At 68.7% G+C, this 230,686-nt stretch carries 206 protein-coding genes and 6 pseudogenes (2 of these 212 running past the window's edge); 100 read left to right on the top strand and 112 right to left on the bottom strand.

Translation table 11 applies throughout. The features are described 5' to 3' along the window. Window positions 1-865: the final stretch of an MMPL family transporter gene (locus OHA40_RS29995; RefSeq protein ID WP_330230195.1), read on the top strand. It extends 1,229 nt beyond the left edge of the window; the window shows 865 of its 2,094 coding nt (coding positions 1,230-2,094); its start codon lies off the left edge, out of view; the stop codon is at window positions 863-865. Window positions 866-907: 42 nt separating this feature from the next. Here the strand turns inward: OHA40_RS29995 and OHA40_RS29990 are convergent. Together OHA40_RS29990 and OHA40_RS29985 are read right to left on the bottom strand one after the other, a co-directional pair. Next, window positions 908-1,189: pseudogene (locus tag OHA40_RS29990) on the bottom strand (RidA family protein); the annotation flags it as partial. Window positions 1,190-1,342: 153 nt separating this feature from the next. Beyond that, window positions 1,343-1,894, bottom strand: a pseudogene (locus OHA40_RS29985) (DinB family protein); the annotation flags it as partial. Window positions 1,895-1,956: 62 nt separating this feature from the next. On the opposite strand from OHA40_RS29985, the gene OHA40_RS29980 reads away from it, so the two are divergent. Further along, on the top strand, window positions 1,957-2,955 hold the full coding sequence (locus OHA40_RS29980) for a helix-turn-helix transcriptional regulator (RefSeq protein ID WP_330230194.1): 999 nt from the start codon (window positions 1,957-1,959) through the stop codon (window positions 2,953-2,955). Then, window positions 2,952-3,293: a hypothetical protein gene (locus tag OHA40_RS29975; RefSeq protein ID WP_330230193.1), complete on the top strand. Its 342-nt coding sequence runs from the start codon at window positions 2,952-2,954 to the stop codon at window positions 3,291-3,293. Before OHA40_RS29980 ends, OHA40_RS29975 begins: the two co-directional genes overlap by 4 nt. On the opposite strand, the gene OHA40_RS29970 is transcribed toward OHA40_RS29975, so the two are convergent. From OHA40_RS29970 to OHA40_RS29955, 4 genes are all read right to left on the bottom strand, one after another. Next, on the bottom strand, window positions 3,256-4,152 hold the full coding sequence (locus OHA40_RS29970) for a heme ABC transporter ATP-binding protein (RefSeq protein ID WP_442943844.1): 897 nt from the start codon (window positions 4,150-4,152) through the stop codon (window positions 3,256-3,258). The genes OHA40_RS29975 and OHA40_RS29970 overlap by 38 nt on opposite strands. 40 nt (window positions 4,153-4,192) lie before the next feature. Next, entirely contained in the window at window positions 4,193-5,278 is a 1,086-nt protein-coding gene (locus OHA40_RS29965) for a FecCD family ABC transporter permease (protein WP_330230191.1), read from the bottom strand. Between the two features lie 76 nt (window positions 5,279-5,354). Further along, window positions 5,355-6,413 (bottom strand): heme/hemin ABC transporter substrate-binding protein, encoded by a 1,059-nt coding sequence (locus OHA40_RS29960; RefSeq protein ID WP_330230190.1) that lies wholly within the window; start codon window positions 6,411-6,413, stop codon window positions 5,355-5,357. A 328-nt stretch (window positions 6,414-6,741) separates the two neighbouring features. Then, window positions 6,742-7,716 (bottom strand): aldo/keto reductase, encoded by a 975-nt coding sequence (locus OHA40_RS29955; RefSeq protein WP_330230189.1) that lies wholly within the window; start codon window positions 7,714-7,716, stop codon window positions 6,742-6,744. Window positions 7,717-8,006: 290 nt separating this feature from the next. Between OHA40_RS29955 and OHA40_RS29950 the strand changes: the two genes are divergently transcribed. The 7 genes from OHA40_RS29950 to OHA40_RS29920 all read left to right on the top strand — a co-directional run bounded on the left by OHA40_RS29950 (window position 8,007) and on the right by OHA40_RS29920 (window position 14,212). Next, the gene (locus OHA40_RS29950; protein WP_330230188.1) at window positions 8,007-8,936 is read left to right on the top strand and encodes an undecaprenyl-diphosphate phosphatase; all 930 of its coding nucleotides are present in this window, start codon (window positions 8,007-8,009) and stop codon (window positions 8,934-8,936) included. A gap of 16 nt (window positions 8,937-8,952) precedes the next feature. Continuing rightward, window positions 8,953-9,711 carry a histidine phosphatase family protein gene (locus tag OHA40_RS29945; RefSeq protein ID WP_330230187.1) on the top strand — a complete coding sequence of 253 codons (759 nt, stop codon included), beginning with the start codon at window positions 8,953-8,955 and terminating at the stop codon, window positions 9,709-9,711. Window positions 9,712-9,784: 73 nt separating this feature from the next. After that, window positions 9,785-10,369 carry a DUF3090 domain-containing protein gene (locus OHA40_RS29940; RefSeq protein ID WP_195131737.1) on the top strand — a complete coding sequence of 195 codons (585 nt, stop codon included), beginning with the start codon at window positions 9,785-9,787 and terminating at the stop codon, window positions 10,367-10,369. A gap of 4 nt (window positions 10,370-10,373) precedes the next feature. Continuing rightward, window positions 10,374-11,180 (top strand): SCO1664 family protein, encoded by an 807-nt coding sequence (locus tag OHA40_RS29935; RefSeq protein ID WP_330230186.1) that lies wholly within the window; start codon window positions 10,374-10,376, stop codon window positions 11,178-11,180. Window positions 11,181-11,276: 96 nt separating this feature from the next. Next, window positions 11,277-11,696: a hypothetical protein gene (locus tag OHA40_RS29930; RefSeq protein WP_330230185.1), complete on the top strand. Its 420-nt coding sequence runs from the start codon at window positions 11,277-11,279 to the stop codon at window positions 11,694-11,696. Between the two features lie 136 nt (window positions 11,697-11,832). After that, the gene (mshC, locus tag OHA40_RS29925) at window positions 11,833-13,071 is read left to right on the top strand and encodes a cysteine--1-D-myo-inosityl 2-amino-2-deoxy-alpha-D-glucopyranoside ligase (RefSeq protein ID WP_330230184.1); all 1,239 of its coding nucleotides are present in this window, start codon (window positions 11,833-11,835) and stop codon (window positions 13,069-13,071) included. Window positions 13,072-13,132: 61 nt separating this feature from the next. Beyond that, a complete protein-coding gene (locus tag OHA40_RS29920; protein ID WP_330230183.1) occupies window positions 13,133-14,212 on the top strand; it encodes an MBL fold metallo-hydrolase in 1,080 nt (359 codons plus the stop codon). Window positions 14,213-14,234: 22 nt separating this feature from the next. Here the strand turns inward: OHA40_RS29920 and fadD11 are convergent, their stop codons facing one another. The 3 genes from fadD11 to OHA40_RS29905 form a co-directional block, all read right to left on the bottom strand. Next, entirely contained in the window at window positions 14,235-16,046 is a 1,812-nt protein-coding gene (gene fadD11 / locus OHA40_RS29915) for a fatty acid--CoA ligase FadD11 (RefSeq protein ID WP_330230182.1), read from the bottom strand. A gap of 156 nt (window positions 16,047-16,202) precedes the next feature. Beyond that, window positions 16,203-16,853 carry an enoyl-CoA hydratase-related protein gene (locus OHA40_RS29910; RefSeq protein ID WP_330230181.1) on the bottom strand — a complete coding sequence of 217 codons (651 nt, stop codon included), beginning with the start codon at window positions 16,851-16,853 and terminating at the stop codon, window positions 16,203-16,205. Between the two features lie 37 nt (window positions 16,854-16,890). Next, window positions 16,891-17,490 carry a TetR/AcrR family transcriptional regulator gene (locus tag OHA40_RS29905; RefSeq protein ID WP_330230180.1) on the bottom strand — a complete coding sequence of 200 codons (600 nt, stop codon included), beginning with the start codon at window positions 17,488-17,490 and terminating at the stop codon, window positions 16,891-16,893. Between the two features lie 214 nt (window positions 17,491-17,704). Here OHA40_RS29905 and OHA40_RS29900 point away from each other — a divergent pair, with 214 nt between their 5' ends. After that, window positions 17,705-18,253, top strand: a complete 549-nt coding sequence (locus tag OHA40_RS29900) for a TetR/AcrR family transcriptional regulator (RefSeq protein ID WP_330230179.1) — start codon at window positions 17,705-17,707, stop codon at window positions 18,251-18,253. A gap of 10 nt (window positions 18,254-18,263) precedes the next feature. On the opposite strand, the gene OHA40_RS29895 is transcribed toward OHA40_RS29900, so the two are convergent. After that, complete coding sequence (locus tag OHA40_RS29895; protein WP_330230178.1) at window positions 18,264-20,120, bottom strand: Na+/H+ antiporter; 1,857 nt, start codon at window positions 20,118-20,120, stop codon at window positions 18,264-18,266. Window positions 20,121-20,247: 127 nt separating this feature from the next. Between OHA40_RS29895 and OHA40_RS29890 the strand changes: the two genes are divergently transcribed. The 4 genes from OHA40_RS29890 (at window position 20,248) to OHA40_RS29875 (ending at window position 25,263) form a co-directional block, all read left to right on the top strand. After that, on the top strand, window positions 20,248-21,150 hold the full coding sequence (locus OHA40_RS29890) for an alpha/beta fold hydrolase (protein WP_330230177.1): 903 nt from the start codon (window positions 20,248-20,250) through the stop codon (window positions 21,148-21,150). Between the two features lie 87 nt (window positions 21,151-21,237). Then, window positions 21,238-21,846, top strand: coding sequence for a TetR/AcrR family transcriptional regulator (locus OHA40_RS29885; protein WP_330230176.1), 609 nt, complete (start codon window positions 21,238-21,240; stop codon window positions 21,844-21,846). A 199-nt stretch (window positions 21,847-22,045) separates the two neighbouring features. Continuing rightward, on the top strand, window positions 22,046-23,017 hold the full coding sequence (locus OHA40_RS29880; RefSeq protein WP_330230175.1) for an enoyl-CoA hydratase/isomerase family protein: 972 nt from the start codon (window positions 22,046-22,048) through the stop codon (window positions 23,015-23,017). Beyond that, window positions 23,014-25,263, top strand: a complete 2,250-nt coding sequence (locus tag OHA40_RS29875) for a molybdopterin-dependent oxidoreductase (RefSeq protein ID WP_330230174.1) — start codon at window positions 23,014-23,016, stop codon at window positions 25,261-25,263. The genes OHA40_RS29880 and OHA40_RS29875 overlap by 4 nt, the downstream gene beginning before the upstream one ends. Window positions 25,264-25,379: 116 nt before the next feature. Here OHA40_RS29875 and OHA40_RS29870 read toward each other — a convergent pair whose 3' ends face one another. From OHA40_RS29870 to OHA40_RS29855, 4 genes are all read right to left on the bottom strand, one after another. Next, window positions 25,380-27,593 (bottom strand): molybdopterin oxidoreductase family protein, encoded by a 2,214-nt coding sequence (locus OHA40_RS29870; protein ID WP_330230173.1) that lies wholly within the window; start codon window positions 27,591-27,593, stop codon window positions 25,380-25,382. 64 nt (window positions 27,594-27,657) lie between these two features. Next, the gene (locus tag OHA40_RS29865) at window positions 27,658-28,227 is read right to left on the bottom strand and encodes a GNAT family N-acetyltransferase (RefSeq protein WP_330230172.1); all 570 of its coding nucleotides are present in this window, start codon (window positions 28,225-28,227) and stop codon (window positions 27,658-27,660) included. Window positions 28,228-28,331: 104 nt separating this feature from the next. Beyond that, entirely contained in the window at window positions 28,332-29,030 is a 699-nt protein-coding gene (gene yczE / locus OHA40_RS29860; protein WP_442943843.1) for a membrane protein YczE, read from the bottom strand. A 194-nt stretch (window positions 29,031-29,224) separates the two neighbouring features. Then, the gene (locus OHA40_RS29855) at window positions 29,225-29,725 is read right to left on the bottom strand and encodes a CGNR zinc finger domain-containing protein (RefSeq protein ID WP_330230171.1); all 501 of its coding nucleotides are present in this window, start codon (window positions 29,723-29,725) and stop codon (window positions 29,225-29,227) included. A 25-nt stretch (window positions 29,726-29,750) separates the two neighbouring features. Here OHA40_RS29855 and OHA40_RS29850 point away from each other — a divergent pair, with 25 nt between their 5' ends. Next, window positions 29,751-29,939 carry a hypothetical protein gene (locus tag OHA40_RS29850; protein WP_330230170.1) on the top strand — a complete coding sequence of 63 codons (189 nt, stop codon included), beginning with the start codon at window positions 29,751-29,753 and terminating at the stop codon, window positions 29,937-29,939. 424 nt (window positions 29,940-30,363) lie between these two features. Here the strand turns inward: OHA40_RS29850 and OHA40_RS29845 are convergent, their stop codons facing one another. The 5 genes from OHA40_RS29845 to OHA40_RS29825 form a co-directional block, all read right to left on the bottom strand. After that, a complete protein-coding gene (locus tag OHA40_RS29845) occupies window positions 30,364-30,810 on the bottom strand; it encodes a CBS domain-containing protein (RefSeq protein ID WP_330230169.1) in 447 nt (148 codons plus the stop codon). Between the two features lie 100 nt (window positions 30,811-30,910). Next, window positions 30,911-32,200, bottom strand: coding sequence for an ArsB/NhaD family transporter (locus OHA40_RS29840; RefSeq protein WP_330230168.1), 1,290 nt, complete (start codon window positions 32,198-32,200; stop codon window positions 30,911-30,913). Window positions 32,201-32,228: 28 nt separating this feature from the next. Continuing rightward, on the bottom strand, window positions 32,229-32,681 hold the full coding sequence (locus OHA40_RS29835) for a CBS domain-containing protein (protein WP_330230167.1): 453 nt from the start codon (window positions 32,679-32,681) through the stop codon (window positions 32,229-32,231). A gap of 741 nt (window positions 32,682-33,422) precedes the next feature. Continuing rightward, window positions 33,423-34,061: a histidine phosphatase family protein gene (locus OHA40_RS29830; RefSeq protein ID WP_330230166.1), complete on the bottom strand. Its 639-nt coding sequence runs from the start codon at window positions 34,059-34,061 to the stop codon at window positions 33,423-33,425. A 212-nt stretch (window positions 34,062-34,273) separates the two neighbouring features. Beyond that, on the bottom strand, window positions 34,274-35,182 hold the full coding sequence (locus OHA40_RS29825; protein WP_330230165.1) for a hypothetical protein: 909 nt from the start codon (window positions 35,180-35,182) through the stop codon (window positions 34,274-34,276). Window positions 35,183-35,932: 750 nt separating this feature from the next. Here OHA40_RS29825 and OHA40_RS29820 point away from each other — a divergent pair. Both OHA40_RS29820 and OHA40_RS29815 read left to right on the top strand, forming a co-directional pair. Beyond that, window positions 35,933-36,649: a metal-dependent hydrolase gene (locus OHA40_RS29820; protein WP_330230164.1), complete on the top strand. Its 717-nt coding sequence runs from the start codon at window positions 35,933-35,935 to the stop codon at window positions 36,647-36,649. A 367-nt stretch (window positions 36,650-37,016) separates the two neighbouring features. Next, the gene (locus OHA40_RS29815; RefSeq protein WP_330230163.1) at window positions 37,017-38,015 is read left to right on the top strand and encodes an SMP-30/gluconolactonase/LRE family protein; all 999 of its coding nucleotides are present in this window, start codon (window positions 37,017-37,019) and stop codon (window positions 38,013-38,015) included. Between the two features lie 52 nt (window positions 38,016-38,067). Here OHA40_RS29815 and OHA40_RS29810 read toward each other — a convergent pair whose 3' ends face one another. Beyond that, the gene (locus OHA40_RS29810) at window positions 38,068-39,159 is read right to left on the bottom strand and encodes a hypothetical protein (protein ID WP_330230162.1); all 1,092 of its coding nucleotides are present in this window, start codon (window positions 39,157-39,159) and stop codon (window positions 38,068-38,070) included. Between the two features lie 330 nt (window positions 39,160-39,489). Between OHA40_RS29810 and OHA40_RS29805 the strand changes: the two genes are divergently transcribed. The 3 genes from OHA40_RS29805 (at window position 39,490) to OHA40_RS29795 (ending at window position 43,158) form a co-directional block, all read left to right on the top strand. Then, entirely contained in the window at window positions 39,490-40,815 is a 1,326-nt protein-coding gene (locus OHA40_RS29805; RefSeq protein WP_330230161.1) for a family 1 glycosylhydrolase, read from the top strand. Between the two features lie 142 nt (window positions 40,816-40,957). Next, window positions 40,958-41,779 carry a proteasome subunit beta gene (gene prcB, locus OHA40_RS29800; RefSeq protein WP_330230160.1) on the top strand — a complete coding sequence of 274 codons (822 nt, stop codon included), beginning with the start codon at window positions 40,958-40,960 and terminating at the stop codon, window positions 41,777-41,779. Window positions 41,780-42,387: 608 nt separating this feature from the next. Next, entirely contained in the window at window positions 42,388-43,158 is a 771-nt protein-coding gene (locus OHA40_RS29795) for a hypothetical protein (RefSeq protein ID WP_330230159.1), read from the top strand. Between the two features lie 148 nt (window positions 43,159-43,306). On the opposite strand, the gene OHA40_RS29790 is transcribed toward OHA40_RS29795, so the two are convergent. Further along, a complete protein-coding gene (locus tag OHA40_RS29790; RefSeq protein ID WP_330230158.1) occupies window positions 43,307-43,489 on the bottom strand; it encodes a hypothetical protein in 183 nt (60 codons plus the stop codon). A 532-nt stretch (window positions 43,490-44,021) separates the two neighbouring features. Between OHA40_RS29790 and OHA40_RS29785 the strand changes: the two genes are divergently transcribed. Then, complete coding sequence (locus OHA40_RS29785; protein ID WP_330230157.1) at window positions 44,022-44,372, top strand: hypothetical protein; 351 nt, start codon at window positions 44,022-44,024, stop codon at window positions 44,370-44,372. 139 nt (window positions 44,373-44,511) lie between these two features. On the opposite strand, the gene OHA40_RS29780 is transcribed toward OHA40_RS29785, so the two are convergent. Further along, window positions 44,512-45,150 carry a helix-turn-helix domain-containing protein gene (locus OHA40_RS29780; RefSeq protein ID WP_330230156.1) on the bottom strand — a complete coding sequence of 213 codons (639 nt, stop codon included), beginning with the start codon at window positions 45,148-45,150 and terminating at the stop codon, window positions 44,512-44,514. 61 nt (window positions 45,151-45,211) lie between these two features. Here OHA40_RS29780 and OHA40_RS29775 point away from each other — a divergent pair, with 61 nt between their 5' ends. From OHA40_RS29775 to OHA40_RS29765, 3 genes are all read left to right on the top strand, one after another. Beyond that, the gene (locus OHA40_RS29775; protein WP_330230155.1) at window positions 45,212-45,976 is read left to right on the top strand and encodes an SDR family NAD(P)-dependent oxidoreductase; all 765 of its coding nucleotides are present in this window, start codon (window positions 45,212-45,214) and stop codon (window positions 45,974-45,976) included. Further along, on the top strand, window positions 45,973-46,476 hold the full coding sequence (locus OHA40_RS29770; protein WP_330230154.1) for a VOC family protein: 504 nt from the start codon (window positions 45,973-45,975) through the stop codon (window positions 46,474-46,476). Before OHA40_RS29775 ends, OHA40_RS29770 begins: the two co-directional genes overlap by 4 nt. Before the next feature lie 150 nt (window positions 46,477-46,626). Further along, window positions 46,627-47,502, top strand: a complete 876-nt coding sequence (locus OHA40_RS29765) for a TIGR03619 family F420-dependent LLM class oxidoreductase (protein WP_330230153.1) — start codon at window positions 46,627-46,629, stop codon at window positions 47,500-47,502. 21 nt (window positions 47,503-47,523) lie between these two features. Here OHA40_RS29765 and OHA40_RS29760 read toward each other — a convergent pair whose 3' ends face one another. The 3 genes from OHA40_RS29760 to OHA40_RS29750 form a co-directional block, all read right to left on the bottom strand. Next, complete coding sequence (locus OHA40_RS29760; RefSeq protein ID WP_330230152.1) at window positions 47,524-48,402, bottom strand: fructosamine kinase family protein; 879 nt, start codon at window positions 48,400-48,402, stop codon at window positions 47,524-47,526. Beyond that, a complete protein-coding gene (locus OHA40_RS29755; RefSeq protein ID WP_330230151.1) occupies window positions 48,399-49,178 on the bottom strand; it encodes a helix-turn-helix domain-containing protein in 780 nt (259 codons plus the stop codon). The genes OHA40_RS29760 and OHA40_RS29755 overlap by 4 nt, the downstream gene beginning before the upstream one ends. A 497-nt stretch (window positions 49,179-49,675) precedes the next feature. Next, on the bottom strand, window positions 49,676-50,299 hold the full coding sequence (locus tag OHA40_RS29750; RefSeq protein ID WP_330230150.1) for a hypothetical protein: 624 nt from the start codon (window positions 50,297-50,299) through the stop codon (window positions 49,676-49,678). 556 nt (window positions 50,300-50,855) lie between these two features. On the opposite strand from OHA40_RS29750, the gene OHA40_RS29745 reads away from it, so the two are divergent. Beyond that, window positions 50,856-51,086 carry a DUF6480 family protein gene (locus tag OHA40_RS29745; RefSeq protein WP_330230149.1) on the top strand — a complete coding sequence of 77 codons (231 nt, stop codon included), beginning with the start codon at window positions 50,856-50,858 and terminating at the stop codon, window positions 51,084-51,086. 170 nt (window positions 51,087-51,256) lie between these two features. Here the strand turns inward: OHA40_RS29745 and OHA40_RS29740 are convergent, their stop codons facing one another. From OHA40_RS29740 to OHA40_RS29730, 3 genes are all read right to left on the bottom strand, one after another. Then, complete coding sequence (locus tag OHA40_RS29740; RefSeq protein ID WP_330230148.1) at window positions 51,257-53,038, bottom strand: thiamine pyrophosphate-requiring protein; 1,782 nt, start codon at window positions 53,036-53,038, stop codon at window positions 51,257-51,259. Window positions 53,039-53,150: 112 nt separating this feature from the next. Further along, window positions 53,151-57,752 carry a cation-translocating P-type ATPase gene (locus tag OHA40_RS29735; RefSeq protein WP_330230147.1) on the bottom strand — a complete coding sequence of 1,534 codons (4,602 nt, stop codon included), beginning with the start codon at window positions 57,750-57,752 and terminating at the stop codon, window positions 53,151-53,153. A gap of 92 nt (window positions 57,753-57,844) precedes the next feature. Beyond that, a complete protein-coding gene (locus tag OHA40_RS29730; protein ID WP_330230146.1) occupies window positions 57,845-59,038 on the bottom strand; it encodes a zinc-dependent alcohol dehydrogenase in 1,194 nt (397 codons plus the stop codon). A 155-nt stretch (window positions 59,039-59,193) separates the two neighbouring features. Between OHA40_RS29730 and OHA40_RS29725 the strand changes: the two genes are divergently transcribed. After that, on the top strand, window positions 59,194-60,654 hold the full coding sequence (locus tag OHA40_RS29725) for an aminotransferase class I/II-fold pyridoxal phosphate-dependent enzyme (RefSeq protein WP_330230145.1): 1,461 nt from the start codon (window positions 59,194-59,196) through the stop codon (window positions 60,652-60,654). A gap of 138 nt (window positions 60,655-60,792) precedes the next feature. After that, complete coding sequence (locus OHA40_RS29720) at window positions 60,793-61,281, top strand: CinA family protein (protein WP_330230144.1); 489 nt, start codon at window positions 60,793-60,795, stop codon at window positions 61,279-61,281. A 7-nt stretch (window positions 61,282-61,288) separates the two neighbouring features. Here the strand turns inward: OHA40_RS29720 and OHA40_RS29715 are convergent, their stop codons facing one another. From OHA40_RS29715 to OHA40_RS29695, 5 genes are all read right to left on the bottom strand, one after another. Continuing rightward, the gene (locus tag OHA40_RS29715; RefSeq protein ID WP_330230143.1) at window positions 61,289-61,420 is read right to left on the bottom strand and encodes a CDGSH iron-sulfur domain-containing protein; all 132 of its coding nucleotides are present in this window, start codon (window positions 61,418-61,420) and stop codon (window positions 61,289-61,291) included. A gap of 52 nt (window positions 61,421-61,472) precedes the next feature. Continuing rightward, window positions 61,473-62,090 carry a HemK2/MTQ2 family protein methyltransferase gene (locus tag OHA40_RS29710; protein ID WP_330230142.1) on the bottom strand — a complete coding sequence of 206 codons (618 nt, stop codon included), beginning with the start codon at window positions 62,088-62,090 and terminating at the stop codon, window positions 61,473-61,475. Window positions 62,091-62,157: 67 nt separating this feature from the next. After that, complete coding sequence (locus OHA40_RS29705) at window positions 62,158-63,171, bottom strand: iron-containing redox enzyme family protein (RefSeq protein ID WP_330234430.1); 1,014 nt, start codon at window positions 63,169-63,171, stop codon at window positions 62,158-62,160. A gap of 31 nt (window positions 63,172-63,202) precedes the next feature. After that, the gene (locus tag OHA40_RS29700) at window positions 63,203-63,538 is read right to left on the bottom strand and encodes a histone-like nucleoid-structuring protein Lsr2 (RefSeq protein ID WP_330230141.1); all 336 of its coding nucleotides are present in this window, start codon (window positions 63,536-63,538) and stop codon (window positions 63,203-63,205) included. Window positions 63,539-63,856: 318 nt separating this feature from the next. Further along, window positions 63,857-64,438, bottom strand: coding sequence for a hypothetical protein (locus tag OHA40_RS29695; protein WP_330230140.1), 582 nt, complete (start codon window positions 64,436-64,438; stop codon window positions 63,857-63,859). Between the two features lie 1,307 nt (window positions 64,439-65,745). Between OHA40_RS29695 and OHA40_RS29690 the strand changes: the two genes are divergently transcribed. The 3 genes from OHA40_RS29690 (at window position 65,746) to OHA40_RS29680 (ending at window position 68,047) form a co-directional block, all read left to right on the top strand. Then, window positions 65,746-66,897, top strand: a complete 1,152-nt coding sequence (locus OHA40_RS29690) for an FIST signal transduction protein (protein WP_330230139.1) — start codon at window positions 65,746-65,748, stop codon at window positions 66,895-66,897. Then, a complete protein-coding gene (locus OHA40_RS29685; RefSeq protein WP_330230138.1) occupies window positions 66,894-67,643 on the top strand; it encodes a Mut7-C RNAse domain-containing protein in 750 nt (249 codons plus the stop codon). Before OHA40_RS29690 ends, OHA40_RS29685 begins: the two co-directional genes overlap by 4 nt. 197 nt (window positions 67,644-67,840) lie before the next feature. Then, complete coding sequence (locus tag OHA40_RS29680; protein ID WP_330230137.1) at window positions 67,841-68,047, top strand: hypothetical protein; 207 nt, start codon at window positions 67,841-67,843, stop codon at window positions 68,045-68,047. Between the two features lie 109 nt (window positions 68,048-68,156). Here OHA40_RS29680 and OHA40_RS29675 read toward each other — a convergent pair whose 3' ends face one another. From OHA40_RS29675 to OHA40_RS29660, 4 genes are all read right to left on the bottom strand, one after another. Beyond that, window positions 68,157-69,374 (bottom strand): alkane 1-monooxygenase, encoded by a 1,218-nt coding sequence (locus tag OHA40_RS29675; RefSeq protein ID WP_330230136.1) that lies wholly within the window; start codon window positions 69,372-69,374, stop codon window positions 68,157-68,159. Between the two features lie 209 nt (window positions 69,375-69,583). After that, the gene (locus OHA40_RS29670; protein ID WP_330230135.1) at window positions 69,584-70,363 is read right to left on the bottom strand and encodes an alpha/beta fold hydrolase; all 780 of its coding nucleotides are present in this window, start codon (window positions 70,361-70,363) and stop codon (window positions 69,584-69,586) included. Between the two features lie 91 nt (window positions 70,364-70,454). After that, on the bottom strand, window positions 70,455-70,874 hold the full coding sequence (locus OHA40_RS29665) for a low affinity iron permease family protein (protein WP_330230134.1): 420 nt from the start codon (window positions 70,872-70,874) through the stop codon (window positions 70,455-70,457). 379 nt (window positions 70,875-71,253) lie between these two features. Then, complete coding sequence (locus OHA40_RS29660) at window positions 71,254-71,697, bottom strand: DUF7144 family membrane protein (RefSeq protein WP_330230133.1); 444 nt, start codon at window positions 71,695-71,697, stop codon at window positions 71,254-71,256. A 219-nt stretch (window positions 71,698-71,916) separates the two neighbouring features. Here OHA40_RS29660 and OHA40_RS29655 point away from each other — a divergent pair, with 219 nt between their 5' ends. Both OHA40_RS29655 and OHA40_RS29650 read left to right on the top strand, forming a co-directional pair. After that, window positions 71,917-74,535, top strand: coding sequence for a helix-turn-helix transcriptional regulator (locus OHA40_RS29655; RefSeq protein WP_330230132.1), 2,619 nt, complete (start codon window positions 71,917-71,919; stop codon window positions 74,533-74,535). Between the two features lie 53 nt (window positions 74,536-74,588). Further along, window positions 74,589-76,244, top strand: a complete 1,656-nt coding sequence (locus OHA40_RS29650; RefSeq protein WP_330230131.1) for an alkaline phosphatase D family protein — start codon at window positions 74,589-74,591, stop codon at window positions 76,242-76,244. A gap of 44 nt (window positions 76,245-76,288) precedes the next feature. Here the strand turns inward: OHA40_RS29650 and OHA40_RS29645 are convergent, their stop codons facing one another. The 6 genes from OHA40_RS29645 to OHA40_RS29620 form a co-directional block, all read right to left on the bottom strand. Further along, window positions 76,289-77,419, bottom strand: coding sequence for a metallophosphoesterase (locus tag OHA40_RS29645; RefSeq protein ID WP_330230130.1), 1,131 nt, complete (start codon window positions 77,417-77,419; stop codon window positions 76,289-76,291). Between the two features lie 77 nt (window positions 77,420-77,496). Beyond that, window positions 77,497-78,738 carry a tryptophan synthase subunit beta gene (trpB, locus tag OHA40_RS29640; RefSeq protein WP_330230129.1) on the bottom strand — a complete coding sequence of 414 codons (1,242 nt, stop codon included), beginning with the start codon at window positions 78,736-78,738 and terminating at the stop codon, window positions 77,497-77,499. A 167-nt stretch (window positions 78,739-78,905) separates the two neighbouring features. Beyond that, complete coding sequence (locus OHA40_RS29635) at window positions 78,906-80,129, bottom strand: serine hydrolase (protein WP_330230128.1); 1,224 nt, start codon at window positions 80,127-80,129, stop codon at window positions 78,906-78,908. 123 nt (window positions 80,130-80,252) lie between these two features. Then, the gene (locus tag OHA40_RS29630; protein WP_330230127.1) at window positions 80,253-81,386 is read right to left on the bottom strand and encodes a hypothetical protein; all 1,134 of its coding nucleotides are present in this window, start codon (window positions 81,384-81,386) and stop codon (window positions 80,253-80,255) included. Between the two features lie 547 nt (window positions 81,387-81,933). Continuing rightward, a complete protein-coding gene (locus OHA40_RS29625; protein ID WP_330230126.1) occupies window positions 81,934-82,884 on the bottom strand; it encodes a hypothetical protein in 951 nt (316 codons plus the stop codon). 1,017 nt (window positions 82,885-83,901) lie between these two features. Beyond that, window positions 83,902-86,448, bottom strand: coding sequence for a helix-turn-helix transcriptional regulator (locus OHA40_RS29620; protein WP_330230125.1), 2,547 nt, complete (start codon window positions 86,446-86,448; stop codon window positions 83,902-83,904). Window positions 86,449-86,633: 185 nt separating this feature from the next. On the opposite strand from OHA40_RS29620, the gene OHA40_RS29615 reads away from it, so the two are divergent. Continuing rightward, a complete protein-coding gene (locus OHA40_RS29615) occupies window positions 86,634-87,839 on the top strand; it encodes a styrene monooxygenase/indole monooxygenase family protein (protein WP_330230124.1) in 1,206 nt (401 codons plus the stop codon). Between the two features lie 17 nt (window positions 87,840-87,856). Here OHA40_RS29615 and OHA40_RS29610 read toward each other — a convergent pair whose 3' ends face one another. After that, on the bottom strand, window positions 87,857-89,113 hold the full coding sequence (locus OHA40_RS29610; RefSeq protein WP_330230123.1) for a cytochrome P450: 1,257 nt from the start codon (window positions 89,111-89,113) through the stop codon (window positions 87,857-87,859). Between the two features lie 445 nt (window positions 89,114-89,558). Between OHA40_RS29610 and OHA40_RS29605 the strand changes: the two genes are divergently transcribed. Beyond that, entirely contained in the window at window positions 89,559-89,957 is a 399-nt protein-coding gene (locus OHA40_RS29605) for a hypothetical protein (protein WP_330230122.1), read from the top strand. Window positions 89,958-90,029: 72 nt separating this feature from the next. Here OHA40_RS29605 and OHA40_RS29600 read toward each other — a convergent pair whose 3' ends face one another. Continuing rightward, window positions 90,030-91,217 carry an NAD(P)/FAD-dependent oxidoreductase gene (locus tag OHA40_RS29600; RefSeq protein WP_330230121.1) on the bottom strand — a complete coding sequence of 396 codons (1,188 nt, stop codon included), beginning with the start codon at window positions 91,215-91,217 and terminating at the stop codon, window positions 90,030-90,032. A gap of 134 nt (window positions 91,218-91,351) precedes the next feature. Here OHA40_RS29600 and OHA40_RS29595 point away from each other — a divergent pair, with 134 nt between their 5' ends. Further along, window positions 91,352-92,167: a DUF72 domain-containing protein gene (locus OHA40_RS29595; protein ID WP_330230120.1), complete on the top strand. Its 816-nt coding sequence runs from the start codon at window positions 91,352-91,354 to the stop codon at window positions 92,165-92,167. Window positions 92,168-92,489: 322 nt separating this feature from the next. Here OHA40_RS29595 and OHA40_RS29590 read toward each other — a convergent pair whose 3' ends face one another. The 5 genes from OHA40_RS29590 to OHA40_RS29570 all read right to left on the bottom strand — a co-directional run bounded on the left by OHA40_RS29590 (window position 92,490) and on the right by OHA40_RS29570 (window position 96,867). Then, entirely contained in the window at window positions 92,490-92,813 is a 324-nt protein-coding gene (locus OHA40_RS29590) for a CopG family transcriptional regulator (RefSeq protein ID WP_330230119.1), read from the bottom strand. Beyond that, entirely contained in the window at window positions 92,806-93,084 is a 279-nt protein-coding gene (locus tag OHA40_RS29585; protein ID WP_330230118.1) for a hypothetical protein, read from the bottom strand. The genes OHA40_RS29590 and OHA40_RS29585 overlap by 8 nt, the downstream gene beginning before the upstream one ends. Before the next feature lie 34 nt (window positions 93,085-93,118). Further along, window positions 93,119-94,543, bottom strand: a complete 1,425-nt coding sequence (locus OHA40_RS29580; RefSeq protein ID WP_330230117.1) for a DUF4153 domain-containing protein — start codon at window positions 94,541-94,543, stop codon at window positions 93,119-93,121. Window positions 94,544-95,014: 471 nt separating this feature from the next. After that, window positions 95,015-96,079 (bottom strand): HAMP domain-containing sensor histidine kinase, encoded by a 1,065-nt coding sequence (locus OHA40_RS29575; protein ID WP_330234429.1) that lies wholly within the window; start codon window positions 96,077-96,079, stop codon window positions 95,015-95,017. An 83-nt stretch (window positions 96,080-96,162) separates the two neighbouring features. Continuing rightward, window positions 96,163-96,867, bottom strand: coding sequence for a response regulator transcription factor (locus OHA40_RS29570; RefSeq protein ID WP_330230116.1), 705 nt, complete (start codon window positions 96,865-96,867; stop codon window positions 96,163-96,165). A 131-nt stretch (window positions 96,868-96,998) separates the two neighbouring features. Between OHA40_RS29570 and OHA40_RS29565 the strand changes: the two are divergent. Further along, window positions 96,999-97,436: pseudogene (locus OHA40_RS29565) on the top strand (MFS transporter); the annotation flags it as partial. 28 nt (window positions 97,437-97,464) lie between these two features. On the opposite strand, the gene OHA40_RS29560 reads toward OHA40_RS29565, so the two are convergent. Next, window positions 97,465-97,719 (bottom strand): hypothetical protein, encoded by a 255-nt coding sequence (locus OHA40_RS29560; protein WP_330230115.1) that lies wholly within the window; start codon window positions 97,717-97,719, stop codon window positions 97,465-97,467. A 92-nt stretch (window positions 97,720-97,811) separates the two neighbouring features. Between OHA40_RS29560 and OHA40_RS29555 the strand changes: the two genes are divergently transcribed. The 6 genes from OHA40_RS29555 to OHA40_RS29530 all read left to right on the top strand — a co-directional run bounded on the left by OHA40_RS29555 (window position 97,812) and on the right by OHA40_RS29530 (window position 102,678). Then, window positions 97,812-98,525 carry an endonuclease/exonuclease/phosphatase family protein gene (locus OHA40_RS29555; RefSeq protein ID WP_330230114.1) on the top strand — a complete coding sequence of 238 codons (714 nt, stop codon included), beginning with the start codon at window positions 97,812-97,814 and terminating at the stop codon, window positions 98,523-98,525. 191 nt (window positions 98,526-98,716) lie between these two features. Continuing rightward, window positions 98,717-99,418, top strand: coding sequence for a formylglycine-generating enzyme family protein (locus OHA40_RS29550; RefSeq protein WP_330230113.1), 702 nt, complete (start codon window positions 98,717-98,719; stop codon window positions 99,416-99,418). Window positions 99,419-99,474: 56 nt separating this feature from the next. Beyond that, the gene (locus OHA40_RS29545) at window positions 99,475-100,257 is read left to right on the top strand and encodes a hypothetical protein (protein WP_330230112.1); all 783 of its coding nucleotides are present in this window, start codon (window positions 99,475-99,477) and stop codon (window positions 100,255-100,257) included. A gap of 238 nt (window positions 100,258-100,495) precedes the next feature. Continuing rightward, window positions 100,496-101,047: a copper chaperone PCu(A)C gene (locus OHA40_RS29540; RefSeq protein ID WP_330234428.1), complete on the top strand. Its 552-nt coding sequence runs from the start codon at window positions 100,496-100,498 to the stop codon at window positions 101,045-101,047. Continuing rightward, complete coding sequence (locus tag OHA40_RS29535) at window positions 101,040-102,251, top strand: Dyp-type peroxidase (protein WP_330230111.1); 1,212 nt, start codon at window positions 101,040-101,042, stop codon at window positions 102,249-102,251. Before OHA40_RS29540 ends, OHA40_RS29535 begins: the two co-directional genes overlap by 8 nt. Window positions 102,252-102,297: 46 nt before the next feature. After that, window positions 102,298-102,678, top strand: coding sequence for a hypothetical protein (locus OHA40_RS29530; protein WP_330230110.1), 381 nt, complete (start codon window positions 102,298-102,300; stop codon window positions 102,676-102,678). A gap of 128 nt (window positions 102,679-102,806) precedes the next feature. Here the strand turns inward: OHA40_RS29530 and OHA40_RS29525 are convergent, their stop codons facing one another. After that, complete coding sequence (locus tag OHA40_RS29525) at window positions 102,807-103,394, bottom strand: TetR/AcrR family transcriptional regulator (protein ID WP_330230109.1); 588 nt, start codon at window positions 103,392-103,394, stop codon at window positions 102,807-102,809. A 121-nt stretch (window positions 103,395-103,515) separates the two neighbouring features. Between OHA40_RS29525 and OHA40_RS29520 the strand changes: the two genes are divergently transcribed. The 3 genes from OHA40_RS29520 to OHA40_RS29510 all read left to right on the top strand — a co-directional run bounded on the left by OHA40_RS29520 (window position 103,516) and on the right by OHA40_RS29510 (window position 106,493). Beyond that, window positions 103,516-104,835 (top strand): lipase family protein, encoded by a 1,320-nt coding sequence (locus OHA40_RS29520; protein WP_330230108.1) that lies wholly within the window; start codon window positions 103,516-103,518, stop codon window positions 104,833-104,835. Window positions 104,836-105,123: 288 nt separating this feature from the next. Further along, the gene (locus OHA40_RS29515) at window positions 105,124-105,315 is read left to right on the top strand and encodes a hypothetical protein (protein ID WP_330230107.1); all 192 of its coding nucleotides are present in this window, start codon (window positions 105,124-105,126) and stop codon (window positions 105,313-105,315) included. Continuing rightward, the gene (locus OHA40_RS29510) at window positions 105,312-106,493 is read left to right on the top strand and encodes an alkane 1-monooxygenase (protein WP_330230106.1); all 1,182 of its coding nucleotides are present in this window, start codon (window positions 105,312-105,314) and stop codon (window positions 106,491-106,493) included. Before OHA40_RS29515 ends, OHA40_RS29510 begins: the two co-directional genes overlap by 4 nt. A gap of 79 nt (window positions 106,494-106,572) precedes the next feature. Here OHA40_RS29510 and OHA40_RS29505 read toward each other — a convergent pair whose 3' ends face one another. Together OHA40_RS29505 and OHA40_RS29500 are read right to left on the bottom strand one after the other, a co-directional pair. Beyond that, on the bottom strand, window positions 106,573-106,878 hold the full coding sequence (locus tag OHA40_RS29505; RefSeq protein ID WP_330230105.1) for a hypothetical protein: 306 nt from the start codon (window positions 106,876-106,878) through the stop codon (window positions 106,573-106,575). Window positions 106,879-107,055: 177 nt separating this feature from the next. After that, window positions 107,056-107,640 (bottom strand): HdeD family acid-resistance protein, encoded by a 585-nt coding sequence (locus OHA40_RS29500; RefSeq protein WP_330230104.1) that lies wholly within the window; start codon window positions 107,638-107,640, stop codon window positions 107,056-107,058. A 212-nt stretch (window positions 107,641-107,852) separates the two neighbouring features. Between OHA40_RS29500 and OHA40_RS29495 the strand changes: the two genes are divergently transcribed. Further along, the gene (locus tag OHA40_RS29495) at window positions 107,853-108,839 is read left to right on the top strand and encodes a glycosyltransferase family 9 protein (RefSeq protein WP_330230103.1); all 987 of its coding nucleotides are present in this window, start codon (window positions 107,853-107,855) and stop codon (window positions 108,837-108,839) included. 50 nt (window positions 108,840-108,889) lie between these two features. On the opposite strand, the gene OHA40_RS29490 is transcribed toward OHA40_RS29495, so the two are convergent. Beyond that, window positions 108,890-109,210, bottom strand: a complete 321-nt coding sequence (locus OHA40_RS29490) for an ArsR/SmtB family transcription factor (protein WP_330230102.1) — start codon at window positions 109,208-109,210, stop codon at window positions 108,890-108,892. A 183-nt stretch (window positions 109,211-109,393) separates the two neighbouring features. Here OHA40_RS29490 and OHA40_RS29485 point away from each other — a divergent pair, with 183 nt between their 5' ends. Continuing rightward, window positions 109,394-110,131, top strand: a complete 738-nt coding sequence (locus OHA40_RS29485; RefSeq protein ID WP_330230101.1) for a M23 family metallopeptidase — start codon at window positions 109,394-109,396, stop codon at window positions 110,129-110,131. A 104-nt stretch (window positions 110,132-110,235) separates the two neighbouring features. On the opposite strand, the gene OHA40_RS29480 is transcribed toward OHA40_RS29485, so the two are convergent. After that, window positions 110,236-111,033, bottom strand: a complete 798-nt coding sequence (locus OHA40_RS29480) for an SAM-dependent methyltransferase (protein ID WP_330230100.1) — start codon at window positions 111,031-111,033, stop codon at window positions 110,236-110,238. Between the two features lie 271 nt (window positions 111,034-111,304). Between OHA40_RS29480 and OHA40_RS29475 the strand changes: the two genes are divergently transcribed. Next, complete coding sequence (locus OHA40_RS29475; RefSeq protein WP_330230099.1) at window positions 111,305-112,387, top strand: hypothetical protein; 1,083 nt, start codon at window positions 111,305-111,307, stop codon at window positions 112,385-112,387. Here OHA40_RS29475 and OHA40_RS29470 read toward each other — a convergent pair. Next, a complete protein-coding gene (locus OHA40_RS29470; protein WP_330230098.1) occupies window positions 112,359-112,685 on the bottom strand; it encodes a hypothetical protein in 327 nt (108 codons plus the stop codon). The genes OHA40_RS29475 and OHA40_RS29470 overlap by 29 nt on opposite strands. 240 nt (window positions 112,686-112,925) lie before the next feature. Here OHA40_RS29470 and OHA40_RS29465 point away from each other — a divergent pair, with 240 nt between their 5' ends. Next, window positions 112,926-113,261 carry an RNA polymerase-binding protein RbpA gene (locus OHA40_RS29465; RefSeq protein ID WP_330230097.1) on the top strand — a complete coding sequence of 112 codons (336 nt, stop codon included), beginning with the start codon at window positions 112,926-112,928 and terminating at the stop codon, window positions 113,259-113,261. A gap of 72 nt (window positions 113,262-113,333) precedes the next feature. Here OHA40_RS29465 and OHA40_RS29460 read toward each other — a convergent pair whose 3' ends face one another. From OHA40_RS29460 to OHA40_RS29420, 9 genes are all read right to left on the bottom strand, one after another. Next, window positions 113,334-114,116 (bottom strand): ABC transporter permease, encoded by a 783-nt coding sequence (locus tag OHA40_RS29460; protein WP_330234427.1) that lies wholly within the window; start codon window positions 114,114-114,116, stop codon window positions 113,334-113,336. Window positions 114,117-114,199: 83 nt separating this feature from the next. Beyond that, window positions 114,200-115,192, bottom strand: a complete 993-nt coding sequence (locus tag OHA40_RS29455; RefSeq protein WP_330230096.1) for an ATP-binding cassette domain-containing protein — start codon at window positions 115,190-115,192, stop codon at window positions 114,200-114,202. Beyond that, on the bottom strand, window positions 115,189-128,850 hold the full coding sequence (locus tag OHA40_RS29450) for an amino acid adenylation domain-containing protein (RefSeq protein ID WP_330230095.1): 13,662 nt from the start codon (window positions 128,848-128,850) through the stop codon (window positions 115,189-115,191). Before OHA40_RS29450 ends, OHA40_RS29455 begins: the two co-directional genes overlap by 4 nt. 358 nt (window positions 128,851-129,208) lie before the next feature. Beyond that, a complete protein-coding gene (gene lnt / locus OHA40_RS29445; RefSeq protein WP_330234426.1) occupies window positions 129,209-130,915 on the bottom strand; it encodes an apolipoprotein N-acyltransferase in 1,707 nt (568 codons plus the stop codon). Between the two features lie 771 nt (window positions 130,916-131,686). After that, on the bottom strand, window positions 131,687-133,285 hold the full coding sequence (locus OHA40_RS29440; protein ID WP_330230094.1) for an amidohydrolase: 1,599 nt from the start codon (window positions 133,283-133,285) through the stop codon (window positions 131,687-131,689). 40 nt (window positions 133,286-133,325) lie between these two features. Then, the gene (locus OHA40_RS29435) at window positions 133,326-133,580 is read right to left on the bottom strand and encodes a hypothetical protein (protein ID WP_330230093.1); all 255 of its coding nucleotides are present in this window, start codon (window positions 133,578-133,580) and stop codon (window positions 133,326-133,328) included. Between the two features lie 56 nt (window positions 133,581-133,636). Next, window positions 133,637-134,119, bottom strand: coding sequence for an FxsA family protein (locus OHA40_RS29430; protein WP_330230092.1), 483 nt, complete (start codon window positions 134,117-134,119; stop codon window positions 133,637-133,639). Window positions 134,120-134,212: 93 nt separating this feature from the next. Then, complete coding sequence (locus OHA40_RS29425; RefSeq protein ID WP_330230091.1) at window positions 134,213-134,872, bottom strand: response regulator transcription factor; 660 nt, start codon at window positions 134,870-134,872, stop codon at window positions 134,213-134,215. 148 nt (window positions 134,873-135,020) lie between these two features. Beyond that, on the bottom strand, window positions 135,021-136,193 hold the full coding sequence (locus OHA40_RS29420; RefSeq protein ID WP_330230090.1) for a sensor histidine kinase: 1,173 nt from the start codon (window positions 136,191-136,193) through the stop codon (window positions 135,021-135,023). Between the two features lie 164 nt (window positions 136,194-136,357). On the opposite strand from OHA40_RS29420, the gene OHA40_RS29415 reads away from it, so the two are divergent. After that, entirely contained in the window at window positions 136,358-136,627 is a 270-nt protein-coding gene (locus OHA40_RS29415) for a hypothetical protein (protein ID WP_330230089.1), read from the top strand. Window positions 136,628-136,632: 5 nt separating this feature from the next. Then, entirely contained in the window at window positions 136,633-137,400 is a 768-nt protein-coding gene (locus OHA40_RS29410) for a TSUP family transporter (RefSeq protein ID WP_330230088.1), read from the top strand. Here OHA40_RS29410 and OHA40_RS29405 read toward each other — a convergent pair whose 3' ends face one another. After that, window positions 137,401-138,048, bottom strand: coding sequence for a TetR/AcrR family transcriptional regulator (locus tag OHA40_RS29405; protein ID WP_330230087.1), 648 nt, complete (start codon window positions 138,046-138,048; stop codon window positions 137,401-137,403). A gap of 634 nt (window positions 138,049-138,682) precedes the next feature. On the opposite strand from OHA40_RS29405, the gene OHA40_RS29400 reads away from it, so the two are divergent. Both OHA40_RS29400 and OHA40_RS29395 read left to right on the top strand, forming a co-directional pair. After that, window positions 138,683-140,224: a TldD/PmbA family protein gene (locus OHA40_RS29400; RefSeq protein ID WP_442943841.1), complete on the top strand. Its 1,542-nt coding sequence runs from the start codon at window positions 138,683-138,685 to the stop codon at window positions 140,222-140,224. Beyond that, window positions 140,221-141,609, top strand: coding sequence for a metallopeptidase TldD-related protein (locus OHA40_RS29395; protein ID WP_330230086.1), 1,389 nt, complete (start codon window positions 140,221-140,223; stop codon window positions 141,607-141,609). The genes OHA40_RS29400 and OHA40_RS29395 overlap by 4 nt, the downstream gene beginning before the upstream one ends. 96 nt (window positions 141,610-141,705) lie before the next feature. On the opposite strand, the gene OHA40_RS29390 is transcribed toward OHA40_RS29395, so the two are convergent. Together OHA40_RS29390 and OHA40_RS29385 are read right to left on the bottom strand one after the other, a co-directional pair. Continuing rightward, entirely contained in the window at window positions 141,706-142,089 is a 384-nt protein-coding gene (locus OHA40_RS29390; RefSeq protein ID WP_330230085.1) for a PPOX class F420-dependent oxidoreductase, read from the bottom strand. A 98-nt stretch (window positions 142,090-142,187) separates the two neighbouring features. Then, window positions 142,188-142,787: a PadR family transcriptional regulator gene (locus OHA40_RS29385; protein WP_330230084.1), complete on the bottom strand. Its 600-nt coding sequence runs from the start codon at window positions 142,785-142,787 to the stop codon at window positions 142,188-142,190. A gap of 81 nt (window positions 142,788-142,868) precedes the next feature. On the opposite strand from OHA40_RS29385, the gene OHA40_RS29380 reads away from it, so the two are divergent. Next, window positions 142,869-143,585: a glyoxalase gene (locus OHA40_RS29380; RefSeq protein ID WP_330230083.1), complete on the top strand. Its 717-nt coding sequence runs from the start codon at window positions 142,869-142,871 to the stop codon at window positions 143,583-143,585. Window positions 143,586-143,616: 31 nt separating this feature from the next. Here the strand turns inward: OHA40_RS29380 and map are convergent, their stop codons facing one another. After that, complete coding sequence (gene map / locus OHA40_RS29375; protein WP_330230082.1) at window positions 143,617-144,384, bottom strand: type I methionyl aminopeptidase; 768 nt, start codon at window positions 144,382-144,384, stop codon at window positions 143,617-143,619. Between the two features lie 106 nt (window positions 144,385-144,490). Here map and OHA40_RS29370 point away from each other — a divergent pair, with 106 nt between their 5' ends. Further along, window positions 144,491-144,754, top strand: a complete 264-nt coding sequence (locus tag OHA40_RS29370; protein ID WP_330230081.1) for a helix-turn-helix transcriptional regulator — start codon at window positions 144,491-144,493, stop codon at window positions 144,752-144,754. On the opposite strand, the gene OHA40_RS29365 is transcribed toward OHA40_RS29370, so the two are convergent. The 3 genes from OHA40_RS29365 to OHA40_RS29355 all read right to left on the bottom strand — a co-directional run bounded on the left by OHA40_RS29365 (window position 144,751) and on the right by OHA40_RS29355 (window position 148,835). Beyond that, complete coding sequence (locus OHA40_RS29365) at window positions 144,751-145,137, bottom strand: PPOX class F420-dependent oxidoreductase (protein ID WP_330230080.1); 387 nt, start codon at window positions 145,135-145,137, stop codon at window positions 144,751-144,753. The two genes, OHA40_RS29370 and OHA40_RS29365, sit on opposite strands and share 4 nt — an antisense overlap. A 135-nt stretch (window positions 145,138-145,272) precedes the next feature. Continuing rightward, entirely contained in the window at window positions 145,273-146,439 is a 1,167-nt protein-coding gene (locus tag OHA40_RS29360; RefSeq protein ID WP_330230079.1) for an epoxide hydrolase family protein, read from the bottom strand. A gap of 170 nt (window positions 146,440-146,609) precedes the next feature. Then, window positions 146,610-148,835, bottom strand: a complete 2,226-nt coding sequence (locus tag OHA40_RS29355; RefSeq protein ID WP_330230078.1) for an MMPL family transporter — start codon at window positions 148,833-148,835, stop codon at window positions 146,610-146,612. Window positions 148,836-148,933: 98 nt separating this feature from the next. Here OHA40_RS29355 and OHA40_RS29350 point away from each other — a divergent pair, with 98 nt between their 5' ends. Beyond that, window positions 148,934-149,554 (top strand): TetR/AcrR family transcriptional regulator, encoded by a 621-nt coding sequence (locus tag OHA40_RS29350; protein ID WP_330230077.1) that lies wholly within the window; start codon window positions 148,934-148,936, stop codon window positions 149,552-149,554. A 193-nt stretch (window positions 149,555-149,747) separates the two neighbouring features. Here OHA40_RS29350 and OHA40_RS29345 read toward each other — a convergent pair whose 3' ends face one another. Beyond that, window positions 149,748-150,422, bottom strand: coding sequence for an LppP/LprE family lipoprotein (locus tag OHA40_RS29345; RefSeq protein ID WP_330230076.1), 675 nt, complete (start codon window positions 150,420-150,422; stop codon window positions 149,748-149,750). A gap of 232 nt (window positions 150,423-150,654) precedes the next feature. After that, window positions 150,655-151,641: an AraC family transcriptional regulator gene (locus tag OHA40_RS29340; protein WP_330230075.1), complete on the bottom strand. Its 987-nt coding sequence runs from the start codon at window positions 151,639-151,641 to the stop codon at window positions 150,655-150,657. Between the two features lie 175 nt (window positions 151,642-151,816). Between OHA40_RS29340 and OHA40_RS29335 the strand changes: the two genes are divergently transcribed. Next, window positions 151,817-152,167: a carboxymuconolactone decarboxylase family protein gene (locus OHA40_RS29335; protein WP_330234424.1), complete on the top strand. Its 351-nt coding sequence runs from the start codon at window positions 151,817-151,819 to the stop codon at window positions 152,165-152,167. A gap of 61 nt (window positions 152,168-152,228) precedes the next feature. On the opposite strand, the gene OHA40_RS29330 is transcribed toward OHA40_RS29335, so the two are convergent. After that, a complete protein-coding gene (locus tag OHA40_RS29330; RefSeq protein ID WP_330230074.1) occupies window positions 152,229-153,464 on the bottom strand; it encodes an IS110 family transposase in 1,236 nt (411 codons plus the stop codon). A gap of 241 nt (window positions 153,465-153,705) precedes the next feature. Between OHA40_RS29330 and OHA40_RS29325 the strand changes: the two genes are divergently transcribed. From OHA40_RS29325 to OHA40_RS29300, 6 genes and pseudogenes are all read left to right on the top strand, one after another. Then, window positions 153,706-154,755, top strand: a complete 1,050-nt coding sequence (locus OHA40_RS29325; RefSeq protein WP_330230073.1) for a 3-keto-5-aminohexanoate cleavage protein — start codon at window positions 153,706-153,708, stop codon at window positions 154,753-154,755. 128 nt (window positions 154,756-154,883) lie between these two features. Beyond that, window positions 154,884-156,216, top strand: a pseudogene (locus tag OHA40_RS29320) (MFS transporter). Window positions 156,217-156,283: 67 nt separating this feature from the next. Further along, window positions 156,284-157,837 carry a long-chain-fatty-acid--CoA ligase gene (locus OHA40_RS29315; protein ID WP_330230072.1) on the top strand — a complete coding sequence of 518 codons (1,554 nt, stop codon included), beginning with the start codon at window positions 156,284-156,286 and terminating at the stop codon, window positions 157,835-157,837. 63 nt (window positions 157,838-157,900) lie between these two features. Then, window positions 157,901-158,725 (top strand): SDR family NAD(P)-dependent oxidoreductase, encoded by an 825-nt coding sequence (locus OHA40_RS29310; protein WP_330230071.1) that lies wholly within the window; start codon window positions 157,901-157,903, stop codon window positions 158,723-158,725. Window positions 158,726-158,770: 45 nt separating this feature from the next. Beyond that, window positions 158,771-159,379, top strand: coding sequence for an RBBP9/YdeN family alpha/beta hydrolase (locus tag OHA40_RS29305; RefSeq protein WP_330230070.1), 609 nt, complete (start codon window positions 158,771-158,773; stop codon window positions 159,377-159,379). A gap of 17 nt (window positions 159,380-159,396) precedes the next feature. Next, entirely contained in the window at window positions 159,397-160,161 is a 765-nt protein-coding gene (locus OHA40_RS29300) for a hypothetical protein (protein ID WP_330230069.1), read from the top strand. A gap of 612 nt (window positions 160,162-160,773) precedes the next feature. On the opposite strand, the gene OHA40_RS29290 is transcribed toward OHA40_RS29300, so the two are convergent. Beyond that, window positions 160,774-161,766 (bottom strand): YeiH family protein, encoded by a 993-nt coding sequence (locus tag OHA40_RS29290; protein WP_330230068.1) that lies wholly within the window; start codon window positions 161,764-161,766, stop codon window positions 160,774-160,776. 118 nt (window positions 161,767-161,884) lie between these two features. Here OHA40_RS29290 and OHA40_RS29285 point away from each other — a divergent pair, with 118 nt between their 5' ends. Then, on the top strand, window positions 161,885-162,814 hold the full coding sequence (locus OHA40_RS29285; RefSeq protein ID WP_330230067.1) for a LysR substrate-binding domain-containing protein: 930 nt from the start codon (window positions 161,885-161,887) through the stop codon (window positions 162,812-162,814). Window positions 162,815-162,991: 177 nt separating this feature from the next. On the opposite strand, the gene helR is transcribed toward OHA40_RS29285, so the two are convergent. Continuing rightward, complete coding sequence (gene helR, locus OHA40_RS29280) at window positions 162,992-165,193, bottom strand: RNA polymerase recycling motor ATPase HelR (protein ID WP_330230066.1); 2,202 nt, start codon at window positions 165,191-165,193, stop codon at window positions 162,992-162,994. Between the two features lie 353 nt (window positions 165,194-165,546). Here helR and OHA40_RS29275 point away from each other — a divergent pair, with 353 nt between their 5' ends. From OHA40_RS29275 to OHA40_RS29225, 11 genes and pseudogenes are all read left to right on the top strand, one after another. Further along, the gene (locus tag OHA40_RS29275) at window positions 165,547-166,044 is read left to right on the top strand and encodes a DUF7161 family protein (protein WP_330230065.1); all 498 of its coding nucleotides are present in this window, start codon (window positions 165,547-165,549) and stop codon (window positions 166,042-166,044) included. Window positions 166,045-166,079: 35 nt separating this feature from the next. Further along, window positions 166,080-166,340 carry a hypothetical protein gene (locus tag OHA40_RS29270; RefSeq protein WP_330230064.1) on the top strand — a complete coding sequence of 87 codons (261 nt, stop codon included), beginning with the start codon at window positions 166,080-166,082 and terminating at the stop codon, window positions 166,338-166,340. Window positions 166,341-166,462: 122 nt separating this feature from the next. After that, the gene (locus OHA40_RS29265; protein WP_330230063.1) at window positions 166,463-167,290 is read left to right on the top strand and encodes a GntR family transcriptional regulator; all 828 of its coding nucleotides are present in this window, start codon (window positions 166,463-166,465) and stop codon (window positions 167,288-167,290) included. 2 nt (window positions 167,291-167,292) lie between these two features. Beyond that, window positions 167,293-169,958 (top strand): annotated as a pseudogene (locus OHA40_RS29260) (fumarate reductase/succinate dehydrogenase flavoprotein subunit). Then, on the top strand, window positions 169,958-170,185 hold the full coding sequence (locus tag OHA40_RS29255; protein ID WP_330230062.1) for a 4Fe-4S dicluster domain-containing protein: 228 nt from the start codon (window positions 169,958-169,960) through the stop codon (window positions 170,183-170,185). The pseudogene OHA40_RS29260 and the gene OHA40_RS29255 overlap by 1 nt, the downstream one beginning before the upstream one ends. A gap of 36 nt (window positions 170,186-170,221) precedes the next feature. After that, on the top strand, window positions 170,222-171,637 hold the full coding sequence (locus OHA40_RS29250; RefSeq protein WP_330230061.1) for an ABC transporter substrate-binding protein: 1,416 nt from the start codon (window positions 170,222-170,224) through the stop codon (window positions 171,635-171,637). Between the two features lie 31 nt (window positions 171,638-171,668). After that, on the top strand, window positions 171,669-172,541 hold the full coding sequence (locus tag OHA40_RS29245) for an ABC transporter permease (RefSeq protein WP_330230060.1): 873 nt from the start codon (window positions 171,669-171,671) through the stop codon (window positions 172,539-172,541). Between the two features lie 77 nt (window positions 172,542-172,618). Further along, window positions 172,619-173,413 (top strand): ABC transporter ATP-binding protein, encoded by a 795-nt coding sequence (locus OHA40_RS29240; RefSeq protein ID WP_330230059.1) that lies wholly within the window; start codon window positions 172,619-172,621, stop codon window positions 173,411-173,413. A 10-nt stretch (window positions 173,414-173,423) separates the two neighbouring features. Further along, window positions 173,424-173,759 carry a ferredoxin gene (fdxA, locus tag OHA40_RS29235; RefSeq protein ID WP_330230058.1) on the top strand — a complete coding sequence of 112 codons (336 nt, stop codon included), beginning with the start codon at window positions 173,424-173,426 and terminating at the stop codon, window positions 173,757-173,759. After that, on the top strand, window positions 173,756-175,159 hold the full coding sequence (locus OHA40_RS29230; RefSeq protein ID WP_330230057.1) for an FAD-dependent oxidoreductase: 1,404 nt from the start codon (window positions 173,756-173,758) through the stop codon (window positions 175,157-175,159). Before fdxA ends, OHA40_RS29230 begins: the two co-directional genes overlap by 4 nt. A gap of 89 nt (window positions 175,160-175,248) precedes the next feature. Further along, window positions 175,249-175,959 carry a histone deacetylase gene (locus OHA40_RS29225; RefSeq protein WP_330230056.1) on the top strand — a complete coding sequence of 237 codons (711 nt, stop codon included), beginning with the start codon at window positions 175,249-175,251 and terminating at the stop codon, window positions 175,957-175,959. Between the two features lie 76 nt (window positions 175,960-176,035). On the opposite strand, the gene OHA40_RS29220 is transcribed toward OHA40_RS29225, so the two are convergent. Then, window positions 176,036-177,310, bottom strand: coding sequence for a PucR family transcriptional regulator (locus OHA40_RS29220; protein WP_330230055.1), 1,275 nt, complete (start codon window positions 177,308-177,310; stop codon window positions 176,036-176,038). 209 nt (window positions 177,311-177,519) lie between these two features. Here OHA40_RS29220 and OHA40_RS29215 point away from each other — a divergent pair, with 209 nt between their 5' ends. Continuing rightward, entirely contained in the window at window positions 177,520-177,900 is a 381-nt protein-coding gene (locus tag OHA40_RS29215) for a hypothetical protein (RefSeq protein ID WP_330230054.1), read from the top strand. A gap of 12 nt (window positions 177,901-177,912) precedes the next feature. Here the strand turns inward: OHA40_RS29215 and OHA40_RS29210 are convergent, their stop codons facing one another. Both OHA40_RS29210 and OHA40_RS29205 read right to left on the bottom strand, forming a co-directional pair. Further along, window positions 177,913-178,863 carry an FAD-dependent oxidoreductase gene (locus tag OHA40_RS29210; protein ID WP_330230053.1) on the bottom strand — a complete coding sequence of 317 codons (951 nt, stop codon included), beginning with the start codon at window positions 178,861-178,863 and terminating at the stop codon, window positions 177,913-177,915. Between the two features lie 84 nt (window positions 178,864-178,947). Next, a complete protein-coding gene (locus OHA40_RS29205) occupies window positions 178,948-179,283 on the bottom strand; it encodes a hypothetical protein (protein WP_330230052.1) in 336 nt (111 codons plus the stop codon). Window positions 179,284-179,437: 154 nt separating this feature from the next. Here OHA40_RS29205 and OHA40_RS29200 point away from each other — a divergent pair, with 154 nt between their 5' ends. Then, window positions 179,438-180,547 carry a glutamate--cysteine ligase 2 gene (locus OHA40_RS29200; protein WP_330230051.1) on the top strand — a complete coding sequence of 370 codons (1,110 nt, stop codon included), beginning with the start codon at window positions 179,438-179,440 and terminating at the stop codon, window positions 180,545-180,547. A gap of 25 nt (window positions 180,548-180,572) precedes the next feature. On the opposite strand, the gene OHA40_RS29195 is transcribed toward OHA40_RS29200, so the two are convergent. Further along, window positions 180,573-181,313, bottom strand: a complete 741-nt coding sequence (locus tag OHA40_RS29195; RefSeq protein WP_330230050.1) for an anti-sigma factor — start codon at window positions 181,311-181,313, stop codon at window positions 180,573-180,575. A 324-nt stretch (window positions 181,314-181,637) separates the two neighbouring features. On the opposite strand from OHA40_RS29195, the gene OHA40_RS29190 reads away from it, so the two are divergent. From OHA40_RS29190 to OHA40_RS29160, 7 genes are all read left to right on the top strand, one after another. After that, complete coding sequence (locus tag OHA40_RS29190) at window positions 181,638-182,189, top strand: TerD family protein (protein ID WP_330230049.1); 552 nt, start codon at window positions 181,638-181,640, stop codon at window positions 182,187-182,189. A gap of 198 nt (window positions 182,190-182,387) precedes the next feature. Further along, window positions 182,388-182,717: a plasmid stabilization protein gene (locus tag OHA40_RS29185; RefSeq protein WP_330230048.1), complete on the top strand. Its 330-nt coding sequence runs from the start codon at window positions 182,388-182,390 to the stop codon at window positions 182,715-182,717. Window positions 182,718-182,744: 27 nt separating this feature from the next. Continuing rightward, window positions 182,745-182,900: a hypothetical protein gene (locus OHA40_RS29180; RefSeq protein WP_330230047.1), complete on the top strand. Its 156-nt coding sequence runs from the start codon at window positions 182,745-182,747 to the stop codon at window positions 182,898-182,900. Between the two features lie 30 nt (window positions 182,901-182,930). Then, the gene (locus tag OHA40_RS29175; RefSeq protein WP_330230046.1) at window positions 182,931-183,326 is read left to right on the top strand and encodes a hypothetical protein; all 396 of its coding nucleotides are present in this window, start codon (window positions 182,931-182,933) and stop codon (window positions 183,324-183,326) included. A 242-nt stretch (window positions 183,327-183,568) separates the two neighbouring features. Continuing rightward, window positions 183,569-183,940, top strand: a complete 372-nt coding sequence (locus OHA40_RS29170) for an STAS domain-containing protein (RefSeq protein ID WP_330230045.1) — start codon at window positions 183,569-183,571, stop codon at window positions 183,938-183,940. Window positions 183,941-184,056: 116 nt separating this feature from the next. Then, window positions 184,057-185,409 (top strand): cytochrome P450, encoded by a 1,353-nt coding sequence (locus OHA40_RS29165; RefSeq protein WP_330230044.1) that lies wholly within the window; start codon window positions 184,057-184,059, stop codon window positions 185,407-185,409. Window positions 185,410-185,463: 54 nt separating this feature from the next. Beyond that, complete coding sequence (locus OHA40_RS29160; protein ID WP_330230043.1) at window positions 185,464-186,423, top strand: helix-turn-helix transcriptional regulator; 960 nt, start codon at window positions 185,464-185,466, stop codon at window positions 186,421-186,423. 98 nt (window positions 186,424-186,521) lie between these two features. Here the strand turns inward: OHA40_RS29160 and OHA40_RS29155 are convergent, their stop codons facing one another. The 4 genes from OHA40_RS29155 to OHA40_RS29140 form a co-directional block, all read right to left on the bottom strand. Beyond that, window positions 186,522-187,049 (bottom strand): hypothetical protein, encoded by a 528-nt coding sequence (locus tag OHA40_RS29155; RefSeq protein ID WP_330230042.1) that lies wholly within the window; start codon window positions 187,047-187,049, stop codon window positions 186,522-186,524. Window positions 187,050-187,220: 171 nt separating this feature from the next. Further along, a complete protein-coding gene (cobN, locus tag OHA40_RS29150) occupies window positions 187,221-190,793 on the bottom strand; it encodes a cobaltochelatase subunit CobN (protein WP_330230041.1) in 3,573 nt (1,190 codons plus the stop codon). Between the two features lie 223 nt (window positions 190,794-191,016). Then, window positions 191,017-191,799 (bottom strand): SAM-dependent methyltransferase, encoded by a 783-nt coding sequence (locus OHA40_RS29145; RefSeq protein ID WP_330230040.1) that lies wholly within the window; start codon window positions 191,797-191,799, stop codon window positions 191,017-191,019. Window positions 191,800-192,158: 359 nt separating this feature from the next. Continuing rightward, window positions 192,159-193,145 carry a hypothetical protein gene (locus OHA40_RS29140; protein ID WP_330230039.1) on the bottom strand — a complete coding sequence of 329 codons (987 nt, stop codon included), beginning with the start codon at window positions 193,143-193,145 and terminating at the stop codon, window positions 192,159-192,161. Window positions 193,146-193,617: 472 nt separating this feature from the next. Between OHA40_RS29140 and OHA40_RS29135 the strand changes: the two genes are divergently transcribed. Both OHA40_RS29135 and OHA40_RS29130 read left to right on the top strand, forming a co-directional pair. After that, entirely contained in the window at window positions 193,618-194,640 is a 1,023-nt protein-coding gene (locus OHA40_RS29135; protein ID WP_330230038.1) for an alpha/beta hydrolase, read from the top strand. 132 nt (window positions 194,641-194,772) lie between these two features. After that, complete coding sequence (locus OHA40_RS29130; RefSeq protein ID WP_330230037.1) at window positions 194,773-196,023, top strand: precorrin-3B synthase; 1,251 nt, start codon at window positions 194,773-194,775, stop codon at window positions 196,021-196,023. 57 nt (window positions 196,024-196,080) lie between these two features. On the opposite strand, the gene ddaH is transcribed toward OHA40_RS29130, so the two are convergent. After that, window positions 196,081-196,926 carry a dimethylargininase gene (gene ddaH, locus OHA40_RS29125; RefSeq protein WP_330230036.1) on the bottom strand — a complete coding sequence of 282 codons (846 nt, stop codon included), beginning with the start codon at window positions 196,924-196,926 and terminating at the stop codon, window positions 196,081-196,083. Between the two features lie 137 nt (window positions 196,927-197,063). Between ddaH and OHA40_RS29120 the strand changes: the two genes are divergently transcribed. The 5 genes from OHA40_RS29120 to OHA40_RS29100 all read left to right on the top strand — a co-directional run bounded on the left by OHA40_RS29120 (window position 197,064) and on the right by OHA40_RS29100 (window position 200,985). Further along, entirely contained in the window at window positions 197,064-197,501 is a 438-nt protein-coding gene (locus tag OHA40_RS29120) for an Lrp/AsnC family transcriptional regulator (protein WP_067470668.1), read from the top strand. A gap of 99 nt (window positions 197,502-197,600) precedes the next feature. Continuing rightward, window positions 197,601-198,236 (top strand): precorrin-8X methylmutase, encoded by a 636-nt coding sequence (locus OHA40_RS29115; RefSeq protein WP_330230035.1) that lies wholly within the window; start codon window positions 197,601-197,603, stop codon window positions 198,234-198,236. Further along, window positions 198,233-199,798 carry a precorrin-3B C(17)-methyltransferase gene (gene cobJ, locus OHA40_RS29110; protein WP_330230034.1) on the top strand — a complete coding sequence of 522 codons (1,566 nt, stop codon included), beginning with the start codon at window positions 198,233-198,235 and terminating at the stop codon, window positions 199,796-199,798. Before OHA40_RS29115 ends, cobJ begins: the two co-directional genes overlap by 4 nt. Window positions 199,799-199,832: 34 nt before the next feature. Further along, entirely contained in the window at window positions 199,833-200,396 is a 564-nt protein-coding gene (locus OHA40_RS29105; RefSeq protein WP_330230033.1) for a hypothetical protein, read from the top strand. A gap of 58 nt (window positions 200,397-200,454) precedes the next feature. After that, a complete protein-coding gene (locus OHA40_RS29100; RefSeq protein ID WP_330230032.1) occupies window positions 200,455-200,985 on the top strand; it encodes a PadR family transcriptional regulator in 531 nt (176 codons plus the stop codon). Window positions 200,986-201,032: 47 nt separating this feature from the next. Here OHA40_RS29100 and OHA40_RS29095 read toward each other — a convergent pair whose 3' ends face one another. From OHA40_RS29095 to OHA40_RS29080, 4 genes are all read right to left on the bottom strand, one after another. Further along, window positions 201,033-201,788 (bottom strand): cobalt-precorrin-6A reductase, encoded by a 756-nt coding sequence (locus OHA40_RS29095; RefSeq protein WP_330234423.1) that lies wholly within the window; start codon window positions 201,786-201,788, stop codon window positions 201,033-201,035. Next, on the bottom strand, window positions 201,785-202,402 hold the full coding sequence (locus OHA40_RS29090) for a hypothetical protein (protein WP_330230031.1): 618 nt from the start codon (window positions 202,400-202,402) through the stop codon (window positions 201,785-201,787). Before OHA40_RS29090 ends, OHA40_RS29095 begins: the two co-directional genes overlap by 4 nt. A 79-nt stretch (window positions 202,403-202,481) precedes the next feature. Further along, on the bottom strand, window positions 202,482-203,759 hold the full coding sequence (gene cbiE, locus OHA40_RS29085; protein WP_330230030.1) for a precorrin-6y C5,15-methyltransferase (decarboxylating) subunit CbiE: 1,278 nt from the start codon (window positions 203,757-203,759) through the stop codon (window positions 202,482-202,484). Next, entirely contained in the window at window positions 203,756-204,511 is a 756-nt protein-coding gene (locus tag OHA40_RS29080; RefSeq protein ID WP_330230029.1) for an SDR family NAD(P)-dependent oxidoreductase, read from the bottom strand. Before OHA40_RS29080 ends, cbiE begins: the two co-directional genes overlap by 4 nt. Window positions 204,512-204,670: 159 nt before the next feature. Here OHA40_RS29080 and OHA40_RS29075 point away from each other — a divergent pair, with 159 nt between their 5' ends. Further along, window positions 204,671-205,114, top strand: coding sequence for a PPOX class F420-dependent oxidoreductase (locus OHA40_RS29075; RefSeq protein WP_330230028.1), 444 nt, complete (start codon window positions 204,671-204,673; stop codon window positions 205,112-205,114). A gap of 37 nt (window positions 205,115-205,151) precedes the next feature. Here the strand turns inward: OHA40_RS29075 and OHA40_RS29070 are convergent, their stop codons facing one another. Next, window positions 205,152-206,279 carry a M24 family metallopeptidase gene (locus OHA40_RS29070; protein WP_330230027.1) on the bottom strand — a complete coding sequence of 376 codons (1,128 nt, stop codon included), beginning with the start codon at window positions 206,277-206,279 and terminating at the stop codon, window positions 205,152-205,154. Between the two features lie 83 nt (window positions 206,280-206,362). Here OHA40_RS29070 and OHA40_RS29065 point away from each other — a divergent pair, with 83 nt between their 5' ends. Next, window positions 206,363-207,328, top strand: coding sequence for a 5'-3' exonuclease (locus OHA40_RS29065; protein ID WP_330230026.1), 966 nt, complete (start codon window positions 206,363-206,365; stop codon window positions 207,326-207,328). Between the two features lie 373 nt (window positions 207,329-207,701). Here OHA40_RS29065 and OHA40_RS29060 read toward each other — a convergent pair whose 3' ends face one another. The 14 genes from OHA40_RS29060 to dop all read right to left on the bottom strand — a co-directional run bounded on the left by OHA40_RS29060 (window position 207,702) and on the right by dop (window position 221,853). Continuing rightward, window positions 207,702-208,397 carry a DUF4333 domain-containing protein gene (locus OHA40_RS29060; protein WP_330230025.1) on the bottom strand — a complete coding sequence of 232 codons (696 nt, stop codon included), beginning with the start codon at window positions 208,395-208,397 and terminating at the stop codon, window positions 207,702-207,704. A gap of 191 nt (window positions 208,398-208,588) precedes the next feature. After that, complete coding sequence (locus tag OHA40_RS29055; protein ID WP_330230024.1) at window positions 208,589-211,291, bottom strand: DEAD/DEAH box helicase; 2,703 nt, start codon at window positions 211,289-211,291, stop codon at window positions 208,589-208,591. Window positions 211,292-211,294: 3 nt separating this feature from the next. Beyond that, window positions 211,295-212,248, bottom strand: coding sequence for a twin-arginine translocase subunit TatC (gene tatC, locus OHA40_RS29050; protein WP_330230023.1), 954 nt, complete (start codon window positions 212,246-212,248; stop codon window positions 211,295-211,297). A gap of 98 nt (window positions 212,249-212,346) precedes the next feature. Beyond that, window positions 212,347-212,607, bottom strand: a complete 261-nt coding sequence (tatA, locus tag OHA40_RS29045; protein WP_040779541.1) for a Sec-independent protein translocase subunit TatA — start codon at window positions 212,605-212,607, stop codon at window positions 212,347-212,349. 64 nt (window positions 212,608-212,671) lie between these two features. Then, a complete protein-coding gene (locus OHA40_RS29040) occupies window positions 212,672-213,721 on the bottom strand; it encodes a 2-dehydropantoate 2-reductase (protein ID WP_330230022.1) in 1,050 nt (349 codons plus the stop codon). A gap of 125 nt (window positions 213,722-213,846) precedes the next feature. Then, complete coding sequence (locus OHA40_RS29035; protein WP_330230021.1) at window positions 213,847-214,824, bottom strand: helix-turn-helix transcriptional regulator; 978 nt, start codon at window positions 214,822-214,824, stop codon at window positions 213,847-213,849. A 111-nt stretch (window positions 214,825-214,935) separates the two neighbouring features. Next, entirely contained in the window at window positions 214,936-215,931 is a 996-nt protein-coding gene (locus OHA40_RS29030) for a helix-turn-helix transcriptional regulator (RefSeq protein ID WP_330230020.1), read from the bottom strand. A 180-nt stretch (window positions 215,932-216,111) separates the two neighbouring features. Continuing rightward, window positions 216,112-216,516 carry a type II toxin-antitoxin system VapC family toxin gene (locus OHA40_RS29025; protein WP_330230019.1) on the bottom strand — a complete coding sequence of 135 codons (405 nt, stop codon included), beginning with the start codon at window positions 216,514-216,516 and terminating at the stop codon, window positions 216,112-216,114. Further along, entirely contained in the window at window positions 216,509-216,748 is a 240-nt protein-coding gene (locus OHA40_RS29020) for a FitA-like ribbon-helix-helix domain-containing protein (protein ID WP_330230018.1), read from the bottom strand. The genes OHA40_RS29025 and OHA40_RS29020 overlap by 8 nt, the downstream gene beginning before the upstream one ends. Window positions 216,749-216,790: 42 nt before the next feature. After that, a complete protein-coding gene (pafA, locus tag OHA40_RS29015; RefSeq protein ID WP_174186519.1) occupies window positions 216,791-218,149 on the bottom strand; it encodes a Pup--protein ligase in 1,359 nt (452 codons plus the stop codon). Window positions 218,150-218,367: 218 nt separating this feature from the next. Beyond that, entirely contained in the window at window positions 218,368-219,168 is an 801-nt protein-coding gene (gene prcA, locus OHA40_RS29010; protein ID WP_330230017.1) for a proteasome subunit alpha, read from the bottom strand. A 2-nt stretch (window positions 219,169-219,170) separates the two neighbouring features. Continuing rightward, on the bottom strand, window positions 219,171-220,025 hold the full coding sequence (gene prcB / locus OHA40_RS29005) for a proteasome subunit beta (protein ID WP_330230016.1): 855 nt from the start codon (window positions 220,023-220,025) through the stop codon (window positions 219,171-219,173). Then, window positions 220,022-220,216 carry a ubiquitin-like protein Pup gene (locus OHA40_RS29000; protein WP_330230015.1) on the bottom strand — a complete coding sequence of 65 codons (195 nt, stop codon included), beginning with the start codon at window positions 220,214-220,216 and terminating at the stop codon, window positions 220,022-220,024. Before OHA40_RS29000 ends, prcB (OHA40_RS29005) begins: the two co-directional genes overlap by 4 nt. A 137-nt stretch (window positions 220,217-220,353) precedes the next feature. Beyond that, window positions 220,354-221,853 (bottom strand): depupylase/deamidase Dop, encoded by a 1,500-nt coding sequence (gene dop, locus OHA40_RS28995; RefSeq protein WP_330230014.1) that lies wholly within the window; start codon window positions 221,851-221,853, stop codon window positions 220,354-220,356. A 121-nt stretch (window positions 221,854-221,974) separates the two neighbouring features. On the opposite strand from dop, the gene OHA40_RS28990 reads away from it, so the two are divergent. The 4 genes from OHA40_RS28990 (at window position 221,975) to OHA40_RS28975 (ending at window position 225,541) form a co-directional block, all read left to right on the top strand. Next, window positions 221,975-223,192 carry a DUF418 domain-containing protein gene (locus OHA40_RS28990; protein WP_330230013.1) on the top strand — a complete coding sequence of 406 codons (1,218 nt, stop codon included), beginning with the start codon at window positions 221,975-221,977 and terminating at the stop codon, window positions 223,190-223,192. 70 nt (window positions 223,193-223,262) lie between these two features. Continuing rightward, a complete protein-coding gene (locus tag OHA40_RS28985; RefSeq protein WP_330230012.1) occupies window positions 223,263-223,550 on the top strand; it encodes a DUF427 domain-containing protein in 288 nt (95 codons plus the stop codon). 228 nt (window positions 223,551-223,778) lie between these two features. Beyond that, the gene (locus OHA40_RS28980; RefSeq protein ID WP_330230011.1) at window positions 223,779-224,567 is read left to right on the top strand and encodes an AraC family transcriptional regulator; all 789 of its coding nucleotides are present in this window, start codon (window positions 223,779-223,781) and stop codon (window positions 224,565-224,567) included. A 323-nt stretch (window positions 224,568-224,890) separates the two neighbouring features. Further along, window positions 224,891-225,541, top strand: a complete 651-nt coding sequence (locus OHA40_RS28975; protein ID WP_330230010.1) for a slipin family protein — start codon at window positions 224,891-224,893, stop codon at window positions 225,539-225,541. A gap of 81 nt (window positions 225,542-225,622) precedes the next feature. Here OHA40_RS28975 and OHA40_RS28970 read toward each other — a convergent pair whose 3' ends face one another. Then, the gene (locus OHA40_RS28970) at window positions 225,623-226,003 is read right to left on the bottom strand and encodes a nitroreductase family deazaflavin-dependent oxidoreductase (RefSeq protein ID WP_330230009.1); all 381 of its coding nucleotides are present in this window, start codon (window positions 226,001-226,003) and stop codon (window positions 225,623-225,625) included. Window positions 226,004-226,056: 53 nt separating this feature from the next. On the opposite strand from OHA40_RS28970, the gene OHA40_RS28965 reads away from it, so the two are divergent. Beyond that, a complete protein-coding gene (locus tag OHA40_RS28965; RefSeq protein WP_330230008.1) occupies window positions 226,057-226,656 on the top strand; it encodes an NUDIX hydrolase in 600 nt (199 codons plus the stop codon). Here the strand turns inward: OHA40_RS28965 and OHA40_RS28960 are convergent, their stop codons facing one another. Both OHA40_RS28960 and OHA40_RS28955 read right to left on the bottom strand, forming a co-directional pair. Then, window positions 226,657-227,337, bottom strand: a complete 681-nt coding sequence (locus OHA40_RS28960; RefSeq protein ID WP_330230007.1) for a TIGR00266 family protein — start codon at window positions 227,335-227,337, stop codon at window positions 226,657-226,659. It abuts the gene before it with no gap. 123 nt (window positions 227,338-227,460) lie between these two features. Continuing rightward, a complete protein-coding gene (locus OHA40_RS28955) occupies window positions 227,461-227,829 on the bottom strand; it encodes an arsenate reductase family protein (protein ID WP_330230006.1) in 369 nt (122 codons plus the stop codon). A gap of 226 nt (window positions 227,830-228,055) precedes the next feature. Here OHA40_RS28955 and OHA40_RS28950 point away from each other — a divergent pair, with 226 nt between their 5' ends. Further along, window positions 228,056-228,559 carry a nitroreductase/quinone reductase family protein gene (locus OHA40_RS28950; RefSeq protein ID WP_330230005.1) on the top strand — a complete coding sequence of 168 codons (504 nt, stop codon included), beginning with the start codon at window positions 228,056-228,058 and terminating at the stop codon, window positions 228,557-228,559. Between the two features lie 12 nt (window positions 228,560-228,571). Here OHA40_RS28950 and OHA40_RS28945 read toward each other — a convergent pair. The 3 genes and pseudogenes from OHA40_RS28945 to hydA form a co-directional block, all read right to left on the bottom strand. Continuing rightward, window positions 228,572-228,775 (bottom strand): annotated as a pseudogene (locus OHA40_RS28945) (aminotransferase class III-fold pyridoxal phosphate-dependent enzyme); the annotation flags it as partial. A 97-nt stretch (window positions 228,776-228,872) separates the two neighbouring features. After that, window positions 228,873-229,910 (bottom strand): TIGR03842 family LLM class F420-dependent oxidoreductase, encoded by a 1,038-nt coding sequence (locus OHA40_RS28940; protein ID WP_330230004.1) that lies wholly within the window; start codon window positions 229,908-229,910, stop codon window positions 228,873-228,875. 35 nt (window positions 229,911-229,945) lie between these two features. After that, a protein-coding gene (gene hydA, locus OHA40_RS28935; protein WP_330230003.1) for a dihydropyrimidinase crosses the window boundary here: on the bottom strand, window positions 229,946-230,686 show its 3' portion. 681 nt of this gene lie beyond the right edge of the window; the window shows 741 of its 1,422 coding nt (coding positions 682-1,422); its start codon lies off the right edge, out of view; the stop codon is at window positions 229,946-229,948.

The raw sequence follows: 230,686 nt of genomic DNA, 5'->3' as shown, positions 1-230,686 counted from the left end.
ACGATACCTGGCCCAGGACAATCCGGCGCGGGTCGCGCAGGAACGTTTCGACGAGCTGTTCCCCAGTTTCCGCACCGAACCGCTGAAACTCGTAGTCGTCGGCGCCGACCCGCGGCAACTGAGCGACATCCGCTACGCCGCCAACCAGGTCCCCGGGCTGACCGGACGCTTCGAGCCCGCGGCGGCCACCAAAGACGGCATCAATGTGCTCGCCGCCGGGCTGGCCGACAAACGCGACGCCGACCGGGTGATCGCCGCGCTGCGCGCCATCCCCGAACCGACCGGCGTGCGGGTGATGGTCGCCGGCGTGCCCGCCCTCGAACGTGACAGCATCAACGGTCTGCTGGACGGCCTGCCGCTGCTGCTGGCCATCCTGGTGGCGGCGGCGCTGGCACTGATGTACGCCGCGTTCGGTTCGATCGTGCTCGCACTGAAGGCCGTCGCGATGAGCGCGCTCAGCCTCGTCTCCACCCTCGGCATACTGACCTGGGTATTCGTCGAAGGCCACGGTGCGGGGATCTTCGACTTCACGCCGGGACCATTGATGTTCGCGGTGCTGGCGTTGATCGTGACGGTGGTGTTCGGACTGTCCACCGACTACGAGGTGTTCCTGCTGTCACGGGTGTCGGAGGCGCGCGCCGCGGGCGCCGATGCCCCGGAGGCGATCCGCTACGGCATCGCCCACACCGGTGGCGTGATCACCTCCGCCGCCGCCATCCTCATCGTGGTCACCGGCGCGTTCGGGTTCTCGGATCTGGTGCTGATGAAATACATCGCCTACGGCATGATCGCGGCCCTGATCCTGGACGCCACCGTGATCCGCATGCTGCTCACACCCGCGGTGCTCAAACTGATCTGGCGATAGGTCGCGGGCTTGCGGCGCGGGCCACAGACTTTGGTTCGGGGCCTATTCGGGGATGATCGCTACTGCGTCGATCTCCACGAGCGCGCCTGGGCGAGCGTGTCCTGCGGTGGAAACGACCGTGATGGCCGTGCGGTGACCGCCCCACACCGATCGCGACGCCGCGTATCCCACCTGGGCGTCGACCCCATCGACGAGGTAGATGTTGAGTTTGACGACCTGCTCGGGACCGGTACCCGCGGCGGCAAGCACAGTCAGCACGTTTCGCATCGCCTGAGTGGTTTGCGCCTCGATACCGTCGAGCAGTTTTCCGGTGCTGTCGGTGCCGAGCTGGCCGCCAACGTAGAGCGTCCGGGCAGCGGGCGCGATCACGCCCTGCGTGAAGGCAGGGTTGTTATGGAGTTCTTCCGGGTCGAGGTGAGTCGGGTTCGCGGTCATGAGTGTCTTCAGTGTCTTCCTCGAGGTATCGGATTTCGTGTGCAGGTAGAGGTCGCGCAGCAGGCATACCTCGGACAGGTGGTGGATCAGCTCGCGGTGGATGTGCAGCACCAGATCGGCCATCGGTAGCTCGGGAAAGGGTTCCTTCGCGCCGATCGGGACCCGGAGCCCGGCCTCGCCGAGGTCACCTACCCCGGCCAGCCAGACGTCGAGCTGTGCCTCGAGCTGGTCGAGGGCGGTGGCCGCGGTGCCCGCGTACGCCCAGGTCTCGTACGACGCCGCGGGAGCGCCGAAGTGCGCCGCATTGCGCGCGGCGAGCACGCCGACGATGACGTGACCGAGTCGCCAGGCGATCGTGGTGAAGGGCGCGGGCACCGGCTCAGGGAAGGCGTAGTCCATCGTGAAGTCCCCGACGCCGACCTGCACGGGTGCTGTCGAGCTGCCGCGTGGCCGCACGCTCCAGGCGCCCGGCACCGGCGACCAGAGGTACTCGTCGTCGGTCAGGCCGTCGAGCCTGGCTCGGACCTGATGCTTCCAGTGGAACTCCCACTGCTCGCGCAGCCTCCGGCTCCAGTCGAGTTCGTCTGTATCCATGGAAGCACCCTCACACACCTAGCGGACAGAATCGGTCCGCTATTTGTGGCAGGGTGGGTGACATGGACGCCAGCGGCGAAGAGCGGGGGACCACGGAGCGGGTGCTCACCCTGCTCGGGCTGCTGCAGCAACGCCAGGTCTGGACCGGCCCCGAACTCGCCGACCGGCTCGGAGTCACGCCACGCACGGTACGGCGTGATGTCGAGCGGCTGCGCACGCTCGGCTACCCGGTGCATGCCAGCCAGGGTGTCGGCGGCGGCTACCAGCTCGGTTCAGGGCAGGAGCTGCCGCCGCTGCTTCTCGACGACGAGGAAGCGATCGTCACCGCAGTCTCGCTGCTCGTCGGCGCGGGTGGCGCAGTCGCCAGCGCCGGCGACGCCGCACTCAGGGCGTTGACCAAGCTCGACCGGGTGCTGCCCACCCGGTTGCGGCACGAGGTGCGCGCGCTCTCCGGCTCGGTGGAGTCCTTCGGCGGAGGCCGCACGCCGGTCGACCCACAGGTGCTCATGACGCTGGCCAGAGCCTGCCGCGACGAGGTCGAAGCACGCTTCGACTACCCGTCCGGGGGCGAGGTGCGACAGCGGCAGGTCGAGCCCTACCGCTTGGTCGCCTCCGACCGGCGCTGGTACCTCCTCGCCTACGAGCTCGATCGCGACGACTGGCGCAGCTTCCGCGTCGACCGGATGACCGATGTGTCTGCACGGACCTGGCGCTTCCGCCCGCGCGCGGCGCCCGACGCGGCGACGTACGTGCAGGAGGGTGTGGCCAGTCGGGTCTACCCGTACCAGGCGCGCTTCCTCGTGCACGCCTCGGCCGACACCGTGCGCGCGCAGATTCCGGCGTCGGCGGCCGTCGTACGACGGCGAGGAAACGAGCGCTGCGAGGTGCTCAGTGGCGCCGACAAAAGCCTCGACGCCGTGCTCATGCACGTGCTCATGCTGGGTCACGACTTCGAGGTGCTCGACCCTCCAGAGCTCGGGAAGCGCTGTCACGCGCTGGCGGAGAGGCTGCTGTCGGCGGGTGCAACGATCTCACCGGTGGCGGACATGGAGCAGTCATGAGCCGCGACCACGCCAGCGCTGAGAAGCGCTTCCGCTGCCTTTATGTCGAGCACGTCGACCCGATCGTCGGCTTTGCCATGCGCCGGGCCGACGACCCCGCAGACGCGGAGACCATCCTGGTTGCCTGGGACGACCGGATCCAGATTGATCGCGTCCAGCGCCAGCGGCGACCTGGTCGAGATCCCCACCGCACACATCGATCTGCCGGTCTCGACGACGATCTCGACGGATCGCAGTGGCGTACTTCATCATCTGGTCGTACGGCTCGGCCCGTCCAGTTGATCGGCCGGATCCGAGCGGTCAGCGACGCACCGGCAGCACCAGTTGGGCACCGGTGACGGGGTGGTCGAGAACCTCCACCGGGTGCTGGTAGACGCGGGTGAGCAGGTCGGTGGTCAGCACGTCGCGCGGCGGCCCGTCCGCGGCGATGCGACCGGAATCGAGCACGGCGACGCGGTCGGCGTAAGCGGCCGCGATACCGAGGTCGTGCAGAACCACGACCACGGCGGCTCCTGCGGCGGCGCGGGCGGTGGCCAACCGCAGAACGGCTTCCTGGTGGCCGAGGTCGAGCGCCGCGGTGGGCTCGTCCAAGAGCAGCGTGGCGGTGTCCTGGGCCAGCACGCGAGCCAGCGCGACCCGGGCGCGTTCGCCACCGGAAAGTGTCGGAAAAGACCGGGCGGCAAGGTGTTCCACGTCGGTGGCGGCCATCGCGGCGGCGATCTGTTCGTCGTCTAGTTCGCGACGCTCGGTGCGCACCCAGGGCGCGCGGCCCATCGCTATCACTTCCCGTGCGGTGAAGGGGAAGCCGACCGTATGGCTCTGCGGCAATACGGCTCGCCGCCGCGCCATGTCCAGCGTCGTCCAGTGCGTCAACAGCTGCCCGTCGAGTTCCACGGCGCCCTCGGCGAGCGTCAACTCCCCGGCCAGCGCGGCCAGCAGCGTCGACTTACCCGCGCCGTTGGGCCCGACGAGTGCCACGACCTGCCCCGCGACGGCCTCGAAGTCGATTCCCTCGAGCACCCGTCGCACCCGCCCGCCGCCGCCATGGCGATTCACACTCACCCCCACCGCCCGCAGCGTGGCGTCCCCGAGCCCAGGCCGCACCGGCAACTCGTGCACCCGCCGGAACACGCTCACCGCACGCCTCCCAACCGGCCGCCGATCGAGTGGCACAACAGCGAGAGGTCTTCTCGGCATTCCCCGCAGCCATGTGCCACTCGACCGAGGGGCCGGGGTGTCATGCCCAGCCTCCGGAGCGGGCTCGGGTGCGGCGCAGCAGCCAGAAGAAGACCGGGCCGCCGATGAGGGAGGTGAGCATGCCCAGCGGCAGGTCGGCGTTGTCGACCAGGGAGCGGGCGGTGACGTCGGCGGCCAGCAGCACCACCGCCCCGACGATGGCGCTGAGCGGGATGAGGACCCGATGGGCGGGGCCGACCAGCATCCGCACCAGATGCGGGACGATGAGCCCGACGAACAGGATGATGCCGGTGAACGCGACACCGGCGGTGGCCAGGACCGCGACGACCACGATCACATTGCGCCGCAGCCGCTCCACATCGACGCCCAGATGCCGCGCTGCGGACTCACCCAGCGCCAGCAGATCCAGCGACGGCGCCAGCAGCACCGCCGCGGCCACGCCCACCGCGGTGAGCGGTGCGACCACGCCCACCGATTCCCAGGTCGCGCCGTTGAGCGAGCCCAGCTGCCAGAACACGAGCTGGTCGCGTGCGGCGGGAGACGCCACGAACAGCAGCAGCGCGATCACCCCGCCAGCGAAGGCGTTGATCGCGACACCGGTGAGCACGAGCGTGACAACCTCGGTGCGTCCATTGGCGCGCGCCAGCACATACACCAGCAATGTGGTCGCCAGCCCCGAGACGAACGCGGCCGCGGCCACCGACCACACCGCCACGAACGCACCACCCACCACGATCACCGTGCCCGCCCCGACCGCCGCGCCCGCCGACACCCCGATCACACCGGGTTCGGCCAGCGGATTGGCGAACACTCCCTGCAACAACGCACCCGCAGTCGCCAGCGCCGCACCGACCAGCATCGCCAGCACCACCCGCGGGAACCGCACCTGCCACAACGTCACCTCCCCCGAGGGATGCGCGGGCATCGGCCCGAGATCCAGCCCGATGCGGTGCAGCACGCTGCCCGTCACCTCGGCGGGGGTGGTCGGCACCTGCCCGATCGCCGCCGACACGACCGCCAGCGCGACCAACCCGGCCACCGCGACCGCGAATACCAGCAGCACCTGGGAGCGACGCCGTGACTTCGGCGCGGGAGAAACCGGTCGCGCCGTTGCCGTAGCGCTCATGCCTGCGCCTCACTACCGCTCGGCTCCGGCATGACCGCTGAGGCGGCTGTGTCCATGGTTCGCTCGCTGCGCTCACTCATGCGTGCCCGGTGCCGTACACGGCCTGGCTCAGCGCCGCGATCACCCGCCCGGTGTTGGGTCCGAAACTCAGCAGCACCGCATCCGACATGTCCACTACGCGCCGGTCCCGTCCGGCGGGGGTCTGCGCGATGCCGGGCACCTTCTGCAGTCCCTCTACCCCGCCGACGGATTCCAGCCCATCCGACATCACCAACAGCACATCCGGCGCCGCACCGATCATCGCCTCGCTGGTGATCGCGGTGAACGGCTCTTTCAGCCCAGCCGCCGTGCCCGCGTCCCGCGCGCCCAGCGCCGCGATCAACGCGTCCGCGCCCGACCCCGGTCCGGCGAGCATCGTGATGGCCGTGGAACGCAGATACAGGAACGCGATGGTCAGCGGCGGGTCATGGGCGGGAACGGCGGCGCTCGCGGCGGCGATCTCGTCGCGGGTGCGCTGCGCCAGCGCCTGCCCGCGCTCGTGCACCCCCAACGCGCCCGCTACCGCCTCGATCTGCGGCACCACCCCGTCCATCGTGCGCTGCGGATCGAAATAGACGACCGTGACACCGGCCGCGCGCAGTTGCTCCCGCACCCCGGGCGCGGCGCTAGTGGTGTCGGTCAAGAACACCGAAGGCCGCAGTGCCAGTACCGATTCCACGTTCAGCGATCCATTGCCGCCGGCCACGTTCGGCACGTTCTGCACGGCGGGAAACGCCGCGGAGGTGCTGCGCCCCACCAGCTTCGACCCCAACCCGAGCGCGAACACGGTCTGGGCCAGAGTGCCGTAGCGGTCCACAGCGATGATGCGGCTCGCGTCGGTGACGGTGACTTCGGCGCCGTCGAACGAGCGCACCGTCACCGGCAGCGTCAGCGTCGGCTCGGGTCCGATCGGCACCGGGTCCAGGTCGGTCAGCGTCGCTGTCGACGGCCCGTGACCGCCGTGCGAAGCCGCGCCGTCGGTTCCACAGGCAACCGACCCGGCCAGCAGGCTCACCGCGAGCAGGGCCAGCACAGCACGCCACCACCCGCCTGGGACTCGGTTCCCCCGCCCGACCCCGGTCACCTCAGTGCTCATGCCTGCGCCTCGCTGACACTCGGCTCCGGCATGCGCACGCGCGCTGTGTCGATGATTCGCTCGCTGCGCTCACTCATGCCCGCGCCTCGCTGACACTCGGCTCCGGCATGCGCACGCGCGCTGTGTCGATGATTCGCTCGCTGCGCTCACTCATGCCCGCGCCTCGCTGACACTCGGCTCCAGCATGCGCACGCGCGCTGTGTCGATGATTCGCTCGCTGCGCTCACTCATGCCCGCGCCTCGCTGACACTCGGCTCCAGCATGCGCACGCGCGCTGTGTCGATGATTCGCTCGCTGCGCTCACTCATGCCGGCAAGGCTAATCTCTGTCACTCGGTGCGTGCACTGACGTCGTCCAGGGCGGCCGCGATCGCGCGCGGCAGTTCCAGAGTTTCCGCTGCCAGCACGCCGGTGAGCTGCCCGATGTCGCGTGCGCCGACGATCATGCTTGCGATGCCGGGTCGCTCCCGGATCCAGGCCAGCGCGACGGCAAGCGGCGAGGTGCCCAGTCCGTCGGCGGCGGTGACCAGCGCCTCGACCACTCGGGTCGCGCGGTCGTCGAGCCGGTGGCGGATCTCGGCGGCGGTCGCCTCGTCCGCGCCGCGCGAATCGGCGGGCACTCCGTCGCGATACTTGCCGGTGAGAATGCCTCCGGCCAGCGGCGCGGTAGCGATCAGCCCGACGCCGTGATGCTGGGCGGCCGGAATGAAATCGGTTTCGGTATCACGCGCGAGCAGCGAGTACGGGGTCTGCGCGACGGTGATGGGCGCGACCGCGGCGATGCTGGCGACCTGCCAGGCGTTGAATCCACGCACCCCGCCGTAGCGGACCCGCCCCGAGCGGACCGCGAATTCGAGGGTGGCGGCGACCTCGTGGAGTGGAGTCTGCGGGTCCCACGCGGCGACATGCCAGATATCGAGATAGTCGGTGCCCAGTTCGAGCAGCGTCCGATCGAGTTGGCGCAGCAGCGCGCGGCGCGAGGTGTCCACGGCCGGGCGAACCGGTTCCGGCGCGGGCACGGAAGCTCCCCCAGGTGCGGGCGTGGTCCGCGGCGCGACACCCGCGCAACCGCTGAGTACCAGATCGTCGCGCGAGACCAGATCGCCGAGCAGTTCGGCCAGGATCCGTTGTGCCGCACCGCCGGCATAGGCGGGGGAGGTGTCCACCAGCGTGCCGCCCGCCTCGGCGAACGCCACCAACTGCACTGCCGCCTCGTCGGTATCGGTATGCGCACCCCAGGTGTGGGTCGCCAGTCCTATCCGGGACACCCGCAGGCCGCTGCGGCCCACCGTCCGCTGTTCCATCACCGTGTCCGCGCAATCGTCACGGCGCCAAGCCTAGAGTGTGGATACGCGACTCGACGCCCACCAGCACAGTGGGTCGCACTTGCGCGAGCGGGGAAACCGCCCCCCTGGTGCGAACCGCGCGGTGGCGGCAGCGCAACAGCCGGGCACGCCGTCGCGGCCTCGACACTGTACTGTCGCTGCGTGATTGCGGCGGTGGTCACAGCGACGCGCCGACCGCCGGACCAATTGCCCAGGTGGGAACACGTATTTCGGGTGGAAGTGGAGGCTGGTTCGTGGTAGGAGAGTCGATGACCTGGGTGCAGGCCTTGCTGCTGGGCCTGGTGCAGGGACTCACGGAGTTCCTGCCGATCTCCTCCTCGGCGCATCTGCGCATCGTGTCCTCCGTCTTCTTCGGCGACGACGCGGGCGCCTCGTTCACCGCGGTCACCCAGCTGGGCACCGAGGCCGCAGTGCTGGTGTACTTCGCCAAGGACATCTGGCGGATCGTGTTGGCCTGGTTCGCGGGTCTGCGCGAGCGGGTGACCACGCGCGGCAGGCAGGAGCTCCCACTGCACGATCAGCCCACCACGAAACTTCCGGTCCTCACCGCCGACCGCACGCGCGTTCTCCACGCACAGAACCAGCGCGAACTCGACTACCGCATCGGCTGGTATGTGATCATCGCCACCATCCCGATCGGCGTGCTGGGGTTCGTCTTCAAAGACGAGATCCGCACCGGGGCGCGCAATCTGTGGCTGGTGTCGTTCATGCTGATCTTCTTCGCCCTGGTCATCGCCGCCGGCGAACACTTCGGTCGCAAGGAACGCCCGATCGAGCAGCTGACCACCCGCGACGGTCTGGCGATGGGCTTCGCCCAAAGCCTGGCGCTGATCCCCGGTGTCTCGCGCTCGGGCGCGACCTCCACCGCCGGACTGTTCCTCGGGCTGGAACGTGAAGCGGCGGTACGGTTTTCGTTCCTGCTCGCCATTCCCGCCGTCACCGCCTCGGGTCTGTTCAGCCTGCCGGACGCGTTCGCACCCGCCGGTGAAGGGCTCAATGCCAGCGGACCGCAACTGCTGGTGGCCACGTTGCTGGCGTTCGTCGTCGGCTACGCGTCGGTGGCGTGGCTGCTGCGTTTCGTGGCGCGGCATTCGCTGTACTGGTTCGTCGGCTACCGCATCGTGCTCGGCCTGGTCATCATGGGTCTGCTGGCGGCAGGGGAAATCTCGGCGACATGATCGCTAGGCTGGCCGCATGACGGTGATCCTGTTGCGGCACGGTGTGTCGACGTCGAACACCGCCCGCACCCTGGCCGGTCGCGGCACCGGCGTCGGGCTCACCGAGCGCGGCGACGAGCAGGCCAGGGCCGTGGCCGAACGACTGGCCGGGCTGCCGATCGAACGCATCGTGCATTCGCCGCTGCTGCGCTGCCAGCGCACCGTGGCACCGCTGGCGGAAAAGTTCGGGCTGGAGCCGGTATTCGACGACCGGCTCATCGAGGTCGATTACGGCGAGTGGACCGGCCGCCCGATCGCCGATCTGCTGGCCGAACCGCTGTGGAAGGTCGTGCAGCGGCATGCCTCCGGCGCGGTCTTCCCCGGCGGCGAGGGCCTGGCACAGGTGCAGTCCCGCGCCGTGGCCGCCATCCGCGACCACGACCGCGCCCTGGCCGAGCAACACGGCCGCGACGCGCTGTGGGTGGCGTGCACGCACGGCGACGTGATCAAGGCAGTCCTCGCCGACGCCCTCGGCATCCACCTGGACGGTTTCCAGCGCATCATGGTCGAACCCGCCTCGATCAGCGTCATCCGCTACACCCCGACCGCGCCGTACGTGTGGCGGATGAACGACACCGGCTCCGACCTGTCCGCCCTCGCCGCCACCGGCGGGCAACCCCGAGACGGCGCCTCGGCGGCATCGAGAACCGCGACCTCCGGTCCTGTTCCCGGTGGTGAGCTGGGAGACGCGGGAAGTGCGGATAATGGGAATGCGGAGCGCCGCGATTCCTTGTGAACAACCGTACGGTCGTTGTATGGAATCCGCGCGCCGCGGGTAGTCGATCAGGGTCACGTATCAGGAGGTGCATGTGTCACGCGCAATCCATGTATTCCGCACCCCCGATCGTTTCGTCGCCGGGACCGTCGGTGAGCCGGGCGATCGCGCGTTCTACCTGCAGGCCGTGCAGGAACCGCGCGTGGTCAGCGTGCTGCTGGAGAAGCAGCAGGTGAAGGTGCTCGCCGACCGGATGGGTCTGCTACTGGACGAGGTCGCGCGCCGCTTCGGCGCGGAGGTGCCGCCGCAGGCCGAGGACGTCACCGACAACGCGCCGCTGGTCACCCCGATCGACGCCGAGTTCCGGGTCGGCACCATGGGCCTGGGCTGGGACGCCGACGCGGGCGCGGTGGTGGTGGAACTGCTGGCGATCACCGAAACCGAAGTCGACGAGTCGGTGGTGCTCGACGACACCGAGGAAGGACCCGACGCGGTACGGGTGTTCCTCACCCCGATCCAGGCCCGCGAATTCGCGCTGCGCTCCACCCGCGTGATCGCGGCGGGCCGTCCGCCCTGCCCGCTGTGCGGAGAACCGCTGTCGGCTCGCGGACACATGTGCGTGCGCACCAACGGCTACAAGCGCGGCGACATCTTCGGCGCGGCCGAACTAGAGGAGTGATCGGGTGGCCGAGGCCGGGGACCGATTCCACAGCGGCGAGCTGACGGTGATCGGGCGGGTGACCACCGCCAGCAACGTGACCCTGGTCTGCGATGTGCCCGACAGCCAGACGGACCAGGCGCTGCGGGTGGTCTACAAGCCGATCCGTGGCGAACGCCCGTTGTGGGACTTTCCCGACGGCACCCTCGCCGGACGCGAGGTGGCGTCGTATCTGATCTCCGAGGCGGTCGGCTGGAGCGTGATCCCCGAAACCATCCTGCGCGAGGGCCCTTTCGGGCCCGGCATGGTGCAACGCTGGGTCGACGGCGTGGACAACCACACCGACCGCGGCAACCGGCTCGACCTGATCGACCTGTGCCCCGCGGGCGCGGTACCCGACGGATTCCGCGAGGTGCTGCGCGCACTGGACCAGGAGGGCAACGAAGTGTCGCTGATCCACGCCGACGACCCCCGGCTGCAGCGGGTGGCGGTGCTGGACGTGCTGCTCAACAACGCCGACCGCAAGGGCGGGCATGCGCTGGAAGGCGTGGACGGTCAGGTGTACGCCGTCGATCACGGCATCTGCCTGCACACCGAGCACAAACTGCGCACCGTGCTGTGGGGCTGGGCGGGCCAACCCATAGACGACGGCCTGATCGCGGACATCACCGTGTTCGCCAAACATTTGCCGGGCGCGTTCGCCGATGCGCTGAGCGAATACATCACCGACAGCGAGATCGACGCGCTCGCCGAACGCACCCAGCAGGTGCTCGACGACCCGGTGATGCCGCTGCCGCGCACCGCGCGTCCCATCCCGTGGCCTGCCTTCTGAGCGCGACAGCCCCGCCACCGTGACCGATGCCGTACCGGGGACATTCCTGGCACAGTTGAAGCTCGAATGCTCGGCGCGATCACCAGGGAGGACCCGATGACCCACTCGACCGGAGACCGTGCGGCACCGACGGTGCAGATCGGCATCGGGGCGCCGACCTACAAGCTCGCGTTGCACTACCTGCATCTCTACGACAAAAAGCCCTACCCCGACACCGACCTGCACCTGTACGACAACGGCGTCTACTGGCTGAGCTCGGCGGGGGAAGACCACTTCGGCGTCTACGTCCTCACCGAGGGCTCGGTGGATTCCGGGCGGTTCACGATGCGCTTCATCTCGTTGCCATCGCCGGATTGGGGCGATACGGTCGCCTATCACGAACTCGAGTTCGACGTGGCACGCGGCGAATTCACCCAGATCGCACTCGCCGACACCGATCCGGATATTCCTGACCTGGACGGGACGTTCGCGATCACCCGCAACACGATCACCGACCCCACCCGCCGCGACCGGTGATTCAGCCAGACCCGAAACCTTGACATCCCACGATTTGCTGGAAGACGCACGTCGTGAGGGCCTGCCGACCGGCCCGCCCCCGGGCGGCGTCGGGGCGGGGGCGGATGATCTCCACCACACCCTTACCCTCATAAGCATGCAGTCCTGGTCCGACACCGCCGTCCCCGCCGTCCCTGGAGCAGGACCGCCGTTGCGGTTGTACGACACCGCCGACCGACAGGTCCGGCCGGTCACTCCCGGCGCCACCGCCACCATGTACGTCTGCGGCATCACCCCCTACGACGCCACCCACCTCGGGCACGCCGCGACCTACCTGACCTTCGACCTGGTCAACCGGCTGTGGCGGGATGCGGGCCACGACGTGCACTATGTGCAGAACGTCACCGACGTCGACGACCCGCTGTTCGTCCGCGCCGAACGCGACGGTGTGGACTGGCGCGAACTCGGCACGGCGGAGACCGACCTGTTCCGCGAGGACATGTCGGCGCTGCGGATCGTGCCACCCCGCGACTACGTGGGCGCGATCGAATCGGTCGACGAGGTCGTCGAGTTCGTGCAGAAACTGCTGGCCTCCGGCGCCGCCTACGTCGTCGACGACCCCGAATACCCCGACATCTACTTCCGTGCCGACGCCACCGAGCAGTTCGGGTACGAATCCGGCTACGACCGTCCCACCATGGAGCGGTTGTTCGCCGAGCGCGGCGGCGACCCGGACCGCCCGGGCAAACGCGACACCATCGACGCGCTGGTGTGGCGCGCGGCCCGCCCCGGCGAGCCGTCCTGGCCCGCCCCGTTCGGCGCGGGCAGGCCCGGCTGGCACATCGAGTGTTCGGCGATCGCGGTCAACCGCATCGGCCCGGAATTCGACATCCAGGGCGGCGGCAGCGACCTGATCTACCCGCACCACGAATACTCCGCCGCGCACGCCGAGTCGCTGATCGCGGGCCGTCGTTTCGCCCGCCACTACGTCCACGCCGGCCTGATCGGGCTGGACGGGGAGAAGATGTCGAAGTCCCGGGGCAACCTGGTACTGGTGTCGGTGCTGCGCCGCGACGGCGTCGACCCCGGCGCGATCCGCCTGGCGCTGCTGGCAGGCCACTACCGCCAGGACCGGATGTGGACCGCCGCGCTGCTCGAACGCGCACAGCGCCGCCTGCACCTGTGGCGCGAAGCGGTCGCGCTCACCGCGGGCCCCTCGGCCACCGACACCCTCGCGCGGCTGCGCCAGCATCTGGCCGACGACCTGGACACGCCCAAAGCGCTCGATGCCGTGGACAACTGGGCCCGTCAGGCCGTCGACTACGGCGGCCAGGACCCCCACGCGCCCGCCCTGATCACCACAGCGGTCGACGCGCTGCTGGGCATCCGCCTGTAATACGCCCCAACTCCCGGCCGACCACTTGCCTGTCTCGGGTGTGCGTGGTGAGGTACGGGGCGTGTGCAGAATTCCTGGGCTGGGGCTGTTCGGGCTCGGCGACAGACTGGCGACGATCGCGGCCGGACAGTTACAGCCCGCGGCCGGACCCGCCGACGCGCGGACGATCGCGGCCCGCATCCGCTTCTTCGGCGCCGATGCCATCGACGGCGAATCCGGCGCGCCGCGCACGGATCGGGTGGTGCTGTCCTGGATCGGGTGTACGACCTACGCCCTGGCCATCGGCGGTGCGGTGTTCCTGCTCGACGCGTGGGTGCCGCGGCTGACCAGCACCGGATACGTCCCGGCCACCCCGCAGGACCTGGTGGACCTGGCGCCCGCGGCGATCTTCATCGGCCACGGACACTTCGACCACGCCGGCGACGCCGCCCGCATCGCGCAGGCCAGCGGCGCCACCGTGCACGGCACCGCCGAGCATTGCGCGAACATCACCGCGCAGCTCGGCGATCCGTCGTTCGCGACCGCCCCACACGGCGACGCGGACACACCCATCGGCACCCGCGAAGACTTCACCGTCGGCGCGGTCGAGGTGACCGTCATCCGGCATCTGCACTCCGCGCGCACCCCACCCGACCCGGTCGACGGATCTCCGCGCTTCTTTCCCCGCCCGGAGCCCGGGGTCGTACTCGCGCACCCACCGACGCTCGCCGGCCTCGTGCAGGGGGTGTCGCGCCTGCGTGATCCCGAGGGCGGAGTTCTGCTGTATCAGTTCCGGGTGCCGGGCTTTGCACTGGTCTGGCACGACTCGACGGGACCGCTCACCGAGCGCGCCCCGCACGTGTTCGACATCCTCGCCGCGCTGCCCGCCACCGACCTGCAGATCGGCGCGGTGCAGGGCTACAACCAGATCAGCAACGGCCTGCGCGATCCGCGCACCTACATCCAGGCGCTCACCCCGGCGTTGTTCGTACCGAGCCATCACGACAACTGGCTGCCCGGGCTCACCGCGAGCGCTGCGACATACGACGCGCCGCTGCGCACCGAACTGGCTCGGATTCCCGCCGCGCAACGACCGGACCTGCGCACTATGCACGATCCGACCGACTACGTGCGGCCCCAGCGGCTCACTTTCTCGCTGTGAGCGCGTCGGCGGCGCGGATTCCTCACAGACGCGCCTGCTGTCCTTCCGGTTCGTGCACGGTTGCGGCCAGGGCGTCGGCATAGAGCAACGCGATCTGCTCGACGTACTTGGCCGCGATCGGCTTGCGGCGCAACTTCATCGTCAAAGTCACCTCGTCACCACCCGGTTCCCAGAAGGTCGGCAGCACGCTGAACCGCTTGATCTGCTCGACCCGCGACAGCGTCGCGTTGCCCGCCGCCACACCGCGCGCGATCTCGGCGACTACCCCGGAGTCGGCCGCCAGCGCCACCGCGGACGCCTCCGGCAGACCATACTTGGCGGCATACAGCGCCGCGGTTTCGGCATCGATGACGATCAGCGCGGTGTTGTACGGGCGGGCCTCGCCGATCACGGCGATGGCGCCGACCAACGGGGTCGCGGCTTTGATCGCGTTCTCGATGTTGGCCGGGGACATGTTCTTTCCCGCCGAATTGATGATCAGCTCTTTCTTGCGATCGACCACCCGCAGGTAGCCGTCGTCGTCGACGGACAAGATGTCGCCGGTATGCAGCCAGCCGTCGGCGTCGAGCGCCTCGGCGGTCTTCTGCGGCTCCTTCCGATAGCCTTTCATCACCAGCGGCCCGCGCACCAAGAATTCACCGTCTTCGGCGATGCGCCACTGCATTCCGGGCAGCATCCGGCCCACCGAACCCAACCGCGCCTCCTCGGGCGCGCAGGCACTCGCCACGCAGGTGAGCTCGGACATGCCCCAGATCTCCGAGATCGGAATGCCGAGCCCGAAGAAGAACCCGAGCGTCTGCGGCGGAATCGGCGCGGCGCCCGACATCGCCCACTTCAGCTGGTCCAGGCCGATTTTCGCGCGCAAGCCGGACAACACCCGCTCGTCGGCCTTCGCCCATTCGGCGGCCAGTTGGGCGTCGATCGGTTCCCCGCGCAGCTGCGCGTCGGCCTTGCGCGCTGCCACATCCAGCGCCCACTCCAGCGCGCCGCGGGTGGCGTCGTCGGATTCGTTGGCGACGGAGAACTCGATGGCCGCCTTCAGCTTTTCCCACACCCGGGGCACCGCACCCCAGATCGTGGGGTGCACGTCGACCAGCGCGGCGGGCAGCAGCGACCGGTCGGGCACCACGGTGATCTGCGTGCCGTACACCTGCTGCAGATACAGCGAACAGAACCGGTCGGCCATGTGCGCCGACGGCAGGTAGGAGGTCTGCCGGTCACCGAACGCGACCGGCAGCACCGCGTGGAACGCGCGTGCTTCGGCCAGCAGATTGGCGTGGGTGATCTCGACACCCTTCGGGTTTCCGGTGGTGCCGGAGGTGTAGACGAGGGTGAGCACGTCCTCCGGCCGCACAGCTCGCCAGGTGGCATCGAAGTCGAAATCGGCCCGGCCCATGGCCTTCAGTTCATCCAGGCCCAGCGTGCCTTCGGGACTGCCATCGATACAGACGATGGTCTCGATCGCCGCGCCGGAGCGCCGGATGCGCTCGACGTACTGCTGCTCACACAGCACCACCCGGTTGCCCGCATTACCGAACACGTAGTTCAACTGCTCAGGCGACAGCGTGTTGTACACCGAGAACGAGGTCGCGCCGGTGTGCTGCGCGCCGACCTCGATCGGATAGAACTCCACCCGGTTGCCCATCATCAACGCCACCGTGTCGCCGCGGCCGATGCCGAGGGCCCCCAGCCCGACCGCGACCGCACGGACCTGCTCGGCGTATTCCCGCCAGGTCAGCGTCTGGTCGCCGCCGAGGGAACGGACCGCCACCGCGTCCGGATCAATCGCCGCGCTGAGTTGGAATGCGGCACAAGACGTGTTCGGTTCGGTCATCGCACAACCCTCGTTCAGTAAATCCCGACTTCCCCAGACAGTAGGTGCCCGGCCACACGCGTGGGGCGTTTCGATCGTTCCGGCACGACGGCCTTTACCCCAGCACTGCCGAAACACCCCCGCCTGCAACAGATTCGACGCGTAGTTCCGGGCTTTCTACACGGTCAACGCCACCACGGCTTCGGCGTACATGGTGTTCTTGATCGCGCCGAGGGTGCCGGAATCTTTCCCGCCCAGCGGGGCCAGCAGGGACAGCGCGGTCTCGGTGACGGCGCCTTCGGCGGCGGTGGCGTCGACGATGTCGGCGGCCGCGGCGTCGATGCCACCGAAGCGGCGGCCGGTGGTCATCGAGGCCACCGCGGTCTTCGGGGTGAGCTTGGCTTGGATGAGGGCCGCCATGCCGGGTGTGAAGGGGATGCGGATGTCGACCTCGGGGAAGCAGAAATAGCCGCGGTCGGCGCGCATGACGCGGTAGTCGTGGGCGATGGCGAGCATGGCGCCCGCGCCGAACGCGTGCCCGGGCAGCGCGGCGGCGGTGGGTATCGGCAGGGTGAGGATCCGCGCGAACAGCGCCTGCACCCGCCCCACATACCACTCGGCGCGGTCGCTGTGTGTGCTGAGCCAGTCCAGGTCCAGTCCGTTGGAGTAGAACTTGCCTGCCGCGGTGGTGACCAGGCCCTCGGCGCGGTCGGCGAGCGCGGTGTCGAGGTGGGCACCCACTTCATCCAGAAAGGCGGGGGAGAAACGGTTTTCGTCACCGCCCAGATCGAGGACGGCGATCTTGTCGTGGTAGTCGAGTGTAGGCATGATGGTTCCTCGGGTAGGGGACGGGGATCAGGGATCGTCAGGGGGGCGGGCCGAGCGCGAGAACAGCGCGTACCGCGCCGCGGAGATATTCCCGCGCACGGGGGTCGTCGAGTCGCTCGCGGCGCAGCAGCACGGCGGTGGGCAGGTCGACCAGGCACAACGTGATCACGTCGACGGCGCGGCGGTCGCCGCGCTGCCACAGGTGTCGCGACAGCCGGATCATCAGCTCGACCAGCACCGCGTCGGTCGCCGCGAGTTCGGCGGCGACGCCCTCGGGCAGCTCGCCCAGCAACTCCTCGCGCCGCACGGCGAGCAGCAGCCGCGACGAGTCCGGATGACGCTCGGCGAAGACCGCGGGCGCCTCGGCGGCCGCGACCACGGCCTCAGCGCTGTCGTAGTCGGCGAGCGCCGTCTCGACCAGCGCGGTTTGCAGGTCGAGAAATCGGCGTGCGGCCCGCAACCAGGTCCGGCCGAGCAGCTCCGCGCGCGAGCCGAAGGTGTGGTAGATCGCCCCGTTGGAGATGCCGGTGGCGGTTGCGACCGCGCGCGTGGTGACCGCGGCAGGGCCGCAGCGAACGGCCAGTGATTCCGCGGCATCGAGCACGAGATCGGGGTCGTGCGTGCGAGGGCGGGGCATGGCGCCACTATAACAGAGCATTTGCTCTGTTATAGTCTGCTGATCTCTCCCGGTAGATCACCCACGGACGCTAGGTATTTCAGCTGGTAACAGGTACTGCGGGGTATTTGGGGTACGCCTCGGTACTTCGCCCGGCTCAGTCCCGGCGACGCTACGATGGGGTACTGTTCGGTCCCTCACCCTCCCTGCCCGAACGAAGAGAACGGCGCCGCGAATGTCACGTGTGGTCACCAAGGAGCAGTACTTCGCCACCGGCTTGGAGGTGCTCGCCGAATTCGGCTTCAAGGGCCTGAACATCGGCGTGCTCTGTCGCCGGCTCGGCGTCACCAGCGGATCGTTCTACCACCACTTCGGCAGCTGGCAAGGATTCGTCGACGCCTTGCTCGACCACTGGGAGAACCGCCAGGTGCGCATCCTGGGGACGATGCCGTTCAACCAGGGCAACCCCGACGACGACATCCGCGCCATGTCCGACCTCGCCGCCGGACTGCACCACTCCGCCGAAGCCGCGATCCGCGCCTGGGCCGCCAACGACGAATCGGTCAATCTCGCCCTCAAACGCGTCGACGAATCCCGCAGGCGCACCGTGCACAAGGCGGTCAAAGGGGTCGTCGGTGACGACGACACCGCCGCGGTGGTCACCTCGCTGGGCATGGCGATGCTCGTCGGCTACCAGCAGATCGCCGCAGGCGGCGAAGACCTGTCACTGGACGGGCTGCTGGCCGAGTACGCGCGCCTGATCTACTCCCACGCCCGCCGCTGAACCCCGCGCGCTACCCCAGCAGCTCGTCGACATAGCACCACCGCCACGCCTCGCCCGGCTCCACGCTGCGCATCACCGGATGCCCGCTGCTGGCGTAATGCTTGGTCGCATGGTTCCCCGGCGAGGAATCACAGCAGGCAACGTGCCCGCACGACAAACACATTCGCAGATGCACCCAGGCGTGTCCCTCCGCGACACATTCGGCACATTCATCGGGCCCGGCGTTCGCCCGTACCAGGGGCGCGGAACTCAGATGCTCGCAGGTGTCGTCGGCCGACGGCGCCGCCAGCGGTTCGACCAGCTCTTCCTCGGTCTCGTCATAGCGGTCGATCATCGACTCTTCCAGATCCAGCCGGGCCAGCACGTATTGCAGGATCTCGTAATCCACCGTGCCCGAATCCCGCACCCGCAAGACGGTTTCCCGTTCGGCGCGCAACATCTCCAACCGCAGCCGCCGGTACTCGGCGGTGGGCGTGACCAGTTCCGATTCCGCCCGCCCTAGCCGCTCCCAGGCCGCGTTGGTCTTCCAGGTGACCCGGTCGCGCAACGCCTCCACCACACCGGGCGGCGTGTCGGGCGTAATTCGCGTCTCGAGCACAGCCAAACCCGCCGCGGTCGCCTGCTGCATCACATTGGCTTTCTGCAACGCGTCCTCGGCGCGGCTGGGCCCGCGCAACCGCAGCCACCGCACCAGCCACGGCAGCGACGTGCCTTGCAGCAGCAACGTTCCCGCCACCACCACCAGCGCCAGCAGTTTCAGCACCGGCAACTGCGGAGTGTCCTGCGGCAGCAGCAACACCGCCGCCAACGTCACCACGCCACGCATCCCCGCCCACGACACGACGACCAGATGACTCGGCGGCACCGCCGCGCCCATCCCGAGACTGTGTGACAGCAGCGACGAACCGAATACCCACACCGGCCGCGCCAGCATGGTCGCCGCCAGCACCGCCAGCGCCGTGAGCACCAGGGTGCGATGATCGAGCCCGCTGTCCCAGGCACCTTCTACGATCGCGCGCACCTGCAACCCGATCAGGACGAACACCGCACACTCCAGAATGAACTGGATGGTCCGCCAATTGATGCGCTCGGCGATCCGCGACGCCGCGCTCTGCCACACCGGCGCATTGTGCCCGAGAATCATGCCGCAGGTGACCACCGCGATCACCCCCGAGGCGTGGATGCCCTCGGCAGGCAGATACGCTACGAACGGCGCGAGAAACGACAACGTCGTATCCAGCACCGGATCGGTGATGCGGCGCCGCAGCATCGCCAGCAGGTAGGCCACGACGATCCCGACCGCCGCGCCGCCACCGGCCGCGAGCGCGAAGTCGGCGCCCGCCGCCCATATCGACACTGTCCCCGCCGTGGCCGCCAACGCGGTCCGCAACGCCACCAGCGCGGTGGCGTCATTGAACAACGACTCGTCCTCCAGGATCGTCACGATCCGCCGCGGCATCCCGATCCGGCGCGCCACCGCCGTCGCGGCCACCGCGTCCGGCGGAGCCACCACCGCCCCCAGCGCGACCGCGACCGCGAACGGCACCGGCAGCAGCCACCACACCACCACCGCCACAACGAACGTGGTGAACAGCACCAGCCCCACCGACAGCAGCGCGATCGTGCGCATATTGGCCCGGAAATCCACCAGTGACGTGCGAATCGCGGCGGTATACAGCAAAGGAGGCAGGAAACCGAGCAGAATGATCTCCGGCTCCAGGTGGATCTCCGGCACGAACGGCAGATACGACGCCGCCACCCCGGCCAGTGTCAGAATCAGCGGCTCGGATATCCCGAACCGCCGCGCCAGCGCCGCCAACGCGGCCGCTGACGCAACGAGAACAACCAGGCCGATCGCGACGTCCACAGTGGAATTCTCGCAGAGCGCACGATCGGCAAACGGCCCGCGCGGTACATGACATGTGCGCGGTCCACCGAACTGCTGTGCCCGGGCGCTCATACGCGCCATGCTTGTCGGCGACGAGGAGGTAGACATGGAGGAGTTCGCGGCCTGGCGGGCGAACGGACGACGTCTCACACATCGCGGCCACCAGATCTTCTGGCGCGACGGCGGCGGCGGGCCGGACGGGACGCTGGTGTGCATCCACGGATTCCCCACCGCGTCCTGGGACTGGCACCGGATCTGGCCCAGCCTGTGCGAACGCTTCGCGCGGGTCATCGCCCCGGACATGATCGGCTTCGGCTGGTCGGCCAAACCACTCAACTACGACTACCGCATCGCCGACCAGGCCGACCTGCACGAGAACCTGCTGCGCGACCAGGGCATCCACCGATTCCACGTGCTCGCCCACGACTACGGCGACACCGTCGCCCAGGAACTGCTGGCGCGCGACGCCGAACGCCGCGCGGCCGGTGACGAGTCGCTGGTGCTGGAATCGGTGTGCCTGCTCAACGGCGGCCTGTTCCCCGAAACCCACCGCGCGCGGCTGGTGCAGCGGCTGCTGGCCAGTCCGCTCGGACCGCTCGTCGGCGTGCTCGGCACCGAACGCACCTTCCACCGCAGCCTGGCCGCGGTGTTCGGGCCCGACACCAAACCCACCGACGCCGAACTCCACCAGTTCTGGCTGCTGTGGTGCAGCAAACACGGTAAACGCAACGGCCACAAGCTGATCCGCTACATGGGCGAACGCCGCAAGCACCGGCAGCGCTGGGTGGGCGCGCTGCAGCACGCGCACGTCCCGATCCGGCTCGTCGACGGGCCCGCCGATCCGGTGTCCGGCGCTCACATGGTGCGCCGCTACCGCCAGCTGATCCCCGACCCCGACGTGGTGGAACTGCCGCGCATCGGCCATTACCCGCAACTGGAAGCGCCCGAGCAGACCCTCGCGGCACTGCTGGAATTCCACGGCAACCGGGTGCACAAGCCCACCTCGTGACCGCGGCAAGCCGGAGCCGGTCACAGGTCCGTCCAGCGACCGGCCCCGGAACGTCGGCCTTTATGGCAGAGGCCATAATATGGCGGTATGGCAGCGACACGCCGATCCCGCAGCGACAGTTCCCCACGCACCCGGCCGGGGGACGCGCGGCGGCGGATGGTCGACGGCGCGATCGACTCGCTGCGCGTGCACGGCGCCAGCGCCACCAGCGTGGACCGGGTACTCGCGGCCACCGGCGCGCCACGCGGCTCGGTGTATCACCACTTTCCCGGTGGACGCACCGAGCTGATCACCGACGCGGTCACCACCGCGGGGGAGCTGATGTCGGCCTTCATCGAGCGCCTCACCCACGACAACGACCCCGCCACCGCCCTGGACCGGTTCGCGGCGATGTGGCGGCGCACCCTGCTCGACAGCGACTTCCGCGCGGGCTGCCCGATCTTCGCCGTCGCCGTCGAAACCAACGACGACGCACCGGAATTCGCCCGCCTCGCCGGGGAGGTCTTCCACCGCTGGCAACGCGCGCTCACCGAGATGCTGCAGCGCCACGACGTGCCTGCCGACCGCGCGCTGCGCCTGGCCACCCTGACGGTCGCCGCGTTCGAGGGCGCGATCGCCCTGTGCCGCGTCCACCGCGACATCGCTCCACTCGACGACGCCGTGCGCGAGCTGCGCCACCTGGTGACCGCCTGCTGACCTCGCACCCTCGCGAGGTCTTCGCCGTGATCCCGGCGAACGCCGGCAGCCGCAACCACCCGACCCGGCCATGACCTCTTGACACACCCATTATGGTGTATGCCATAGTCGGGTACCTGGCCGCGCACCCCCTGAATCACGCTCGCGCGGGCACCCTCTCGCGTTCCGACCGCTGACATGCGCACCGAAGGAGCCGCCGATGTCCGCCGCCGACCTGCACCTGGAGACCATCGAACTCGAACGAGACGGGCGAGTGCTCACCGCACGAGTCGTCGCCCCACCGTGGAACTTCGTCACCCCGGCGGTCGTCCGGGATCTCGACACCTTCACCGCCGCGGTCGACGCCGACGACACGGTCGGCGCCGTCGTGCTCACCGGCGGCCTACCCGGCCGCTTCCTCACCCATGCCGACCCCGCCGCCCTGACCGGCATGATCGAACTGCCACACCCGTTCATCCCCGCCCGCGCCGCGGCACCATTCCTGCGCGCCACCGCGGCCGCGCTGCGCCTGCCCGGCGCGGCAGCACTGGTCGAACGCCGCGGCGGAGGACTCGGCGCGGGACTGGTCTGGGGCTACCGCTGGAAACGCACCACCCTGCGGATGAACCGCTCCGGCGTCGCCTACCTCGCCGCCATCAACGGACCCGCGCTCGGCGGCGGCCACGAGATCGCCCTGGCCTGCGACCTGCGATACGCCGCCGACGCCGACCACGTACGCCTCGGCCAGATCGAAACACTGGCCAACCTCATTCCCGGCGGCGGAGCGACCCAACGCCTGACCCGTCTCCTCGGCGCCGCCAAAGCCATCGAGATCACCCTCGAAGGCGCACCCCTCACCGCCGCGGAAGCCCTGCGTCTCGGACTGGTCCACCGCGTGGTCGCCGAAGACGAACTCCTCGCCGAAACCCAGGCGACCGCGGCCCGGCTGGCCGCCCGCAACCCCGTCGTCATCGCCGAGCTCAAACGCGCCGTCTACTTCGGCACCGACAAATCGCTCTCCCGCGGCCTGGATGCCGAACAGGCCGGATTCGTCTCCGTCGGCACCACCGCCGCAGCCGCCCGCACCACCCAAGCTTTCTTCGAGGACCTCGACCGCCTCGCCGACACCCCATTCCTCGCCGACCCGAAACCATGGCTCGACGGCACCCGCGTAGATCAGGTGAGCAAATGACCACACCCACCACACCTTCGGCCACCGGGACATGGCACAAGACCGCCTGCATCCTCTGCGAGAACAACTGCGGACTGCTCATCCAGCTCGAGGACCGCCGCTTCGCCAAGATCCGCGGCGACAAAGACCACGTCGCCTCCGCCGGCTACACCTGCAACAAAGCGCTGCGGCTGGACCACTACCAGAACGGCGGCACCAGACTCACCACCCCGCTGCGCCGCGAACCCGACGGCAGCTTCACCGAAATCGACTGGGACACCGCGATTTCCGAAGTCGCCACAAAACTGACCGAAGTCAAGGACAGCTACGGCGGTGACAAGATCTTCTACTACGGCGGCGGGGGACAAGGCAATCACCTCGGCGGCGCCTACAGCACCGCCCTGCGCCGCGCCCTCGGCAGCCGCTACCGCTCCAGCGCCCTGGCCCAGGAGAAGACCGGCGAAGGCTGGGTCGACACCCACCTCACCGGCGGACACACCACCGGCGACTTCGAGCACGCCGAAGTCTCGATCTTCCTCGGCAAGAACCCCTGGCAGTCACACGGCGTCCCACGCGCCCGCACCGTCCTGCAACAGATCGCCAAAGATCCCGCCCGCACCATGATCGTCGTGGACCCGGTCCGCACCGAAACCGCCGACCTCGCCGACATCCATCTCCAGGTGCGCCCCGGCACCGACGCCTGGTGCCTGTCCGCCCTGCTCGCGATCCTCGCCCAGGACGACCTCATCGACCACACCTTCCTCACCGAGCACACCACCGGATCCGGCACCGTCCTCGCCGACCTCACCCACATCGACGTCGCCGCTCACGCGGAAATCTGCGGCGTCCCCGAACACCTGCTGCGCAGCACCGCCCACCGCATCGGCACCGCCGTCAGCGTCGCCACCTACGAAGACCTCGGCATCCAGCAAAGCCCCAACAGCACCCTGATCTCCTACCTGAACAAACTGCTGTGGCTGCTCACCGGCAACTTCGCCACCCCGGGCGGCATGCAACCCCATTCATGGATGGCGCCCCTGGCCGGCTACCGCCGCGAGGTCAAGCGCAGCCCTGTCACCGGTGCCCCCCTCTTCGGCGGCATGCTGCCGTGCAACAGCATCGCCGAAGAGATCCGCACCGACCACCCCGACCGGTTCCGCGCGATGATCATCGAATCCGCCAACCCGGCCCACTCTCTGGCCGACTCGGCCGCCTTCCGCGACGCACTGGACGCACTCGACCTGGTCGTCGTCATCGATGTCGCACTCACCGAAACCGCCAGACATGCCGACTACGTCCTGCCCGCCGCCAGCCAATTCGAGAAATGGGAAGCCACCTTCTTCAACCTCGAGTTCCCGCGCAACACCTTCCACCTACGCGCCCCCGTCCTCGACCCGCTGCCCGGCACCCTGCCCGAACCCGAGATCTACGCCCGGCTGCTGCGCGAACTCGGCGTCGTCGGCCGCGGCAAACTCCGCCTGCTGCGCGCCGCGGCGAAACTCGGACGACGCCCCTACGCCTGGACCTTCGCCGCACTGCTGGCCGCCGACAAATCCCTCGGCGGACTGGCCCCCTACGTGCTGTACGAAACTCTCGGCCCCACCCTGCCCGACGGCGCCCGCTCCGCGGCACTGTTGTGGGCGCTGACCCAACGCGTCGCCAAGGTCTATCCGGCAGCGATGCGCCGCGCCGGACACCGCGACGCCGACGCCTTGTTCGACGCGATCCTCACCAACCGATCCGGGGTCACCTTCACCGTCGACAACTACACCGACGCCTGGGACTACCTGCCACACCCCGACAAACGCATCCCCCTGGCCATCCCGGAACTCCTGCAGGCCCTACGCGAACTCGCTACCACACCCGCCACCCACACCACCGCGGAATTCCCGTTCGTCCTCGCCGCGGGGGAGCGCCGCTCCTTCACCGCCAACACCATCTTCCGCGACAACAGCTGGCGTCGCCGCGACCCCGAAGGCGCATTGCGCCTCAACCCCGACGACGCCACCCGCCTCGGCCTCACCACCGGCGCCCGCGCCCGCATCACCACCCGCCGCGGCAGCGCCGTCGCCGCCGTCGAAATCACCGACCGCATGCAACCAGGTCACGCCTCCCTGCCCAACGGACTCGGCCTCGACCTCCCCGCCGACGACGGCACCCAGCGCGTCGGCGTCGCCGCCAACGAACTCACCGACCTCACCTGGCGCGACGCCATCGCAGGCACCCCCTGGCACAAACACGTCCCCGCCCGCATCGAACCCGCCTGACCATCGGCCCTGCGACCGTTCCCCACGGCAGTGCGGCGCGTCCCCTGTCGCGCCCCGGTACAAACACGCTGAGAGCGGCGGCAGATGCCACACCCCACCGAGACGCAGTGCGCAGCTCAGTCGGTCGGCGCGGGCTCCGGCTCGCTCACCCGGTCGCGATCGCCGGACTCGAGGGGCGCACGCGTCACGGCCACCCACGTGTTGTTCACCGCCGCGGCCCCGGAGAACGTGTCCGTCAACGCCGGATCGTGCAACAGGTTCACATTCGCTCCCGGCAGCGACGCCGCCACTGTCCAGCCGACACCCGGCTCCTGATGCCCCCACCCATGCGGAATCGCCACCGTACCCACCCGGATGTCGTCGCTGACCTCCAAAGCCACCACGATCGACCCGGTCCGCGAACGCACTGTCACCCGCTCACCGTCACCCAACCCGCGCGCGGCCGCATCCTGCGGATGCATCAGCGCCGTGCAACGATCCCGCCCCTTCACCATCGCAGGCACATTGTGCAGCCACGAATTGTTGCTGCGCAGATGACGGCGACCGATCAACTTCAAGTCGAACCCCTCCGCCGGTGTGGTCAACGCCTTCCCGTCCCGCGCATCCGCCAGCACCGCACGCGCGGCAGCCACGAAATCCTCCGGCGCCAAACACACCTTCCGATCCTTCGTCCCGATCAACGACCGCAGCCGAGGACGCAACGGCCCCAGATCGATCCCCCCGGCCACCGCCCGCGCCTTACCCACGGTCAACCCCTTGCGACCACGCCGCAACACCCCATACGGGCCCGCCGCCACCCCGACCGCAGCCACCCGCACCGGACTGACCCGATCGAACACCCCATTCAGCACCCGCCTCGTCAACCGGCGCGCAGGCAACGGCACCAGCTCGGTGATCAATCGCGCCATGATCTGCCAATCCTCCAACCCGTCGGCGGGCGGCTCGAACACCCGCGCATCGAAACGCAGGTTGTTGCGGACACTGAACAACGGGAACAGGATGTTGACGTCCTCCCGCTCCAACGGCGAAATCGGCGGCAAAATGATGTCGGCGTGCCGCGTAGTCTCCGTGACGTACATGTCCACCGCCACATAGAAATCCAGCGAATCCAACGCCGCACCCAACTGGCCGCGCTGCGGTGTCGACAACACCGGATTGCCCGCATACGTGATCATCGCCCGGATCCGGCCCTGGCCCTCGGTCAGGATCTCCGGCGCCAACGCCGCCACCGGCAACTCCGAACGGAACGACTTGTAAGTCCCGGACCGATCCGTCCACGCCCCGTACCCCATCGGCAAATACTTCGCATACCGCGCCGCATCGATCGGCGGTGTGGCGAACATCTGCCCGCCCGGCCGATCCAGATTGCCCGTCACCGCATTGATCGTGTTCACCAACCAATGCGTCAGCGTGCCCGTCACCTGCTGACACACCCCGATCCGCGCATACAGCACAGCCGAGGACGCCGCGGCATGCTCACGGGCGAGCTCCCGAATTGTCTCGGCAGCTACCCCCGCAAACGACGCCATCCGCTCCGGCTCCGCCTCGGCCACCAGCGCACGCAACTGCTCCCACCCCGTGCTCGACGCGCGGATCGCCTTCTCGTCACAGAGCTCCTCGGCGACCAGCACGTGCAACATCGCCAGCAGCAGATACACGTCACCACCCGGGCACACCGCGACGTGCTGATCGGCCAACCTCGCCGTCTCGGTCCGCCGCGGGTCGATCACCACGACCCTGCCACCGCGCCGGCGCACCTCACGAATCCGCTGCTTCGCATTCGGCATCGTGGTGATCGACCCGTTGGACACAGCGGGATTCGCCCCCAAGATCACCAGTCGATCGGTCCGATCGATATCGGTCACCGGCATCAGCACATTCGAACCGAACATCCGCCAGGCAACGAACTCCTGCGGGAACTGATCGATCGACGACGCCGAGAAGAAGTTTCTCGTCAACAACACCGCACGCAACATCCCCGCATACAGCACCGCCGAGCTGTGCGCCGCCGGATTGCCCAGATACATGCCGATGGCGCTGTTCCCGTGCTCCCGGCGCACCTTCCGCAGCCGCCGCCCGATCTCCTGGAACGCCTCGTCCCATCCGATCGGCTCGAACGACGAACCCACCCGCCGCACCGGAGTCCGCAGCCGATCCGGGTCGTGGTGCAACCCGCCCATCGCCGTCGCCTTGGGGCAGATGTAGCCCTTCGACAGCACATCCTCCGGATTACCCTCGATCCGCGTCACCCGGTCGTCATCGACCGTGACCAGGATTCCACAGTGCGCCTCGCACAAGGTGCACTGCCGGGCAATGGTGGTAGCACTCATGGATTTCACCTTCTGCCGGACCCTCCCCACAGGCTAACCGGGGCCACCACTTCCGTATAGAGATCTATGTTCCGCGAATCCGAGCATGCACATGCATGTCGTGCCACCCATCCGTGTGCAGACCGGCGCTGCGCTTGACACCCTCCGGCACGAACCCCGCCTTCACCGCCGCACGGCACGACGGCAGATTGCGCACCGAATGCAGCACCTCCAGCCGGTGAAAACCGACCTCGAACGCCCACCGGGTCATGACCTCCAGCGCGCTCGGCGCCACACCGCGACCCCGCCAACCCGGAGCGGTCCAGTACCCGATCTCCGACAACCCCTCGGCCGGCGCCATATTCCGCAACCCGATCCGGCCCGCCACCACATCCTCGACGACGACCGCCCATTGCGGACCGGAACCATCCGTCCATCCCGCCTGCCAGCGCGCGATCAACGCCCGAGCCTCGGCTTCCGAGTCCAGACTGCGGACATGCCAGCGTTGCACCTCCGGATCCCGGTAAACGGCATGAACGGCCGCCACATCCGCCATCGACCACGGCCGCAACAGCACCGCCGCACCCGGCAACGCGGGCTGAGCGTCAGCGGCGAACACTTCGACGGCGACCACATCCGGTAGCAGAGCAGACACCACCGGATTGTCCCCGGACACGGCGACGGCCACCAGGAATTATCCGTGCAGGGCTGCCACGACACTTCTGGACTGGTTGCCCGCGAACAGGGCAGGGGAGCGAACTACCCGCTCGAGCCAGCAGTCGCAGCCCCGCTGGCGACCGGCTCGACCTTCGGCGGCGCAAATCCTGGTAGGAACCGATTCGCCGCGGGAATCATCAGGTGAATCAGCGGGCCGATCCCGAACGCGTACACCAGAGTTCCGACACCGACGCTGCCGCCGAGAACCCATCCGATCGCCAACACTGTCACCTCGATCGCCGTGCGCACCACCCACACCGATTCACCGGTCCGCCGAACCAGCCCGGTCATCAACCCATCCCGCGGCCCCGGCCCCATGCCAGCCCCGATGTAAAGCACACTCGCCACCGCGTTCAGCACGACCGCGACACCCATCGCAGCCACCCGCACCGCGAGTGAATCCCACGACGGCAGCCACGCCAACCCCGCGTCCACCGATAACGCGATCACCACGACATTGCTCACCGTGCCGAGTCCAGGCCGCTGCCGCAACGGAATCCACGCCAACAGCACCACGACACCGGTCACCGCCGTCACCGCACCGAAACTGATCGGCACATGCCGCGCGGCGCCCTGATGGAACACGTCCCACGGATCCAGCCCAAGCCCCGCCCGCACCATCACCGCCATCGAAAACCCGTATAGCCACAACCCGACATACAACGCGACCAACCGACGAACCAGCACCGCACCAGACTGCCCGTAACTGGACCTGGACGACCAGAGCCACTCACCAATCACTGGACCGCAGAACAGAATCCACGGCGAGTTCCATGGCAGCTGTCACAAGCGCACCTCATTTCATCACAGTGACGTTTCTATGCAGCCAGTTGGGAGACCAGGGGAGGGGAATCTAGCGAATTCGCAATACTCATCGGCCATCCCGAAGACCGCCGAGTTCTCCACCGGGGCGGCCTCGGCGACGCTGCCGCGTTTCAAGCCGAGTGGCGTGTGCGGTGCGCGGCGACGTGCACCCGATTCGAGCAGCGCGTCGAGCAGAAGCGGCGACGTCCATTGCGGGAGGTGTCGATGAACACCAGTCCGCAACCCGCCCGGGCGCAGCGCCCGATACGGTTCGGATCCTCACAGAACAGTTGCGCCAGCCCCGCCGCGGTATACGCTTTCACCCGCTCATCCATCGGCGCATCCTCGCGCGCGTAGTGCAGGTGCGGCTTACGCCCGTCGTGCGTGGAGATATACGGCTGACTGGTGGTCTCCGCCAGTAGCGCGTTGAGCATTTCCACGCCGGGGTTATCGAAGACCACGTCGAGTCTGGCGATCCACCGACGCAGCTCGGCGAGCTGGCGAGCGTTCAACGACCCGAGCGGCTTGTACCCGGATTCGCCCAGCAACCGGATCAGGTCTTGCTCCGGCTCCGCGTTCACCAGCCGGGCGGCCAACTCGGCCGCCGCTCCGCCGTAAGGGTTGAAATGCACAAAGCCATTACATCAGGCTGAGATCGTGATCGCTACCTGCCCCGCATGCTCCTGGCCGGCACCCGCCCCGATCTCCTCGCACGGCCCGGTGCGCTACCTGCGCTGCGTCTGCGGCCAATGGCTGATCAGCGAATACGGCGCCGTGGTCGCCACCGCCGGACACAGCACTCTCGGCGACGAAGCGATGCCGTCCGGCGCGGCCCGAACAACCTGAACATCCGCAAGTCCTACTGCCTGCAGCCAGGTGTCGTTTGCGTCCGTCGGCGGCATGGAAACCGGATGGCTCGAGTAGCGGCTACGCCGAGCATGGCGGAACTCGCCCCGAAAGAGTCCGGATCGTCCTATGCCGGAGTACTGTCACGTCGGTCTCGGCGACATCGTCACTGGGACGTCTCCGAACTACGTCGCGGGAGGAGTTGTGGGCGAGGCTATCGCTGCGGCCTTGATCGGCGGGTTCCTCATCGTCGCTTACCTCATCCGACGCCGGAACCGGAACGGCGACTGATCGACCGCGCGGCGCGCTCTCCGAGCACGAAATACCACCGATGCGCCCGACATTGGCGAGGACACGATATCCGAAGCGCGCCCAAAGGCCGCACATGGCCGGTCACGGAGGGACTTCGCACTCCCGTTGTGGGTCATTGGTCGTGTAGCGCGGCGGCCAGCAGGCGCGCAGCGGTGATCACTCCGATGAGTTCGTCGCCTTTCAGCACGGCGATGAGTGGACACCGCAGCCGCGCCATCACCGCAGCGACCTCGATGATGGTGTCGTCAGCTGCGGCCGCCGGCACTTTGCTGAGTTGTTCGGGGATCACGTCGCGAACCTTCTTGCCGCGCAACTTGTCCGCGCTGCGGTCGCACATCGATTCCGACAGCACCCCGGCCAGCGACGGGTCGTCCTGCACATACTTCGGGACAATGAACCGCACTACCTGGGAGGCAGGCAACACTGCCTGCGGGATGCCCTGGTCGTTGGTAACCACGATGCCGGGCAGCCGATGCTCGGCCAGCAGGCGAGCAGCGTCGAGCGCGTCGGTGTCCAGATTGACCACCGGATACTCCTCGGCCATTTGAGCAGCGCGCATACCTGCAGGATACGGCGCGGCACGACTGCCCGCCCGCGCGAAATCCGTAAAAGACCGGCTCCTCTCGCCGTGGAAGATGGTGGGCGGGCCGGTTGGTGCGTCAGCTCAACACGAAGTATCGCAGCCACAGGTATGGCGCGGCGATCCCGATCGTCATGACAGTGACCACGGCGCCCTTGCGGGTGAACTCCCAGAACGACACCGGTGTGCCAGCGCGGGCCGCGATGCCGATCATGACGACGTTGGCGCTGGCGCCGACCGCGGTCAGGTTGCCGCCGAAGTCCGCGCCCAAGGTGAGCGACCACCATAGAGCATCCGAGTGGACGGGGTTGTCGATGCTGCCGGTGAGATCGGCGACCAGCGGGCTCATGGTGGCCACGTAAGGGATGTTGTCGATGATCCCGGACAACAACGCCGACACCACCAGGATCAACAGCACGGCCACCAGCGCATTGCCGTCGGTCGCATCGGTGGCCCACTCGGCCATCGCCTCCACAACACCCGTCTTGACCAGGGCACCAACCATAACGAACAGCCCCGCGAAGAACAACAGCGTTTCCCACTCCACACCGGACAGATAGTCTCCGGGTTCACTCCCGGAGATCAGCACCAGCACACCGGCGCCGAGCAGCGCGATCACCGACGGATCGACATGCGACACCGAATGGGTCACGAACGCGGCGAATACCGCGAACAGCACCACGCCGCACTTGATCAGCAGCCGCGGATCTCGAATCGCTTCACGTTCGTCCAGCGCCATCACATCGGCGATGCGGTCGGCGTCGGCGTCGAACGAACCCCGGAACAGGATCGGCAGAATCAGAGTGAACACGATCAGCGCGAGCACCACGATCGGCGCCATGTGTACCAAGAAGTCGTTGAACGACAGCCCGCTTCGGCTCGCCACGATAATGTTGGGCGGATCACCGATCAATGTGGCCGCGCCACCGATATTCGAGGCCAACACTTCGGCGATCAGAAAAGGTACCGGCCGGATGTCGAGACGGTCGCACACCAGCAACGTCACCGGCGCGATCAACAGCACGGTGGTGACGTTGTCGAGGAATGCCGACGCCACCGCGGTGATCAGCGTGAGCAGGATCATCACCCGTACCGGTAATCCCTTGGCACGCTTGGCCGCCCAAATCGCGGTGTATTCGAACACACCGGTCTGACGCAGAATCCCGACGATCACCATCATCCCGAACAACAACAGGATGACATCCCAGTCGATACCAGTGTCCTGGGAGAAGAACGCATCACCCGAGTCGAGCACGCCCGCTGCGAGCACCACCGCGGCGCCGCCGAGGGCGGCTTTCGTCTTGTGGATGCGTTCGGTGGCGATCAGCAGGTACCCAACCACGAACACGATGACCGCGGTCGCGGTCATCGCGGACCAGCCACGTGGACGTGAGCGGTCAGCGGCCGGCGAGGGCGACTTGCAGCAGCCGCGCTGCGGTGATCACGCCGATCATCCGTCCCTCGTCGACCACCGCGATCAACGGGCATCGGCAGCGGGCCATCAGCGCGGCGACTTCGACGATGGTGTCGTCGGCTTGCGCGACCGGCGGTATCGGCTTGGATTTCGGTTCCGGCAGCAGCTGGCCGACGGTCTTGCCACGCAAGCCGTCCGCGATCCGATCCGCCATCGATTCCGACAGCACCCCGGCCAGCGACGGGTCGTCCTGCACATACCGCGGTACCAAGAACCGCACCACCTGCGAGGCGGGCAGCACTGCTCGCGGTGTCGAGTCGCCATCGGTCACCACGATGCCCGGCAGCCGATGCTCGGCCAACAGCCGCGCCGCGGCCAGCGCATCGGACTCCATGCCGACCGAGGGATAGTCCTCGGCTATCTGACTCGCATGCACACCAGCACCCTACGACTCCAGACGGCCCCGACGGTGCACACACGCGCCCGCCGGCCAACCGGAGAGATGCTTTCGAAGAAGACACGCGCACGAGCACCATGAAACTCCCCATCACCGGACCGCCCGACCCGCATCCCGGGCCGGATTTGCCGACCAGACTTCCCGGCGCTCCTATCCGTAAAGATGCCGTAAACACGACATCGAGGCAACCCGACACACACCGATCCCGTTCGACTGCCCCTTCTTACAGGAGCCTGCCCTCATCGACAGATACCGCCACGGCGATGCGGGTGGTTCGGCCCACACCGGCACTCTGAAGCACGACCGGGTCGGAACTATCGCCGACCACAGATCAGACGTCGCGCCGGTCACAGTGCTACGGGCGGCGTCAATACCCGCGACGACAAGCGCGCATAGAGTAGCTCGCCTGCATAGCGACAGACCCACAGCAGGCCCAAACCCGATGAAACGGACAACAGTGCCGCCAAATGTTGGCGAAATTCGCAGCAACAGCGATTGCTATCACCGCAAAGATCCTGCCACGGGTGCAAGAAACCAAACCGAGCAACTCGTGCAATGGCAACAAACCAAGCTGAGCAGACTTCACGAATGACCGAGCGGCGACGAACAGCAACACATTCGTTCATACGTCCGCACAACCCGCCTCGGCCGGCCGATCCGGATTGCCGCCGATAATCAACATTATGTCAATTAGAGGGCCGACCTACAGCACCCCGACCTCTACACCCCATCGGTGTTCAGATGCGACGTATCCGCGAGACTGAGCACGGATCGGTTGCGCCAGTAATCGTCGAGCCGCAGGTGGGTGATCGCGCCGGGCTCGGTCGCGAAGGACGCGAAGCCAGCTGCCTCGACAGGGACCAGGAGCCATGTGGTGATGACGAATGTCTGTGCGTAGCCGTGCGTGACGACGATGTGGTCATGGCCGAGGTCCGCCATCAGCTCACGCACGCACGCGCCGACTCGGGTCGCGACCTCGCGCCGCGTCTCGGCGCCAGGGATGGGACCGCGGTGGTCGAGCCGGTCGTGGTCGGGTGCGGGGACTTGCCGGTGCGCGAGCCAGTCGTTCGGGCGCCCCTCGGCCTCCCCGAAGCTGATCTCGCGCAGCCGGCGGTCCGGCGTGACGCGGACATCGAGTGTCGCCGCAAGGATCTGCGCGGTTTCGGTGCAGCGGGCAAGGTCGGACGTCGTGATCCGCACCGGCCGCACCGCGCCGTCACGGCGGCGCTGCAACTCCTCGGCGACGAGGCGAGCGTCCCGCCGACCACGTGGCGTCAGCCGGGAGTCGTACCACCCGCCGACGAGATCGCGTGCGGAGTGTTCCGCGTGCGGGTGACTCACTACGTAGACGTCGTGCATGGGACACTCCTCGGTCGGCTCCTCCGGGCAGGCCGATGGTCCTTATCGCCACGACATGACTTCGCGCCCAACGCCGATGAATAGTACGAGATCGAAAACGCAGAACTCGCAGTAGATGCCGTCGACGCTGTACCCGCAGAACTCCGTTCAGCGCTCGGTGCCGATTGGTGCCGGACCGATCTCCATGATGGTCCGGCACCACGGGGATCCGCTCAGGACAGCGTGTCGGCCAACTCGGCGTGCAGGTCGAACAGGATGGGAATCTGCTCTGCTGGGCGGCGGCCCAATCCGCACTCGGTGGCGATGCCGAAATCGGTGACCGCGGTGCGGGCGGCTTCGATGCGTTGCAGGGCGCCGGATCGACCGTCGGTGGCATGGACCAAGCCGAGATAGAGGTCGGTTGCGGGTGGAAGGACGAGGTCGGCAAGCGGTTTGAAGTATTCGGCGTCGGTGCGCGAGCGCGGAACCGGCAGGTGGATCCACTGGACGGGCCGGTCCAGCCCAGCCAGGATGCGGCCTGCGACGGCGGCCGGCCTACCGGCGTCGACGGGTTCGGCGAAGTGGCGGTGACCGAAGTCGCCGTAGCAGAGGTGGTAGCCGAGCTCGACCGGTTCCGGCACTGCGGCGCCCAGCCGGACGAGCCGCTTCCCCACTTCCTCGAGCTGAGTCGGATAGTCGGTCCCGAACCAGGACGGGAACACACCCTCGAAGAGCGCGAACTCGACCGCGGTATCCCATTGCACCGCAAGGTCATCACCCGGAATGGCATCGAGAATGATGCCGAGTTCGACGAGCAGTTGCGCCTCGTACCTGCGTTCCAACTCCCCCTGCGGTCCCGCGACGAACGCGCCGATCACCGCGATCGGCGTCGGCAGGCACACCTGGAATCGGGTGCCCTCCGGGATCGTGCCGTCCGCTCGCAGCTGCCGGAACACTTGCCAGGATTCGAGGGCAGCCTCCGCATACCCCAAGGGACCGAAGTCGATCGATGCCGCGTCCACGCCAGGCTTGGGTTGCACCCGCTCGCTGGGTCCGTATTCCGGGCTCGGTGGTGGAACCGTTTCCAGGTCCGGATGCGCTTGCATCTTGGGCAGCTGCCAAACCACCCAGTTGTCACGCACACCGGTCTCCCCGTCCGGAATCCGCTTCAATCGCGGCCCGATCCGCCGCGCCGCTTCCGAGAAAACCGTTCGCGCATCCGCCAACGGCACACTGCCGCACAGATGGACTCCGCGACTCCTACCCACCGCAACCTCCTACACATGGCCTACCGCTGGACGAGCCGACCTGGTCGAAACCAGGCAGTTGCCACGCACCCTCGCCAGGATCGGATCGACAGCCGAGCAATCGATCAGGTCGCGCTACGCGATGCAGCGTATGCGCGGGCAGAAAGCGCGATTCCCCACTTATGGGAAACGGCCCAGCTACGGTTCACGGACAGGATGCGGCGACGTTGCGCGAGCGGTGTTCGCGAACGTCGCATGGGGATTCACGCGGTCCTCCCCCAGCCACATCCGGGCACCTCACGCGTCGTTCGCGCACCGCAGTTCGATTTCGAGATGCGGCGCACCCTTCATGCCCATCTCCGGTGTCTGTGCGTTTTTGATCGTAAGGAGAGTGATTCTGAAGACTTGTTGTGAGAAGTCCTATGCATAGATACGCACGTTTACGTATCCAGATGTTCCTTTCGACGGAACGATCAGGTGAAGTGGCATCGTTACTTGCACAATTCAGGCAGACCAGCGGGAGCACTCCACCGATCACGTTTGCAGCCCGCGCCGTCAGTATGACGACGACGCTCCCCCACCCCACAGGCTCACCGCCGCAAGGCCATTCGCGTACCGATGAGAAGCTGAACTAATGTTCGAGCGGTGCTCGGACATTCACATGCGACCAGCGGGGCGTTGGCATGGTCGGCGGCGGCAGCGTTGCTGCCGGTTACGGTACTGACCTATCCGGCTCTGCAGGATGCGACAGGACATCTCGGGACGGTCGATCTGCTGCTGGGGGTGTTTCTCACCGCGGGGGCCTCACTGCTCCCCGATGCCGACCACCCCGATAGCACGATCGCGCACACGCTGGGCCCGATCACACACACCGCATGCCAGATCATCTCCTGGATTTCGGGCGGCCACCGTCGCGCCACACACTCCCTCGCGTTCGTCGCGGCCGTCTCCTACGGCACCTGGGCCGGCGAGCACTGGCTAGGGCGCTGGTTCACCCTGAGCTTGGTCTTCTTCCTGCTGGCCTTGGCCGTGCGCGCACTGCATCTGTGCCCGTCCGGCAACAGCTTCACATCGTGGGGGCCGATCGTGGTTCTGGCCACCGGCGGCACCTTCGCGATGGAGCACTGGATCGCCGACAAGCCGGTCTGGTTGCCATTCGCGGTGGGTTTGGGCGCATTGGCGCACCTGATCGGCGACTGTCTCACCGACAGCGGTTGTCGCCTGTTCTGGCCCTTCGACATCCGCGTCAGCTTCCCGATCATCGATCGAACCGGCAACAAGGTCGAAACCTGGATCGTCTCCCCGCTTTTCACGCTCGGCACTCTCGCCATCCTCTGGTACACCATCACCCACCAACCCTGACGAACAGCACCCGAGCCCGCGTCCGCCGCTACCTGGGATTGCCAAGGCGATCGCCGCCGCGGCGGCGGACCAGCTGTACTTCCACACGGCGGTCCCGCGAGGAACAGCCCTGGGCATTGGGACTCCCCCGGCTTCCTTGCTAGTAGGTGATGTTCAAGTGGTTGGGTTGGAGGCGATTGGGGATTACATTGTTAGATGCGCATATCTACGTAAGGACATTTTAAACTTAGCTTTCTCCACTGCGATCGATCACGCCCACCACAGACGAAGGCTTCCGCGTGCAGCGTTCTCACCCGGCCAGAAACCGCGTCTGCCTACCCGCGTTGTGTCCCCGAGAACTGCGCACTCCCCCGGATACCCTGATCCCATGCTCGCCTCGAGAATGCAGCCACAGCGCTGGACGCCGCCTCCCGCTCCGGCCCGCGTCCGTCAAACGCGCAGTGTTCCACCTCTTCCCGAGATCAGAAGGCTCGAGCTGCCCGGAGCAGGTCCCGAGGACGTGGTGCTCTCCCCCGACGGCACGATCCTCGCGGGCACCGCGGATGGCGCGATTCTCAGCATTGATCCGGCGACCGGCGACGTACGCGAGCTCGCGAACACCGGCGGCCGTCCGCTCGGGCTGCACGCCGACGTCGACGGCCGCGTGCTGATCTGCGATTTCGAGCGCGGACTGCTGGAGTTGGGCACCGACGGCAGGCTCACGGTGCTGGTCGATGAGATCGACGGTGAGCGTCTCCGGTTCGCCAGCAACGTCGTTCGCGATACCGACGGCACGATCTACTTCTCGTCGTCGTCACGCCGGTACTCCCTCGACGAGTACATGGGCGACCTCCTGGAGCACTCCGGCACGGGCCGCCTGTTCCGGCGTGATCCCGCGGGCACTGTGGAGACGCTGATCGGCGACCTCCAGTTCGCCAACGGCGTCGTCCTGGCGCCCGACCGTTCCTTTGTGGTGGTCGCCGAGACCGGCGGTTACCGGGTCACTCGCTACTGGCTGACCGGCCCGAAAGCGGGCACGCGGGACCGGCTGATCGAGAACCTGCCCGGGTTCCCGGACAATATGGGTCTCGGCAGCGACGGCTTGGTCTGGATCACGCTTCCTTCACCGCGAAACCCGTTGCTGGACCGGCTTCTTCCGTTGCCGGGCATGCTGCGGCGCATCGTGTGGGCGCTGCCGGAGTGGGTGCAGCCGAAGCCGGCGCGGACGGTGTGGGTGATGGCGGTCGATTTCGACGGCAATGTCGTGCACGATCTCCAGGTCGAAGGCACCGATTACTCGATGGTGACCGGTGTGGTCGAGCGAGATGGGGTGCTGTATCTGGGCAGCCTCACCGAGTCGGCGGTGGCCGTGTCGCGGGTGCCGTAGCCGCGGTGTGCCGGGCCGAGCGGGGCACGGTGTTCATGCCCCGCTCGTGGTTTCAGAGGAGGTCTTCGGGGTCGGCATCGGCTTCGAGACGGACGTCTGCGGCGAATCGGGATTCGGCGTCGACGCCGTCGGTGTGCGCGGCGTAGAGCAGCAGGCAGCCGCGAATGCCGTCGAGCAGGTCTTCCAGGAGGTCGAGGGCAGGGCGTGCGGGGTCGAGTCGGCTGATGCGGAAGCCGGTGAGCATCGCCTCGCGTGTGTCGGCGTCGACGCCGAATCGGTGTGCCTGCGCTTCGATTTCGGCGACCCGGGCGACGAGGCTCCACGGGGCCGGGACGCGGCCTTCGTGCACGGCCATGGCTTCGGCGATCAGGTCGAGGACGACCTCGGTCGGGGTGTCTCCCGCGGCGAGTCGTTCGAGGACGAGAGTGGGGGTCTCGACTTGGAGCGCTTCGAGATCGTCGGCTTCGGCGACGACGTCGGTGGTGGCTACGTTCGCGGCCTCGCCGGCGACCTCGGCCGCGGCGTACAGCCAATGTGCGGCGGCGACGGAAGCGGAGGCCGGGTCGAGTTCGGTGAACAGTTCGATCGTGCCGAGCGGGTCGGCGCGCAGGAGGGCGTCGGCGGCATGGACTTGGGCCGGGGACACGTCGGGGCGGGAGAGTTCGACGGCTTGCCTGGCGCGGCCGGAGAGGTCGCCGCGTTCGGCGGACTCGATGGCTTCCTGTTCCGTGCGTACTTCGGCGATGACGGTGGCGCGCAGGGCGTCGTCGTCGATGCCGTGCAGGGTGCGTCCGATGCGGTGGGCAGATTCGACGACTCCGCTGTAGGAGACGAGGAGGCCTTCGTCGGTGGGTAAGTTGGGGCTGCGCAGCCCTGCTTCGACCTCTTTGAAGTTCCTGCGTTCCTCGGCGCGCCGCCATGCCTCGCTGTTGGGGACGTCGGGATCGCCCGCGGCGCTGGCGGGATGGGTGTAGGTGCGCCACTGGAATCGCGACAAGGTGGTCAGGTTCGACGCCAGATCGGTTGCCTGGTCCTTGGTCACCTGCGGTGGCAGTGCGGCCACGGTTTGGGCGAGGTCGCCTCGTCCGGTCGCCCAGGTGGCGACGAGGGCGCTGCGGTCGGCATCGAATGCGTATCTGGTCACCCCGGCAAGTCTGGCCGATCGGCGGCGGATGTGCGCGGTCAATTGATTCGCTGGTGTGGTGAGCTGCGGCGTTTCGCGAGGACGCGCGGGGAGGAATGGGGGCTTGACTCGATCGAGAAGTATTGCGGCGGTGGTGGATACCGCGACATTGGTCGGTGGTGGCGCATCGCGATGAACGCGTTATCAGGTAGGAGGCGGCCGCTGGTTGGCAGCCCCGACTGGGCATTGAGTGCGCGCGGCTTGCTCGAGCGCGGATCGTGTCGGTTTCGCGATCGGCGACACGCAGATTCCTGCATCGGAACGCAGCTATCAGCCAGTTACGCTACGGCGATGCGTACACGCAGTTCCCGGCGCGGGTTCGCCGCGCTGTCCGCCGCTGCGGCGATGCTGGTGGCGTCCGGCGTTTCCGCTGCTCAGCCGCGTCGGGAGGTGGCGCCGTTCGATGCGGACTTTCTGTGGGGTGTGGCGTCGTCAGGGTTTCAGTCCGAAGGTAATGCGCCCGACAGCAACTGGTCGCGGTACATCGCCTCGGGCGCGACGGCCGATCCGTACCGCGATTCGGTGGACTTCAGTCGCCACTACATCACCGATATCGATCTGGCAGCGCGGCTAGGGGTGCGGGTGTACCGGGTGGGCATCGAGTGGGCGCGGCTGCAGCCCGCGCCGGATACGTGGGACGAGGCGGCTTTCGGTTTCTACGACAACGTGATCGCCCGGATCCTGGCGGCGGGGATGCGGCCGATGCTGACCTTGGATCACTGGGTGTATCCGGGGTGGGCGGTGGACCGGGGCGGGTGGCGCAATCCCGGGATGGTCGAGGACTGGCTGGCGAACATGCGCAAGGTGGTGGGGCGGTATTCTTCGCGCGATCCGCTGTGGGTGACGTTCAACGAGCCTGCCGCGTATGTCGGCACCGAGTTGCGCACGGGTGGGATCAGCGTCGAGGAGGCGCCCGCGATGGTCGATCGGATCGCGCAGGCGCACAACGAGATCTACGACGTCATCCATGGCTACCGGTCGGATGCGATGGTGACCAGCAATCTGGGCTATGTCGCGGGCGCGGAGGCGGAGGTCAATCAGCCGATCGTCGATCGGATTTCGGCGAAGCTGGACTTCATCGGGGTCGATTACTATTTCGCTCCGCTGCCGCAGACCGGGGAGTCGGCGCAGGGTGGTTCGGTGGGCGGTGTCCCGATGTGGGAGTTGCCGGTGCGTCCGGAGGGTATCTACTACGCGTTGCGGCATTACGCGCGTCAGTTTCCGGGTCGTCCGTTGTATGTCGTGGAGAACGGTCTTCCGACGGAGAACGGGCAGGTTCGCCCGGACGGCTATACCCGCGCCGATCATCTGCGGGACACGGTGTACTGGTTGCAGCGCGCGAAGGCCGATGGGATGAACGTGATCGGCTACAACTATTGGAGTCTCACCGATAACTATGAGTGGGGTTCTTACGCGCCGCGGTTCGGGCTCTACACGGTCGATGTGCTGACCGATCCGGCGTTGGCACGCCGACCGACCGATGCGGTCGATGCGTACAGGTGGTTGATTCAACAGGGTGGTGTGGCGCCGAACTATCTGCCGACGCGTGCTCCGGTCCCCTGCATCGAGATCGACGCGCCGGACGTCTGCGCTGGAGGAGGCCCTGCGGAAGGGTGAGGTGGTTCTATGGGACCTTCCGGACGTTGCCGCGGTAGGCCCACGTTCGATCGGCGGCGTGGTGCGATGGGGTTCCGGTAGCGTCGGCGGGAGTACGTGTCGCGTTCGCGGGGTGGGCAGTTTCCGCCCGGAAGGGTGATCCATGACGTTCGACAGTCACCTGCCGCTCGGCCTTCGGTACCCGGCGGCCTCGTTCTCGGAGTACCTGCGGCGGTATGCGCCGCAACTGCTGCCCGATCCGGGTATCGGTGGTGGCGGTGCGGGCATCGCGCCGCATGGTACGACGATCGTCGCGGTCAGTTATCGCGGTGGTGTGCTGCTGGCCGGTGACCGCAGGGGCACGATGGCGCACATGGTGGCGACACGCGATATGCAAAAGGTCGTCATCACCGATACCTATTCGGCGGCCGGGTTCGCGGGCACGGTGGGGATGGCGTTGGAGATGATCCGGTTGTTCGCGGTCGAGCTCGAGCATTACGAGAAGATCGAGGGAGCGTCGCTGACGTTCGATGGCAAGGCCACGAAGTTGTCGGCGATGGTGCGCGCCAATCTGGCTGCGGCGCTGCAGGATATGGCGGTGATTCCGCTGCTGGTCGGCTATGACCTCGATGCGGCCGATCCGGAGCGGGCGGGGCGGATCGTGTCGTTCGACGCGGTGGGCGGTCGTTACGAGGAGCGTTTCGGCTACACCGCGGCCGGTTCGGGTTCGGTGTTCGCGAAGTCGTCGCTGAAGAAGACCTACCGGCGCGACATCGAGGAGCAGGAGGCGCTGCGGCTGGCGATGGAGGCGCTGGTCGACGCTGCCGACGACGATACCGCGACGGGCGGCCCTGATCTGCTGCGCGACATCTACCCCACCGCGGTCGTGGTGGGTGCGGAGGGGGCTGTCGAGGTTCCGCTCGAGCGTCTTGCGGAACTCGCCCGGACGGTGGTGGACGCCCGGGCGGCGGCGGAGAGGCACTGAGCGACGTTTTCGCCTGGCGAGTGCTGTCGAGGTGAAAAGGGCTGACACAGAACCTTCTCGACACTGGAGACTGTGATCGAAATCCCAGATCAGGGTTGTTAAGCCTGTCACAGTAATTGCGTCCGGCCGCTCCCAGCGAAGTGCCGGAGCACCGGAAATTCACCGGTCCACAACCGGAATGGACGGCAAAAGTCAAGATCGAAGCGCCGGCGAAATGTTACCGGCGGGTTGGATCACATCCGCTGCCCGCATCGCCTGGAGCTGCGGCAACACGTGGGAGATCGATCACGCTTGCCCCCTTTCGGTGAGACACATACGGTGATTTTGTCGATGGCCGATGCCGCCCATTCGAATTCCATCTCATTGAGAAGTTGCGACATTTCCTACCCTTGGGGCAATTTTTGCGTTATTTCCCTGGGCGGCAGCGCAATTCACAACACGGCGAAACTGGAGCAATGGTTCAACCAACCCCCTGGCAAGTGTCCGAAGCGCGAGACCGCCGCAGCCGCGGTGCCGATCAGCCGGCTCGCGGCGCGAAACCACCACGGGGGCTGGCTGTTCGGCGGAACTGGGGCTTTTGGTGTGCCGCGGCCACGAGTGCGGTCGCTTTGGTCCTGCTGTTTCAGCCGTGGCTCTCGGCGTCCGGAGGCGGTGGCGAGATCGGCTCCGACGCGTTCGGCCGGCTCGACGGGTTCACCGATGGCTTCGATGCGTGGTCGACCTCGAAGCTTCGTGAGGTGAGCATCGCCGGTGGCTGGGGCTTGCTCGCGAGCGCCGCGATGGTCACGACCGTGTTCGCGGTCGTCGCGCACGCTCGGCTGCGCACGGTGGCACTCGCGCGCTTGGTGATGGGCTCCAGTGCGGCGGTGGCGATTCTCGTGCTCATCACGCTGCTGTATCTCGATGGCAAGGGTGCCGAAATGCGCCTCCTGATCGATCAGGGCGACGGCTTCAGCGCGGGGCTGCTGCGGGTCTTCGACACCAACGGGTCGATCGCACCGGCGCCCGACGGGCGCCGGATCTCGAGTGCCAGTTTGACTCCGGTTGCCTTGGCCGTGGGCGTGCTGACCTCCGGCGCCGCAGTGGCCGCGCTCGCCCAAGGTACCCGCCGCTACGGCATCAGTCCGCTGCAGGCGTTGTGGCGGTACGTCACTCCGGTGCCCGCTACTCCGGAGCCTGCCGCGCCGGCGCAACAGGTGGCCGACGCCGAACAGCCGCGCGTGGCGGAGCAGCCCACGGCTACGCAGAGCGATCAGCTGCTGTGGGACGAGCTGGTGTTCGACGATGATCTGGTCGCGAACGTCACCTGGGTCCGGAATCCGGCGAACCCGCTGGAGGGCGACAGCTCTGGGCACCGCTCGCCTGCACTCAGCCGCTAGCGGCATGACGCCCGTGTGGCGTTGCTCGCCCCGGCGCCGGTTCCGGCGCCGGGGCGTTGTCGTCTACGCACATGGCGGCACACAGTCGGATCATCGAACCCGAGTGTTCGAACACCTCGACCGGAGCCGGAAGCGTCCCGGTGCGGACCTACGGTTGGTGCGGTACGTCGTCCGGTCGCTTGTCGACGGCTGGATCGGACGCACGAGGCACTCGCACAACTCCGGTGTCGAGATCGATGTCGAACCGGGGGGTGTGTGTCTGCCCGTCACCGTCCTCGCTGCCCTCATGGGTCAGCTTTTTGCCCGGAAACAGTTCCCCGATCACGCCCATGCGGTCACGATACGCCCGGCCGGTGTCCAGGAGGCCGGGTTGTGTTCCCCGCAACCTCTACACGCCGACGTCACCCGTGGTTGAGCGGGTTTGCCGCCTCGCCATGGTCTCATAGCCAACGTGCCCTGGTACCGCAACGAAAGGAGAGTTCGATGAGCGCCGGAATCATTGGAACCTTAGTGGCGGCGCTGTTCGCCCTCATCGGGAGCTGACCGAGATCCGCTGAGCGTGTACGGCCGCCGCGGATCGGATTCTCACCTGGGGCGGTTGTCTGTCGGCGATCCGCCGTTCGATCGCCGCTGAAGCCGACTCGGCCACCCGTCCGGGCTCTGCGGCCGCCACCGGTTCGCGGCTCGTCGAGCGATCGTCGACAGCCGCCAGGGCCTGCCGATCTCGGCCTCGGCTATCGCATCGGCGGCGCCGAGCGGACTGGGTGCCGGCGGTGGCCATCGAGGACGTCGGCCGGTCATTGCGCGTGGCCATAGCTGGTTCTGTTTTCGGCACCCCGCGGGGCGTCCGCTCGGCTAGCATCATGACCTACTCCCGATCGACCGAGGACCACGGCCGCGGGGAACACCGGGCGACACAGTATGAACCGAACGACAGATCGGCCAACCGGATGGAACAAGACGCCGACCTCGCCCAGGCTCGGGTCTTCTTGGAGTTGCTCACCCTGCGAGCCCGAACGCTGGCGCGTGAAATCGGATTCGCGCATCGCGGCGATGCCGCCGTTCGACAGGAACTGCATGCCGAATTATCCGCCGTGCGGCGCTATATCGACCGTCTGCACCGCAGATTCCCGGAAACAGCCGTGCCACAAGGCAATCGGCCGCTGACGGCGGCCCATGGGTACGGAATCCCCGCACGGCGGACGGCGGGCTGAGTCGAGCCGCAACCAGGAGAACGTCGGTGTGACCGGTATCGAAGCGGCGCATGCGTCGCGGCTCGTTCGCCGTTCGGCCGGCGTCCTCGGTGCACTGCCGGTCGCAGGCGGTCGTGACGCTGTCCTGTCCGCGGCGCTGTCAGCGTCCCGATGCCGTCGCCGGGTGGGCGCGGGCGGGCACGGTGAGCATGGCGACGATCATGTCCACGATCTCCGCCGCGTCTTCGGGGCGGGCGGTGCGGACACCGGATTCGAGGGTGCGCTCGTAGTCGGCGATCAGCGCGAACATGACCGTGGCCATGGTTTCCAGGCGCTGTCTGCGCTGTCGCCGCGGCAGGCCCGGCAGTGCGGTGTCGAGCCGGGTGGCGATGATCCGGACTGCCGCGCGGTCGGCTCCGGCGAGGCGGCGCACGTCCGCCACCACCGGGTGCGTTCGCACGACTTCCAGGAACCGGCCCAGATGGGTTACCCGGTCATGGCCGAGCAGCTCGAGGATCGGCGTCGCGAGCATGGCGACGAGCGTGGGCAGGTCGTTGGCGCCACCGTCGGCCTCGTGCGCGGCCAGCAGTTGCATGCGCCGTTTTTCCAGCCAGTTCATCCGCCGTTCGACGATGGCCTCGATCAGTCCGTTGCGCGAATCGAAGTAGTAGTGCACGGCCGAGTTGTTGCGCTGGCCCGCCGCGGTGGCGATGTCGCGCAACGGCACGTCGACGCCGCGCTCGGCGATGAGGCGTTCCCCGGCGTCGAGCAAAGCGGTGCGCGAATCGTCGCTCGGCATATCGGCACTGTACTAAACACAAGTATTGACGATGTTAAACACAGATGCTTAATTGTACGGCGTGGATAGTGTGGCGGTGGTCACCGGCGCCGCGTCCGGTCTGGGCGCCGCGCTGTGCCGTAGCCTGGCCGCGCAGGGCGTCGCTGTGGTGGCTGCCGATACCGATGCCGCCGGGCTGGTTGCGCTGGCCGCGGATACCGTGATCCACACGCAGGTCGTCGACGTCTCCGACGACGAGCAGGTGCGGCGTCTCATCCACAGCACCGTAACCGAGCTGGGACGCATCGACTACTTGTTCAACAACGCGGGCATCCGCCTCGGCGGCGCCGCGGAGCAGATGCCCTTGCCGCAGTGGCAGCGGATCGTGGACGTGAACCTGTGGGGCGTGGTGCACGGGACGCGCCACGCCTACCCACTCATGCGAGCGCAGGGTTTCGGGCACATCGTGAATATGGCCTCCCTCGCGGGAGTGACCCCGGTGACGCCATCGGCCGCGTACGCGATGACCGAGCACGCGGTGGTCGGATTGAGCACCTCGCTGCGCGCCGAGGCGGCCGCGGCGGGGGTGCGGGTGAGCGTTGCCGTGCCGGGGCGCGTTGCCACCGATATCGTCGACTCCGGGATCGACCTGCCGGGCTATTCGTATCGGGGATCGTCGCGCCGCACGCCGATCGGGATGATCAGCTCCGAGCGTGCCGCCGAGTACGTGCTGCGCGGTGTGCGCAAGAACAAGCAGTACATCGTGTTTCCCCGCTACAACCGGGTGCTCGTCGTCGCCTACCGCTGGTTTCCGAATCTGATGAGCCGCGTCGGGGGCCGCCGATGATCGCCGGTGGCCCGATCTTTCAGCTGTGCTGGGTGGTCGACGACCTGGCCGGAGCGCGGCAGGAGTTCGCCACGCGGTACGGGATCGCGGACTGGTTGACCATTCCGGACGTGCGCTTCGGCCCCGATTCGACCGAATTACGCGGCGCGCCCGCCGATTACACGATCAGTGTCGCGCTCGGGTACGCGGGCGGGCAGCAAGTGGAGCTGATCGAGCCGCGCCGTGGCGTGAGCCTGTATTCCGAGCATCTCGATCGCGTCGGCCCCGGATTGCACCACGCCGCCTGGGTGCCCGACGATTTCGGCGCCGCCCTCGCCGCAGCTCGTGCCGCGGGTATCGAGATCGTCGCGCGTGGCAGATTCGACGGCGTCGGGATGGAGTTCGCCTACCTAGACGGCGGGCCGATCGGCTCATATATCGAGTTGCTGGGGCTGTCGGAGGAGATGAAGGCGATGTTCGACCAGTTGATTCCGGAAGGTTTCACCAATCCATGGCGGTAGGCGGCGCTCCCATCCGGCTGTCCTCGGTACGACCGAGGCGGGTCGGTTCCGGCTGCGGCTGTATCCCATCTCGTCTCGGCGACGGCCCGGTCCATGGGTATCGCGCCGGGACTCGTGCGGCGCGCTCGACGCGCCAGGAAGGCGACTGACATGCGCTTCACCTACGCCGAGACGATGACCGATCCGTCGTATTACCTTCCCCTCGCCAAAGCCGCCGAGGATGCGGGCTACACGTCCATGGCGGTCGCCGACAGCGTGGCGTACCCGAGGGAATCCGATGCGAAGTATCCCTACACCCCGGACGGAAGCCGGGAGTTCTTGGAGGACAAGCCGTTCATCGAGGCGTTCGTGCTCAGCGCGGCGATGGCGGCGGTGACCACCACGCTGCGCTTCACCCCGTTCGTGCTGAAGCTGCCGATCCGGCCACCGGTGCTGGTGGCCAAGCAGGCCGCCTCGGTCGCCGCGCTCAGCGGCAACCGGTTCGGTCTCGGCGTCGGAATCAGCCCGTGGCCGGACGATTTCGAGATCATGGGAGTGCCGTTCGACAAGCGCGGAGCGCGCATGGACGAATGCATCGACATCGTGCGCGGTCTCACGGCGGGCGGATACTTCGAATACCACGGGAAGTTCTACGACATTCCGCCGATCAAGATCAGCCCCGTGCCGACCGAACCGGTGCCGATCCTGGTGGGCGGCCACAGCAGGCCCGCACTGCGGCGGGCCGCGCAGCGCGGGGACGGGTGGATGCACGCCGGCGGCGACGGCGCGGAACTCGACCGGCTGCTGACCGAACTGGACACGCTGCGCGCCGAGTACGGCAGACGCAAGGACTTCGAGGTGCATGTCATCTCGGTGGACGGATTCACCGTCGACGGCGTCAAACGCCTCGAGGACAAAGGAGTCACGGACGTGATCGTCGGATTCCGGCTGCCCTATACCACCGAGCAGGACACCGAGTCGCTGGAGACGAAGATCGCGCATCTGTCCCGCTTCGCGGAGAAGGTCATCGCGCGGGCGAACGGGTGAGGTGTACTCCGGTGCGGCCGGTCAGGCTGCGAGGGCAGCGGTAGCCGCGGCGAGTGTCTGCGCGCGATAACCGGCGCCGAACAACGCGACGTGCACCAGCAGCGGATGCAATTGGTGCAGCGGGGTGCGGGCTTGCCACCCGTCGGCGAGCGGACGGGTCTCGTGGTAGGTGGCGCGGATGCGGTCCAGGTGCGGGGCACCGAAGAGGGCGAGCATGGCGAGGTCGGTCTCGCGGTGGCCGCCGTGGGCGGCGGGATCGATGAGCATCGCGCGTTCCCGGGTCCACAGGATGTTGCCCGACCAGAGGTCGCCGTGGATGCGGGAAGGAGGTTCGGCGGGCCCGGCGAGATCGTCGATGCGGCCGATGACGCATTCCACCAAGCGGATTCCGTCGGCGCCCAGGTGCGCGGCCGCGCCCGGCAGGTATGGCTCGAGGCGCTGCTCGGCGTACCACCGCGACCACGGCCCCTCCGCCTGGGTGTTGGGCAGCGGCAGACTCGCGATCCAGCCCGTCCACGGGGCGCCGAACCATTCGGGCCGGTCGCCATGCAGTAAGGCCAGTTCGCGACCGAACCGCTCGGCAGCCGCAGGGGTTGGCCGGGTCTCGTCCAGCCACGGCAGCACCAGCATCCGGTCGTCGGCGGCCAGCACCTGCGGCACCGGTGCGCCGGTACCGTCGCGGACCGACTCGATCGTGGCCGTGCCCGCCTTGCCCAACCAGGCCAGGCCCGCCGCTTCGGACACGAAGACCGTCGTCGGCTCCGCTGATGTCTTGACGAAAACCATACGGCCAGTGACCAATTCGGCACGGTGTAGCGTCCAGGCATGGCTCGCGCCGAGGTCGGTGACCGCGCGGACCGGTGTACCGAGCAGGGCGGAGAGCCGCTCGGCGCGGGTCATCGCGCGTTCGCAGTGAGGCGCTTCATGGTGTCCTCGTCGGCGGGGAAGAACGATTCGATGGCCAGTTCGGCGACGGTGACGTTCATCGGGGTGCCGAACACCGTCGTCACGCTGAGCAACGACAGCTCGTCGCCCTCGTGCTCGATCCGCAGCGGGACCACCGCCTGATCGGGTTCGGGCAGGGTGAGCTCCACTTCGCCACCGGGATAGGACCGCAACTCCTCGAGCAGGTCGGCCAGGTCCCTGGAGCCGGTGACCTCGGCCTGTCGCGCCAGGCGGGCGAAGATATGGCCGCGCCACTCGGCGAGGTTGCGGATGCGGCCGGCCATACCGTCCGGGTGCAGGCTCAGCCGCAGCGCGTTCACCGGCGGCTTCGTCAGAGCGGGGTCGATGCCCGCGATCAGCACGGCTACCCCGCTGTTGGCGTCGATCATCGTCCAGTTCTGATCGATGGCCAACGCGGGATAGGGCTCGTGGCCGGCGAGGATCTGGCGCATGGCGCCGCGGATGGCGTCCATGACGGGCGTGTCCAGGGCCGGTCGCGCGTAGGCGGGGGCGTAGCCCGCGGCGAGCAGCACGCGATTGCGTTCGCGCAGCGGGATCTCCAGGTGCTCGGACAGGTGCACGATCATCGTCCGGCTCGGTGTGGCGCGTCCGGTCTCGATGAAACTCAGGTGCCGCGCCGAGGTCTCGGCCCGGCCGGCCAGTTCGAGCTGGCTCAGCCGGCGTTCCAGACGCCAATGTCGCAGCAGGTCACCTGCCGTTGGGGTATTCACTCCCCCGATCCTACGAACCCCCGTCCAGCCCGGCCATTACCTCTCGGGTAGTCGACAGCGATACCGCTGCGCATGCTCCTGGCCACTCTGCCGTGCATGTTTTCTGGTCGCGACGTGCACCGCACTCCGCACAGAGCCGAGAATAGATTGCGGCACAGTCATATTCGTCGACGCCCTGCGCTATGGCGTGGGGCACCGATCACGCCGGCGCCGGTGATCGCCGGCGTGCGCGGAACACCGCGATGTCCTCGGCGCGCAGCCGTTCGTCGGCGCCTTCCTCGATCAGGTAGGAGGTCTGGTAGTACTCGCAGCCGGTCCTGCGGCGCGGTCAGAAGTCGTTTGCCGCGCGGCCGCGATCGCCCTGCGCGGCCATGTGTCCGCCGATGACCGGCCGCCCGTTACCGCCGCATCAGGCCACGCATAACGATGCGGAATCCGGGCCGAAGCATGACGTAACCGGCCGGAAAGCGCACACTCCGGCCGGATGTCGGATGGTGTCATGCCATCTCGGGTACGCGCAGGTGCGCGAACGCCAGATCGAACTCCGCTACCTCGAGAACATTGGCGCCGACGCGCTGGGTCGCCGCGCCCCTGATCCGATTCATCTGCTCGCGGTTGGCGTCCATCGCGTCGCGGCTGGACCAGACAGTCGCGCCCACCGCTCGACCGGTGGCCCGGTCGACGAACAGACTGGCGCTGCAGAATCCGTCGATCATCTCGGTCTGCGGCAGCACTTCCATCTTGAAGGTGTCGATCAGCCGGTCGAGCCGGTCTGGGTCGAGCTGGACCCACGTGCACCGAGCGCAGGCGCTGTCACCGGCCGGATGATCGCGGTGCAGGGCCGCGATTTCCCATTCTTCGACCAGATCGACCCGACCGCCAAGCCCTCGGGCCAGACCGTCGCGCAACGACTGAACCCGGCCTCGGCTGCCCTGCAATGCGGCGTCGGATTCCCACGCGGTCGTGGCGATGCAGCGTCCGGTCGACCGATCGGCCATCAAGGACAGACCAACCCACCCGTCGATCTGGGGCAGTTTCGGCATCACTTCATCGCGGAGGTATTCGAGCCCGTCGTCGATCGACGACGGCTGGGCCGAAATTGTGCTGGAACGTGCGTACACGGGCCACCTCCTGCCCTGTTGAGGTGGCGCCCCGGTGGCACCACCGGACATATTCACCATCCTCCACTGCGCGCGTGCGCGCAATGCCCCGGTTAGTGGGCGAATTCTCCGGCCATCCGACGCGAATGCGGAAAATTTCCACCGGTATGCGTCCAGCACAGAAACAGCATCCGATGCCAGCCCTTCGGCTCGCCCAGCAGCACAAGTCACCGGACACAGTGCGGCACAAGCGATATGCGATGCAGGAGGGATCGGAGTGGGGCGAGGCGTCTGTCCGAGTCGGCACGACGCCGCTGATCGGTGGTTCCGTGGTGGAGCGGGATTCGTGGTCGGGGTCGGCCAGGCGCAACAGTACATCGCGCAGGTCGAGGCGCCCGAGTACCTTCGCCCATGTCGATTGGGCATCGAGGTACTGGGTAGGTCCCAGACATGGAACTGCTGGTGATCATAGGTCTCGCCGTGCTGGTCGGCGCGGTGATTCTGTATCGCAAGAGGGTCGGCAAGCGGCCCGGTGCACCCGAGGTACCCGGAAACGATGGCGAATAGGGAGCGAGCCATGAGTGCGATGGACCCGGATCCCGCGAGGACTCCCGATTTGGAACCGGGCGGCGGCGTGCCGCCCGGCTCGACACCGCCGGACACTCCGCAGACCTCCGGTTTGTCCGCGCCGGAGCCCACGACCAGGCACCACTTCCCCGTCACCGGGGTCGCGGCGATGATCATCACGGCCGTGGTCGTCTTGGTCTTCCTGGCGGCGGCGGTCGCGATCGTCGTGTCGATCCTGTGACCCGCGGTAGCCGGGATCGCCGAGAGAGGGTCGGGCGCTCACCGGAACGACCGACCGCGTCTTCTTGCGTGCTCAGAGGATGGGCCTGCCGCCCGTGACGGCGGCGCGGGCCTCGGAAATGTAACTGCCGTCCTCGGAGGCCGGCCCGGTCGAACAGCTCGTTTCCGTCGCTACGGAATGAACTCCTGGGCTTTGGTTTTGGCGCCCTGCGCGAGGAGGTGCCAGGCGTCGGGATCACCGCGCAGTACGGCTTCGGCGGTGTCCTTCATCTGGTCCCACGTCGCGTGGGGCGGGATGGGTGGTACTTCGGGGTCGCAATGGACGTCGAGCAGCACCGGGCTGTCGGCGTGCAGCGCGCAGTCCCACGCCGAGCCGAGGTCCTCGGGCGCTTGCACGGTGATCCCGGTCAGGCCCGCGCTGCGGGCGATGTCGGCGTAGGAGACATCGGGCAGTGTCTGCGATTCCTCGAATTTCGGTGCGCCGCCCATGGCGCGCAACTCCCAGGTGACCTGGTTGAGGTCGTTGTTGTGGAAGACGCAGACGACCAGTCGCTGGTCCGCCCAGCGCCGGCGGTAGCGGGCGATGGTGAGCAGTTCGGCGAGGCCGTTCATCTGCATCGCGCCGTCGCCGACCAACGCGATCACCGGCCGGTCGGGGTGGGCGAACTTCGCGCCGATGGCGTAGGGGACGCCGGGGCCCATGGTGGCCAGCGTGCCCGACAGCGAGCCGCGCATCTGCCCGCGGAAGCGCAGGCAGCGGGCGTACCAGTTGGTGGAGGACCCGGAATCCGCCGTCACGATGGCGTTGTCGGGGATGCGCTCGGACAGCTCCCAGACCACCCGCATCGGATTGACCGGTTTCGCCGCCAACATGGATTGCCGTTCGACGGTCTGCCACCAGCGGGCCACGTTCTTCTCGACCGTCTCCCGCCACTTCCGGTCGTCTTTGCGTTCGACCAGCGGAAGCAGTTCGGCCAGAGTGGATTTGGCGTCGCCGACGAGATTCACCTCGGTCGGATAGCGCATTCCGATCATGGTGCCGTCGATATCGATCTGCACCGCCCGCGCTTGCCCGAGTTCGGGCAGGAATTGCGAGTAGGGGAAATTCGATCCGACGATCAGCAGCGTGTCGCAGTCGCGCATCAACTCGTAACTGGGCCTGCTGCCGAGCAATCCGATCGGCCCGGTGACGAAGGGCAGGTCGTCGGACAGGACATCTTTGCCGAGCAGCGCCTTCGCCACGCCCGCGCCGGTACGCTCGGCGATCTCGACGACCTCGGCCGCGGCCGAGCGGGCGCCCTGGCCGATCAGGATCGCGACCCGCGATCCGGCGTCGAGCACGTCCGCGGCCCGCTGGATGTCCTGGTGCGCGGGAACGACGGCCGTCGAAGGCAGTCCCGGCGGGCTGGAAGGCACCTGTTTGAACGCGTGCTGCGGCGGATGGTAGTCCTCCTCTTGCAGATCCGATGGGAGGATCACCGTCGTCGGGGCCCGGCGCGCGGCCGCGATCCGGAACGCGCGGTCCAGCGCGTTGGGTAACTGACTCGCCACGTTCACCTCGACCAAGTAGTCGGAGGCGACGTCCTTGAACAGGCTCTGCAGGTCGACTTCCTGCTGGTAGCTGCCGCCCATCGCGCTGCGTGCGGTCTGCCCGACGATCGCCACCACCGGCACGTGGTCGAGTTTCGCGTCGTACAAGCCGTTGAGCAGATGGATCGCCCCCGGCCCTGAGGTCGCGGTGCACACGCCCACCTTGCCGCTGAACTTGGCGTACCCGGTGGCCTGGAACGCCGCCATCTCCTCGTGGCGGGCCTGGATGAACGCCGGGTCGTCGTGCGCGCGGCCGAAGGCGGCGATCAGGCCGTTGATTCCGTCGCCGGGATAGCCGAAGACCTGCTCGACGCCCCATTCCCGGAGACGCCGCACGACGTAGTCACCGACCTGTTGAGCCATGGGTTCCTCCTGCGTGTGCCGGCGGCGGCCGTTCGCCAGGCGGGTACCCGGGCGGTCACAGGCCAATCAGGGGCCTGCGCCGCCGCTGGACACAGCCGGAAAGCAACGGCGCCTATTCGGTCTCCGGTTCGGGGAGCAGCCGGGGCAAAACGGCGGCAGCGGCGGTGGCCGTCGCCGCGCACGTGGTCGCCAGCCCCCAGCCGACCGGGCCCAGCGGCCGGCACCCGAAGTAGGTGCACAGACCCGGTGTCATCACGACGGCGCCGAGCACCGCTCCGCTCGCCGCGGTGGTCAGCCAGACCAGCGGGCTGCGGTAGCCGGAGACCAGGGTCTGTCCGAGTTGGGTGCCGATGAGCGCCACCAAGCCGATGGTGGCGGCGCGGCGTTGCGTGCCGGTTACGCGACCCAGGGTCCATGCGACGGATGCGCTGGTGGCCGTGGTGACGCCACGGACAGCGAGGGTGCGCAGCAGATCCGGGCCGAGATGCGCGACCGGGAGGTCGGCGAGCTGTTCGGACGCTCGCTGCGCCTGGGCCTCCGGATCGTCCGCGTCCTCCGGATCGGCGGTGTCTCGATCGCGCGAAAGCGCCAGCGCCATAGCCGGGAACATATCGGTCAGCATGTTCACCAGCAGGAACTGCCGGGTGCGCAGCGGGGCCTGGCCACTGACAGCCGTGCCGTACAGCGTGAAGGCCACTTCGCCCGCGTTGCCGCCGACCAGCACACCGACGGCGTCGGTGACGCGCTGCCACATACCGCGCCCTTCGATGAGGGCGTGCAGCAACACCAGCGGGTCGGGATGGGTCAGCACCATATCGGCCGCGTTGCGGGCGGCCGTCGAACCCTGTGCCGCCAAGCCGATTCCGACGTCGGCGGTGCGGATCGCGGCGGCGTCGTTGCTGCCGTCGCCGGTCATTCCGACGACGTGGCCCGCGCGGCGCAGCGCGGCGATGATACGCACCTTCTGTTCCGGGTCGACGCGGGCGAAGACGGTCCCGCGTTCGATCAGCTCGGCGCGCGCGGTGTCGTCCCGGCCGTCGAGGTCGGCGCCGGTCACCACCTCGCCCGAATCGATGCCCAGCTGCCGGGCCACCGCCGCCGCGGTCACCGGGTGGTCGCCGGTGATCATGCGCACGCTGATGTCGTTGTTCCGCAGCGCGGTGACGAGCGGAAGGGTCTGCGGGCGTGGGGTGTCGGCCAGGCCGAGGAAGCCGAGCAGGGTGAGTTGCTCGACCGCCGCCTCGACGTCGTCGGGTTCGGTGTGCAGGTCGCGGCGCGCCACCACCAGCACACGTAGTCCCTCCTCGGCGAGACCGCGGATCGCCTTCTCGGCGCGCTCGCGGATGTGGTCGTCGAGGGAACTGTCGGTGTCGCCCAGCCGCAGCCCGGTGCACCGGGGCAGGACCACCTCGGGCGCACCCTTCACGATCAAGCGCAGCTTGCGGGTGGTGTGGCCGAGCGCGGCGGCGTAACCACGGTTGGATTCGAACGGGATCTCCTCGATCGGATCCCAGGGGCGGAGGTCGTCGCCGAGCACCTCCTCGGCGGCGTCGAGCACCGCGCGATCGGTGGCGTGCACGATCGGGCCTTCGGCGGGATCGGGGCAGGCGCGGGCCGCCGCGCGCAGCAACCTGCGGGCGTCATTGGAGTCCCCGTTCGGCGGCCACTGCTCGTCGAGGCCGGCCAGGGTGGTCAGGCGCAGGCGGCCCTCGGTGAGCGTGCCGGTCTTGTCGAAGCACAGGGTGTCCACCCGGCCGAGCGCCTCCACCGTCCGGCTGGCGCGGACCAGCACGCCGTGCCTGGACAGCCTGCGGGCGGCCGCGAGCTGCGCGACGGTGGCAACCAGCGGCAGTCCCTCGGGCACCGCGGCGACCGCGACGGCCACGCCGTCGCCGATCGCGGTCCGTAGCGTCCTGCCGCGCAGCATCCCCAATCCGGTCACGATGCCGCCGCCGGTCATGGTCAGCGGTAACGCGCGCTCGGTCAACCGGCGCAATTGCGCTTGTACGCCACCTTTCTCGGGCGGGATGGCGCCGGCGGCCGCGCGTCCCGCCTGGGTGTCGGAACCGACCGCGACGACGACCGCGCGACCCGTTCCGTTGACCACGGTGCTGCCCTCGAAGACCATGCACGCGCGATCCCCCACTGCCGCGCCCGGCGTCGCGGCGACCTGCTTTTCGACGGTCACCGACTCGCCGGTGAGCCCGGATTCGTCCATCTCCAGGTCGTCCACCTGGAGCAGCCGCGCGTCGGCGGGGGCCACGTCGCCAGCCCGCAGCACGATCGCGTCCCCGAGAGTGAGCAGGTTCGCGGGCAGGCAGCGTTCTTGCGGCTCGTCCGCGTCCAGCGCGGCGCGATCGATCACGCGGCCGGTGAGCTGTTCGCTCTCGAGCAGCTGGTGCAGCGCACCCTCCGCGCGCTGGCGCTGCCACGCCGAGACGACCGCGTTGACCGCGAGCACCGACGACAGGAGCACCGCGTCCGACGGCGCGCCGAGCACGGCCGTGGCGACCGCCCCGACCCCGAGGATCGGGGCGAGCGGGTCGGCCAGCTCGCGGCGCAGTTGCCGTGCGAACGACGCCGCGGACGTGAGGGCGGCCACGCCAGGGATGCGGGATGCGCTCGGTTCGGCTCGGTCCGCTACCGACATGGGCTCCGGCAACCGGCTCAGCACCTCGCCGGGTTCGAGTGCGTGCCACGGTAGGAGGGGGGCGAGGGTCGCCGGAGGCTCGGTTCGCGCCGCGCGCCACCCGCTGTAGGCGCCGGCGAAGAATCCCGTGGCGTGCGCCGCGGTCATCGGCGAAGCGGTGGCGCGCGCGTCCGGGGCGACGGCGAGCAGCAGGCCCCCCAGAGCGGCCGCCGACAGTGCCAGCGAGCGGCCGCGTTCGCTCACCTGACGAGCGGGGGCGACGGCGGCCAGTATCCGGTGGACCTGGGTGAGGTCGCGGCACACCACGCCTGCGGTCCACGGCAACCGCAGCACACCGTCTTCCCGCTCGGCCAGCCCGATCGCCACGTCGGCCGTCGCCAGCGCCTTGTGTGCGCGCACACTCAACACCGCGACCGCGTGCCCGTCCTGCTGCAGGTCACGTACCACTTCGCTCAGCGAACGGGGCGGGGCGACGAAGTCGTCGGACATCGACCGCAACTCCGCGGCGTCGGCGTCGGCGGCCAGGATCAGGCGCAGCCCGGCGCTGCGCGCTCGGCCGAGTACCGCATGGGCGCGGCGATCGAGTTCGCGTCCGATCAGGACTCGGCCCACGGGCCTGCCGTTGTCTCGGAGTTCCCGCCATACCGGGCGGCGCGTCACACCGCGATCCGGCTTCCCTGTTCCGTTCACCAACCGTAGGTGACCGTCGGCTGACGATCGCTGCTCCGTGTCGGCCTGCTGTGCGTCGTCGGTGGAGGTCTCCTCGGTGTCCTGAGCCCAGAGCAGACGCTGACTCGCGCTCCAGACATCGCCGATCGACCAGTGCTTGTCGGCCGTCTCGGCGTCGAGCACCATGCGGCGCGAGGTCAGCAGCGCATCCCCGTCCACGACCAGCGCCGACAATCGGTCCAGGCGCCGCCAGGCCCACGGGTGCAGGGTGAGCACCCCCGCCCGGCCGAGCAGCGTCGAGACGACCGCGCCGTAGGCCTCGCGGCTGGCGCGTGCCGCCTTCGGCGCACCGAGTTCCAACGCGTCGGCCGCCCCGAGCAGACCACGGCCGCCGAAGACGGCGGCGACCGCCCCTGCGACCGCGCCCGCGGCGGTTTCGTCGGCGACTCGTTCGATCGGCCCCTGCGGCATCTCGACTACGCGGGAGGGCGGCGACAGTGGTTCACACACCTCCGTGGGGCGGCGGTCGACCTCGGGCTCCCAGCGCTGCCATTGCGCGTACCTGGTCAGCGCCTCGGTCATCGTGACGCCGCGGTACACGGCGTCGACCACGAGATTCGCTATGCCCTCGGCGGCGCGGTTGCCCAGCGCGTTTCCGATGGCATTGGCCGCGACGAGCACCATATCCGTGCGCGGGCGGCCGAGGCGGTCCTCCAGCAGTCCGCGCACCCGGGGCTGGGTGTCCACGAGCGCGGCCGCCGCGCGCAGCAACCGAGCCGGTCCGCGCAGCGGCAGCACCGCCCCCGCTGCCGACAGCCCGATCGCGCACACGTCGCCTGTGAACTGAATTCCCGCCGCCAGCAATGGTTCTCGGTCGTCGGGGTATTCGCAGTCGCGGCGCCAGTCCACGTCGTCGACCGCGGTGTCGGTTTCGACCGACTCGATGGCCGCCACGAGCGCGGGCAGGTCGGCCGCGCCGTGGGCGAGGGCGGCGACCACGCGGCCGGTCACCGCGTTCACCCGCCACCAGCGCACGTCGCGGCTGCGATCGAGGGTCCGGTGCAGCGCCCGCGTGATGGCCTCGCTCTGGCCGGAGTCCAGGCCGCGTACCTCCACCGTGGCGCGATCGCCGTGCACCGCCACCCGCCGCCGGGACCTGAGCGCGTGCGGATCGACCAGGGCGACGAACTCGTCGCGCAGTTCCGCCTCGCGCCCCAGATTCAACAGCGACGCACCCGCCCGCGCACCCGCCGCGACGGCGTGCACGGGCGCCTGCGCAGCCTTGGCGCCCAGGTCGACGGCCAATCCGACACCCGCGCGTGCCACCTCTGCCGCCATGGCGGTCGGCGCCTCGAACCACCACGACGACACAACCCCGCGTAGTGAAACACTCATACCCGGCAGCTACCCAGAGGTGGACCTGACAAACCGGCCTCGAACACGATGGCGAGAACCGCGCTTCGAGACCGGTGCGCGGGCTGCGCCGGTCAAGTCGTCGCCGCCGGATCGAGGACGATCTTCACCGCTCCGTCCGACTTGTGCTGGAAGATCTCGTACGCCTGCGCGGCATCGGACAGCGGAAGGCGATGAGTGGCAAAGGTTTCCACGCCGAGCGGGTCGCCGTCCTGCAACAGCGGCATGATGTCGCCGACCCATCGTTTGACGTTCGCCTGTCCCATGCGCACCTGGATCTGCTTGTCGAACAACACCCGCATCGGCAGCGGGTCGAGCATGCCGCCGTAGACGCCGATCACCGAGATCGTGCCGCCGCGCCGGACGATATCGATCGCGGAGTTGAGCGCCGCGAGCCGGTCGACGCCGGCGGCGTCCATCAGCCTCTGCGCCACGATATCCGGCAGGAACGTCGCCGATCGCTGGGCGACCGACGCGAACGGCGACCCGTGTGCCTCCATACCGACCGCATCGATCACCGAGTCGGTGCCGCGACCGTCGGTCCAGCCTCGGATGATGTCGCCGATCGGCTCGTCGACAGCGTCGAGATCGATCACCTCGACGCCACGGTCGGCCACCCGGGCGAGTCGTTCGGGCACCCGGTCGACGCCGATCACACGGAATCCGCGTTGCGCGGCGATGCGGCAGGCCATGTCGCCGATCGGCCCGAGACCGAGCACCGTCACCGAACCGCCCTCCGGGACCGCCGCGTATTCCACCGCCTGCCAGGCGGTCGGCAGCACGTCGGACAAGTAGAGGAACCGCGCATCGTCGGGTCCCTCCGGCACCTTGATGTGGGTGAAATCGGCGTGCGGCACGCGCAGATACTCGGCCTGACCACCGGGCACCTGCCCATAGAGCTTGGAGTAGCCGAACAGCGCGGCGCCGCAGCCATATTTGCGGACCTGCGTGGTCTCGCACTGGGTGGTCAGGCCGGTTCGGCACATGTAGCACTCGCCGCAGCTGATCTGGAAGGGGACCACGACGCGGTCGCCGCGCTTCAGCTCGGTGACGTCGGAGCCGGTCTCCACCACGCGCCCCATCGGTTCGTGACCCAGCACGTCGCCGCTGCTCATGTAGGCGCCCATCACCTCGTACAGATGCAGATCGGATCCGCAGATGCCGCTCGAGGTGACCTCGACGATCGCGTCCGTCGGCGCCTCGATCCGCGGATCGGGCACCGTCTCCACGGCGACTTTACGTCGTCCTTGCCATGTCACTGCCTTCATCCGCGCGCTCCTCCGGTCGGGGGTCGGTATGTTCCCGGACCTACCCGGGCACCCGCGCGCGAAACGAACCCGACCGGGGTTGCCGCGGCTGCACGCATCCGGAGGCTGTCTGAGCCGACTCGTGTGCCGCCGCCGATTCCGGGTAGCCGCTAGCCGTGGACCATTCACGAGCTCCCCTGCTGGAAGCGCTGGCCGACTATCACCGGCTCGGCCGGTACGGGTTCACGCCACCCGGGCACCGGCAAGGACGCGGTACCGACGAACGCGTCCTGGACGTGATCGGACGAGACGCGTTCGGCTCCGATGTTCTCGCCACGGCCGGTCTGGACGACCGCCTGTCGCGCAACGGCTATCTCGCGCGGGCCGAGGCGCTCATGGCCGACGCGGTTCGCGCCGAAACGGCGTTCTTCTCCACCTGCGGCAGTTCGCTGTCGGTCAAGGCAGCGATGATGGCGGTCGCCGGGGGACGCGACGGCCTCCTCGTGGCCCGGGACAGTCACAAATCCATCGTCGCGGGCCTCATCTTCTCCGGCGTGCAACCGCACTGGATCACGCCCCGATGGGATGCGGCGCGCCACTTCTCCCACCCACCGTCGCCGCAGCAGGTGCGCCAGGCGTGGGAAGAGCACCCCGACGCGTCGGGTGCGCTGATCGTGAGTCCGAGCCCGTACGGCACGTGCGCGGATATCGCCGCAATCGCCGAGATCTGCCATGCACGCGGCAAGCCGCTGATCGTGGACGAGGCGTGGGGCGCCCACCTGCCGTTCCACGAGGGCCTACCCACCTGGGCGATGGACGCGGGCGCGGATGTCTGCGTGGTCAGCGTGCACAAGATGGGCGCTGGATTCGAACAAGGGTCGGTGTTCCATGTGCAAGGAGACCTCGTCGATTCGATCCGGCTCAGCGAATGCGCCGACCTGCTGATGACCACCAGCCCGAACGTGCTGATCTACGCGGCGATGGACGGCTGGCGCAGGCAGATGGTCGAGCACGGCCACGAATTGCTCGGCGAAGCGTTGCGAATCGCCAAGGACGCCAGACGGCAGCTGGCCGAGATTCCCGGCATCGCCGTGCTCGAGGAGGAGTTGCTCGGGGTCGAAGCTTCGCATGATCTCGACCGCCTGCAGGTGCTGATGGACATATCCGACACCGGCGCCAACGGCTATCAGGCGGCGGACTGGCTACGGGAACACCGCCGCCTCGATGTGGGCCTCGCCGACCACCGCCGGTTGCTCGCCACGCTGTCCCTCGGCGACGACAAAGGCACCATCGACACCTTGGTCGACGGAATCACGGCCTGGCGCGACCAACTGACCGAGCCCGCGCCCGCGCGCATCGCTCTGCCCTCGCCCGGCGATCTGCAACTGGACACGGTGATGCTGCCTCGCGACGCGTTCTTCGGGCCCGTCGAGACGGTGCCCGCCCAAGACGCGGTGGGCCGGATCGCCGCCGAGCACCTGACGCCGTACCCACCGGGCATTCCGGTGATCCTCCCCGGTGAGGTGATCAACGGGGCGGTCGTCGACTATCTGCGCACCGGCCTGGACGCGGGCATGAACGTGCCGGACGCCACCGATCCGCGGGTGCGCACGATTCGCGTCGTGGCGCGCACGTGATCCGGCATTGCCCTGTGACACAGGAGGTTTCGTCAGGGCCGACCCCGCCGCCGTGCCGCCGAAACCGCGCGCGCCGTCCGGTCATCGCCCGATCGGGTCGTATCGTGGGTTCGAACCCGCGGTGCAGAAGGGACGGAAATGGCACACGCCGAGGAGTGCGCACACGAGTTGGCGCAATTGGCTCGACGAACCGGGATCACAGTGGCGGTCGCGGAATCGCTGACGTCGGGTCGGCTGGCCGCAACGCTCGGCGCGGCGCCGAACTCCGCGGACTGGTTTCGCGGCGGCGTCGTGGCCTACAGTGCGGAGGTCAAACGCACCGTGCTCGGCGCGCCGGATGTGCCGGTGGTGTCGCGGACCGCGGCCGAGGCGATGGCCGAGGGCGTGCGCTCGTTGCTGAAATCGGTTGCGGCGGTGGCGGTGACCGGGGTCGGGGGGCCGGATCCGCAGGACGGCGAACCGGCCGGTTCGGTCTGGTTCGCGGTGGCCACCGACGACGACGTGCACGCCTGGCACCGCCAGTTCGACGGCGAACCGGAGGACGTGCTCGAACAAACCATCGCATGCGCCGTCGAGCGGCTGCTCACGACCGCCCGCGACCTGAGCGCGGACGATCATTCAGTGTGAGAGCCGTTCACGACGGACGGCAATGCGTGCGATGGCTCGTATCGCAGAACGGATAGTTCTTCGAACGCCGGCACAGGCACAGCGCGACCACGAAACGGTCGGAGCGGATCGTTCGACCGTCCGCGGTGACCAGTTCCACCGGGCCCTCGATCAAGGCGGGGCCATCGGCGGTGAGCGTAACCCGCCGCCGCTTATCGTCGGATTCGATCGGCACGGATCACCACCAGATCTTCCATTCTCTGGCCGGGTTCGATCAGCCCGGCCGAGGCCAGCCAGTCCGCGCGGCGACGCAGGATGGGCCCGAACGGCACGGTCGCTCGGGCCACGATGGCGGCCTTCAATTCGTTGTCACGCAATCGGGCGAGGGTCGAATCCGGGTCACACAACACCGAATGCACGATCAACGCCATGCCATGCGGCTTCAGGAGCGCAGGTAGCGCCACGCACAGCTGGTCGAGCACCGCTCGGCCTCGGGTCCCGGCGTTCCACGCCCGCGCGGAGCCGCGGTCGGCGGCACCTTCAGGAGCGGGCACATAAGGCGGGTTGGCCAGCACCAGATCGAAACTGCGCCCGCCGAGCACCGCGGTGAAATCGCCACGCAGCACCTCGACATCGATCCCGCGGACGCGGCAGTTCAACCACGCCGACACCACGGCAGCACGGGAGACGTCCACCGCCGTCACCGTCGCCGCGCCCGTCCGCGCCGCCGCGACGGCCAAAGCCCCGGTGCCCGCGCACACGTCCACCGCCTCCCCACCATGCGGGACGCCCGCCTCGGACAGGGCACGGACCAGCAACCACGTGTCCAATTGCGGTCGATATACCCCCGGGGGCCGGAACAACATCACAGTCGGCGGGTAGCCCGGATCGTGTGGGTTAATCGTTCGTACGGGGCGCTGCACCCTCGATCTCCCGCAACGAACTGCGGCCCGCGCACCAGGACTCCTCGACGTGGTCGGCGAAGCGCTCCTCCAGCAAATTCGTGGCCTGGATACCGAACACCACCGACTCGGTTAGATCGGGTTCTCCTGCGAGCAGGCTGCCGATCACGCCGGTGCGCATGACCTGCTCGTGCACGGCGTCGGCTTCCACATGCTCGCGATAGAACAGCACGCACGCCGGATCGGCGTCCAACCGCCGCAAGGCCTCGACCATGCGCTGCGCCCCGGGCGGCGAGGTGATCTCGACGGTGGCGAAGTGACCGACGAGCGCACCACGCAGCGAACGGTGCAGCCCGAACAGCGACATCATGTTCACCAGCGTGAGCATCGGGGCCGGCACCGCGTCCAGGTAGTGCAGATACTCGGCGTTCAGGCCCGCGCCGGCCAGCAGATCGGCATACAGCTGCGCGTGCACCCGCTCGCCGCGCCCGCCACCGAACTCGTCGAATTCGACCGCCACCAGCGATGCCTTGGCTTGTCCGTGCAATCGCGGAATCACCCACGCGTACGGGTCGGCCTCCTTGTGGTGATAGATGGAGCGGTGCACGAAGTACTCGCGCATCTGCCACCATTCGCCTTCGTCGCGCAGGAAGCGGGTGGGTCCGGCGGGGTCGGCGGGTGTCACGAGCAGGCGGTCGAGTTCGGCGTCGAGATCCGCTCCGCCGGGCACGTCGTCGCGCAGTGCACGCAGGAATCGCTGTTCCATCGCGGCACGTAGCCCCAGCAGGCCGGTATCCCACTCCCATCCGGGATCCACCGCCGTGAACCCGTGGTAGTGCAGCTCGTAGCAGGTGTGCAAGGCCAGGTGCAGGTCCTCGCCGTAAGGGTCCGCCGAACCGAGCCGGGGCACCGAGCCACCCGGTGTCCCGCGCAGCAACTCCACTACCGCATGCGACCATTCGCCACGCGGCCGCGGCAGCTTCTGCGACGGGGCATTCGTGGTGACCATCATGATGGTCGCGTACCCCGGTTCGGTGCCGCTACGCGTTGGCCTTCTTGTACGCCTCGACCACCTCGGCGGCGATCCGCCCGCGGGCCGACACGTCGATGCCGTTCTTACGCGCCCATTCCCGGATGACCGTGGCCTGTTCCCGGTCGGTTGCCGATCGCGGCAGACCGCCACGGCCCCGGCGCGCACGACCGACCTTGCGCGCGTAGGGAACCCACTGCTCGAAGAATTCGCGCAACTGACCGGCATTGTCCGCCGACAAGTCCATCTCATAGGCCACGCCATCCAAGGCGAAAGACACCGTTTCCTCGGCCTGAGACTTGCCGTCGTAGTCATCGACCAGTGTCACGACGACCTTGCGTGCCATAGAGATAATCCCTTCACGGTTACCGAGCGCGTGTAGTCGAAAACAATCGTAGCCAGTAGATAACAGATCGGTTCCGGCCCCGGAACAGCGGGGTCCCCCAAAAAGCTCGCCTCTCGGCTACGACCATGCACCAGCCGCGGCTGCCCGAGCGGCATAATCGTCGAAATCGACTGGCTCGCGTTGTAGTACCCGCTGTACTCCGTCGCCGGGTCGCGCCAAATGCCCGTCGCACATTACCGCGAACATCGCGTCGAGATCCGCGGCGAGGAGTGCGCGGCACCTCCGCCCGACCGGCCGTTTCGCCGCACTCGTGCAACGTCAAGCCGACAGGTCGGTCGACTCGGCTCGGGCCATTTTCACCAGCGCTGTGTGCAGCACCTTCGCCAATTCCCCGGCGCGCTCCCCGCGCAGCACCACCTCGGTGAAGCCCTCGACCAACGCCCGTCCGGGGTCGAGGAGACCATTGCCACCTCCACCGCCACGCAGCGACTCGGCGACCAGCGTCCGCATCGCCTCTTGGCGAGCCCGGAAACCGCCCGCGATATCGAGCGCACCGGCGAATTCACGAACCAGCACCGCGTACACCGGCCGATCGACGGACCCGCGTCTGCGTCCTCTCCGACGGGCTTCCCCAGGCACGGATCCCGTCGGTGGGATCAAGGCGGATCTGTCGAGGACGATCCACAATGCCGGGTCCCCCGGTGGATCGGTTACCGAGGGGCGATCTCGTTGCGTGCGAGCGGTCGTTCCATCGCGCTGTTCGGTGATCTCGATGCCGCGTAGCGGAATCGGATACTTCGCGAGCAAGTCGTCCAGACCGGACGCGATCTCGCGAACAGCGTGCACGTCGAGGTTCGCCGTATCGAATCCGATCACTTCCAGCCCATGCCGGGTCGCCATTTCCCGGGCAATCCGCACAGCCTCCGACTCGGGACCGATGCCGGGCCGGGGAAAGGACTCGGTTTCCACCGCGGTGCTGGGCTGTGGAACAGGACCCGACTCCACAACAACGCCAGGCCGCGCAACCACCCCCGACTCCGCCACGATATTGGGCCGCGGAACAGAACCCGACTCCACAGCAACACCAGGCGATGGAACAGACGCGGATTCTGCGGGTCGAGATATGGGCCGTTGACGGGCGATCGGCGGAGAATCCGTGGTCGGACCGACGTCTCGTACAAAGGGTGCGGATACTCCCGCCGGTGTACTCGGAACCGATGGGCACGGCCTGTTGGTGCGCTGCGACCAGGGTGTATCCGGCGGTCTTCGGGACCATGGGGTAGGTCTCGCCTTACGGTCGGAAGCCGAGTGCTGTCCTGCCACCATGTGCGGGTCTCGAGCCGTCTTCGCATGTGTCGAGATAGGCGGCTGCCTCGCCTCCGCTCGGCCCGGCGCAGGACTGGCGACGGACTCCGTCCGACCGCGCCCACCATGCGGCTGCCTCGCCTCCGCTCGGCCCGGCGCAGGACTGGCGACGGACTCCGTCCGACCGCGCCCACCATGCGGCTGCCTCGCCTCCGCTCGGCCCGGCGCAGGACCAAAGACAGACTCCGACCCGTTGCGCCCATTAGGCGTCGCAGCGTGCTGGTCGCTGCTCGGTTGCACTTCGGCGGATGCGATGGCGGCCTTCAACTCGCCGACGGCTCGGGAGGCATCGGCGATGAGCCGCTCCAGCGTCGCCACCATCGTGCGCAGTTCGCTCGTATCGATCCGCGACGGCTGACTCACCGCTGTCTCCTGCTTGTCGTTACACCGGTCAGGTCGTGCCGCGGTGCGCTGGCCTGCGCCAACACTCTGATCTCAGGTTGCCGCGCAGCGGAGTGTGGTGCGTTCCATTTTCGCTCAGGTCCGCCGAGCCTCCCTGGGTTGGGAAGATCGGACCCGAGTGGGCGACGGCACACAAGGCGGTGAACAGCTACCGAGTCGCTACCTGCCAGCGGGCATTACTTGCTAGTGTGCGGCGCCGGGCGCAGCGTGAGGCCTCGCCAAGGTGCCTGCTTACGGGCCGGCAGGGGTTTGCAGCGGGGTCGGCCGGTGCTCGACGACACCACGCCCATGCTCGGACGGCTGGAGCCGCTGGTGATCGCAGGAGGGCGCCATCATCGTCCACACTGCCGTGGTCCGAAGCTGCCACTTTTTGGCCCGGAATTGAAATGCATTGTGCTGCAATGGAACATACGTCGGCGCGGGTTGGCTAGGATGGAAGGGTGCGGATCGGAGTCGGGCTCTCCACCGCGCCCGAGGCGCGGCAGGCGGGCATGGAGGCAGCGGCGCATGCGCGCGACCAGCTCGCGGGCGAGCCGCCGTCGCTCGCCGTGCTGGTCGCGTCCCGGGCGCACGCCGACGACGCCTCCGCCGTGCTGGCCGGTGTCCACCGCACGGTCCAGGTGCCCGCACTCGTCGGATGCGTGGCACAGGCGGTGGTCGCGGGCCGCCGGGAGATCGAGGATGAGCCCGCGGTGGCGGTCTGGCTGGCCTCCGGTCTGGCCGCCGAGACATTCCGGTTGGACTTCGTCCGCACCACGACCGGCGGGCTGCTCGCGGGCTACCGTTTCGACAAGGACGCACGCGACTTCCACCTGTTGCTGCCGGATCCGTACTCGTTCCCGGCCGACGCACTGCTCGAGCACTTGAACGTCGACCTGCCCGGCACCATCGTGATGGGCGGGCTGGTCAGCGGCGGGCAGCTTCCGGCAGGCAGCAGGCTGTTCCTGGACCGCGACGTGGTGACCTCGGGCGCGGTCGGTGTGCGGCTTCCCGGCCTGCGCGGAGTTCCGATCGTGTCGCAGGGCTGCCGGCCGATCGGATACCCCTATATCGTCACCGCCGCACAAGGCGATCTGCTCACCGAGCTCGGCGGCCGATCGCCGATCGTGCGATTGCGGGAGATCATCGACGTGCTGCCACCCGACCAGCAGGAACTGCTGGCCAACGGCCTGCAGATCGGCATCGTGGTCGACGAGCATCTGGCCGCGCCCGGGCAGGGCGATTTCCTGATCCGCGGCATTCTCGGCGCCGACCCGTCCACTGGCGCGATCGAGATCGGCGAGGCCGTCGAGATCGGCACGACCGTACAGTTCCAGGTCCGAGACGCGATCGGAGCGGACAAGGATCTGCGGGCGGCCCTGGCGCGGGTGAGCGCGGACCTGCCCGGGCGTCCTGCCGGTGCGTTGCTGTTCACATGCAACGGACGCGGCCGACGGATGTTCGGGGTCGCGGATCACGACGCCACGACGATCGAGGACTTGCTCGGCGGCATCCCCCTCGCCGGTTTCTTCGCCGCGGGCGAGATCGGTCCTATCGCGGGCCGCAACGCGCTCCACGGATTCACGGCCTCGCTGGCGCTGTTCGTCGAATGAGCGTCGACATCCGGGTCTACGCCGAGCTGAACGACTTCCTCCGGCCCGACGAGCGATACCTGGTGCTGCGCCGGCCGTTCCGACCGCACCAGACGGTGAAAGACCTCATCGAGGCCGCCGGCATCCCACACACCGAGATCGATCTGGTCCTGGTCAACGGGCAGCCGGTGGATTTCGACCATCGCCCGCGGTTCGGTGACCGGATCAGCGCGTATCCCATGTTCGAAACCCTCGACATCGGCCCGGTGACCAAGGTGCGCCCCCACCCGCTCCGTGAGCCGCGTTTCGTCGTAGATGTCAATCTCGGCGGCCTCGCCAAGCTGATGCGGTTGATGGGCCTCGACGTGCACTGCCGATGGAACGCCGACGACGCCGAGCTCGCCGAGGTGTCCGCCGCCGAACACCGGATCCTGCTCACCCGCGACCGCGGACTGCTGAAGCGACGCAACGTCACCCACGGTGTGTACATCCGGTCCGATCGGCCGGTCGACCAGGTCGTCGAGGTCATCCGGCGACTCGATCTGGTCGCGTACCTGGCGCCGTTCACCCGATGCCTGCGCTGCGGCGGCCCGGTCGTCGAAGTCGCCAAAGCCGACGTCGCGGACCGGCTCGAACCGCTCACCCGCCGCTATTACGACACATTCCGGCAGTGCCGCGACTGCGGCCGGATCTACTGGGCGGGCTCCCACCACGCCCGCCTCAGCGCCACCGCGCAGAGGATCCGCGCCGCGCTGGATCATGTCTGACCGGTGTGGAGGGCGGGCTCGGTGCCGGTCTGCACTCATTCGCTGCGCGGCAATCGGCCACCGCGCCAATCTGATTCACGTACCGAAAGGAAGCCCTCAGTTTCGGTGGCGCACCTTCCCAGGTCTGTCCGCGGCGCCATCGACGTCGATAGCGTCTCTGGCGGCGGCTCCCCTCGCCGCTCGAAAGGAGACCTTCGATGCAATCCCGCCTCCGAGTCGGAATGCTTGCCGGCGCAATCCTGCTGGCGCCCGTGGCCGCAGCAGTGCCGGCTTCGGCGATTCCACTGCAGCCCGCCGAACCGGCCGAACAGTCGCAGCAGGTCGCCGGCCCGGGCTGCCCGGGCGGCGCGCCGCACTGGAGCTGCCTGCTGGAATCGCTGTCGGCGAGCGGTTCCCGCGGTTAGGGCTGCCGCGTCCACCACATCGCCGCACCGTAGTATCCGGCGGTCAGATGTGGCTGTTCCGGCCTGACCATCGACCGTCCGCCGCCCCTGCGGCCGATCGGTGGATGGTTCAGGAAAATCGCCGCGAGACCCGGTGACCGAACCGGCCGAGGCCGAGCTGGCCCGGCATAGCCGACCGCCGAGCACCCAGCCCAGGAACGTGGTGGCGTTTGCCACGAGGTTTGGTGTTGGCGAGGGTGATGTCACCGCCGTAATGGGCGAGCACGCGGTGGTCCATGACCGCGCGCCAGAGCGGAGGCACGGCGGCCAGGACGATCATGCTGGCATAGCCAGCTGGTAGCTGAGGTGCTTGCTCTGAGCTGCGCAGCGTCTGGTAGCGACGGCCGGGATTCGCGTGGTGGTCGCTGTGGCGTTGCAGATGGAAAAGGAACAGGTTCGTGACGAGGCGGTCACTGTTCCAGCTGTCGCGTGGTGAGCAGCGTGCGTAGCGGCCGTCGGCGCGGCGGGGTCGCAGCAATCCGTAGTGCTCGATGTAGTTCACCGTCTCCAGCAGCCCGGCGCCGATCACCGCTTGCAGCGCCAGGAATGGGATCACCACCGGTCCGAAGACCACGATCATCGTGCCGAACAGCGCCACGCTCATGGACCAAGCTTGCAGAAGGTGGTTGTCCCGGCTGAACCAGCGTTTTCCCTTGCGGGACAGGCGTTCCCGTTCCAAGGAGAGCGCCGAGCGGAATCCGCCGAGCACACTGCGCGGCAGGAACTCCCACAGCGACTCGCCGAGCCGGGCACTGGCCGGGTCTTCCGGTGTGGCCACGCGGACGTGATGACCGCGGTTGTGCTCGACGAAGAAGTGCCCGTATCCGGACTGCGCCAGAGCGATTTTCGCCAGCCAGCGTTCGAGATGCTCGGCGCGGTGCCCGAGTTCATGTGCGGCGTTGATGCCGATGCCGGACACGAATCCCAGGGTCACGGCCAGGCCCAATTTATCGGCCGGGCTCAGCGCGGCGCCTGACCACAGGTACCCCGCGACGAGCAGCCCGAGGAATTGGATCGGCAGGAATAGATAGGTGCACCAACGGTAATAGCGGTCGTTGGACAGCGCCGCGTAGTCTTCCTCGCGCGGGTTGCTCCCGTCGTCCCCCACCGCCAAGTCCAGGAGGGGAATCAGCACCAGAACGATGACCGGACCGATCCACCAGAACACTTCCAGACCCGTGCGCGCCACCAATTGGGAAGGCAGCAGGGCACAGGCCGGGGCGATCAAACCCAGCATCCACAGATAACGCTTGGGATCGCGCGCCTGCGTATGCTTGAAGATCGTCATGGCTGTCTCGCTGGTCGGAATAGTGCGCTGAAACTTCGCTCGGGGGATGCCTATTCCTCGCCGTGTGCCCGCGATCCGTTACAGCCAGGGGCTTGCGCCCGACGTGAGTGCCGCCCCGAACGCCCTTGCGGGCTGGGCGAACATGCGAGACGACGCACCCGAAGTAGTCCTCGTCCGGCCACAGCGGACCTGCTCCGCACAGGTGGGAGCTACGACGCCTCGGCCGCGGTGGCGTGCGTAATGGCGAGAATGGTCCGGGCGACCAGTTCAGGATCATCGATCATCGGGACGTGACCCACACCGGGCAGGAGAGAGAAAGCTGCCTCTGGCAACCGAACTCGGGCGATTGCCGCATGGATCTCCGCGGGAAGGACCCGATCGTTTTCCGACCAGGCCACCGTGATCGGGCACGGCAGTGGGTCGAGGGAGGCGACTTGCTCGTCGGTGCCGAGCAGGTCGGCGGTGACGGTGCATGCCAGCAGGTCGTGTAGGACGGTCATGGCTTGCGCCGGGCTGATGCGATCGCCGTGCACCGCGATGTTGCGCAACGCCACTCGCCGGATCACCGCACTGCGCAGTCCCAGCGGTGCGAGGAATCCCAATCGCCGGCCGGTCGCCGCCTCTCGGGCGATACGACGGGTCGCGATCGACTGGATGTTGCTGCCGGAATCCCAGAACCCGGCGGGCGACAGCGCGCAGACGGTCGCCGCTCGGCCGCGACGTGCCAGTTCGATCGCCATCCACCCACCCAGGGAATTGCCCGCGATGTGCACGCGGCGCAGGCCCAGCGCATCGAGACGCCGCTCGATGTCGTCCACCAAGTGCTCGACCCGCGCCGGGCGCCGCAGCGCGGGCGGCCCGCCGCGATGGCCGACGGCGGTCGGAGTGATCACCTCGTGCCGCGTGGCCAGCAATGGCGTGACGTCGTCCCACACCCGCTCGGACATGGTGACACCGTGCAGAAGTACGAGCGGGGGCTTGCTGGCCATGTGCGTCCTTCGATTCGTAGTGGGATGTCGAAGGGTGGATACCACAACCCAGCCAGGGCCGACACCGGAAACCCCGACTCGGTCGAAAGGGTTAGCCGAATCTGTCGTTGTGTGCGAATCCTTGTTCGGCGCACCGTTGCTCAGCACGACAGCTCATGGCGGAGTCGGCGCTCAGTTCGACTTTGACGTCCGACAGCGCCTCGGCGAGGGCGTTGAGTTTGACCTGCATCGCGTAGGTGGCCCGGCTGTGCATGTTGTGCAGCAGGGCGACCAGCACAAACGTGACGATGGTCGTCGCGGTGGTGAGCAGCCGGGGCCAGACGTCGGCGTCGCGGCCGAACAGCAGGCTCACGGCCGCCGTCAGCACCAGCGCGACGATCAGCACGAAGAACAATCCCTTCGACACCACCGTGCCCGCTGCCGCGGCGAAATCGTCGAACACCGAGGCCGGTCGTATCTCGGTCGGCATCATCACCACTCGCATCGCGGACTGCTTGGTATGGCTACCCACCGCAGAACCCCTTCCCACCGCCACGCCGCGGTATCTCCGCGCTGTTCGCACCACGCACCCGTACCGATAACCGACCGAGCCGCGGTGATCGTCGCGCACGCATAACCGATCCGGGCCGCCGGATTCCGGCAAGCGCCACAAGACATTCGGTGCCGCGCGGCGCCGGGCTGGGTCGGCATCGCACCGAGTCGCGTGGCCGCGGCGTCGCCCAGCGCCTGGCGGGGCGTTGTGCGGCGAACGCAACCACTGATGTCGTGCGCACATGGGTAACTCGCCGGGTACGCCCAGAGCACGAGCGGCACCCAACGCAGGACCTGAACGCAGGTCCGGCGCCACCCGACCAGTACGGCCTGAAGACCCGGAGAGGCGGGAGAGCCGGCTACCCGACGGTGCCGCCGGTGTTCGCGCGGTCGGCCGTATCCGGCCTCCAGGTAGCGATCGCCCAGATCACCACGACGTTGAGGGCGATAACGAGGATCGACCAAGCCGGGTAGTACGGCAGCCACATGAAGTTTGCGATGATCGACAAGGCGGCCAGGCAGATCGCCGCGACCCGCGCCCAGGTGGCGCCGGTCATCAAACCCAGCGCGGCGATGATCAAGAGGACCCCGAGCACGATATGGATCCAACCCCATGCCGTGGTATCGAACTTGTAGACGTACTCCGTGCCCACGATGTACAGCTCGTCCTCGGCGACGGCGGAAACACCCTCGAAGACCGACAGCACACCCACGGTCAGCAGCAGAATCGCGGCCGCTATGGACGTGCCCGCCGCGATGCCGCGGCGCACGGGGTGTTGTTGCGGTTCGGTCATGTGCGTCATCGTTCGCCCCTTTCTGGGAAGTAATGGACGCATTCCGAATCTCCACCACCCGCCCCATTCGGCACTTCACCTGTTTCGGGTGGCTCCGGTGTCGAATACCGGTCCAGAGTGAAATTTCAATAACGACCACACACGATCGGATCAAGCGGACTTTCCGCTGGGTAAGTTCCGGTAGCTAGGCGCGGTAGTGATTTGTCAGCACACGGCCCGGGAGGCACGGTGACCACATCGCACGTCCCCGCTCTACGCCGCATCCCTTCCGCAGCGGAAGCCGCTGCCGAGATACCGGCGTTGCCGTTCGCGCCTATCCCACGAACGGATCTGCTGGCCGCCGTCGACACCGTCTCGAACGCCCGCAATGGGGGTGTGCTGCTGATCTGTGCACCGGCGGGGACCGGAAAGACCGTCCTGCTGGCCGACTGGGCTACCCGGCATACGGCGGGCGAACCGGACGTGGCATGGCTGACCCTCACCGACGAGTTCGACGACGCGGCGGCGCTGTGGACCGCGCTGCATGCTCGATTCGGCATCGCCACCGCGGAGCACGGCGGCCCGCCGACCATGGACGCGGCGGCGCTCGTCGACGCGCTGGCCACGCGAGCGACCCCGACCGTCGTCGTGCTCGACGATGCTCATCTGCTTTCCGATCCGGTCGCGCTCGCTGGAGTCGAATACTTCCTGCACCACGCGCCACCCACCGTCACGACAGTGCTGTGTGCCCGGTTCGCTCCGCCCATCCGGTGGCATATCCTCGATCTCCAGTCGCGCCTGACCCGCTGGAACCGGGGCGACCTCGCGTTCACCTCGGATCAGATCGACGCACTGTGTCGCGATCACGGCTGCGAGCTCACCGACGCGGAGCTGGACACCCTCGCCACGCTGACCCATGGCTGGGCGGCGCTGGTACGCATCGCCGCGGCGCACCTGGCCGCCCGGTCCGACGACCGGGCCGTGGCGCTGTCCATCCTCACGCGACCGCCGCGCGCTGTGGCGGAGTTCCTGGTCGGCGAACTCATCGACGGGCTGTCACCTTCGCTGCGCCAATTCCTCATCTACACCAGCATCCCCGTCTCGTTCACTGGGCAACTCGCCGACGAACTCGTCGGCGGCGGTGCGGGACACTATCTCCACGAACTCGACCGGATCAATTTCCCGCTCAGCGCCGACTCGCGCGGTGACGACGTGTGGTACGCCTGTCACCCGATGGTGCGGGCCTATTTCCTCGCCGAGGCGCAGCGGCTCGGGCCACAGCTGTGCGCGGATCTGCATGGCCAGTCGGCCCGTTGGTTGCGTTCCGCGGACCTGCCCGCGACCGCGCTGCCCCATTTTCTGGCCGACCCCGACCGGGAAAACCTCTGCGAATTCCTCTCCGACTGCGCGCTGCGAATGGTCCTCGACGGCGCGGGCGACACACTGTTCGACGGGCTCGCCCAGTCGGCGCCCACTTTGCTCGACGACCCGTTCCTGTGGCTCGTGCGGGTGGTCGACGCGCTCGTGCGCGGCAGCACTGCCGCCGCGGTCGCCTGCCTGGACACAGCGACGGCTCGCCGTGCCACCAAGGCCTCCTTCGCCTCCGACGAACGGGTGGAGGCGCTCGCGCTGGCCGCGACGATCGACGTGGCGGCAACCACCGGGACCGAACTCGGCGAATTCCGGGACGAGATCGCGCCTACCGGAAACCCCGATCTCGACGCGTACGCCGCGATTCAGGTCGCCACCGGGCTGGTCGCCCGCGGCGCGGTCGCGCGCGGCGAGCAGTTGCTGCACTCGAGTCTGGCGCTGGCCGAGCACGCCGGGCGGCCGCGGTTGGTGTTGCGGGCGCTCACCCGGCTGGCGCTCGCCGCGAACGCCGTCGACGCCGCCACCGCGATGCGGGACCGGGCGGCCCACGCGCTCACGATCGCCGGCGCGCACCGGCTCCTGGACGCGACCGACGCCGTCCAGGCGACCGCCGTCGCCGCCTACGGCGCCTACCTGCAAGGCGAGACGCCCGATCCGGCGCAGGTGAGCGCCGTGCTCGCCGAGCACGTCGATCACGACGGCTCGTCCGGTCCGGTCGCCGGGTGGCACGGCCAGGTGATCGGACGGCTGCTCGACCTCGAGCACACCGAGGAGCCGTCCGCTGCGGTCGAGGCGCTACGCCGGAGCCTGCTCATGCTGGTGGAGCACCGGACGCTGCCTTCCGCGACCGGCAACCTGATCCTCCCGGTGGTCTGGGCGCTGCTGCGCGTGCACGATCCCAGGACCGCGCAGCTGCTGGTCGAGCGAGCCCGCGGCATCGTCGGCGACCTCCCCGAGATCCGGATGGCGGACGCGGCCCTGAACGCCGCGGCCGATCGTCCCAAGGCGACCTGCGCCATCCTCGAACCCTTGCTCCACAACGCGATTGATCTGCGTCCGGTCAGCGCGATCACCGGCTGGCTGCTGTACTCCTCGGCCCAGCACGAAGCCGGCGCGCCGGCCAAGGCCGTGGTCGCGCTGGAGAGCGCGCTGAACGCCGCGGCGCCGCAGCGCCTCATCCGGCCGTTCCTCGATATGCCTGCCGCACTCCCCTTGTTGGACAGCTACGCAGGCCGTTTCGGCCGGTCGGAGCGCTTCGCCGCCATCATCCGGCGGCACCCCGCGGTACACCGCAGGTCGGCCTACCCGGCGCTGACGCGCACCGAGATGATCGTGCTCAAGCAGTTGCCGTCCGGCCGCACCGCACAGCAGATCGCCGCCGACCTCGGCGTCTCGGTCAACACGGTGAAAACCCACTTGCGCGGTATCTACGGCAAATTGGGGTCGAATTCCCGGGTCGACGCGCTCGAGCATGCCCGCCGCGGCGGACTGCTCTGACCCGCAGCGGTCCGCGCCCCTCCTTGTCGCCGAGTCCGGCCGTACGCTGATGTATGGCCCTTTCTCGGCGAGAAGTGTTACGAGCAGGCGCCGCGGGTTCGGTTGCGGTGTTGGTGGGAACGGCGGCGGCGAGCAGCGCTCGGTTCCCCGCACCGCGCTGGCTGGGTGATCCGTTCGCGCTGGGCGTCGCGTCCGGAGATCCCGCTCCCGACGGTGTGGTGCTGTGGACGCGCCTGGCCCCGGATCCGCTGGCGCCGGACGGGCTGGGCGGCATGCCGGTGGACCCGGTGACCGTCGAGTACGAAGTCGCCGACGACGAGCACTTCCGTCAGGTGGTGGCCGGAGGAACAGCCCTGGCCACCCGCGCGCTCGGCCACAGCGTGCATCCCGAGGTACATGGGTTGGCGCCGGATCGCTGGTATTTCTACCGATTTCGGGCCGGGGCGGCCATATCGCCGGTCGGGCGGACTCGCACGGCCCCGGCGGCGGGGCAGCCGTTGGCACGGCTGCGCTTCGCATTCGCCTCATGTCAGTCCTGGAGTTCCGGCTACTACACCGCCTACGAACACCTGAGCCAGGAAGACCTGGACCTGGTCGTGCATCTCGGCGACTACATCTATGAGCGCGCCTGGCTGCGTGGGCGCGTGGGCGCCGCGATGGGCCGGGACTTCCGGGACGAGGCTGTCGATCTACCGGGCTACCGGCTGCGGTACGCGCTGTACAAGGCCGAGCAACCGTTGCGTGCCGCGCATGCCGCGTTCCCGTGGCTGGTCACCATGGACGATCACGAGGTCGACAACAACTGGGCCGCTGGCGCGCCCGGCCTCGGGCTCGACATCTGGCGCGTCCCCGCCCTGTTCCGCCGCCGCCGCGCGGCCGCCTTCCAGGCCATGTACGAGCACCAGCCACTGCGCAGCACGGCGCTGCCGTCCGGACAGGGCATGCGCCTGCACCGTCGCTTCCGGTTCGGCGACCTCGCGGAGATCACGATGCTGGACACCCGCCAATACCGCACACCGCAGGCGTGCGACGGCGCCGTGGTCACCGACTGCGCCGACCGGTTCTCTGCCGGCCGCACCATTCTCGGTGCACAGCAACGAGAATGGTTGATCGACGGCTTCGCCCGCTCCCCGGCGCGCTGGCAGGTCATCGGCAATCAGGTGGGCATGAGCCAGAACGACATCGACCCCGGCCCGGAGGTCACCGTGTCCACCGACTCCTGGGACGGCTACGTCGCCGATCGCAACGCCGTGCTCGGCGCTGCCGCGGACCGCGGTGTCGGCAACCTGGTGGTGATCACCGGCGACCGGCACGAGAACCATGCCGCCGATCTGCGACGCGACTACACCGATCCCGCAGCGCCGGTCGTGGCGGCGGAATTCACCGGCACCTCGATCACGAGCAACGGCGACGGAGCCGACCTCACCGCCAAGGGCCGCCGGCTGCTTGCCGCGAACCCCGACCTCAAGTTCTTCAACGCGCAGCGCGGGTATGTCCGCGTTGAGCTCGGTCATCGGCTCTGGCGCAACGACTTTCGCGTCGTGCCCTATGTCCGCCGCCCCGGCGCGCCGATTCATACACGCGCCAGTTACGTCGTCGAGGATCGGGTTCCGGGCGTCACGGAAGCGTGGCGTCCAGGCAGTCCGGTCCAGCCGTCACCCGAGCCCGATGCCACCAGCCAGGCCGAAGGCACCCGCGGCGACCGCTGACGAAGCATGCCTGTGCCGCGTGGTCCTTCGAGCCCGAAGCTCGGCTACGGCGAACGCAGGACGAGCACGGTGATTTCACTCGGTGCGAAGACCCGCAACTGCGGTCCCCAGAAGCCGGTGCCGCGGCTGGTGTAGAGCTGGGTGTGGTCACCGTGGCGGCTCAGTCCCGCGACGACGGGCTGATCGAGCCGAACGAGATAGTGGAATGGCCAGATCTGGCCGCCATGGGTGTGGCCGGAGATCTGCAGCGCGATACCGGCGGCCACGGCGTCGGTGATCTGCTTGGGTTGGTGGGCGAGCAGGACGACCGGCGCGCCCGGATCCGCGCCCTCGAGCGCGGCGGGAAGGTCCGGGCCATGTCCCGCCAGGCCGACACCGGTCGGGTCGTCGATGCCGGCGATCACCAGCTGGTCGTCGCCGCGGCGCACCGTCACGTGCTGATTGTGCAGTGGTTGCCAGCCGAGCGAATCCATGTGGTCGATCCACCCTTGCGCGTCGCCGAAGTACTCGTGGTTGCCGGTGATGTAGAACCGTCCGAGTTCGGCTTCGACCTTGCCGAGCGGATCGACCTGCGCGTGGCGCTTCGCCACCGAGCCGTCCGCGAGATCACCCGCGTGACAGGCGATATCGGGGCATTGCGCGTTGACCACGTCGACCACGCGCTCCGACCAGCGCAACCGGTCGAGTGCGGCGAAATGGGTGTCGGTGACCACCACCAAGCGCAGGCCCTCCAACGCCGGTCCGAGTCCGGGGATGGAGACCTCCACCGTGCGGACCCGCGGCACCCGCCGCGCTTCGACCACGCCCCACACCACGAGCACGGTCGCGGCGAGGAGCACACCGGCCGCGACGATCCGGGACCGGGCCGGATCGCCGACACCGGCGACGGCGAGCCCGATGCGCGCCAGGTTGCCGAGCACCGACCAGCTGAACACCACCCACATCACGCCGAGCATCGTGTCGCCGACGATCGAGGCGGCGTCGGACTGCGCGGATCCATGGCCGAGATACATCGACGCGGGCAGGTAACCGAACGCCAATGCGAACAGCGCCGAACCGAGCCAGAACAGCGAGCCGGTGCCCTGGGTGGGCGCCGCCACCAAGGTCCACCACGGCAGCAGGAACAACACGGCGGGAATGGCCAGGAACAGGACCAGGCGGGAGACGTACTTCAAGAGGGCTCGTCCTCGTGCGCGGGTGTAGCGCGCGGTCCCTCCCCCGGCGCCATGGGTACCTCCGACGATAGCAGTGGTTATGCCACGCCGAGGCGATCGGCGAGGACGGCGAGATCCTTGTCACCGCGACCGGACAGGCACAGCACGATGACGGAATCCTCGGGCACCTCGCCGAGCTCGGCCATCTCCAGCAGATGCCCGACGGCATGGGCCGATTCGAGCGCGGCGAGGATGCCCTCGGTGTGACTGAGCGCCTGCATTCCGCGCAACGCGACGGCGTCGGTGGCCGCGCGATAGGTCACCCGGCCACTGTCTTTCAGGTGGCTGAGTTCGGGGCCCACGCCCGGATAGTCGAGTCCGGCCGCGATGCTGTGGGTCCGCGCGATCTGGCCGTCCTCGTCCTGCAGCAGGTAGCTGTAGGAGCCGTCGATCTCACCCGGGCTGCCCATGCTCAGCGTCGCCGCGTGCGCGCCGGTGTCGACTCCCAGCCCGGCGGCCTCCACGCCGATCAACCGCACCTCCGGGTCGTCGGCGAACGGGTGGAAGACACCGATGGCGTTGCTGCCGCCGCCCACGCAGGCGAGGACGTAATCGGGCAGCCTGCCTTCGACGCGTGCGATCTGATGTCTGGTCTCCACGCCGATCACCGTCTGGAAATCCCGCACGATCCGCGGATACGGCGCGGGCCCCGCGGCGGTGCCGAACAAGTAGTGGGTGGTGTCCACGCTCGCCACCCAGTCGCGAACCGACTCGCTGATCGCGTCCTTGAGCCGCCGCGATCCGTTGTCGACGGGTCGCACCTCGGCACCGAGCAGTTTCATCCGCACCACGTTCGACGCCTGGCGCCGCATGTCGTCGGTCCCCATGTAGACCACGCAGGTCAGGCCGAGCATCGCGCATACGGTCGCCACGGCCACGCCGTGCTGGCCCGCGCCGGTCTCGGCGACGATCCGTCGCTTGCCCATCCGCTGGGCCAGCAGCGCCTGCCCGAGCGCATTGTTGATCTTGTGAGCGCCGGTGTGGGCCATGTCCTCGCGCTTGAGATAGACCCGCACTCCCGGCACGCCCAGCAACTCGGCGAACCGCCGCACCTGATGCAGCAGCGTAGGCCGACCGACCCGGTCGCGCAGCAGTTGCCGGTATTCCGCCACGAAGCTCGAATCGCCCTGCGCGAGACGGTAGGCCGATTCGAGATCCAGCAGCGCGGCCATCAGTCCTTCCGGCACGAATCTGCCGCCGAACACGCCGAATCGTCCGTGCTTGTCGGGAAGCATGGCGTACCGGAACCCGCTCGCCGCCACGTCGTGATCAATACTCATCAGCACCAACGCTTTCACCGCCAAAAAGCCGACGGGTCAGTCTGTTCCGCTCGCACTAGCGCAACCCGACAGGTTGGCAACAAGCGAGTTAACAGACTAGATCTGCCGGATGACCGAGGTCTTCTCACTGGTGGAGACGAGCGAGACGCCCGTGCCGGTGGCGCGTGCTACTGGTCGGCGGGCACCGCGGCGGAGATCTGCGCGACCAGCTGCCACGGCCGCTTGGTGTCGGCGGTCGCCTTGCCGCTGGTCAGGATTGCTCCGGACAGTCCGCGCGCCGGGTCGGCCCAGCCGTACTGGGTGGTCAATCCGCTACGCCCGAAGTGCGATCCGGTGTCGCGGCCGAACTTCGACCTGCGCGCGCCGAGTTCGAAACCGGCTCGGCTGACCCGTCCGGCCACGCCCGGTATCCAGGGGGCCGGCCGCACCGCCTCCTGCAGCGTCTCCGGTCGGATGATCCGCCGGCCGTCCGGTGCGCCACGGGTGAGAATGTCGTAGAAGCGCGAGAGTTCGGATGCGGTGGTGATCAGATTGCCCGAGGGCAGCTCGGCGGTCAGGAAGGCGTCGGTCGCCGAGCGGGATGCGCGGTCCATCCGCCCGCCGATCGCCTTGCCCGCCAGATATGCTGCCATCCGCGACGGGCCGGGACCGATCTTGACGCTCGGCACGACCTTGTCGAGATCCTCGGGACGCACGCCGAAGCTGGTCCAGCGGAATCCGAACGGCTCGAGCACCTGTTCGGACAGATGCTCCCGCAGACGCTTTCCGGTCGCCCGCCGCACCAGAAGACGCAGGATCAGTCCGCTGGTCAACGCGTGGTACACGCGGAAGCGGCCCGGCTTCCAACTCGGGACGAGATCGGCCAGCGCGCGCACCGCCAGCTCTTCGTCCAGCACCAGGTCGACGCCCTGGTAGGGCGGCGTGACGAAGGGGATCCCGGCGGAGTGCGAGAGCACGTCGCCGATCGTGATGGCGGCCTTGCCGTTCGCCGCGAATTCAGGGATGTAGCTGGACACCGGATCGTTCAAGGCGAACGCGCCCTGTTCGATGAGCATGAACATCAGCGCACCCGCGACGCCCTTCGCCGTCGAGAAACCGCAGAACGGCGTGTCGGGGGTGGCGAGTACTTCGACCGCGTCCGGCCCGTCGCCGGGCGCGTTGCCCCACCCGTGGCCGATGGTCCGGTTCAACGCGATCCGACCGTTGCGGCGCAGGCACACCTGAATCGCCGGCGTCGTGCCCAGGCGGTACCACGCCCGCACCGACTCCCACACCGACTCGACGTCCGCGCGGCTGAGCCCGGCGTCCGCGGGGTCGTCCTCGGGGCCGCGGGTGGTCACGGCGTCCAGGTCCTCGGCGATCGCCACCGATCCGGCCGTTTGTGCGCTCACCCGGCCAGCTTATCGGCCACGCGCGGGTGCCGCCGGTGCGCGATGGCTCACAGCGGCGCCGACTGCTGCCACCACTACGCCTGCACGACCGGTGGGCGCCGGCGCTCAGGGCGGGGTGGGGACTCACCGGGCAAGAGGAAGGGTGTCGTTCGACGCACCAGCGGGAGCTGGAGCATGTTCGGGTGACGTTGTCGTCGGGTGTGGCCTATGCGGGGGCTGTGAAGGTCCCGGCTGACCCGGCAGGTCGGGCGGCATGGGCGGGGGCTGTTCCACCGGTCGTTGGACCGGCACAGGCAACGGCTCGGGCGGTATCGGCGGTTGGGGGTATGGAGGGGCGGGAGCCGGCTCGGGTGCGGCGGCGGGCGCCACGAATATGGGATCGACCGCGGGGGCCGGGAAGATCGGCTGGACTTCCGAAATGGGAGCCTGCCCGGGGGCGGGCCCCGCGGGGCCGCGAATTTCGGCTGGTCGGTCCTCGCGCGCCTGCACGACCGCGACCGCTACTCCGCCGGCCAAAGCGGCGATGGCCGCCGCGACCAGGATCGCACGGCCCGTCTGCCGCCGACCAGCCGGAATCGCTACCGCTGAAGCGCTGCGGAAGGAGGCGGCTGCCACCAATGCGGCGCCGTACGCGGCCGCGTTGGCGAAGTCGGGCGCGGTGATCACGGGTGTAGCGAGTCCGAGTTGCAGCGCCGACACCAGGTCCGGCCGCCCCGCGGACGAGCCGCAGAGCAGGACGGCATCGGGCTGCAATCCGGCCGCTTCCAGGGCCGGCCGGATCCGGTCGATCGCCTGGCCCGCGGTGCCTGCGTCGACGACCCCGGACCAGGAGTCCGAGGCCAGGATCTCGTCGCGTCGCGGTCCGACCACGAGATAGGTCGTGTGGTAGCCGACGACCTCCAGCACCAGCACGGTGCCGTACGCCGCCAGGCCCGGTATGCCGTCGAGCAGCGCCAGCAGAGCTGTTTTGGTCGACACGAGCGACGGCGACCCCCACGCCGCCGACGACAGATGCGACACGATTGCCCGGCGCTCGGCGCCCGTGCGGTACGCAACGGCGACGTCGTCGATCTCGGTATCGGCTTCCGCGCTCGTCAACGCCGCGAGGGTGGCGGCGATCGACGCGGCAACCGAGTACTCGACGGGCTGTTCGACCTCCCGCAGCACGGTTGGCGGCGCGCCTTGCTGCGCCGTGGACGAGAGCATGACCCCGCGCACCACGGTCTGCTCCGCTGATACTCCGACTGTGGCCCTCATGAGTTCACCTCGAATCGAACGAAATACTCCTATTAGAGGTTCGTCACGGGGATAGCCAACGATTGGCCCGGATCTCCCCTCGCCGGGTTTCGTAGCCCGCGGTCCCGCCACGGGAGGCACCCAGCGATCGGACGCGGGCGGCGACACCACAGTGAATACGCACCCGACACGCAGGGGCGTTCCGGGTGATGTCTCCGCCGGGGATGGCGTCCGTCGGCGCACGACCAGCTGCGCGTCCTGTGCCGCAGCAGCATCCGGGTGCTGCTGGCTCGCGGGCCGCGTCCGGCGCGAATGCCTGCATAGGAGACGGCATCCATCGGCGCACGGCCAGCTGTGCCGCAGCAGCATCCGCCGCCGGCTCGCGGGCCCATGCGGCGCGTGTACCTGTGTAGGGGACGGCGTCCGTCGGCGCACGACCAACGTGCCGCAGCATCATCCGGGCGCCGCCGATTCGCGGGCCGCCTCCGGTGCGTGTACCGGTGGAGCGGCCAGTGGCACCGCTTTGCTCGGTGGGTTGGGGTGTCCGGATGTGTATGGGTTGGCTCGATCAACCCGCCGGCGCGGGCGGTGGTGCGGGGAGGGGGATGACGATACCGAAGGGCAGGGTGATGCCGGGTTGAGGGGCGGGAGCAGGTGCGGGTTCGGTGGCAGATTCCGGTTCGGCGGCCGATCCCGGGGTAGCTGGTTCCGGGGTGGCAGGTTCGGTGTTGCTGGGGGGCGCGGCCTCATCGCCGGGTGCGCCCGGCGCGGCGTGGGCGGGTGCGCCCGGTCCGGGGTCGTGTCCGGGGGTGCCGGTGCCCGGTGGGATGCAAGCAGCGGCCTGCTGATCAGCGGGAGAGGATTGCTCGGCGGCCGCAGCTGCGCCCGCATCGCCGGGACGGCGGGCGGCCTCGGGGTCGGCCCGGCCGGGTAGCTGCCCAGGTAGTGGACCGGGCGCGGCGCCGGCGGGCGCGGCCGGGGCGAGCGGACCGAACCCGACACCGGGCAGCTCCACCCGCGGCATCGGCGCCGGAACCGGATATCCCACACACCCATCCACCGGCGGCGGTGGCGGGGGTGGGCAGAATATGCCACACGGGATCGGCGGCAACCCCGGAATGGTGATCATCACCTGCACCGGCGGCGGCACCGGCTTCCGCGGCCCGCCCTCCGGCGCCACAGGCGGGACAGGCGAAGTGGCCGCGGTCATCTCCGACGACGGCGGCACCGTCCCCGACACCCCCGGCGGAACCACCCCCGGCGCCAACGGCACCGGCCGCGGCCCACCCCCACTCCGGTACGCCGCCGACCAACTCAGCACATTCCCCGCATACGCCATCGAATTGTTGTACCGCAACACCGCCCGCAACTCCTGCCCCGAATCCCGCAGATCCAACCCCCCCGAACACAAATACTTCCCCGCCGCCAACGCCGCATCGAACACATTATGCGGATCAGCCACCCCATCCCCGTTCCCATCAGCCGCATACACCCCCCACGTCCCCGGCAAGAACTGCATCGGACCCACCGCCCGCACAAACCCCCCATCCCCCGACCGGATCACCTCATTACCCGGCAGACTCCCATCCAACGCCGGACCGAAAATCGGCGCCACCGCCGTCCCCGCCGCATCCGTCCGCCCACCCCGCGCATGCCCCGACTCCACCCGCCCGATCCCCGCCAACAAACTCCACGACAACCCACACCCCGGCACCGAAGACCCCAACGCCAACTCCGCATTCCGATACGCCGCCAACACCACCTCCGGAATCCCCAACACACCCCCCACCCCCGGCAACGAAAACTCCCGCCCCCCAACCCCACCCAACCCCACCCGACCCGACCCCGGCGACACCGCCCGCAACCGCCGCGGACCCTCCACCACCACCGGCAACAACCCCACCACCCCCGACCCACCCGCCACCACACCCGCACCCGCCGACGTCAACACACCCGGCGCCCGCACCCCCGGCACCGACTGCACCCCCGAACTACTCACCACCACACCAGCAACAACCAAAGCCGAGACCGTTATCGGAGCAGAAACACGCATACGGCCACACCCAATCCTCGACGTCGTCCGTGTCTCGGGAACGGATACATCCGCAACGCGAGACAGCGGAGTCCTCCTTGCCGGGCCGCATCCTCGACCCTGGTTCACCAGACAAGCGAAGCGAACCCTCGATAACATACGGTACACAATGCCGAGTAAATCGACGGATTAGTTACCTAAATTCGTGGTAACTTATTGTCCGCGCGACAACCTTGTATCCAGGGTACCGGCCGCAACGGCGACGCGCCGTGCCTCGGCATCGATCGGCTCGATCACCGATGACATTCGGTGAAGACGCTTGGCGCACATAGCATGACAACCGAGCACAGCTACGGTTCCGGGCGATCGTGGGAAGTGGAACCCCCCGACGAAGCCGAGAGCACACCACCGCGGCCGCCGAGATACCGCCATGTCCCGCCTATTTCGCGGAATCGGCAGCTATGCACCGTCGAAAGCCTTCGACCCCAATCCGATTCGGTGGTCTCAGGAGCGCCGGGTGCGCTGCGGCTTGCGTGCGGCTTCCTCGGTCACCTGGGCGCGCCGATCAGCGGGCACCAAGGCACGAACGTCCTCCCGCGAGCCGATCATCAGTTTCTGCAGGATCGCGGCCATCTGGGCGTCCACGGTCTTGAACGAGCTGCCGCGCCGGGCGGCGATCGCGGTGTTGGTCCAGCCCGCCGCGGCCAGGACGGCAACTTCCTGTTCGGCGGTCGACAGCTCCTGCCAGCGCGATGGCCGCTCGCGCCGAACCGGATGGTCGACCGAGAGACGCTCCAGCGACAGGCTGCCCAGCGCCAGCTGCGCCACCTCGCCGAGTTCGGGCCGCAGCAGCGCGCCCTCGCGCTCGGCCACAGCGAAGGCCGCCGCGCCGAGGACTTCCCGAGCAACCGCGGCGGCTGCGTCGGTCTCGGTTGCGAACGGTCCGAGATTGGCAATGTTCACACCGAGTTTGTGTCGCAGCGTGGCGGCACCACCGGCGAGACGGGCGATATCACGCGCCCATTCCGTCACAGCATCCGATGACACGTCGGCCGCCTCGGTGATCAGGCGCGCCAGCGACCACGTACGAACGTGGACGGCCCACACAGCGCCCCACTGATCGCGCATGGCGAGCTGGCTGCTCAGCGTCGTACGACCAACGGCGAGCGCATCATTCGGGTCGCCGTGTTTGGTCAGCGCGATCGCCCAGGCCAGCTCGGCCCACGACGTGGCCCACCGTGCTCCGGCCCGCTCCGCGTTGTCCACATGCCGCCGGGCGATCTCCAGCGCCTGCGTCGCCGTACCGAGGAACGCGGCGGCGAGCGCCTCGAACAGCTCGCTCATCGCGGCGCCGCCGCGGTCGCCCCGCTCGGCGAATTTCGTTCGGGCTCGGGCGAGGACGGGAATCGCGCGCACGTCGCGGCGCACCAGCATCAGTTCGCTGCCCCTGGCGAACTCGACCGCGGCGGGCAGATCGAGATCACGTTCGGGATGCTCGCGCCACCCGGAGCGTGCGGCGGGGTCGGGCACGCAGGCGATGATGCACTCGTCGAGCATGCGCTCGGCGTCGTCGTGCACGCCTTGGCACATGCTGATCCACCCGATCAGTGCCATCGCCGCGATCTGCAATTCCACCGGCTGCGGGTCCAGGCCACGGCTGGCGGCGAGCGTGCGCTCGGCCCATCGGCGCGGCTCGCGCAACGAGCCGGTGAAGAACGGGCTGCGCAAAGCGATGAGCCCGACCGCGATCTCCAAACCGGCCGCGGCCTCCCCGGGCGTGTCGAGGCTGCCCTCGATGGCGCACAGCAGGTTGTCCCAGGCCGCCCGTGCCCAGTCCAGCAGATCCTGTTCGGCCGGGCCGAACCAGTCGGCCTGCGCCGTGACGACTTTGTCGCGATAGTAGCGACGGTGCCGCCGCGCCAATCGCGCGAATTCGGCGCCCCGCTCGCGTAGACGCTGCTGGGCGAACACCCGCACGCTCTCCAGCAGCGAGTAGCGCACCGTGGTCGCGGTCAGGTGGACCGAGACCAGCGATTGGTCCGCCAGCCGCTCCAGCAGGACCTCGATCTCGGCGCGGGCCAGGCCACCGGGGTGGTCGTCGGCGCAGACCGCTTCGATGGCCTCCAGTTCCGCGCCGACATCCAGACCGGGCAGGTTCGCGTCCTCGTGGTCGACGTCGTAACCGGCCGCGAAGACCGACAGCCGCTCGAACAGCAGCCGCTCCTTGTCCCGGCACAGGTCGTAGGACCAGCCGATGACGTCGCGAACGCCCTGATGCCGTGCGTCGGCGCCGACACGGGGACCGTGCGACCAGCGCAGCCTCCGATCACCGGCCTCCCCGCTGAGGTCACGCAGGATCATCGTCAGCGGCTGGCGCAGCAGGCGCGCGGCAGCCAGCCGGATGTAGAGCGGGTGATTGTGCACGTGCCTGCAGATCGCGGCGGCCTGCTCGGCATCGGCGTCAGCGATGGCATGCCCGGTCAGTTCCGCGCGTGCGCGGAACAGGGTCAGCGCCTGCTCGGTGGACAGCGCGGGCACGGGCACGAGCTGTTCGTCGACCCAGCCGATCGCCTCGCGGCTGGTGGCCAGCACCGTGAGCCCGGGCGCCGCGTCGAGCAAGTCGGCGATCACCTGGCCCGCGCCGTCCAAGACGTGTTCACAGTTGTCCATCACCAGGATCGTCTGCAGGGTGCGCCCGACCGCGTCGCGGCGCCGGAGCGTGTCGAGCACCGCTTCCCACGCCGACCGTCCGGAGAAGTCGGCGTCGATCAGCGACCGCGCGACCTGCTCCTCCACCGCCGCCGCGTCGGCGCCCCTGGACAGCAGCGCCAGCCGCACCCAGTGCACCGGCACCCGCCGCGCCTTGTGGAACCGGTGCACGGCCTCGGTCGCCAGCCGGGTCTTGCCGATGCCGCCAGCACCGATCAGGGTGACCAGGCGGGTCGCGCCGAGCAGTGCCATCCCGACCTTCTCCAGCTCGCGGTCGCGACCGACGAAATCGCTGGTCGCCGCGGGCGGGAGACCCTGACCCGATGCACGTCCTACCGACACAGCAGTGCAGCGTAGCCGGGTCACGGACCGGAGCACGAACACGCGGCCCGGCGGAAATCCAGCCCGCATCCGCGGCCTGCCGGGCGATTGCGGCGACCCGGCCCGTCTCTACCGATGTGCCGCACCCACCTATTCCTCGACGATTTCGCTATCGCCGCAGTCGATCTCACGACCGAAAGGACACCATGGTGGGACAGATACAGGTACTCGGGGCGGGCGAATGCGGGCTACCCCTCGCCTATTGCCTCCTGCGCGGCGGTAGCTCGGTCACGCTGGTGACCGATCGCGATGCCGAAGCGATCCTCGCGGGCACGGTGACCAGCACACAGGTCAAGTTCCCCCCGACGCTCGACCTCGAATCGGACGCCGGGCTGGGCTTCTGGCGCGCGACCGCGCCGAACATCGAGGGCATCCGGTTCACCATGGCCGTCGACCGCACGGCGGTGGCGGCCTGGGCCGGACGCTTCACCCGGCCGGCGCAGAGCGTGGACCAGCGGACCGTCTTCGCGCGGTGGCTCGGCGAATACCTGGCCGCGGGCGGCGACCTGCGAGTCGGCGACCGGTCCGTGACGGAACTCGACCGAGCCGCCGCCGACTACGACCTGACGGTGGTGACCCGCGCTTCGCGAGAACTCGCCGCCTGTTTCGAGGACGACCCGGCGTGGACCGTACCCGCCGAGCCCCAGCGGCGGCTCGCGGTGCTGTACCTCGACGGCGTCCAGCCCGATCCGCAGCATCTCGGCGCCTACACGGCGCTGCCCGAGCACGGTGAAGTGATCTCCTACCCCGGTCTGACCGGGCGACCGGGGCAGGAACGGCGCTGCGAGATCATGCTTTTCGAGGCGCGGCCGGGCGGCGCCTTGGACGTCTTCGACCAGCACGGCACGCCGGCGCAACGATTGCGGCAGGCCAAACAGCTCATCGACCAGCACCTGCCCGCCGAGTTCGCCGAGCGGTACCGCGACGCCGAGCTGACCGACGGCGGCGCGACATTGGTCGGCGCCGTGACACCGGCGATGCGCAGGCCGGTCGGCACCCTGCCTTCGGGACGGCCGGTGCTGGGCGGCGGCGACGTCGTCTGCCGGATGGACCCGGGCGGTGCGCAGGGCGCCAACAATGCCATTCACTGCGCGATCCGCTACGGGGAGGCGATACTGCGCAGCCAAGGCGGCCGCTACGACAGGGACTGGATGGAGTGGGCGGCGGCGCCGTGGCTGACCGCCATCGCCCACCCCGCGGCGCAGTGGACCGCGACGGTGCTGGACCCACCTCCGGCGATGCGCGAGCTGATGCTGGCCGCACAGCACGACTCGACGCTGGCCGACGCATTCGCCGCCGCCTTCGCGCGGCCGTCGAATCTCGCCCAGTTCGCGGCGGGCGCCCCGTCCTGAACGTCACGGCTCCGGTATCACGGTTGCCAGGGCGGGGTCGCCGGGAAGACGACCGGGAGCGCGGTCAGGGCTCGGTGGAAAGGCCCTGGCCGCCAGGTCAATTCGTGCACCGGAACCGCGGGCCGCAGTTCCGGCAGCGCGTCCAGCAGCTGGTCGATCGCGTCCTGGCCGATCAGGTAGGCCGGGCTGCGGGCGGGGCAGGCGTGCGGTCCGGCGCCCCACGCCAGGTGCGACCGGTTTCCGCCGTGGTTCTCGACGCTGATCGCCGGGTCGTTGTTGCAGGCCGCGAAGCTGATGACGACCGGTTGGTGCGCGGGCAGCCACACATCGTCGATCAGGATCGGCTGGCGCGGGTAGGTGACCGAGAAGTTGGCCATCGGCGGGTCGGTGAACAGCACCTCGTCCAAGGCGTCGCGAGTGGACAGGCTCCCGCCGAGAACGTGGCCACCGAAACGATCGTCGGACAGGATCAGCACGAGGCTGTTGACGATCAGGTTCTGCAGCGGCTCGATGCCCGCACCATAGAGCACGACGAGCTGGTGGATCACCTCCGCGTCGTCGAGGTCGGCCGGATGCTGGAGCAGGCGGGTGGTGATGTCGTCGCCCGGTTCGGCGCGCTTGAGTTCGAGCAGCCGCAGGAGCGCGGTACCGAGCATCCGGTTGCCCGCTTCGGCGTCGACACCGTCGAACACCGCGGCGGTCGCGGCGGCAACCTCCTGCCCGATCTCCGGTGGACACCCGAGTAGGGCATTGATCACCTCGAAAGCGAGTGGAAATGCGTACTGGGAGACCAGATCGGCGCTGCCCGCCGTGCAGAAGGTGTTGATCAGCGGGACAGCGATCCGCTCCACGGTGGCGTGCAGGGCATGCAGGTCCACCGCATTGATGCTCGCGGTGTTGGCCTCACGGTAGCGGGCGTGCTCGGCGCCCGCGCTGCGCATCGCGTTGGGCCGCCATTCCAGCACCGGCAGCACCGGGCAGCCGGCGGGGACGCTCGCCTGCCAGGTGCGCGGGTCGGCCGGGAAATGCTGCGGATCGTGCAGGATTCGCACAGCGGTGCGATAGTCGAGCACCAGCGTCGCGGGCACGCCCGGCGCCAACTCCACCGGCGCCAGCGAACCGTAGCGGTACCGCATGTCCCGGTAGGCCCGATGCGGATCGGCCGCGAACTCCGGGGAGTGCAGCGATACCCGTTCGACGTCGGCGCCGATGGGCGAACCATGATGTGCGCCAAGGGTGTTCGTGGTCGGAACGATATTCTGGGGCGTGGTCAACGCGCGACTCCCACAGTAGAGGCGAATTCGGCGATCGGGAACTCGACGCGGGCCGTCGAACGTCGCTGTCGTTCGGTCCTACGGTCCACCAGCGACATGAGGTTCCGATCGCGATGCGGATCGACACACAGGATGGTCACGTAGGTATGCCATCGGCATCGGTAGCAGCGGGTGACCTGCGGCGATGGACCCGCTCATGCTGCACCACAACCGGATTCGCGTGACACGCCGACCTTCGAACCCGCCGACGCGGGCGGCTCGGCCGGATGCTGTGGAGTCGCTGCGTACGGCGCGGCTGGGACGCAGGTCCGGGCAAGGCCGACATCGCGGGCCGAGGGGAAGCCGGACGCTCGCATCGACGGGGACACAAGCACTTCGGCGCGCACGAGCCTGGTGTATAACTTCCATCGGCCAGGTCGACTCCACCGACAAGCGATAGCGAGACATGATGCACGGTTACCTCAACCAGGTCTCCCACGGCACCACCCCCTCCGGCTATCCGATGCGCGAACCCGAAGTCCGCGCGGTCGCGCCACCGCGGAGGACGGATCTGGTTCTCAGCGCGCTGCTGTGGCTCCTGCCCGCGACGCTGGCCATGATGTCGGTGGTCCTCGCGCCGTGGTTCCTGATGGCCGGCGGCATCTGTGCGTCCAAGCCCGAGTGCCGGGTCGACACGAGCGCGGGCGTGTGGATCATGGTCGGCGGCGGCGTTCTCGGATTCGCCGTCGGCGCGGCGCTGTCCGCCACCGCGGCCAGACACGGGCGTGCACTGTTCCCGGGCGCGCTGGTCGGTGCCGTGCTGGTCCTGCTGGCGTGGTTCGCCGCCTCGTTCGTGATGGGCTGACTACCCAGCTCGACAGCGAATCGTCGGCAGGGTTGTGTCCCATCGTGATCCGCGTTCGCATCGACCACGCGGTCAGTGCGCGTCGTAGATCCCCCGATAGTGGCCGAGCGCGGTGGCGTACACCCGCTCGTCGCTCCACTGCGCGAAGCGATCCGGCGCCAGGCGAGCCGGGTCCACGGCGAGATCGCCGGTGTCCAGCAGCAGGTTCGCCAGATGACGGCCGACACCGCCCGCGTGGGTCACCCAGGACGCCTCCGCCACCCACAGGCCCGGAAGATCCGGAACCGGACCGACGAGCGGCAATTCGTCGGGTGTGAGCGCGAAGGCGCCGTTGAGCCGGGACCCGACGCCCGCGGTCCGGAAGGTCGGCACCAAGGCGGTCGCCGCGGCGATCGCCGCACCGAAATCGGTCTCCCGGTAGGGCCTTTCGGCCGTCTCCGCCGCCGCAACCAACGGGATCGGGTCATGGGAGTAGGTGCCGAGCCCGTAGTGGCGCCCGTGCCTGCGCGTGTAGACGGCGTGGTCGGGGTATCGCACGATCGGCGCATCGATCGGGGTGTCATCGAGATCGGGCAGCTCGGTGGTGCGCACGTAGGGGTGCTGTACCGCGACCATGGGCAAGCGCACGCCGGCGCTCGCGGCGAGCGCCGGTCCCCAGATACCGGCCGCGAGTACCACAGCCCGCGCGGGCAGCACCTCGTCATCGGTGCGGACACCCACCACCCGGCCGTGCGCGGTCTCCAGCGCGCGCACCCTGGTACCCCACTGAAAGGTCACTCCGTACGCTACGGCTGCCGCGACCAGCGCCTCGGTGAGGGCGATGGGTTCGGCGGCGCCGTCGGACGGAATGTACAACGCGCCCAGCGCCCGTTCGGCGTTCACCAGTGCCGGGGCGAGCGCGACCGCCGTGTCGGCATCCAGAACCTGCGCCTCGATGCCCAGACCGCGTCCGTGTTCGACGTCGGCGTGCGCCTGCTCCAGCCGCGCCTGCGTCGTGGCGATCTCCAGGCAACCGACTTGCCGGAAGGCCGTGGGCGCCAGGGAACGGTAGGTGGCCACGCCATCCATCGCCAGCACGGCGAGCTCCGTTGTGGCACTGAGCTGTCCGACGAATCCCGGCGCCAACCCCGTCGACCCGGGCAGGAGGTCGCGCGCCCGGGCATCCGCCACCGTCACGCGTTCCTGTCCCGCCGCCGCGAGATGGTAGGCCACCGATGCCCCCACGACTCCGGCACCGACCACCACTATCTCTGCACCCATACCGTCCCGCCTCCGCGCGTCGACCGCTCACCACCCTAGATCCGCGCCGGAACATGCGGACGCCGACCATCGCACCCCGGTCACCGGAGATGGCGTGGTCTCCCATTCGCCGGTAGCGGCGTAGGTTTGCCACCATGGAGGGGTGTGGCCAGATCCGGATCGGCACGTCAGGATGGGTGTATCCGCCCTGGCGAGGGACGTTCTATCCCCCGGGAGTGACGCACAAGCGCGAGCTGGCCTATCTGTCGGAGCGGCTCGACAGCGTCGAGATCAACGGCTCGTTCTATTCCCTGCAACGCCCGTCCAGCTATCGGAACTGGGCGCAGCAGACCCCGGACGACTTCGTGTTCGCGGTGAAAGGCAGCCGTTTCATCACCCACATGAAACGGCTGCGCGACGGCGACGAGCCGCTGGCGAACTTCCTCGCGTCCGGCCCGCTGGCGCTGGGGCACAAACTGGGTCCGATGCTGTGGCAACTGCCGCCGACCTTCCCCTTCGACGTGGACGTGCTCGATGCCTTCCTCACCCGGCTGCCGCGCAGCACCGAGCAGGCCGCCGAGATCGCGCGGCGGCACGATCACCGCGTCGATCCCGCGCACACCAGCACCGACGCGGACCGGCCGATGCGGCACGCGCTGGAGATCCGGCACGACAGCTTCGTGACACCCGCGTTCACCGAACTGCTCACCCGCCACGGCGTTGCGCTCGTCGTCGCCGACGCGGCGGGAAAGTATCCGCTGGTCGAGGAGGCCACCGCTGATTTCGTCTACGTCCGGTTGCACGGGCACGACGAGCTCTACGTCAGCGGCTACACCGACGACGGCCTGGACATGTGGGCGGCGAAGATCCGCTCATGGGCCCGATCCGGCGATGTGTACACCTATTTCGACAACGACGCGAAGGTGATGGCGCCCCGCGACGCCATCGCGTTGCGTGCGCGTCTGACGTAACCGTCGGTCACCGACCACCTGCCGCCGATTCCGAAGACAGCGGGGCACATGCCGAGAGAATGCTCGGTGGTATCCCGGTCGACGAGAGGAGGTGGCGCCGGTGCGGCGACGCGGCGGGATTCCTGTTGTCTCCCTGGGTGGTCGGGAGGTTCGCGACGCGAACGGGCATCCCGTGACCGCGACCGTGGTGGCGGCCGACCCGGCCGATGCGGTCCGTCAGTCGCTCGGCGGGATCGGCGAGGATGTGGCGCGCGCCGAGCCGATCACGCGGCAACGCTGACCGTCGCAGAGCGCGATGGCGATCCCGAGCCGGACCGGCGGCTTACGCCGACTGGCGCAGTGGGTGCAGGGCGGCGAGCGCCCGCAGGGCGTCGGCGCGCGAAATGGGCTGGTCGTTTTCCAGGGCGGCCAGTTCCAACTCGATCCAGTCCCGGATGAGCGCGGACATGGTCACGTTGCGCTGCTCGGCGGCCTTCTTGACCCGCTGGTGCAGCTCGAGCGGGATGCGCAGCGAGGTGGTGACGGTGACCGTGTCCTCGGCGCGCAGCGGCGGTGGCAGCTCGCCCGGGCCGACGGGCGCGTCGGTGTATTCGAGGCCGGAAAGGAAGTCCTGGATGTCCTTCGGATTCGTCGGGTAGTCAGTCATCAGCGTGCTCCCAGCGCTCGAGTTCGGCCACCTGGGAGTCGGTCATCTCGACCGCGCCCAGGATGTCCCACTGCCAGCCTTCGGTGCGGCGGACAGCGACGATGAGTGGCCGGCCCGCCTCGGTGCGGCCCCACACCGTCAGGACCGACAGGTCGTTCCGGCCACGCGCCCGCCGAGGCCATCGGCGGGCACCCATGAGCACCTGTAGCACTTCGCGAGGGTCGATCCCCACCAGCGACAACAGTGCCCACTCAGGCCAGTTATAACCCACGATCAGCGATAATACAAGTGTATTGCATTCAGGTTCACCGTGCTCTCGCGCGGGACAGATTCCAGCTCTGCCAGGTGTCCGCGTCGAGGTCGGCACGCAGCCGGGTGCGCAGTTCGGTCCGCAACGGCTCGGGCAGCCGATCGGTCGCCGGCAGTACGTCCGGCGAGAGAGTGCCCAGGTAGTCCGTGTCCAACGACCTGCCATGCTGCCAGCGGTCGATGTTCTGGTCGGCGATCAACCGCTCCGGGTCGAGCACCGCGAGCGCGAGCAGGGTCGCCATGGCCGTGCCGAGCACGGCGCGTGGCAGCCAGGCCCGCCGCAACCGCATGACGGCGACCGCGACCAGGAGATAGACCAGGCCGAGCCACACTTCGCACACTTCCACCAGGAGACGTAGCACCGTGAAGCCATAGGCCCGCTGGTAGGTCCACATCCGGCCGAGCGCCGAGGCGACGATGACCAGTGCGAGCACGCTCACCGTCGTGAGCAGGCCACGCAGCCACAGGCGGTCGGCGGCCGTGTCCTGGGCCGCCCAGCGCAGCACGACCATGAGCACCGCGAGGGTCAGCACAGTGACGGCGGAGAGTTGCCGGAACCCGGTGCGCGCGTACTCGGCGTAGGTCAGGCCCGCGGTGCGCTGAACGTATCCGTCGCCGCCGAAGAGCACGACGAACTGGGTGGTGACGAACGCCGCGAACAGAATCGCGAGCGCGCCGACCGGAAGCGCCCACTCGCTCCGGCGCAGACCTCGTCGCCGGACTGCCGCGGTGGCGGGCCGCGGCGGACCGGCGAGCACCGACATCGCGCCGAGAGCGCCCAGAGCGGCCAGCACGAACAACACGATCCACCGCAGCACCGCCGGCGCGTCGAGATCCGGCGTCACGGTCTCGAGCAGGTTGGCGAACACCGCGTCCGCGCTGCCGAGCAGCGGCACGAACACCGCCAGCAGCGCGATCGTCACCGCTGCCGATAGGCCGAGCCGCCACCTGCGAGCAGCGTTGGCTCCGCGCACCCGTGCCGTGCCCGCATACACCCATGGCACCGCGGCCAATGCCTCGAGCGGTACCGCCAGTGTGTCGTAGAGGATGCCGTTCGCCGACCGGCGTCCGACGACAGCCAGCGAACCGGCCAGACACGCCCCCACGACGCACAACGCGAACAGCCAGCCCGCGGCGCGGACGGCCCCGACCGCGAGCAGGGCAAGCGCGAGGGCTGCCCACCAGAGCCGTCCCAGGTACCGCGTGCGAACGAAACCCGATGTCGCTGCGGTCTGCTCGTCCGTCGATCCTGGGCGGGATCTTCCTTCGTCCGAAGCACCGGAGGTCGCGCGCCGCACGCCCCGGCGCGCATTGCGGTCGATGAGAAAGACCGCCGCCGCGGCGGTAGCGGCGGCAACTACCCAGCCGATGCCGGGCCGGTCCCACCGGATCAGGATCGCGGCGGCCATTCCGGAGATCAACGCGGCGGGCGCTACACCGGGCGGGCATGCAACACGTCGCCACCTGGGTATGCGCGGTGGCAGTTGCCGCGCAGCCGCCGGAATGGGAAGCGGCACCGGACCGCTGTCCCCCGCCCGAACCTCGTGTCTCGCGCTGTCGGACGCCCGCTCCACCCTTGTCTCCGGCGCCTGTTCGGCCTGCTTCGCCGACGCCTGTTCGGTCTGCTTCGCCGGCGATTGCTCTGTCGTCGTCGCTGATACCTGTGGGTCCGGGGCCGCGGAAGCACAGCGAACCGAGGTGTCCGAGCGGCGTCCGGTGGCGGAGTCTGCGGATTCACCCACCGAATCGCTGGGCTTCCCCGCCGCCGACTCCAGCGGCGGAGGTTCGTTCGACGACGCGGATTCGGTTCCTTGGGGCATGGCTGTTCCCTTCATCTGGGCGTGCGGAATCGTCCCGGGTCCTGATGGGTCCGGGGTGGGTGGCGTGGCAGGTCAGCGCTCCGGCAGGACCACTCGGATACGCGAGCCGGGGTCGGCGACGGCGATGGTGCCGCCGTGCAGGTCGACCACCCAGCGCGAGATGGCGAGGCCGAGTCCGGTACCGCCGCCCGCGGTGCGGCCTCCCCTGGTGAACCGGTCGAAGACGCTGGCACGTTCGGCGGGCGGGATGCCGGGGCCGTCGTCCTCGACATCGATGACGACCGCACCCTGCGAAACACGCACGACGACGCGGACTTCGCCGCCCCCGGGCCCGTGCCGCGCAGCGTTGTCGAGCAGGTTGAGCAGCACCTGATGCAATCGCGCACGGTCGGCGTAGACGCGGGCGGTGCCGGGCAGGACGTCCGTGCGGAAGCGCACGCCGCGTCCGAGCGCGGCCGTCATGACCTCGACCTCGGCGACGACGTCCGCCAGCAGCGGCACGACCGGTAGGTCTTCGCGATCGAGCGGGAAGGCGCCTGCCTCGATACTGGAGAGATCGAGCAGTTCGGACACCAGCAGCGTCAATCGCTCGGTCTGGGCCAGCGCGGTGCGCAGCGTCGCCGGGTCGGGTTGCGAGACGCCGTCGACCAGATTCTCCAGTACCGCATGCAAAGCGGTGACAGGCGTGCGCAATTCGTGCGAGACGTTCGCGATGAGGTCGCGGCGCTGCTGATCGGCCGCGGCCAGGTCGGCGGCCATCTGGTTGAACGCCTCGGCCAGTTGCCCGACTTCATCGCGTGAGCTCGCCCGGACCCGGTGGGTGTAGTCGCCGTGCGCCATCCGCTTGGCCGCCGCGGTCATCTCCCGCAGTGGCCTGGTGATGCCGTGCGCGAGAACCTGCGAGGTCAGCAGCGCGATCACCACCGCGGTGAGGGTGGTGCGCGGCGGCAACCACCCGATCTTGAACCGGAAGAACCCGAACGCGACCCCGCCGGAACACAACATGAGGATCGCCAGTTTCAGCTTGATCGACTTCACCGGGTCCAGGGGCCGCGGCAACAACTCGGCCAGCCGGTCGCTCGTCCGGTGCACCCATCGGCGTGCGGCGGGCAGCCCCGGACCGGTCCTTTCCGCCATCCGCGCTCGGCCAGGTGTGCCGGTGCCGTCCCCGGCGATCCGCCTGCTGCGAGCACCGGCCGGATCCTGAGCAGACCCGGCGCTCATCGGGCCTCCAGCGCGTATCCGACGCCGCGCACGGTCCGGATGAGGTCGGCGCCGAGCTTGCGGCGCAACGCCTTGATGTGACTGTCCACCGCGCGGGTGCCCGCCGCGTCCGCCCAGTCCCAGACGTCTTCGAGCAGCCGCTCACGGGCGAGCACCATGCGCGGGCGGCGGGCGAGGCGGGCGAGCAATTCGAATTCGAGCGGTGTCAGTCGCGCCTCGACGTCGGCGCGCCACACCCGGCGCTGGTCCACATCAATGCGCAGGTCCCCGACCAGAATTGTCACGCCGTCGCGGTCGGCGGCGCGGTCCATCCGGCGCAGCAGTGCGTGCACCCGCGCGGCGAGCACGCGCAGCGAGAACGGTTTCGTGAGGTAGTCGTCCGCTCCGACACCCAGGCCGACCAGCTGGTCTGTTTCGTCGGCGCGTGCGGTGAGCATGAGCACGGGAATCGGACGGCGCGCCTGGATACGGCGGCACACTTCGAGGCCGTCGAACCCCGGCAGCATGACGTCGAGCACCACCAAGTCGGGTTCGGCGGCCGCGACGGCGGCGACGGCGGAGGGGCCGTCGTGCGCCAGATCGACCGAGAACCCCTCCGCCCGAAGCCGCGCCGCGACCGATTCCGCGATGGTGATTTCGTCGTCCACCACCAGAATCCGCCGCATGGCCGGCTGCGGAGCGGTCGCTGTGCTCTGTTCCATGCTCCGAACCCTAGCCACCAGCCGTGGAGGAATCCGTCGTCGATTGTGGAGATTTCGTGTGCACCCCCCCGGCGGCGGACGCGCTCACGGCCGGGGCCAGGGGCGCCTGTCGACGCGTTCGATGTCGGTAGGTGACGCTCGTCGTGGGTAGTGCCGTGATCGCCCTCGGCTACGGCTCGTCCGTCCTGCTGCTGGGTTCGACCTGGGGCCTGCTGGTCGTGACCTGTATGTGCGGCGGCGGCGTCGGCCTCGCCTACGGCGCGATGCCCGCGCTCATCATGGGTGCGGTCCCGCTGTCGGAAACCGCGTCCGCCAACAGCTTCAACACGCTCATGCGCTCTATCGGAACGTCGGTGTCGGCCGCGGTCGTCGGCGTTGTCCTGGCGCAGATGAGCACCCGCCTCGGCAGCCACACCATCCCCACCGAAGCCGGATTCCGTACCGGCCTGCTGATCGGCTGCGGCGTCGCGATACTCGCCGCGCTCGTCGCGCTCGCCATTCCGGTCCGCAAGCACGGCGCGGCGACCCGGGAATCCGGCAGCCCCGAGCCCGCGATGGCGCACGCCTGAGCAGGTCCGCGGCCACCGAGCGACGGCGTCAGGCGAACAGGCGCGCGACGAACGGAATGCTGTCGGGCAGGGACGTCGCCATGGTTGCGCTATGGTCCCTGCCCGGATACAGGTGGACCTCGGGCCGGACGCTTCGCAGTGCCGGATCGGAGACCAGCTTCGCGGTCAGCGGAGCGGGGACGTCGGTGTCGTTGGTGCCCTGAGCGATGAACAGTGGGCGGTCGTACCCGGTGAGCGGGACATCCATGACCGGGCGGGCGGTGGCGTCATCGCAACAAGGCATCGACCTCCATGGCTCCGGCTGATCCCCGCCCCCGGCGCTCGGTACCGCCCGCGCGGCAACCGGTTTCACCCCGGTCGCCTACCATCGCCAAGGTGATCACGGTCGCCAGTTGGAACGTTCTGCATCGCGTCCATGCCGAAAACTGGTATGAGGACGTGGCGACGCGCTGGCCGGACGAGGGCGCGCGGATCGCCGCGGTCACCGCGCGGGTGGCCGAACGTACCGAGCGGATCATCGCACTGCAGGAAGTCAGCGGGGATCAACTCGCCAGCCTTCGCATGGCCATGCCGAACAGGACGTTTCACGCCATGCGGTATCAGCGCCTGCCGACGCCGCGCCGGGTGCCCAGTTCGCTGCTCGACGGCGGCGAGTACCTTGTGGTGCTCACCGCCGCGCCGAGCAGGGAACTCGCCGCCGAGTCGTTCGCACTGGATCAGGGCAAGGGCGCGCTGGTCGTCGACGCGGGCGGACTGGTGGTGATCTCCACGCATGTGACCGGCGACCGGCGGCGCGTGGCGCAGCTGTCCCGGCTGGCCGAACTCGCCACCGCCGCACCGGAATACGGCGCGGTGCTGCTCGGCGACTTCAACACCGACCGCGCTACGGTCGCCGCCGGATTGGGGAACGGCTTCGCGGTCGCCGAGTGTGTCGCCGGCGCGCTGCCGACTCGCCCGCGCGCATCGGGCGCGAAATCCCAATTCATCGATCACGTGGTCGTGCACGGCGCGACCGTCACGGCGGCGTCGGTCGACGACGTCGGCGGAGTGTCCGATCACAACCTCATCCGCGCGGCCGTCACGATCTGAGCCGGCGGCGGCACGCGCAAAGCGACTACGGCCGTCGCCTGGGCGAGGCGGATACCTGTGCCCAGCCGAATGCGACGCGCGAGCCGATCGACGTGGCCCGCGCTTCGCCACGCCCACTCGGTCGCTATGCGCGACTACGGGCACGTCACCAGCCGCACGCCACCGAATGCCGCCGGTAGGCTGGTCGCGACATGAGCGTTCCGTCCCCGCGCGCCGACGCGATCCCCGTCCACATGATCGGTCTTCCCGCCGGGCGGATCGAGCTGCGCGACGAGAGCAGGAAGACGAGCAAGACAGTCGAGGTAGCTGCTTTCGACCTGGCGCCGTACCCGGTCACCACCGAACTCTTCGCCGCGGTGCACGGCAGCGCCGCTCCGGACGAGGCGACCGCCCGACTGCCGGTCACCGAGATCTCGTGGCCGGAGGCCGTCCGGTTCTGCAACCTGCTCTCCGAGGCCAGCGGCGTCACGCCCTGCTATGCGATCGGCGACGATCCCGACGCGCTCGACGTGATCTGGGATCCGGCGGCCGATGGCTTTCGGCTCCCCACCGAGGCGGAATGGGAATACGCCTGTCGCGCAGGCACTCTCGCCGCGCGCTATGGCGACCTCGACGAGATTGCTTGGTATCGCGAGAATTCCGGCGGCGCGGTGCACCGTGTGGGGACCAAGGCACCGAACGCGTGGGCCCTCTACGACATGATCGGCAACGTCTGGGAATGGTGCTGGGACATCTACGATCCGGAGGTCTACGGCCCGTACCGGGTGTTCCGCGGCGGCGGAGCCTTCGACCTGCCGCGCAGTTGCCGCGCCGCGTGCCGCCGCAAGAGTCACCCGACCTTTCATATCGATGACCTCGGGTTCCGTCTGGCCCGAAACCATCCGGGAGGATGACCGAAATCCGTAGATCCGATGCGGACATCCGCTACGACAGGCAGTAGTATGGATCGGTGCGAGATCCGGCGATAGTGGCGACGCGGCTGCGCGGCGCCTTCGTCGGATCCACGGCCGGGGCGGTGAGCATCGCCGCGCATGCCCTCGGCGGCGCAACGATGTCCCCCGGCGCTTCGCCGATCGCGATGCTGATCGCCGCGTGCGCGGCGGTCGGCGTCCTGGGCGGCGCGCGACCGCACCGACGTGGACTCGGCGAGGTCACGGCGATGCTGGCGATCGGGCAGGCCGTCGCACACGTCACCTTGACGCTGTCCGCCGGGCATCAGCACGACGCGAGTACGTCCTCGGTGATGCTCGCCGCGCATCTCGTGGCCATCCCGATCGGCGCGCTGCTCATCCACGCCGCCGAACGGGCGGCGTTGCGCGCGGCATCCGACATCCAGCACACGGTGCGCATCCTGGCGGTGGGCCCCGCCGCACCGGCAGGATTCCGCTCACCCGTGATCGACCGCGCTCTTGCGCGTCCGCGGCGCCTGCTGCTCGGTTCGGGCTCCGGTCTCCGTGGCCCGCCACTCCCCTGCCGACTTCCCCGCCGCCGATGCACAGGTCTTGCCGCCCAGCGCTTTTCACCTGGTCGGTCGGGCACGGCTGAGCCAACGTCGAGACCACCCCGCACCCGAGAGTGCGTGTGGTTCGGTTCCGCGGTGCCGGATGCTGCCGCTGCCCGCCGGATCGGAGTGCGCGATTGCGCTGAACGGGCCGCCGCGAGGTCACATGACCAGCGGTGTCCAGCAACCGCGGTCGACGGTCAGCGGCCGGATCAGCCGAAGGCGCCGTAGCCCAGCGAAACCGGAGCACGTTCGGTGGTGCGGACGATTCGGCGCCACCACGGCCCGCGATGTCACGTGCGGACCGACCGCTGTGGTGAACCCCGTTGCAGCGCCATCGAGCCGGACGCCGGGCCCGTCTTCGCCCCGGCACGAGACGGGAGCGGACCTCGTTCGTCGGCGGACTACTACCACCTCTCACATCTTCGGAGTTTCCATGCCTACCAACACCTTCGACCCGCCGCATCCGATGTCGCGCACTGCTCGCGTCCTGCGCGGTGTGGCAGCCGCCGCGGCGGTTCCCTTCCTCCTGGTCGCCTGCTCGTCGAACGACAAGCCCGAAGCCGCGTCGTCCACCGACACCGTGACCATCTCCGATCAATGGGTCAAGGCGGCCGACGCCGGGATGTCGGCCGCGTTCGCCGACCTGACCAACACGAGCGACCAGCCACGCACGGTGGTGTCGGCGACCAGCCCCGCCTCCGACCGGATCGAGTTGCACGAGGTGGTCACCGATGTGAACGGAACGAAGACGATGCGACCCAAACAGGGCGGCTTCGTGATTCCGGCGCACGGCCAGAAACGACTGCGGCCCGGTGGCGACCACATCATGTTCATGGACCTGCGCGGACCACTGCGCACCGGCTCGGCGACGTCGGTCACGCTGACCTTCGACGACGGCTCGACCACGACCTTCACCGCCCAGGTCCGCGACTTCTCCGGCAACCAGGAGAACTACGTGCCCGACCCCGCCGGCGGCGCACCGCACGCCGGCGCGCAGACCCCGTCGCACGGTGGCTGAGCGGAACGGATCGCGACCCGCACGGATCAACCGGCGGCGTCTGCTGGGCGGCGGCGCCGCCGCGGCAGGCGCCGCCGGGATCGGAATCGGCACGGTCGCGCTGACCGGGACGCGAGAACCCGCGCCGGCGCGCGAGGGCGCGACGGAACCGTTCTACGGACCGCACCAAGCGGGCATCGCCACGGTCCCGCAGTCGCACGCAATGTTCGTAGCGTTCGATCTGAAGCCGGACACGCGGCGCGACGACCTCACCGGGCTGCTGAAGATCTGGACCGACGACGCCGCCCGGCTCACCCAGGGCCGCCCCGCCCTAGCCGACACCGAACCCGAACTCGCCCGGCGCCCGGCCCGGCTCACCGTCACCGTGGGCTTCGGGCCCGCGGTGTTCCGGGTGGCGGGCCTCGAGCAGCGCAGGCCGTCCTGGTTGCGGCCGGTGCCGCCGTTCGCCATCGACCGGCTCGAACCGGCCTGGACCGGCGGCGATCTGCTGCTGCAGATCTGCGCCGACGAGGTGACCACTGTCTCGCACGCGGTGCGCGTGTTGTGCCGGAGCGTGTCCTCGCTGGTCTCCGTGCGCTGGGTGCAGCGCGGATTCCGCGATGCCGCACCGGGGACGACACCGCGCAATCTGATGGGCCAGGTAGACGGCACTGTGAATCTTGCACCCGGCACGCCCGAGTTCGCACGCCTGGTGTGGGACGACGGCGCGACCCTGCCCTGGCTGGCCGGCGGCACCTCGTGCGTGCTGCGACGGATCGCGATGACTCTGGACACCTGGGACGAAATCGACCGGGAGGAAAGGGAACTCACCGTCGGCCGCACCGTCGCCAACGGCGCGCCGCTGACCGGGACCGACGAATTCGACGAACCGGATTTCACGGCTGTGGACGCGAACGGCATCCCCGTCATCCCACCGTCGTCACACATCGCTCGTGCCCATCACACACATGAGGGTGAACGGTTCCTCCGGCGTGGCTACAACTACGACGACGCACCCGAACCCGGCCGGATCTCGAATTCGGGCCTGCTGTTCGCCGCCTACCAACGCGACGTGGATACCCAGTTCCTGCCGGTCCAGCACCGTCTCGCGGAGTTCGACGCGCTCAACGTCTGGACGACGCCGATCGGTTCCGCGGTGTTCGTGATCCCGCCCGGGGTGCCGTCACCGGGCGGGTATCTCGGGCAGCCGCTGTTCGCGGCCTGAGCCGCGTCGGGGTGCCGGGGGCATCGGGCAGCAGACACCCCGTCAGGTGGTCGTCGCGCGCGTTCGGCGGACAGAAATCCACCTCGCCGAGGAGCTCGGCCAGGACTACCGGACCGTGGCGTTCACCCACACCGCGACCTCGGTCCCCGAGCTGTATCCCGACACCGGCCAGCCGATCGGGTTCACCGTCACCGACACCGCCATGGACCCGCCACCGCAGGGCAACTTCGAGCACGCCATCGACGTCGCGGGCCTCGGCATGGACATCTCGCTGTGCGACCTGCGCCCGCTACGCGATGATCCGGCGGTGGAACTGTCGAGCATCCGCACCCAAAGCGCGCAGATGCCGACGCCGGTGACCGACGCCTTCGACGCGGTGCTCACCGTCCCGACCGTCACCACGGAGGTCGATCTGACCCTCGGCTGATCGCGCCACGCTCGCGCCCCGGCAGGCGGGGCGCGAGCCACCCGGCTACCTATCCGGGCCTTGCCACCGGATGCCCCGCCGACCAGTGGGTGTTTCAGTCGAGGAAGCGCGGATATCCAGTGGCGGTGTCAGCTGTCTTGCGACAGTCCGGCAATCGCGCGCAGCGCGGAAATCATTCCGCTGATCGGGATGCCCGGATCGATCGACCGAAACAGGCCGAGCCCGACACCGAGTGCCAGCACAGCGACGGCGGCTTCGGCGGTCGGCACCCGGGTATCGACCTCATCGGTCGTCTTCAGCGCCGTGCCGATCATGCCGACGATGGCATCGAGCCGGGTCGCGAGCTCACCGCGGAGCTGGTCGTCGCGCCGCGCCCGCACGCTGAACTCCATTTCCAGCTGTGTCCAGTTCGGATCGCCGATGACCTCCTCGGCCCATTCCGCGAGCCGTCGCAACCGATCCGCGGTCGTGGGCGCGGCGATGATGTCGGCGACCTCGGCCGCGCGTTCGCCATGGATCTCGTCGAGCACGGCCAGACAGAGCTCGTCTTTGGTGCGGAAGTTCGAATACACCGCCCCTTTGGTGAAACCCGCGGCCTTGGCGACTTTATCGATGCTCGTGGCCTGATAGCCCTCGTCCAGGAACAGGCGCTTGGCGGTGCCGATCAGCACGGCGCGCGTCTGTGCCTGGCTCTGGGCTCGAGTCGGCCGGGGCATCTGCCCAGAGGCCTGCCGCCGACTCTCATCCTGATTCGCAGACAACCGATACCCCTTCAGATACTCTCAGTATCCGATTGTAGATGCCAGCGGTATCCCAAATCGCAGGAAGGATCGAATCGTGAGGAGCCGAATAGGCAGAGTCGCCGCAGCTGTGACGGGAGCCCTCCTCGTGGTCGGAGGCGGCGCGATCTCTGCACCACACGCATGGACGCAGCCGGCCGCGGAAGCCGCCGCTGATTTCTACCTGCCGCCAGTGCCGCTGCCATCGTCAGCGCCCGGCACGATCATCCGCACCGAACCGTCGCATCTGGCGCTGTCGATCCCAGGAGGGCCCGGAACGATCCCGGCGACCTCGACGCGGGTCATGTACGTCAGCAGCGATACCCACGACGCACCGGACGCGGTGGTTGGCACATATCTGGAGCCGGCCCAGCCGTGGACCGGCCCGGGAGACCGCCCGCTGATCGCGTACGCGGTCGGCACGAAGGGACAAGGCGATCAGTGCGCGCCGTCGAAGTTGCTGGCGCAGTTCATCCAGTACCAGCCTCCGCTCGACGTCATCGTCGAATACGACGTGCTGGCGATCTATTCGCTCCTGGCCCGCGGCATGGCGGTCATGGTGACCGACTACCACGGCTTGGGCACGCCCGCGATTCACGACTATCTCAACCGCAAAGCGCAAGCTCACGCGCTACTGGACGCCGCTCGCGCCGCGCTGCGGCTGCCCGGCACCAGCCTCGCCGCCAACTCGCCGGTCATTCTCTACGGGTACTCGCAGGGCGGCATGGCCTCGGCCGGGGCGGCAGAACTGCAACCGAGTTACGCCCCCGAACTGAACGTCCGGGGCGCCTACGTCGGCGGGCCGGTGGTGGACGACGAGTACTTCATCGGACACAACGACGGGCGGGCGGCCCTCGGGCCCGCCTTCGCCTGGATCCTCAACGGCATCGCCGCCAACTATCCCGACACCCGCCCGGTGCTCGACGCGGAACTCAACGACATCGGCAAGGCGATCCTGCGCGAATCCCAGGATAAGTGCGCAGTCCCGCTCGGATTGGCCCAGCTGCATCAGTTCACGGCCCAATGGACCACCAGCGGAGAACCGCTCACCGCCGTGATCGATCGGTCCCCGGCGCTGAGAGCGGCATTCGACGAACAGCGAATCGGCACGCTCGCCCCGTCGGTGCCCATTCTCATCGCCTCGAGCCCGAACGACGAGGGAGCGCCGTATCCGCCCGTCCGCGAGATGGCGGCCAGGTGGTGCGGTAGCGGCGTGCCGGTTCAGCTGGACTCGAACGCCGACATTCCCAGCGTCATCACCGGATTGCGGGCCACCCACGTGTTGGCCTTCTTCCCCTCACTGGCGACCTCGCAGGACTGGTTGTCCGCCCGGCTCGCGGACCAGCCGGCCCCGAGCAACTGCGGGGCTCTGCCCTAGTTGCGCAGGCACTACCGATTCCGATACCGTCAGTATCCCAATCGGAGTACGGTGTCCCGCGCTGTTCGTGCCGAGCACGGCTCGTCGCGGGTTCGGTAGTGCCGTGGCCCGGCGCGGGTCGGCCTCAGGTCCGACCCGCGCCGATGGCCGACCGTCATCGAGATCCACCCCAATGTTCTGCCCGATGTTCCGCGGCTGTCAGAGCCGACGGTTGGTCGCATCACAGGGACGGTGGTGCACCGGTTTCAGCGTTCGTTCGCTAGCTCGGAATCGTGAAGGGAGGGTCGAATGTCGGAGTTGGCTCACCGCCACCGTGATTTCGGTGACCCTGCCGTCGAATCGACTTGGTGCGCGTTCCCCACGCTGGTCAGCGCCGCGGGCAGGGTCCGCGACGAGGCGCGCACGACACAGATCCCGCATACCGACGGCGCCCGTCCGGCGGCCACGCATCGGACCGAGAGACCGGAGCGGAGCCGATGACGGTGAAGCACCGTCTTTTTCGCAGACATCGTGACGCGCCGGACCCGAAGCGGCACCTGTGGGTGTTGAGCTTGCTGGCCCCGGCTTTCGCGCTGCTGCCATCCCAGCTCGTGCTGCACACCGGAGCCGCGGTGTTCTGGTGGATCGAGCCGATCATCATCCTGATCGTGATCCCCTTGCTGGACTGGATCGTGGGCGAGGACGGCACCAATCCCCGCGACGAGGACTACGAGTTGCTCTCCAGCGACCGGTACTACCGGTGGTGCACGTACCTGTTCCTGCCTATCCAACTGATCGCTCTGGTGATCGCGGCCTACTTGTGGGCCGGCGACGAGCTGAGCGTCGTCGACAAGTTGGGTCTGGCGGTCACCATGGGTTTCACGTCGGGAATCGGGATCAACGCCGCCCACGAACTCGGCCACCGGGTCGAACGTCTCGAACGCTGGCTGGCGAAAATCGCACTCGCGCAGTCTGGTTACGGCCACTTCTATGTCGAGCACAACAGGGGCCACCACTCCCGGGTCGCCACGCCGCAGGACCCGGCCAGCGCGCGGCTCGGCGAGTCACTGTGGGCATTCCTGCCCCGCACCATCGTCGGCGGATTCCGTTCCGCGCTGCACTTGGAGCAAGAACGTCTGCAGCGCAAAGGATCGCGTTGGTGGAGCGCACAGAACAACATCCTGCAGGCGTGGGCGATGACGCTGGCGCTGTTCGCTGCCCTGCTCGCCGGATTCGGGCCGGCCATCCTGCCGTACCTGTTGATCCAGGCGGTGATCGGCGCCGCACTGCTGGAGACGGTGAATTACATCGAGCACTACGGACTGCTGCGACGGCGGCTGCCCAACGGCCGCTGGGCACGATGCTCGCCCGCCGACAGCTGGAACTCCGACCGGCTGCTCACCAACGTCGTCCTGTTCCACCTGCAGCGACACAGCGACCACCACGCCAACCCCGGACGGCGCTACCAGACGCTGCGCAGTTCGCAGGAGGCGCCGCAACTTCCCGCCGGTTATGCCGGCATGATCGTGCTGGCCGTCGTGCCGCCCTTGTGGCGGCGCGTCATGGATCCCCGGGTGCTGGCCCACTACAACGGCGACGTCACCCGCGCCAACATCGCGCCCCGCAAACGCAACCGGATCCTCGCCGCCCACAACCCGCCCGCGGCGGCCCGGCCTTGACGTCCGAACGCGGCCGCCCGGTGGGTCCGGCCGCGTTCGATCCCCTTCGCCTGTTGCCGGTGGAGCCGGCCGAGGCCGTCTATCCGACGGAAATGCTGCCACCCTTGGGCAGGTAACCCAGCTTCTCCACGGGGAGCTCACCGACCACCGTGCCGGTGCAGTCGCGGCCGGAGTGGAGCGTGATGGACCGATCGGTGCCGTTGCCGACCGTCACCTGGAGGGTGGAGAAGAAGGTGCCGTCGGTGTTCAGACAGCCCACCGGGTCCACATGCGGCTCACCGTTGATCGTCACCGTGCCGACCGCGGCGTGCGCCGTCCCCGCCGACAGCGCGGCCGCGGCCCCGGCCAGGGCCAGCGCACCGACAAACCCAGCAGTACGAATCATTCGCGCCTCCAGTTCTTTTCGATGCCGGCCAACCCCGAAGCCGACGTCTGGTGAAAATGCGCCTGTGATTCTGTCACGAGTTCCAGCGGGACGGAACCGCGCCGGGCCGACGGCGGAGAGCGCGGCAGGCCGCACGAGCCGGGTGGCCGTGGCTCCCGCGCCCTGGGAGATCGGCGGTCAGGCGACCGCTTCGCGAAGGGCTTCGGCGTCCCTGCGAACCCCGAACGCCACGATGATCTCCAAGACACCGAGCACGATCAGCCACACCCCCGCCAGGATGGCCAGCGTGGCCACCGACCGCGCAGGCCAGACGATCAGCACGACACCGGCGATCGCGGTCAAGACGCCGAAGAATACCTGCCACCAGCGCCCGGGCAACGCGGGCTCGGAGATCGCGGCCATCAGCAGCGCGACTCCGCGAAACAGCCAGCCGATGCCGATCCACAATCCGAGCAACAGGATCGAGGCCAGCTCGTCGCGGAAGCAGAAGACGCCGATCACGATGCACAGCACGCCGGTGATGAACGACAGCACCCGAAGGCCGGCGCTCGCCGGTGCGCCGAACGCCGCCATCAACTGCAGGAATCCGGTGACCACCAGATACACACCGAAGATGATGCCCGCGGCCAGCAGCGTGATATCCGGCCACAACAGGATCAGGATGCCGAGAATCACCGCCAGGATGCCGGTGACCAAGACGGTTTGCCACGCACGGCGGGCAACAGACTGCAGAGGACCCTCTAGCACGCTGTTTCTCGTCATATGCAGATGCTATAGCTCGCCACCTGTCGTTTGCTGTTCATTTGCAATCGAGGGCGGATTGAGCAGAGCCCGGACGACGAAGCGGCGACGCTCGTGGTTCACGTTTATCGCCCGAGCGGTCGGGTAGTCATCCCTGAGTGACTCTTCGTGTGCGCCCCTGGGGTGGAACGGGTGGGTCGGGGTTCGGTGAGGCTCGGGGCTAGGAGAAGAGGGTGGCGGTTCTGCTCGTGCTGCAGGCACGTGGGCTGGGTGATCTACTCACCGCGGTCCCGGCTTTACGTGCGCTGCGCCGGGCCAAGCCGCACGACCGGATCGTCCTCGCGGCCCCGCAGCGGCTCAAGCCGATCGTCGACCTGATCGCCTCGGTCGACGCCTTGGTCCCGACCGCCGAACCGAGCAGCCTGCGCTGGGACGCGCCCGCACCCGAGCTGGCGGTCAACCTGCACGGCCCGAGTGCAGAAAGCATCGTCACGCTGGCCAAGACGCAGCCCGGACGCATCCTCACCTATCGCAACGCCGCGTTCCCCGAGCTGTCCGGGCCCGACTGGCAAACCGACATGCACGATGTCGACCGCTGGTGCCATCTGCTCGAATACGACGGCATCGGCGCGGATCGTCGCAATCTCGGGCTGGTCCCACCGGTCGCGACGACCAGCCACCGCGACTGCGTGGTGGTGCACGTCGGCGCGGGCGCCCCAGCCCGCCGCTGGCCGCCGGACCGCTTCGCCGCGGTCGTCCGGCACCTGCTGGTACTCGGGCGTGACGTGGTGCTCACCGGTGACGAGTACGAACGCGAACTCGCACTGAGCATCGCCGCGCGGGCCGGGCTGCCCATCGGCCGGGTTCTCGCCGGGGAACAGAACCTCATCGAGTTGTCCGCGACCATCGCCGAGGCGGCACTGGTGATCTGCGGCGACACCGGCGTCGCGCACCTCGCCACCGCGTTCGGCACCCGCACCGTTCTGCTGTTCGGCCCCACGCCACCCCGGTGGGGCGGTCCTCCATCGCACCTACTGGGCAGGCACGCCGTGCTCTGGGCAGGTCAGGTCGGCGATCCCGACGCCGACACCCCCGACCCGGGTTTGCTGCGGATCGGCGTCACCGAGGTGATCAATGCCGTCGACAACCAGTTGAACAAGCGCAGCGTGCCCGGCACGGGCGCCGACCGCCGCGGGGCCGACTACCGGCGCGTCGGGTGACCGCACCGGACCACCTTCTCGAAGCCACGCCGGGTTGACGACCTCCTGGGTCAGGCGGTCTCGGTCGCAGCGGTCTGCAGTGCGGCGGAGTACGCGGCGATCGCGCTCGGCCAGAACTGTTCGAGGTAGTCGCGTGCATCGGCGAGGCCGCGCGGGTCCAGGGAATACAGTCGGCGATTGCCTTCCGGCCGCACCATGACCAGCCGTGCCTCGCGCAGCACGCGCAGGTGCTGGGATACCGCCGAGCTGCTCACGCCGACCTCGTCCGCGAGTTCCGCGACCGAACGCGCGGCCTGCGGCAACGCCTCGAAAATCGCGCGGCGGGTCGGGTCCGCCAGCGCGGTAAGGGCGCGCACTCCGTTAGTTGCCACTCACATAGTGTGATCAACTAGCATTTCGCTGGTCAACTCATCGCAGAACACGATTTCCCCAGGTTGCGGCGCTTGTAAGGCGAGGTCGTTATCTGCTCGTAATACTCGAGCTGCATCTTTATCCGGCCGTGATGGTTGCCACAGGATTGCCACAGCTCCGGGCAGGCCCCTTACGTTCGTTCTATGCCCGTGACCTTACCGTTATCAATCCGTCGCGGCGCGATCCGGTTCCGCCGCAACCGCGCCGCCACCCGTGTGGCAGCCGTCTCCGCGATCGTCACCGCCTCCATCGGCATCCTCGCCGCAGCGCAGCAAGACCTGGACAACGACGCGTCCGCCCGCCTCGTCGCGGGAAAGATCGCGTCGGGCGAGATCGCTCCGGCCCAGGGCCAGGCTCGGCTCGCCTCCTTCACCCCGCACGAAGCACCGGCCCCGCAGACCGTTCCAGGGACCCCCGCGCCGTGGGACCTGAACCACGTCGCGCAAGAATTCGTCCCCCCGAAGACAGAATTCATCCCCCCGAAGACCGTCCGGCCGGTCGCCGGCGTGCTGACCTCCACCTTCGGCTCCCGGTGGGGCGAGATGCACGCGGGCTTGGACTTCGGCGACCCGCTCGGCGCTCCGATCTCAGCGGTCACCGACGGTGTCGTGATCGAGGCCGGTCCCGCTTCCGGCTTCGGGCTGTGGGTGCGAGTGCAGCAGGACGACGGCACCGTGGGCGTTTACGGCCACGTCAACGAGATCCTCGCCGCCGTCGGCCAGCCGGTCCGCGCGGGTGATGTCATCGCGACCGTCGGCAACCGCGGCCAATCCACCGGCCCGCACCTGCACTACGAGGTCCACCTGCCCAGCGGCGAGAAGATCGATCCGCTGCCCTGGCTGGCGGCACGCGGCATCGACGTCATGCAGCATCCGGGCTGACCGGCCCTCTTCGCGAGACACCACCGCGAACCGACAGCTACCCACATCGGGCCGTGCACGCAACGCCGCGTGCACGGCCCGGCGGCGTCTTCCCGCAGCGCGGATCAGGGTTTGCGCGCGACCGCGCCGTAGGAGTAGACCGATGTGGCCACACCGATATCGGGTGGCTCGGCGCGCCAGTCGGTGATGTCGACGAAGCCGGGCTCGACCAGCTCGAGGCCTTCGAAGGCGGAGTGGATCTGCGCGGCCGGCCGCGGATAATACGGCACCGCACCGGTTTTCGCGTACTCGTCGCACAGCCGCACGAGTTGCTCATTCTCGTCCGAACTGTCCCACAGGGTGAGGTAGCTGCCCGATGGCATCGCGGCCATCACCGTGCGCACGATCCGGATCATGTCCTCGTGGGAATCGGCGTGGCCGAGCACACCCATGAACATGACGCCGATCGGTTCCTCGAAGTTCAGCACGGCGCCGGCGTCGGAGATGATGGTTTCGGGCTTGTGTGCGTCGGCGTCGATATAGGTGGTGACGCCTTCGGGTGTGCTGCTGGTCAGCAGCGCCCTGGCGTGCGCGAGCACCAGCGGATCGTTGTCCACGTAGACAACCCTGGCGGCCGGGATGATCGCCTGCGCGACCTGATGCGTATTCTGCATCGTCGGTAGACCGGTGCCGATATCGAGGAACTGGCGGACGCCGGCATCGCGCGCCAGGAAACCGACGGTGCGGATGAGGAATTGGCGCGACTGTACCGCCATGGTCCTGATGTCGGGATAGATTTCGATGCTCTGTTCGCCGACGATCCGGTCGACCTCGTAGTTGTCTTTACCTCCCATCCAGTAATTCCAGATTCGCGCGGAATGCGGAATATCGGTGCGAATGATCGGGTTGCTGGCTTCGGTCACGGTATCGACCCCCTGGGCGATGAAGATATTCTCCTTGTCGCCACCCGGAGCACGCCCCCACCGGGTGAAACGTATTCGCCTTGCGACACTACAAGATTCGATGATCGGCCAGGGTGGAATTCGATGGAGCAATCCGGTTCGTCCCGATCTTCGCCTGCCCCTCGAGCAGCTCCCCCGTAGCTGTAGCCCAACGGCGCGGTACCGGAGTACGAGACACGAATCCCGCTGTAGCGGGACGTCCGCCGGGATCCATGATTCCTACGTTCGATCCATGGCCCCAACACATCTCGCCGCCGCACCGGATCGGAAGCCGACGGCACGACCACACCGCGGCGGGGCGCCGGAACCTCTGCCCGCCGCATCCCGGTTGCACCGGCCGCTCATGGTGACCGCGGCCGTCATGGCAGCGCTCGCGGTGGTCTCGATCGGCGGCATGCTCGCCGACGACCGCGTCTTGCTCGGCGAGTCGGTGTGGCTCAAGCCGTGCAAGTTCGGCGTCGCGTTCACGCTCTACAGCCTCACACTGGCGTGGCTGCTGTCGTTGCCGCACCGGGGAAGTCGTGTCACCTGGTGGCTCGGAACGGTGTTCGCCGTGACCGGCGTCCTCGACGTCGGTTTCATCGCTGTGCAGGCGGCCCGGGGCACGTTCAGTCACTTCAACAACGCCGACCCGGACCCGGTGAACCGGATCGGGCAGACCATCTTCATGTCCGGCGTGCCGGGTCTGTTCTTCGCGAATCTGCTGATCGTGCTCATCTTGTCCTGGCAGCGCGTCGCGGACCGTCCGACGGCCCGCGCCATCCATGCCGGGCTCGGCCTCGCCGTGGTCGGTATGGCGCTGGGCTATGTCATGGGGTACACCGGCAAGCAGCTCGTACGCGGCGCCGATGGCCGGGTGGTCGAACTGATAGCCGGGCATACGGTGCTGGACGACGCGGCCCGGTCGGAGGATGCCCGCGACGGACTCGCGAGCATGCCGATCACGCACTGGAGCACCGTCGGGGGTGATCTGCGCATTCCGCATTTCGTCGGGCTGCACGGCATCCAGGTGCTGTTGCTCGTGTCCGTCGCGCTGGCCTGGCTTGCTCCGCGCTATGGCTGGCTGCGCGCCGAACGCGCCCGCGCGGCGGTCGTCGGCGTGCTGGCGGCGGGTTACTCCGGTCTGCTCGCCCTCGTCTTCTGGCAGGCGATGCGCGCTCAACCGCTGGTCCACCCGGATCGCCTCACATGGGCAGCGGCGGCCGGGCTGGCCGCGACTGTCGCAGCGCTGCTCGGCGCGGTCTACGTGCGTCACCGCGGTACCGGGCGGCCGACCGCGGAATCGGTCAGCGCAGACGTTCCGCGTCGCGGGTGAGCGCGACGAGGGTCTTGCCGAGCATCGCCAACTCCTCGGGTGTCGCACCCTCGGCAATGGCCGTGGCGACGTCCTCGGCGGCGCACCGGGCGGCGAACCAGCGGTCGGCCAGGTCGGCGGCCTCTTGGGCGCTGAGCACCACCGAATCGTCGGGAATCCCGGTTCCCTTCAGGCTGTTGCGGTGTTCGTAGGCGCGTTGGCGACAGGACTGACGGCAGTAACGGCGACGACGCCCGGCCTCCGACTCCACGATCGCCCGCCCGCACCACAGGCAGGACAGCAAGCGCTTGCGCGACATGACGCAGAACACTAATGGCTCGCGGCCCCCGATCCGTTCAGTGACCCCCGGGAACCGACCCGCGCCAGGCGTGGCGGGCTCTGCACATCGGTGGCACTACAATGGAACGGTTCACCGCGGCCGCGTCGGGAACTATCGGCGCTGGCCCGATCGTTGCACAGTAGGTCCAGCGAGCGTGCCCGCTCGCGCGGGAGACGGTCGCAGCGCACGAAGACTCGAGCACACAGGGAGAGGCACACCATGGCAGATCGCGTACTCCGAGGCAGTCGGCTCGGAGCGGTGAGCTACGAGACCGATCGCGACCACGACCTGGCTCCGCGTCGGATCGCCCGGTACCGGACCGACAACGGCGAGGAATTCGACGTACCCTTCGCCGACGATGCCGAGATCCCGCCGACCTGGCTGTGCCGCAACGGTCAGGAGGGCGTGCTGATCGAGGGCACCGGCCAAGAGGCCAAGAAGGTCAAGCCACCGCGCACCCATTGGGACATGCTGCTGGAACGGCGCAGCAAGGAGGAGCTCGAGGAACTGCTCAAGGAGCGCCTCGACCTGCTCAAGACGCGCCGGCGCGCCTGAGCATCCATCGGCACGACACGGCCGCCGCATCGTTCGATGCGGCGGCCGTTCGCTTGCGTGCACAGGCAGCGGTCAGCGGCTCGCCACCTTGCGGTAGCGCATCAGCGCCAGCGGCACGGCCACCATGAGGATCGCCACCGAGCACGCCACCGAGTACTCGATGCAGTGGTCAGCTGCCCACCCGGTGGGTGCGACGAAGGTGGGCGGAGCGCCGTTGTCGAACAACTTGCGTCCCGCCGCCGACACCGCGGTGATCGGATTCCATTCCGCGATCGTGCGCAGCGGGCCGGGCAGGGTCTCGGCCGAGATGAACGCCGAGGAGATGAACGTCAGCGGGAACAGCCAGATCAGCCCGGCGCTCTGGGCCACCTCGACGGTCGGCGACAGCAGCCCGGTCAGCGCGCCGACCCAGGACATCGCGAACGCGAACAACAGGATCACCGCGAACGCCAGGGCGGCGTCGGCAACGCTGCCGTGGATGCGCCAGCCGACGACGTACCCGCACCCCACCATCACGGCCAGGCTGAGGATGTTGACCACCAGATCCGACAGCGTGCGGCCCATCAGCACGGCCAGCCGCGACATCGGCAGCGCCCGCATCCGGTCGATGATGCCCTTCTGCAGATCTCCCGCCAGACCGACGGTGGTGAAGGCGGCATTGAAGGCGACCGTCTGGGTGAAGATGCCGGCGAGCAGGAATTCCCGGTACTGACCGCCGCCGAGCGAGGCGCCGAAGATGTAGGCGAACAGGAACACGAACATCAGCGGCTGGATAGTGGCCGTCACCAGCAGCGTGGGCACGCGCAGGATGGTCAGCAAGTTGCGGTGGGCGACGATGGCGCTGTCCCGGAACAGCCGCAGCCGTGGGCCCGAGTCCGGTTGCGGCACTGGTGCTTCCGTCTCGGCCTTCGGGTGTGCCTCCCCGGCCACTGCCGTGCTCACGACATGATCTCCTGTTGTACGTCGTCGGTTTCCGGGTCCGCGAGGGTCGCGCGGCCCGGCTTGCCGGTGAGGGAAAGGAAGACGTCGTCAAGACTCGGCCGGTGCACGTTCGCGTCGACCACGCAGACGCCCGCGTCGTCGAGTCGGCGCAGCGCCTCCACCATGCTGCGCGAGCCGTCACCGACCACCACCGAGGCCTCGTCGGTCCCGGCCTCGTGGCTGGGCTCGCCGACGCCGATCTGCGCCAGCACGGCCAGCGCGGGCTCGGCGTCCTGACCCGCGGCCAGCGTCACGGTGAGCCGGTCACCGCCGATCGAGGTCTTCAGCTCATCGGCCGAGCCGCGCGCGATGACCCGCCCGTGGTCGATGACTGTGATGCGGTCGGCCAGCAGATCGGCCTCTTCCAGATATTGCGTGGTGAGCAGCACCGTGGTGCCGTCGTCGACGAGATCGCCGATGACCCGCCACATGTCCAGCCTGCCGCGCGGGTCCAGACCGGTGGTCGGTTCGTCCAGCACCACCACGGCCGGCCGGGCGACCAGCGCGCCCGCGAGATCCAGGCGACGGGTCATGCCGCCGGAGTAGGTCCCCGCCCTGCGGTGCGCGGCATAGTCGAGCCCGAGCGCGCTGAGCAACTCATCGGCCCTGGCGGAGGCCTGGCGCGACGACATCCCGTACAGCCGGGCGACCATGCGCAGGTTCTCGTAGCCGGAGAGGTTGGCGTCGACGGCGGCGTACTGGCCGGACAGGCCGATCCGTTTGCGCGCGGCCGCGGGATCGCGCAGCACGTCGACGCCCGCCACCCGCACCGATCCGGCGCACGGCTTCAGCAGCGTGGTGACGATCCGCACGGTCGTCGTCTTGCCCGCGCCGTTGGGTCCGAGCAGACCCATCACCGTGCCGGTCGGGATCTGTAGGTCGATCTCGTCCAGCACACGCACCCGGCCGTAGTTCTTCACCAGGCCGGTCACCTCCACCGCCAAACTCACGGGCGCGCCTCCTTCTCCTCCAGCCATGCCCGCAGCACCGGGCCGATCACCGCCAGCGCCTCCGGCGTGGTCATCGCGGAGTGCGCGCAGCGCAGCTCGTGATCGTGGATGGCGCCTGTGACATACGGCTGCCAGGAACCGGCGCGCCGGTCCGGGTCGGACCGGTTGATCTCGTCGTCGCCTGCGGTGAAGAAGACCAATTCGCCGTCGAAGACGCGGGGCTGGAAGCCGTGCGCGAGCAACGCACCGTTGTGGTAACCGGTGTAGAGCCGCTCCAGATGATCGACGGTCAGCGCCGCGAACGGCCCGGACCGCGCCCGCAGCAGTTCGGCCGCGTCCCGCAGGGTCATCGCCGGATCGATCTCCGCGCCGAGTTCGTCGCTGCCGAGTTCGCCGATGATCTCGGAAACACTGGGAGTCGCGTGCTCGAGCCACTCGTCCGACAGCCGGTAGCTGTCCATCATCGACAGCAACGCGACCTCGTCACCGGCCTCCTGCAGCTGCACCGCCATCTCCTGCGCGATCAGGCCGCCGAGCGACCAGCCCAGCAGATGGTAGGGACCCTCGGGCTGGATCGCCTTGATCGCGTCCACGTAGTGGCTCGCCGCCTCGGCGATCGACCCGTAGCCCTCCTCCCCCGCGACGTGCGGGGCCTGCAACCCGTACACCGGGCGGTCCGGCGCGAGATGCGCGAGCAACCCGGAGTAGCACCAGGCCAACCCGATCGCCGGGTGGACGCAGAACAGCGGTGCCTGGCTCGGCGCCGTGCTCGGGCGGATCGGCAGTACCGGCTCCAGCACCGAGGCGACGGCGGCGCCCGAGGTCGCGCCCGCGCGGTCGAGGCGGGCGGCGATGGCCGCGGGGGTCGCATCGCCGAACATCAGCTGCACCGGCAGGTCGATGCCCGTTTCCCGGACGTGCGCAACCACTTTCGTGGCCAGCAGCGAGTTGCCGCCGAGTTCGAAGAACCCGTCGTCCGCGCCGACCGATGCCGCGCCGAGCACCTCGGCGAAGGCCGCGCACAGCGCCGCCTCGGTGGGGGTGGACGGCGCGCGGTAGCCCTTGGTGGCGGTGAAGACCGGCTCGGGCAGCTTCCCGCGATCCAGCTTGCCCACCGGGCTCAGCGGCACCTCGTCGAGCAGCATGATCGACTGCGGGACCATGTAGTTCGGCACCAGCCCGGCCAGGTGCTCGGTCAGTTCGCCTGCGGTGAGGGCGACCCCGGCGCGCGGCTTCACATACGACACCAGTGCCGTCGCGCCCGCCGAGGTGCGATGCCCGATCGTGGTGGAGAACACCACCGCGCCGTGGCGCGCGAGCGCGGCGTCGATTTCGCCGAGCTCGATACGGAAGCCGCGGATCTTGACCTGGTGATCGGTGCGGCCGACGTACTCGATCTCCTGCGCCGAATCCCCCGCGGGCCGGTTGTTCCTCGACCCGGTCCACCATCGCACCAGGTCGCCGGTGCGGTACATCCGCTCCCCTGGCTTCCCGAACGGGTTCGCGACGAACCGCTGTGCGGTCAGCCCCGGCCGGTTCAGGTAACCGCGGGCCAGCGCGTCTCCGGCGAGATGCAGTTCACCGGTGACCCCGAGGGGTGCCGGATGCAAGCGCGCGTCGAGGATGGTCGCGTTGACGCCGCGGATGGGTCCGCCGATGGTGATCGGCTCGCCCGGCTCCATCGGCTCCGAGATCACCGTGACGATGGTGGTCTCGGTGGGTCCGTACACGTTGTACAGCTTGCGGGCGGGTGCCCACCTGGTCACCAGGTCCGGCGGCAACGCCTCGCCACCGACCAGCACGTGCTGCAACTCGGTGACCCCGGTGGGGTCGACCGTGCCGAGAGCGGAGGTAGTGATGAACGCGTGCGTGATCCGCTCCTGAACGAACACTCGCCGCAGGTCGTCGCCGCCGACCACCCCCGGGGGCGTGATCACCAGGGCCGCCGCGCCGCCGAGGGCGAGCAGCAGATCGAGCATCGCGGCGTCGAAGCTCGGTGTCGCGAAGTGCAGCACGCGACAAGTGGGCTCGACATCGAACCGCTGCGCGGTCTCGGCGGCGAAGTTGGACAACCCGCCGTGGGTGACCACGACGCCCTTCGGCGTGCCGGTCGAACCCGAGGTGTAGACCACGTAGGCCGGGTTATCGATCCGCAGCGGCGCGAGGCGTTCGGCATCGGTGATCGGCGCGTCCGGAGCATCGAGCACCAGCCCGCGGAACGCCGGGTCATCCAGCACGATCCACTCGGTGCCCTCGGGCAGCTCGCCGCGATAGTTCGACAGCGTGATGCCCAGGGCCGTACCGGAATCCGACAGCATGTGCGCGATGCGCTGCTGCGGGTAGAGCGGGTCGACCGGAACGAACGCCGCCCCGGCCTTGGCCACCGCGAGCACCGTGGCCACCGACTCGACCGAACGCGGAATACCCAGCGCCACCAGGGTTTCCGGGCCTACGCCGCGCCGGATGAGCACGCGCGCCAGCCGGTTGGTCCAGCGATCAAGCGCGCCGTAGGTCACCTCGGTGCCATCGGAGATCAAGGCGACCGCCCCGCGGTCGACGTTCGCCGCCTGCTCGAACACCTCGGGGAAGGTGACCGGGCGGTCCGGCTTCGCACCGCGCACCGGAGCAAGTCCCGACCATTCGGCGGGATCGAGCAGTTCCAGATCGCCGACCGCGGTGGTCGGGTTGGCTGCGATGGCCGCGAGCAGCCGGGTCAGTCGCCTGCCGAGCCGCTGTGCGGTCGACTCGTCGAACAGATCGGTCGCGTAGTTCACCGCGACGCTGATGCCGGCCGGATCGCGGTGCGCGGTCTGCGCTTCGGTCAGCGTGAACTGGAGGTCGAACTTGGCGATTCCGGTGTCCAGGTCGGTCGACTCTATGTGCAGCCGCGGCAGGTCGAGACCGCCGACCGGCTCGTTGCGGACCGACAACATCACTTGGAACATCGGGTGGTGCGCCTGGGATCTGGCCGGGTTGAGTACCTCCACGAGGCGCTCGAACGGCAGGTCCGCGTGGGCGAAGGCGTCCAGGTCGGTCTCCCGCACGGCGTGCAGGAGATCGGTGAACCGGGCACCGGGGTCGATCCGCGTGCGCAGCACCAGCGTGTTGACGAACATGCCGACCATCCGGTCCAGTGCTGGGTGACCACGGCCCGCGATCGGAGAGCCGATGGTGACGTCGTCGGTGGCGGTCATCCGGTGCAGCAGGACCGCGAGCGCGGCGTGCAGCACCATGAACAGGCTGACATTGTTGCTGCCCGCGATCATCTGCAGTTCGCGGTGGGTGACCGGGTCCACCGTGCATTCGACGGTGCCACCCCGGTAGGACGGCGTGGGCGGGCGTGGCCGGTCGGCCGGGACGGACAGCAACTCGGGGATGCCGTCCAGGGTCCGCCGCCAGTAGTCGAGCTGCCCGCTCACCACCGAGTCCGGATCGTCCTCGGTGCCGAGCACGTCCTGCTGCCAGAGGGTGTAATCGGCGTACTGGACCTCGGGCTCGGCCCAGTCGGGCGCGACGCCCGCGCAGGCTGCGCGGTACGCGACGGCGATATCGGCGGCCACCGGCTCGAGTGACCAGCCGTCCATCGCGATGTGGTGCACGACCAGCACCAGGACGTGCTGCTCGGACATGCCCGGAACGGCGGCGCCGCCGGCCGCAACGGAGATCAGCGCCGCGCGAATCGGAACGGTGGTGGCGAGGTCGAATCCCGGTGCGGCGAAACGGCGTACGGTGGCCTCGACCTGGTCGTGCGGCACCGTCGCGCGAGACAGCGCGATCGCCGCATCGGCCGGATCGAGGACCACCTGGAAGGGCGCGCCGTCGGTCTCCGGGAACACCGTCCGCAGCGTCTCGTGCCTGGCCTGCACCGCGTGCAGTGCGGAGACCAGTGCGTCGACGTTCAAACGGCCGGTCATACGCAGCACGAGCGGGATGTTGTACGCACCCGCCGACCGATCCGCGGCCCCGCCCGCGTTGAATCGGTTGAGGAACCACAGCCGCCGCTGCGCGGCCGACAGCGGGATCCGCTCCGGACGGCTCCGGCGCACCAGTGCGGGACGTCCCTCGTCGGGCTGGGCGCCTGCGTCCAGCAGCTCGGCGAGAGCGGAGACCGTCGGCGTTGCGAACACGGTCCGCACGGCGAGCCGCACGTTCGTCGCGGCGGCCAGCCTGGCGACGAGCTGCGTTGCCAGCAGCGAGTTTCCGCCGATGTCGAAGAAGCTGTCCTCGGCGCTCACGCCGTCCGCGCCGAGCAGCTCACCCATCACCGCGGCGACCAGCCGCTCCGACTCCGTCCGGGGTTCGCGCCCGCCCGCGTCCGCGGTGAACCGGGGCTCCGGCAGCGCCTTGATGTCCAGCTTGCCGACCGGGGTCAGCGGGATGGTGTCCAGCACGGTGATGCAGGCGGGCACCATGTGCACGGGCAGACGGCGGGCGACGAAGGCACGCAGTGTCTCGACGTCCACCCCGGGCGCACGGTCCGCGGGCTGGACGTAGGCGACGATCCGGTCGGCGCCCGCGATGCGGCGCACCTCGGTGTGCGCGTACCGCACGGACGGATGGTCACCGAGCGCGGCGGTGATCTCGCCGAGTTCGATGCGGAAACCGCGCAGCTTCACCTGGTGGTCGCTGCGGCCGAGGTAGACCACCTCGCCCGCGGCGTTCCAGCGGACCACGTCACCGGTCCGGTACATCCTGGCACCGGGCGGACCGTACGGGTCGGCCACGAATCGCGTCGCGGTGAGCCCGAATCGGTCGAGGTAGCCCTGAGCCACACCGTGCCCGGCGAGGTACAGCTCACCGGGCACGCCGACCGGCACCGGCCGCAACCGCTCATCGAGCACCAGTCCCCTGGCGCCGCGCACCAGGCTGCCGATGGTGATCTGCTCGCTGCTGCGCATCGGACCGGAGATGGTGATGACGACCGTGGTCTCGGTCGGGCCGTAGACGTTGCACATCAACCGTCCCGACGCCCAGCGCGCCACCAGATCCGGCGCCAGCGCCTCGCCGCCGACCATGAGCGCGCGCACCTGCGGCAACGGCCAGCGTTCGTGGTCGATGGTGGCGAGCGCGGCCGGGGTCATGAAGCCGTGGCTGATCCGCTCGCGTTCCATCAGGGCGGCCAGTTCGTCGCCGCCGTAGATATCCGTCGGGCAGATCACCATCGCCGCACCGGCACCCAAGGCGATCAGCAGATCCAGGATCGCCGCATCGAAGCTCGGCGTGGCGAAATGCAGGGTTCGGGAATGCTCGTCGACGCCGATGCGGTCGCGGATCTCGTCGGCAAGGTTGGACAGACCGCTGTGGGGCACCGCGACGCCCTTGGGCGTCCCGGTCGACCCGGAGGTGTAGACCAGGTAGGCGAGATCGGCCACCTGGAGGGCACGGGTGCGCTCGCGATCGTCGATCGGAGCGTCGTCGTGCCCGGCCAGCTCGGCGGCGAATCCCGGGCGGTCCAGCAGCAACCACTCGATGTCGCGCCCCATCGGGCCCCCGGCGCGCAGCTGCTCCACGTGTGCGGCGACGGTGACGCCGATGGCGCAGCCGGAGTCGGCGAGCATGTGCCGGATGCGGTCGGCGGGATACTTCGGGTCTACCGGCACGAACGTCGCGCCGGACTTGGCCGCCGCCAGCATCGCCACGACGGAGTCGATCGAGCGGATGAGCCCGAGCGCGACCCGGTCGCCCGGACCGAGCCCGCGGGCGATCAGCGCGCGCGCCAACTGGTTCGAGCGCCGGTCGATCTCGTCGTAGGTCAGCGACGTGGTGCCGAAGCACAGCGCGGTGTTGTGCGGACGCCGCTGCGCGGTGGCGGTGAAATAGGCGGCCAGCGTGCACGGCGGGGCGGGCGGCCCGCCGTGCGCAGGAGCGAGCGTACGGCGCTCGTGGTCGGTGCGCGCGTCGATGTCGCGCACCAGCACGCGCGGGTCGGCGGCGATGGCGGCGAGCACCCGCAGGAATCGGTCGGCCAGCGTCTCGATCGTCACTGCGTCGAAAAGCTCGGCGGCGTAGACGAATTCGAAGGCACCACCCGGATCGCCGGTGTCGGCATCGGTCTCGGCGTCGAAACCGATATTCGAAACGCGCAGCTCCAGGTCGAATTTAGCCAGCGCGATATCCAAAGGCTCGGCACGCAGCGCGAGGCCGGGCAGCTCCAGCGCAGGCACCGGGCCGTCCTGCACACTCAGGGCCACCTGGAACAGCGGGTGACGGCCTGACGAGCGGGTCTCGCGGCCGAGTTCCTCTACGATGCGCTCGAACGGGATGTCGGCGTGTGCCATCGCGGCCAGCTCGGTGTCGCGGTCGGCGCGCAGCAGATCGGCGAAACCACGGTCCGGGTCGACGTCGGAACGCAACACCAACGTGTTGACGAACATGCCGACCAGATCGTCGAGCTTGGTGTCGGTTCGTCCCGCCACCGGTGTGCCGATCACGATGTCGCGGCCGCCGGTGACACAACGCAGCAGCACCGCGAAGGCCGAACGGAGCACCATGAACTTACTCGCGCCCTGCTCCCTGGCGATCGCGGAAAGCTTGCGCTGCAGCGGCTCGGGCAGCGTGAAACGCACGGTTCCGGCCTGCTGCGTGGGCTCCATGGGGCGCGGGCGGTCGTAGGGCAGCGGCAGCTGATCGGGAATATCCGCCAGCGCGGTCCGCCAGTACTCCAGCTGGGTGCTCGCCACACTGGCCGGATCGTCCTCCGCGCCGAGGCAGGCGCGCTGCCAGAGGCCGAAGTCGGCGTACTGCACCGGAAGCGGCGCCCACGACGGCGAAACGCCCTCGTGCCGTGCCGCATACGCGGCCGCCAGGTCCCTGGTCAGTGGACCGAGCGACCAACCGTCGGCGGCGATGTGATGCAGCACGATGCCGATCAGATAGCGCTCGGGCGAGGTGCGCAGCAACGACAGACGCACGGGTGTCTGCCTGGTGAGATCGAACCCGGTGTGCGCCAAAGCTTCCAGTGCGGCCTTGGCACCGGAGTCATCGATGTCGGTCACTACCGGGTCCGGCACGGCCCGCTCGACCGGCAGCACGACCTGCTGGGCGCCGTCGGCGTCCTCCGGGAAGATGGTCCGCAGCACTTCATGTCGCTGCACCAGGTCGGTGAGTGCGGCACGCAAGGCAGGCACGTCCAGCTCACCGGCGATGCGGATCACGAAAGCGATGTTGTACGCGCTCGATTCGGGAGCATATCTGTTGAGGAACCACAGCCGTTGCTGTGGCAGCGACAATGGGATACGTCCCGGACGCGGCGTCCGCACCGCCAGCGCCGGCCGCTGCGTCCGGGGCGCCGCGGCCAACTGTTCGGCGACCCCGGCGACAGTGGGCATCTCGAAGATCGACCGCACCGGCAGCTCCACGCCGAACTTCGCGTGAATCGCGGCGGCCAGCCGGGTGGCCAGCAGCGAGTTGCCGCCGAGATCGAAGAAGCTGTCCTCGGCGCCGGTGATCGGGCGGCCGAGGATGCCGCCGAACACGCCCGCGACCCGCAACTCCAGCTCGGTGCTCGGCGCGCGGGAGCTGCCAGGAGCCGCGAACACCGGTTCCGGCAACGCCTTTCGGTCCAGCTTGCCCGCCGGAGTGACCGGAACTTCGTCCAGCACGGCGATCGACGCGGGCACCATGTAGCCCGGCAGCCGCTGGCGCGCGGTCTCCAGCACGGCTTTCGGCTCGACCGGCCGGTCGGCCGTCACGTACGACGCCAGCCGCACTTGGCCGTGCTCGTCGGTGTGCACCATGGTCAGCGCGAAGCGGACGCCGGGATGCATGCGCAGCGCGTGGTCGACCTCGTGCAGCTCGATGCGGAAACCGCGGATCTTGATCTGGTCGTCGGCGCGTCCGAGGAAGCGCAGCTGCCCCGGGCGCTCCATGACCACCAGATCGCCGGTGCGGTACATCCGCTCGCCGCGCCTGCCGTGTGGGTTCGCCACGAACCGTTGCGCGGTCAGGCCGAAACGGCCGTGGTAACCGCGGGCCACGCCGGGACCGGATACATACAGTTCGCCCGGCGTGCCCGGCGGCACCGGGTGCAAGCGATTGTCCAGCACGAACAGCCGCATCCCGCGCACCGGCATACCGAGTGGCACCGGACGGTCCGGCAGCATCGGCCCGGTCGCGGTCGCCGCGACGGTGGCTTCCGACGGACCGTACATGTTGTGCATGCGATGCCCGGCGGTCCAGGTCTCGACCAGTTCCTCGGAACAGGCGTCACCACCGACGATGACCGCCTCGAGCTCGTCGAGTCCCTCGTTCGGCACGGTGCCCAAGGCGGCGGGCGTGACGAACGCGTGGGTCACCCGCTCCTCGCGCAGCAGTCCGGCCAGTTCGGCGCCGCCGTACATGCCCGCGGGGGCGATCACCATGGTGGCGCCGGCAGCGAAGCCGAGCAGCAGCTCCAGGACCGACGCGTCGAAGCTGGGCGAGGAGAAGTGCAGCGTGCGCGCCGAATCGGAGAGGCCGAACAGGTAGGTCTGCTCGGCGGCCAGCGAGGCGATGCCCGCGTGGGTGACGACGACGGCCTTGGGCGTGCCGGTGGAACCGGAGGTGTAGATGAAGTAGGCCGGTTGGCTCACCCGCATCGGCTGGTGCCGCTCGGCGTCGGTGATCGGGTCCGCCGGATAGCCGGCGAGTTCGGCGGCCAGGTCGTCGGAGCCGAGCACCAGCCAGTCGACGTGCGATTTGCGGTGCTTGCCCTGCGGCGCCGGCCAGGCGGGCATGGCAGCCAGGCTCGCGGAGTCGGTCAGGCCGACCATCGCGCCGGAGTCCCCGATCATGTGCGCGATCCGCTCACCGGGGTAGCTCGGGTCGATCGGCACATAGGCGGCACCGGTTTTCGCGACAGCCCACACGGCGGTGATGGCGTCCAGGCCGCGCGGTAGTGCGATCGCGACGACCATCTCGGGGCCCGCGCCATGGTCGATCAGGGCGCGCGCCAACGTGTTCGACCGCTCGTCGAGTTCCCGGTAGGTGGTGCTGGTGCCGAGGTAGCGGACCGCGACCGCGTCCGGCACCCGGACGGCCGTGTCGGTGAGCAACTTGGCCAGGGTGATCGGCGGCTCGGCCGGCGAGCCACCGAGCGGCACCAGGTTTTCGGTTTCCTTGCGGTCCAGGATGGGCAGGTCACCCACGGCCAGCTCGGGCGCGGCCACGCCCCCGCTCAGCACCGCGACGAACCGGCGCGCGAACGACCGCACCGTCTTCTGGTCGAAAACATCGGTGGCGTAGCCGAATTCGGCCGAGAGCGGTCCGTCGCCGGTGTCGTCGTGCACGACCAGCTGCAGGTCGAACTTCGCGATGTCGGTGGCGATCGGCAGCACGTGAGCGCGCACACCGGGCAGGTCGATGCGCAGATCCGGCGCGTGATCGTAGGACAGCATCACCTGGAACAGCGGGTGACGGGACGGGGAGCGCTCCGGGTTGGCCACCTCGACCAGGCGCTCGAACGGCACGTCGGCGTTGGCGAAGGCGTTGAGGTCCGCCTCGCGGACCACGTCGAGCATGCGATCGAAGCCCGCGGCCGGGTCGACCGCGGTGCGCAGCACCAGCGTGTTGACGAACATGCCGACCAGATCGTCAAGTGCCGGGTCCGAACGGCCCGCGATGGGCGTGCCGATCGCGATGTCCCCGCTCGCGCACAGCCGCGACAGCAACGTGGCCAGGGCCGCGTGCAGCACCATGAACATGCTCACGCCCCGGCTGGCCGCCAGCTCGACTGCGGCACGGCGGATCTCGGACGGAATGGTGAACTCGACCCGGCTGCCGACAGTGGACCTGTGCAGCGGGCGCGTCCGGTCCAGCGGTAGGTCGAGCTGGTCGGGCAGCCCGGACAGCGCCGAGCGCCAATGCGTCAGCTGGCGGCTGAGCGCACTGGCCGGATCGGACTCCTCGCCGAGCAGTTCCCGCTGCCAGAGCGCGAAATCGGCGTACTGCACCGGGAGATTCGTCCACTGCGGCGAGACGCCGTTCGCACGTGCGGACACCGCGGTCATCAGGTCCCGGGCCAGCGGCGCGATGGACCAGCCGTCACCGCAGATGTGATGCAGCACGATGAGGAACACGTGCTGCTGCGGTCCGGTGCGGTACAGCGCGACCCGGATCGGGGCCTGACTGCGCAGGTCGAAACCGTAGCCGGCGTATTCGGTGGCCAGCGCGGCCACGTCGGCGCCTGCGGCTTCGATCGGGTCGAGCATCAGCGGAATCGCGTCGGCCGGGTGGATCAGCTGGTAGGGCCCCTCCGGCGACTCCGGGAAGGTGGTGCGCAGGCTCTCGTGCCGTTCGATGACGTCCACCAGGCCCGCGCGCAGCGCCGCCACATCGAGCGGACCGTCGACCTCGACGGCCAGCGGCATGTTGTACGCGGCGGCGTGCTCGGAGAAACGGTTGAGGATCCACAACCGCTGCTGCGCCTGCGACAGCGGGATCCGGTCCGGCCGCTCGGTGGGCGCCAGCCGCGGCGACGACGCGTCGGAGGTCTGCATGGCGAAACGCTGGGTGAGCGCCGCGATGGTCGCGGCCTCGAACAGATCGCGGATGGTCAGCGCGGTGCCCAGTGCGGCGTTGATCCTGGCCACCGCCCGCGCGGCGATGAGCGAGTTCCCGCCCATCTCGAAAAAGCTGTCCTCGACGCCGATCTCGGTGTCAAGCACCTCCGCGAAGATGCTGGCGAGCACCCGCTCCACCTCGGTGCGCGGCTCGGCCACCGGCCGGATCGGGCGGACGCCGACGGCAGGCGCAGGCAACGCTTTGCGATCGATCTTGCCGTTGGCGTTCAGCGGCAGCTCGTCGAGCTGCATCAGCGCGGAGGGCACCATGTAACCCGGCAACGTGCGCCGCAGGCCGGTCAGCAGCGCGGCGGTGTCCAGGCGGGCATCGCCGTCCGCCTGCTTCGCCGCGACCACGTAGGCGACCAGCTCGTCCCCGGTGCGCCCGGCATGCGCCACGCAGACCGCGCGGGCGACGGCCGGGTCGTCGAGTAGCGCGGCCTCGATCTCCCCGAGTTCGATGCGCAGGCCGCGGATCTTGACCTGGAAGTCGCTGCGGCCCAGGTATTCCAGCACGCCGAGCTCGTCGCCCGAGCGGCCGACCTGCCACCGCGCCAGGTCACCGGTGCGATACATCCGCGTTCCCGGCGTGAACGGGTTGGCCACGAACCGGTCCGCGGTCAGCCGGGATTGTCTCAGGTAGCCGCGGGCCAATTGCACGCCGGCGAGGTAGAGCTCGCCGACCCCGCCGGGCGGGACCGGCTGCAGCCGCGAATCCAGTACGTAGGTCTGGGTATTCCACACCGGCGAGCCGATCGGCACACCGCTCGCGTCCGCTGGGCAGGGCCAGTAGGTGACGTCCACGGCGGCCTCGGTGGGGCCGTACAGGTTGTGCAGCTCGCAAGCGGGCAACGCCGCGTAGAACTCCCGGACGGCGGCCGCGGGTAAAGCCTCGCCGCTGCAGAACACCTGGCGCAGCCCGGTGCAGCCGCACAGGTCGGCCTCGGTGACGAACACCGAAAGCATGGAGGGCACGAAATGGGCTGTGGTGATCCCTTTTTCCGCGATGACCCGGGCGAGGTAAGCCGGGTCGCGGTGCCCGTCGGGCGCGGCGACGACCAGCCGCGCGCCGATCTGCAAGGGCCAGAAGAACTCCCACACCGAGACATCGAAGGTTGCCGGCGTTTTCTGCAGCACCGCATCGGTGCGGTCGAGCGGATACTCGTGCTGCATCCAGCGCAGGCGGTTGACGATCGCGGCGTGGGTCACGCCGACGCCCTTGGGTTTTCCGGTCGAGCCGGAGGTGAAGATCACGTACGCGAGGTGATCGGGACGCAGCTCGCCGCGGCGGTCGGCGTCGGTGATCGGTGCGTCGTCGAATCCGGATACCCGCGCGGTATCGATGTCCAGCCGAGGTGCGACCTTCGGCAGGTCGAGCTCGTCGTGGGTCGTGGTGAGCACGCACAGCGGCTCGGCGTGGCGCAGGATCTGCCCGATTCGCCCGGCCGGGTGCTCGGGGTCCAGCGGCAGGTACGCCGCCCCCGCCTTGACGATCGCATACATGCCGATGACCAGATCGAGGCTGCGACGCAGGCACAAAGCGACCGTCGTGTCGGGCCCGGCGCCGCGCGCGATGAGCAGCCTGGCCAGGCGGTTGGCGCGCGCGTCGAGTTCGGCGTAGGTCAGCGACTCGTGGCCGAATTCGAGTGCGATCGTGTCCGGGTCGGCGGCGACGCGCTCGGCGAACAGGCTCGGCAGCGTGCCGTCCTGCCTGGGCATCTCGGTGGCGTTCCACGCGCACAGGACCCGTTCTCGCTCGGCCGCGGTGATCGCGACGAGCGATTCGGCGGGTGTCTGCGGATCGGCCTCCAGGAACCGGCCGAGGAAGTCCAGGTAGCGTGCGTGATGCACGCTGACCTCGGCATCGCCGTAGAGCCGGGGGTTGGCTTCGAAGTCGACGCGGATGCGGTCGCCCGCTCCGTTGTAGATGTTGATCGACAGATCCTCGACCGGTCCGGTGGCCAGCACGTGGATCGAGCCGACCAGCCCGCCGAACCGCAGCTCGTTGTGGAACAGCATGAGGTTGACCATCGGGCCGAAGAATCCCCGCGCATCGCGGGAGTAGCCGCTGTCGCGCCGGATGTCGTCGTGGCGGTAGCGCTGGTGGCGCAGGGCGCCGGTGATCTGCAGTTCGGTCGCTTTCACCAGGTCGGCGACCGTGGTCGAGTCGTCGAACCGCAACCGGATCGGCACGACGTTGGACACCACCCCCGCCGAGCGGCGCAATGACACCGTGGTGCGCGCCGAAACCGGCAGGCTCAAGACCACGTCGCGGTTGCCGGTGACCGACCGCACGTAGGCCGCCATCGCAGCGACGAACATCGACGAGTCGGTCGTGTCACCGGCGGTGGTCGCCGCGGCCAGCGCTGCGTGGCGCTCGTCGTCCAGCACAGCGGTGGCGCGTCTGCGACCCGCGTCGTGCGTGGCGGCGGTGAGCCTGGCGCCGCCCAGGCTCGCCGGCTCGCCGGCTCCGGCCAGCTGCTCGAGCCAGTACTCGCGATCGTTGTGGAACCGGCTGGAAGTGTGGTAGTGCGCCTCGTCGGCGTAGATCTCCGCCAGCGATGTCGCACGCGAGGCGACCGGCTCGGTCTGGTTCTCCAACGCCGTGTAGATCTCCGCGGTGCGGGTGAGCGCGTTCATCGCGCCGTAACCGTCGATGGCGATGTGGTGGGCGCAGGAATACCAGATGTAGTCGGCCTCCCCGATCCGCAGCACCGCGTTGGAGGTCAGTGGGTCGCGCTCCAGATCGATCGGCGAATTCGTGTGCTCGTGCATCCACCGCAGCGCCGCCGCGTGCGGATCGGCCTCCGAGCGCAGGTCGATACGGGCCCAGCCGGGCCGGTGTACCGGATCGACGAGCTGGTACGGAGTGCCGTCGACCTCCACCAAGCGAACCTGGCCGACCTGGGTCTCGGCACCGAATCGCTCGATCGCGTAGAGCAGCCGCCCCTCATCCAGAGCACCGTGGAGCTCGACGTATTGCGAAATGGTCAACGGTACGTCGGGGCGGATGCGCTGCGCGTACCAGAGGGCCGTCTGTGCGGGTGACAGAGCAAACGGTTGTGCCGAAAATTCGCCGGATGAACATTGGTCGACGCGATCCGTGGCCAATGAACTCATCAATCACTCCGTTCTGCCGCTGTTGACGCAACTCCCCGAGCACCACCACAGCAAGCGCACGCGCGCCAGCCGTAGGACGTGATCCACGCCCTATGATTCGGAGCATCACATCAGCCGGATTGCCAGCGTTTTGGATTTGTTTCACATCCAACGCCCTTGGCAGAAGGCAATTTTGGTTGGTTACATTTCCGCAACCATTGCGACTCAACTAGGTCGAACCTACGGAAATGCCGGGCCGGACCAGACTGTTCGATGCTACTGCGCCGATCAGTGGAGTTATCGGGCTAACGCCGCGCAACGCAACACCGCCCCACTATTTCCGGGGCAAGTGGGGGGCAAGAACATACCGAGTGTTCGGTTAATGCGGGTTCTGCTGGACTGCTGTTCGACCGGTGACGACAGAGTGGCCGGTCGAATCATCCTTGCGTGTGGATCGCCGCCGGAGGATCGCGGCCGATACGGCGGCAGCGGTCAGCATAGCGAAAACCCGCTCCGGTGCCGGGCCTATTCGCGTGGCAAGCGTGTTGTCGTCGCGCACGGGGAGCTCCGCGACCAGAGCGGCGGGCACGAACAACGCCGTTTCCTGCTGCACGCTGCCATCGGCGGCGATGATCGCGCTGACGCCCGAGGTGGCCGCGACGACCAGCGCCCTGCCGTGCTCGACGGCACGGATGCGCGACATCGCCAGTTGCTGATACGTCATCTCGCTGTCACCGAAGGTAGCGTTGTTGGTGGGCACCGTGAGCAACTCGGCTCCCGCGCGCATCGCGTCTTCGAACGACCTGTCGAAGGCCACCTCGTAGCAGGTGGCGACGCCGATGTCGATACCGGCGGCGCGTACCACGCCGTCGCCCTTGCCCGGCACGAAATATCCCGCGCGATCGGCGTATTCGGAGAAGAGCCGGAAGAACCCGCGCATCGGAAGGTACTCACCGAAGGGCTGGATGATCTTCTTGTCGTGACGCTCGCCGGGGCCCGCCGCGCCGTTCCACACCATCACCGAGTTGGTGGTGGTCCGGTCCGAATTGACCAGCACCGCGCCGACCAGGATCGGTGCGCCGATCCGCTCGGAAGCCGAGGTGATCAGGGCGGCGGCATCGGGGTTGCGCAGCGGATCGATGTCCGAGGAGTTCTCCGGCCAGATCACCACGTCGGGTCGCGGTACGCGGCCCGCCGCGACGTCCGCGGCCAACTCCTCGGTGCGCCGCACGTGGTTGTCCAGGACGGCGCGCCGCTGTTCGTTGAAATCCAGGCCGAGTCGCGGCACGCTCCCTTGGATCGCGGCGACCGTGACCGTTCGGTCGCCCGCCTCCGGATCGGGCAAGGCGGCGCGCAGCAGCAGTCCGGCAACAGGCATGAGAGCTATGGCGAGGACTGCCGCGGCATACCCGAGTCGGGTCGCGCGGACCGCGATGGGGCCGGGCGTCCCGGACTCGACGTCGGCGGCCGATACGGCGGCTCCGAGCGCACCACCGGACGCACGACGCGACCAGAGCAGCGATATCAGTGCCGCGGCGCCGGTTCCGGTGAGCGCCACCGCGAATCCGACCAGCGGTGCGCCGCCGACCGCCGCCAGCGACAGGAACCAGCCGTCGGCTTGGCCGAATGCCAAACGGCCCCAGGGAAATCCGCCGAAGGGGAAGCTGGACCGGCCCAGCTCGGCAGTGGTCCACGCCAGCGCCACCCAGAGGGGCCAGCCGGGCAGCGTGCCGACGAGCCGGGCGAGCAGACCGAATACGCCCACGAAGACCGCGCAGGCGGTGGACAGCGCAATCCACGGCAGCGGTCCGACGTAGATGCCGGTCCACGGCAGCAACGGGAGGAAGAACGCCCAGCCGGCCAGAAATCCGTAGCCGAAGCCCGCCCGGAGGCGCCCGTCGCCGCGGACGGCGAGAGTGAGCACCGCGATACCCAGCGGCGCGAGGAACCACCACGGCCGGGGCGGGAAGCTGCCGAACAGCAGCAGGCCGGCGAGGATCGCCGCCCCCGAGCGCGCCGGCGCCGGACGTGCGCGCACCGCGGCCGACAGCGACCGCCCCCATCCCGCTACCCGCTCATGCACCATCACCCCGCTACCGTCCGCCATTCGGCCGCCATCCGCCACTCGGCCGACGTACGCCACACCGGACGCTCGCAGAGCGAAGCGCAGGGGCCACCACAGGCCGCCGGGAGGCCGGCACCCACTGTGTGTGCCGCCGTCCGCCAGTCGGCCGACGTCCGTCGCTTATCCGACTCCCTGCGCTCGGCGAACGCCTCCATCTCATCTGGCATCCGCCGTTGCTCGAACACCAACCATGGCCCCGCCACGGCCTGCCGCATGGCCGACGCTTTCGACACGGCCCATATCCCCCGCACGCCCCGATGCCGCCGGAGAGTGCGGCGACGCCGCTGAGTGCCGCGCCCAGCGGAGCGGGGATCTCGGTGCACGTCGTAAGTGCATCGAGGGCCGGATCGACCTGGCTTCTCCCGCTCGGCGAATATCCACCGCACAGCGGATGTACGCGGGCCAGCGGACGTCTGCCGCTCGGTCACCGCCCGCCTCTCAGCAGGCTCGACCGGCGTCCAACGCGCGGACGATCCATACCGCTGGGCTGTAGCACGAGGGCTCGGGATGGCCGCGGCGCGGCCGCCGGCGATGACCGGCCTCGTCCCGCGTTCTGGACGCCGAAGCAGCGGTCGGAGCCGCCGCGCCGAAGCCGTGCGAACAGTGCGCGCACACCTGCGCGAGCAAACGGTCGAGCCGTGCCGCCGCGATCCCCGCGAATCTCGCCCGTCACGCACCGAAATGCCCGGCCGGCGACCGGCGAGTTCCGGCGTCGGCTCCACGCGGACTCGGTCATGCCGCATAGATCGTCGTTCCCCGGTGCACGGTGCGCAGGCACGTCGGCAGCGGTGAATCAGGTTCCAGCGCAGGCAATCCCGGCACGCGCGAGCGAGGGTCGGTGGACCAGCGCTGCACCGAGTCGGCGGCAGCGGCGACGACGAGCTCGTCGGCATCCCAGATCGCGTAGGACGCGGGAGCACCCGGCACCAGCGTGCCCGCCACACCGTCGCGGACCCCGCCCGCCCGCCAGGCGCCGCGCGTCGCCGCGGCGAAGGCGGCGCGCGGCGACAGACCGTGGCCGGGGGTGCGATGGTTGGATGCCGCCCGCACCGCCGCCCATGGATCGAGGGCGGTGACCGGGGCGTCGGAGCCGATCGCGAGGGCGACGCCGGCGGCGGCCATGGTGGCGAACGGGTTCAGGGTCGCGGCGCGCTCGGCGCCGAGCCGCGCGGCGTACATGCCGTCCGGTCCGCCCCAAGCCGCGTCGAATCCCGGCTGCACACTGGCGATTACGCCCCAGCGCGCGAGTTTCGCGATGTGCTCCGCATCGATCAGCTCGGCGTGCTCGACTCGGTGCCCGAGCGCGGCGACGGCGGGCCCGCCGAGTTCGTCGGCCACCCGCTCGACACCCGCGACGAGCGCGTCCATGGCGGCGTCGCCGATCGCGTGGAACCCGGCCTGAATTCCCGCGACGGTGCAGGCACGGACATGATCGGCAATTGTCACGGCATCGAGATAGCTTCGGCCGCAACCGTGCTCGTCGGCGTAGGGCGCACGAAGCCACGCCGTATGCGACCCGAAGGAGCCGTCTACGAACAGGTCGCCGCCCAGGGCGTGCACGCCGAGTTCCTCGACCAAGGCGCGAGCCTGTTCGGCGCTGCGCACCACCTCACCCCAATAGGCCCGGACCTGCACGCCGTGGTCGAATTCGAGCAGTTCGCGAAGGTCGGCGCGCCCAGCGATTTCCGGACCCGCGCATTCGTGCACCGCGACGATCCCACGCGCGGCGGCGTGGTCCAAGGCCGCGGCGCGGGCCCGATCCCGTTGCGCCCTGGACAGACTCGTGAGCGCGGCGGCACGCACCAGATGGTGGGCTGCGGCGCGCACCGGCTCACCCCGGGTGAATCCGTCGGCCGAGTTCAGTGCGGCCAGCGTGGCCAGCAGTGCCGAGGACGCCACGGCGGAGTGCCCGTCCACGCGCGAGAGGTACACGTGACGACCGGCACCCGCCGCCGCGTCGATCTCCTCGACGGTGGGCGGCCTGCCCTCCGGCCAGCTGGTCTCGTCCCAGCCGTCACCCAGGATGGCGCCGTCCGGGTGTGCCGCGGCGGACGCCCGCAGCAACCGCAAGCAGTGTTCGAGCGACGCGGCGCCCGACAAGTCGAGACCGGTCAGCTTCAGCCCGAGCGCCGTGACGTGCACGTGCGGGTCGACGAACGCGGGCGCGACGAAGGCGCCGTCGAGGTCGACGACCTCCGCGTCCGGGTGCAGCGCGCGTCCCGGTTGCTCGGCGCCGAGCCAGACCACGGTCCCGTCGGTCACCGCCATGGCCGTGGCGTCGGGTGAACTCGCACTGTAGAAGCGGCCGCCGGTCAGCAACTGGGTACTCACGGAGCACCAGTCTGCCGTATGCCCGATCCGGCGGTTTCGGTCAGCCGTTCAGTACAGGCCGGCGCGCCAGATCCTCCTGCTGCGCCAGCACCGTCATCACCTCCGCGTACTCCGGCGGCGCGCTGCCGGTTCCGCCCGCCGCCGTGGACCGGCAGCCCGCCTCCATGGCGATCAGCTCCAGCCGCAGCGCAGCGGCCGTGAATCCGGAAATCGACTGTCCCGCACTGGCCGCCGCGCGTCGGACCGCGGCGGCCAGCTCCTCGCTCACCGTGACGGTGAGTTGCTCGGTGGCCATCGCGCCACGATAGCCCTTCGGCGCGCCGCACGGAACCAGGCGTCGGCGACTTCCCCTCAGGACGGGTTGATGACGCGGCGGGCATCGCCCTGCCCGTCGTCGTACCACTGCCGCACCACGACGCCGTCGATCACCTCATCGCCGTCTATGACCACGCCGCGATAGGGCGCGGCGGCGGCGAGCCTGCCGAAGCGCCGCGCCGCGAACGCCGTGACCAGCGGACGCACCAGAAACCGCGTCGGGGGCAGCAGCAGAAGCAGACCGAGCAGTGAGGTGACCAGGCCGGGCACGAACATCAGCACGCCACCCGTGGCGACCAGCGCGCCGTCGGCCACGGCGGTGCCCGGCGCGACTTCTCCGCGACCGGCCCGCCGGAACTGCTCGAACACCCGACGCCCCTGCGAGCCGACCAGCAGCATGCCCGCGGCCGACCCGGCGATCAGCACCAGAATCGTCGGCATGACGCCGATCAGCTGGCCGACCGCGACCAGCGCGGCGATCTCGACGACGACGTACAGCACGAACAACAACGCGGCCATGGCGATCCCTTCGGACGATCTACCCCGGTCAACGTCCGGCACCCGCGTTTTTCTCCCGGTCTGCCTGATAAGACTCTGAGATCCGCCCCCTGGTCAGCCGCCTGGGCGCACCAGGCCGGTTTCGTAGGCCAGGACGACCGCCTGAACCCGATCCCGCAGACCGAGTTTGGTGAGCACCCGGCCGACGTGTGTCTTGACCGTGGCCTCGGAGAGGTACAGCTGCTCGGCGATCTCGGCGTTGGAGCGCCCTGCCGCGATCTGCTCGAGCACCTCGCGCTCGCGGGCGGTGAGCACATCGAGCACACCTGGATCGCGGGTGCGCGCCGGATCTTCCGCGATGAGCCGGTCCAACAGGCGTTTGGTCACCTTCGGAGAGACCACCGCGTCACCCGCGGCGACACTGCGGATGGCCGAGACGAGGTCCTCCGGCGGGGTGTCCTTCAAGAGGAATCCGCTCGCCCCCGCACGCAGCGCGCCGAGTGCGTGCTCGTCGAGGTCGAAGGTCGTCATGACCAGCACCCGGCTGCCGTACCCTGCCTCCACGATGCGGCTGGTGGCGGCGACGCCGTCGACAACCGGCATCCGCACGTCCATCAGCACGACGTCGGGCCGCAGCTCGGCTGCCCTGGCGACCGCGGCAGCGCCGTTGGCCGCCTCGCCGATCACTTCGATATCGGGGTGCGCGCCGAGCACCATCTTCAACCCCATACGCATGAGTTCCTGGTCATCGACTACGAGAACGGTGATCGGCACGCCCCCAATGTAACGTGGGCGCTTCCGCGTCCCGGCGTCCCGGCGTCCCGGCGCGATGATCCCGTCCGCGCGGTCCTCGGTTGCCTCGGTGTCCGAATCCCTCTCAGGCACAGTGGTTACATGCCGCGCGACCGACACCGAGCCCGGCTCACTCCGCCGGGCCCGGGCGTAGCGGAATGCTCGCGTGCACTCGCCAGGCGCCATCGGCGGCGGGGCCCACGTCCAGACTGCCGCCCAGTACGGCGACGCGCTCGCGCATCCCGACCAACCCGAGCCCGCTGCCCTCGATACGGGTGGCCGGTTCATGCAGCGGCAGCCCGCCGCTGTCGGTGACGTCGATCAACACATCGGAGTCGGCGCGGCGCACCCGCACCCACGCTTTCGGGTGCGGGCCGGCGTGCCGCAGCGTGTTGGTCAGCGATTCCTGCACGATGCGAAGCACGCCGAGACTGACCTCGGGAGCGATGTCGTCCAGTTCGCCGGTCAGCTCGAGTTCCACGGCGAGACCGGTGCCGCGCATCATCTCCACGGCCTTGGCGATGCCCGCGGTGCCGTGCTGGGGCAGCTGGTCGGGCGCGTGCTCGGTGCGCAGCAGGGCCACGGTTCTGCGCAGTTCGCGCAGCGCCTCGCGGCCGGTGCTCGCGATGGTGGTGAGCGCCTGCTCGGCCGCGTCCGGGTCGCGGCGCAGCGCGTACCTCGCGCCGTCTGCCTGCACGATGATCACGCTCACCGCGTGCGCGACCACGTCGTGCAGTTCCCGGGCGATGCGCGTGCGTTCGGCCGAGACGGCGTCGTGCGCACGGCGCTCCTTGTCGTTGTCGGCGACCGCGAGACGCGCGGCGACCTCGGCGTCGTAGGCGTGCCGAGCGCCGATGAACTCCGCGAGCGTCCAGCACAGCGCGTAGTACATGGCCGTGAAGATGATGTCGGACCCGGAGGGCCGGCCCATCGCCGCGCTCGAGAGCATGAGATCCGCCACCAGGCCGAGCCCGAACAACAGTCCCTCGCGCCGCCCGACGTAGGCCACCAGCGTGTAGAGCATGATGCCCACCGACAGCAGCGCGATGTGGTCGGCGTCCTCCTCGGTCAGGAAACCCACCAGCGACACGGCCAGCGCCAGCGCCAGCGTGGCGACCGCCATGGTCCGTGGGTACACCCGGCGCAACACCACCGGAAGCGGAAGCAGCACGCCGATGGCCAGGTAGGCGAGCTTGTTGTGTGCGTTGCCGACCCCGACGACCTCGAGCACCAGAAGCACCGCCGCCAGCATCGAATCGGCGACGATGGGCTGGCCACGAAGCCACAGGCTGAACCGACGCACGGGTTCAGCCTAGGTGCGCCCGGCACGCGGCCACGCCGACCCGGCGGACGCCAGAGCGGTATGCCGAATGGTCCTCACACGATTTCCGGCGCAGGCGCCGCTCTCGGCAGCACCGGCGTGACGACGCTGTCCTGTCCGCAGACTGCGATCGAAGGCCGCGACGGGTGATCGACTCGATGGACGTCCGGTACTCGGGGCGGCAGCTGGGCACCGCGGTCAGCGAGATGATCACGCGCCCGACACCGCACTCGCCGGTCCTGTGCGAGGTGAGCGCGTCGTTGTCGATGACGACGGTGTCGATGCGGTCCAAGCGGTGCGTCCGGATCCCGGACCAGCACCCCACGACTGGACAGGATCCGGCCGAGCACGGCGGCGTTGGCCCAACCGGGCGCGGACGCCGGATCGGCGCGCGGTCCGGCGGTCTGGTTGTCTGACAGGGGTGGAGATCGGTGACTGGGCGGTTCTGTTGACGGCGGCGACGGCTGCGGGGTGGGTGGACGCGGTGGTGGGCGGCGGCGGGCTGATCATCCTGCCCACGCTGTTCGTGGTGGCGCCCGGCATCGCGCCGCAGACCGCGCTCGGCACCAACAAGCTCGCCTCGGTCGCCGGCACGAGCGCCGCGGTGGCGACCTTCGCGCGCAAGGTGCCGATGCGCTGGCGGGTGCTGCTGCCCGCCGCGGTGATCGCCGCCGTGGCGGCGGTGGGCGGCGCCGCCGCGGTCTCGCTGATCGACCGCGAGCTGTTCATTCCGATCGTGATGGTGGTGCTCGTGGGTGTCGCGATCTTCGTCACGGTACGTCCGTCGATCGGCCTCACGCTGGCCACCCACCCGCCAACGCGGCGCAAGGTCATCCTCACGGTGGCGCTGGCGGCGGGGCTGATCGGGTTCTACGACGGTCTGCTCGGACCCGGCACCGGAACCTTTCTGATCATCACCTTCGCCACCCTGCTCGGCACCGAGTTCGTGCGCGCCGCGGCCATGGCCAAGGTGCTCAACTGCGGCTCGAACATCGGCGCCCTGCTCTTCTTCGGAGCCACCGGCCACATCCTCTGGGCGCTCGGTGCGGCGATGGCCGCGGCGAATGTGCTCGGTGCGGTGATCGGGTCGCGGATGGCGCTGCGGAAGGGCGCCGAATTCGTGCGCGTCGTGCTGCTGGTGGTGGTGATCGCGATGGTGATCCGGTTGGGCTGGCAGCAGTTCGGCTGATCAGCCCACCGGTTCGACGTGATGGGTGGCCAGCCAGGGTTGCAGCACGCGCGACGTGGTCTCGTGAATTCGGCGGTGCAGACGCTCGCCCTCCTCGGCACCGGCGACCGGCTGCTGGAACAACACGGTCAGCGCACCCGACACCGCTCCGACCACCGCGCCGACCAGCGCGGCGGCGCCCACCTCGTCGAGTTCGGCAGGGAACGCGCCGTGCAGCTGCCTGGCGATCTCGCGCTGCGCGACCAGCTGGGCGTGCGCGGCGCGGCCGCTCACCGCGGGCACGGTTCGCGAGACCTTGGCGCGCAGCGCCGCGATCCGGGCGGAAAGGTCGTCGATGAGGTGTTCGCCCGGGTTGTCGCCCGCGGCGCGCAACGCGCGCAGCAAGACCTCCACCGGACGCTCTCCGGGGCGCCTGCTGGCGATTGCGGCCACCGCGGCGCGCACCCGCTCGTCGGATTCCGGGAAGAGCAGCTCTTCCTTGCTGCCGAAATAGTTGAAGAACGTCCGCGTGCCGACGTCCGCAGCGGCGGCGATGTCGGCCACCGTCGTGTCCTCGTAGCCGCTGGTTTCGAACAGTTCGGCTGCGGCTTCGAGGATGGCTCGGCGGGTACGTTCGCGCTTGCGGTCACGGAGAGCGGATGGCGGCACGCGGGCACAGTACGGCATGCGGCGAGCAACACGCGGTAAGCGCGGGTGTCCCGCGTGCCGTTCACCCTGCGCCACCGCGCATCCCACGCAAACAGGCACCCAGTGCAGCTTTGCACGGGGCGTAATCGCGCTCGACCCCACCTGCGCGGCGTCGCCGATCAAGCGCCTGCCTCGCTTTCGCCCGGCCCGGCGCAAGCTGGTGCGAACTCCGTCCGACTGGCCCCAACATGCGGCTGTCACGGCCTTCACCCGGCCCGGCACGGGCTACCGGCGGACACCGTCCGGCTGCACCCACCAGCGGCTGCCTCGACCTCCGCCCGACCCTGCACGGCTACAGCAAACGTCGTTCGGCCGCACCCACCATGCAGCTGCGTCGGTCTGCGTCCGGCCCGGAATGGGCTACAGCAGACGTCGTTCGGCCGCACCCACCACGCAGCTGCGTCGGTCTACTCCCGGCCCGGAACCGCTACAGCAGACGTCGTTCGGCCGCACCCACCACGCAGCTGCGTCGGTCTACTCCCGGCCCAGAACCGCTACAGCAGACGTCGTTCGGCCGCACCCACCACGCGGCTGCCTCGACCTTCGCCCGGCTCGGAAACGGAGCTACGGCAGACGTCGTTCGGCTGCGCCCATTATGTTGGTGCGGGTGAGCATCGCGACTTCCAAAGACGTGGACGCCGAGTTCCTCGATCTTCCACTGGCCGCGCTCGCCGGCGCCGCGCTCAGCGCGGCCGCGGCAGCCGGCGCCGAGCACGCCGATCTCCGGGTGCACCGATTGGTCACCCAGTCGATCCGATTGCGCGACGGCCGCGTGGAGGCCGTCACCGACAGCACCGAGCTCGGCTTCGCCGTGCGCGTGATCGTGGACGGCACTTGGGGTTTCGCGTCACACGCCGCGCTCACACCCGACATCGCCGCCGAGGTGGCCCGCACCGCGGTCACCGTCGCCACCACGCTGCGCGCGCTCAACCGGGAGCGCGTCGAGCTCGCCCCCGAGCCGCGCTACGCCGACGTGCGTTGGGTCTCCGACTACGACCTCGACCCGTTCAGCGTGCCGACCGGCGAGAAGGTCGCTCTGCTGCAGGATTATTCGGAGCGGCTGTCGCACGCCGACGGGGTCGATCACGTCACCGCGAGTGTGCTGCAGGTCAAGGAGCAGACCTTCTACGCCGACACCGCCGGGTCGTCGATCACCCAGCAGCGGGTCCGGCTGCATCCCAGTCTCGAGGCCATTACGGTGGACACCGCGACCGGAGTGTTCGAGACGATGCGCACGCTGGCCGCACCGGCCGGCCGCGGGTGGGAGTACGTCACCGGCGCCGACGGAATCCGGGACTGGGACGGCGAACTCGCGCGGATCCCGGAGTGGCTGGCCGAGAAGGTGAAGGCGCCCAGCGTGCAGGCCGGGCCGACCGATCTCGTCATCGATCCGACCAATCTGTGGCTGACCATCCACGAATCCATCGGCCACGCCACCGAGTACGACCGCGCCATCGGCTACGAATCCGCCTACGCGGGCACCTCGTTCGCGACGCCGGACAAACTGGGCACGCTGCGCTACGGGACCCGGATCATGCACGTGACCGGTGACCGCACCGAAGCGCACGGCCTGGCCAGTGTCGGTTACGACGACGAAGGGGTCGCCGGGCAGCGGTGGGACCTGGTTCGCGACGGCATCCTGGTCGGGTATCAACTGGACCGGGTGTTCGCCCCGCGGCTGGGCCTGGAGCGATCCAACGGTTGCTCGTACGCGGACTCGGCCCACCACGTGCCGATCCAGCGGATGGCCAACGTCTCGCTGCAACCCGACCCCGTCCGCGACACCAGTACCGAGGAGCTGATCTCCCGCGTGGACGACGGCATCTACATCGTCGGCGACAAGTCGTGGTCGATCGACATGCAGCGCTACAACTTCCAGTTCACCGGTCAGCGGTTCTTCCGCATCCGCGGCGGCAAGCTGGACGGCCAGCTGCGCGACGTCGCCTACCAGGCCACCACCACCGACTTCTGGGGTGCGATGGAGGCGGTCGGCGGACCGTCCACCTGGCAGCTCGGCGGGGCGTTCAACTGCGGCAAAGCACAGCCCGGCCAGGTCGCGTCGGTCAGCCACGGCTGCCCGTCGATCCTGGTGCGCGGCGTCAATGTTCTCAACACCCGGACGGAGGCCGGCCAGTGACCGACGAGCTGTTCCCCGCGAGCGCGACCGTGGAGCGGGCGCTCGCACTGTCCACCGCCGACGAGACGATAGTGATCGTCCGCGACGAGCACGAGGCATCGCTGCGCTGGGCCGGGAACTCGATGACCACCAACGGGTCGTCGGTGTCCAGGAGCTGGGCGGTGATCTCGGTGTTCCGCGAGGGGCCGAGGCTCGCGCGGGTCGGCACGGTCGCCTCGACCAGTGTGGATCCCGATGCCATCGCGGCGGTGGTGCGGGCCGGCGAGGAGGCCGCGCGCAGCGCCGAACCCGCCAGGGACGCCATGCCGCTGCTCGAGCCGGACGCGGTCGACGATGACTGGTCGGCCGCGGCGGGCGGCACCGGCATCGAGGTGTTCACCGATCTCGCCGACGACTTGGCCGCCGGTTTCGACGGCGCCGATCGCCTGTACGGTTTCGCCCACCATCAGGTGCACACCACTTGGCTGGGCACCTCGACCGGCATCCGCCGCCGCTTCGTGCAACCCACCGGTTCGGTGGAGATCAACGGCAAACGCGGCGCGGACGCCGATCTGGCCAGCGCGTGGGCCGGCGTGGGAACCAAGGACTTCACCGATGTCGACGTGACCGGCCTGCTCGCCGAGCTGTCCCTGCGCCTGGACTGGGCCAAGCGCAAGGTCGAGTTGCCCGCGGGCCGCTACGAAACCCTGCTGCCGCCATCCACCGTCGCCGACCTGATGATCTACCTGGCCTGGTCGATGGAAGGCCGCGGCGCGCACGAGGGTCACACCGCCTTCGCACGGCCGGGCGGAACGCGGGTCGGCGAGCGCCTGACCGGCATTCCGCTCACGCTCTACTCGGACCCCTACGCGCCCGGCTTGGAGTATCGCCCGTTCGTCGCGGCGACCGCGTCGTCGGAGTCGATGTCGGTGTTCGACAACGGCATGCCCGCCGAGCGCGTCGACTGGCTGCGCGACGGTGTGATCTCCGCGCTGGTCTACCCGCGCGCCACGGCCGCCGAGTTCGACGCCCCTGCCACGGTTCCCGGGGAGAATCTGCTGCTCACCGGGGGTTCCGACGCGACAATCGATGAGATGATCGCCCGCACCGAACGCGGCCTGCTGCTGACGACGCTGTGGTACATCCGCGAGGTCGATCCGGCGACGCTGCTGCTCACCGGCCTCACCCGCGACGGGGTGTATCTCGTGGAGAACGGAGAGGTCACCGCCGCGGTGAACAATTTCCGGTTCAACGAGAGCCCGCTGGATCTGCTCCGGCGCGTGACCGATGCGGGCGCCACCGAGATCACGCTGCCGCGCGAATGGAAGGACTGGTTCACCCGAACCGCTATGCCGCCGTTGCGTATTCCCGACTTCCACATGTCCTCGGTCAGCCAGGCGACCTGATTCCGGTCCCGGCTTGCGCGGTCATCCAGGCGGGGCCGAGCGGCACACAGACCCGCGCGGTGATCTCCTACGCCGCGGCGGTCGTCGGTCGCAGGGTCAGGCCGCGGGCGTGATCTCGATGCCGATGGTGCCGGACTTGCCGCGGCGCAGGTTGCTGCCGAGGATGATCAGCGGGCCGGTGAGCCAGTACTTGCGCCGCAGCAGTTTGCGCACCCGTTCCGTGCCGTCGGCGTCGAGGATCCGCGCGGTCGCTTCGACCACCTCGCCGTGCGGCTTGCCCGTGGCACCACAGGGTTGCACGGTGACCGCCGGGTTGCGGCGCAGCCGCTTGACCTTCCAGCTGTCGGTCACCGTCCAGACGTACAGTTTGCCGTTCTCGGATACCGCCCACACGGCGGTGCCGACCGGAGTGCCGTCCTTGCGGAACGTGGTGAGCAGCACGTAGTCGGCCGCAGCGACAGCTCCCAGCGCATTCGTCATGCCAGCCAGCGTATCCGCCGATCGCGGCTACGGCGCGCTGCCGAACGCGCCGCGGCCGCGCGCTGTTTCTCCATGACGCCCGCCAGGCCCTCCGCGGCTCAGTTCGGATCAGCCTGTACCTGGTCCGACATTCGGTACTCCCCCGCTTCCAGTCGCGTCAACACCGCCTCGGTCCACCCCGACAGATTCTCGAAGACGCCGCTCCACAACTCCAGCAGGTCGGTCGCGTGTGGCGCCTCGTATCGCCCGGGGAAGTCGGGGATCATGGTGAGCAGACTGGTGCACACTTCCTCACTGCGGCGGCGCTGTTCGCGCAACTTCTCGATCACATGCGCCCTGGGCAGCGCGTCCATGAACGCGATGCCCGCGCCGAGTTCCTCCATGTCGACGCTGACCAGCGCCTCGTCCATGAGCCTGCGGAACTCGGCCTCGCCCGCCTCGGTCATCTGGAACAGGGTGCGTCCTGGCCCCTGATCGCTGTCCTGGGTGCCGAACGGGCTCAACTTACCCTCGTGCGTGAGTTGTTTGAGCGCGTGGTAGATCGACCCGGGTTTCACGTTCGTCCAGGTCTCGGCACGCCAGGACAGCAACTCCCGGCGCACGGCATAGCCGTGGGTCGGCTGACGCAGGCGCATCACTCCCAGCACCAAGAGGCGCACGGCCGACATGGCGAACTCCTTCCGGTCGGAACTCGTCATAGTAGTCAAGTTTGACTTCGAGCAGAGCTCACCCCTAGGCTCTGCTAGTCAAAATTGACTACCGTAGCTTTTGGAGGGTTCATGTCCGACACGGCGGTGCCGCAGCTCTGGACCGGCGATCTGGCCGGAACGCTGGATTTCTACAAGACGCTCGGCTACACGGTGACCTATGAGCAGACCCGCCCCTATGTCTACGGCGCGGTCGAAGACCACGGCTGCGCACTGCATTTCACGCCGACGCCGATGGACACCGACATACCCACCGAACGCACCGGCTGCCTTGTGATGGTCGACGATGCCGCGAGCAGGCATCAAGCGTTCACCACGGCGCTGCGCGCCAGGTACGGCAAGGTTCCCGCGAAGGGACTGCCGCGAATCACCCGCTTCCGGCCCGGGCAGAGCCGGTTCACGGTGGTCGACCCGGCAGGCAACCAGCTGATCTATGTCCAGCGTGACGAACCCATGAAAGTCGAGTACGGCGGGTCGGAGGCGCTGGATGGCCTGGCGAAGGTTCTGGACAACGCCCGCATCCTGCGTGATTTCAAGACCGACTACAAGGCGGCCTTCCGCGTGCTCGAGGTCGGTCTCGGCCGCTTCCGCCTGGAGGCGCCCCGCCTGGATGTCGCCCGGGCACTGGGAGCGCTCGCCGAACTGGCCGTCGCGACCGACGATCCCGACCACGCCGCACGGTTCCACGCCGAGCTGCGCGCGATGCGATTGTCCGACGCGGAACGAGCCGCCGTCGCCGACGAGCTGCGCGCGTCCGACGACCTTGCCGCGTGGTTGTCCGAAACCTAGTGGCCGCCATCGGGTTCGGCATCCGAAGCGCTCAGGCCGCTGCGGTCAGCACCTCCGGCCCCTCTGGCGTGATCGCGACAGTGTGTTCGGAATGGGCAGTGCGCGAGCCATCCGCCGACCGGATGGTCCAGCCATCCGGGTCCGTGACGATACGGTCGGTCGTGCGCGCGAACCAGGGTTCGATCGCGATGGTGAGTCCCGGGCGCAACCGGTAGCCGCGCCCCGGACGGCCCGTGTTGGCCACATGCGGGTCCTCGTGCATGGTGCGACCCAGGCCGTGGCCGCCGAACTCGGTGTTCACCGGGTAGCCGTAGTCCCGTGCCACGGCGGCGATGGCGGCGGAGATGTCGCCGATGCGGTTACCCGGCACCGCGACCGCGATCGCTGCCGCCAGCGCCTCCTCGGTGGCGCGGACCAACCGCACATCCTCGGGCGCGGCGGTGCCGACCACGACGGTGGTCGCCGAATCCGCGACCCAGCCGTCGACACCGGCGGCGAGGTCCATGGTCAGCACGTCGCCGTCGCACAGGGCGTAGTCGAACGGGAGTCCGTGCAGGACGGCATCATTCACCGACAGGCAGACGGTGTTGCGGAACGGCCCGCGCCCGAACGACGGCGCATAGTCCCAGTAGCAGGACTCCGCTCCGCGCTCGCGAATACGTTCCCGGACATAGGCCTCCAGCTCGAGCAGGTTCACCCCGACTCGCGCGTGTTCGCGCAGTTCGGTGAGCACATCGGCGACGAAGCGCCCCGCCACTCGCATCCGCGCGATCTCCGCGGGGCTCTTCAACTCGACCATCAATCCTCCAACACGCTGGTATTTTAATACCACAATAGCAGCAGCGGTATTTAAATACCAGCCAGGGCGGCTTGCGGTATTTAAATACCGCACGTAGCCTGAGCGTATGGTCCGTCTCCCACTGACCCCCGCGCAGATCGACGCGGGCCGCCGCCTCGGCGCCGCCCTGCGCAGCGCACGCGCCGACCGTGATCTCGGCGACGTCGCACAGGCGGCGGGTATTTCACCGGAGACATTGCGCAAGATCGAGACCGGCAGGCTTCCCTCCCCCGCCTTCGGCACCGTTGTGTCGCTCAGCCAGGTGCTCGCGCTGCCGCTCGACGATCTCGCGGACATCTGGCGCTCGGCGGGACTTGCCGAATCGGCCTAAGGCAGCGCCTTCTGATCGATAGCGATGCCAACCGACGCATCCGCGCCGCGCAGCAGCTTGTGTCCGCGAATGGCGAGCTTGCCGATCACCCCGTATTTGTCCGCGACCACGTCGCGAACCCGCTGTGTGCCGTCCGCATCGAGGATCCGGGCGTTGCCCGCCAAGACCTCCTCCGCCTTCGGGCGGCCGCGTCCGTCGCAGATCTGCAGCGTGACGTCCGGATTGCGGCGGATCCGCTTGACCTTCCACGTCTTCGGATCGGTCCAGACGACGATCCGGTCGCCGTCCGGCGCCACCCAGACGGGCGTGCCGACCGGCGTTCCGTCCTTCTTGTAGGTGGTCAGCAGGACGAACTTGCTCTGACTCATCTCGTTCCACGTCATATCGAGCACCGTAGGCGCGCCGACCGGCGGGGACATCCGACCGCGGAACGGTTCGCCACTACGCGTCCGGACGTAGAATGCGCTTGCGCTACGCGGCGGCGACGCGATCGGGTCGCGCCGCCGCCCTTCTGGCCGCTACCCGCGATATTCGCGGAAGAACGCGCGCACGTCCGCCAGGAAGAGTTCCGGTTCCTCAACCGCGGCGAAGTGCCCGCCCTCGGCGTATTCACTGAAGTGCTCGATGCGGCCGTCCGGGTTCATCACGCGGCGCATCAGCGGATGCGTGTTGAAGACCGCCCAGCCCTGCGGCACGCCCGAGGCCGCGACCCAAGCCATCCCGGAATGCGCGGTCTCCCAGAGGAATTGAGCTGCGGAGGCGCCGCTGCGGGTGAACCAGTAGATGCTGATGTTGGTCAGCAGCAGGTCACGATCGATCGCCGCGTCTTCCGGACGCGCGGGATCGGTCCAGATCTGGAACTTCTCCGCGATCCAGCCGAGCTGTGCGACCGGCGAGTCGGTGAGCGCGGCGGCGATCACGTTCGGCTGGGTGTTCTGCAACACCAGGTATCCCTGCTGCTGCGCCCACTCGGCCCGCGCGACGTCGATCTCGGCGAGTTCGTCATCGGTGAGTCCGTCCGGCATCGGAAGCTGCTCACCCACCAACCCCAGCATGCCTTGATCGCTATTGATATGCGTCGCGACGACCCGCTCCGGATACAGCGCGGCCAGCCGACCGGTGACTCCGGCGCCGACATCGCCGCCCTGCGCCACGAACTTCTCGTAGCCGAGCCTGCTCATCAACTCCGCGAACGCCTCGGTCGTGCGCGCCAGTTCCCAGCCCGTCGAAGCCAGCGGCGTGGAGAACCCGAACCCGGGCAGCGACGGGATCACCACATGAAACGCGTCCGCCGGATCACCGCCGTAGGACCGCGGATCGGTCAGCGGCCCGATCAGCTCGGAGAACTCCACCACCGACCCCGGGTAGCCGTGGGTGATCAACAGTGGAATCGCCTCCGGCTCGGGCGAGCGGACGTGGAAGAAGTGAATGGTCTGCCCGTCGATCTCGGTGGTGAACTGGTCATAGGCGTTCAGCCGCTCCTCCTGCGGCCGCCAGTCGAACCCGTCGCGCCAATACTCCACCAACTCCCGCAGGTATCGCGGCGCGATCCCCCGCCCCCAATCCCCCTCGGTACCAGGCACCACGTGCGGAAAGCGCGTGCGGCTCAGCCTCTCTCGCAACTCATCCAGGTCGCTCTGCGGAATGTCGATACGAAAAGGCCGGATCTGCGTCGTGTTCGTCATGAGAACCACTCTGGCGACCATTGCGGAAGACTTGCTTCCGCAATACAAGGGCTCGACCAGATTCGTCGAGATTAGATTCCAGCGCCCTACCAGACGAAATAGCAGTCCGCTCGGCGTACTGCGCCGACTGCGCGGCGGAAGCAGTCGGTGCATAACAGGCCTTGCCGGTGCTAGTTCCGTGCCGGATCGGCGGACCGTTCCATCAGGGACGGCCTGCTGGTCACCTCGCCGTGCAAATCCAGGCGACGCGCGAAGCGCTGCATCGGTGCGGGCGCCCACCAGTTGGCGCGACCGGCCAGTCGCATGAATGCCGGTACCAGAATCGCCCGGATGACGGTGGCGTCGACGACGATCGCCACCGCGATGCCGACCCCGAGCATCTGCAGGTACATGACACGACCGGTGGCGTAGAGCGAGAACGATCCGGCCAGGATGACCGCGGCCGCCGTCACCAGTGGGGCGCTGCGCTGCAGTCCGTCCAGCACCGCCCGGCGGTTGTCGCCGGTGGCGTGGTAGCGCTCGGTGATCCGGGAAAGCAGGAACACCTCGTAGTCCATCGACAGCCCATAGGCGACGCAGAACAGCAGGATCGGGAAGGCGGGATCGAGCGTGCCGATCGGCGTGAACCCGAGCAGTGACGCGAAGGCGCCGTTCTGGAAGACGAACACCAGCGCACCGAACATCACCGCCAGACTCAGCAGGTTCAGCACGATCGCCTTCACCGGGATCAGGATGCTGCCCGACATCACGAACAACACCGCGAAGGTGACTGCGGCGATGAGGACAACGACCAGCGGGATCCGTTCGGTCAACACCGAGCGGAAGTCGGTGAGTTCGGCAGGGTATCCGCCGACGAGCACTTCGCCGAATGGAGCGGGGACCGCCCGCAGCTCCGCGAGAAACCGGGGAACTGTGGTGTTCATGAGCATCTCGCGCGTCGGTACCGCTTCCAGGCGGGTGCCGGTGTCGCTGTAGAGCCGTTCCGGTCGTGCAGCGTCCCGCATCCGTTGGCCGTCGACATAGACTCCAGCCGTCGAATTCACCTGTGCCACACCGTCGATACGGGACAGCTCGGCGGCATAACGGCCGACCTCGTCGAGACCGGTGGATCGGTCGCGGGGTGCGACGAATTGGATCGCGTCGTTGGCCTCGGTGGCGAAGTTGGCCCGCAGGTCGTCGTAGGTCTGCCGCGTCGACGCGCTCGGCGGCAGCACCCGGTCGTCAGGCAGTCCGATGCGCAGGCCGAACGCGGGCGCGGCGAGGACGGCGACCAGCAGGAGTCCCGCGGTCGCGAATCGGATCGGATGACGCATGATCATGTCGCCGAACCGGTACCAAAAACCCTGTTCCGTGGGGGCGGGACGAGGTCGGCGCGGCAGCGCGCGCCGACCGATAACCGCCAGCGCGGCAGGCAGCAGCACCAGCGCACCGAACGAGGCCATCAGAACCACGAGCACCCCGGCGTAGGCGAACGAGCGCAGGAACGGGTACGGGAAGACCAGCAGCACGGCGAGCGCCGCCGCGACGGTGCAGCCACTGAAGATCACGGTTCGCCCTGCCGTCCGCACCGCGGTGACGACCGCATGGGAAACCGTTGCGCCGTTGGTGAGTTCCTCACGGAATCGGGCGATGATGAACAGGCTGTAGTCCACACCGAGGCCGATGCCCATCACCAGTGTGATGTTGGCCGCGAACGTCGACACTTCGGTGAACACGGCCACCCCGCGAAGCGCGGCAAGTGTCGCGAACACCGCGAACACGCCGACGCCGAGTGTGCACAGCGCGAGCCGGATCCTGCGGTACAGCGCAAGAAGCAGCAGCAACATCAGCGGAAGGATGATCGCTTCGGCGCGGAGGAAGTCCTGTGCCGCCTGCGCGCTGATCTGACCGGACGTCGCTTCGGCTCCGGCGACGCGGACCTGGACGGTGTCGTTCGCACGGGTGAACATCGGCAGCAGCCGCTTGCCGATCTCGGCCCTCGCGCTGGTCGCGTCACCTGCGACGTGGGCGAGGACCACCGCGTGGCGTCCGTCGGCGCTGCGCATCGTCGGGTCACCTCGTTCGGTCCAATACGACCACGCGTCGGTGACGGAACGTTCGCCGCGCAGTTCCTCGGTGAGGCCGGTACCCGCCGCGGCGACGTCGGTGTCGTCCACGGCGCCGTCGGCAGCGGTGACGAGCAGGATCAGATTGGCATTGCCCGTGTGGAATTCGCGCTGCAACAACTCGTGTGCGCGGACCGATTCGGTGCCGGGCGCCTCCCAGCGGCTGAGCACCAGATCGCGCATCGCGCCTGCGCCGATCAGCGCGAGCGCGATGGCGAGCAACAGACCGGCGACGAGGACGGGCCGGGGTCGGTGCGCGAGGACAGTGCCGAACCGATGTAGTGCGGACATGGGCGACTCCGTAGCGTCTGCTAGCGTTCACGAATACGAGAGATGTCTCGCGTTTTCGAAAATACGAGAGGTTGCTCGTATTTGTCAATGGAGGAGCCGTGTCCCAGACCCGTTCGGTTCGCCGCCAGGAGCGCGGAAAGCAGCGCATGGCCGAAATCCTCGATGCGGCACTGGCATTGTTCGGTGAGCTCGGATACGAGGCGACATCGACGAACGCCATCGCAGCGCGGGCCGGAGTGTCACCTGGCTCGCTGTATCAGTTCTTCGCGAACAAGGAGGCGATCGCCGAGGCGCTGTCGACCAGGCTGGTGGAATCGTTCCGCGCGGCGCACTCATCGGCCTTCGATCTCGGCGACGTCACCGAACTGTCCCTCGATGAGCTCGTCGACCGGATGCTCGACCCGATCATCGCGTTCAACGTGGCGAACCCGGGCGCCAAAGCACTGTTCGGCAACACCGACATGCCGGCCGGCCTCGCGCAGCGGACCAAGCCTCTACAGGATGCGGTGGTCGGACGGGTCGAGGCCGTGATCGCCGCCCGGTCCCCCGAACTGTCGGACACCGAACGCAGGACCAGTGCGATCGTCGCGGTGCAGATCGTCCGGGCGATGATGAGCGCCGTCGTGGCAGCCGACGATCCCGAGCGCGCCGCATTGATCCGCGAAGCGAAACGTGCGTTGCGCGGCTACCTGGCCGAGATCGGGCCCCACGCGCCATAGCCTGACCGAGCTTCAGCGACTGCCAGCAGAGCCGTCGCCGAAGCCGTCACGAATTCGACCAGCCGTGCTCGGTCGGCGTGGGCAGACGCTTGGCCAGCGGTTTGCCGCGGCACCATGATCCCGTTCGCCCTGACCATGGAATTCGATGACCGCGGGTCGGGACGAACACCACGGTCGGCGAAGCGCGGTTGCGCTACCGGTGCGGCTGGGTGACCTCCGTCGGAAGAGGTTCACTCATCGTGACGCGCGAACCCGTCCAGGTGTAGGTGATCGCTACGGGACCGCCCTGGGGTGCGGCGAACGGCTCGTCGGCGACCAACCATTTGTATTCGACGGTGACCGAGTTGCCGTTCGAGCCCGCTACGTAGGTGAAGGCATACGGCTCGGAAGTGGCTGTACCCAGGTACTTTCCGTCGTGGAAGAACAGCACATGGATCGGGGCGCCCGCGGACATTCCACCCGCGGCGCTCACCCACAGCAGTTGTCCGCAGCTACCCGGCCGGTCCGCGGACGCGTGCTCGGCTACCCATCCGTCGCCCAGCCCGGCCAGCGCGCTCTGTACACCCGCCGACGTGGGGTCGATGCAGCGGCCAGCGCTGCCGATACCCTCGGCCGAGGAGGGGGCGGTCACGGTCGTTACCGGTGCGGGCGGATCGGGCTGTGCGGGCGGCTGGGTCACCGTAGGCGCCTGCGTTACCGTCCCGGGCACATCGGGTGCTCGGCTTGCCCCCGGAACCTGAGATTCCGTGGGACGGGTCGCCCCCTGGGAAGTCGGCGCAGGCGTCGCAGTGTCATCGATGCTGTTGCAGCCTGCGACCAGCGCCGCCGCAGCGACGACCAGTGCACCCATCCGAACTGCGTGGTTCATCGTGCCTCGATTCTGTTCCGACCGTGCCGTCGCACGCTCGCTTACTCCATCGGGGCACCGCGCCAACGCGTTAGGCGATGGTCCGCGGTCCGCACCCGCGGCTGCATCAAACCAACACTGCCGCAGGCCGATCGGCATGAGACTCGGCGGCGCTCCGGTCGACGCGGGCTCGGCGTGTTGATCATGATTCCCAGCGCTACCCGGCGCACCACGGTGGCGTTCTTGCGGTCCGTTATCGGTCTCTGGATCGGCTGGGGCTGTGACCAGTGTGATGCCGGAACCATCGTGAGAAGGCGCTGAGTTCGGAGAATCCGAGTTCGGTGGCGATGTCGGTGAGGGTGCGATCGTCGCGGGTGAGGTAGCGGTGGGCGAGGTCGAGGCGGGTGGTATCGAGGATGGTGGTGAATGTTTCCCCTGAGCGGACGAGGTGTCGGTGCAGGGTGCGGCGGTCCATGCCGAGTCTGTCGGCGACAGTGGCGGCCGAGCAGCGTTGGGTGGGAAGCATGGATTCGATGAGGGCGCGGACTTGGTCGGCGGTGGATTCGCCCGACGGGGCGAGTGTTCGGAGGTATTGGCGAGCGTAGGGGCGAAGCAGGGCGTCCGCGAGCGGGTTGGGCGCGTCGAGGTCGCGGGAGTAGCAGACGATGCCGTCGAAGTCCTGGTCGAATTCTATTGAGGGACCGAGAATCTGGCGATGGGTGTCCAGCTCGGCCGGTGCGGCGTGGGTGAAGCAGACCGATATCGGATGCCACGCGTGGCCCAGGAATTCGCGCAGGATCCGGCAGGTCGCGCCGACGGCGAGTTCGATGGACTGCCGGCCGAGCGAGATCCCGGGAGCCGGTTGAATGTGGATGGTGGTCAGGCTGTTGGTTTCGGCGATCCGGGTGCGCAGTGCTTCATTGTGCAGGGTGACGTAGCGCAGCGCGATGTACATCGCGCTGCGGATGTCGGGTTCTTCGCGGGCGACGAGGGCGACCGGGCCGAGATTGGACAAACCGCGCCGCTGAGCGAGGCGTAGCCCGAAGTCGTCGCAGTGGGTCTCGAGGGCGGAGCGTTCCAGGAGTTGGCCGACCGCGGCGGCGGGTAACCAGGTGTCGCTGGCGGCGAGTCCCGCCGGACCGATGCCGACCGATCGCAACAGCAGCATCGGGTCCACTCCGAGCGATAAAGCCAGGTCGACGTAGCCGGACAGTACGGCACTGCGCACCATCGTCGCCATAGTCGCACACCCTCTCGTCGTCCCAAATTGTCAAATAAACTGACCCATACTGTCAAGCAGCGCCACATCCGTGCGCATACCGTGACCGATATCACGTTCAACGAAGCGCGAGGAGTTGCCTGCCGTGACCATCCAGTCCCCACCTCCGTCCCCGTCCACGCCGACCGTCGATGCCATGCGAGCGGGAGGTACGTGGAACCCGTTGTGGGACCAGCTGCATGAGTGGGACCCGGAATGGACCGAGCAGTTCATGTCGATGGGTTCGCTCCCGATCCGCCGTGGCGTACTGACTCCACAGTTCATCGAGTTGTTGAGTATCGCGGTCGACGCCGCGTGTACTCATATGTATTCCCCGGGGGTGCGCCGGCATATCCGTGCGGCTCTCGAGCTCGGGGTCTCCCGTGAAGAGATCCTCGCGGTGCTCGAATTGACCAGCGTGCTGGGCATTCACGCATGCAATATCGGCGTGCCCGTTCTCGCCGAAGAGTTCGAGGCGTTCGAGCGTCGCCGCATCGAGCAGCGGTAAGACCGCTCCGTATCACGAAATCCGATCAAAATCCAGAAAGACATCCCAGGAGGCTTGAATGTCAAGCAATAGCCTTCTCGCCCAGGTGAGGCCAGGCGGTGGCCTCGTTGTAGTGGGTGCCGGTTTTGAGGCAGCCGTGCAGGATGCCGACGAGTCGGTTGGCGAGCTGGCGCAGGGCGGGGTTGTGGCCGACGCCGCGGGCTCGCTGCCGGTCGTAGTAGGCGCGGGCACCCGGGGACCACAACAACGCGGAGAATGCCTGTGTTGTGAGGGCGTCGATGAGCCGGTCGTTGTGCACGAACCGGGCCAGAGCGACTTTCTTCTTGCCCGACGCGCGGGTGATCGGGGAGGTGCCCGCGTAGTTCTTGCGGGCCTTGGCGCTGGCGTAGCGGTCGGGGTCATCACCGAACTCTGCGAGCACCCGGGCACCGAGGACCGGCCCCAAACCTGGTTGGGACAAGATGATGTCAGCGGCCGGGTGCTTGGAAAAATGGGCCTCGACCTGCCCTTGCAGAGTCTTGATCTGGGTGTTGAGGACGGTCAGAACCGCCAGCAGCGCCTGCACCGAGGCAGCGTAGGCATCGGTGACGACCTCGGGTTGGCCGAGCTGGTCGGAGCGCAACGCGGTCTGGATCGCGGCGGCTTTGTCCGCGACGTTGCGGCGGCGCGCCCGCTTCAACGCGGCGCTGATCTGGGCGATCGTCAGTCGGGCTGCCTGGGTCGGGGTGGGTGCCTTGGCGAGCAGCTCAAGGGTGTCAGCGGCGTCGAGGTCGTCGAAGGCGGCCAGCGCCGCGGGGAAATAGTCACCCAGCGCGTGCCGCAGCCGCTGGGTGTGGCGAGTGCGTTCCCAGATCATCGTCTTATGGATGCGGGCCACCACCTTCACCGCCTCCGCACGCGCGGAATCCCCAGCGACAGACCGCAGTTCATGCGAGTGGGTGCGGACCATATCCGCCAGCACGTGCGCGTCGCCGGCGTCGCTCTTGGCGCCGGAGACCCCCAACCGGTCACGGAATCGGGCCGCCTGCAACGGATTCACCGCCAGCACCGTGTATCCCGCGGCGACCAGCGCCCCAACCCAGGGACCCCGGTCGGTCTCGATCCCGATCAGCACTTCGGCCTCATCGACGTCGTCGCCGACCAGATCCCCGATGATCGCGTGCAACCTGCCCATCCCGGCCACCCCCGCAGGAAGGCGCGCCTTGGCCAGACGGCGACCGGAGCCATCCATCACCTCCACATCGTGATGATCCTGAGCCCAGTCGTCTCCTACGAACAGTCGCAATGGTCCTCCCATTCTCGATGCCGATCACCGTCGAGCAGCCAGCGAGAGAACCATCAGCGACCTAATCAAGCAGTGCTCACATCACCACGAACGGGCACGACATCCCAGCAGCGATCAACTCTCCCGACCTACCGGCAGGGGCACAGTCTTTCTTCAGGACTCAACGTCCAGGACGCACGAGTGCTCACCTACCGGTCGGCTACCACCAAGGAGTTTGCCGGATGGCTCACTCCCCGAACTGATTAGGACGATCATGCAGTTTCTAGACGATTCGCTGCTACCGGAGAATCAGGACAAGCTGGTCATTCAGGTGGCCCCATACGGTCCGGAGTTCCTGCCGGGGGATTCCGACGACATTCCGGTGACGATGGACGAGCAGATCCAGAAGGCGGTGGACTGCTACAACGCGGGCGCGCAGGTGCTGCACGTGCACGTACGCGAGGCGGATGGCCGGGGCTCGAAGCGACTCGAACTGTTCAACGAGATGCTCGCCCGGCTCCGGGACGCCGTGCCGGAGATGATCCTGCAGGTCGGTGGGTCGATCTCGTTCGCGCCGCCGGAAGGCGCCGATAGGGCGAAATGGCTGGACTATGACACCCGCCACCTGCTGGCCGACCTCGATCCCGCACCGGATCAGGTCACCATCGCCATCAACACCAGCCAGATGAACATCATGGAGTTGCTGAGCGACGACGATATCGCTGGGACGTCGCTGCAGAATCCCGTGCTGCACAAGGCATACCGCGACATGGTTAGCGAAGCCGGTCCGGAGTTCTATATCGAGCATCTGCGGCGGCTGACCGCTGCCGGCATCCAGCCGGCATTCATGCTCGGCGCGCTGCCCCAGCTCGAAACGGTGGAGCGGCTGATTCGCCGTGGCATCTACACCGGCCCGCTGGTGCTGAACTACGTCGCCATCGGCGGTGGTGCCGCAGGCGTACATCCGGCGGATCTGATCGAGTTCATTCGACGGACTCCGGACGGTGCTGTGCTGACGATCGAGACGATCATGCGCAACGTGACGCCGATGTGCACGATTGCGATCGCGCTGGGCCAGCATGTGCGGGTGGGCATCGAGGACAATCTGTGGGGCCGCAAGGGCGAGCGGCGCACCTCGGTGGAGCAGGTCGAGCAGATGGTTCGTATTGCCGACGAGCTGGGCCGGGACGTGGCTTCCTGTAAGGAAGCACGCGATATCTACCTGTTCGACGAGGTCTACGCCGACACCGACGAGGCGTTGGCCAAGATCGGATTCCCGCCCAACCGCAAACCCGGTCAGGTCGGATTCCTCCACCACGCCTGATTTCCGCAGGGCAGCGCGCCGACGGTTAGCCCACCGACCTGCGCGCTGCCCACCTCATCTCTTCGTCGTCGTTCGGTACCGGCCCTGCCTGCCCGGTCCGTCCGTTCCACCAGGCTCGAGGATGCGCCATGGATCTCCATACCACTCCCGCCGACCCTTCAGCGGACACACCCGTGACCTCGAGTGCTCGTTCCCGGATCTTTCCGTGGATAGTATTCGGATTGACCTTCGGGTTGATGTTGTCGGACTACATGTCCCGCCAGGTGCTGTCGGCGGTGTTTCCGCTGCTGAAATCCGACTGGGGACTGTCGGATTCGCAGTTGGGCTCGCTGAGCAGCGTCGTGGCGCTGACGGTCGGCCTGCTCGCGTTTCCGCTGTCGCTGGCGGCCGACCGATGGGGCCGCGTGCGCAGCATGCTGGTCATGGCGACCGTCTGGAGCATCGCCACGCTGCTGTGCGCGCTGGCCACCGGCTACGGCCAGATGCTCGGCGCACGGCTCCTGGTCGGAGTCGGCGAAGCCGCGTACGGCAGCGTCGGGGCCGCGGTGATGCTGGCCGTGTTCGCACCGCACCTGCGGGCCTCGCTCAGCGGAGCGTTCCTCGCCGGCGGATCGTTCGGTTCGGTCCTGGGTGTCGCGGCCGGTGGCGTCGTCGCCGCGCACATCGGCTGGCGATGGACATTCGTCGTCATGGCCGCGGTGGGTCTGCTGCTGGTGGCCGCGTTCCGGATGCTGATCACTGAATCCGCTCTCGACCGCCACCAGGTCGCTGAGGCGCGGGCGACGGACTCAGGACCGCCACCGCACAACACGCCTCGTGCGCCGTTGTCGAGCCTGTTTTCTTCAGTGTCGGTGTGGTGCGCCTACGTCGGCGGCGGCCTGCAGTTGTTCGTCGCGGCGGTGCTGACGGCCTGGCTGCCCAGCTTCTTCAGCCGTTCCTATTCGATGCCCCCAGACCGCGCCGGCCTCGCGGCTTCGGTATACGTGCTGCTGGTCGGCACCGGAATGATCGTGTGCGGCATCATCACCGACCGGATCGGTCGCACCGATCCGGTGCGCCAGTGGAGCAGCGCGGTGGTCTACTGCACGATCTCGCTGATCTTGCTGACCGTCGCATTCAGTCTCGGCACCGGTCCTGTTCAATTGATCATCCTGGCGTTGGGGGCGCTGACCGCCGCCGGCTCGGCCGGTGCCACGTCCTCGACGGTGGCCAGCCTCACCCATGCCAGCTTGCGTGCCACCGCGTTCGCAACGGTTGCCTTGGCCAACAACATCTTGGGGCTCGCACTCGGCCCGTTCGTCGTCGGCTTCCTTTCCCGACCGCTACGGGTTAGCCGGTGCCTTGCAATTGGTGCCGCTGACCTACCTCGGCGCGATCATCGCCCTGGTTCTCGGGCGACGCGCCTACCCTGCCGGACTACGCCGCCTGGCCGGTCTCGACGCCCGGCCACCGGCTGTCTGACCTCATCGTCACTCGCCGGCCCGACCGCCGCACCCCGGCATCGTCCACACCCTCGTGAGGTACCTTCATGCTCAATTTGTCTGTGCTGCTGGAAGATACAGCCCGCCGCAACCCGGACCGCGACGCCGTCGTCGCGGGAGATGAGAGATTGACCTACGCACAGGTCGACGCCGCAGCCAACCAAATTGCCAACCTGCTCGTCGCGCACGGCGTCGAACCGGGCGACAAAGTCGCGCTGTCGTGCCCGAATCTGGCGTGGTTCCCGATCATCTACTACGGCATCCTCAAATCCGGCGCTGTCGTGGTCCCGCTCAACATTCTGCTCAAGGACCGCGAAATCGCCTACCACCTGGACGATTCCGATGCCGTAGCTTATTTCTGCTACCAGGGCACCCCGGAACTTCCGATCGGTGACTACGGTCGCGCGGGTTTCGACCGCGCACCGAATTGCCGCCACTTGTTCGTCATCGACTCACCCGCCCCGAAGTCCCGCGATCTGATCGGTGAGTTCGCCACCGCCGTGCAGGCGCAGTCCACCGAGTTCGCCACCCGCCGCCGCGAAGCGGGCGATACCGCGGTGATCCTCTACACCTCCGGCACCACCGGCAAACCCAAGGGCGCCGAGCTGACCCAGGCAAACATGCTGCTCAACACGCTCGCCGCTAATCGGCAGTTCGACAACGATCCTGCCCGACACGACCGGCATCTGGTGGTGCTGCCGCTGTTCCATTCCTTCGCGCAGACGGTGAACATGAATGCCGGGTTCTCCGTCGCCGCGACTCTGGTCCTGCAACCCCGATTCGACGCCGCCACCGCGCTGACGCTGATGCCCGCCGAACAGATCACCTTCTTCGCCGGCGTGCCGACAATGTACTGGGGGCTGCTCGGCGCCCTGGACGACACCGTCGACCCCCGACACATCAACGACCATCTGCGACTGGCCGTCTCCGGCGGCGCTGCCCTGCCCGTCGAGATCCTCAGCCGCTTCCGGCAGAGGTTCGGCGTCGACATCGCCGAAGGCTACGGGCTGTCGGAAACCTCGCCGTTGGCCACCTTCGCCGACCTCGATGACGAGCCACGCCCGGGGTCGATCGGACGACCGGTCTGGGGAGTGGAGGTTCGCCTGATCGACGACGAGTGGAACACCGTCACCGGCGACGATGCCGTTGGCGAGATCGCCATCCGCGGCCACAACATCATGAAGGGCTACTACAACAGGCCCGACGCCACCACCGAGGTCATCCGCGACGGCTGGTTCCGCACCGGCGATCTGGCGCGGCGCGACACCGACGGCTACTACTACATCGTCGACCGCGCCAAGGACATGATCGTGCGCGGTGGTCTCAATGTCTATCCGCGTGAAGTCGAAGAAATCCTCATGACCCACGAGGCGGTGTCGCTTGCCGCCGTCATCGGCGTCCCGCACGACAGCCACGGCGAGGAAATCAAGGCATTCATCATCCCGGCCCATGGAACCCCACCGACCGAGGACGCGCTCATCGCCTGGGCCGAGCAGCACATGGCCGCCTACAAGTACCCCCGCCACATCGAATTCGTCCGGACCCTCCCGATGACCGCCACAGGCAAGATCCTCAAACGTGAACTCCGCACTCACAGCTGAAACTCACTGCGCGACAACACTATTGGCCTCCGCACGGGATAGCGGAAACATCAGGAGATCATCATGACACTGTCCGGGAAGAGCGCCGTCGTCACCGGCGCCGGCCAGGGACTGGGCAAGGCCATCGCACTGTCGATGGCACAAGCAAGCGCCGACATCGTCGCCTGCGACATCCAGACCGACACACTGACCGACCTCACCGATCAGATCCACGCACTGGGTCGCGAATGCATGGCGGTACCCGTCGACGTCTCCGACCGGCCCGGGGTCGACCAGATGTTCGCCGACGCCGCCGACCGTTTCGGCGCCATCCACATCCTGGTCAACAATGCCGCGATCGTGCCAACGGCACCGGCCGAGGAGACACGCCGCAATCTGCACTACGCCTACCTGACCACACCCATCGAGCGCCGGTCGCTGGGCATCACCACCAGCCTCACTGACGAGGACTGGCTCAAATGGTGGGACGTCAACGTCCACGGCGTGTTCTACTGCACCCGCGCTGCCCTGCGCTACATGGAATCACAGCGCTACGGGCGCATCATCAACATCGCCTCCGTCGCCGGCATCTCGGCGGCCAGCGCGCACAGCCCCGGCTACTCCGCCGCCAAGGCCGCCGTCGCCAGCCTGACCAAAACCGTCGCGCTCGACGTCGCCGGAGCAAACATCCTCGTCAATGCGATCGCCTGCGGCGCTGTCCTGACCCCGCCGTTCCAGGCCTACCTCGACAAGGCCACCCCCGAGCAGAAAAACAGCCTCTACCAGCAGATACCGCTCGGCAGGCTCGGCACGCCCGAGGAGTACGCCTCCCTGGCGGTCTACCTCGCCGGCGACAACCACTACCTCGTCGGCCAGATCATCAGCCCCAACGGAGGAGCAGTCATCTGACCCCCGCGGCAGGGACCCCTGGCCGCGTCATCCTGGAGCATCACCATGAACCACGCCACCGCACCGGTCATCGTCATCGTCGCGGGCCTCGGCGAGCACACCGACGATCACTGGCACACCCAGCTCGCCGCAACGCAGCCCAACGCCCGCACCGTGCCCCCACCACCCGGCTCGGCGCGCATGGACCGCCACGCCTGGGTTGCGGCACTCGACACCACCCTGTCGGAGATCACCGACGAGGTCGTCCTGGTCGCTCACAGCGCCGGGGTGCTCACCGTCGTCCACTGGGCCCAGCACCCCACCCGAGACATCCGCGCAGCCCTTCTGGTCACACCACCGGACTTCGAAACACCACTCGCCGACGGCTACCCCACCACTTCCCAGCTCACCGACCACGGCTGGAACCCCATCCCACGGCGCCGGCTGCCATTCCCAACCATCCTGGCCGCCAGCACCAACGACCCCTTCGCCACCCGCCGCCGCGTGGCAGGCATGGCCGAAGCCTGGGGCAGTCGCCTGCTCGACCTCGGCCCGGTCGGACACCTCGATCCCGCCGCCGGTTACGGACCCTGGCCCCGAGCCGGACAACTGATAGATGACCTGACCTCAACCACCGTGCACCCGACCACCGGTCTGCACCGATCCCACCGATGAATTCAAGGAACCAGAAGATGAGGAAAACCACCACCGCCGCCGCCGCCGCGCTCGCCGCGACAGCCATCGCAATCACCACCGCCACAGCCCACGCCACCCCGCAACCCCCCGACGACCAGGCCGCCGTGCACTACGAAGTCAGCCGCCGCGGCGATTCCGCCGTACTGACCACCAGCGATGGAAAACTGAAACTCGTCGACGATCAACTCGTCCTCACCGACACCACCGACCAACCCGTCGCCGCCATCCCACTCACCTACCGCATCGACAACATCGCCTACCCGGTCAACGCCCAAATCGATGGCACCACAGCCACACTCACCCCATCCAAGACCGACGGTCGTCCGACACAGGCCGTCACCCCGAACGAGATCATCACCACAGACCAAGCCGCCACACAAGTCGCCGAATCCTTCACACCCCGCGACGGCCAAGCCCTCGGCGTCTTCGCCCAACGCGCCGCCATCGCCGCCGCCGTCAGCGCCGTCCTGGGCGCCGTCCTCGGCGCCGGCGCCGGCTGCCTCGTCGGCGCCGCAGCAGGCGCCGCGATCACCAGCCCCCTCATCGTCCTGCTCGTGCCCTTCGTCGGCGCCACCATCGCCGGCTGCGTCCTCGGCGCAGCCACCCTCGGCGCAGTCGGCTCCATGATCGGGCTCGTCGTGGCCGGCGGACCCATCACCCTGTTCTCCGCCATCCAGTACTTCTCCACCATCCTCGCACCCTGCCCACCCGACCTCCCCTACTGCAAAGACCCCGCACAACCGGTCACACCACCCAAATAGCGTGAGTTACGGCGCCGACGGCGGATCTTCCGTGCCTATCACCGCCGAATTGGTCAAGGCCTGAACAGGATTCGGCACGACGAAGCCCCTGGCTGATCGAACGCCAGGGGCTTCGTCACGCGGCGGGAACGAGTTCCTCCCGAACAACGTCTTCAGGTTCTCGTGGATCGCGATCCGTTCCCGCGGCGTCAACGACTCCGAACCGGCCCGACCCCACCACCCCGGTGATACGCCGCACACCCGCGTCGACTGCCCGCCGCATCAACTCTGGACCGATTTCGGCGAGCCCCGCCGTGTCGGTGATACGCAGTCGGCTGACTCCTTCGAGTGCCGCGTCCAGCGTCTCGGCGCGATATGCGTGCCCGCCAGACACTCCTCCGGCGAGAACGCATTCGCAGCCGCAGCAGGATTCCGCGTCAGCGCCCGAACGCGCTCTCCTCGGCGCACCAGCTCTATCACCGCGTGGCGGCCGGTGTTTCCGGTGGCGCCGGTAACCAGAGAGTTCCCGGTGGGAACCCTGCACCGCAAGATGTCCACAACTCTGCGAGCGGGCTATTGGAGACGTCGCCGACGTGTTGTCGCCCGTGGCGAAACGGCTCGGCGTGGTCCCGGTCACCGCCAGCCGGTTGCGAATTGCAGTGCGAGACTGGAAGAACCGAGGGCGATGGCGAGGATGCCACCGAACAGCAGCGGGCGGTATCCGGCACTGCGCAGTCGCTGCCAGGTCAACGTGGTTCCTATGGCGGCGAGGACCGCGGCGATCAGCCAAGCGCTGACGTGGCCGAGGGGGGTGGTCCACGAGGGCGGGACGACGCCCGCGCCCGCGATGCCGGAAGCGGCGAGGAACAGCACGACGAAGGGCGGAACGGTGCGCCACAGCGGTGTGCTCGTGGTGCCGGTGTTGCGCCGCATCCCGAGATGCAGCCCGACGCACATCGGGACGATCGCCAGGCTGCGCACCAGCTTGACGATGACGGCGAAATGCGCCGCGGCGGAACCGAAGGTCACGCCTGCTGCGAGCACCGAGGACGTGTCGTTGATCGCGGTACCCGCCCAGAGGCCGAATGCCTCCTGGGACAGGCCGAACAGGTGGCCGAGGGGTGGATAAACAAGGACGGCAACGACATTGAAGACGAAGATGGTGCCGAGAGCGTAGGCGACGCGATCTCGGTCGGGTTTGATGACCGCCGTGGCAGCGGCGATCGCGGAAGCTCCGCAGATAGTGGTGCCCACCGCCACCAGGATGGCCGATTCCCGGTCGAGGGCGAGCAAGCGACCGACGACGAGCGCGGCGAGCGCGCCGACGAGCAGGGTGCCGATCAGCACGATCGCCGTGCGACGGCCCACGCTGACCACCGCCGCGACGGGCAGGCCGAGCCCGAGCACGACAATGGCCGCGCCCAGCAGATGCTGCTGGGTCATCGCCAGCCCGGAAGCGAAACGCTCGTCGTGGGTTCGGTGAGTGAACACGCCGAACATCGCGCCACCGAGCAATGCGAGCACGGGCCCGCCGATGACGGGCAGCACGGTGCCCAGGAGGATCGCCACGGTGGCGAGCACCGCCGCGACGAGAACACCGGGACCATGCCGGCGAAGAGATGTCATCTTCTAGACAATCGTGACCGGCGAAGTGTTCCGGTAGCCATCGAGAGCGCAGGACCTCATAAGCCGCGCTGATGGGGTGGCCGATGCCGCGGAATCGTCGGGTGCGCATAATCTGCTCATGACGCTGCCGCCCGGGACACCTGATCTGGAGGTGCTCGATCTGCTCGTCTCCGTCGCGGAGCTGGGCAGTCTCGGCGCGGCCGCGCGCAGGCACGGCATCAGCCAGCCCGCGGCGAGTATGCGGATCAGCGCCCTGGAGCGGCGGCTGCGGCTACGGTTGCTGGATCGCGGTCCGACCGGCTCGGCGCTCACCGACGCGGGACGCGTCGTCGTAGGGCATGCACGCGGGGTGCTGGAGGCCGCGCGCGCCTTTGGCGCCGGGGTGGCCGCCCTGCACGCCGCGCAGGTGCCGCACCTGCGGATCGCCGCGTCGAAAACCATTGCCGACCACCGAATTCCGCAGTGGCTCACCGCCTTGCGCGCATCGTGTCCGGACGTGGCCGTATCCCTCGAAGTGGACAACACCCGGCATGTCGCCGAGCTGGTCCGGAATGCCGAGGCGGACATCGGGTTCGTGGAGGGTCCGCACCCGCCACCCGGCCTCGGCAGTCGGGTGCTCGGAGCAGACGAACTCGTCGTCGTGGTCGCGCCGGACCATCCGTGGGCGCGTCGCCGCCGTCCGGTGACGTTGCGCGAACTCGCCATCACCCCGCTGCTGTGGCGCGAGCCGGGCTCGGGAACCCGCGACACGGTGTGGGAGATCCTTGGTGCGGAATGCCAGCCTGCTCCCCCCGCCGCCGAGCTGGGCTCGGCGGCGGCGATCGTCGCGTCGGCGCGGTCGGGTGTCGCGCCCGCGGTGCTGAGCCGATTGATCGCGGCGCCCGACCTGGCCAGCGGAACCCTCGCGGAGGTGCCCGTGGCGAACTCGGTTGTGCTCACGAGAAAGTTCCGCGCGATCTGGCGTCGCCAGGCGCCCCCGTCGGGACCGGCGGAAATCTTGGCCCAGTGCGCCGCCGGTGGCGGCGAACCTGGCGCAGGCAACCGGTGAAACTGCTATCCCGGCAACGGGGCACCACCCGGCGCACGGCGCTGCCTCGCCGGATCAGGAACATCCTGCGGGTACGAGGAACGCACGGCTCCAGCGACAGCAATCCCTCGACGGTGAAACCACCCCGTTCTGGGACATCGTGGCCCAGGAGATGTACCGAACTCCCGGTCGAGCTCGTTACGCCAACCGTTGTTTCCCGGCTTGGGCGGGTGTCCCGTTTTCGGCGAGGCCGGTCAAAGCGTGTGGCAATGGGCCCTGGTGTAGGACGCCGAGGCGCTGGGTGGCGCGAGTGAGGGCCACGTAGAGCTCGGCCGCGCCGCGTGGGCCGTCGGCGAGGATCCGTTCCGGCTCGACCACCAGGACGGCGTCGTACTCCAGGCCCTTCGTCTCCGACGGCGCCACCACGCCTGGCACACCCGGCGGCCCGATCACCACGCTGGTGCCTTCGCGACCGGCTTCGTCGCGTTCGAATTCCTCGATGGCAGCGGACAGTTCGTCCTCGGCAACTCGCCTGGACCAGGGCTGGACGCCGCACGCGCGGACCGACTCCGGTGGCTGGACTCCGGGCGCGAACTCGGCGAGCAGCGCGGCGGCGACGGTCATGATCTCCGCCGGGGTGCGGTAGTTCACCGACAATGACCGGTAGAGCCAGCGGCCGGGCACATACCGCTCCAGCATCGCATCCCACGAGGTCGCTCCGGCGACCGACCGGCGTTGGGCGAGATCGCCGACCACCGTGAAGGATCGGCCCGGGCAGCGCCGCATCAGCACCCGCCAGTCCATTTCGGACAGTTCTTGGGCCTCGTCGACCACGACGTGCCGGTAGGTCCAGTCCCGGTCCGCGGCGGCGCGTTCGGCGAGTTCACGGGTGTCCCGCTCGACGAAGCGTTCCGCCAGGTCCTCGGCGTACACCATGTCCTGGGCGAGCAGGTGGTCCTCGTCGTCCATCAGGTCCTCGCGGCTGATGAGGATGTCCAGTACGCCAGCCGCGTACTCCGCCTCGGCCTGCTGTTCCCGCTCGGCCGCGCGGTCGGCCGACTTGTCGCGGCCGAGCAGATCGACCAGTTCGTCGAGCAGCGGCACGTCCGACACCGTCCAGGCATCGCCATCGGCGCGCAACAGCACCCGGTCGGCGCCCGCGGCTCGCAACCGCTCCAAGGACATGTAGAGCTGTGCCAACAGTGTTTCCGGCGTCAGTATCGGCCAGAGTTCGTCGAGCGCGGCGCTGAACTGGTCGTTGTCCGCGAGCTCCTCGACCAGGTCCGCCCGCAGGTTCTCCCATGCCTCGCGGTCCGCCCGGGTCAGCCAGCCCCGGCCGATCCGGGCTATCGCCCGTTCGGTGAGCACCCATGTGACGATCTCACGGAACACCGCGCGGGCTTCGTTGTGCGGCAGCCCGCTCGCGCGCGCCTCCTCCCTGGCCCACTCCGCGGTCTCGGCGTCGATGCGCACCGTGACGTCGGTCAGTTCGATCGGCAGCGGATGCTCCGGCAGACGCTGCCGATCGGCGACCGCCGCCGCGAGCACGTCCAGGATCTGCAGCGAGCCCTTGAGCCGCGCGGCGTCCGGGGTGTCCTCGGCGGTGACGCGCAGACCGGGCATCAGGTCGCCGGTAGTCATGAACACGACGTTCGTCTCGCCCAGCGATGGTAGAACGCGTCCGATGTGGTTCAGGAACGCCGGATTGGGCCCGACTACGAGCACGCCATGGCGTTCCATCCGCTCCCGCTGGGTGTAGAGCAGGTACGCGACGCGGTGCAGGGCCACCACGGTCTTCCCGGTGCCCGGGCCGCCCTCGATCACCAGCACCCCTGGGTGTTCGAGCCGGATGATCTGGTCCTGTTCGGCCTGGATCGTTGCCACGATGTCGCGCATCCCGTCGCCGCGCGGCGCGTTGACCGCCGCGAGCAGCGCCGCGTCCCCTCGCTCACTACCGCCGGGGCGGCCGAGGACCTCGTCGGTGAAATCGACCACGTGACGCCCGCGGGTGTGGAACTGGCGGCGGCGGCGCATGTTCTCCGGGCTGGCGGCGGTGGCGACGTAGAAGGCGCGCGCCGCCGGCGCCCGCCAATCGAGCAACAGCGGTTCGTACTCGTTTTCCTCGTCGAACAAGCCGATCCGGCCGATGTAGGAACGTTCGCCCGAAAGGGTGTCCAACCGGCCGAAACACAGCCCATTGTCCGCCACGTCCAGCCGCTTCACCTGTCCGGCCAGCGCGCGTACCTCGACATCCCGTTCCATGAGTGTCCCGCCGTTTCCGCGCAACGCCGCGCTGTACTGTCCCTTCGCTCGCGCGCGCTCGGCGTCGAGTCGCGTGTAGAGCCCGGCAACGTAGCTACGCTCGGACCGCAATTCGTCTTCGTACCCTCGAGTTGACACATGCCCCTCACTTTCCGTGGCTCAACGATCTTGTGCGGTTCACGCGGACACCGGCGTCCTTTCTCGGCTGACCGCGTCGAGCAGCAGCTTCGCGGCCACCGTGGCCCCGTCGGTGCGGATCGTGCCTGCCACAGCGGTCGCTCGAGCGCGGGTCTCGGGGCAACAACGCACGCACTTCGCTACCCCCTCTCCGCAGTTTCCGACTTCGGCCAGCGATTCTGCGGCACGACCCGGGTCTTGCCGCAAGCCCCCGGGTGCGTTATACGTTGAAGGTGGAAGGGAAGATGATCCGCCGTCGCTGCCGACCATTCGAGGTCTGACGGGTAAGAACCAGAATCGCGAGCGATCATCACATGAGCGCGAATCAGGAACTCACGCCGCTGCGTTACGACCAGACGGGCCTGCGAGGAAGGCTCGCCCGGGTCTTGGTCGAGCAGCCCACCGATGAGATCGATTGGCCCGCCGACCTACCGGCCGGGATCGATACTGTCGTGATCCTCGACGATGAACCGAACCCACATCACACACTGCGGGTGCACCCGCTGGACGACCCCACTAACATAGCCTTGGTCGTGTTCGACCAGTTGGCGCTCTGTGCGGACCAGCGACAGATGGACCCGCGACGGATCGAGCTCAACCGCAGGCACAGCCGGGAGATGGGCCTGCTGTTTCATCGGTTCCTCGACGCCCATCCGGATGTCGAATCCGAAGTTGCCGGAGCACAGATGACCGCGGCCCAAGATGCCGCATGGACTGCATACAGCGCCGCGCTGCTTGCTCGACATCAGGCCGAGCGATCCGCCCTTGCGGACGAGATCGAAGCCGGACAGCGACAGCGCGACGGCCAGTAGATCAACGATAGCGGCGCCAGCGAACTCGACGAACCGTGGCTGCGACCGAATCCCGAAGTCACCGCGAACAGCTGATCACCGGGTACCGGCAGCTCATCCGACTCGCGCGTGCCGAAGGACTACTGATCACCGGCGGCACCCTGCTGCCCTATCGTGGCGCCCCGTTCTACAGCGAACGGTGCGCCACAGCGGGCCGTTCGTGGCGGCGGCGCCGTCATGCACCCCCTTCGGGGCCGACGGAAATCCTTGCGCGGTGCGCCGCCGGTGGCGGCGAACAGGGCACCCGCAACTGGTGATACTGCCGCTGCCCCGATCATTTCCGCAGGTAGAACGGTTGCGGAAAAATCGATAACTGGCGTAACCATTCGGTAATTGCGCGAAACGTCGCACGTAACGATTTCTTTCCAGCATTTGCCCCATGACAGCCAGGACGTACCAGGGCCACCCGCCCAGGACCGGCAACCGGGATCTCGGGACCACGCGGCGCACCGCACCTGCCCGTCGGATCAGGGACATCCTGCGTGCACGAATCCGCAGCGGCGTCTATGGCAACCGGCCGTTGCCGTCCGAAGCGCAGTTGGCCGCGGACTTCGACACCAGCCGCAATATCGTGCGCGACGCCCTGACGCTGCTGCGCGACGAAGGCCTCGTCGACCGGGTTCCCGGTGCGGGCACCTTCGTCGTCGCGGACAAGGCCGTCCAGGGTCTCGATCGTCTCCGTGGCCTCGCCGAAACCTTCGCCACCGGTAGCGACCGAGTGGTCAACCGGGTCCTGCTCGCGGATGTGGTGCCTGCGACTCCGATCGTCGCCGAACGGCTGGAACTGGAACCGGCCACGCCGGTGGTGGTGCTGGAGCGGATCCGCTACCTCGACGGCGCACCACTGTCGCTGGACGCGAGCTATCTCACCGCAGATGTCGGCGTGCCGCTGCTGGAGCTGGATCTGACCGGCTGCGACGTGTTCGGCCTGCTGGAAGCCGAACTCGGAATGCCGCTCGGCTCCGCCGCCGTCTCGATCGAGGCGGTCGCCGCCGATCCGACGGTGGCGGGACTGCTCGAGGTGCGGCCGGGCTCGCCGCTGCTGTTCCTGGAGCGCCTCACCTACACCGATTCAGGCAGGCCCATCGACCTCGAGTACGTCCGCTACCGCGGTGACCGTTTCTCGCTGTCCGGCCGCCTGCACCGCACTCCGGTCACGCCGAATCGCGGTGCGGCCGAACCGAACGAAGGGGCTGATCCGAGATGACCATGCAAATCCCACCGGTCGCACAGCGTAGGGAGCTGAGTTGCGATGTGCTCGTCGTCGGCGGCGGCACCGCGGGAACGATGGCCGCGCTCACCGCGGCGCGGCACGGCGCGAGCGTCCTGCTGCTGGAGAAGGCCCATGTCCGGCATTCCGGTGCGCTGGCGATGGGCATGGACGGCGTCAACAACGCCGTCGTGCCCGGGAAGGCGAGCCCGGAGGACTACGTCGCCGACATCACGGTCGCCAACGATGGAATCGTCAACCAGCGCACCGTGTATCAGACCGCGACCCGCGGTTTCGAGATGGTGCAGCGGCTGGAGGGCTACGGGGTCAAGTTCGAAAAGGACGAGCACGGCGAGTATGCCGTCCGCAAGGTGCACCGCTCCGGCAGCTACGTGCTGCCGATGCCGGAAGGCCGAGACGTCAAGAAGGTGCTCTATCGCACGCTGCGCGCCAGAGACGTCCGCGCGAAGGTGACGATCAGCAATCGGGTGATGCCCGTGCGCGTGCTCACGGTAGCGGGACGCGCTGTCGGTGCGGTCGGATTCGATACGCGCACCGGCGAGTTCGTCACGATCTCGGCGGGAGCGGTGATCCTGTCCACCGGATCGTGCGGACGCCTCGGCCTGCCCGCCAGCGGCTATCTCTACGGCACCTACGAGAACCCGACGAACGCGGGTGACGGCTACGCGATGGCCTATCACGCGGGCGCCGAACTGTCGGGCATCGAATGCTTCCAGATCAACCCGCTGATCAAGGATTACAACGGCCCGGCTTGCGCGTATGTCGCCAATCCCTTCGGCGGCTACCAGGTCAATGCCGAGGGAAACCGCTTCGTCGACTGCGACTATTGGTCCGGCCAGATGATGGCGGAGGTCAAGCGAGAACTCGACAGCGCCCGCGGACCGATCTATCTCAAGCTCAGCCACCTGCCGGACGCCACCATCCGGCAGATCGAAGGCATTCTGCACACCACCGAGCGCCCGACCCGCGGCACGTTCCACACCGGTCGCGGCACCGACTACCGCACCCGCGACATCGAGATGCACATCTCCGAGATCGGCTTGTGCAGTGGTCATTCCGCGTCTGGCGTCTGGGTCGACGAGCATGCCGCGACGACCGTGCCGGGCCTGTACGCAGCGGGCGACATGGCGCTGGTGCCACACAACTACATGATCGGCGCTTTCGTGTATGGCGATATCGCCGGCGAGAACGCCAGCGAGTATGCCCGCGATGTGGCTCGACCGCCGCTCCCTGAGGATCAGATCGAAGCCGCACACGCGCTGATCTACCGCCCGCTGAGCAATCCGGATGGACCACCGCAGCAACAGGTCGAGTACAAGCTGCGCCGTTTCGTGAACGACTATCTCCAGCCACCCAAGACGCAGAGCTATCTGACCCTCGGACTGGAGGCCTTCGAGCGGATGCACGCCGATATCGCGCAGATGGGCGGCCACACCGCGCACGAACTCATGCGCTGCGCCGAGGTGACGTTCATCCGGGATTGCGCGGAGATGGCCGCGCGGGCGTCGCTGCGGCGCACCGAAAGCCGCTGGGGCCTCTACCACCAGCGCTCCGACCGACCGGAACGCGACGACGCCGAATGGTTCTGCCACCTCAATCTGTTCCGCGGGGAAACCGGCGACATGCAGTTCCGGACGCGCCCGGTGGCACCGTACATCGTTCCGGTGCCCGGATTCATCCGGCCCGACGGTGTCGCGGACGTCACCGCGCCGGAACTGGTCGGCGCGTGGGGTGCGCGGTGAGCGCGCGGCTGCTCGAGCTGATGGATCTGGCCGAGGAATGCCCCGGGCTCGACGAACTGCGCCCGTTCCTCACCGACAGCGATCCCGAGGTGCGCCGTACCGCCCTGTCGGTGCTCAGCGAGACCGCCGAGGAGTGGACCGAGTCCTCCCCGCTGATCGCCGCCGGGTTGACCGACGCGGACGTGACTGTCCGGCACGCCGCGATCGGCTTGCTGACCGAACTGCTCGAGGTGCTTGTCGCCGGACCCGAGTTCGACGCAGCCTTGCGCGGATGTGTGACCGCGGACGAGCCCGCCGTGCGGTCGGCCGCGATCGAGGCGCTCTGGCGGCATCGCCGGACCGATGCGGCCGAACTGTCCAGCTGGCTCGCCGACCCCAACGTCGAGGTGCGCCGGACGGTCGTGAGCGGCTTGACCTCGGTCGACGCGCTCGACGAGCTGGCCGCCGCGGCGTCGGACCCGACTCCGATGGTCCGGATCGCGGTGGCGAAAGGCGTTGCGGCGGTTGGCGATCCACGTGGAGCCGCGACGCTGATCGGATTGGCGGGCGACGCCGACGCGCTGGTCCGCGCAGCCGCGCTGACGGGCTTGGCGCAGACCGGCTGCGGTGATCGCGCCGTGTCCGTCGCCGCCGCCGCGATCACCGACCCGGCCTGGCAGGTGCGCCAAGGCGCGGCGATCGCGCTGTCGGCGGCCGACGCCGAATACGCCGCGCCGCATCTCATCTCCGCGGTCACCGACGACAACCTCGATGTCCGCAAGGCCGCCGTTCGCGCCCTCGCCGAGCGGATCGCCGAGTACCTCGAGGTCACCGCCGCCCTCCAGACCGCACTGGAAGACCCGGACGCCGATGTCCGCGCCTTCGCCCGCATCGGCATAGCCAATTCTCGGAAGGAACACTGATGGCCCAGGTCAACACTCGAATCGACGTGCCGGTCACCGTCGACGAGCAGAAATGTATCGACGGCTGCACGCTGTGCGTCGACATGTGCCCGCTGGACTCGCTCGCGATCCACCCCGACAGCGGAAAGGCATACATGCACGTGGACGAATGCTGGTATTGCGGACCGTGCGCCGCGCGCTGCCCAGTCGGGGCAGTGACCGTCGACATCCCGTATTTGCTGCGCTGATACGGGGCGGAGAGCGACGAGATGAGGACACCACGCATGACCGTACGGAGCACCGCGACACTGGTGCTGGCGATCACCACGGCCACGACCCTGGTCGCAGGCTGTGGCGCGGCGGACGACGGCGACACCGTCACCGTGAACATCGGCTACCAATCCAAGACCATCAACACCGTCACCGCGGGCACACTGCTGCGTGATCGCGGCACGTTCGAGGCGAAGCTCGCCGAACTCGGCAAGGCGAAAGGTGTCCGGTACCGGGTCGAGTGGAAGGACTTCGCGGCGGGGCCACCGCTGACCGCGCAGATGCTGGCCGGCCAGGTGGACATCGGATCGATGGGCGATGCGCCGATCCTGGTGAACGGCTCCAAGACCCGCGAGCACCCGGATGTGAAATCCGAACTGATCGCGGTGACCGGCTACAATCTGCGCGGATCGCTGAATCAGATTGTCGTTCCGCGGAATTCCCCCGCCGCGACCTTGAGCGACCTGCGTGGCAGAGTCGTCTCGACCAGCGTGGGCTCCGCCGCGCACGGAATGCTGGTCACCGGGCTGTCCGCCGCCGGGATGGCGATCGATGACGTGAAACTGCTCGGCCAGGACCCGGCCGTCGGTGCGTCGGCGTTGCAGGGTGACCAGGCAGCGGCGCTGGCCCAGTTCGTGCCCTGGCCGCAGAAGCTCGTCTTCGATGGCAAGGCACGGCTGCTCTACGACGGTGGCAGCGCGAACATCCCGACGTTCCACGCGGTCGTCGCGAACGAACGATTCGGCGAACGCAATCCCGACATCGTCACCGCGTTCCTCGCCGCGCAGCGCGAAACCGCCGACTACGTCAACCAGCATCCGGTCGCGGCGGCCCAGCGCGTCGCGGAACTCACGGGCATTCCGGCGGAGGTGGTCTACCTCTACAACGGCCCCAACGGGTTGGTGAGTTTCGACCAGACCATCAAACAGCCCCTGGTCGACGCCCTCGCGAAACTGCTGCCTTTTCTCAAAGGGCTCGGCGCTGTGGCCGACCTGAATCTCGGCGAATTCGTCGATGACAAGTACGTGCGCGCACTCTACGGCGGCGACTACGAGGCGCAGCGCGCGAGCACCACCGCACCGAGTCCGCTGACCGGTACCGATGCCGTGTGCGGCGGCGTCGTGAGCAACCCTGCCACCGCATCCGAGGTGTGGTTCAGGGGGCAGGACAGCACGGTGGCCAGCCGGACACCGACCTGCCTGCTGCGCCAGATCGCCCAGCACGGCAGTGAGGTCCGGATGGCTTACGTGCCCGACGCCGTGACCGGCACGCGCATCTTCGCCACGACCGCCACGTGGGTGGGTGATCCGGCCGCCGGACCCGACGATCGCCTGCTCCCGTTCGCGGTCGAGGGGGACGCGAAGGCCTATGTGAGCAGTCATCCCGGCAGCGCGATTCTCGACTACGCCGCAGCGCTGCAGGCGCGCTAGCCACCACCCGATCGAGATCAGGAGGCTCGACATGACGGTATCCGCGGAACCGATTCCCGTAATCCAGACCACGATTCCCGAGTCCGGGGCAACCGAGCGGACCGGTGCGCGTCCCCTGCCGACGCGCCTACCGCACCGACTGCGCGCCGCACTGCTCACTGCGGCCCCGCTGGCGGCCCTGGTACTGCTCTGGTATCTGCTCACCGCCAACCAGGTGGTGTTCTGGCTGCGGTTCGACAAGATCCCCACGCCTGCGGAGGTTTTCGGCTCCTTCCGCACGCAACTCGGCACCGGCACCTACTACGGCAACATCCTGTCGAGCACCCGGCGCATCATGGTCGGGTTCGGGCTCGCCACCGTCAGCGGTGTGCTGGTCGGCATGGCCATCGGCCGGTCGAATCTGGTCAGCGCACTCGTGCGCCCGGTGCTCGAGGTCTTCCGGCCGATTCCGGCGATCGCGTTGGTGCCCTTGGCGATTCTGCTGTTCCCCACCGGCGAGCAGGGAATCGTGTTCATCACCTTCTTCGCCGCGTTCTTCCCGGTGGCGGTCAGCACGATCCATGCGATGCACGCGCTGCCGAAAGTCTGGGAAGAGGCAGCCCGCACGCTCGGCGCCCGGCGTTGGGAAATCCTGTTCCGGATCGCGCTTCCCGGTGCGCTGCCCGGCATCTTCTCGGGACTGTCCGTGGCCATGGGTGTCGCCTGGATCTGCGTCATCAGTGCCGAGATGATCTCCGGTCAGTTCGGTATCGGCTACTTCACCTGGCAGTCCTACGGGCTGCTCGACTACTCGAGCGTCGTGGTCGGCATGCTGTCGATCGGCCTGCTCGGCTGGGCGACGGCGTGGCTGGTCGAGCTGACCGGTCGCCGGGTCAACCGCTGGCTGCCGAGGTCGGTCCGATGAGCGAGCGCAGCGAGCGAACGATCGGCACAGTCGGCCACGACGGTCATGACGGAGCCGAGCGCCGGCGAGGCGGAGTCATGAGCGGCGGGGCCGCCGTGCGGATGCACGGCCTGCGAATCGCCTACGGCGACAGCATCGCCGCGGAGGTCGACCTGGAGATCGATCCGGGCGAGATCGTCGTCCTGCTCGGACCGTCAGGATGCGGCAAGTCGACGATCCTGCGCGCGATGGCGGGCCTGCTCGACCCGGCAAGCGGAACCGCGGAAGTGGATGGGCAAGCCGTCGGCGCGGCCGGGGTGCAGTGCGCGATGGTGTTCCAGGAGGATGCGCTGCTGCCGTGGCGCACTGCGCGGAAGAACGTGGAGTTCGCCTTGCGGCTGCGTGGGGTGTCGCGCAAGGCGTGCCGCGACCGAGCGCTCGCGCTGCTGGACCAGGTAGGGCTGAACGGTTTCGGCGATCACCTCCCCGGTGCCCTGTCGGGCGGCATGCGTCAGCGGGTGCAGCTGGCGCGCACCTTGGCCGCGCAACCGCGCGTGCTGTTGATGGACGAGCCGTTCGGCGCGCTGGACGCGCAGACCCGCGCCGACATGCAGCGGCTGCTGATCTCGGTGTGGCAGCGGAACAAGACCACCGTGCTGTTCGTCACCCATGACGTGGACGAGGCGCTGCTGCTCGCCGACCGGGTCGTGCTGCTCACACCGCGCCCGGCACGCATCCAGCGCGTCATCACCATCGAGAACCCGCGGGCGCCGGGTGCGCGGTTCGAACCCGAATTCGCCCGCAGACGATACGAGATCCTGGCCGCCCTCGGCGAGACGGACGAGGCCGGCGAGCCGGTCGGCGTGGCCGCGACGGCGAGCCCGGACAACTGAGGAGCACACCATGACCTTCGTCATCGGCGAGTCCTGCGTCGACATCATGGATCGGGCCTGCGTGGAGGAGTGCCCGGTGGACTGCATCTACGTCGGCGGCCGCATGGCCTACATCCACCCCACCGAATGCGTGGATTGTGGTGCGTGCGAGCCGGTGTGCCCGGTCGAGGCGATCTACCTCGACGCGGACGTGCCCGCCGATCAGCGGCAGTTCATCGCGGAGAACGCCCGGTTCTTCGCCGAGCCGCTGCCGGGCCGCACCGAGCCGCTCGGATCTCCCGGCAGCGCGGCCAAGGCCGGTGAGCTGGGGGTGGACACTCCTTTCGTGCAGGCGTTCTCGCGATGACCGGAACGGAACGTCCACTGCGGGTAGCGATCGTGGGCGCCGGACCGGCCGGGATCTACGCCGCCGACGCCTTGATGAAGGCGTTGCCGGGTCGCTCCGCGGGCTCCGCTCCTGGCGATGCCGAGGTGAGTATCGACCTGTTCGAGCGCATGCCTGCACCGTTCGGGCTGATCCGCTACGGCGTCGCGCCCGACCACCCGCGGATCAAGGGCATCATCACCGCGCTGCACAAGGTGCTGGACAAGCCGCAGGTGCGGCTGCTGGGCAACATCGACTACGGCACCGACATCACCCTCGATGACCTGCGCGCCTTCTACGACGCGGTGATCTTCTCCACCGGCGCCAACGCCGACCGCGCGCTGCCCATCCCCGGCATCGACCTGGACGGCTCCTACGGCGCCGCGGACTTCGTATCCTGGTACGACGGCCACCCCGACGTGCCGCGCTCCTGGCCGCTGGACGCGCAGAAGGTCGCCGTCCTCGGCGTCGGCAACGTCGCCCTGGACGTGGCCCGCGTGCTGGCCAAGACCGGCGACGAACTGCTGCCCACCGAGATCCCGCCGAACGTCTACCACGGCCTGAAGGACAACAAGGCCCTCGAGGTCCACGTCTTCGGCCGCCGCGGCCCCGCCCAGGCCAAGTTCACCCCGCTGGAACTGCGCGAACTCGACCACTCCCCGACCATCGAGGTCATCGTCGACCCCGCCGACATCGACTACGACGAAGGCTCCGAAGCCGCGCGCAGGCATTCCAAGCAGGTCGACATGGTCGCCAACACCCTCGAGCAGTGGGCCATCCGCGATGCCGGTAACCGGCCGCACAAGCTGTTCCTGCACTTCTTCGAGTCCCCCGCCGAGGTGCTCGGCGACAACGGCAAGGTCGTCGGCCTGCGCACCGAACGCACCCAGCTCGACGGCACCGGCAACGTCAAGGGCACCGGCGTCTACAGGGACTGGGACGTGCAGGCGGTCTACCGCGCCGTCGGCTACCTGTCGCAGAACATCAGCAGCCTGCCCTTCGACGACCAGGCCGGCACCGTACCCAACGAAGCCGGCCGCGTGATCGCCGACGAGAACGCCGACGGCGCCGAACGCTACCTGCCCGCCACCTACGTGACCGGCTGGATCAAACGCGGCCCGGTCGGCCTGATCGGCCACACCAAGGGCGACGCCAACGAAACCATCGCCTGCCTGCTCGACGACGCCCCCCGCTTCACCCCGGCCCAGCGGCCCGACCCCGAAGCCGTCACCGAGTTCCTCGAAGCCAAGGGCATCCCGTTCACCACCTGGGCCGGCTGGTACCGCCTCGACGCCCACGAACGCTCCCTCGGCGAACCCGAAGGCCGCGAACGCGTCAAGGTCGTCGAGCGCGAGGACATGCTGCGCGCCAGCCTGCACTGACGCTCCTGCGGCTGGTTGTGTCCCCGGCTGGAAGCCAGCCTGATCGCGAGCCCTGGGCACGGTGCCGCGAAGAGCCGAGAATGGGTGCCATGACGGCGTGGCATACCGGCATCGCCGCCCACTCGGCGGCCCCACGGGCAAACCAGAACGCGGACGGCCGTACGCGGCACCGGCGCACGGATCTGGTCTGGTATGCCGCCTATGGCTCGAATATGAGCCTGACCAGGCTGCGCACCTACCTGCGCGGAGGCTGTCCCGAAGGCGGAACGCTCACCCTGCCCGGCTGCCGCGACCGCTCCGACCCGATCCGCTCGGTGCCCCTCCTGCTTCCCGGCCTGCTGTATTTCGCCACTGAATCGCTGACCTGGACCGGCGGCCGCGCCTTCTACGATCCGGATTGCCCGGGTGAGATGGCCGCGCACGCCCACCTGCTCACCGCCGCCCAGTTCGGCGACATCGTGGCCCAGGAGATGTACCGCGCACCCGGCACGGAGCTGGACCTCGCCGCAGTGATCGACCGCGGCACGACCACACTGGGCCCCGGGCGGTACGAAACGCTGGTTTGCGCGGGTACCTACGACAGTTACCCCGTGCTGACCTTCACCGCGCCATGGCGCTATCGCGATGTGCCGGGCAACCCGCCCGCCGCCGCCTACGTGCGGCACCTGGCCGCAGGCCTGCGCGCCGCACACGGCTGGTCCATCCGGACGACGGCAGGCTATCTCGCCACCCGCCCCGGCGCCGATCGCCGATGGACACCGGATTCCGTCCATGCACTGCTCTGCGCGGGCGGCTTGTAGGCGGCAAGCCATTGCCCGCCAGGGTTTTCGGGCTGTCCTATCCGGTAGCCGAGGTACCGGCGTGCGGTGGATTCGTCTACGAGGAAACGTCCGTCGCCGCGGGCCGGGCGACGACGGCGTGGGGCTCGTCTCCGGAGTCCCGATAGCTGCGCGCGACGAGCGCCGCGCGCAGGTACCACACCCCGGAGGCTTGGGCGGGGTCGAACCCGGTCAGCTGACCGATGCGTTTGAGCCGGTAGTCGACCGTGTTGGTGTGGATGTGCAGCGATCGTGCGGTGCGCTGGCGGTTCAGGTTGGTGCCGATATGACGCCTGAGCGTTTCGAGGAGTTCGGGGTGCTCGTCCAGCGGATCGAGCAGCGTCCGCAGCGTTTCCAGCCCAGGGCCGGGGCGGGTGAGCTGGTACTCCAGCGCGAGGTCGTCGAATCGGAACAGCCCGTGCGTCCAGCGCAGCCGCTGCACCATGTCGAGCAGTTCGTGCGCGCGATCGGCGGCCGTGGGCACTTCGACCGGTGTCGCGGCGACCACCGTCGCGACGACCGGTACCTGCGCGGCGCCGCCGAGGCACTCCACCAGCTCGTCGAGGGCTTTGTCCTCCGGTGACGCGGACGGTAGCAGGATGGTGCCGCCGTCGACGCTCAGTAGCGACAGCACTGTGTCGCCACAGCGGGTCGCGAGTTCGGATTGCACGCGACGCAACTTTCGCCGGGCCACCACCGCGCTGTCGAGTCGCGGATTCCTCTCGTCGGGATGTCCCGGAATGGCAACGGCGAGAACGGAATACGAATCGGAGATCGGAATGCCGCATTCGCGGGCCATGGTGAAGGTGGGGTGCCCGCCGAGCAGCGCGGAGACGAGCGTGTGCGCGGCGGTGTGGTGTTCGCCGACCACGGCACGCAGCTCGGTGACGTAGGCGCGCGAGACGGTCGAGGTGATGGTGTCCAGGATTTCCAGCAGGCGACGGCTGATGTCCTTGAGGCTGTCGAAGTCCGCGGCCGTCGCGTTCGCGACGATCAGGTCGAAGCCGAGTTTGAATCCCTCGTGCACGGCGTGGTGGATGGTGTCGATCGGGATGCCCTCGCGCGCCCAGCCGGCCGCGGCGGTACGCAGCAGGAGCGTCTTCTCCGGGATGTCGCTGCCGTCGAGCATGCTGACGGCCAGCTCCAGGCACAGACGGGTGATATTGGTGATGTCGCCGTTGAGCGCCTCGCCGGGTAATGTCCGGCAGTGCGCGACGGTTTCGATGAAGTGGCCGACCATTTTGCGCGACAGATTCCGCACATCTCGCAGCGAAGAACTGGCCGGGCGGCCCGACAAGGTCAAATCCGGACCTGCCGAATCGGTGATGGACATCGTGACTCCTTCCCTCCCCGATCGCGGAAAGTACTCCACGGTAACTTGACCGGTTCGGCCTTCCGAGTGCCGCGCTCCCGGTTGGGGACACCGCCCGAAACCGGACCGCCGGGCCTGTGAAGGATCACAACACGCATGCGCGCGGTCGAAATCTTTCGGTCCCCGCCGTAACGTCGGTGCCGGCAGGGTCGTCGCGCGGAGGGAGGGCCATGACCATCGGCCCGCACGAAGAAGATCGGCACACCGACGAGGTGCCCCGGCGCGTCGATCGTGGTCATTCCCGGCACGCCGGACCCGACGCGCTGATCAAAATGGGCCTGGAACTGGCCCTCGTCCTGATCGACGCGGCCGAAGCCGCGGGCAGCCTCGCCCTCGGCAGGTTCGAGCACGCCACCAGCCGGTGCGCCCAGGCCGGCATCCCGATCGAAGCGGTACACGCGGTCCTGCGCGACGGTGTCGACGCGGGCCTCGCTCTGCCCGCGGCCGAATCACCGGAGCGCCGCGCGCCGCGTGACCGGGTCGAGCCCGGCAGGCTCAGTGAATTCCTGGAGGCGCTGAACTCGGTGGTGGCGCGCAGTTACGCCAACTGACCCTGGCAGCGCTCAGAGCCCCGCCACGAGAGCGGCGACCTCCAACGCGCACCCATATCCGATGGTGATGCCGGAACCGCCGTGGCCGTAATTGTGGACGACGGGTATGCCCGGCAGCACGGCGGTGTCGAGTTCGAGGCGGACTTCACCGCGGCCGGGGCGAAGTCCGACCAGGGTCTCCAGCACCTCGCTCTCGGCGAGCGCGGGAGCCAGATCGCGGCAGCGCCGCAGGATCGACCGGGTCAGATCCGGGTCCGGCGCGGTGTCCCACTCGCCCGGCTCCAGCGAACCGCCCAGAACGCAGTCGGCGGCGCGGGGGTGGACATAGGCACGGCCGAGCGGATGGGCTTCGTCGCGGATCGACACCGACAGCCCCGGATTCGTCACCCGGACGATCTGACCGCGGATCGGATACACATCGGGGTCCCCGGCGAGTTCGGCGGCGCGCAGGCCCGCACAGTTGACCACGACGTCCGGGGAAAGGCCGGCGAGATCGTCGAGCCGGTGGACGGTGCGCAGCACGCGTCGCGCGCCTGCCGCGTCCACCTGAGCGCTCAGGAACGGCAGGTAGGTGGGCATTTCCACCAAGGGGACCGCGAAACGGAAACCGAAGCGGTAACCAGGGGGCAGTTCGCCCGGGGCGGCGGCCCGGAACGAGCGCACCGACCGCGACCACGCCGGGATCGCGGGCTCGTCCCGATGCAGTGCCATCGACTCGCACATGCGCACGCCCGGGGCGCCTGCGGCGGCCAGCGCGGCCAGATGCTCGAAGGTGGTGTCGCTCCACGCCCCGACCCGGTCGGCCGGACCTGCCGCGGTGGGAAACCACACGGCAGCGGCGAGAAAAGAGGTGGTCGCCGTGATCGGAGCGGCGCTGACAACGGTCACCTCGTGCCGGTCCCGGAGCAGTTCCGCCGCGGTGGAAAGGCCCGAGATGCCCGAGCCGAGGACAACGATCCGCATGCGAGCGAGACTATCGACCCCGGCCCGTTCCGTGACGTTTCCGCAGCACCGGCCGTGGGAGGCGGGCGCGATACGCGGCTCCGATCAGTCCGCGTCGTCGAGGGAGGTTACCCCGGTGGTCAAGGCCACCATCGGCCACTGGGGCCCGGCGCAGGCGGCGGTGACGGTGCTTCCCGCCGCGAACCCGCCGCGGCTCTCGCCGTTCCGGGCGACATCCACCCGCATACCGGCCTGCTCGCCCGAGCCGAGCAGCGCACAGGTCCAGCTCTCCGAAGCCGGCTGGCTGCCCACCGCGATCGTGCCTTCTTCCTGGGTGTCCGCCGACAGCGTCGGTCCCGCGGCGGCCAGCCCGGCACCGGTCCCGGCGACCGCGACGGCGGAGCCGGCTGTCACGACGAGACGTAGAGCGATCCGAAACATGCGATGTCTCCTATCGGTACAACAGTCCCCGCGTCGGCAGTTTCCGCCTCGACGCCGTTCAAACCCCGGAATCGAGCCCGTGACGAGGCGGCCGAACGGCAACTTCACCTGCGATCCACCGACTAGCCCTCCGAGCCCCGGGTATGCCACCGGTATGGACGATGGCCGCGCGACCGTCGGTGTGGAAGAAGAGTTTCTGCTGGTCGACCCGGATACCGGTGCGCCGCTGGCACGCAACGTCGAGGTGGCGCGCACAGCCGAAGACATCGGGATCGACCTGCAACTCGAGCTGACCCGCTGCCAGGTGGAAGCCAGCACCGCGGTCCACACCGATATCGCCGCGCTGCACCGGCAGCTGCGCGAGCTGCGCAGCGGTATCTCCTCGTGCGCCCAGCAGAACGACGCGCGCTTGCTCGCGGTGGGCATCCCGCCGACCGTGCCGCACGAGTTCCCGGTCACCCAGACCCCGCGCTACAAGCGCATCGAAGAGAACTTCGGGCTGCTCGCGCACGAGCAAGGACTGTCGGGGTGCCACGTGCATGTCGGCATCCCCGATTCCGAGACCGCCATCCAGGTGAGCAACTATCTGCGGCCGTGGCTGCCGCAACTCCTGGCGATGACGGCGAACTCGGCGATCTACCGCGGCACCGAGACCGGGTTCGCCAGTTGGCGCAGCATCCTGTGGCGGCGCTGGCCCAGCGCCGGACCGCCGCCGTACTTCGAGTCCGCGCGGGACTACGAAGCGATGGTCGCGATGATGCTCAACAGCGGCAGCATCCTGGACAAGCAGATGGTCTATTGGGATGTCCGCCCGTCGGTTTCGTTCCCCACCGTCGAGGTGCGGGTGAGCGATATACCCGCCACGGTCGAAGAGACCGCACTGTTGGCCGCCCTGGTGCGCGCGATCGTCGTGACGGCGCGAAAGTCCCTGGCCGAAGGTCGCCCCGCGCCCGCGGTGCCCGCCGAGGTGCTGCGAGCGGCGTACTGGAAGTCGGCACGCTCGGGACTGGTCGGAGACGGCGTCGATCCGCACGACGGCCAGGTGGCGCCGATCCGCACGCTGCTGCGCCGCCTGATCGACTACGCCGCGCCCGCGCTCGCGGAGGCGGGTGACCGCGAGTTCGTCGACGAGGCTTTCGCCCGCCTGCTCGACCGCGGCAACGGTGCGCTCCGGCAACTGACGGCGCTGCGGGCGCGTGGTGCGGTCGACGACGTCGTCGAAGAGGTGGCGCGCGCGACCCTCGAAGGGTGCGACGGGCCATGAGCTCCCCGGTGCGGCGCGGTCCCATTCAGTCGAGGTCGACCGCGGCAATCTGCGGTGCCGTCGGGCGCCGCGAACCGTCCGCAGGTTCGATCGTGACAACGAAGACATCCGCCGGATCGAATCGGACCGACACCCCGGCCTGCGGCACCATGGTCAGCACACCGGCCGAGCGGACAGCACCCGCGGAGGACACCACCCAGAGTTGATAGGCCCGTCCAGGGGGCGGCGCGGGCACCGCGTCGAACGTCACCGCGACAGAGCGTAGCCGTTGTGACGTGCTCACCGTGAGGGTGCCCCCGACCGTCAGGTCGACCACGCGGGAGCGCGAATCCGGTTGGAGGAGTACTTGTTCAGCGGTGACCGGCGCGGCGCGATGCGCGGCGGCGACCCGCTCGGCGATCACCGCGCCCGCACCGGCCCCGACGATCAGCGCGGCGGTGACGACCAGCCGAGCCACCCGCGGCAGCCTGCGGGGCACCGACCGGGCACCGCGCCGCCCGGATCGCGCGTCCGCACACGAGTCGTCGATCGCTCGGAGGATCTTCGACTCCAGCGTCGGCGGTGGATTCGCCGCGTCGACCGCGCTCAGCGCCCCCAGGGTCTCCCGCACCCGGTGCACCGTGGCGGTGAATGCCGCGGCGGTACCGGAATCAGCCTTCGCCACCCGGTTTTCGATGTGCCTGCGCTCGATCTCGGCCACCGTGTCCATTGCGTAGGGGTAGGCCAGATCGAGCAGGTCGGCGCGGGGCTGCTCGGTCTCGGTCATGACCGGCCACCTTCCGATGGAACGGCCCAGCGCCGTCCGAGCGCGGACCGGGCGGATGCGCCGTCGTCCTGCGCGGTGACCGGACCGGCCGCTCGCGCCCTTGCGGCGATCTCGCGAACCGCGTACGCCGGTGGCGGCGAACCGCGGGCGCGGGGTCTCCCGCCATGGCGTCGGCTCCCGTGCTTTATGCCAACCCGCATGCCTTGACTTCGCGGCGCACCGCCTCGTGGATTGGATTACTCGCCATATTCGCCACAATTTCGGGTAGGCTGCTCCGCCGGAGATCGGCGCGAGACACCGTCGCCAACGCAGAGGGGAACACACATGTTCACGACGTTGCGCGACGAGGGTGGTACTCCGCTCGACCACGTCACCATGGCACTCGGGTGGGACCCGGCCACGCGGCCGCGCTGGTTCGGCCGCCACCGCAAGGACATCGATCTCAACGCCGCCGCGCTGCTGTTCGCCGCGGACCGGCTCGTCGACGTCGTCTATCACGAGCAGCTCAGCTCGACAGACGGTGCGGTGCGGCTGCACGGCGACAGCCTCACCGGGGAGGACGAGGGCGACGACGAGATCATCACCCTCGACCTCACCCGGATTCCCGCCGAGGTCACGACGGTGCTCTTCCTCATCACCTGTTACACCGGGCAGACCTTCGAGCAGATCGCCAACGCCTATTGCCGACTGATCGACAGCGCTGCGGGTACGCAGATCGCCCGCTACGACCTGACCGGCGGCGGGGACCACACCGGCCTGGTGCTGGGCAGGGTACGGCGCACCGACGGTCTCTGGCGCTTCGACGCCGTCGGCAAAGGCGTTCAGGCGCGGCATCCGGTCGAGGCGATACCGCTGCTCGGCGCCTACGTCGGCTAGTCCGGGCACGGCTTCGGCTGCGGCCCAGCGCTTTTGCCACTCACACTCGGTTGGCGTGGCACCCCTCGACGTCCCGCACCGCATCCCGGGTCGCGGGAAGCCTTTCGGCCGCTACCCGCCCCAGCATCGAAACCCGGGCACGGATGCCGTCCGATTGGAATCCCCGCACGCGGGTAGTCGCCATTCAGGAGGTGTGACATGCCCAAAGAATGGACGGACAAGGACGAGAGACAGTACGAGCACGTCAAGGACTCGGCGAAGAGCCAGGGCGCGAGCACGAAGCGCGCGAAGGAGATGGCCGCGCGCACGGTGAACAAGAACCGGGCGCAGGAAGGGAAGACCAAGACCGCGAGCCGGACCTCGATCCGCGACAAGTCCCCGCAGCAACGCGGCGGCCAGCGCTCCGGGCGTAGCGGGCCGAAGGGCCCGACCAGGGATCAGCTGTACAACGAGGCGAAGAAGCGGAATATCAAGGGCCGCTCCACGATGAACAAGGGCCAGCTGGAGAAGGCGCTGGGCCGCGATTGAGCACCGCGGTGCCGCGGAGGATGTGCCATGACCGAAACGGCACGGACCGACCCACCCGCGAGCACGAGGTCGGTCACTGAGCTGATCGATGACGCCACCGCACAGATATCCCGGCTCATCCGGGAAGAACGTGAAAACGCTGCTCCGCCGATACCGCAGGAGCCGGTCGAGGTGTGCGGGTGACATCGAGGTGATCAAGAACAGGAGATGGGGATGAACGACGGCAAGTGGCACATCGGGCCGCATGCCGATGATGCGGCGACCGCGCTGCGGCGACACCGCGACACCGCGCGGGAGGAACTCGGCAGGGCGGTCGAAGAACTCGGCCATAAGCTCGAGGTTCCTGCGCGAAGCAAGGAGAAGGCACGCGGCGCCGTCGAGGCGACGCGGCACACGGCGTCCGAAGCGGCGCATGCCGTCTCGGACAAAGCCGAGCAGGCCAAGGCAAGCGCCGCGGATCTGGCCCACCGGGTTGCGGCGGCGGCGCCCGAGCCGGTGGTCGCGCGCGGCAGACGTACCGCCGGAACGGTGCGCGGGCATCCGATCGCGGCCGCCCTTTGCGCCGCAGGGGCTGCGGTGCTCGTGTGGCAGATCGTGCGAAGACTGTGATGACCTTCACCGGCACCTGGCCCGAATAGCCCTGCTTCGCCGCGGCTTCGAGCCCGCCGCGAAGGCGGCGCACCCGGAACGAGTGCACTGTAGGTCCGCGCAGAGTGATCACCGGACGACACGATGGGGTAAGTTGACCGGCGGAATGCTCGCTCTGCGCCGTGCCCGTGTGCCAGAGGCACGAACCGCGGCGAGGTCGACGTGGCGTACTGCCGAGGCCACGCCGCCGGCACGGGAGGTGGATGGTGAGTTCCGAAAGCGCGCCCAGGGCGTTGGAAATCGAGGTGCGCTTCGCGGACGACGTGCTGATCGTCACCGTGCACGGCGAAATCGACATGGCATCGGCTCCGCAGCTGCAGTCGGCGCTCGACGAGGCGCTGCGCCAGGCGCCGCCTGCCGTCGTAGTGGATATGTCGGACGTCGGATTCCTCGGCTCCGCCGGTTTGAGCGTCCTGGTGGCGGCCTCGGAGGCCGCCGGTTCCGGCAGGTTGCGTGTGGTCCCCAGCGACGCGGCGCGCAGGCCGATCGAGCTGACCGCGTTGGACCGGCTGCTTACGGTATTCGACTCCGTCGATGGCGCGCTGACGGTCGACGAGCCCCACCCTCCGAACTGAGCTTCCCGGCGCCGTACGGTGCCCTACCGACCCCGCTGCGGTTTCAGCCACGCATTCTCGGGTACCTGACCGGTCGTCGGCACCGTGTCGACTCGAGCGCACCGGGAGGAGGCCGTATGGCAGAAAACCGCGAACACCGACTGGTGGGGGTGCCCGCGGTGGCGGCATTGGCGGATCTCGGATTCGCCTCGGTGGCGTCCGGGGTGATCGCCCGACGGCGACCGGTGCTCGGCTTGCTGGAACGCACCGGGGCCGATTCCCGGGCGATCGAGCGCGTGCGGCAGCTGCGCCGCGAATTCGGCTCCGGTCCGGTCGAACTGGTCGTGCCGGGACGACGGATCGTCGTGATTCTCGACCCGAGCGACGTCGAGCGGGTACTCGCCGACGCGCCGACGCCCTTTCACCCCGCCAATCGGGAGAAGCGGGCCGCGCTGCGGCAGTTCCAGCCGCACGGCGTCCTGCTGTCCGACGGTCCGATCCGCGCGCAACGCCGAGAGTTGAACGAGGCCGCACTCGACAGCGGCGAGCCGCTGCATCGTCTCGCTGAGCCCTTCGCGGCGGCGATCGCGGACGAGGCGCAGGAGATGATCGTGTCGGCACTGCACCGCGGGCACATGGACGCGCGCCAGTTCACCATGCAGTGGTGGCGACTGGTCCGACGGATCGTGCTCGGTGAACGGGGACGCGACGACACGGTGCTCACCGACGAACTCTCCCGGCTGCGTTCGGCGGGCAATTGGTCGTACCTGGCGCCGGCTCATCGCAGGCAGCGCGATCAGTTCATCAATCGCCTCTACCGGCATGTCGAGTCCGCCCAGCCGGACAGTCTCGCCGGCGCCCTGGCCGCGGTCCCCGCCGGCGGCGCGGTCGATCCGGTCGGGCAGATTCCGCACTGGCTGTTCGCCTTCGACGCCGCGGGTATCGCGCTCAGCCGCGCGCTGGCGGTGCTCAGTACCCATCCCGAGCACCATGCCCGCGCGCTCGACGACGCTGTCGATCCCGAGCGCGTCGAGGTGCGCGGCTACTTGCGGGCGTGCGTCCTCGAGTCGGTACGGTTGTGGCCCACCACTCCCATGCTGCTGCGTGACATCACCGCCGACACCGAGTGGCGGGACGGCGACGAACGCTTCACCATCGCGGCGGGCGCCGCGCTGATGATCGCGGTCCCGGCATTCCACCGCGACTCCGAGCTGCTGCCGTTCGCCGACACGTTCGTCCCGGGCATCTGGCTCGACGGCCGCGCGGAGCAGTACCCGCAACTCGTGCCGTTCAGCGCGGGCCCGGCCGACTGCCCCGGCCGCAACCTGGTCCTCTTCGTCACCAGCACGCTGCTCGCGCACCTGTTGACCGCGGCGGACTTCCGGTTGCGGTCCACACCGCGGCCGAACCCGGACGCGCCGCTGCCGGTGACCTTGAACAACTTCGGTCTCGACTTCGCCGTCGAGCCGTGCATGACACAGACCGGCTAGCCTCCGTCCCCATTGCGGAACCACGGCTTCCGCGATAGCTGTCATGATCGAGGAATGCTGGAAACCTCCGCGCGGCTGTTACGGCTGCTGTCGCTCTTGCAGATGCGACGCGACTGGACCGGGTCCGCTCTGGCCGAACGGCTCGGCGTCTCCACGCGGACGGTACGCACCGACATCGAGCGCTTGCGGACACTGGGCTACCCGGTGCATGCGATGCCTGGCGTCGCGGGCGGGTACCGTCTCGGAGCCGGATCGGCGCTACCACCGCTGCTGCTCGACGATGACGAGGCGGTCGCGGTGGCGGTCGGACTGGTCACCGCCGCCAACGGCGCGGTCACCGGCATCGAGGAAACCTCGCTGCGGGCGCTGGCGAAACTCCAGCAGGTGTTGCCCGCGCGGTTGCGGCACCGGGTCGAGACGCTGACCGCCGCCACCGTGCACGTGCCCGGTCGCGGAGAGCCGACCGTGGACGCGGCGGTGCTCACCGCGGTCGCGGGCGCGATCCGGGCGAGCGAACGATTGCGCTTCGACTACGAAACCCATTCCGGGACCTCGTCCCGACGGGATGCGGAACCGCACCGGATGGTGCACTTGCGAGGCCGCTGGTACCTGGTCGCCTGGGACGTCGCACGTGACGACTGGCGCACCTTCCGTGTCGACCGGATCACGCCGAAGATTCCGAACGGCCCCCGGTTCACCCCGCGCGCCGTACCCGAGAAAGAGATCGCCGAGCGGGTGCAGCGTGGCGTGGACGCGGCGACGTGGCGCTATCGCGCCCTTGTGCGCATGGCCGCACCGGCGCAGGCGATCCGGGCGCGCCTGCCCGCGGCGGTAGAGGTCGAGCCGGACGGTCCGCAGCACTGTGTGGTGCACGTGGGTTCGGACTCGCCGCAGCTACTGACGTTGTACCTGGGCCTGGCCGACGTCGACTTCGAAGTATTGGACGCGCCCGCACTGGCCGAGCACCTCGTCGCCACCGCGGCACGATTCCGGCGCGCGGCGGGACAGGGATAGCGCCGGGACCAACGCGATTCGCGTGCCACGCGATTCGGCCGCGCTCGGCAACCAGACGCCGAGCGCGGCCGACGCGAACACCCGCACTCAGCTCCGCACTACCGACTCGCGCCTGCGGCGGCGCCGATCAGGCCACCGACCACGCAGCCGGGAAAGACCCCGACGATGAAGAAGATCAGACCGACCGCCGCCCCGATGGCGCAGCCGATCGCCAAGCCCCCCAGCGTCATCTGCGGGTCACCGATGAACTGCGGCGCGCCCGGCGCGGGAACGGCGGCTCCGACCGGCGTCAAGGTCAAGGTCGTAGCGGCCGCGTCGATGTCCGGGGACACCCGAACCTGCTGGCCCATCGCGGTCCACAGGGTCGTCGGCACCATCGCGATCACGTCTCCGCCCGGCGCCAGCACGGCAACTCCCGCGTCCGGCGTCAGGGCGAACGTACCGGCTGCGAGCGTGACCGTCGCACTGGACCGGTCCGGCGCGACGGTCGCGGTGTAGGCGACACCGCGGTCGACGCCGCTGATCGCGGGGGCGGAGACCTCGGCCTGGCCGGACGCGGTAGCCGCCGTGACGCCGGTGGCGGCAATGGTCAGCAGCGTGGTCGCAACCACTTTTCTGAGCTTCATGAGCCATCCCATCCTCAGCAGATTCGATCTGTCGTTACCTGGGTACAGCCCCGAAATCCTATCAATTATAGACATTTTGCATGACTATTTTCCGACCGCTTTCGGTGTCCGAAATGTCTTGCAAGGTCTGGTTTTTCGCTGTCCACACCGATCAGCGGATGGAAATGCGCACTACTCCAGTTCTCCTTCGGTCTCCAGATAGACCTGGCGCAACCGCTCGAGCGTGTCCTGTTCGGGATGCTCCCAGAGCTTCCGCTCGGCCGCTTCCAGCAGCCGCTCGGCAATGCCGTGCAGCGCCCACGGGTTGGACTGCTCCATGAACTTACGGTTCACGTCGTCGAAAACATAGCTTTCGGTGAGCTTCTCGTACATCCAGTCCGCCACGACGTTGGTGGTGGCGTCGTAGCCGAACAAGTAGTCGACGGTTGCCGCCATCTCGAACGCGCCCTTGTACCCGTGCCTGCGCATGGCCTCCAGCCAGCGCGGGTTCACCACGCGGGCCCGGAACACCCGTGCGGTCTCCTCGGACAACGTCCGGGTCCGCACCGCGTCGGGGCGGGTGCTGTCGCCGATGTAGGCCTCCGGGTTCTTGCCGGTCAGCGCGCGGACGGTGGCGACCATACCGCCGTGGAACTGGAAATAGTCGTCGGAGTCGGCGATATCGTGCTCGCGGGTGTCGGTGTTCTTCGCGGCCACCGCGATTCGACGATAGGCGCCGCGCATATCCGCCGCGGCGGGCGCGCCGTCCAGGTCGCGCCCGTAGGCGTAGCCGCCCCAGGTGGTGTACACCTCGGCGAGGTCGTCGTCGGTGCGCCAGCTCTTCGAGTCGATCAGCTGCAGCAGGCCCGCGCCGTACGTGCCCGGCTTGGAGCCGAAGATCCGGGTGGTGGCGCGCCGCTGGTCGCCGTGCTCGGCCAGATCGGCTCGAGCGTGCGCACGCACGTAGTTCGCTTCGCCCGGCTCGTCCAAGTCGGCGACGAGGCGGACCGCGTCGTCCAGCAAGGCCAGCACATGGGGGAAGGCGTCGCGGAAGAAGCCGCTGATGCGCACGGTGACGTCGATGCGGGGGCGGCCGAGTTCCGCGAGCGGAATCACCTCGAGCGTGCTGACCCGACGGCTCGCCTCGTCCCAGACCGGCCGGACACCCAAGAGCGCAAGGACTTCGGCGATATCGTCGCCCGAGGTGCGCATGGCGGAGGTGCCCCACACCGAGAGGCCGACCGACCGCGGGTATTCACCGTGGTCGGCCCGGTACCTGTCCAGCAGCGATTCCGCCATGGCCTGGCCGGTCTCCCAGGCCAGCCGCGACGGTACGGCCTTGGGGTCGACCGAGTAGAAGTTGCGTCCGGTCGGCAAGACGTTGATCAGGCCGCGCAACGGCGAACCGCTCGGACCCGCCGGGATGAACCCGCCGTCGAGCGCGTGCAGTACCCGGTCGAGCTCTACGCCGGTCTGCCGCAGGCGCGGCACCACCTCGGTGGCCGCGAACCGCAGCACTTGGCGGACCTCGGGATTCTCCGTGATGCCGTCGACCGCATCCGGCGACCAGTCCGCCGCCTGCAATGCGGCGACGAGTGCGCGGGCGGCGCCTTCCACCGCGTCGACGCGCTCGCGCGCCTCGCTGCCCGATTCGTCGAGGCCGAGCGCTTCGCGCAGGCCGGGCACGGTGCGCTCGCCGCCCCACAGCTGGCGCGCGCGGAGCATGGCCAGCACCAGGTCGAGTTCCCCTTCTCGCGCGGGCGCCTGGCCGAGCACGTGCAGGCCGTCTCGGATCTGGACATCCTTGATCTCGCACAGCCAGCCGTCGACGTGCAGCAGCATATCGTCGAAGGAGTCCTCGTCCGGGCGTTCGCTGAGGCCGAGGTCGTGGTCCATCTTGGCAGCGCGCATCAGCGTCCAGATCTGCTGGCGGATGGCGGGAAGCTTGGCCGGGTCCAGTGCGGAGATGTTGGCGTGCTCGTCGAGCAACTGCTCCAGGCGCGAGATGTCGCCATAGCTTTCGGCGCGGGCCATCGGTGGGATCAAGTGATCGACCAAGGTCGCGTGCGCGCGCCGCTTGGCCTGGGTGCCCTCGCCCGGGTCGTTCACCAGGAACGGATAGATCAGCGGCAGGTCACCGAGCGCGGCATCGGTGCCGCAGGAGGCCGACATACCGAGCGTCTTGCCGGGCAGCCATTCCAGGTTTCCGTGCTTGCCCAGGTGCACCATCGCGTCGGCGGCGAAACCCTCGGGGGCGCTGAGCCAACGGTAGGCGGCCAGATAGTGGTGGCTGGGCGGCAGGTCGGGATCGTGGTAGATCGCGACGGGGTTCTCGCCGAAACCGCGCGGCGGCTGCACCATGAGCACCACATTGCCGAAACGCAGCGCGGCGATGACGATCTCGCCCTGCGGGACGGACGAGCGGTCGACGTAGAGCTCGCCGGGCGGCGGGCCCCACGCCTCGACGACGGCGTCGCGCAGGTCGCCGGGCAGGGTATCGAACCAGGCGGTGTAGGCCGCGGCGCCGATCCGGATCGGGTTGCCCGCCAACTGCTCGGAGGTCAGCCAGTCCGGATCCTGGCCGCCCGCCGCGATCAGAGCGTGGATGAGGGTGTCGCCGTCTTCCTCGTCCAGGCCGGGGACCTCGCCGGGTGCGCCGAGATCGTAACCGGCGGAGCGCATTTCGGTGAGCAGACGGATCGCGCTGGCCGGGGTGTCCAGACCGACGGCGTTACCGATGCGGGCGTGCTTGGTCGGGTAGGCCGACAGCATGATCGCGACGCGCTTGCGCGCGGCCGGGATGTGGCGCAGCCGGGCGTAGCGGGTCGCGATTCCCGCGACGCGGGCCGCGCGCTCAGCGTCCGGAACGTAGGCGGACAGGCCGTCGGCGTCGAATTCCTTGAACGAGAACGGGACTGTGATGATCCGGCCATCGAACTCCGGCACCGCGACCTGGGTCGCGACGTCCAGCGGCGACAGGCCGTCGTCGTTGGCCTCCCACTGGGCGCGGCCGGTGGTCAGGCACAGGCCTTGCAGGATGGGGACATCCAGGTCGGCGAGCGCGCCGACATCCCACGCCTCGTCCTCGCCGCCCGCGGAGGCGGTGGCCGGCTTGGTGCCGCCCGCGGCCAGCACCGTCACCACCAGCGCGTCGGCCCGGCGCAGGGTCGCGAGCAGCTCGGGTTCGGCGGTACGCAGCGACGCGCAGAACAGCGGCAGCGGACGCGCGCCGGCCTGTTCGATCGCGGTGCACAGGGCGTCGACGTAGGCGGTGTTGCCCGCGAGATGCTGTGCGCGATAGTAGATCACCGCGACGGTCGGGCCCTCGACCGGTGCGGCGATTCGGTCCAGTTCACCCCAGCTGGGCAGCTGAATCGGCGGCTCGAAGCCGTGGCCGGTGAGCAGCACGGTGTCGGACAGGAAGTTGTGCAGCTGGCGCAGGTTTTCCGGGCCGCCGGCGGCGAGGTAGTTGTGCGCGTCGGCCGCGACGCCGCCCGGCACGGTCGAGCACTCCATCAGCTCGGCGTCCGGGGCGAGCTCGCCACCGAGCGCGACCAGCGGAACGCCGCTCGCGCGCAGCGCCTCCAGCCCGTCCTCCCATGCCCGCTTGCCGCCGAGGATGCGCACGATCACCAGATCGGCGCCGTCGAGCAGCCCGGGTAGATCGTCGACCAGCAGGCGGGCCGGATTGCCCCACCGATAGTCGGCGCCGCTGGCACGGGCACTCAATAGATCGGTGTCGGACGTGGACAACAGCACAATCACGGTGGCAGCCTTCCTCGGGTGACGCGCCCATCGGGGGTTCGCTGCTCGCCGGTGAGGGTCTGGCTTTCTACAGTGGCGCGACCGCACCGGACTTTCACCGGTTTCCTCGTCGTCCGCCGAGCATGCCGATGCTACCTGCTGCCCGGGTCGAGCCCGTCGGCGTGTCCGTCCAGGTCGGGCTCAGCCGAGGTGGTGGGTTCCGGTCCGAATGGTCGGACGCGCTTCAGGCCTTGCGGACGACCCCGCCCAGCAGCACCAGCCGCGTGGCAGGCAAGTCGTCGTCGAGCCATTGTTGCAGCGGAACCAAGCCGGGATCGAGCAGGTCGAAGCCGTCGAAGAACGTCGCGACCCGCGCTGCGGAGCGATAGATCACCTGGGCCGAGGTCTTGGCGGTGTCCGACGACGACTGACTGATGAAATCCGGATCGCTGCTGTCGGAGCCGTGTGTGAACGCCAGATAGCTTCCCGGCGCCATCGCGTCGCGGAATCGGGCGACAATCTCGGCGGGATGTTCGTCGTCCATGACGAAGTGCAGGACGCCGACGAGCGTGATCGCGACCGGCTCGTCGAAGTCGATCAGATTCCCCGCTGTCAACCGGTCGAGGATGTCGTCCGGGCGGCGAACATCCCCAAGCATCGCCGTCACGCCGTCCGAAGCGGCCAGCAGGGCGTTGCAGTGGGCATACACGACCGGGTCGAAGTCGACGTACACCACTTGCGCCGACGGATCGGTCTTGCGGGCCACCTCGTGGACATTGGGCGAGGTCGGAATGCCCGCGCCGAGATCGATGAACTGCCGAACGCCCGCCTCGGCGGCCAATTGGACCGCGTTCACCAGGAACTGGCGGCTGAACCAGGCCAGGGTCCGGGTGTCCGGCGCGACCGAGAGCATTCGATGGGCGACCGCCCGATCCACCTCGTAGTTGTCCTTGCCGCCCAGCAGGTAGTCATATACCCGAGCGGAGTTCGGCGTGGTCGGATCGACGCCACGCGGTGCTCGCTCCATGCTCGACACCGTACCTCCGATATCCTCGACCAGAATTGTAACAAGCTGTCACCTACAGGTGACGCGCCATGTCCTGGGCAAACCGCGATCGGGATAGTGTGCACCACCGGCACGCTTGGTCGATAAGTGTTGCGGCGCCAGCCTTTTGGCTTCCGATTGACAGCAGGGGCCTCGGCCGAACCCCCGCTCGAGCCAATCCGCCGCATCAGTACCGTCGGCGCTGAGCATCGGTTGCATCGGCAGCGGGCGCACCGACGGCTGCTCAGATAGGTCGCACACCCTAGGACGAAGCACCGATTCTTACTGAACAGCGTTCCGGGACAGGACTTCTGGCGGCCATCCGCAGGAAAGTGCGGGACTCAATCGTCCAAGGCCCCTGCCAGCGAATCAGCTCGCGCCATGAGTACATCAGCGACTCCGCGGGGACGGCGGCCGAGTCCACATGCGCTGGCGACACCGTCGACGGGGCGCCCGAGTGCATTCTCGATAGCCGCCAATGTCTCCAGTTGTTGCCCCTCGGTCGGACTGTCGTGCACTAGCCCGGCATAGAAATCGGTGCCCTCGCACAAGGACAGGTTGGCAAGGGGCGCATAGAATTCGGCCCGCGCGGACGGCGGTACGTCGCCCGCCGCGAATGGCCCGTGCAGGTATTCCAGCACGCGGCCCTGCGGCCACTGCCGGACGACGGAATTCGCCAGGTCCACGAGCGGCCGCGCATCACGCAACCTCCCACGCGCCTTGTTGCGCAGGCTGCCGAGACAGAGATGCACCCCGAACCGAGTCCCCTCGGGTGCCGCGGCGGCCAGCGCGGCGATTCCCCTGCCCAGTCCCAGCATCCCGTCCACCAGACGGTGGAACGGCTGCGTCTTGGCCAGCAGCACGAGTTCCGCGGTGGCCTCGAGCTGCACGACGACGTCGTCACCGGCCAACTCGCGGATAGCGGTGATGTCGCGCACGGTCGCATCGAGGAACGCGTGCCGGTGGGTCCGTATCCCGGACGCCCCCATGGCGATGAACGTCAACGTGAAATCGGTCGGCATGCCGATCTGCAGGGCGAGACCGGGCAACGCCCGCTCCTCGCGCAGGCTTCGAAATACCGGCCACGCCTCCTCGGCTTCCCGGAGGTACCCGAGATCCATGATCTCGCCGCTCAATTCGGTGCCACGCACGACGCGATGGATCGTGCGGTCCCTGCTCGACTGCCACGCGCCGGGCTTCCTCACCTCCAAAACGCTTTGGGACACCAGATTCTCGATGATCGGCTGGATGTAGAACTCGTAACGCCGCGTCTCACCCGTCGGCAAGGTACGCAGCCGCGGACCCGCGCCATCCAGCATTGCCCGCATCGCGACATCCGTACTCTCGGCCGGAAAACTTCCGACGAAGTGCACCGCCCGCGCGCCCGACCCTTGCCCCATCGAATCCACTTCCCGCGCTCCTCAGTTCGGCGGCATCGTCCCGGGCATCCGCCCTGCCGACGTAGTGTCGGCGGTGGCCGGGCAACACGCATGCGGCTATACCCCGCGATAGCCACGGATCATTATGTGCGGTAGCGGCGTTCGCCGGAACCTCGACACACTAGCAGCCAGCCACCGGCCGGCTCTCCCCTCGGCGTTCGACCACTCGCCGGCCGCGCGGTGAAATGCAGCCGAACCGGCCTCGGCTCGATGTGCCGGTTGCGGCATGGCGTAATCGCCGAAGCCACATGAAAGTCCTTGGTGGAGTTCATATTGCGGGCAACCCATCAGGTCGTCGCGACCGATGCCCGCGTCGGGACAGGTGTTGCGCGTCGTAAATTTCGCGCATAGCCTGCGTCGCGTGCGAACCTCGGTACGGTCGATCGTCGCGTCCGCTGCGGCAATACTCCTCTGCCTTACGCCGGATGTGGCCCGCGCCGAGAACACGTCGCCGCCGGATCGCTGTGAATCGGTGTCCATTCCGGTCCCGCTCGGGGCGATGGCGGGTACCTTGTGCGTTCCCGCGGCGCACCCGACCGACACCGTCATGGTGCTGATCGCGGGTTCCAACTACAACCACACGTACTGGGACTTCCATTACGCCCCGGAGACTTACAACTTCCGGCGCGCGATGAACGCCGCGGGCTACGCGACGCTCGTGGTCGATCGGCTCGGAAACGGCGCGAGCACCAGGCCGCCCAGCACGCAGGTAACGGCGTCGGTCTCCGCCCGCGCCTTGCACGACATCGTCCAATCCTTGCGCCGGGGACTGGCGGGCGCGCCGCCGTTCGGAAAGGTCGTCACCGGTGGCCATTCGCTCAGCTCCGGCATCGATGTCTTGGAGGCGAGCACCTACCAGGATGTCGACGGTGTCCTCCTCACCGGGTTCTCCCACGCGCTCAACGTTTCCGAAGTCCTCGGCGTGATCGCCACCTATCATCAAGCCGCCCAGGATCCCCACTTCGCCGGGCGCGGATACGATCCCGGCTACCTCGCCACGCAGCCCGGGACCCGCGCGCGCAGTTTCTTCGCGCCCGAGACCGCCGACCCCGAGGTTCTCGCGGTCGACGAAGCGACCAAGGAAGTCTTCTCGCCGACGGAATATCCCGATGGCCTGACCTCCACCCTCCCGCCGATGTCCAACTTCATCAGCGTCCCGGTCCTGGTCGTCAATGGCAGCTTGGACCGGCTGTCCTGCGGCCCGGGCTACGCCGTCTGCGCGAATGCCGAGACGCTGCATGCCGCCGAAGCGCCGTTCTTCGGGCCGGCCGCACGCTTGCGGACCTTCGTGCTGCCCGGCAGCGGCCACTCGGTCAATCTCGCCCGCAACACCGCCGAGTATCGGTCCGCCGTCATCGACTGGATGGAGTCCGTCGTCGAGTAACCGGTCCGCCCGTCCGTCGTCCCGCGGCGGGCGCCGGGTCTGCGCTTCGTGATCGCCCCGGGTGATCGAGTGGAGTGCAGGGCGGGCGGCGCCGTAGGTGCCGTGCCCGCCGGTCCGTAGGCTGGTCTCGTTATGACACGAGGTGTTCCCGATTCCTGTCCGGGTGTGCTGCGGCTGCACGAGGCGGCCGACGGGCCGCTGGCGCGGATCCGGGTGCCCGGTGGGCGACTGGAACCCGCGCAGGTACAGGCGCTGGCGGAGGCCGCCCGCGACCTGGCGGACGGAAACATCGAACTCACCTCTCGCGGCAACGTGCAATTGCGGCAGGTACGCGACGCGGAGGAGCTGACAAACCGGCTTTCCGCCGTGCGACTACTGCCCAGCCACACCCATGAGCGGGTGCGGAACATCATCGCCTCGCCGCTGTCCGGACGCGTCGGCGGCTTGGTCGACGTGCACCCCCTGGTCCCCGCGCTGGACGCCGGGCTGCTCGCCGCGCCGCGGCTGGCCGACCTGCCCGGCCGGGTGCTGTTCACCCTCGATGACGGTCGCGGCGACGTCAGCGGACTCGGCGCCGACATCGGTGTGCACGCCGTCCGGGCGCAGGAGTTCGCGTTGCTGCTGGCGGGCCGCGATAGCGGCGTCCGTCTCTCCACCGCCCACGCGGTCGACGTCATGCTCGCCGCAGCGCACGGTTTCCTGGCGTTGCGAGGCGACGACGCGGGCCGCTGGCGGTTGCACGACATCGAACACGGCGCCGATCGCGTGGTCGATCTCCTCGGGCTCTCGCCCGTCACCGATCGGCTCGAACTGCCTGTGGTGCAGAGCATTCCGATCGGCTGGCTGGAGCAGGAGGACGGGTTGGTCAGCCTCGGCGCCGGTGTGCGCCTCGGCTGCCTGCCCGCCCGCACTGCCGAGTTCCTCGCCGCTATCGAGCGACCGATCTTCGTCACGCCCTGGCGCGGCCTGGTGGTCACCGACCTGGAGGAGTGGGCCGCCGAACAGATCGTGCGTGTGCTGGCCCCGATGGGTTTGATCTTCGACGCCGACTCGCCGTGGCTTCTGGTCAGCGCCTGCGCCGGGCAGCCCGGCTGTGCGAAGTCGCATACCGACGTCCGGGCCGATGTGTCCGACGCGGTCGGCACGGGCCGCGTACTGCCTGCGGCACACCCCATCGAGTCCGGAGCGGCCGATCCGGCTCCTGGGCCGCCGGGGCCGGAAACGGCTGCGCGCCATCATGTCCCGGAAACACCGACGGCCGCCACGGACGTTTCGGTGGCCGGGCGTCAGCATTGGTCCGGCTGCGACCGCCGCTGTGGCCGTCCTCGAGGCGAGATCACCGACATCGTCGCGACCGACAAGGCTGGTTACCGCATCGACTGACCGTCGGCGTGTGGCCCGGCGGCATGTCGCCTGGTCACCGCGGGTCTGCGCGCCGCGTCACCTGCCGTGGATCTCGAGGGTGCAGCATTTGACGGATCCGCCCGCCTTGAGCAGTTCGGACATCTCGATCCCGACCGGATGGTAGCCGCGGGCGCCCAGGGCCTCACTCAGATCGGTGGCACGACCGCTGAGGAAGACGTTGACGCCGTCGCAGACGCCGTTCAACCCGAGCACCGCCGCGTCCGCGTCGGTGGCCACGATAGCGTCGGGGAAGAGTTCGGCGAGAACCGCGCGGGCCGCCGCGCTGAAAGCGGGCGGGTAGTAGGCGACGGTGTGGGCGTCCAGCGGAAGCAACACCGTATCCAGGTGATAGAAGCGCGGATCGACCAATTCCAGGGACACCACAGGCAGACCGAAGTGGCGCGATACCTCCTCGTGCGCCGCGAGCGAACTGCGGAATCCCATACCGGCCAGGATCCGATCACCGATCAGAAGGAAATCGCCTTCCCCTTCGTTCAATTCCTCGGCGGCAACCAGATTCGGTAGCCCCGCCCGGGCGAACCACTGGTGGTAGGCCGGGCCTTCGGCGGCGCGTTCCGGGTGCGTGAAGCGGGCCGACATCGCTCGGTCGCCGACGATCATGCCACCGTTGGCGGCGAACACCATGTCGGGCAGGCCCGGGCTGCCGGGCACCACCTCGACCGTGTGCCCGTGTTCCGCATAGGTGGCGCGCAGCGTCTCCCACTGTTCGATCGCGAGCTCACGGTCGACGGGCTCGGCAGGGTTCATCCAGGGATTGATCGAGTAGGTGACTTCGAAGTAGTCGGGGCGGCACATGACGAACCGGCGCGGCGACCAACGGCGTGCGGCGGACTCGACCTGGAGGGTGGCTACGGACGTCAACGGAACTCCCGGAGGTCAGGCACGGACTTCAGCTGAAATGACCATAATTCGACTACTATTGCGCCAGAAATAACGATTCGTTGCGAGTTTGCGGCGGAAATAGAGCAATCATTGTGCCTCGGCGCGAGGAGTGTGACGTGGACGACCTCGATCGGCGGATTCTCGAACAACTCCTGAAGCACGCACGGGCCTCGTTCCAGGAGATCGGCAGCGCAGTCGGGCTGTCCGCGCCCGCAGTGAAGCGGCGGGTCGACCGGTTGGTCGCGAACAAGCAGATCACCGGATTCACCGCATTGGTCAATCCGGCCGCATTGGGCTGGAAGACGGAGGCCTACGTCGAGGTCTACTACCGCGACAACATCTCCCCTGCCGAATTGAAACGCAGCCTGGAACCGATCCCGCAGGTGGTCGGCGTGTGGACCATCGCGGGCGAAGCCGACGCGCTGGTCCACGTGATGGCCACCGACATGGCCGAGATCGAGGTGACCGTGGAGCGGATCCGGGAGAACGCGCGAGTCGGGCGCACGCGAAGTTCGATCGTCATGTCCCGGATCCTCGAGCGTCCGCGCACGTGAGCGGCCTGCGTCATCCTGCCGAACGCGGCGACCTCGTACGGCAGCACACCCCACAACCCGGACCGGCCCGTCCGGACCCGCACCCATAGGGTGGACCGCATGTCCGACGTACGTGCCAGCTACCTGACCGACGGGGCCGAGATCTACCGTCGCTCGTTCGCGACGATCCGCGCCGAGGCCGATCTGAGCGGGTTCCCGCCGGACGTGGCGCAGGTGGTGGTGCGCATGATCCACGGCTGCGGCCAGGTCGATCTCGCCGAGGACATCGCCTTCACACCCGGCGTCGTCGCCGCGGCGCGGGCGGCGCTGCATGCGGGGGCACCGATTCTGTGTGACGCGACCATGGTCGCCTCGGGCGTGACCAGGAAACGACTCCCCGCCGTCAACGCGGTGGTGTGCACCCTCGCCGATCCACGCGTCCCGGATCTGGCCTCGGCGCTGGGCACTACGCGCTCCGCCGCCGCGCTGGAGCTATGGCGCGACCGCCTCGAGGGCGCTGTCGTCGCGATCGGCAACGCCCCGACGGCGCTGTTTCATCTGCTCGATCTGCTGGACGGTGGTGCACCCCGGCCCGCCGCCGTCCTCGGCATCCCCGTCGGATTCGTCGGCGCCGTCGAATCCAAGGAGGCGCTGATCGAGTTCGGCGGCATCGAATACCTCACGGTTCGCGGCAGGCGCGGAGGAAGTGCGACCACCGCGTCCGCGTTGAACGCGATTGCGAGCGAACAGGAATGAGCGTTCCGGGCAAACTGTGGGGCGTCGGACTCGGCCCTGGCGATCCCGAACTGGTGACGGTCAAGGCGGCCAAGGTGATCGAGGCGGCCGATGTCATCGCCTTTCACAGTGCGCGCCATGGCCGCAGTATCTCTCGCCGCATCGCCGCGCCGTACATGCGCCATGGCCAGCTCGAGGAGCACCTCGTCTACCCCGTGACCACCGAGACCACCGACCACCCAGGCGGATATCAAGGCGCCATCGACCAGTTCTACGAACAGGCCGCCGAGCGGCTGGCCGGGCACCTGGCCGCGGGCCGCTCGGTGGCGTTGCTCGCCGCAGGCGACCCGCTGTTCTACAGCTCCTACATGCACATGCACCGGCGGCTGGCCGACCGATTCGAGGCCGAGATCATTCCCGGCATCACCTCGGTCAGTGCCGCGTCGGCCGCGTTGGGCACGCCGCTGGTCGAGGGAGAGCAGGTGCTCACCGTGCTGCCGGGCACCATGTCGGTGGACGAGCTCACCCGTCGACTGCGCGCGACCGACGCAGCCGCGATCATGAAACTGGGACGCACCTATCCCGGTGTGCGCCAAGCCCTTTCGGATTCCGGTCGACTGTCCGGTGCGTACTACGTGGAACGCGCGAGCAGCACCGAGCAGCGCGTACTGCACGCGGGGGCGGTCGACGACGCCGAAGTGCCCTATTTCTCCATCGCGCTCGTTCCCGGCCCGGAACCGACGACGCCGCTGCCACACGCCACGACGAATCCGGCCGCCCGCCAGCGGGTGCACGACGCGACGACCGGGCTGGTCGGCGAAGTCGTCGTAGTGGGGCTGGGTCCCGGCGCGCCGGAATGGACCACCGACGAGGTGCGCGCAGCCCTGGCGGACGCCACCGATCTGGTCGGCTACACCACGTACTTGAACCGGGTACCGCACCGACCGGGTCAGCGCCGCCACGCCAGCGACAACCGGGTGGAGTCCGAGCGCGCCGCCATGGCCTTGGATCTGGCCGAACGGGGCGCGCGCGTGGCGGTCGTCTCCTCGGGTGACCCGGGGGTCTTCGCCATGGCGGCGGCCGTGCTGGAGGAATCCGCGGACCCCCGGTGGCGCGAGGTGCCGGTGCGCGTGCTTCCCGGGCTCACCGCGGCCAACGCGGTGGCGAGCCGGGTCGGAGCTCCGCTCGGACACGACTACGCGATGATCTCGCTCTCCGATCGGCTCAAGCCCTGGGAGGTGGTGGCGCAACGCCTTTCCGCCGTCGCCGCGGCGGATATGGCCATCGCGATCTACAACCCGGCGTCCTCGCAGCGCACCTGGCAGGTCGGGGCGATGCGGGACCTGCTGCTGGAGCACCGCAAGCCCGAGACACCCGTCGTCATAGGGCGTGACGTCGGCGGGCCCGCCGAGTCGGTCCGGGTGGTGACGCTCGGCGATCTCGACCCCGCCGAGGTGGATATGCGCACCCTGCTGATCATCGGCGCATCGACCACCACGGCACTCGTGACCGATGCGGGCACTCGTGTCTACACGTCCCGGCGCTACGGCGATGCCCGCGACGCGGCATCCGGCGGCGCGTAAGATCGCCTGACACATCGGAGATCGGAGGGGAACCTTGGCCGCGACACTGCCGGAGCTGACGCTGCGCACCCGAGCCCTGGAGGCACGGGCCACCGCAAGCGAACAAGCGCTCGACGAGCAGGGCGTCGTCCTAGGCGAACTCGCGGCACTGACCAGGAAAGCGCTGGACGGCATCGGTCGGCTCGACCGGCGCACGGAGACGATCGAGGGAGCCGTCGCAGAGCTCCGTGAAGACGTCGGCGGACTGCGCGAAAACGTCGGCGAACTGCGCGAAAACGTCGGCGGACTCCACCAGAACGTCGGCGGACTGCGCGAAAACGTGGGCGAACTGCGCGAAAACGTCGGCGAACTGCGCGAAAACGTCGGCGAACTGCGCGAAAACGTCGGCGGACTCCACCAGAGTGTCGGCGAGCTGCGCGAAAACGTCGGCGGACTGCACCAGAGTGTCGGCGAGCTCAACCGCCGGGTCACCGTACTCGAAAAAGGACAGGTCCGTTTGGAGCAGGGTCAGGAGCGACTGGAACAGGGCCAGACGCGACTGGAGGAAGGCATGGCGCAGGTACTTGCCCGGCTCGACCAGTTGACCGGCAGCGCGTAGCCACCTCGTTCCGGTAATATTCCATTATGGAATGTTTGGCGAGCGAAGGGAGCAGTCGTTGACCAACACCGCGACCACGCGCAAGCCGCTGAACTCCACGGCGGCGTCGTTGCTCGGATTTCTGCACGAAGGTCCCATGTCGGGGTGGGACCTGGTGGCCAAGGCGCAGGATCGCATCGGTGACTTCTGGACGATCACGCAGAGTCAGGTGTATCGAGAACTCGCCGCGATGGACGCGGCGGGACTGGTCGAGAAGGGCGAGACCGGCGCCCGCGAACGCACGCCCTATCACATCACCGACGCGGGCCGCGAAGCGTTCCTGGAATGGGTGGGCCGCGATCCCGGCGGCGAGACGATCCGGGTGCCGCTGCTGCTCACGCTCTCGTTCGGCGCCCATCTGGATCGCGATCGGCTCGACGGCATCGTCGCGGCCAATCGGGAGATCCATCAGGCTCGGCTCGCTCGGTATCTCGCCGAGGATCCGGAGACGATGCCGGCCTTCGCCCGCGCCACACTCGATTTCGGGATCCGCTACGAGCGGGCGGTGCTGGAATGGTTCGACCACCTGCCCGAGTTCCTCGACAATTGAACGCGTCGCCGTGGCGTTCCGGGTGTGCAGCGCCGCCGGACGTGGGATCAGGTGCAACCGCGATCGATTCGCGTCTCATCTAGCCAATCCATCGCCTGCGCAACTGTTTCCACGACCGTCGCGCCCTCGGGCAATGATGGACGGTCGACGACGACGACCGGAATTCCGGCCAGCCTGGCCGCGGCCAGCTTGGCTTCGGTCTGGTCGCCGCCGCTGTCCTTGGTGACCAGCACGTCGATCCGACGCTCGGCGATCAGCCGCGATTCGTCCTCGAGCACGAAAGGCCCTCGGGCGAGAAGTATTTCGTGCCGAGGCGGCATCGGTCCTTCCGGCGGGTCGATGGCTCGGATCAGGAACCACTGCCGCTCCAGTCTCGCGAACGCGTCCACGCCTTGACGACCGATGGTCAGGAACACGCGCTCGCCGAGTGCCGCGGTCGCCTCCACTGCGGCGACGAGATCAGGCACCCGGACCCACCGATCCCCCGGCCGCTGCGGCCAGCTCGGCCGCCGTAGACGCACCAGCGGCACGCCCGAATCACGTACTGCCACCGCGGCATTGGCGCTGATGGCCGCCGCGAACGGATGGGTGGCGTCCACCACCGCGGCCACGTCGTTGTCGGCGATCCAGGCGCGCAGCCCGTCGGCGCCGCCGAAGCCGCCGACCCGGACCGCGCCTTCGGGCAGAAGGGGCGCACGAACACGACCGGCGAGCGAGGACACGATCTCGAATCCTCGCTCGCCGGAAGCGATGTGGGCCAGTTCCCGGGCTTCCCTGGTACCGCCCAGAATCAGAATTCTCAGGGCTGGCCGCTGAAGTAGGCGAGACCCGCGTTCAGCAGCGACGGCCCGCCCGCGACGGCCAGACCGATCAGCGCGCCGAGCACGGCACCGGGCAGGATGCCGATGCCGAAGAAGACGATGCCGATGGCGGCGCCGATCAGGCCGCCGACCAGGGCACCGAGCGAGGCGCGCTGCAACTCCGCGAAGAACCACTCCTGCGCGCCGATGAACTCGGCGGCGACCGGCGCGTTCGCGGTCGGGGCGACCTGCGGGGTCAGCGTCAGCTGCCTGCCCTCGTCGGCGACGTTCGCGGCGATCCGGACCTCCTGGCCCTTGGCCGTCGCGGTGAGCGGAATCGTGGTGACGGTCTCACCCGCGGAATTCTTCAGGGTGACCGACTGATTGTCGGTGTCGACATTGAACGCACCGCCGGTCACGCTGGTGACCACCGACTTACCCGCCTCGGCCAGCCCCAGCGTGTAGCCGACGCCCTGATCGGCGCCGGTGACCGTCGGCTCGGCAGCCGGCTGGTCCTGCACCGCGGGCGGGGTGGGCGCAGCATAGGTGGTACCGGCGGCGACTCCGGTGGCGGCGACAGCCAACAATGCGGTAGCGGCGAACTTCTTGTATTTCATCTATCTCCCCAACAGGAAACCGGATTTCCGATCATGATCGGAACGCGGCCCCGACCCTACCCCGTGGCCGGTCACGCGTTCACCCATCGGTGGGGAATTCCGGCCCGGTATTGCGCTTTTTCGCCACCGACCACTGCGTTACCGGGAGCTGGGGCCGCCAGGCGGTGAAGGATCCCAGTGGTTCGCCGCGGTAGATCTGAAACCTCCGCAACACGCCGCCCTGGGCAGCCGCCCAGCTGACCAGCAACGATTCCGATTCGGCGGTCACCGCGTTCGCGACGAGCCTGCCGCCCTGTCGCAGCTGCGCCCAACATGTCTCGAGCAGGCCATCCTGAGTCAGGCCGCCACCCACGAAAACCGCGTCGGGCGAGGCGATTTCGGCGTCGACAGCGAGCTCGGCGCGCAGCTCGCCGCGGATCAGGATGTGCGGGACCCCCAGAGCGGCTGCATTGTCGGCGATCTGCCGCCGTCGACGCTCCAGCCGCTCGAATGTGACGGAACGGTTGGCCGGATGCGCGCGGCACCATTCGATCGCGATGCTGCCGGACCCGCCGCCGACGTCCCATAGCAGCTCGCCCGGGGCGGGTGCCAGCGCCGCGAGCGTCAGCGCGCGGATCTCGTGTTTGGTCAGCTGGCCGTCGCCGCCGAACAACCCGTCCGGCAGGCCGGGCAGCCGCGTGGCCCGTGGCCGGTCCGGGTCGGCCGCGCAGGTGATTGCGATGATGTTCAGCGGGTCGCCGGGTGGGCGGTCCCACTGCTTCGCGAGACCGGTGGCCAGACGTTCGGCCGGGCCGCCCAGCTGCTCGAGGACGGTCAGCTCGGAGGCGCCGAAACCATGGCGCCCCAGCAATCGCGCGATCGCCCGCGGCGTGTGTTCGTCGGCGCTGAGCACCAGCAGTCGCCTGCGGTCGGCCAGTTCGGGCAGCACCGTCGCCGACGGCCGCCCCACCAGACTCACCACCGGCGTTTCGGCCAGCGACCACCCCAAACGGGCACAGGCCAGCGAGGCGGACGAGGGCTGTGGCAGAACACGCAGTGCCCCGGCTCCGAGCAGCCGGGCCAGAGTGACGCCGATTCCGTAGAACATCGGATCGCCGCTGGCCAGGACGCACAGGTGCGCGCCGCGGTGCCGCTCGAGGAGCTCTGGGAGCGCGGGCAGCAAGGGAGACGGCCAGGTCACCCGCGGCACCGCCACCGCGTCGGGCACGAGCCCGAGCTGTCGCGCGGAACCGAACAGGAACTCGGCATCGCCGACGGCGGCGCGGGCGGCGCGGCCGAGACCGTCCCAGCCATCGGCGCCGATCCCGACCACCCCGATCGGCGGCCCGGTCCACGGCACGGGCGGGACGACGCTCACCGTGGCATCCGGCGCCAGATCGGCTGGGGCAGCAAACGCATCGCGAAGAACACCGGTTGCAGGATCCGGGGCACCCAGACCCGGCTCGCGCCCCGGCGTACACCCTTGACCACGGCATCGGCGACCTGGGCGGGAGTGCTGGAGAACGGGGCCGGGGACATGCCCTCGGTCATCCGCCCGGTGACGAAGCCCGGTCGGACGAGTAGCAGCTGAACACCGCTGCCGTGCAACGCATCCGCGAGGCCGCCGGCGAATCCGTCGAGTCCGGCCTTGGCCGATCCGTAGATGTAGTTGGCACGCCGGACCCGCACGCCCGCAACGGAGCTGAACACCACGAGCTGCCCTTCACCTTGGGTACGCAGCAGATTCGCCAGGGTGGTGAGCACGCTGGCCTGCGCGACGAAGTCGGTGTGCAGGATCGCCATCGCGTGCGCGGGATCTCGCTCGGCCCGCCGCTGATCGCCGAGCACGCCGAACGCCAGCACCGCGATGCCGATCCGTCCGTGCTCAGCGGCGATCTTCTCCAGCAGCGCCGGATGACCCGCGGTGTCGTCGGCGTCGAACTCGACCGTGTGCACCGCGCTCGCACCGGCGGCCGCGATCTCCGCGCGCTGCGCCGTCAATTCGTCGCTGCGGCGCGCCGCGAGAATCACCACCCGTCCGGGTGCCAGACGCCGGGAGACCTCCAGTCCGATCTCGCTACGACCGCCCAGCAGCAGCACAGCCCCGTCGACCAACCCACGCGTTCCCATGCGCCCCAGTCTGTCATTGGCCCGACGCGGAATGCCGGCGGACACCATCCGACCGCATCCATTGCTGCGGCTGCTTCTGCCTTCACTCGGCCCGACGCACACTGCGGACGCACGTCATCCGACTGCGTCCAGCACGCGCCGGGGGGCTACGGTCGTGGGATGCCGACGAGTACTGCTGAGCTGTCCCCCGCCGCCCTCGAGTTCGTCGCCGAGCGGCATCTCGCCACACTGACGACGTTGCGGGCGGATGGGACGCCGCACGTGGTCGCGGTCGGGTTCACCTGGGACCGAGACGCCGGGATCGCGCGGGTGATCACCAACGACGGCTCGGTGAAGGTGCGTAACGTGCGCCGTTCGGGTTATGCGGCGGTCAGTCAGGTCGACGGCGTCCGGTGGATCACCTTGGAGGGCCCGGCGACCGTGCTCGACGACCCGGACAGCGTCGCCGACGCGGTGCGGCGGTACGCGGGCCGCTACCGCGTGCCCAGGGAGAACCCGACGCGCGTGGTGATCACCATCCAGGTCCGGCGCGTCCTCTCCAGCAGCACCCTCGTCGCACCGGCTGCCGACGGCAAAGCCGCAGGCAACGGCGCCACCGCTTAGCGGTGCCGACCCGGCGCCGTGGCGAGTTCCCAGTGCTTCACAGCACCGTGAGTCCGTGCGGCCGATTGTTCAGCGATTCGCTGCCGTTCTCGGTGACGACCACGATGTCCTCGATACGCGCGCCCCACTCGCCGCGGAAGTAGATACCGGGCTCGACGCTGAAGGCCATCCCCGGCTCCAGGACGAGGTCGTTGCCCGCCACGATGTAGGGCTCCTCGTGCACCGAAAGGCCGATGCCGTGGCCGGTGCGGTGGACGAACGCGGCACCGAAACCGGCCTCGGTCAACGGGTCTCGCGCCGCCGCGTCCACCGCGGCGGCCGTGACGCCGGGGCGGACGGCCGCGACCGCCGCCGCCTGTGCGCGCTCGAGTTGGGCGTATCGGGCGGCCACCTCGGGATCGGGTTCCCCCAGCACGTAGGTGCGGGTCGAGTCCGAGTAGTAGCCGGGTTCGACCGGGCCGCCGATGTCGATGACCACCACGTCACCCGACTCGATGCGCCGCTGTGCGACTCCGTGGTGCGGGTCGGCGCCGTGCGGCCCGCTGCCGACGATGACGAAGGCCGCCTCGGTGTGCCCCTCCGCCAGGATCGCCTCCTCGATGCGGCTACCGACCTCCGCCTCGGTGCGGCCCACCTGCAGGAACTCCCCCATCCGAGCGTGCACCTGGTCGATCGCCGCGCCGGCCCGGCGCAGCGCCTCCACCTCGGCCGCATCTTTGATCATGCGCAGTTCGCGCAGCACCGGCGTAGCGGACACCGGCAGGCCGGTGAAGGATTCGGCCAGCGGCAGCAGATGCAGCGCGGGCATGGCGTCGGCGACGGCCACCCGGGAGCCCACGTGCAGCGCGGACTTCACCATGGCATACGGATCGGTGCCGTCGACCCAGTCCAGCACTTGCAGACCCAGTTCGCCCGCCGCCGAAGCGTCGAGCGAAGCCAGCTCCAGTTTCGGGATCACCACCGACGGGGTCGCCCCGTCCGCGGGGATCACCAGGCAGGTCAACCGCTCGAAGGACTCGGCCGCCGATCCGATGAGGTAACGCAGGTCCGGCCCGGGAGTGATCAGCAAAGCATCCAGATGGGCGGTCCGGATCAGTTCCACCGCCCGCTCCAGCCGAGCACCATAGACGTCCGCCGCGAACCTGGAATCCGTATGCGAGCTCATTCGTCCGACGTTACCCGCCGGACATGCGGCGAGGAACGCGAACTTCGCCGGGCGGTGTCGGTGCGGGCGAGTAACCTCAGCGCGTGACTTCTGTTGCTGGTGGGCCCTTGCTGCTGGTGGACGGTGCCAGTCTGTGGTTCCGCGCCTTTCACGCGATCCCGGACAAGATCACCGCGCCCGATGGCCGGTCGGTGAACGCGCTGCGCGGTTTCACCGACATGGTGGCCTCGCTGATCACCAAGTACGCGCCGGTCCGGCTGGTGGTGTGTCTCGATCTGGACTGGCGGCCCGCGTACCGGGTGAAGCTGGTGCCCTCGTACAAGGCGCACCGGCTGGACACGTCCGCGGAGGCCGCGCCCGGTGCGGAAATGGTTCCCGACACCCTCACACCACAGGTCGAGATGATCCTGGAGGTGCTCGACGCGGCGGGTATCGCGACCGGCGGAGCGGCGGGCCTGGAGGCCGACGACGTCCTCGGCACCCTGGCCACCCGGGAGCGCACCGATGCGGTGATCGTGGTCAGCGGCGACCGCGATCTCCTGCAGCTCGTGCGAGACACGCCCGCACCCCCCGTGCGCGTGCTCTACGCCGGCCGCGGGCTGGCCAAGGCGGAACTGTTCGGCCCGGCCGAAGTGGCGGCGAAATACGGTGTGCCACCAGGGAACGCGGGCCCGGCCTACGCCGACATGGCCACGCTGCGCGGCGACGCCTCCGACGGCTTACCCGGAGTGGCGGGTATCGGTGAGAAGTCCGCGGCCACGCTGATCTCCCGTTTCGGCTCGCTCGACGCGCTGCGCGCGGCCATCGAGGATTCCGACGCCGAGCTCTCCAACGGCGTGCGCGCCCGGCTGCGTGCCGCCGAGGACTACCTGAAGGCCGCCGCGCCGGTCGTCCGCGTGGTCTGCGACGCCGATGTCGCGCTCTCCCGCTCCGACGTCCTCCCAACCGAACCCGCCGACCCGGACCGGCTGCGGGCGCTCGCCACCGCCTACAACGCCGAAAGCCCCGTCACGCGGTTGATCACAGCGCTGGGCGCACGCACCGCCTGACCCGGTACGCGGAAACACTCCCCCGCTCGCATCGCGAAGCGCTCCTAGAAGGCGAACCCCAACGTCGGGCATAACCGATCGCAGCGCCGCCCGCGTCCGAGCGGCCGACGTTCGCGACGAAGTCGGCACTCGCCCGATCGCCCGCTACCAACACGCCGCACCCCCAGGTCGTGCCGCTACCACCCCACGCAACCACATCGGCCCCACCCCCGTTTTCGAGCGAAGCGAGACCGAGCATCCCCCGTTCGCGGCCCGGCTCGCGTCCGAGCGGCCGCCGCGTCCGCGACGAAGTCGCCAGCGGCGGTTGCTCGGACGTGCGCCATTAGGGGGGCCGCGAACACGCAGCGCCGCAGGCGCTGCAAATCAGATACAGCTAACTCGGGCGACCGACCTCGTAGGTGCCGTCATCCTTGGTGATCTTGATGGTGACCTTCTTGGCCTCACCACTGACCTTCACGTCGCACACGAACGTGGCGTCGACCTTGACATCCTGGCCGGACGGGCAGGAGACCTCGCTGACGTCCTGGATGCCGTAGGAGTCCGACAGCACCTTCTTCACACCGTCCTGCACCGCCGCCTGGTCCAGTTGATCCTTGGCGGTCAGCACGAGCACGAGGGCGACGATCGCACCGAGCACCGCGACACCGAGCACGGACAGGCCGATGACCAGGCCCTTGCCTTTGCCGCCTTGTTGCGGCGGTTGCTGGGCAGGGGCGCCCCACTGCGGCTGCTGCTGGCCCCACTGCTGCTGGCCCTGCTGGCCCCAGTCCTGCTGCTGTGGCTGACCCCACTGCGGCTGGCCCTGGGCGGGCTGCTGCCCCCACTGCGGTTGCTGGGGCTGCTGCGGTTGCTGGGGTTGCTGACCCCACTGCTGCTGCGGTTGTCCCCACTGCTGCTGCGGCTGCTGCTCACCCCAGTGCTGGGTCGGCTGGGCCGAGGCCGGGGTCTGCGGCTGACCGCCCCACTGCTGGGTGGGACCCGCCCCGCCGGGCGCCTGCTGTCCACCCCACTGCTGGGTGGGATCGTTGCGTCCCTCCCCGGGTTCATTCGGTCCGTAAGGGCCGCTCATCTGCTTGCCTCCACTCGCATCGTTGTACACACGGTAGCCCCCCGCATGGGCCTCGTCGCATGACACGACTCTTCCGCCACGGTCGGTACGCGAAAGAAATCAAATCACAATCGAATCCGCTGTGTTGACATTGGCGGCGTTCGCGGTGTCCTCCGTGGTTACGGGAGCCGCCGAGCCCGGCGCCACACCGCTCAGGCGGCGTCCACCGCGACGACACCCCGCCGAATCGCGCGCACCGCCTTGGCCGCCGTGCCGGCTACCTCGAGGTCGTCGGCGGTGCCGTGGATCTGATCGAGCAGATCGATGACCTGCCTGCACCAGCGCACGAAGTCGCCCGCCGACAGCGGTGCGCCCTGGTCGCCGCTAGCGAGCAACGACTCGGCCAACCCGTCCCCGCGCGCCCACTTGTAGACGCCGGTGACGAAGCCCAGATCCGGTTCCCTGGTCGGCGGCAGCTTGTGCCGTGCCTCGTCGGTGCGCAATTCGGACCAGACACCGATGGTCGCGCCCACAGCTCGCCGGATCGGCGCCGTCGGTCCGCTCGCGCCGAGATATCCGCCTTCCTGTCGGGATTCGTACACCAGAATCGACACGACGCCGGCCAGCTCGGCCGGACCGAGGCCGCGCCACAGTCCCTGCCGGAGGCATTCGGCGACCAGCAGGTCGCTCTCGGCGTAGATGCGGGCCAGCCTGCGCCCGTCGGCGGTCACCTCGCTGTCGTGGACGAACCCGCGTTCCTCCAGCAGACCGACGATCCGATCGAAGGTGCGGGCCAACGAGTTCGTTGTCGCGGCAACCTTCTGGCGCATGGACTCGGTTTCGCGGAGCAGTCGGTTGTAGCGCTCGCCGACGCGGGCCAGCTGCTCGCGATCGGGCCGGGTGTGCGCCGGATGCGCACGCAGGCTGCGGCGCAGCGTGGCCAGTTCCCGGTCGTCGGCCGCCGCGGAACGGTTGCCGCGCCGCGGCCTGCCCGGCACCGAGATCCCGGTGCTGCGCAGCGCCGAGGCCAGGTCGCGGCGGGTGCGCGCGGTCCGGTGATCCACCCGGCGGGGCAGCCGCATGTGTCCGAGCGCCTCGGCGGGCACCGGGAAGTCGGCCACCGATACCCGGCCCGCCCACTTGTCCTCGGTGAGCACCAGCGGGCGCGGATCTCCCGGCGTCGCGTCCGGCTCCAGGATCACCGCGAGCCCGGCGCGGCGCCCGGACGGAATGGCCACCACGTCGCCGCGGCGCAACGCACCGAGCGCGTCCACCGCCGCGCCCCGCCGGTCGGCGCGGTTTTGCTGGGTCAGCTGCCGTTCCCGCTGCTTGATCCGCTCGCGCAGCGCGAGGTAGTCCAGGAACCCGCCTTCGGCACCGCCGAGCTGATCGCGCAGCTTGCCCAGCGCGCCCTCATTGCGCTCGATGCCGCGCACCAGCCCGACCACCGAGCGGTCCGCCTGGAACTGCGCGAAGGACCGCTCCAGCAGGGCGCGCGACTCGTCGGCACCCATCCGGTCGATGAGGTTGATCGACATGTTGTAGCCCGGCCGGAACGAGCTGCGCAGCGGATAGGTGCGCGTGGACGCCAGGCCGGCGACCGCGCTGGTATCCACCTCGGGCTGCCACAAGACCACCGCGTGGCCCTCCACGTCGATGCCGCGCCGCCCCGCGCGCCCGGTCAGCTGGGTGTACTCCCCCGGCGTGAGTTCCGCGTGCGACTCGCCGTTGAATTTGACCAGCCGCTCCAGCACAACAGTGCGCGCGGGCATGTTGATGCCAAGAGCCAGCGTCTCGGTGGCGAAGACGGCGCGCACCAGCCCGTTGACGAACAGTTCCTCGACGGTGTGCCGGAACGCGGGCAACATCCCCGCGTGGTGTGCGGCCAAGCCCCGGTGCAGCGCTTCGCACCACTCCCAGTAGCCGAGTATCTCGAGATCGGTCTTGGGCAGGTCACCGGTGTGCTTCTGGATGATCGCGTCGATCTCGGCCTGCTCGTCCGCGCGACTCAGGTCCAGCCGCGACCGCAGGCACTGCGCGAGTGCGCCGTCGCAGCCGGCCCGGCTGAAGATGAACGTGATCGCGGGCAGCAGGCCCTCCTCGTCCAGCTTGGCCAGCACCTCTGGCCGCGGCAGCGGACGGAAATCACGGCGTGGACCACCGCGGCCGTTGCGGGGGCCGCCCCAGCTGTTCATCCGGTCGGCGGTTTCCCGCTGCCGGATGAACCGCACCAGGTCCTCATCGACGAGCACTTTCTGTTCGGTGGACTTGGTATCGAACAGGTCGAACATCCGCCGCCCGACCATGACGTGCTGCCACAATGGCACCGGCCTCGTCTCGTCGACGACCACCGCGGTGTCCCCGCGCACGGTCTCCATCCAGGCGCCGAACTCCTCGGCGTTGCTGACCGTGGCCGACAGGCTGACCAGCCGCACGTCCGGCGGCAGATGCAGGATGACCTCCTCCCACACCGCGCCGCGGAATCGGTCGGCGAGGTAGTGCACCTCGTCCATCACCACATACGACAGACCGCGCAGCGCGTCCGAGGACGCGTACAGCATGTTGCGCAGCACCTCGGTGGTCATCACGACCACCGGCGCGTCCGGGTTGATCGACTGGTCGCCGGTCAGCAGTCCGACATTGTCCCGGCCGTGGCGCTCGGTGAGGTCGGCGAACTTCTGGTTCGACAGCGCCTTGATCGGTGTGGTGTAGAAACACTTTCCGGCGGCGACCAGGGCCAGATGCACGGCGAATTCGCCGACGACGGTCTTGCCCGCGCCCGTCGGGGCGCAGACCAGAACGCTGTGGCCCTCCTCGAGCGCCGCACAGGCATTGCGCTGAAACGGATCGAGCCGGAACTTCAGCTCGGCGGAAAATGCGGCCAACTCGGCCGTCTGCGACCGGTGATCTGTCACTCGTCAGAGCGTATCGGAGTAGTCCGACACCGGTCGTGCGGATTTCTCCGGCGGAGTCGTGATCGACTCCGCCGGGTCGACCGGGTCGGGGGCGCCCAACTCGGAGGCTTCCTCATCCGACAGCGCACCCCAGCCCTCGCGCTCTTTACGAGCCCGGCGCCGGTCGTTGATCCGGGAGAACTGGATGGCGACCTCGAACAGGACGGTCAGCGCCAGTGCCAGCGCCAGCATGGAGAACGGGTCCTGCGGGGTGACGATGGCAGCGAAGACGAACAGCCCGAACGTGATTCCCCGGCGCCACGCCTTGAGCTTCTGATAGGTCAGCACCCCGACCAGGTTCAAACCGATGATCAGCAGCGGGGTTTCGAAGCTGACCCCGAAGATGATCAGCAACTGGATGATAAAGCTGAAATACTGCGAGCCGCTCAGCGCGGTGATCTGCACATTGTCGCCGACGGTGAGTAGGAAGCTCAACGCGTGCGCGATCACGATGTAAGCCAGCACCGCCCCGGCGGTGAACAGCACGGTGCCCGAGGACGCGAACCCGATCGCGTACTTGCGTTCCTTGGCGTACAGACCAGGGGTGATGAACGCCCACAGCTGATACAGCCAGATCGGCGCCGCCAGCACGACACCGGCGGTCATGCCGACCTTCAGGCGCAAGGTGAACTGCTCGAACGGCGCGGTGGCCAGCAGTCGGCATTCACCGTCCGGGCTCAGCGCCGCGCGCGCCGAAGCGGGCAGGGAACAATACGGCCCGCGCAGGATCTCACCGAGGCTCTCGATACCCAGGAACGAATGCGCGTACCAGAGGAAACCGAGCACGGTGGTGGCGATCACCGCGGCGATCGAGACCAGCAGGCGGTACCGCAACTCCTGCAGATGCTCGACCAACGACATGGTGCCGTCGGGATTGGTCCTGCGCTTGCTGCGCCGCGGATCGAACGGGATTCGCATGGTTGGTGATCGCCCCTGGGTTGATGTGCCTCGCTCGGCTCGGCAACAGCACTATGGCCGGAGTGAGTTCTTCCTCACTCCGGCACGAGCGGACCCGCTCAGACCGACTTCGGCTCGGTGCGTGGCTCGGTCGCCGACGGCGTCGCCTGCTGCCCGGCGGGCAGCTGCGGTGCGGGCTGCTGAGCCGAGGCACCGGTGTTCGGCGCGTTGCTCTCGTTCTGCATCTGGCTGACCTCGCTCTTGAAGATGCGCAGCGACCGGCCCAGGCTGCGGGCCGCGTCGGGCATCCGCTTCGCGCCGAAGAACATCACGAAAACGACCGCAATGATCAGCCAGTGCCAGATGCTCAGACTGCCCATGATCTACCTCCCAAGACTGTGATGTCTCGATGCTACCGGACCGTGACGTGCGCGAACGCCGCCGTCACTGCTCGTTTGCCCGGCGTTCGGCCGACCCGCCCGCCGCGGCGGCCCGCAGTTGGCCGAGCAGTTCCGGACCGGTCCAGGCACGCCGGTCGCCCTGTTCGGCGGCGACGATCAATTCGATCAGCCGCTGATTCACCGGCGTCGGCATCCCGACCATCGCGCCGAGCCCGACGATTTCACCGCACAGCCAAGAGATTTCGGTCTTGCGGCCCAGTGCCAGATCGTCTGCCATGGACGAACGTGCCACCGGATCGATGGCGAGCACTTGCCCGGCCACCCGCTGGAACACGGCGTCGGGGACGGTCAGCAGCGCGGCCATCACACGCGGCGGTAGCGGAGTCAACCGAGCGGGGCGAATTCGCGCCCGGTTCATCACCGCGAGCGCTTCGCGCTGGGTCAGCGCGAGACAGCGGCGATAGTCGCGGTCGGCGAGTTCCGCGCGCAGCGGACGTCCGGACAGCGCGTTGATCGGGTTGTTCAGGTTGAGCAGCAGCTTGGCCCACTGCACGGGGCGCAGATCCGGGTACCGGCGCAACCCGAGGCCCGCGCGTTCGAACAGGTCCAGAAACGGCGCGAGAGCGGGATCGTCCTGCACCGCGAGGCCGCCTTCGGTACCGCGGTGGAAGCGGCCGCCGGGATGGTGCACGACGTTGAACATCACCATGCCGGCCAGCACCACGCAGTGCGGCAGGATCTCCCGGATCACCGAATCGTTGCCGATACCGTTCTGCAAGCTCAGCACCACGGTGCCCGGCCGGATCTTCCCGCTGAGTTCGCGCACCGCGTCCGCCGTCGCCGCCGATTTCACGGTGACGAGCACCAGGTCGGCCGACCCGGCGTCGTCCGGCTCGGTGGCGACGTGAAACCGGTCCGCGCTGAGCGCGTCGTCGCCGCCGTCGAGGTCGGTGAGCCGCAGCCCGGACACGGTGATCTCGTCGAGCACGCGCCTGCGACCGATCAGGGTGACATCCGCGCCGGCCACGCCCAGCTTGCCGCCGACGAAGTTGCCGATGCTGCCCGCTCCGATCACGAGCACGCGACTGTTCACGCCGTTGCCGCCTCTCGGGTCCGGCGGAAGACCGGTACCCGACGACTGGGTAAAGCGCCGGGCGAACTACTGCGCATCGAGCCTCCGGTGCGCCACCGCTCGGCGGCGCGCTGTTCGGTTGTGCCTCATCGGGCCTCCAGGTATCCGGCTTCCTCGTAGGCGGCCAGGGCGGCGTTGGATCGCTCACGCACGGCCGCGACCAGTTCCGGCGGACCGAGAACGGTGACGCCCGAGCCGAAACCGAGCAGCAGCCGCGCCATCCAGTCCAGCGTGGCGAACCGCATGGTCGCCTCCAGGCTGCCGTCCGGGTGCACTGCGAGCCGGTGCATCGGGTATTGATCGAGTACCCAAGCGTAGTCGGGGTGGATGCGCAACCGCGCCAGCGGAACCGCAGGATCGTCCTGGAACAGGTCCAGGCCCGCCGTCGCGTCGGTGATGTCTTTCGGCGGGCGGGCGGCCTCGTCCAGTTGGGTCGCGGCCTCGATCCGATCGAACCGGAACAGCCGCACGCCTTCGGCCTGCCTGCACCAGGCTTGCAGATAGCTGTTGTCGTCCACGAGGACGATGCGAATCGGATCGACGATACGTTCGGACACCACATCGCGGCTGGCGGAGTAGTACACCAGGCGCACCGCGCGACCGAGCGCAAGCGCTGACCGCACGGCGGCCACGGCGGGAGCCTCTCGCGGCGGGATGCGTGCATGCACGTACTCGCCGGGGGCCGACCCGCCGGCGATGGCGGATTCGATCTTGGCAATGGCCGCGTGCGCCGCCGTCGGGTCGACCATGCCCGGCATGTCCACGATGGAGCGCAGCGCGACCAGCAGCGCCGTCGCTTCGGTGGAAGTCAGCCGCAGCGGCCGGTCGATGCCCGCGGAGAAGGTGACCTCGATGCTCTCCTCGGAGAACGACAGATCGATCAGGTCGCCGGGCCCGTACCCGGGCAGCCCGCACATCCACAACTGGTTGAGGTCGCTCATCAACTGCTTGGTGGTCACACCCAGGTCGGCGGCGGCTTCGGCGGCGCTGATGCCGGGATGGGCGATGAAGTACGGGATCATGTTGAGCAGCCGCGACAGGCGGACCGAGAGCCGGGAACTCATGACCTCGCCCCGCCCGTCGCGCCTGCCGCCCGTTCACTCATGCCCGCTCCTCGCTGACGCTCGCGTCCACCATGACCGCGCAGGCGGCTGTGTCGATGATTCGGTCGCGCACTATGCCCGCACCTCCGTGTGGTCGAACACCGAGCGCAGCCGAGCGATGACGTCGGCCCTGAGGCCTTCGGGGGCGAGCACCACCGCGTCCGGGCCGAGACCGGTGATGAGCCGGGCCAGCCAGTCGGGGGAACGCACCGGCAGTTGCACCACCGAGCCCGAGCGGCCGCCGATGGTGCGCTCGCCGGTGATCTCGCCGAGCCTGCGGATCTCCCGTCCCCGGCCCTCGGCCACCCACACCGTGGCCGAGCCGCTGACCGGCGCGGTGCTGGTGACCTGGTCGACGATGGCGCGCAGGTCGACGCCCTCGGGCTTGCGGACCGCGTTCCGCGGCCCATACGTGGTCACGTCGTCGCCGATCCGGGACAGCCGGAAGCTGCGCACCGCCTTCCGGTCTCGGTCGTGCCCGACCAGGTACCACCGGCCGTGGTGGGTGACCACGCCCCAAGGCTCGACGTCGCGCATCAGATACGGGGCATTGATCGCGCCGCGGTGCTCGAATCGCACCGCCTGGCCCGCGTCGATCGCGGCGAGCAGCTTGCCGAGCACCGGTTCCGACCCGCGCGCGCGGGCCGGTACGGCGGGCACCGACGCCACCGCGGCATCGGTCTCCACGTGGATGCCCGCCGCCCGCAGTTTGAGCAGCGCGCCCTCCGCGGCCGCGGCGAGCTCGGGGGACTCCCACATCTGCACGGCCACCGCGACGGCGGCGGCCTCCTGGTCGGTCAGGTCGATGTCGGGCAGTTCGTAGGCGTCCCGGTTGATCCGGTAGCCCTCGATCGTCGAGTACCGGCTCACCGGTCCCACTTCCAGCGGAATGCCCAGATCGCGCAGCTCGTTCTTGTCCCGCTCGAACATCCGGCTGAACGCCTCGTCGCTGACGGAGTCCTCATATCCGGCGACACTGTCCCGGATCCGCTCCGCGGTCAGGAACTGCCGGGTCGACAGCAGCGCGATGACCAGATTCATCAGCCGCTCGACCTTGGATATCGCCACGCGATAGAGGGTAATCGGCGTGGTGGCGTCACCGCGCGGCGGCGCGCGATTCGGTCGATCACAGCCCGCGAGCGGGCATCATCGAACCATGATCATCGCCTTCTCCGTCACCCCGCTCGGTACCGGTGTCGACGTCGGGCGCGCCGTCGCCGAAGCGCGAACGCCTCCCGTCACCGCCGTTCAGGAGATCAGTTCAACCTGACAAGGCAGGCCCGGCGCCTTGGTCAACTTCTCGTCGGCGGTCAACAGAGGAATATCCAACCGAGCCGCCAGCGCGACGTAGAGCGCATCGTAGAAGGTCACCGTGTGCCGCAGTCCCCACGCCTCGATCGCGAGCCAGCCATGATGCGCGTACCGCTCGTCCACCATCGACTTCAGCAACCGGAGACCTGTGATTGCGGACTCTTCGTTGATGAGCCCCTGTCGCTCGTGCCGCCGCAGGACGTTCCCAACTTCTGCGTCGATCAGGTGCGGCGAGTGGCATACCGACGATGCGATCCGCTCGGCAACGATTGTGCCGACGGCATCCTTGCGCAGGAGCGCCTCTGCTGCCGCGGATGCGTCGAGGACCAACTCGTCACTCATCACGAGCTTCCCGCAGCGCCGCCAGCACGCTCTCGCGGTCGCCCCCTGGTAAAGGATCACGCTCCAGCGCATCTCGGATGGCGGCCATTGCCTCCGCCTTGGTGCGCCGCCGCGCGAGTGCGATCAGCTCCCTACGCATATACGCCTGCAGCGACATGCCAGCGGCTTCGGCTCGGCGGCGAAGCACCTCGGCATCCTCTGCCGGGATATCACGGATCTGAATAGTAGCCATAGCGCTATAGTAGCGCTGCATCAACGCCAAATCAGCGCTGCATCACATCGAGGCAATCAGGCGATCCACGCGCTCGTCGACCGAACGGAACGGGTCCTTGCACAGCACGGTGCGCTGCGCTTGGTCGTTCAGCTTCAGGTGCACCCAGTCGACGGTGAAGTCGCGTCCCGCCTCCTGGGCGGCGGTGATGAAATCGCCGCGCAACTTGGCCCTGGTGGTCTGCGGCGGGGTGTCGACCGCGGCATCCACAGCCTCGTCCTCGGTGACGCGCTTGGCCAGGCCTTTGCGCTGCAGCAGGTCGAACACGCCGCGTCCGCGTTTGATGTCGTGGTAGGCCAGATCCAGCTGAGCGATCTTCGGATCGGACAGTTCCATGCCGTACCGGTCCTGATAGCGCTGGAACAGCTTGCGCTTGATCACCCAGTCGATCTCGGTGTCGACCTTCGCGAAGTCCTGTGCCTCGACCGCGTCGAGGGTCCGGCCCCACAGGTCGACCACCTGATCGATCTGGGGATCGCGGTCCCGGTTGCGCAGATGCTCCACCGCGCGGGCGTAGTACTCGCGCTGGATGTCCAGAGCGCTGGCCTGCCGTCCGCCCGCCAGGCGCACCGGTCGGCGGCCGGTCAGGTCGTGGCTGACCTCGCGGATCGCGCGGATCGGGTTGTCCAAGGCAAAGTCGCGGAACGACACGCCCGCCTCGATCATCTCCAGCACCAGGGCGGCCGTGCCGACCTTGAGCATGGTGGTGGTCTCGGACATGTTGGAGTCGCCGACGATCACGTGCAGGCGGCGGTACTTCTCCGCGTCGGCATGCGGCTCGTCGCGGGTATTGATGATCGGCCGCGAACGGGTGGTCGCCGAGGAGACACCCTCCCAGATGTGCTCGGCACGCTGCGACAGGCAGAAGGTGGCGGCCTTCGGCGTCTGCAGCACCTTGCCCGCGCCGCAGATCAGCTGCCGGGTCACCAGGAACGGCAGCAGCACATCCGAGATCCGGGAGAACTCGCCCGCCCGGACCACCAGGAAGTTCTCATGGCAGCCGTAGGAGTTGCCCGCGGAGTCGGTGTTGTTCTTGAACAGATAGATGTCGCCGCCGATGCCTTCTTCGGCCAAACGCTGCTCGGCGTCGATCAGCAACTCTTCGAGGACCCGCTCGCCCGCACGGTCGTGGGTCACCAATTGCGCCAGGTTGTCGCACTCCGCGGTCGCGTACTCCGGGTGGGACCCGACGTCGAGGTAGAGCCGAGCACCGTTGCGGAGGAACACGTTCGAGCTACGGCCCCAGGACACCACCCGGCGGAACAGATACCGGGCCACCTCGTCGGGGGACAGTCGACGGTGACCGTGGAAGGTGCATGTCACACCGAACTCGGTCTCGATCCCCATAATTCGTCGCTGCACACTATCGACATTACAGCCATGTAAGGGACTTGCGTGGGGCACCGAACAACCCGTATGCATACGTCTTCACAACGATTTGGCCCGCTTTGTCGGAATTTGCGCGGGCGAAACGGCGCTTCCGCCGGAGGATGCACACCTCGGTACCGTGCCAGGGCATGACGGCACGGCCCGCGAACGAACGTCGTTCGCGGGCCGTCGAGCCTCCTCGGCTCGGTGGATCACTCCGCGGAGGGAGTGTCCTCCCCCGAGGACTCCTCGCCCTTCGACCCGGGCTTGCCGTTCTTCGACGTGGCGGTGTCACCGGCCTTCGCCGGGCTCAGCAAACGCTCCAGCGCGGTATTGGTGACCCGCCGGAACGCGCGGCGCGGACGCGCCTGCTCCAGCGTGGCGACCTCGAGCGAGCTCACGTCGAGCACCCGCTTCTCCTTTTCCGCGCCCTCCGGTGCCCGCGCCTGCAGCGCGCGCACCGCGACACCGATCGCGGAGGCCAGATCCAGACCCGGCTGGTAGGACGTCTTCAGCGCGGTGACGATCGGCTCGGTCGTGCCGCCCATCACCACGAACTCCCGCTCGTCCACGATCGACCCGTCGAAGGTGATCCGGTACAGCACCGACTGCGCGGCCTGCTCCGGATAGCCCACCTCGGCCACGCAGATCTCCACCTCGTACGGCTTGAGCTGGTCGGTGAAGATCGTGCCGAGGGTCTGCGCGTAGGCGTTGGCCAGCGCACGGCCGGTGACGTCGCGGCGGTCGTACTGGTAGCCGCGGATATCGGCCTGCAGGATGCCGCCCCGGCGCAGGTTCTCGAACTCGTTGTACTTGCCGACCGCGGCGAACCCGACCCGGTCGTAGAGCTCACTCACCTTGTGCAGCGTCGCGGACGGGTTCTCCGCGACGAACAGCACACCCTTGTCATACGTCAGCACCACGACGCTGCGCCCCCGAGCGATACCTTTGCGCGCCAGCTCGGTCTTGTCGCGCATGATCTGCTCGGCCGACGCGTAGTACGGCAACGTCATGATCAGGCGCTCCCTTCTTCGGCGGCCTCACGGTCGGCCACGATCCCGCGGGTGATCTCCGCGAGCCGCGACTCGGTCACCTCGGCCGCACCCTCCTCATCGATCAGGATCGCCGTCGGGAAGATGCCGCGCACCAGATCCGGACCACCCGTCGCGGTGTCGTCGTCGGCCGCGTCGTAGAGCGACTCGACGGCGATGCGCAGCGCGCGGTCCTGATCGATTCCCTTGGCGTACAACTTCTTCAGCGCGGACTTCGCGAACACCGAGCCGGAACCGACCGCGGCGTACCCGAAACGCTCCTCACTGCGTCCACCCACCACATCGAACGACACGATGCGACCCGCTTTGTCCGGGTCGGTGGCGTCGAGGTCGTAGCCGACCAGCATGGGCACCACCGCCAGACCCTGCAGAGCCGCGGGCAAGTTCTCCCGCACCATCTTCGACAGCTTGTTCGCCTTGCCGCCGAAGGTCAGCGACACGCCCTCGAGCTTCTCGTAGTGCTCCAGCTCCACCGCGAAGATCCGCACCATCTCCACCGCCATGCCCGCGGTGCCCGCGATGCCCGCAGCGGAATAGCTGTCGGTGATGTAGACCTTCTCGATGTCCCGGCTGGCCAACAGGTTTCCCTGGGTGGCGCGCCGGTCGCCGGCGATCAGCACACCGCCGCGGTAGCTGATCGCGACGATGGTGGTGCCGTGCGGAGCGATGTCCTTCGCGGAGGTGCCGCCGGAGAATCCGGCGGCACCCTGTCCGAACCTCGTGGCAGGCAAGAGGTCCGGGGCATGCATGCGCAGGTATTCGGAGAAGGAAGAGAGGGCGTACCCCAAGTGGAGACGCGAGGGGTCACCGACTGTCACTGGCCACCTTTCTGCACGTACGCGCGGACGAAGTCCTCGGCGTTCTCCTCGAGCACGTCATCGATCTCGTCGAGCAGGTCGTCGGTTTCCTCCGCCAGCTTTTCGCGGCGCTCCTGACCGGCGGCGTCTACACCGTCCGGGCTCTCGTCCTCGTCGCCGCCCCCGGCGCGCTTGGTCTGCTCTTGTGCCATGGCAGCCGACCTCCTCTGTCCTCATCATGACCGGGACTCATCGTGAGCACGATCCCGATCATGAGCATTGTCCGTGCTCGTTCCTCAACACTACCTACCAGCGCCGACAGTGTGCCGATTTTGTAGCCGTGCTGTGTTCAGGTGGTCAGTTGCTCGACCAGGTCGGCGGCGGTGTCCACGCCGTCGAGGAGTTTGCCGACATGCGCCTTGGTGCCGCGGCGCGGTTCCAGGGTGGGGATGCGGACCAGGGAGTCGCCGCCCAGGTCGAAGATCACCGAATCCCAGCTGGCGGCCGCGATGTCGGCGCCGAAGCGGCGCAGGCATTCGCCGCGGAAGTAGGCGCGGGTGTCGGTGGGCGGGTTGGTCATGGCATCGAGGACCTGTTGTTCGGTGACCAGCCGCTTCATCGATCCGCGGGCGACCAGGCGGTTGTAGAGCCCCTTGTCCAGGCGCACATCCGAATACTGCAGGTCCATCAGGTGCAGCTTGGGGGCCGCCCAGCCGAGGCCCTCCCGGTTGCGCATGCCCTCGAGCAGCCGCAGTTTCGCGGGCCAGTCGAGCAGGTTCGCGCACTCCATCGGGTCGCGTTCGAGCAGGTCCAGCACCATGGCCCAGTTCTCGATGATGTCCTGGACGCGCTTGTCGTCGTTGCCGGTGCGGTCGGCGAACTTGATCACCCGGTCCAGGTAGACACGCTGCAGTGCGAGCCCGGTGAACTCGCGCCCGTCGGCGAGCGCGACGGTCGCGCGCAGCGTCGGGTCGTGGCTGATCGTGTGCACGGCGGTGACCGGGCGGGCCAGCTGCAGATCCGACAGGTCCTCGCCCGCCTCGATCAGGTCGAGCACCAGCGCGGTGGTGCCGACCTTGAGGTAGGTCGACATCTCGGCCAGGTTGGCGTCGCCGATGATGACGTGCAGCCTGCGGTATTTGTCGGCGTCGGCGTGCGGTTCATCGCGCGTGTTGATGATGCCGCGCTTGAGCGTCGTCTCCAGGCCGACCTCGACCTCGATATAGTCCGAGCGCTGGGACAGCTGGAACCCCGCGTGGTCGCCGGACTGGCCGATGCCGACCCGGCCGGAACCGCAGATCACCTGGCGGGACACGAAGAACGGTGTGAGCCCGACGATGATCTGGTTGAACGGGGTCTCCCGGTTCATGAGGTAGTTCTCATGCGTGCCGTAGGAGGCGCCCTTGCCGTCGACATTGTTCTTGTACAGCTGCAGGCGCGGGGCCCCCGGCACGCTCGAGGCGTGCCGTGCGGCGGCCTCCATCACCCGCTCGCCCGCCTTGTCCCAGATCACCGCGTCCAGCGGATCGGTGACCTCCGGCGCGGAGTATTCCGGATGGGCGTGGTCGACGTAGAGCCGTGCGCCGTTGGTGAGGATCATGTTGGCCGCACCGACCTCATCGGCATCGATCACCGGAGCGGGTCCGTTCATCCGGCTCAGGTCGAATCCCCGCGCGTCACGCAGCGGCGACTCCACCTCGTAGTCCCAGCGGGTGCGCTTCGCGCGCGGCACGCCCTCGGCCGCGGCGTAGGCCAGAACCGCCTGGGTGGAGGTGAGGATCGGGTTGGCCGACGGCTCGGTTGGGGTCGAGATGCCGTATTCGACCTCGATTCCGATGATGCGCTGCATGGTGTCGAGCCTATGCGACGCACCCCGCCGAACCCGTCGCGACCGGCGGAGTTGAATGTCATACCGCAGGTGGTACTTACGTAGGACCCGGCGGAGCGCAGGTCGGGGCGATAGTCTGGACATGACCGAATCGCCCGCCGATCTCCGATCCGACACCCTGGGCCGCCCCCGAGCGGCGGCTCCGCAGGAGTCGACCGCACCCATCCGACTCGCCGCTTTGGACGTGCTACGCGGTATCGCGATTCTCGGCACGCTCGGCACCAACATCTGGATCCTGACCCACCCGCGGGGGGTGATCGGCTACCTCGACGAGCTGGGCGGGTCGTCCGGCGGCTGGATGTGGACCGAGCGGGTGCTCCAGCAACTGGCGCAAGGCAAGTTCCTCGGGTTGCTCACCATTATGTTCGGCATCGGCCTGGCCATCCAGCAACGCTCGGCGACCAGGGCAGGGCGACGCTGGCCGGGCAGGTACCCGTGGCGTGCTGGACTGCTGTTCCTGGACGGCCTGCTGAACTTCGTGTTGGTAGCCGAGTTCGACGTGCTGATGGGGTATGCGGTCACCGGCCTTGTCGTCGCGTTCATACTGGCCACCGGCGAGCGGGCGCAGCGACGCTGGCTGGTCGGCGCGGCGAGCGTGCACGTGGCGATGCTGACCGCGATTGCGCTCGCCATGGCTTTTGTTCCGCAGCAAGATTCGGCGGGCCGCCGCCCGTTGCTGGACCCGAATCCCTATGCGGACAGCTCGTTCTGGGATCTCGCACTGTTCCGGCTGGAGAACGCGGGCATGTTCCGGCTGGAGGCGGTCTTCGTGTTCCCGATGTCGGTCGCGCTGTTCCTGCTCGGCGCCCGGCTGTTCCGCGCTGGGGTGTTCCGCCCGGATGGAGCGCGGATCCGCAAGCGGCTCATGATCGTCGGCTTGGGCGTCGCCGCGCCGATCGATCTGATCGCGGGTGTCGCGGGCGGCGGCGACCTCATCCTGTTCACCCGCTACGGCAGCGCCCCATTCGTCGCCCTCGGCATTCTCTCGGCGGTAGCCGAGTGGTATGTGCGGCGACCCCGGGTCGGATTCGCCGGTCGTCGCCTCACCGAGATCGGCCGCACCGCGCTCAGCTGCTACATCCTGCAGAACCTGGTGGCATCGATCCTGTGCTACGGCTGGGGTTTCGGGCTCGCCGCCCACGTCTCGCCCGGCGACCGGGTTCCCTTCACCGTCGGGATCTATCTGCTGGTGTCGCTGGTGATCGCCCTCGGCGCACACCTCTGGTTGCGCCGCTTCGAGCGAGGCCCGGTGGAGTGGCTGTGGCACGTCAGCTACCGAGCGGTGGCCGGAGAGCGGTGACGGACCGGGAGCGGCAAGGTGGGCCCGCTGGGCCCTGCCACCACCCGCGGGACTGGGGCAGAATCGAGGTATGGCAACGGCAAGCTGGCACGACCGCGTTCTCGCGACCAGCGACGACACCATCGTCGTCGAGGGCAACCACTACTTCCCGCCGGACTCGGTGCGCTCGGAGTTCTTCCAGCCCTCCGATACGAACACGATCTGTCCGTGGAAGGGGACCGCGAGCTACTACACCGTGGTGGTCGACGGCGAGACCAACCCCGACGCCGCGTGGTACTACGCCGACCCGAAACCCAAAGCCGCGCAGATCAAGGATTACGTCGCCTTCTGGCGCGGCGTGGACGTGACCGACAACTGATCCGGAACCTCCGCGGCACGCACCCGAGTGCGTACGTCGGGGGTTGTGCGCTCGGGACCGGGAACGCGGCTGACCGGCGTGGCGAGAGATAGCCGATCGGTGCGCGGTCGGCGGCGAGTCCTGTCCGCACCGGGCCGGCGGCCGCGATCGGCAAAGCGCGAACGCCGCGTGTGTGAAACCGCTAGTCTCGTCAATGGATTCAGCGAGCGCGTCTCAGCCGGGAGCATCATGACGAAGGCTCTGGTCACCAACGGCTTCTCGACGGCGCCCGACGGCACGGCCGACGAACCACCGACGGGCGCCGCGCTGCTGCGGCCCGGGGTCCTGGCCTGCACGGGAGCTATCGGGCCGACGGAGCTGCACGCGCACCATGCGGTGCAGATCATCGCCGCCCGTACCCCGATCGTCGTGGTGGACGGCAGTGGCGTCCGCAAGCAGGGCACCCACGTCATCGTTCCCACCGACGCACCGCACCGTATCGACGTGGGCTCCGCGCACGGCACCGCGGTCTACCTCGACCCGGAGACCGCCGCCGGTGCGGCCGCTGACCGCAGGGCGCACGTCAACGGCTGGGCCGACAGCGCGGACACGCTCGGGCTCGCCGCCGTCGAGGGCGACTTGGCCACGCAGGTCGGCGCCGTCGTCGAGGATCTGCTGCCGCAGCGTCACGCGACCGGAACGGGCGAGCGGCACGCTGTGGTCACCGCGGCGCTGCAGCTGCTGCCCACGCTGGTGCGGACCGGCTCGGTGCGCGGCGCGGATGTCGCACGGCAGCTGGGCGTTCCGGCACCACGACTGACCCAGCTGTTCAGCGAGCAGATGGGAATTCCGTTGCGCCGCTATATTCTCTGGCTGCGACTGCATATCGCGAGGACCCGGGCGCTGGCCGGGGAAGATCTCACGGTGGCGGCGCAGGCGGCGGGCTTCTCCGATGACGCGGACCTGGCCCGCACCTGCCGTCGCACCTTCGGGCTGCCACCGTCGGCGCTGAGCGGCACCGGCGACGGAGGTCTGTAGGGTAGCCCTGCCCGCGAAAATGGGTCGCGTCGCCCCTACTCGGTTGTCTATCGTCTTTTTCGGTTGTGTAAGGGGCGCACCGGATTCTCCGGATCGCGTTCCCCGTGTCGGCGCAGCCACGTCCTTCAGGTGGGCGCAGACCTAAAGTCTGTTGGGGTTCGACTCCCTCTCCCGATGTCCTCCGCCATGGCCACATGCGAAGACGCGGCCTTGCGGGCCGACCGGACCCGTCCGGCCAAGCCCCCGCCGTGTCGCCGCGGCCGTGGCGGAGGCATCCGAAGGACAACGCGGACAACGACTTACGTCGGGGGAAGGAGTGAACCATGTACACCACGGTGATGGAGTGGCAGCGCACGCTGCTGTACCGGGACGGCACGCTGGAGCGGATTCTGCAGCCGGGACGGCACCGGTACGACGCGAAGCGCTGCAGGCTGATCGAGGTCGACATGCGCCCCCGGCTGCTGTATGTCACCGGGCAGGAGCTGCTCACCCGCGACGGACTCGCGCTGCGCGCCAGCTACACCGCGCAGTGGCAGGTCACCGATCCAGCCGCGTTCACCACGGGCGCGCAGAACGCGGAGACGGTGCTCTCCACCGCGGTCCAGGATGCCGCCCGCGGCGCGGTCGCCGCGCACACACTCGACGAGCTCATCGCCGATCGCGGCTTGCTCGCCGGTGATGCCGCCGAGGTCGGCGCGGCCGTGGCGACCCTTGGCATCCGGGTCGACGGGCTGCGCGCTCGCGATCTGATGCTGCCCGGTGAACTGCGCAAGGCGGCGCTGGAAACCGTGCTGGCCAAAGAACGCGGCCGCGCCGAGCTGGAAAAGGCGCGCGCGGAGGCGGCGGCGTTGCGCTCGCTGGCCAATACCGCACGGCTGCTGGAGCAGCACCCGGCCCTGCTGCGCCTGCGGACGCTCCAGGTCGCGACGGTGCCGGGCGCCCAGGTGGTGCTCGCCCCGCGCGACAACGCCTGACCGCCGAGCGACCACACCGCACACCCGGATGCCGAGCCGCCGGACGAGTTCCCGGCTCGGCGCCCGAGCATCGCCTCCGGTTCAGTCCGCCGGGCGGGCCTGGACGTAGTACTCGGCCGAGATCGTCTTCAGGACCTGCCGGACACCCAGCGGCGCCCAGCTCGCGGACCGGTCGTGCCGCACCGAGGGGTCGGTCAGCTCGACGACGCGTCCGCGGGTCTCCACCGCGAATCCGCCCGCGGCGCGAATGTTCTTGACCCAGTCGACGTTCCGCCCGTACGTCAATGCGATGCGGTAGGCGCCGTCCTGCTCGAAGACCATGACCGGCGTCCGGTAGGAGCGCCCGGACCTTCGACCCTTGTGTAGCACGATGCCGAAGCCGGGAGCCCGTCCCGCGACCAGGCCCGCGGTGGGGTTGGTGACCTGCCGGTTGAAATTCGCCAGTGCGTGCGGAAGCACCATGGGCGGCGATCCTCTCTCAGGGTGGCGTGCGGTGTTCACGTTACTCTCGACCAATGTCCGCTCCGCCGCATCGTGACTCGCCGTATGCCGGAGATCCGCGCAGCGAACCGGTCGCGGTCTATGACCCGGCGGGCAACCCGCGCGGCGCCGCCCAGCGCGCCACCGTCTATCGCGACGGATTGTGGCACGCCAGCGCCGGTGTGTTGCTGCGTTCGGGCGACGGCGCGCGGCTCTACGTGCACCGCCGCACCGACACCAAGCTGGTGTTCGCGGGTATGCACGACTGCTTGGCGGGCGGCGTGGTCGCGCCGGGAGAATCACCGCGCGACACCGCCCTGCGCGAACTGGCCGAGGAATTGGGCGTCATGCCCGATCCCGATGGGCCCGCACCGCGGCCGCTGGCGACCGTCTCCTGGGATGGCGAGTGGGACGGTAGGCCGATGCGCTGCCATCTGTTCGCGTACGAACTGCGCTATGACGGACCCGTCCGGCACCAACCCGACGAGATCGCCGACGGCTGGTGGTGGACCGACGCCGAATTGCGCGCGCACCTGGCCGACCCGGATTGGCCGTTCGTCCCGGACACCCGGCTGCTGATCCCCGACCTGCTCGGTGCGCACCGACCGGAGGACGCGGCGGGGTTCACACCATGATCAGCTGGACGACGCGACCGATCCCGCCCAAGCGGCGAACGCGCCGGGATTACGGGTCTGCAGCAGCACCCGGCCGGGACCGGTGAAGTCGAACACGAATCCCTCACCGGACTTCAGCGACTGGATCGATCGACCCGAAACCGCCCGGCGAATGGTGAAATTCATCGCCAAGTCGTAGGCGACCACGTGGCCGGTGTCGATGGTGATCGGCTCGCCCGGCTGCAGATCGATCACATCGATCGCGCCGAAAACGCCTACCACCACCTCCCCCTCGCCATGGGCGCGCAGACCGAAACCGCCCTCGCCGCCGAAGAGGTTCGCGAAACCACCCCATTTGCCCTCCACCTGCACGCCATGGGAATTGGCGATCCAGCCGCCGCGGCTGATGAAGAACGGCCGGTCCGGGGTGATCTGCAAGTTCAGCATGTCGCCGGGTAGCGCGGGCGCCACGTCCACCCAGCCACCCTGCGGCGGCGCGGTGAAGGTCGAGACGAAGAACGATTCGCCGGCCAGCACCGACCGCTTCAACCCGGCCAAGATGCCGCCTTCGGCCTTGGCCTGCAAGGTGACGCCCGCCGAATGGGCGACCATGGCGCCGCTCTCGACGCGCATGGGTTCGCCCCCGGCGAGGAAGCACCGCGCGACGGTCGAGGCGGGGCTGTGGCGCAGTTGTACCTTCATGCCCGCGACCCTACCGCCAGATTCCGAACGCAGGATGGGCTGGATTCGCACCCGTACAGGCGAGACCGCGGCACCGTTGCCGCGGAATCGCCCGCAGGCGCCGACGCCCGCGGCAAGTGACCGTCAGAGCAGATCGCGCAGCGTGGCCTCGTCGCGTGCGACCACCGCGCCACCATCGGCGGTCAGCACGATCGGGCGCTGGATCAGCTTCGGGTGTTCGACCAGCGCCTCGATCCACCGGTCCCGGTCCGCCGCGGTGCGCCCCCAACTCGCCATGCCCAGGTCCTTGGCGATCTGCTCACCGGTGCGGGTGATGTCCCATGGTTCGGCGCCGAGCCGCCGCAGCACGTCACGGAGTTCGGCGGCGGTCGGCGGCTGGTCGAGATACGTCCGCACCGAGTACTCGATGCCGGCCTCGTCCAGGAACGCCGTGGCGTTGCGGCTCTTGGTGCACCGCGGGTTGTGCCAGATCTCGGTCTGCCCGGAAGTCATGCGGGCAGCCTACAAACGAACCGGCCGCGGGATCGAAGACACCCGCCGCATACCCGATCGACACCCGACACAGGGCCGCACGGAGCTGTCGCGTACCCGACGGCGCTACGTCCACGGGCGGGCTCGCCTCTGTCGCAATCTGTGGTGCCCCGGCCGGCGGACCACAGCGCTGGCGGATACCGGCCGTATTGGTGCGTACCACGGCGCACACTTCGATACTGGGCGCATGAGTGAGCAGTTGTCGCCCGAAAACCCTTACGGGACACCGACCACGTCCGGGCCGCAGCCCATCCCGTCGTACCAGAGTGTGGTGAACCGGATCGTGCGGACGCTGCTGCGCGTGCCCGGCATCTCCGGGGTCGTCGGCAAACGGCTGATGATCCTGCACGTTGTCGGGCGTAAGTCGGGCGCGGTCTACGACGTGCCGCTGGCTTACACCAAGTACGGCGAAACTCTGCTGATCGGAACCGCCCTGCGGCCCTGGGTCAAGAACCTGCGTGCGGGCGACCCCGTGCGGGCATCGTTCGGCGGCAAGGCGCGCACGTTCGATCCGGTGGTGCATACCGCCGAGGCCGACGTGCTGCGGCTCTACGAGATCATCGCGCGGGACAACCCGCAGAACGCGAAGTTCAGCGGCATCGGCTTCACTGCCGACGGCTCGCCCTCGAAGGCCGACATCTACCAGGCCTGGCAGCTCGGCGGCGCCGTGGTCGAGCTGACGCCGCGCTGAGCCCTGATCAGGCTCCAGCGCCCAGAAGAAGCCGAGCCCACGCAAGTCGCCGACGCTCGGATGCCGAGCAGCCAAGGCGCGCAACCCTTTTCCGAACACCTCCGCGCCCACCGAGCGCACATGGTCCAGGATCCCGTCGCGCTCGAACATTGCAATCGAGGCGACACCCGCGGCGCAGGCCAGCGGATGCCCCGAGTAGGTCAGACCACCCGGATACACCGGAAGGACGAGCCGGACGCCCCGGTGATCGGCACGGGGTGAAGCTCGGCCTGCACGCTCCAGGGATAGCAGACGTGATCGGCCATATCCCCGGTCATTCGACCACCTCGGTGGCGGTCGCGGTGGCGGCCAGGCGCGGCAGCACCGATTCGCCGTATGCCTGCAACGTCGCGGTCTTCGCATCGTGCTGGAGGTAGACCGCGAACTGATCGACGCCGAGCGCCGCCAGCTCATGCAGCCGGGCCAGCTGATCGTCGGGCGTGCCGAGCAGGCAGAAACGGTCCACGATGGCGTCCGGCACGAACTCGGCATGGACATTGCCCGCGCGACCGTGCTGGTTGTAGTCGTAGCCTCGCCTGCCTTCGATGTAGTCGGTGAGAGCGGCCGGGATATCGCTACCCGTGCCGTATCTCGACACGATCTCCGCGACGTGATTGCCGACCATCCCGCCGAACCACCGACATTGTTCCCGCGCGTGAGCCAGCGCCGCGTCCGATCCGTCTGTGACGTAGGCCGGTGCGGCGACACAGATGTGGACCGCGGCCGGGTCCCGGCCCACACGCTCGGCCGCCGCCCGTACCCGTGCGATGGTCCACGCCGTGATGTCCGGGTCCGCCAGTTGCAGGATGAATCCGTCGGCCACCTCGCCCGTGAGATCGAGGGCGCGCGGCCCGTAGCCCGCCACCCACACCTCGAGCCGGGAGTCGGCCGCCCACGGCAATCGGACGACCGTCCCGCCCACCCGCGCGCTTCGACCGTTGCCGAGTTCCCGGATCACCTCCACCGATTCCCGCAGCGTGGCCAGGGTCGCCGGTTTGCCGCCCAGGGTGCGCACGGCCGAGTCGCCGCGGCCGATACCGCATAGCGTGCGGTTGCCGAACAGGTCGTTGAGCGTGGCGAAGGTCGACGCGGTCACCGTCCAGTCCCGGGTGGCCGGATTGGTCACCATCGGACCGACCACGACCTTGCGTGTGGCGGCCAGGATCTGGCTGTGGATGACGTAGGGCTCCTGCCAGAGCAGATGCGAGTCGAAGGTCCAGATGTGCGAGAACCCGTATGTCTCGGCAAGTCTGGCGAGTTCGACCACTCGCGAGGCGGGAGGTGTGCATTGCAGCACCAGGCCGATGTCCATGCGGCACTCTCCGTTTCGAGGATCGGGATGCGTCGTCAGATAAGGTTTTGTGACAGTCCGCGTTTGACGAACCGGCCCTGCCCCGCGCTGCCGAGATACGCGTTGTCATCGACGATCACCCGGCCGCGCGACAGCACCGTGTCGACATGGCCATCGATCTCGAAGCCTTCGTAGGCCGAGTAGTCCATGTTCATGTGGTGGGTCTTGTTCAGGCCGATGCTGGTGTGGCCGTTGGGGTCGTATATCACGATGTCGGCGTCCGCACCCGGGCTGATCACGCCTTTGCGCGGGTACATGCCGAACATCCGGGCGGGCGTGGTGCAGCAGACCTCGACCCAGCGCTCCAGCGAGATCCGCCCACTCTGCACGCCCTGGAACATCAGGTCCATACGATGCTCGACACCGCCGATGCCGTTGGGAATCTTGCTGAAATCGCCGACACCCATGTCTTTCTGGTCTTTCATACAGAATGGGCAGTGGTCGGTGCTGACCGTGGTGACATCGCCGGTGCGCAGGTAGCGCCACAGCTCGTCCTGGTGGCCTTCGGCCCTGGACCGCAACGGTGTCGAGCACACCCACTTGGCGCCTTCGAAGCCCGGTGCGCCCAGCTGCTCTTCGAGCGAAAGGTACAGGTACTGCGGGCAGGTCTCGCCGAAGACATTCTGCCCGTTGCCGCGCGCGGCCGCGATCTGCGCCAGCGCCTGCTCGGCCGAGACGTGCACGACATACAGTGGTGCACCGGTCAGGTGGGCCAGCATGATCGCGCGGTGGGTGGC

The organism is Nocardia sp. NBC_00508, assembly GCF_036346875.1.
In the GTDB taxonomy this organism is placed as follows: Bacteria; Actinomycetota; Actinomycetes; order Mycobacteriales; family Mycobacteriaceae; genus Nocardia.
Note: the sequence above shows the minus strand (reverse complement) of the source record. Positions and strands in the feature narration are given on the sequence as shown.

Excerpts from the sequence above, each read along its gene's own strand:
- OHA40_RS29980 (WP_330230194.1), top strand. The coding sequence starts at position 1,957 with ATGGACGCCAGCGGCGAAGAGCGGGGGACCACGGAGCGGGTGCTCACC.
- OHA40_RS29975 (WP_330230193.1), top strand. The coding sequence starts at position 2,952 with ATGAGCCGCGACCACGCCAGCGCTGAGAAGCGCTTCCGCTGCCTTTAT.
- OHA40_RS29970 (WP_442943844.1), bottom strand. The coding sequence starts at position 4,152 with ATGCCGAGAAGACCTCTCGCTGTTGTGCCACTCGATCGGCGGCCGGTT.
- OHA40_RS29965 (WP_330230191.1), bottom strand. The coding sequence starts at position 5,278 with ATGAGCGCTACGGCAACGGCGCGACCGGTTTCTCCCGCGCCGAAGTCA.
- OHA40_RS29960 (WP_330230190.1), bottom strand. The coding sequence starts at position 6,413 with ATGAGCACTGAGGTGACCGGGGTCGGGCGGGGGAACCGAGTCCCAGGC.
- OHA40_RS29955 (WP_330230189.1), bottom strand. The coding sequence starts at position 7,716 with ATGGAACAGCGGACGGTGGGCCGCAGCGGCCTGCGGGTGTCCCGGATA.
- OHA40_RS29950 (WP_330230188.1), top strand. The coding sequence starts at position 8,007 with ATGACCTGGGTGCAGGCCTTGCTGCTGGGCCTGGTGCAGGGACTCACG.
- OHA40_RS29945 (WP_330230187.1), top strand. The coding sequence starts at position 8,953 with ATGACGGTGATCCTGTTGCGGCACGGTGTGTCGACGTCGAACACCGCC.
- OHA40_RS29930 (WP_330230185.1), top strand. The coding sequence starts at position 11,277 with ATGACCCACTCGACCGGAGACCGTGCGGCACCGACGGTGCAGATCGGC.
- mshC (WP_330230184.1), top strand. The coding sequence starts at position 11,833 with ATGCAGTCCTGGTCCGACACCGCCGTCCCCGCCGTCCCTGGAGCAGGA.
- fadD11 (WP_330230182.1), bottom strand. The coding sequence starts at position 16,046 with ATGACCGAACCGAACACGTCTTGTGCCGCATTCCAACTCAGCGCGGCG.
- OHA40_RS29910 (WP_330230181.1), bottom strand. The coding sequence starts at position 16,853 with ATGCCTACACTCGACTACCACGACAAGATCGCCGTCCTCGATCTGGGC.
- OHA40_RS29905 (WP_330230180.1), bottom strand. The coding sequence starts at position 17,490 with ATGCCCCGCCCTCGCACGCACGACCCCGATCTCGTGCTCGATGCCGCG.
- OHA40_RS29900 (WP_330230179.1), top strand. The coding sequence starts at position 17,705 with ATGTCACGTGTGGTCACCAAGGAGCAGTACTTCGCCACCGGCTTGGAG.
- OHA40_RS29890 (WP_330230177.1), top strand. The coding sequence starts at position 20,248 with ATGGAGGAGTTCGCGGCCTGGCGGGCGAACGGACGACGTCTCACACAT.
- OHA40_RS29885 (WP_330230176.1), top strand. The coding sequence starts at position 21,238 with ATGGCAGCGACACGCCGATCCCGCAGCGACAGTTCCCCACGCACCCGG.
- OHA40_RS29880 (WP_330230175.1), top strand. The coding sequence starts at position 22,046 with ATGTCCGCCGCCGACCTGCACCTGGAGACCATCGAACTCGAACGAGAC.
- OHA40_RS29875 (WP_330230174.1), top strand. The coding sequence starts at position 23,014 with ATGACCACACCCACCACACCTTCGGCCACCGGGACATGGCACAAGACC.
- OHA40_RS29870 (WP_330230173.1), bottom strand. The coding sequence starts at position 27,593 with ATGAGTGCTACCACCATTGCCCGGCAGTGCACCTTGTGCGAGGCGCAC.
- OHA40_RS29845 (WP_330230169.1), bottom strand. The coding sequence starts at position 30,810 with ATGCGCGCTGCTCAAATGGCCGAGGAGTATCCGGTGGTCAATCTGGAC.
- OHA40_RS29840 (WP_330230168.1), bottom strand. The coding sequence starts at position 32,200 with ATGACCGCGACCGCGGTCATCGTGTTCGTGGTTGGGTACCTGCTGATC.
- OHA40_RS29830 (WP_330230166.1), bottom strand. The coding sequence starts at position 34,061 with ATGCACGACGTCTACGTAGTGAGTCACCCGCACGCGGAACACTCCGCA.
- OHA40_RS29815 (WP_330230163.1), top strand. The coding sequence starts at position 37,017 with ATGCTCGCCTCGAGAATGCAGCCACAGCGCTGGACGCCGCCTCCCGCT.
- OHA40_RS29805 (WP_330230161.1), top strand. The coding sequence starts at position 39,490 with ATGCGTACACGCAGTTCCCGGCGCGGGTTCGCCGCGCTGTCCGCCGCT.
- prcB (WP_330230160.1), top strand. The coding sequence starts at position 40,958 with ATGACGTTCGACAGTCACCTGCCGCTCGGCCTTCGGTACCCGGCGGCC.
- OHA40_RS29790 (WP_330230158.1), bottom strand. The coding sequence starts at position 43,489 with ATGGGCGTGATCGGGGAACTGTTTCCGGGCAAAAAGCTGACCCATGAG.
- OHA40_RS29785 (WP_330230157.1), top strand. The coding sequence starts at position 44,022 with ATGACCTACTCCCGATCGACCGAGGACCACGGCCGCGGGGAACACCGG.
- OHA40_RS29780 (WP_330230156.1), bottom strand. The coding sequence starts at position 45,150 with ATGCCGAGCGACGATTCGCGCACCGCTTTGCTCGACGCCGGGGAACGC.
- OHA40_RS29770 (WP_330230154.1), top strand. The coding sequence starts at position 45,973 with ATGATCGCCGGTGGCCCGATCTTTCAGCTGTGCTGGGTGGTCGACGAC.
- OHA40_RS29765 (WP_330230153.1), top strand. The coding sequence starts at position 46,627 with ATGCGCTTCACCTACGCCGAGACGATGACCGATCCGTCGTATTACCTT.
- OHA40_RS29760 (WP_330230152.1), bottom strand. The coding sequence starts at position 48,402 with ATGACCCGCGCCGAGCGGCTCTCCGCCCTGCTCGGTACACCGGTCCGC.
- OHA40_RS29745 (WP_330230149.1), top strand. The coding sequence starts at position 50,856 with ATGAGTGCGATGGACCCGGATCCCGCGAGGACTCCCGATTTGGAACCG.
- OHA40_RS29740 (WP_330230148.1), bottom strand. The coding sequence starts at position 53,038 with ATGGCTCAACAGGTCGGTGACTACGTCGTGCGGCGTCTCCGGGAATGG.
- OHA40_RS29735 (WP_330230147.1), bottom strand. The coding sequence starts at position 57,752 with ATGAGTGTTTCACTACGCGGGGTTGTGTCGTCGTGGTGGTTCGAGGCG.
- OHA40_RS29730 (WP_330230146.1), bottom strand. The coding sequence starts at position 59,038 with ATGAAGGCAGTGACATGGCAAGGACGACGTAAAGTCGCCGTGGAGACG.
- OHA40_RS29720 (WP_330230144.1), top strand. The coding sequence starts at position 60,793 with ATGGCACACGCCGAGGAGTGCGCACACGAGTTGGCGCAATTGGCTCGA.
- OHA40_RS29705 (WP_330234430.1), bottom strand. The coding sequence starts at position 63,171 with ATGGTCACCACGAATGCCCCGTCGCAGAAGCTGCCGCGGCCGCGTGGC.
- OHA40_RS29700 (WP_330230141.1), bottom strand. The coding sequence starts at position 63,538 with ATGGCACGCAAGGTCGTCGTGACACTGGTCGATGACTACGACGGCAAG.
- OHA40_RS29695 (WP_330230140.1), bottom strand. The coding sequence starts at position 64,438 with ATGGCGACCCGGCATGGGCTGGAAGTGATCGGATTCGATACGGCGAAC.
- OHA40_RS29685 (WP_330230138.1), top strand. The coding sequence starts at position 66,894 with ATGAGCGTCGACATCCGGGTCTACGCCGAGCTGAACGACTTCCTCCGG.
- OHA40_RS29680 (WP_330230137.1), top strand. The coding sequence starts at position 67,841 with ATGCAATCCCGCCTCCGAGTCGGAATGCTTGCCGGCGCAATCCTGCTG.
- OHA40_RS29675 (WP_330230136.1), bottom strand. The coding sequence starts at position 69,374 with ATGACGATCTTCAAGCATACGCAGGCGCGCGATCCCAAGCGTTATCTG.
- OHA40_RS29670 (WP_330230135.1), bottom strand. The coding sequence starts at position 70,363 with ATGGCCAGCAAGCCCCCGCTCGTACTTCTGCACGGTGTCACCATGTCC.
- OHA40_RS29660 (WP_330230133.1), bottom strand. The coding sequence starts at position 71,697 with ATGACGCACATGACCGAACCGCAACAACACCCCGTGCGCCGCGGCATC.
- OHA40_RS29650 (WP_330230131.1), top strand. The coding sequence starts at position 74,589 with ATGGCCCTTTCTCGGCGAGAAGTGTTACGAGCAGGCGCCGCGGGTTCG.
- trpB (WP_330230129.1), bottom strand. The coding sequence starts at position 78,738 with ATGAGTATTGATCACGACGTGGCGGCGAGCGGGTTCCGGTACGCCATG.
- OHA40_RS29630 (WP_330230127.1), bottom strand. The coding sequence starts at position 81,386 with ATGAGGGCCACAGTCGGAGTATCAGCGGAGCAGACCGTGGTGCGCGGG.
- OHA40_RS29625 (WP_330230126.1), bottom strand. The coding sequence starts at position 82,884 with ATGCAGTTCTTGCCGGGGACGTGGGGGGTGTATGCGGCTGATGGGAAC.
- OHA40_RS29615 (WP_330230124.1), top strand. The coding sequence starts at position 86,634 with ATGGTGGGACAGATACAGGTACTCGGGGCGGGCGAATGCGGGCTACCC.
- OHA40_RS29605 (WP_330230122.1), top strand. The coding sequence starts at position 89,559 with ATGATGCACGGTTACCTCAACCAGGTCTCCCACGGCACCACCCCCTCC.
- OHA40_RS29600 (WP_330230121.1), bottom strand. The coding sequence starts at position 91,217 with ATGGGTGCAGAGATAGTGGTGGTCGGTGCCGGAGTCGTGGGGGCATCG.
- OHA40_RS29595 (WP_330230120.1), top strand. The coding sequence starts at position 91,352 with ATGGAGGGGTGTGGCCAGATCCGGATCGGCACGTCAGGATGGGTGTAT.
- OHA40_RS29590 (WP_330230119.1), bottom strand. The coding sequence starts at position 92,813 with ATGACTGACTACCCGACGAATCCGAAGGACATCCAGGACTTCCTTTCC.
- OHA40_RS29575 (WP_330234429.1), bottom strand. The coding sequence starts at position 96,079 with ATGGCGGAAAGGACCGGTCCGGGGCTGCCCGCCGCACGCCGATGGGTG.
- OHA40_RS29570 (WP_330230116.1), bottom strand. The coding sequence starts at position 96,867 with ATGGAACAGAGCACAGCGACCGCTCCGCAGCCGGCCATGCGGCGGATT.
- OHA40_RS29560 (WP_330230115.1), bottom strand. The coding sequence starts at position 97,719 with ATGCCTTGTTGCGATGACGCCACCGCCCGCCCGGTCATGGATGTCCCG.
- OHA40_RS29550 (WP_330230113.1), top strand. The coding sequence starts at position 98,717 with ATGAGCGTTCCGTCCCCGCGCGCCGACGCGATCCCCGTCCACATGATC.
- OHA40_RS29540 (WP_330234428.1), top strand. The coding sequence starts at position 100,496 with ATGTCGCGCACTGCTCGCGTCCTGCGCGGTGTGGCAGCCGCCGCGGCG.
- OHA40_RS29525 (WP_330230109.1), bottom strand. The coding sequence starts at position 103,394 with ATGCCCCGGCCGACTCGAGCCCAGAGCCAGGCACAGACGCGCGCCGTG.
- OHA40_RS29515 (WP_330230107.1), top strand. The coding sequence starts at position 105,124 with ATGTCGGAGTTGGCTCACCGCCACCGTGATTTCGGTGACCCTGCCGTC.
- OHA40_RS29510 (WP_330230106.1), top strand. The coding sequence starts at position 105,312 with ATGACGGTGAAGCACCGTCTTTTTCGCAGACATCGTGACGCGCCGGAC.
- OHA40_RS29505 (WP_330230105.1), bottom strand. The coding sequence starts at position 106,878 with ATGATTCGTACTGCTGGGTTTGTCGGTGCGCTGGCCCTGGCCGGGGCC.
- OHA40_RS29500 (WP_330230104.1), bottom strand. The coding sequence starts at position 107,640 with ATGACGAGAAACAGCGTGCTAGAGGGTCCTCTGCAGTCTGTTGCCCGC.
- OHA40_RS29485 (WP_330230101.1), top strand. The coding sequence starts at position 109,394 with ATGCCCGTGACCTTACCGTTATCAATCCGTCGCGGCGCGATCCGGTTC.
- OHA40_RS29475 (WP_330230099.1), top strand. The coding sequence starts at position 111,305 with ATGGCCCCAACACATCTCGCCGCCGCACCGGATCGGAAGCCGACGGCA.
- OHA40_RS29470 (WP_330230098.1), bottom strand. The coding sequence starts at position 112,685 with ATGTCGCGCAAGCGCTTGCTGTCCTGCCTGTGGTGCGGGCGGGCGATC.
- OHA40_RS29465 (WP_330230097.1), top strand. The coding sequence starts at position 112,926 with ATGGCAGATCGCGTACTCCGAGGCAGTCGGCTCGGAGCGGTGAGCTAC.
- OHA40_RS29450 (WP_330230095.1), bottom strand. The coding sequence starts at position 128,850 with ATGAGTTCATTGGCCACGGATCGCGTCGACCAATGTTCATCCGGCGAA.
- lnt (WP_330234426.1), bottom strand. The coding sequence starts at position 130,915 with ATGGTGCATGAGCGGGTAGCGGGATGGGGGCGGTCGCTGTCGGCCGCG.
- OHA40_RS29435 (WP_330230093.1), bottom strand. The coding sequence starts at position 133,580 with ATGGCCACCGAGCAACTCACCGTCACGGTGAGCGAGGAGCTGGCCGCC.
- OHA40_RS29430 (WP_330230092.1), bottom strand. The coding sequence starts at position 134,119 with ATGGCCGCGTTGTTGTTCGTGCTGTACGTCGTCGTCGAGATCGCCGCG.
- OHA40_RS29400 (WP_442943841.1), top strand. The coding sequence starts at position 138,683 with ATGTTGGTGCGGGTGAGCATCGCGACTTCCAAAGACGTGGACGCCGAG.
- OHA40_RS29390 (WP_330230085.1), bottom strand. The coding sequence starts at position 142,089 with ATGACGAATGCGCTGGGAGCTGTCGCTGCGGCCGACTACGTGCTGCTC.
- OHA40_RS29385 (WP_330230084.1), bottom strand. The coding sequence starts at position 142,787 with ATGACGAGTTCCGACCGGAAGGAGTTCGCCATGTCGGCCGTGCGCCTC.
- OHA40_RS29380 (WP_330230083.1), top strand. The coding sequence starts at position 142,869 with ATGTCCGACACGGCGGTGCCGCAGCTCTGGACCGGCGATCTGGCCGGA.
- map (WP_330230082.1), bottom strand. The coding sequence starts at position 144,384 with ATGGTCGAGTTGAAGAGCCCCGCGGAGATCGCGCGGATGCGAGTGGCG.
- OHA40_RS29370 (WP_330230081.1), top strand. The coding sequence starts at position 144,491 with ATGGTCCGTCTCCCACTGACCCCCGCGCAGATCGACGCGGGCCGCCGC.
- OHA40_RS29365 (WP_330230080.1), bottom strand. The coding sequence starts at position 145,137 with ATGACGTGGAACGAGATGAGTCAGAGCAAGTTCGTCCTGCTGACCACC.
- OHA40_RS29360 (WP_330230079.1), bottom strand. The coding sequence starts at position 146,439 with ATGACGAACACGACGCAGATCCGGCCTTTTCGTATCGACATTCCGCAG.
- OHA40_RS29355 (WP_330230078.1), bottom strand. The coding sequence starts at position 148,835 with ATGTCCGCACTACATCGGTTCGGCACTGTCCTCGCGCACCGACCCCGG.
- OHA40_RS29345 (WP_330230076.1), bottom strand. The coding sequence starts at position 150,422 with ATGAACCACGCAGTTCGGATGGGTGCACTGGTCGTCGCTGCGGCGGCG.
- OHA40_RS29340 (WP_330230075.1), bottom strand. The coding sequence starts at position 151,641 with ATGGCGACGATGGTGCGCAGTGCCGTACTGTCCGGCTACGTCGACCTG.
- OHA40_RS29335 (WP_330234424.1), top strand. The coding sequence starts at position 151,817 with ATGCGAGCGGGAGGTACGTGGAACCCGTTGTGGGACCAGCTGCATGAG.
- OHA40_RS29330 (WP_330230074.1), bottom strand. The coding sequence starts at position 153,464 with ATGGGAGGACCATTGCGACTGTTCGTAGGAGACGACTGGGCTCAGGAT.
- OHA40_RS29325 (WP_330230073.1), top strand. The coding sequence starts at position 153,706 with ATGCAGTTTCTAGACGATTCGCTGCTACCGGAGAATCAGGACAAGCTG.
- OHA40_RS29315 (WP_330230072.1), top strand. The coding sequence starts at position 156,284 with ATGCTCAATTTGTCTGTGCTGCTGGAAGATACAGCCCGCCGCAACCCG.
- OHA40_RS29310 (WP_330230071.1), top strand. The coding sequence starts at position 157,901 with ATGACACTGTCCGGGAAGAGCGCCGTCGTCACCGGCGCCGGCCAGGGA.
- OHA40_RS29305 (WP_330230070.1), top strand. The coding sequence starts at position 158,771 with ATGAACCACGCCACCGCACCGGTCATCGTCATCGTCGCGGGCCTCGGC.
- OHA40_RS29300 (WP_330230069.1), top strand. The coding sequence starts at position 159,397 with ATGAGGAAAACCACCACCGCCGCCGCCGCCGCGCTCGCCGCGACAGCC.
- OHA40_RS29290 (WP_330230068.1), bottom strand. The coding sequence starts at position 161,766 with ATGACATCTCTTCGCCGGCATGGTCCCGGTGTTCTCGTCGCGGCGGTG.
- OHA40_RS29285 (WP_330230067.1), top strand. The coding sequence starts at position 161,885 with ATGACGCTGCCGCCCGGGACACCTGATCTGGAGGTGCTCGATCTGCTC.
- OHA40_RS29275 (WP_330230065.1), top strand. The coding sequence starts at position 165,547 with ATGAGCGCGAATCAGGAACTCACGCCGCTGCGTTACGACCAGACGGGC.
- OHA40_RS29265 (WP_330230063.1), top strand. The coding sequence starts at position 166,463 with ATGACAGCCAGGACGTACCAGGGCCACCCGCCCAGGACCGGCAACCGG.
- OHA40_RS29255 (WP_330230062.1), top strand. The coding sequence starts at position 169,958 with ATGGCCCAGGTCAACACTCGAATCGACGTGCCGGTCACCGTCGACGAG.
- OHA40_RS29250 (WP_330230061.1), top strand. The coding sequence starts at position 170,222 with ATGACCGTACGGAGCACCGCGACACTGGTGCTGGCGATCACCACGGCC.
- OHA40_RS29245 (WP_330230060.1), top strand. The coding sequence starts at position 171,669 with ATGACGGTATCCGCGGAACCGATTCCCGTAATCCAGACCACGATTCCC.
- OHA40_RS29240 (WP_330230059.1), top strand. The coding sequence starts at position 172,619 with ATGAGCGGCGGGGCCGCCGTGCGGATGCACGGCCTGCGAATCGCCTAC.
- fdxA (WP_330230058.1), top strand. The coding sequence starts at position 173,424 with ATGACCTTCGTCATCGGCGAGTCCTGCGTCGACATCATGGATCGGGCC.
- OHA40_RS29230 (WP_330230057.1), top strand. The coding sequence starts at position 173,756 with ATGACCGGAACGGAACGTCCACTGCGGGTAGCGATCGTGGGCGCCGGA.
- OHA40_RS29225 (WP_330230056.1), top strand. The coding sequence starts at position 175,249 with ATGACGGCGTGGCATACCGGCATCGCCGCCCACTCGGCGGCCCCACGG.
- OHA40_RS29220 (WP_330230055.1), bottom strand. The coding sequence starts at position 177,310 with ATGTCCATCACCGATTCGGCAGGTCCGGATTTGACCTTGTCGGGCCGC.
- OHA40_RS29215 (WP_330230054.1), top strand. The coding sequence starts at position 177,520 with ATGACCATCGGCCCGCACGAAGAAGATCGGCACACCGACGAGGTGCCC.
- OHA40_RS29210 (WP_330230053.1), bottom strand. The coding sequence starts at position 178,863 with ATGCGGATCGTTGTCCTCGGCTCGGGCATCTCGGGCCTTTCCACCGCG.
- OHA40_RS29205 (WP_330230052.1), bottom strand. The coding sequence starts at position 179,283 with ATGTTTCGGATCGCTCTACGTCTCGTCGTGACAGCCGGCTCCGCCGTC.
- OHA40_RS29200 (WP_330230051.1), top strand. The coding sequence starts at position 179,438 with ATGGACGATGGCCGCGCGACCGTCGGTGTGGAAGAAGAGTTTCTGCTG.
- OHA40_RS29195 (WP_330230050.1), bottom strand. The coding sequence starts at position 181,313 with ATGACCGAGACCGAGCAGCCCCGCGCCGACCTGCTCGATCTGGCCTAC.
- OHA40_RS29190 (WP_330230049.1), top strand. The coding sequence starts at position 181,638 with ATGTTCACGACGTTGCGCGACGAGGGTGGTACTCCGCTCGACCACGTC.
- OHA40_RS29185 (WP_330230048.1), top strand. The coding sequence starts at position 182,388 with ATGCCCAAAGAATGGACGGACAAGGACGAGAGACAGTACGAGCACGTC.
- OHA40_RS29180 (WP_330230047.1), top strand. The coding sequence starts at position 182,745 with ATGACCGAAACGGCACGGACCGACCCACCCGCGAGCACGAGGTCGGTC.
- OHA40_RS29175 (WP_330230046.1), top strand. The coding sequence starts at position 182,931 with ATGAACGACGGCAAGTGGCACATCGGGCCGCATGCCGATGATGCGGCG.
- OHA40_RS29170 (WP_330230045.1), top strand. The coding sequence starts at position 183,569 with ATGGTGAGTTCCGAAAGCGCGCCCAGGGCGTTGGAAATCGAGGTGCGC.
- OHA40_RS29165 (WP_330230044.1), top strand. The coding sequence starts at position 184,057 with ATGGCAGAAAACCGCGAACACCGACTGGTGGGGGTGCCCGCGGTGGCG.
- OHA40_RS29160 (WP_330230043.1), top strand. The coding sequence starts at position 185,464 with ATGCTGGAAACCTCCGCGCGGCTGTTACGGCTGCTGTCGCTCTTGCAG.
- OHA40_RS29155 (WP_330230042.1), bottom strand. The coding sequence starts at position 187,049 with ATGAAGCTCAGAAAAGTGGTTGCGACCACGCTGCTGACCATTGCCGCC.
- OHA40_RS29145 (WP_330230040.1), bottom strand. The coding sequence starts at position 191,799 with ATGGAGCGAGCACCGCGTGGCGTCGATCCGACCACGCCGAACTCCGCT.
- OHA40_RS29140 (WP_330230039.1), bottom strand. The coding sequence starts at position 193,145 with ATGCGGGCAATGCTGGATGGCGCGGGTCCGCGGCTGCGTACCTTGCCG.
- OHA40_RS29130 (WP_330230037.1), top strand. The coding sequence starts at position 194,773 with ATGACACGAGGTGTTCCCGATTCCTGTCCGGGTGTGCTGCGGCTGCAC.
- OHA40_RS29115 (WP_330230035.1), top strand. The coding sequence starts at position 197,601 with ATGTCCGACGTACGTGCCAGCTACCTGACCGACGGGGCCGAGATCTAC.
- cobJ (WP_330230034.1), top strand. The coding sequence starts at position 198,233 with ATGAGCGTTCCGGGCAAACTGTGGGGCGTCGGACTCGGCCCTGGCGAT.
- OHA40_RS29090 (WP_330230031.1), bottom strand. The coding sequence starts at position 202,402 with ATGAAATACAAGAAGTTCGCCGCTACCGCATTGTTGGCTGTCGCCGCC.
- OHA40_RS29080 (WP_330230029.1), bottom strand. The coding sequence starts at position 204,511 with ATGGGAACGCGTGGGTTGGTCGACGGGGCTGTGCTGCTGCTGGGCGGT.
- OHA40_RS29075 (WP_330230028.1), top strand. The coding sequence starts at position 204,671 with ATGCCGACGAGTACTGCTGAGCTGTCCCCCGCCGCCCTCGAGTTCGTC.
- OHA40_RS29070 (WP_330230027.1), bottom strand. The coding sequence starts at position 206,279 with ATGAGCTCGCATACGGATTCCAGGTTCGCGGCGGACGTCTATGGTGCT.
- OHA40_RS29060 (WP_330230025.1), bottom strand. The coding sequence starts at position 208,397 with ATGAGCGGCCCTTACGGACCGAATGAACCCGGGGAGGGACGCAACGAT.
- tatC (WP_330230023.1), bottom strand. The coding sequence starts at position 212,248 with ATGCGAATCCCGTTCGATCCGCGGCGCAGCAAGCGCAGGACCAATCCC.
- tatA (WP_040779541.1), bottom strand. The coding sequence starts at position 212,607 with ATGGGCAGTCTGAGCATCTGGCACTGGCTGATCATTGCGGTCGTTTTC.
- OHA40_RS29035 (WP_330230021.1), bottom strand. The coding sequence starts at position 214,824 with ATGAGTTCCCGGCTCTCGGTCCGCCTGTCGCGGCTGCTCAACATGATC.
- OHA40_RS29025 (WP_330230019.1), bottom strand. The coding sequence starts at position 216,516 with ATGAGTGACGAGTTGGTCCTCGACGCATCCGCGGCAGCAGAGGCGCTC.
- OHA40_RS29020 (WP_330230018.1), bottom strand. The coding sequence starts at position 216,748 with ATGGCTACTATTCAGATCCGTGATATCCCGGCAGAGGATGCCGAGGTG.
- prcA (WP_330230017.1), bottom strand. The coding sequence starts at position 219,168 with ATGACGTTGCCGTACTACGCGTCGGCCGAGCAGATCATGCGCGACAAG.
- OHA40_RS29000 (WP_330230015.1), bottom strand. The coding sequence starts at position 220,216 with ATGGCACAAGAGCAGACCAAGCGCGCCGGGGGCGGCGACGAGGACGAG.
- dop (WP_330230014.1), bottom strand. The coding sequence starts at position 221,853 with ATGCAGCGCATCATCGGAATCGAGGTCGAATACGGCATCTCGACCCCA.
- OHA40_RS28990 (WP_330230013.1), top strand. The coding sequence starts at position 221,975 with ATGACCGAATCGCCCGCCGATCTCCGATCCGACACCCTGGGCCGCCCC.
- OHA40_RS28985 (WP_330230012.1), top strand. The coding sequence starts at position 223,263 with ATGGCAACGGCAAGCTGGCACGACCGCGTTCTCGCGACCAGCGACGAC.
- OHA40_RS28980 (WP_330230011.1), top strand. The coding sequence starts at position 223,779 with ATGACGAAGGCTCTGGTCACCAACGGCTTCTCGACGGCGCCCGACGGC.
- OHA40_RS28975 (WP_330230010.1), top strand. The coding sequence starts at position 224,891 with ATGTACACCACGGTGATGGAGTGGCAGCGCACGCTGCTGTACCGGGAC.
- OHA40_RS28970 (WP_330230009.1), bottom strand. The coding sequence starts at position 226,003 with ATGGTGCTTCCGCACGCACTGGCGAATTTCAACCGGCAGGTCACCAAC.
- OHA40_RS28965 (WP_330230008.1), top strand. The coding sequence starts at position 226,057 with ATGTCCGCTCCGCCGCATCGTGACTCGCCGTATGCCGGAGATCCGCGC.
- OHA40_RS28960 (WP_330230007.1), bottom strand. The coding sequence starts at position 227,337 with ATGAAGGTACAACTGCGCCACAGCCCCGCCTCGACCGTCGCGCGGTGC.
- OHA40_RS28955 (WP_330230006.1), bottom strand. The coding sequence starts at position 227,829 with ATGACTTCCGGGCAGACCGAGATCTGGCACAACCCGCGGTGCACCAAG.
- OHA40_RS28950 (WP_330230005.1), top strand. The coding sequence starts at position 228,056 with ATGAGTGAGCAGTTGTCGCCCGAAAACCCTTACGGGACACCGACCACG.
- OHA40_RS28940 (WP_330230004.1), bottom strand. The coding sequence starts at position 229,910 with ATGGACATCGGCCTGGTGCTGCAATGCACACCTCCCGCCTCGCGAGTG.